The 170,000-nt window shown below is 64.5% G+C and carries 159 protein-coding genes, 6 tRNA genes, 2 rRNA genes and 2 pseudogenes (2 of these 169 cut by a window edge); 63 read left to right on the top strand and 106 right to left on the bottom strand.

The features are described from left to right. The 4 genes in view from rapA to AN401_RS03750 are tightly spaced (at most 25 nt apart) and all read left to right on the top strand, a layout consistent with a single transcriptional unit that may run on beyond the window. Window positions 1–2,798: the 3' portion of an RNA polymerase-associated protein RapA gene (gene rapA / locus AN401_RS03765; RefSeq protein ID WP_096778576.1), read on the top strand. 76 nt of this gene lie to the left of the window's left edge; the window shows 2,798 of its 2,874 coding nt (coding positions 77–2,874); the start codon falls outside the window, past its left edge; it ends in the stop codon at window positions 2,796–2,798. A gap of 25 nt (window positions 2,799–2,823) precedes the next feature. Continuing rightward, window positions 2,824–3,489 (top strand): RluA family pseudouridine synthase, encoded by a 666-nt coding sequence (locus AN401_RS03760; RefSeq protein ID WP_198401875.1) that lies wholly within the window; start codon window positions 2,824–2,826, stop codon window positions 3,487–3,489. After that, window positions 3,486–4,274, top strand: coding sequence for a DUF3530 family protein (locus AN401_RS03755; protein WP_094040235.1), 789 nt, complete (start codon window positions 3,486–3,488; stop codon window positions 4,272–4,274). Before AN401_RS03760 ends, AN401_RS03755 begins: the two co-directional genes overlap by 4 nt. After that, the gene (locus tag AN401_RS03750; RefSeq protein WP_096778574.1) at window positions 4,228–5,178 is read left to right on the top strand and encodes a D-2-hydroxyacid dehydrogenase; all 951 of its coding nucleotides are present in this window, start codon (window positions 4,228–4,230) and stop codon (window positions 5,176–5,178) included. Before AN401_RS03755 ends, AN401_RS03750 begins: the two co-directional genes overlap by 47 nt. Window positions 5,179–5,292: 114 nt before the next feature. On the opposite strand, the gene djlA is transcribed toward AN401_RS03750, so the two are convergent. Beyond that, on the bottom strand, window positions 5,293–6,099 hold the full coding sequence (gene djlA / locus AN401_RS03745) for a co-chaperone DjlA (RefSeq protein WP_094040233.1): 807 nt from the start codon (window positions 6,097–6,099) through the stop codon (window positions 5,293–5,295). 249 nt (window positions 6,100–6,348) lie between these two features. Between djlA and lptD the strand changes: the two genes are divergently transcribed. The 6 genes from lptD to AN401_RS03715 are packed head-to-tail and all read left to right on the top strand — an operon-like array spanning window position 6,349 to window position 13,007. After that, window positions 6,349–8,688 (top strand): LPS assembly protein LptD, encoded by a 2,340-nt coding sequence (gene lptD / locus AN401_RS03740; RefSeq protein WP_096778573.1) that lies wholly within the window; start codon window positions 6,349–6,351, stop codon window positions 8,686–8,688. Between the two features lie 25 nt (window positions 8,689–8,713). Further along, window positions 8,714–10,030, top strand: coding sequence for a peptidylprolyl isomerase SurA (gene surA, locus AN401_RS03735; protein WP_094040231.1), 1,317 nt, complete (start codon window positions 8,714–8,716; stop codon window positions 10,028–10,030). Then, window positions 10,027–11,016, top strand: a complete 990-nt coding sequence (gene pdxA, locus AN401_RS03730) for a 4-hydroxythreonine-4-phosphate dehydrogenase PdxA (RefSeq protein ID WP_094040230.1) — start codon at window positions 10,027–10,029, stop codon at window positions 11,014–11,016. The genes surA and pdxA overlap by 4 nt, the downstream gene beginning before the upstream one ends. Then, a complete protein-coding gene (gene rsmA, locus AN401_RS03725) occupies window positions 11,009–11,818 on the top strand; it encodes a 16S rRNA (adenine(1518)-N(6)/adenine(1519)-N(6))-dimethyltransferase RsmA (protein ID WP_094040229.1) in 810 nt (269 codons plus the stop codon). Before pdxA ends, rsmA begins: the two co-directional genes overlap by 8 nt. Continuing rightward, the gene (gene apaG, locus AN401_RS03720; protein ID WP_094040228.1) at window positions 11,818–12,192 is read left to right on the top strand and encodes a Co2+/Mg2+ efflux protein ApaG; all 375 of its coding nucleotides are present in this window, start codon (window positions 11,818–11,820) and stop codon (window positions 12,190–12,192) included. The genes rsmA and apaG overlap by 1 nt, the downstream gene beginning before the upstream one ends. Further along, a complete protein-coding gene (locus AN401_RS03715) occupies window positions 12,192–13,007 on the top strand; it encodes a symmetrical bis(5'-nucleosyl)-tetraphosphatase (RefSeq protein ID WP_096778572.1) in 816 nt (271 codons plus the stop codon). Before apaG ends, AN401_RS03715 begins: the two co-directional genes overlap by 1 nt. 80 nt (window positions 13,008–13,087) lie before the next feature. Here the strand turns inward: AN401_RS03715 and folA are convergent, their stop codons facing one another. The 4 genes from folA to rplU form a co-directional block, all read right to left on the bottom strand. Then, window positions 13,088–13,570, bottom strand: coding sequence for a type 3 dihydrofolate reductase (gene folA / locus AN401_RS03710; RefSeq protein WP_096778571.1), 483 nt, complete (start codon window positions 13,568–13,570; stop codon window positions 13,088–13,090). 3 nt (window positions 13,571–13,573) lie between these two features. Then, window positions 13,574–14,740 (bottom strand): Obg family GTPase CgtA, encoded by a 1,167-nt coding sequence (gene cgtA, locus AN401_RS03705; RefSeq protein ID WP_094040225.1) that lies wholly within the window; start codon window positions 14,738–14,740, stop codon window positions 13,574–13,576. A 118-nt stretch (window positions 14,741–14,858) separates the two neighbouring features. Beyond that, window positions 14,859–15,116 (bottom strand): 50S ribosomal protein L27, encoded by a 258-nt coding sequence (gene rpmA, locus AN401_RS03700; RefSeq protein WP_094040224.1) that lies wholly within the window; start codon window positions 15,114–15,116, stop codon window positions 14,859–14,861. A 17-nt stretch (window positions 15,117–15,133) separates the two neighbouring features. Next, on the bottom strand, window positions 15,134–15,445 hold the full coding sequence (gene rplU, locus AN401_RS03695) for a 50S ribosomal protein L21 (protein WP_094040223.1): 312 nt from the start codon (window positions 15,443–15,445) through the stop codon (window positions 15,134–15,136). 234 nt (window positions 15,446–15,679) lie between these two features. Here rplU and ispB point away from each other — a divergent pair, with 234 nt between their 5' ends. Next, window positions 15,680–16,654, top strand: a complete 975-nt coding sequence (gene ispB / locus AN401_RS03690) for an octaprenyl diphosphate synthase (protein ID WP_096778570.1) — start codon at window positions 15,680–15,682, stop codon at window positions 16,652–16,654. A 178-nt stretch (window positions 16,655–16,832) separates the two neighbouring features. Here ispB and AN401_RS03685 read toward each other — a convergent pair whose 3' ends face one another. The 10 genes from AN401_RS03685 to AN401_RS03640 form a co-directional block, all read right to left on the bottom strand. Then, window positions 16,833–18,131 carry an adenylosuccinate synthase gene (locus AN401_RS03685; protein ID WP_094040221.1) on the bottom strand — a complete coding sequence of 433 codons (1,299 nt, stop codon included), beginning with the start codon at window positions 18,129–18,131 and terminating at the stop codon, window positions 16,833–16,835. A gap of 130 nt (window positions 18,132–18,261) precedes the next feature. Then, window positions 18,262–19,152, bottom strand: a complete 891-nt coding sequence (gene hflC, locus AN401_RS03680; RefSeq protein ID WP_094040220.1) for a protease modulator HflC — start codon at window positions 19,150–19,152, stop codon at window positions 18,262–18,264. Between the two features lie 3 nt (window positions 19,153–19,155). After that, window positions 19,156–20,322, bottom strand: a complete 1,167-nt coding sequence (hflK, locus tag AN401_RS03675; protein ID WP_096778569.1) for an FtsH protease activity modulator HflK — start codon at window positions 20,320–20,322, stop codon at window positions 19,156–19,158. Between the two features lie 46 nt (window positions 20,323–20,368). Further along, window positions 20,369–21,655: a ribosome rescue GTPase HflX gene (gene hflX, locus AN401_RS03670; protein ID WP_094040218.1), complete on the bottom strand. Its 1,287-nt coding sequence runs from the start codon at window positions 21,653–21,655 to the stop codon at window positions 20,369–20,371. Between the two features lie 75 nt (window positions 21,656–21,730). Continuing rightward, the gene (hfq, locus tag AN401_RS03665) at window positions 21,731–21,997 is read right to left on the bottom strand and encodes an RNA chaperone Hfq (protein ID WP_094040217.1); all 267 of its coding nucleotides are present in this window, start codon (window positions 21,995–21,997) and stop codon (window positions 21,731–21,733) included. Window positions 21,998–22,033: 36 nt separating this feature from the next. After that, a complete protein-coding gene (miaA, locus tag AN401_RS03660; RefSeq protein WP_096778568.1) occupies window positions 22,034–22,978 on the bottom strand; it encodes a tRNA (adenosine(37)-N6)-dimethylallyltransferase MiaA in 945 nt (314 codons plus the stop codon). Further along, window positions 22,968–24,761 (bottom strand): DNA mismatch repair endonuclease MutL, encoded by a 1,794-nt coding sequence (gene mutL / locus AN401_RS03655; protein ID WP_096778567.1) that lies wholly within the window; start codon window positions 24,759–24,761, stop codon window positions 22,968–22,970. The genes miaA and mutL overlap by 11 nt, the downstream gene beginning before the upstream one ends. Before the next feature lies 1 nt (window position 24,762). Next, window positions 24,763–26,079 carry an N-acetylmuramoyl-L-alanine amidase gene (locus AN401_RS03650; protein ID WP_096778566.1) on the bottom strand — a complete coding sequence of 439 codons (1,317 nt, stop codon included), beginning with the start codon at window positions 26,077–26,079 and terminating at the stop codon, window positions 24,763–24,765. Next, entirely contained in the window at window positions 26,076–26,543 is a 468-nt protein-coding gene (gene tsaE, locus AN401_RS03645) for a tRNA (adenosine(37)-N6)-threonylcarbamoyltransferase complex ATPase subunit type 1 TsaE (protein ID WP_094041425.1), read from the bottom strand. Before tsaE ends, AN401_RS03650 begins: the two co-directional genes overlap by 4 nt. Beyond that, on the bottom strand, window positions 26,506–28,041 hold the full coding sequence (locus AN401_RS03640; RefSeq protein WP_096778565.1) for an NAD(P)H-hydrate dehydratase: 1,536 nt from the start codon (window positions 28,039–28,041) through the stop codon (window positions 26,506–26,508). The genes tsaE and AN401_RS03640 overlap by 38 nt, the downstream gene beginning before the upstream one ends. On the opposite strand from AN401_RS03640, the gene queG reads away from it, so the two are divergent. After that, on the top strand, window positions 28,040–29,167 hold the full coding sequence (gene queG / locus AN401_RS03635) for a tRNA epoxyqueuosine(34) reductase QueG (RefSeq protein ID WP_096780295.1): 1,128 nt from the start codon (window positions 28,040–28,042) through the stop codon (window positions 29,165–29,167). The two genes, AN401_RS03640 and queG, sit on opposite strands and share 2 nt — an antisense overlap. Window positions 29,168–29,274: 107 nt before the next feature. Here the strand turns inward: queG and AN401_RS03630 are convergent. The 5 genes from AN401_RS03630 to orn all read right to left on the bottom strand — a co-directional run bounded on the left by AN401_RS03630 (window position 29,275) and on the right by orn (window position 30,509). Next, window positions 29,275–29,350 (bottom strand) — tRNA-Gly (locus AN401_RS03630). Between the two features lie 51 nt (window positions 29,351–29,401). Continuing rightward, window positions 29,402–29,477: transfer RNA gene (locus AN401_RS03625), tRNA-Gly, on the bottom strand. Window positions 29,478–29,528: 51 nt separating this feature from the next. Further along, window positions 29,529–29,604: transfer RNA gene (locus tag AN401_RS03620), tRNA-Gly, on the bottom strand. A gap of 51 nt (window positions 29,605–29,655) precedes the next feature. Continuing rightward, window positions 29,656–29,731: transfer RNA gene (locus AN401_RS03615), tRNA-Gly, on the bottom strand. Window positions 29,732–29,963: 232 nt separating this feature from the next. Further along, window positions 29,964–30,509 (bottom strand): oligoribonuclease, encoded by a 546-nt coding sequence (gene orn / locus AN401_RS03610; RefSeq protein ID WP_094040272.1) that lies wholly within the window; start codon window positions 30,507–30,509, stop codon window positions 29,964–29,966. Window positions 30,510–30,596: 87 nt separating this feature from the next. On the opposite strand from orn, the gene rsgA reads away from it, so the two are divergent. The 6 genes from rsgA (at window position 30,597) to AN401_RS03580 (ending at window position 38,742) form a co-directional block, all read left to right on the top strand. Beyond that, complete coding sequence (rsgA, locus tag AN401_RS03605; RefSeq protein WP_096778564.1) at window positions 30,597–31,631, top strand: small ribosomal subunit biogenesis GTPase RsgA; 1,035 nt, start codon at window positions 30,597–30,599, stop codon at window positions 31,629–31,631. Between the two features lie 30 nt (window positions 31,632–31,661). Then, window positions 31,662–32,522, top strand: coding sequence for an archaetidylserine decarboxylase (asd, locus tag AN401_RS03600; protein ID WP_096778563.1), 861 nt, complete (start codon window positions 31,662–31,664; stop codon window positions 32,520–32,522). A 40-nt stretch (window positions 32,523–32,562) separates the two neighbouring features. Then, window positions 32,563–35,892, top strand: coding sequence for a miniconductance mechanosensitive channel MscM (mscM, locus tag AN401_RS03595; RefSeq protein ID WP_096778562.1), 3,330 nt, complete (start codon window positions 32,563–32,565; stop codon window positions 35,890–35,892). After that, window positions 35,876–37,276 (top strand): SLC13 family permease, encoded by a 1,401-nt coding sequence (locus tag AN401_RS03590; protein WP_198401800.1) that lies wholly within the window; start codon window positions 35,876–35,878, stop codon window positions 37,274–37,276. Before mscM ends, AN401_RS03590 begins: the two co-directional genes overlap by 17 nt. Further along, window positions 37,273–38,160, top strand: coding sequence for a LysR substrate-binding domain-containing protein (locus AN401_RS03585; RefSeq protein WP_096778560.1), 888 nt, complete (start codon window positions 37,273–37,275; stop codon window positions 38,158–38,160). Before AN401_RS03590 ends, AN401_RS03585 begins: the two co-directional genes overlap by 4 nt. A gap of 90 nt (window positions 38,161–38,250) precedes the next feature. Continuing rightward, on the top strand, window positions 38,251–38,742 hold the full coding sequence (locus AN401_RS03580) for a DUF4136 domain-containing protein (RefSeq protein WP_096778559.1): 492 nt from the start codon (window positions 38,251–38,253) through the stop codon (window positions 38,740–38,742). Between the two features lies 1 nt (window position 38,743). On the opposite strand, the gene epmA is transcribed toward AN401_RS03580, so the two are convergent. The 3 genes from epmA to AN401_RS03565 all read right to left on the bottom strand — a co-directional run bounded on the left by epmA (window position 38,744) and on the right by AN401_RS03565 (window position 41,767). Continuing rightward, on the bottom strand, window positions 38,744–39,718 hold the full coding sequence (gene epmA, locus AN401_RS03575; RefSeq protein ID WP_094040275.1) for an elongation factor P--(R)-beta-lysine ligase: 975 nt from the start codon (window positions 39,716–39,718) through the stop codon (window positions 38,744–38,746). A gap of 52 nt (window positions 39,719–39,770) precedes the next feature. Further along, a complete protein-coding gene (locus AN401_RS03570; protein ID WP_094040265.1) occupies window positions 39,771–40,169 on the bottom strand; it encodes a VOC family protein in 399 nt (132 codons plus the stop codon). Window positions 40,170–40,261: 92 nt separating this feature from the next. After that, entirely contained in the window at window positions 40,262–41,767 is a 1,506-nt protein-coding gene (locus AN401_RS03565) for a uracil permease (protein WP_094040264.1), read from the bottom strand. A 318-nt stretch (window positions 41,768–42,085) separates the two neighbouring features. Here AN401_RS03565 and AN401_RS03560 point away from each other — a divergent pair, with 318 nt between their 5' ends. Continuing rightward, complete coding sequence (locus AN401_RS03560) at window positions 42,086–43,129, top strand: GMP reductase (RefSeq protein ID WP_096778558.1); 1,044 nt, start codon at window positions 42,086–42,088, stop codon at window positions 43,127–43,129. A 158-nt stretch (window positions 43,130–43,287) separates the two neighbouring features. On the opposite strand, the gene efp is transcribed toward AN401_RS03560, so the two are convergent. Then, a complete protein-coding gene (gene efp / locus AN401_RS03555; protein WP_096778557.1) occupies window positions 43,288–43,854 on the bottom strand; it encodes an elongation factor P in 567 nt (188 codons plus the stop codon). Window positions 43,855–43,896: 42 nt separating this feature from the next. On the opposite strand from efp, the gene epmB reads away from it, so the two are divergent. Further along, window positions 43,897–44,916 carry an EF-P beta-lysylation protein EpmB gene (gene epmB / locus AN401_RS03550; RefSeq protein ID WP_198401799.1) on the top strand — a complete coding sequence of 340 codons (1,020 nt, stop codon included), beginning with the start codon at window positions 43,897–43,899 and terminating at the stop codon, window positions 44,914–44,916. Window positions 44,917–44,925: 9 nt separating this feature from the next. Continuing rightward, a complete protein-coding gene (locus AN401_RS03545; RefSeq protein ID WP_094040260.1) occupies window positions 44,926–45,234 on the top strand; it encodes a hypothetical protein in 309 nt (102 codons plus the stop codon). A 19-nt stretch (window positions 45,235–45,253) separates the two neighbouring features. Here AN401_RS03545 and AN401_RS03540 read toward each other — a convergent pair whose 3' ends face one another. The 4 genes from AN401_RS03540 to AN401_RS03525 all read right to left on the bottom strand — a co-directional run bounded on the left by AN401_RS03540 (window position 45,254) and on the right by AN401_RS03525 (window position 49,879). Next, the gene (locus AN401_RS03540) at window positions 45,254–47,185 is read right to left on the bottom strand and encodes a GGDEF and EAL domain-containing protein (RefSeq protein ID WP_232513379.1); all 1,932 of its coding nucleotides are present in this window, start codon (window positions 47,183–47,185) and stop codon (window positions 45,254–45,256) included. Further along, window positions 47,182–47,679, bottom strand: coding sequence for a molybdopterin-binding protein (locus AN401_RS03535; protein WP_096778555.1), 498 nt, complete (start codon window positions 47,677–47,679; stop codon window positions 47,182–47,184). Before AN401_RS03535 ends, AN401_RS03540 begins: the two co-directional genes overlap by 4 nt. Window positions 47,680–47,914: 235 nt before the next feature. After that, window positions 47,915–49,552 carry a chaperonin GroEL gene (gene groL, locus AN401_RS03530; RefSeq protein WP_094040258.1) on the bottom strand — a complete coding sequence of 546 codons (1,638 nt, stop codon included), beginning with the start codon at window positions 49,550–49,552 and terminating at the stop codon, window positions 47,915–47,917. 33 nt (window positions 49,553–49,585) lie between these two features. Continuing rightward, complete coding sequence (locus AN401_RS03525; protein WP_094040257.1) at window positions 49,586–49,879, bottom strand: co-chaperone GroES; 294 nt, start codon at window positions 49,877–49,879, stop codon at window positions 49,586–49,588. A gap of 197 nt (window positions 49,880–50,076) precedes the next feature. Between AN401_RS03525 and AN401_RS03520 the strand changes: the two genes are divergently transcribed. Further along, a complete protein-coding gene (locus AN401_RS03520) occupies window positions 50,077–51,441 on the top strand; it encodes an MATE family efflux transporter (protein ID WP_269769025.1) in 1,365 nt (454 codons plus the stop codon). A 50-nt stretch (window positions 51,442–51,491) separates the two neighbouring features. On the opposite strand, the gene AN401_RS03515 is transcribed toward AN401_RS03520, so the two are convergent. Beyond that, window positions 51,492–51,980: an FxsA family protein gene (locus tag AN401_RS03515; protein ID WP_232513378.1), complete on the bottom strand. Its 489-nt coding sequence runs from the start codon at window positions 51,978–51,980 to the stop codon at window positions 51,492–51,494. A 235-nt stretch (window positions 51,981–52,215) separates the two neighbouring features. Between AN401_RS03515 and AN401_RS03510 the strand changes: the two genes are divergently transcribed. After that, a complete protein-coding gene (locus AN401_RS03510) occupies window positions 52,216–52,671 on the top strand; it encodes a protein-disulfide reductase DsbD domain-containing protein (protein ID WP_096778554.1) in 456 nt (151 codons plus the stop codon). A gap of 5 nt (window positions 52,672–52,676) precedes the next feature. After that, window positions 52,677–52,976, top strand: coding sequence for a GIY-YIG nuclease family protein (locus AN401_RS03505; RefSeq protein ID WP_096780292.1), 300 nt, complete (start codon window positions 52,677–52,679; stop codon window positions 52,974–52,976). A gap of 32 nt (window positions 52,977–53,008) precedes the next feature. Here the strand turns inward: AN401_RS03505 and fkpA are convergent, their stop codons facing one another. Beyond that, window positions 53,009–53,797: an FKBP-type peptidyl-prolyl cis-trans isomerase gene (fkpA, locus tag AN401_RS03500; protein ID WP_096778553.1), complete on the bottom strand. Its 789-nt coding sequence runs from the start codon at window positions 53,795–53,797 to the stop codon at window positions 53,009–53,011. 107 nt (window positions 53,798–53,904) lie between these two features. On the opposite strand from fkpA, the gene AN401_RS03495 reads away from it, so the two are divergent. Together AN401_RS03495 and AN401_RS03490 are read left to right on the top strand one after the other, a co-directional pair. Then, window positions 53,905–54,891, top strand: a complete 987-nt coding sequence (locus AN401_RS03495; RefSeq protein ID WP_232513377.1) for a WD40 repeat domain-containing protein — start codon at window positions 53,905–53,907, stop codon at window positions 54,889–54,891. Next, window positions 54,891–55,106, top strand: coding sequence for a SlyX family protein (locus AN401_RS03490; RefSeq protein WP_094039932.1), 216 nt, complete (start codon window positions 54,891–54,893; stop codon window positions 55,104–55,106). The genes AN401_RS03495 and AN401_RS03490 overlap by 1 nt, the downstream gene beginning before the upstream one ends. Window positions 55,107–55,169: 63 nt before the next feature. On the opposite strand, the gene slyD is transcribed toward AN401_RS03490, so the two are convergent. After that, entirely contained in the window at window positions 55,170–55,685 is a 516-nt protein-coding gene (gene slyD, locus AN401_RS03485; RefSeq protein WP_094039931.1) for a peptidylprolyl isomerase, read from the bottom strand. A 239-nt stretch (window positions 55,686–55,924) separates the two neighbouring features. Next, a complete protein-coding gene (locus AN401_RS03480; RefSeq protein WP_094039930.1) occupies window positions 55,925–56,125 on the bottom strand; it encodes a YheV family putative zinc ribbon protein in 201 nt (66 codons plus the stop codon). Between the two features lie 59 nt (window positions 56,126–56,184). On the opposite strand from AN401_RS03480, the gene AN401_RS03475 reads away from it, so the two are divergent. Genes AN401_RS03475 through AN401_RS03460 form a run of 4 tightly spaced genes read left to right on the top strand, consistent with a single transcriptional unit; the run spans window position 56,185 to window position 60,078 of the window. Then, window positions 56,185–56,874, top strand: coding sequence for a hypothetical protein (locus AN401_RS03475; protein WP_096778552.1), 690 nt, complete (start codon window positions 56,185–56,187; stop codon window positions 56,872–56,874). A 30-nt stretch (window positions 56,875–56,904) separates the two neighbouring features. Then, on the top strand, window positions 56,905–58,803 hold the full coding sequence (locus AN401_RS03470) for an ABC transporter ATP-binding protein (RefSeq protein ID WP_094039928.1): 1,899 nt from the start codon (window positions 56,905–56,907) through the stop codon (window positions 58,801–58,803). After that, complete coding sequence (locus tag AN401_RS03465) at window positions 58,800–59,225, top strand: TIGR02444 family protein (protein ID WP_096778551.1); 426 nt, start codon at window positions 58,800–58,802, stop codon at window positions 59,223–59,225. Before AN401_RS03470 ends, AN401_RS03465 begins: the two co-directional genes overlap by 4 nt. A 10-nt stretch (window positions 59,226–59,235) precedes the next feature. Next, on the top strand, window positions 59,236–60,078 hold the full coding sequence (locus tag AN401_RS03460; RefSeq protein WP_096778550.1) for a 23S rRNA (adenine(2030)-N(6))-methyltransferase RlmJ: 843 nt from the start codon (window positions 59,236–59,238) through the stop codon (window positions 60,076–60,078). Here the strand turns inward: AN401_RS03460 and AN401_RS03455 are convergent. The 3 genes from AN401_RS03455 to AN401_RS03445 all read right to left on the bottom strand — a co-directional run bounded on the left by AN401_RS03455 (window position 60,075) and on the right by AN401_RS03445 (window position 62,779). Then, the gene (locus AN401_RS03455) at window positions 60,075–60,983 is read right to left on the bottom strand and encodes a LysR substrate-binding domain-containing protein (protein ID WP_232513376.1); all 909 of its coding nucleotides are present in this window, start codon (window positions 60,981–60,983) and stop codon (window positions 60,075–60,077) included. The two genes, AN401_RS03460 and AN401_RS03455, sit on opposite strands and share 4 nt — an antisense overlap. 11 nt (window positions 60,984–60,994) lie before the next feature. Then, window positions 60,995–62,083, bottom strand: coding sequence for a 1-acyl-sn-glycerol-3-phosphate acyltransferase (locus AN401_RS03450; RefSeq protein ID WP_232513375.1), 1,089 nt, complete (start codon window positions 62,081–62,083; stop codon window positions 60,995–60,997). A 102-nt stretch (window positions 62,084–62,185) separates the two neighbouring features. Further along, window positions 62,186–62,779 (bottom strand): LysE family translocator, encoded by a 594-nt coding sequence (locus AN401_RS03445; protein WP_094039923.1) that lies wholly within the window; start codon window positions 62,777–62,779, stop codon window positions 62,186–62,188. 143 nt (window positions 62,780–62,922) lie between these two features. On the opposite strand from AN401_RS03445, the gene AN401_RS03440 reads away from it, so the two are divergent. Genes AN401_RS03440 through AN401_RS03430 form a run of 3 tightly spaced genes read left to right on the top strand, consistent with a single transcriptional unit; the run spans window position 62,923 to window position 65,052 of the window. Next, window positions 62,923–63,903 carry a hydrolase gene (locus AN401_RS03440; RefSeq protein ID WP_096778547.1) on the top strand — a complete coding sequence of 327 codons (981 nt, stop codon included), beginning with the start codon at window positions 62,923–62,925 and terminating at the stop codon, window positions 63,901–63,903. Beyond that, window positions 63,900–64,124, top strand: a complete 225-nt coding sequence (locus AN401_RS03435) for a YheU family protein (RefSeq protein ID WP_094039921.1) — start codon at window positions 63,900–63,902, stop codon at window positions 64,122–64,124. The genes AN401_RS03440 and AN401_RS03435 overlap by 4 nt, the downstream gene beginning before the upstream one ends. 58 nt (window positions 64,125–64,182) lie before the next feature. Further along, the gene (locus AN401_RS03430; protein WP_094039920.1) at window positions 64,183–65,052 is read left to right on the top strand and encodes a phosphoribulokinase; all 870 of its coding nucleotides are present in this window, start codon (window positions 64,183–64,185) and stop codon (window positions 65,050–65,052) included. A gap of 206 nt (window positions 65,053–65,258) precedes the next feature. On the opposite strand, the pseudogene AN401_RS20345 reads toward AN401_RS03430, so the two are convergent. After that, window positions 65,259–66,258, bottom strand: a pseudogene (locus AN401_RS20345) (cytochrome-c peroxidase). A 165-nt stretch (window positions 66,259–66,423) separates the two neighbouring features. Next, window positions 66,424–66,828, bottom strand: a complete 405-nt coding sequence (locus AN401_RS03420) for an OsmC family protein (RefSeq protein ID WP_096778546.1) — start codon at window positions 66,826–66,828, stop codon at window positions 66,424–66,426. A gap of 182 nt (window positions 66,829–67,010) precedes the next feature. On the opposite strand from AN401_RS03420, the gene crp reads away from it, so the two are divergent. Continuing rightward, the gene (gene crp, locus AN401_RS03415; protein ID WP_094039917.1) at window positions 67,011–67,649 is read left to right on the top strand and encodes a cAMP-activated global transcriptional regulator CRP; all 639 of its coding nucleotides are present in this window, start codon (window positions 67,011–67,013) and stop codon (window positions 67,647–67,649) included. Window positions 67,650–67,738: 89 nt separating this feature from the next. Then, a complete protein-coding gene (locus AN401_RS03410; protein WP_096778545.1) occupies window positions 67,739–68,089 on the top strand; it encodes a putative quinol monooxygenase in 351 nt (116 codons plus the stop codon). A gap of 69 nt (window positions 68,090–68,158) precedes the next feature. On the opposite strand, the gene AN401_RS03405 is transcribed toward AN401_RS03410, so the two are convergent. The 6 genes from AN401_RS03405 to hutI all read right to left on the bottom strand — a co-directional run bounded on the left by AN401_RS03405 (window position 68,159) and on the right by hutI (window position 75,523). Next, the gene (locus tag AN401_RS03405; protein ID WP_096778544.1) at window positions 68,159–69,262 is read right to left on the bottom strand and encodes a phosphoribosylaminoimidazolesuccinocarboxamide synthase; all 1,104 of its coding nucleotides are present in this window, start codon (window positions 69,260–69,262) and stop codon (window positions 68,159–68,161) included. Window positions 69,263–69,364: 102 nt separating this feature from the next. Next, complete coding sequence (locus AN401_RS03400) at window positions 69,365–70,033, bottom strand: metal-dependent hydrolase (protein WP_096778543.1); 669 nt, start codon at window positions 70,031–70,033, stop codon at window positions 69,365–69,367. Between the two features lie 110 nt (window positions 70,034–70,143). Next, window positions 70,144–71,676, bottom strand: a complete 1,533-nt coding sequence (gene hutH, locus AN401_RS03395) for a histidine ammonia-lyase (RefSeq protein WP_096778542.1) — start codon at window positions 71,674–71,676, stop codon at window positions 70,144–70,146. A gap of 3 nt (window positions 71,677–71,679) precedes the next feature. Beyond that, window positions 71,680–73,374 (bottom strand): urocanate hydratase, encoded by a 1,695-nt coding sequence (gene hutU / locus AN401_RS03390; RefSeq protein ID WP_096778541.1) that lies wholly within the window; start codon window positions 73,372–73,374, stop codon window positions 71,680–71,682. A gap of 14 nt (window positions 73,375–73,388) precedes the next feature. Next, window positions 73,389–74,318: a formimidoylglutamase gene (hutG, locus tag AN401_RS03385; RefSeq protein WP_094039912.1), complete on the bottom strand. Its 930-nt coding sequence runs from the start codon at window positions 74,316–74,318 to the stop codon at window positions 73,389–73,391. Beyond that, window positions 74,315–75,523, bottom strand: a complete 1,209-nt coding sequence (gene hutI, locus AN401_RS03380; protein ID WP_096778540.1) for an imidazolonepropionase — start codon at window positions 75,521–75,523, stop codon at window positions 74,315–74,317. Before hutI ends, hutG begins: the two co-directional genes overlap by 4 nt. A gap of 179 nt (window positions 75,524–75,702) precedes the next feature. On the opposite strand from hutI, the gene AN401_RS03375 reads away from it, so the two are divergent. Then, window positions 75,703–77,013: a YjiH family protein gene (locus tag AN401_RS03375; protein ID WP_094039910.1), complete on the top strand. Its 1,311-nt coding sequence runs from the start codon at window positions 75,703–75,705 to the stop codon at window positions 77,011–77,013. A gap of 89 nt (window positions 77,014–77,102) precedes the next feature. Then, window positions 77,103–77,639 (top strand): YaeQ family protein, encoded by a 537-nt coding sequence (locus tag AN401_RS03370; RefSeq protein WP_094039909.1) that lies wholly within the window; start codon window positions 77,103–77,105, stop codon window positions 77,637–77,639. 76 nt (window positions 77,640–77,715) lie between these two features. Here AN401_RS03370 and hutC read toward each other — a convergent pair. Then, a pseudogene (gene hutC / locus AN401_RS03365) lies at window positions 77,716–78,425 on the bottom strand (histidine utilization repressor). A gap of 156 nt (window positions 78,426–78,581) precedes the next feature. On the opposite strand from hutC, the gene AN401_RS03360 reads away from it, so the two are divergent. Further along, on the top strand, window positions 78,582–79,064 hold the full coding sequence (locus AN401_RS03360) for a MarR family winged helix-turn-helix transcriptional regulator (RefSeq protein WP_094039907.1): 483 nt from the start codon (window positions 78,582–78,584) through the stop codon (window positions 79,062–79,064). Here the strand turns inward: AN401_RS03360 and AN401_RS03355 are convergent. After that, window positions 79,061–79,642: a YjaG family protein gene (locus tag AN401_RS03355; protein WP_094039906.1), complete on the bottom strand. Its 582-nt coding sequence runs from the start codon at window positions 79,640–79,642 to the stop codon at window positions 79,061–79,063. The two genes, AN401_RS03360 and AN401_RS03355, sit on opposite strands and share 4 nt — an antisense overlap. A 155-nt stretch (window positions 79,643–79,797) precedes the next feature. Between AN401_RS03355 and AN401_RS03350 the strand changes: the two genes are divergently transcribed. Then, window positions 79,798–80,742, top strand: a complete 945-nt coding sequence (locus AN401_RS03350; protein ID WP_096778539.1) for a D-2-hydroxyacid dehydrogenase — start codon at window positions 79,798–79,800, stop codon at window positions 80,740–80,742. 1 nt (window position 80,743) lies between these two features. Continuing rightward, window positions 80,744–81,331, top strand: a complete 588-nt coding sequence (locus tag AN401_RS03345) for a uracil-DNA glycosylase family protein (RefSeq protein ID WP_096778538.1) — start codon at window positions 80,744–80,746, stop codon at window positions 81,329–81,331. Here AN401_RS03345 and znuB read toward each other — a convergent pair. Then, window positions 81,328–82,116 (bottom strand): zinc ABC transporter permease subunit ZnuB, encoded by a 789-nt coding sequence (znuB, locus tag AN401_RS03340; protein WP_094039098.1) that lies wholly within the window; start codon window positions 82,114–82,116, stop codon window positions 81,328–81,330. The two genes, AN401_RS03345 and znuB, sit on opposite strands and share 4 nt — an antisense overlap. Then, window positions 82,106–82,843: a zinc ABC transporter ATP-binding protein ZnuC gene (gene znuC / locus AN401_RS03335; protein ID WP_094039099.1), complete on the bottom strand. Its 738-nt coding sequence runs from the start codon at window positions 82,841–82,843 to the stop codon at window positions 82,106–82,108. The genes znuB and znuC overlap by 11 nt, the downstream gene beginning before the upstream one ends. 86 nt (window positions 82,844–82,929) lie before the next feature. Between znuC and znuA the strand changes: the two genes are divergently transcribed. Continuing rightward, the gene (znuA, locus tag AN401_RS03330; RefSeq protein WP_096778537.1) at window positions 82,930–83,904 is read left to right on the top strand and encodes a zinc ABC transporter substrate-binding protein ZnuA; all 975 of its coding nucleotides are present in this window, start codon (window positions 82,930–82,932) and stop codon (window positions 83,902–83,904) included. A gap of 192 nt (window positions 83,905–84,096) precedes the next feature. Continuing rightward, window positions 84,097–85,443: a murein DD-endopeptidase MepM gene (mepM, locus tag AN401_RS03325; RefSeq protein WP_096778536.1), complete on the top strand. Its 1,347-nt coding sequence runs from the start codon at window positions 84,097–84,099 to the stop codon at window positions 85,441–85,443. Between the two features lie 70 nt (window positions 85,444–85,513). On the opposite strand, the gene hemE is transcribed toward mepM, so the two are convergent. Further along, window positions 85,514–86,581, bottom strand: a complete 1,068-nt coding sequence (hemE, locus tag AN401_RS03320; RefSeq protein WP_096778535.1) for a uroporphyrinogen decarboxylase — start codon at window positions 86,579–86,581, stop codon at window positions 85,514–85,516. A gap of 197 nt (window positions 86,582–86,778) precedes the next feature. Here hemE and rsd point away from each other — a divergent pair, with 197 nt between their 5' ends. Both rsd and AN401_RS03310 read left to right on the top strand, forming a co-directional pair. Then, window positions 86,779–87,243 (top strand): sigma D regulator, encoded by a 465-nt coding sequence (rsd, locus tag AN401_RS03315; RefSeq protein WP_094039103.1) that lies wholly within the window; start codon window positions 86,779–86,781, stop codon window positions 87,241–87,243. A gap of 12 nt (window positions 87,244–87,255) precedes the next feature. After that, the gene (locus tag AN401_RS03310) at window positions 87,256–87,621 is read left to right on the top strand and encodes a PilZ domain-containing protein (RefSeq protein ID WP_094039104.1); all 366 of its coding nucleotides are present in this window, start codon (window positions 87,256–87,258) and stop codon (window positions 87,619–87,621) included. Here the strand turns inward: AN401_RS03310 and radA are convergent. Further along, window positions 87,618–88,985, bottom strand: coding sequence for a DNA repair protein RadA (gene radA / locus AN401_RS03305; RefSeq protein ID WP_094039105.1), 1,368 nt, complete (start codon window positions 88,983–88,985; stop codon window positions 87,618–87,620). The genes AN401_RS03310 and radA overlap by 4 nt on opposite strands. A 71-nt stretch (window positions 88,986–89,056) precedes the next feature. Here radA and AN401_RS03300 point away from each other — a divergent pair, with 71 nt between their 5' ends. Next, window positions 89,057–91,333 carry a PilZ domain-containing protein gene (locus AN401_RS03300; protein ID WP_096778534.1) on the top strand — a complete coding sequence of 759 codons (2,277 nt, stop codon included), beginning with the start codon at window positions 89,057–89,059 and terminating at the stop codon, window positions 91,331–91,333. Here AN401_RS03300 and serB read toward each other — a convergent pair. Then, entirely contained in the window at window positions 91,284–92,261 is a 978-nt protein-coding gene (serB, locus tag AN401_RS03295; protein ID WP_094039134.1) for a phosphoserine phosphatase SerB, read from the bottom strand. The genes AN401_RS03300 and serB overlap by 50 nt on opposite strands. A gap of 117 nt (window positions 92,262–92,378) precedes the next feature. Between serB and AN401_RS03290 the strand changes: the two genes are divergently transcribed. Next, window positions 92,379–92,924 (top strand): hypothetical protein, encoded by a 546-nt coding sequence (locus AN401_RS03290; RefSeq protein WP_094039107.1) that lies wholly within the window; start codon window positions 92,379–92,381, stop codon window positions 92,922–92,924. On the opposite strand, the gene deoD is transcribed toward AN401_RS03290, so the two are convergent. The 8 genes from deoD to AN401_RS03250 all read right to left on the bottom strand — a co-directional run bounded on the left by deoD (window position 92,916) and on the right by AN401_RS03250 (window position 102,175). Next, window positions 92,916–93,635, bottom strand: a complete 720-nt coding sequence (gene deoD, locus AN401_RS03285; RefSeq protein WP_094039108.1) for a purine-nucleoside phosphorylase — start codon at window positions 93,633–93,635, stop codon at window positions 92,916–92,918. The genes AN401_RS03290 and deoD overlap by 9 nt on opposite strands. A 360-nt stretch (window positions 93,636–93,995) precedes the next feature. After that, window positions 93,996–95,213: a phosphopentomutase gene (locus AN401_RS03280; protein ID WP_096778533.1), complete on the bottom strand. Its 1,218-nt coding sequence runs from the start codon at window positions 95,211–95,213 to the stop codon at window positions 93,996–93,998. Next, complete coding sequence (gene deoA, locus AN401_RS03275; RefSeq protein ID WP_232513374.1) at window positions 95,210–96,541, bottom strand: thymidine phosphorylase; 1,332 nt, start codon at window positions 96,539–96,541, stop codon at window positions 95,210–95,212. The genes AN401_RS03280 and deoA overlap by 4 nt, the downstream gene beginning before the upstream one ends. Then, window positions 96,541–97,314 carry a deoxyribose-phosphate aldolase gene (gene deoC / locus AN401_RS03270; protein ID WP_096778531.1) on the bottom strand — a complete coding sequence of 258 codons (774 nt, stop codon included), beginning with the start codon at window positions 97,312–97,314 and terminating at the stop codon, window positions 96,541–96,543. Before deoC ends, deoA begins: the two co-directional genes overlap by 1 nt. Window positions 97,315–97,611: 297 nt before the next feature. Beyond that, window positions 97,612–98,892: a NupC/NupG family nucleoside CNT transporter gene (locus AN401_RS03265; protein ID WP_094039112.1), complete on the bottom strand. Its 1,281-nt coding sequence runs from the start codon at window positions 98,890–98,892 to the stop codon at window positions 97,612–97,614. Window positions 98,893–99,058: 166 nt separating this feature from the next. Next, complete coding sequence (locus tag AN401_RS03260; RefSeq protein WP_096780290.1) at window positions 99,059–99,826, bottom strand: TatD family hydrolase; 768 nt, start codon at window positions 99,824–99,826, stop codon at window positions 99,059–99,061. Between the two features lie 106 nt (window positions 99,827–99,932). Continuing rightward, the gene (locus AN401_RS03255; RefSeq protein WP_094039114.1) at window positions 99,933–101,180 is read right to left on the bottom strand and encodes a urate hydroxylase PuuD; all 1,248 of its coding nucleotides are present in this window, start codon (window positions 101,178–101,180) and stop codon (window positions 99,933–99,935) included. A 428-nt stretch (window positions 101,181–101,608) separates the two neighbouring features. Beyond that, window positions 101,609–102,175 carry a tRNA-uridine aminocarboxypropyltransferase gene (locus AN401_RS03250; RefSeq protein ID WP_096778530.1) on the bottom strand — a complete coding sequence of 189 codons (567 nt, stop codon included), beginning with the start codon at window positions 102,173–102,175 and terminating at the stop codon, window positions 101,609–101,611. A gap of 192 nt (window positions 102,176–102,367) precedes the next feature. Here AN401_RS03250 and sorT point away from each other — a divergent pair, with 192 nt between their 5' ends. The 3 genes from sorT to prfC all read left to right on the top strand — a co-directional run bounded on the left by sorT (window position 102,368) and on the right by prfC (window position 105,685). After that, window positions 102,368–103,597: a SorT family sulfite dehydrogenase catalytic subunit gene (sorT, locus tag AN401_RS03245; protein ID WP_198401798.1), complete on the top strand. Its 1,230-nt coding sequence runs from the start codon at window positions 102,368–102,370 to the stop codon at window positions 103,595–103,597. Window positions 103,598–103,651: 54 nt separating this feature from the next. Further along, window positions 103,652–103,963, top strand: a complete 312-nt coding sequence (gene sorU, locus AN401_RS03240) for a SorU family sulfite dehydrogenase c-type cytochrome subunit (RefSeq protein ID WP_094039117.1) — start codon at window positions 103,652–103,654, stop codon at window positions 103,961–103,963. A gap of 135 nt (window positions 103,964–104,098) precedes the next feature. Next, the gene (prfC, locus tag AN401_RS03235; RefSeq protein ID WP_096778528.1) at window positions 104,099–105,685 is read left to right on the top strand and encodes a peptide chain release factor 3; all 1,587 of its coding nucleotides are present in this window, start codon (window positions 104,099–104,101) and stop codon (window positions 105,683–105,685) included. Window positions 105,686–105,974: 289 nt separating this feature from the next. Here the strand turns inward: prfC and AN401_RS03230 are convergent, their stop codons facing one another. The 6 genes from AN401_RS03230 to AN401_RS03205 form a co-directional block, all read right to left on the bottom strand. Then, the gene (locus AN401_RS03230) at window positions 105,975–107,105 is read right to left on the bottom strand and encodes an ABC transporter ATP-binding protein (RefSeq protein WP_094039119.1); all 1,131 of its coding nucleotides are present in this window, start codon (window positions 107,103–107,105) and stop codon (window positions 105,975–105,977) included. Window positions 107,106–107,121: 16 nt separating this feature from the next. Next, window positions 107,122–108,576 carry a glycoside hydrolase family 32 protein gene (locus AN401_RS03225; protein WP_096778527.1) on the bottom strand — a complete coding sequence of 485 codons (1,455 nt, stop codon included), beginning with the start codon at window positions 108,574–108,576 and terminating at the stop codon, window positions 107,122–107,124. Window positions 108,577–108,587: 11 nt separating this feature from the next. Next, a complete protein-coding gene (locus tag AN401_RS03220) occupies window positions 108,588–109,490 on the bottom strand; it encodes a carbohydrate ABC transporter permease (protein WP_096778526.1) in 903 nt (300 codons plus the stop codon). A 2-nt stretch (window positions 109,491–109,492) separates the two neighbouring features. Further along, a complete protein-coding gene (locus AN401_RS03215; RefSeq protein ID WP_094039122.1) occupies window positions 109,493–110,611 on the bottom strand; it encodes a carbohydrate ABC transporter permease in 1,119 nt (372 codons plus the stop codon). Window positions 110,612–110,663: 52 nt separating this feature from the next. Continuing rightward, entirely contained in the window at window positions 110,664–111,920 is a 1,257-nt protein-coding gene (locus tag AN401_RS03210; RefSeq protein ID WP_096778525.1) for an ABC transporter substrate-binding protein, read from the bottom strand. Window positions 111,921–112,198: 278 nt separating this feature from the next. Beyond that, on the bottom strand, window positions 112,199–113,581 hold the full coding sequence (locus tag AN401_RS03205; RefSeq protein WP_096778524.1) for an MATE family efflux transporter: 1,383 nt from the start codon (window positions 113,579–113,581) through the stop codon (window positions 112,199–112,201). A 190-nt stretch (window positions 113,582–113,771) separates the two neighbouring features. On the opposite strand from AN401_RS03205, the gene AN401_RS03200 reads away from it, so the two are divergent. Then, a complete protein-coding gene (locus tag AN401_RS03200; protein WP_096778523.1) occupies window positions 113,772–114,647 on the top strand; it encodes a helix-turn-helix transcriptional regulator in 876 nt (291 codons plus the stop codon). 182 nt (window positions 114,648–114,829) lie between these two features. Next, window positions 114,830–115,582: a 3-oxoacyl-ACP reductase FabG gene (gene fabG, locus AN401_RS03195; protein WP_096778522.1), complete on the top strand. Its 753-nt coding sequence runs from the start codon at window positions 114,830–114,832 to the stop codon at window positions 115,580–115,582. 3 nt (window positions 115,583–115,585) lie between these two features. Here the strand turns inward: fabG and AN401_RS03190 are convergent, their stop codons facing one another. The 5 genes from AN401_RS03190 to AN401_RS03170 are packed head-to-tail and all read right to left on the bottom strand — an operon-like array spanning window position 115,586 to window position 119,666. Then, window positions 115,586–117,064: a PhnE/PtxC family ABC transporter permease gene (locus AN401_RS03190; RefSeq protein WP_232513373.1), complete on the bottom strand. Its 1,479-nt coding sequence runs from the start codon at window positions 117,062–117,064 to the stop codon at window positions 115,586–115,588. Next, window positions 117,064–117,735 (bottom strand): ATP-binding cassette domain-containing protein, encoded by a 672-nt coding sequence (locus AN401_RS03185; RefSeq protein ID WP_094039296.1) that lies wholly within the window; start codon window positions 117,733–117,735, stop codon window positions 117,064–117,066. The genes AN401_RS03190 and AN401_RS03185 overlap by 1 nt, the downstream gene beginning before the upstream one ends. Then, window positions 117,735–118,613, bottom strand: a complete 879-nt coding sequence (locus AN401_RS03180) for a putative selenate ABC transporter substrate-binding protein (protein ID WP_232513372.1) — start codon at window positions 118,611–118,613, stop codon at window positions 117,735–117,737. The genes AN401_RS03185 and AN401_RS03180 overlap by 1 nt, the downstream gene beginning before the upstream one ends. A 56-nt stretch (window positions 118,614–118,669) precedes the next feature. Continuing rightward, window positions 118,670–118,999, bottom strand: coding sequence for a branched-chain amino acid transporter permease (locus AN401_RS03175; protein WP_096778521.1), 330 nt, complete (start codon window positions 118,997–118,999; stop codon window positions 118,670–118,672). Next, window positions 118,992–119,666: an AzlC family ABC transporter permease gene (locus AN401_RS03170; protein ID WP_094039294.1), complete on the bottom strand. Its 675-nt coding sequence runs from the start codon at window positions 119,664–119,666 to the stop codon at window positions 118,992–118,994. Before AN401_RS03170 ends, AN401_RS03175 begins: the two co-directional genes overlap by 8 nt. A gap of 187 nt (window positions 119,667–119,853) precedes the next feature. Here AN401_RS03170 and AN401_RS03165 point away from each other — a divergent pair, with 187 nt between their 5' ends. The 4 genes from AN401_RS03165 (at window position 119,854) to AN401_RS03150 (ending at window position 125,000) form a co-directional block, all read left to right on the top strand. Further along, a complete protein-coding gene (locus AN401_RS03165; RefSeq protein WP_198401797.1) occupies window positions 119,854–121,305 on the top strand; it encodes a methyl-accepting chemotaxis protein in 1,452 nt (483 codons plus the stop codon). Between the two features lie 200 nt (window positions 121,306–121,505). Further along, window positions 121,506–122,390, top strand: coding sequence for a LysR family transcriptional regulator (locus AN401_RS03160; RefSeq protein ID WP_096778519.1), 885 nt, complete (start codon window positions 121,506–121,508; stop codon window positions 122,388–122,390). A gap of 556 nt (window positions 122,391–122,946) precedes the next feature. Continuing rightward, on the top strand, window positions 122,947–123,930 hold the full coding sequence (locus AN401_RS03155) for a DUF1852 domain-containing protein (RefSeq protein WP_096780287.1): 984 nt from the start codon (window positions 122,947–122,949) through the stop codon (window positions 123,928–123,930). 26 nt (window positions 123,931–123,956) lie between these two features. Next, complete coding sequence (locus AN401_RS03150; protein WP_096778518.1) at window positions 123,957–125,000, top strand: methionine synthase; 1,044 nt, start codon at window positions 123,957–123,959, stop codon at window positions 124,998–125,000. Between the two features lie 121 nt (window positions 125,001–125,121). On the opposite strand, the gene pntB is transcribed toward AN401_RS03150, so the two are convergent. The 8 genes from pntB to AN401_RS03110 all read right to left on the bottom strand — a co-directional run bounded on the left by pntB (window position 125,122) and on the right by AN401_RS03110 (window position 132,945). Further along, window positions 125,122–126,498: a Re/Si-specific NAD(P)(+) transhydrogenase subunit beta gene (gene pntB, locus AN401_RS03145; protein WP_094039288.1), complete on the bottom strand. Its 1,377-nt coding sequence runs from the start codon at window positions 126,496–126,498 to the stop codon at window positions 125,122–125,124. A gap of 4 nt (window positions 126,499–126,502) precedes the next feature. Then, a complete protein-coding gene (locus AN401_RS03140) occupies window positions 126,503–128,029 on the bottom strand; it encodes a Re/Si-specific NAD(P)(+) transhydrogenase subunit alpha (protein WP_094039287.1) in 1,527 nt (508 codons plus the stop codon). 532 nt (window positions 128,030–128,561) lie between these two features. Continuing rightward, on the bottom strand, window positions 128,562–129,389 hold the full coding sequence (locus tag AN401_RS03135) for a M90 family metallopeptidase (protein ID WP_096778517.1): 828 nt from the start codon (window positions 129,387–129,389) through the stop codon (window positions 128,562–128,564). A 52-nt stretch (window positions 129,390–129,441) separates the two neighbouring features. After that, a complete protein-coding gene (locus tag AN401_RS03130; protein ID WP_096778516.1) occupies window positions 129,442–130,737 on the bottom strand; it encodes an NRAMP family divalent metal transporter in 1,296 nt (431 codons plus the stop codon). Between the two features lie 236 nt (window positions 130,738–130,973). Continuing rightward, entirely contained in the window at window positions 130,974–131,975 is a 1,002-nt protein-coding gene (locus AN401_RS03125; RefSeq protein ID WP_096778515.1) for a peptidoglycan DD-metalloendopeptidase family protein, read from the bottom strand. A 43-nt stretch (window positions 131,976–132,018) separates the two neighbouring features. Then, window positions 132,019–132,462 carry a ribosomal protein S18-alanine N-acetyltransferase gene (rimI, locus tag AN401_RS03120; protein ID WP_096778514.1) on the bottom strand — a complete coding sequence of 148 codons (444 nt, stop codon included), beginning with the start codon at window positions 132,460–132,462 and terminating at the stop codon, window positions 132,019–132,021. After that, window positions 132,438–132,815 (bottom strand): hypothetical protein, encoded by a 378-nt coding sequence (locus tag AN401_RS03115; protein WP_096778513.1) that lies wholly within the window; start codon window positions 132,813–132,815, stop codon window positions 132,438–132,440. The genes rimI and AN401_RS03115 overlap by 25 nt, the downstream gene beginning before the upstream one ends. 53 nt (window positions 132,816–132,868) lie before the next feature. Then, a tRNA-Trp gene (locus tag AN401_RS03110) sits at window positions 132,869–132,945 on the bottom strand. Window positions 132,946–133,115: 170 nt separating this feature from the next. Here AN401_RS03110 and AN401_RS19660 point away from each other — a divergent pair. The 4 genes from AN401_RS19660 (at window position 133,116) to AN401_RS03095 (ending at window position 134,963) form a co-directional block, all read left to right on the top strand. Beyond that, complete coding sequence (locus tag AN401_RS19660; RefSeq protein WP_157772149.1) at window positions 133,116–133,259, top strand: hypothetical protein; 144 nt, start codon at window positions 133,116–133,118, stop codon at window positions 133,257–133,259. Then, a complete protein-coding gene (gene pyrB, locus AN401_RS03105; RefSeq protein ID WP_094039281.1) occupies window positions 133,259–134,182 on the top strand; it encodes an aspartate carbamoyltransferase in 924 nt (307 codons plus the stop codon). The genes AN401_RS19660 and pyrB overlap by 1 nt, the downstream gene beginning before the upstream one ends. Window positions 134,183–134,187: 5 nt before the next feature. After that, window positions 134,188–134,646 carry an aspartate carbamoyltransferase regulatory subunit gene (gene pyrI / locus AN401_RS03100; protein ID WP_094039280.1) on the top strand — a complete coding sequence of 153 codons (459 nt, stop codon included), beginning with the start codon at window positions 134,188–134,190 and terminating at the stop codon, window positions 134,644–134,646. A gap of 104 nt (window positions 134,647–134,750) precedes the next feature. Further along, on the top strand, window positions 134,751–134,963 hold the full coding sequence (locus AN401_RS03095; protein ID WP_094039279.1) for a hypothetical protein: 213 nt from the start codon (window positions 134,751–134,753) through the stop codon (window positions 134,961–134,963). Between the two features lie 83 nt (window positions 134,964–135,046). On the opposite strand, the gene AN401_RS03090 is transcribed toward AN401_RS03095, so the two are convergent. The 10 genes from AN401_RS03090 to AN401_RS03045 all read right to left on the bottom strand — a co-directional run bounded on the left by AN401_RS03090 (window position 135,047) and on the right by AN401_RS03045 (window position 145,432). Continuing rightward, window positions 135,047–135,379, bottom strand: a complete 333-nt coding sequence (locus AN401_RS03090) for an SDR family oxidoreductase (RefSeq protein ID WP_198401796.1) — start codon at window positions 135,377–135,379, stop codon at window positions 135,047–135,049. A 6-nt stretch (window positions 135,380–135,385) separates the two neighbouring features. Beyond that, window positions 135,386–135,907 (bottom strand): GNAT family N-acetyltransferase, encoded by a 522-nt coding sequence (locus AN401_RS03085; protein ID WP_094039278.1) that lies wholly within the window; start codon window positions 135,905–135,907, stop codon window positions 135,386–135,388. A 149-nt stretch (window positions 135,908–136,056) separates the two neighbouring features. After that, window positions 136,057–137,190: a DcaP family trimeric outer membrane transporter gene (locus tag AN401_RS03080; RefSeq protein WP_096778512.1), complete on the bottom strand. Its 1,134-nt coding sequence runs from the start codon at window positions 137,188–137,190 to the stop codon at window positions 136,057–136,059. Between the two features lie 160 nt (window positions 137,191–137,350). Then, a complete protein-coding gene (locus tag AN401_RS03075; protein WP_096778511.1) occupies window positions 137,351–138,742 on the bottom strand; it encodes an MFS transporter in 1,392 nt (463 codons plus the stop codon). 357 nt (window positions 138,743–139,099) lie between these two features. Then, a complete protein-coding gene (dmpG, locus tag AN401_RS03070) occupies window positions 139,100–140,128 on the bottom strand; it encodes a 4-hydroxy-2-oxovalerate aldolase (protein WP_096778510.1) in 1,029 nt (342 codons plus the stop codon). 13 nt (window positions 140,129–140,141) lie between these two features. Continuing rightward, window positions 140,142–141,077, bottom strand: a complete 936-nt coding sequence (locus AN401_RS03065; protein WP_096778509.1) for an acetaldehyde dehydrogenase (acetylating) — start codon at window positions 141,075–141,077, stop codon at window positions 140,142–140,144. Window positions 141,078–141,101: 24 nt separating this feature from the next. Next, the gene (mhpD, locus tag AN401_RS03060; RefSeq protein WP_096778508.1) at window positions 141,102–141,896 is read right to left on the bottom strand and encodes a 2-keto-4-pentenoate hydratase; all 795 of its coding nucleotides are present in this window, start codon (window positions 141,894–141,896) and stop codon (window positions 141,102–141,104) included. Window positions 141,897–141,913: 17 nt separating this feature from the next. Continuing rightward, the gene (locus tag AN401_RS03055) at window positions 141,914–142,777 is read right to left on the bottom strand and encodes an alpha/beta fold hydrolase (protein ID WP_096778507.1); all 864 of its coding nucleotides are present in this window, start codon (window positions 142,775–142,777) and stop codon (window positions 141,914–141,916) included. 38 nt (window positions 142,778–142,815) lie between these two features. Beyond that, window positions 142,816–143,760 carry a 3-carboxyethylcatechol 2,3-dioxygenase gene (locus AN401_RS03050; RefSeq protein ID WP_096778506.1) on the bottom strand — a complete coding sequence of 315 codons (945 nt, stop codon included), beginning with the start codon at window positions 143,758–143,760 and terminating at the stop codon, window positions 142,816–142,818. A 1-nt stretch (window position 143,761) separates the two neighbouring features. Then, on the bottom strand, window positions 143,762–145,432 hold the full coding sequence (locus AN401_RS03045) for a bifunctional 3-(3-hydroxy-phenyl)propionate/3-hydroxycinnamic acid hydroxylase (protein WP_096778505.1): 1,671 nt from the start codon (window positions 145,430–145,432) through the stop codon (window positions 143,762–143,764). A gap of 338 nt (window positions 145,433–145,770) precedes the next feature. On the opposite strand from AN401_RS03045, the gene AN401_RS03040 reads away from it, so the two are divergent. After that, window positions 145,771–146,697, top strand: a complete 927-nt coding sequence (locus AN401_RS03040; RefSeq protein ID WP_096778504.1) for a DNA-binding transcriptional regulator — start codon at window positions 145,771–145,773, stop codon at window positions 146,695–146,697. 6 nt (window positions 146,698–146,703) lie between these two features. Here the strand turns inward: AN401_RS03040 and AN401_RS03035 are convergent, their stop codons facing one another. Both AN401_RS03035 and AN401_RS03030 read right to left on the bottom strand, forming a co-directional pair. Then, window positions 146,704–147,393, bottom strand: coding sequence for a pirin family protein (locus AN401_RS03035; RefSeq protein ID WP_094039268.1), 690 nt, complete (start codon window positions 147,391–147,393; stop codon window positions 146,704–146,706). A gap of 9 nt (window positions 147,394–147,402) precedes the next feature. Then, window positions 147,403–147,849 (bottom strand): DoxX family protein, encoded by a 447-nt coding sequence (locus AN401_RS03030; RefSeq protein WP_094039267.1) that lies wholly within the window; start codon window positions 147,847–147,849, stop codon window positions 147,403–147,405. 234 nt (window positions 147,850–148,083) lie between these two features. Here AN401_RS03030 and yghU point away from each other — a divergent pair, with 234 nt between their 5' ends. Both yghU and AN401_RS03020 read left to right on the top strand, forming a co-directional pair. Then, window positions 148,084–148,953 carry a glutathione-dependent disulfide-bond oxidoreductase gene (yghU, locus tag AN401_RS03025; protein WP_176442026.1) on the top strand — a complete coding sequence of 290 codons (870 nt, stop codon included), beginning with the start codon at window positions 148,084–148,086 and terminating at the stop codon, window positions 148,951–148,953. Between the two features lie 211 nt (window positions 148,954–149,164). Then, the gene (locus tag AN401_RS03020; protein ID WP_094039265.1) at window positions 149,165–151,087 is read left to right on the top strand and encodes a RecQ family ATP-dependent DNA helicase; all 1,923 of its coding nucleotides are present in this window, start codon (window positions 149,165–149,167) and stop codon (window positions 151,085–151,087) included. On the opposite strand, the gene AN401_RS03015 is transcribed toward AN401_RS03020, so the two are convergent. The 14 genes from AN401_RS03015 to AN401_RS02950 form a co-directional block, all read right to left on the bottom strand. Next, a complete protein-coding gene (locus AN401_RS03015) occupies window positions 151,084–152,718 on the bottom strand; it encodes a tetratricopeptide repeat protein (RefSeq protein ID WP_096778503.1) in 1,635 nt (544 codons plus the stop codon). The two genes, AN401_RS03020 and AN401_RS03015, sit on opposite strands and share 4 nt — an antisense overlap. Before the next feature lie 253 nt (window positions 152,719–152,971). Then, window positions 152,972–153,919 (bottom strand): bile acid:sodium symporter, encoded by a 948-nt coding sequence (locus AN401_RS03010; protein WP_096778502.1) that lies wholly within the window; start codon window positions 153,917–153,919, stop codon window positions 152,972–152,974. 43 nt (window positions 153,920–153,962) lie between these two features. Further along, window positions 153,963–154,730, bottom strand: coding sequence for a 2-keto-4-pentenoate hydratase (locus AN401_RS03005; RefSeq protein WP_096778501.1), 768 nt, complete (start codon window positions 154,728–154,730; stop codon window positions 153,963–153,965). A 5-nt stretch (window positions 154,731–154,735) separates the two neighbouring features. Further along, complete coding sequence (locus tag AN401_RS03000; protein WP_096778500.1) at window positions 154,736–156,160, bottom strand: amidase; 1,425 nt, start codon at window positions 156,158–156,160, stop codon at window positions 154,736–154,738. Continuing rightward, window positions 156,139–157,428 carry a TRAP transporter large permease gene (locus AN401_RS02995; RefSeq protein WP_096778499.1) on the bottom strand — a complete coding sequence of 430 codons (1,290 nt, stop codon included), beginning with the start codon at window positions 157,426–157,428 and terminating at the stop codon, window positions 156,139–156,141. Before AN401_RS02995 ends, AN401_RS03000 begins: the two co-directional genes overlap by 22 nt. After that, the gene (locus tag AN401_RS02990; RefSeq protein ID WP_094041089.1) at window positions 157,425–158,033 is read right to left on the bottom strand and encodes a TRAP transporter small permease subunit; all 609 of its coding nucleotides are present in this window, start codon (window positions 158,031–158,033) and stop codon (window positions 157,425–157,427) included. The genes AN401_RS02995 and AN401_RS02990 overlap by 4 nt, the downstream gene beginning before the upstream one ends. A gap of 55 nt (window positions 158,034–158,088) precedes the next feature. Next, window positions 158,089–159,123 (bottom strand): TRAP transporter substrate-binding protein, encoded by a 1,035-nt coding sequence (locus AN401_RS02985; RefSeq protein ID WP_096778498.1) that lies wholly within the window; start codon window positions 159,121–159,123, stop codon window positions 158,089–158,091. Window positions 159,124–159,197: 74 nt separating this feature from the next. Further along, on the bottom strand, window positions 159,198–160,364 hold the full coding sequence (locus AN401_RS02980) for a pyridoxal-phosphate-dependent aminotransferase family protein (protein WP_094041091.1): 1,167 nt from the start codon (window positions 160,362–160,364) through the stop codon (window positions 159,198–159,200). A gap of 78 nt (window positions 160,365–160,442) precedes the next feature. Beyond that, window positions 160,443–161,864 carry a dihydropyrimidinase gene (gene hydA, locus AN401_RS02975; RefSeq protein ID WP_096778497.1) on the bottom strand — a complete coding sequence of 474 codons (1,422 nt, stop codon included), beginning with the start codon at window positions 161,862–161,864 and terminating at the stop codon, window positions 160,443–160,445. A gap of 337 nt (window positions 161,865–162,201) precedes the next feature. Further along, on the bottom strand, window positions 162,202–162,897 hold the full coding sequence (locus AN401_RS02970; protein WP_096780286.1) for a GntR family transcriptional regulator: 696 nt from the start codon (window positions 162,895–162,897) through the stop codon (window positions 162,202–162,204). Window positions 162,898–163,061: 164 nt separating this feature from the next. Further along, complete coding sequence (locus AN401_RS02965; protein ID WP_096778496.1) at window positions 163,062–163,793, bottom strand: maleate cis-trans isomerase family protein; 732 nt, start codon at window positions 163,791–163,793, stop codon at window positions 163,062–163,064. 33 nt (window positions 163,794–163,826) lie between these two features. Next, window positions 163,827–165,107: a TRAP transporter large permease gene (locus AN401_RS02960; RefSeq protein WP_096778495.1), complete on the bottom strand. Its 1,281-nt coding sequence runs from the start codon at window positions 165,105–165,107 to the stop codon at window positions 163,827–163,829. Further along, window positions 165,104–165,661: a TRAP transporter small permease gene (locus AN401_RS02955; protein WP_094041095.1), complete on the bottom strand. Its 558-nt coding sequence runs from the start codon at window positions 165,659–165,661 to the stop codon at window positions 165,104–165,106. Before AN401_RS02955 ends, AN401_RS02960 begins: the two co-directional genes overlap by 4 nt. Then, window positions 165,658–166,611: a TRAP transporter substrate-binding protein gene (locus AN401_RS02950; protein WP_232513371.1), complete on the bottom strand. Its 954-nt coding sequence runs from the start codon at window positions 166,609–166,611 to the stop codon at window positions 165,658–165,660. Before AN401_RS02950 ends, AN401_RS02955 begins: the two co-directional genes overlap by 4 nt. Window positions 166,612–166,893: 282 nt before the next feature. Between AN401_RS02950 and AN401_RS19655 the strand changes: the two genes are divergently transcribed. Continuing rightward, on the top strand, window positions 166,894–167,094 hold the full coding sequence (locus tag AN401_RS19655) for a hypothetical protein (protein WP_157772147.1): 201 nt from the start codon (window positions 166,894–166,896) through the stop codon (window positions 167,092–167,094). Here the strand turns inward: AN401_RS19655 and AN401_RS02945 are convergent. The 3 genes from AN401_RS02945 to AN401_RS02935 all read right to left on the bottom strand — a co-directional run. After that, a tRNA-Asp gene (locus AN401_RS02945) sits at window positions 167,095–167,171 on the bottom strand. 66 nt (window positions 167,172–167,237) lie between these two features. Beyond that, window positions 167,238–167,352: ribosomal RNA gene (gene rrf / locus AN401_RS02940) — 5S ribosomal RNA — on the bottom strand. A gap of 117 nt (window positions 167,353–167,469) precedes the next feature. Continuing rightward, window positions 167,470–170,000, bottom strand: a 23S ribosomal RNA gene (locus AN401_RS02935) (it continues 359 nt past the right edge of the window).

Below are 170,000 nucleotides of genomic sequence, written 5' to 3'. Positions count from 1 at the left end.
ATGTCCGTATGGTAACCATGCTATTTCCCGCCTGCGGTGAGAACCGCATGTACGCCAAGGACGATGCCCCCGTGACCCGGGTGATGTTCAACCCCGGTGACACCATCAGCAGTCATGAGGACTGGGAACTGGAGGTCGCGGACGTGACCGAGCAGGATGGCCTGCTCACCTATCACGGCACTCGCCTGGACACCGGGGAGCCGGCCAGTCTGAAGGAAACCTTTCTCAACCATTTTATCAAGCTGAACAAACCCCAGGAGCGCCTCTTTGCCGGCCAGATCGACAAGATAGGCCGCTTTAACCTGCGCTACCAGGCCCTGACCCACCAGTTCAACCAGCGCCGCTCTCCCCTGCGCGGCCTGGCCAGTGGCCGGGTCAGCCTGATCCCTCATCAGTTGCATATCGCCCGCGAGGTCGGTGGCCGTTATGCCCCCCGGGTGCTGCTGGCCGACGAGGTGGGCCTCGGCAAGACCATCGAAGCCGGCATGATCATCCAGCAGCAGTGGCTGTCGGGGCGGGCTTCCCGCATCCTGATCCTGGTACCCGACGCCCTGATCCATCAGTGGCTGGTGGAAATGCTGCGCCGCTTCAACCTGCACTTCGCCCTGTTCGATGAGGAGCGTTGCGTCGAGGCCTTCGCCGATGCCGCCAACCCCTTCGACACCGAGCAGCTTATCCTGTGCAGCCTCGACTTCATTACCAAGAAGCGCAAGCGTTTCGAGCAGTTGCTGGACACCAGCTGGGACCTGCTGGTAGTGGACGAGGCCCATCACCTGGTGTGGGACGCAGAACAGCCCAGCCGGGCCTATGAAGTGGTGGAAACCCTGTCCGGGCAGATCCCGGGTGTGCTGCTGCTTACCGCCACCCCGGATCAGCAGGGCCACGAGAGCCATTTCGCCCGCCTGCGCCTGCTCGATCCCGAGCGCTTCTACGACTACGACGCCTTCCTCGCCGAGGAAGAAGCCTACCAGCCCCTGGCCCGGGCGGCGGAAGCCCTGCTGGGAGAGGCGCCGCTCGATGATGAGGCCCTGGCGCGCCTGGCGCCCTTTATGGAAGCGCAGGAGGCGGTCGATCTGGCCAATCCCGAGCAACGGCACGCCCTGCTGGCCCGCCTGCTCGACCGCCACGGCACCGGTCGCTTGCTGTTCCGCAATACCCGTCATGCCATCAAGGGTTTTCCCTCCCGGCAACTGCACCTGTATTCCCTTCCCCTGCCCAACCAATACAAGACCGCCATCCGGGTGGCCGGCATGATGGGCAACCATCAGGATACCGCCGCCCGCGCCCTGCAGGCCCTGTATCCGGAGGAGATCTATCGCCAGTTCGAGGGCGGCGACAGCGCCTGGACCCAGTTCGACAGCCGGGTCGAATGGCTGCTGGAATTCGCCAAGGCCAAGCGCAACGACAAGATACTCATCATCACCGCCAAGGCCGGCGTCGCCCTGGCGCTGGAAGAAGCATTGCGTACCCGCGAGGGGATCCGCGGTACCGTCTTCCACGAGGGCATGTCGTTGCTGGAGCGGGACAAGGCCGCCGCCTACTTCGCCCAGCAGGAAGGCGGCGCCCAGGTGATGATCTGTTCGGAAATCGGCTCGGAAGGACGCAACTTCCAGTTTGCCCACCAACTGGTGCTGTTCGATCTGCCGCTCAACCCGGATCTGCTGGAGCAGCGCATCGGCCGCCTCGATCGCATCGGCCAGCGGCACGATATCGACATCCATGTGCCCTACCTGGAAGGTACCGCCCAGCAGGCGCTGACCCTCTGGTACCACCAGGGCATGGACGCCTTCAGCAGGCCCAACGCGGTCGGCCAGCCGGTCTACCAGCAGGTGGCCGAACGCCTGCTCGAACTGCTGGCCAACCACGGCCAGGATACGGAAGCCCTGGCGCAACTTGTTGCCGACACCGCCGCCCTTGCCCGGGAGCTCAACAGCCAGATGGAGCAGGGACGGGATCGGCTGCTGGAACTCAACTCCAGCGGCGTCATCCACAATCGCAACCTGGCCACCCAACTGGCCGAAGCCGACCAGGATCCCACCCTGGCCATCTTCGCCATCAAGCTGTTCGACGAGGTAGGCGTCCACCAGGACGACAGGGGCGAAAACGCCATAGTGCTGCGCCCGACCGAGCAAATGCTGGTGCCTCAGTTTCCGGGCCTGCCGGAGGACGGCGCCAGCATTACCTTCGACCGGGAAACGGCGCTCGGCCGGGACGATCTGCATTTTTTGAGCTGGGATCACCCCATGATCCGCGGCGGCATCGACCTGGTGCTGGGCTCCGAGATCGGCACCACCTCGGTGGCCATCCTCAAGAACAAGGCGCTGCCGGTCGGCACCCAGTTCGTGGAGCTGATCTTCGTGGCCGAGTCCGCCCACCATGCCCAGCTGTACCGCTTCCTGCCGCCGGCCCCCATCCGCCTGCTGCTCGACAAGCACGGCAACAACCTGGCGGACAAGGTCAGCTTCGAGTCCTTCGACAAGCAGCTCAGCGCCGTCAACCGCCACCTGGCCAGCAAGCTGGTCAACGCTTCCCAGACGGTGATCCACCAGTTGCTGCAGGCCGCCCTGCCCCAGGCCGAGCAACAGATGCAGGGCCTGGTGGAAGAAGCCCGGGCGCGGATGCATGCCTCCATCGGCGAGGAGCTTTCCCGCCTGCAGCAACTGGCCAGGGTCAACCCCAACGTGCGCGAGAGCGAGCTGGGCCACCTGCGGGAGCTGAAGGACGAACTGGACGGCCTGCTCAGTCATACCCGCTTAAAACTGGACGCGATTCGGTTTATCGTGGTCAGCCATCAGTAAAGAGGACGAGTCGCCCATCATGGTTCTGCTGCGTTACGATCCCCCCATGGATCCCCAGTTCGAGGTGCTGTACCAGGACAACAGCCTGATCGTGCTGAACAAGCCGAGCGGTTTGTTGAGCGTACCCGGGCGGGAGCTTATTCACCGGGACAGCCTGTCCTACCGGGTAGCCCGGGTCTACCCCGGGGTACAGGTGGTGCACCGGCTGGACATGGCCACCTCCGGGGTCATCGTCATGGCGCTGCATCCCAAGGCGCACCGGGAACTCAGCCGCCAGTTCCGGGAGCGGGAAACCGCCAAGCGCTACTATGCCTGGGTGCACGGCCGCCTGGAACAGGACGCCGGCAGCATAGACCTGCCCCTGTGCTGTGACTGGCCCAACCGGCCCCGGCACATGGTCAGCCTGGAGCACGGCAAGCCGGCCCTCACCCACTGGCGCTGCCTGCGCCGGGAGCCAGACCGCAGCCTGGTGGAACTGACCCCCATCACCGGCCGCTCCCACCAGTTGCGGGTGCACATGCTGAGTCTGGGCCACCCCATACTGGGCGACAACCTCTATGCCAGCGGCGAAGCCCTGGCGATGGCGCCGCACCTGCAACTGCATGCGGCCTGGCTGGCCTTTCGCCATCCCCGCAGCAAGCAATGGCTGGAGTTCAGCGCGCCGGCCCCCTTCTCCATGGGGCCGGCATGAACCGGGCCCGCTGGTTGCCCCTGCTGGCCCTGCTGGTCGCGCCGCTGGCCACGGGCAAGGCCGACTGGGCTCTGTTCGAACAGTACCGGCCCGAGCCCCGGCTGCTGCATTTTGATGCGGGCGCCAGCCAGACCGCCGGCACCCTGCTGATCTGGCCCGAGCTGGACCAGCCTCACCTGTGGCTGGCGATGGCGGAATACTGGCAACAACGGGGCTGGGATTTCCTGCTGCTGCTGCCGGATCCTGATCAGCAGGCCTTCGATCCGGTCAGCGAGCAGCCCTCGCCGGCGCAGCAGGCCTGGCTGGAGCGGCAGGCGCAGCGCCTGAACGAGGCGCTGGCGGCGACGGAATCCGAGCCCCCCCTGGTGGTCATGGCACAGGGCAGCGCCGCCCTCTGGTTCCAGCAACTGATCGACGCCGGCCAGTCCCGGACACCGGACGCCCTGATCCTGCTCGACGCCCATCCCCGGGCGGCCGATCAGCAGCGGATGCTGGCCATCAGCCTGGCCCGCAGCCCCTATCCGGTGCTGGACATCCATGGCCGCAGCGATGACGCCGCCACCAACGCCAACCGGCAGCGTCGCCGCCAACAGGTGGCCCGCCAGGATAAAGCCGACTACGAAGCGCAGCGTCTCGCCGCCCATTCCCTGCTGGAACGGCAGGTGGCCGGCTGGCTGATGCGCCGGGGCTGGCTGCCGCTGCCCCCCAGTGCCCCCGACTACCTGAGAGGACAGACCCATGAAGCTGGTATTTCTCGATCGCCAGACCCTGGCGCCGACCATTGAGCTGCGCGCCCCCGGCTTTCCCCACCGCTGGCAGAGCCATGAGGAAACCGCGCCCGGCCAGGTGCTGGAGCGGCTGCGGGAGGCGGACATCGCCATCGTCAACAAGGTCAGGCTCGATGCCGATACCCTGGCCCACCTGCCCCGGTTGAAGCTGATCGCCATCGCCGCCACCGGCAGCGACAACGTGGATCTCGCCGCCTGCCGCCAGGCGGGCATCGCCGTGTGCAATATCCGCGATTACTCCAGAAATTCGGTGCCCGAGCACGCCCTGGCCCTGATCATGGCCCTGAACCGCAATCTGCATGCCTACCGGGCCTCCATCGCCGCCGGGCGCTGGCAGCAGGCCGGACAGTTCTGCTATTTCGACTACCCGGTGCGGGATCTGGCCGGCCAGACCCTGGGGTTGATCGGCTACGGCACCATAGCCCGGGATCTGGAGCGGCTGGCAACGGCCCTGGGGATGCAGGTGATGGTGGCGGCCCGCAAGGGCCAGGCCGCCGGCGAAGGCCGCCTGGCCTTCGAGGAGGTACTGGCCCGGGCCGACGTGCTTAGCCTGCACTGTCCGCTGACGGACGACACCCGCCACCTGATAGGGCCGCGGGAGTTCGCGCTGATGAAACCCGATGTGTTGCTGATCAACGTCGGCCGGGGCGGCCTGGTGGACGAGGCCGCCCTGCTGGCGGCCCTGGAAAACGGCACCATCGGCGGCGCCGGCTTCGACGTGGCCAGCGCCGAGCCGCCCGCGCCGGATCATCCACTGATGCAGGCCCTGCGCCATCCCAACTTTATTCTCACCCCCCACATCGCCTGGGCCAGCCAGTCGGCCATGCAGCGGCTGGCGGATCAGCTGATCGACAATATCGAGGCCTTTGTGGCCGGGCGGGAACAGAACAGGCTGGTGTAAATAAGGGGTGAGGGGTGAGGGGTAAGGGGTAAGGGGTAAGGGGTAAGGGGTAAGGGGTAAGGGGTAAGGGGTAAGGAGAATACCTCCCGCTTTCCCCTCCCGCCTCACTTCCATTCAGCGGATATTGCGCACCGCCCTGATGGTCTCCCAGGCCTGCTGTATGTCCTGGGCCTTCTCCTTGGCCAGCTCCATCATCTCCTTGGGCAGGCCCTGGGCCACCAGCTTGTCGGGGTGATGCTTGGACATCTGCCGGCGGTAGGCCTTCTTGACGGTGGCGTCGTCGGCACCGGCCTCCACCTCCAGGATCCGGTAGGCATCGCGCAGCCTGTCCTCGGCCGGTCGCTGCTGGTGCCGGCCACTCCCCGCCTGTTGCCCGTTGCGAAACATATGCAACTGGGCCTCGGCGAAAGCCAGCAACTGCTCCAGCTCCCGGCTGGAAAAACCGAGCTCACCGGCGACAAAGTGCAGCAGGCGGCGCTCGGCCGGGTGCAGCTCGCCGTCGGCAAAAGCCAGTTGCAACTGTACCTCCATAAAAAAGCGCAACAGGTTGCGGCTGTCCCTGACCTGGGCACGGAACCGGCGCAGGGTCTCGGCCAGTGGGAAGTCGCTCTCCTTGCCGTCGCGGAAGGCCTGCTGGGCCTCGGCCTTCTGCTCGCCTTGCAGCCGCATCTGGGCCATCAGCTGTTCCGCCAGCCGGATTTCCTCGGCCGAGACCCGGCCGCTGGACTTGGCGATATGCCCCATGGTGGCGAAGGTGGCGTAGAGAAACTCGGCCTGGCTGTCTTTGTTGAAGCGCCAGGCGTGGGCCAGCTTGCGATCGACCAGGTGCCCCAGCCACAGGCCCAACAGGGCACCGGGGATGTTGCCGATCAGCAGTCCGAACAGAAAACCGATCAACTTGCCCTTGATATGCGCCAGCATTCAGCGCACCTCGTGCGGGTCGGAAAAAGGAGCCGCAGCCGCCTTAATCGGGGTGAAGAGAAAAGAAAGGGGAAAAAAGATCATCGGGCGGGTTCCATTCACGAAAACAGGGCACCGGGGCAGGCCGTAGTGCTGGCAACAAGAATGCATTATCATAGCCCGCTACCATAAAATAATGACACCAAAAGCTCAACCAGCCCGCCGGGCCCGGGACGGTGTCGCCACGACCAGGAACGCGAGCATCAACCCATGAGAATACGGATTATCGGCTTTCCCCTGCTGTTTGTTTCCGGCCTGGTTCAGGCCCAGACCGATGCCCTCACCTCCGGCCAGGATAGCCCCTTTTCGTTCAGCCGTTGCTTCAGCCACGTGCCGCTGCGCCTCGATCCCGGCACGACCGACCCCAATGCCCCCATCACCGTCACCGCCGAGGTGCTCGAGGCCACCCGGGACGGCAAGATCCTCTACCGGGGCGATGTCCGGGTGGAGCAGGGCGCACGCCAGTTCGGCGCCGACTATGTCGAACTGGAGCAGCAGAGCCGGGATGTCCGGGCCGAAGGCAATATCCACTTTACCGACGGCACCATCACGGTGGAAAGCGATCACACCCTCACCGGCAACCTCAACACCAAGGACACCGAACTGGATCAGGCCCGCTACCAGTTGCACGGGGATCCCGGCCGCGGCCAGGCCCGCCGGGTGCGGATGACCGAGGACACCAACAGGGTCGACCTGAGCGGCGCCAGCTACACCACCTGTCCGCCCAACGAGGAAGCCTGGCAGCTCAGGGCCAGCTCGGTGCGGGTGGAGCAGGATGAGGTATTCGGCGAAGCCTGGAATGCGGTGCTCTGGCTGGGCGACGTACCGGTGTTCTACTTCCCCTATATCAAGTTCCCGGTCAAGGACGAACGCCAGAGCGGCCTGCTCTACCCGTCCTTCGATCTCAGCAGCGAACACGGCACCGATATCCGCCTGCCCTATTACTGGAACATCGCTCCCAACTACGACGCCACCCTGACCCCGCGCTACATGGAAAAACGCGGTACCGCCGCCCAGCTCGAATTCCGCTACCTGCCGGTGGAAGGCCAGAGCGGCACCCTCTACGGGGAGTACCTCGACAGCGACGACAAGCTCGCCGACTCCGAATGGCGCGACCGCGCCCGCTGGCTGTTCAACTGGCGCCACCATGCCCGTTTCGACCCTGACGGCCACTGGCGGGCCAATGTGGACTACACCAAGGTGGCCGGCTGGGACTACGCCTATGTGGACGACTTTTCGCCGCCGGTCGGCATCCTGGTCGAGGACCAACTGATGCAGTCCTTCCGGGGCGGCTACCATGACCGCCGCTGGCAGCTGACCGCCGAAATGCGGGACTACCAAATCCTGAAACCCGACCGGCTGACTCCCTTCCAGCTGGCTCCCAGCCTGGCCCTGACCAGCTACCAGCACCTGGGGGGCGTCGATCTGGGCTTCGACTCCGAACTGACCCGCTTCGCCAACGACGGCCGCCAGGTTTACGAGGCCACCCGCTTCCATGCCGAGCCCAGGCTGGTCTACCCCCTGGTCGACCGGCCCGGTGGCCAGCTCACCGCCGAAGCGGGGGCCTACTACACCCATTACGAGCAGGATGTGCCGGGCCAGCTGGATAGCCGCCTCGGCTTCAATCCGGAACAGCTGGATACCAGCGCCGATCGGCTGCTGCCCCGCCTCCGGCTGAACGGCACCCTGGTATTCGACCGGGACACGGCCTGGTTCGGGCAAGCCTTTACCCAGACCCTGGAGCCCCAGTTCCAGTACCTGTACGTGCCCTTCAAGGATCAGGATCATATCGGTCTGTATGACACCACCGACATGCGTCAGGACTACTACAGCCTGTTCAGCGATCGCCGCTTCGCCGGCCTCGACCGGATCAGCGACGCCAACCAGCTGACCGGCGGCTTCACCAGCCGCATCTACGACCAGGAAGGCATAGAGCGGCTGCGCCTGGCCCTGGCCCAGTCCTACAACTTCGTCTCTCCCCGGGTCCGGCTGTTCCCGACCGACACCCCCAGCGATATCAAGCGTTCCTTCCTCACCTTCGAAGGGGATCTGAACCTCGACGGCAACTGGTTCGTCCATGCGGAAGCCCAGCAGGATACCCGCAACAACCGCCTGGCCGCCGGCAACCTCACCCTGGAATACAACCACCAAGGCCGCCTCGCCCAACTCGGCTTTCGCCATCTGAACCAGAACTATTATCCGGATGCGAGGCTCGCCGACGATCTCAACCAGTTGGGCGGCACCTTCTCCTGGCCACTGGATCCCCAATGGCGGCTGATCGGCGGTTATTACCGGGATATTGAACTCAACCGCAATATCGACAGTCTCATAGGACTGCGCTACGACTCCTGCTGCTGGGCCGTCAGCCTGGTCTGGGAGCAATGGCAGAAAGAGGACAAGCTGTTCAACCCGACACAAACCCTGCAGGAAACCACCATAGGGTTGCGCTTCGAACTGAAGGGACTGAGTTCCATCGGTGCCGGTGGTGGCGAGTTCGCACCGGGCACCAAGCTGTTGCCTTATTATCGGCCCTTCAATCTCAACAACTGATTTTTACTCGTACACAGGACCTGTCATGAAGAAAAGAGGTAAACAACTGCTTATCGCCGCCGGCCTGGTGCTGGCGGCGGCTGCCAGCCAGGCGGTGGAGCTGCTGGATAAGGTGGTCGCTGTCGTCAACCAGGACGTGGTGCTGGAAAGCCAGCTCAGCGGCCTGGTCAATCAGGTCCGGCAAAGCGCCCGTGCCGCCGGCCAGCCGCTGCCGGAAGAGCGGCAACTGCGCAAGCAGGCCCTGGATCGCCTCATCCTCGAAAGCCTGCAACTGCAGCTGGCCGACCGGCTGGGACTGCGCATCACCGACACCCAGCTGGAGCAGGCCATCACCAATATCGCCCGCAGCGAGGGCAAGACGGTCGAGCAACTGCGCGCCGGCGTGGCCGCCGAGGGCCTGACCTACGCCCAGTTCCGGGAGCAGGTGCGCAACGAGATCCTGCTGAGCGAGCTGGCGCGCAATCAGGTACGCCGCCGCATCAATATCTCCGATCAGGAAGTGAAGCAGGTGGTGCAGATGATCAAGGAGCAGGGCCAGGGCAATAGCCGCTACCGGGTGGGCAACATACTGCTGCCGCTGCCCGCCAACCCCAGCAGCGAGCAACTGCGCCAGGCCAGCGGCCTGGCCGAACAATTGATGGCCCAACTCAAACAGGGCGCGGACTTCCGCCAGTTGGCCATCGCCCACAGCGCCGGTCCCAAGGCCCTGGAAGGGGGCGACTGGGGCATGCTCGGCATCAATGAAATGCCCTCCCTGTTCAGCGAAGCGGTGAGAAATCACGCCAAGGGTGATATCATCGGCCCCATCCGCTCCGGCGCCGGTCTGCATATCCTCACCATCTTCGATATGGAAGGAGGCACCACCCAGACGGTGCAGGCGGTGGAAGTCAAGGCCCGCCATATCCTGATCAAGCCGTCCATCATCATGAGCGAGGAAAAGGCCCAGTCCATGCTGGCCGGTTTTTCCCGCTCGATCCGGGCCGGTGAAGCCAGCATGAGCGAGCTGGCGGAACAGTTTTCAGAAGATCCGGGCTCCGCCATCAACGGCGGCGACCTCGGCTGGGCGGCCCCGGAGATGTACGTCAGCAGCTTCCGCGATACCGTCAACCGACTCGATGTCGGCCAACTGAGCGAGCCCTTCCGCTCCGAACACGGCTGGCACCTGGTGCTGCTGGAAGACCGGCGGGTGATGGACGCCACCGAGCAGGCCACCGAGCAGCGGGCCTATCAGTTGATCTTTAATCGTCGCTTTACCGAGGAAGTGCAGACCTGGCTGGATGAGCTGAGGGATGAAGCCTATATCCGTATTGTCGACCCCAATTTAGCCAACGGTGAATTGTGACTTGTAAACGCATAGCCATAACCCCCGGCGAGCCCGCCGGCATCGGCCCCGAGCTGATGCAGGCGCTGGCCGAGCACGACTGGCCGGTCGAGCTGGTGGTGATCGCCGATCCCGACCTGATCCAGAGCCGGGCCCAGGCCCTGGGCAAGCAGTTGACCCTGCTGCCCTACCACCCCGAGCAGCCGCCCGTGCCCCAACGGGCCGGCACCCTGACCATAGAGCCGGTCCGGCTCGCCCGGCCGGCGGTGCCCGGCCAGTTGGACGAGGCCAACGGCCTCTATGTGCTGGAAACCCTGAAGCGGGCCTCCGACGGCAACATGAGCGGCGAATTCGACGCCGTGGTCACGGGCCCGGTCAACAAGGGCATCATCAACAAGGCCGGGGTCTCCTTCAGCGGCCACACCGAATTCTTCGCCCAGCAGGCCAATGTGCCGGACGTGGTGATGCTGCTGGCCACCCCCGGCCTGCGGGTGGCCCAGGTCACCACCCATATCCCCCTGGCCTACGTGGCCCGGGCCATCACCCCCGAGCGGCTCAGCAAGATCACCCGCATCCTGCATGCGGAGCTCAAGGCCAAGTTCGGCATCCCCAAACCGCGCATCTATGTCTGCGGACTCAATCCGCACGCAGGTGAGGACGGCCACCTGGGGCGGGAGGAACTGGACATCATCATCCCCACCCTCGACCAGTTGCGGGCCGAGGGCATGGATCTGGTGGGGCCCCTTTCCTCGGATACCGTGTTCCAGCCCAAATACATGCAGGACGCCGACGCCTTCCTGGCCATGTACCACGATCAGGGACTGCCGGTACTCAAGTACATCGGTTTCAGCAAGGCGGTGAACATCACCCTGGGACTGCCCTTCATCCGCACCTCGGTGGATCACGGCACCGCCCTGGAACTGGCGGGAACCGATAAAATCGATGCGGGCAGCATGCTGTGCGCCGTTAATCAAGCCATTGAGATGATAGAAAAACGCGATGAATAGTAAGGTTCACCAGGGCCACAAGGCCCGCAAACGGTTTGGTCAGAATTTTTTGCACGATGACTACATCATTGACCAAATAGTCGATGCTATTCATCCCAGCGATGATTTCACCATGGTCGAAATCGGCCCCGGCCTCGGTGCCCTCACCGGTCCGGTGTGCGATCGGATCAGCCGCCTCAACGTGGTGGAGCTGGACCGGGATCTGGCAGCCCGCCTGGCCACCCATCCCTTCCTCAAGGACAAGCTCAACATCCACCAGGCCGACGCCATGAAGTTCGACTTCGCCAAGCTGCTGGAGCCGGGCAAGAAGCTGAAGATCTTCGGCAACCTGCCCTACAACATCTCCACCCAGCTGATGTTCCACCTGTTCGAGTTCGCCGCCCTGGTGGAAGACATGCACTTTATGCTGCAGAAAGAAGTGGTCAACCGGCTGGCCGCCGGCCCGGGCAGCAAGGCCTACGGCCGACTGAGCGTGATGGCCCAGTATTACTGCCAGGTGGTGCCGGTGCTGGAAGTCGGCCCCGAGGCCTTCAGGCCCGCGCCCAAGGTGGAGTCCGCCGTGGTCAAGCTGCTGCCCTATGCAGCCCCGCCCCATCCGGCCCACGATATCGGCTGCCTGTCCCGGGTGACCGCCGACGCCTTCGGCCAGCGGCGCAAGACCATCCGCAACAGCCTGCAACACCTGTTCAGCGCCGAGCAGCTGTCGGCCCTGGGCCTGGATCCCTCCGCCCGTCCCGAGCAGCTGAGCCTGGCCCAGTATGTGATCCTGGCCAACGCCCTGGCCCAACAGAAGGAAGCCTGATGACTCCCGGAGCCATTCACATCGCCACCCGGCCCCAGTACCTGGCCGACAGATCCGCCCCCGACGAGCAGCATTATGTGTTCGCCTATACCATCACCATCCGCAACGACGGTAACGAGAGGGTCCGACTGATCAGCCGCCGCTGGCTGATCACCGATGCCAACGGCAAGAAAATCGAGGTGGAAGGCAGCGGCGTGGTGGGCGAGCAGCCCCGAATCGCTCCGGGCGAAGAATACACCTATACCAGCGGCGTCAGCCTGGAAACCCCGGTGGGAGTGATGGAAGGCAGCTACACCATGGTACTGGACGATGGTCGCGAATTCCAGGCCCCCATCGCCGCCTTCCGCCTGGCCATGCCGAACCTGATCAACTGATGGCCACCTATCTCGTCGGCGATCTGCAGGGCTGCCTGCACGAGCTGGAGCAGTTGCTGGCCGAGGTGGGCTTTTCGCCTTCCCGGGACCAGCTCTGGCTGACCGGTGACCTGGTCGCCCGCGGCCCCGATTCCCTCGGCTGCCTGCGGCGTATCGCCGCCCTCGGCAATGCCGCCACCACTGTGCTCGGCAACCACGATCTGCACCTGCTGGCGGTGGCCAACGGCATCGGCCGGCCCAAGGCCGCCGATCGCATCGACGACATACTGCAGGCCGCCGACGGGGCCGATCTGCTGTACTGGCTGCGACACCAACCGCTGCTGGCCGAGCACGAGGGACACGGCTTTGTCATGACCCACGCCGGCATCCCGCCCCAATGGAGCCTGGAGCAGGCGCGCCGGGCGGCGCGGCGGGCCGAGGCCGAGCTGCAATCACCCCAGTACCGGCAACGGCTGGCGCAGATGTACGGCGACGAGCCCGGACGCTGGCGTGAGGATCTCGATGAGCTGGAGCAGTTGCGCTACACCATCAACGCCTTTACCCGCATGCGCCTGTGCCACCCGGACGGCCGGCTCGACTTCGGCTACAAGGCGACCCTGGCCGAGGCCCCGCCGACGCTGCGCCCCTGGTACGAGCTGCGGGGCCAGTACCAGGATCCGCCCCTGGTATTCGGCCATTGGGCGGCGCTGGAAGGCCGCTGCGACATCGCCGGCATCCACGCTCTGGACACCGGCTGTGTCTGGGGCGGCAGCCTGACCCTGCTGTGCTGGGACAGCGGCGAACGACGTTCGACGCCCTGCCCGGCCTATGCGTGAAGCGTGAGGCGTGAGGCGTGAGGCGTGAGGCGGCATTATAAATAACAACAGCCCGGCGTTAAGCCGGGCTGTTTAGATGGTCAGTGGCGCTCCAGTACCTGAAAGCGGCAGTCGTAGGGATTGCGCTCGTCCGCCGGCCTGATCTCCTCCGAGACCAGCCGCCATTCTTCCCCCACTTCCGGAAAACGGGTATCCCCTTCCAGGCTGGCGTCGATACGGGTCAGGTAGAGCCGGCTCGCCAGGGGCAGGAAGGCGGCGTAGAGCTGGCCGCCGCCGATGATCATCACCTCTTCCGCCTCCGCCAGCAGTTCGAGCACCGCCTCCGGCGAGCCGGCCAGTTCGGTACCCGCCGGCGCCTCGCTCAGCGAGCGGCTGAGGATCACATTGCGCCGCCCGGGCAGGGGCCGGCCGATGGACTCGAAGGTGTTCCTTCCCATCACCACCGGCTTACCCAGGGTGACCCGCTTGAAGTAGGCCAGATCCGCCGGCAGGTGCCAGGGCATGCCGTTGTCCTTGCCGATGACCCGCTCCCGGGTCATGGCGACGATCAGCGACAGCTCCATGCCTTACTCCCGGGTATAGATGACGTGGCCGTCGTCTTCTTCGTCATCCCAGTCGTCATCATCATCGTCCCCATCCTCGACCTCCGTCAGCGCCGCCTGGTGGTACTCATCCCACTTGAAGCTGACCGGCTCGCGGGCCGCCTCCAGCTCCTCCTGGGAACGCGGATGCTCGTCGAGGAAGCCCATCAGCGCCTGGGTCAACTCGCGGGTGCCCTCCTTGCTGATGGCACTGATGCGGAAGATGGGCCCCTGCCAGTCCAGCAGCTCCACCACCCGGTCGATGATGGCCTCGGCTTCCTCTTCCAGCACCAGATCCAGCTTGTTGAACACCAGCCAGCGCGGCTTGGCGGCCAGCTCTTCGCTGTATTGGGCCAGTTCGTTGACGATGATGTCGGCGTTGTCGGCCGGATCCGAGCCATCCACCGGCAGCACGTCGATCATGTGCAGCAGTACCCGGCAGCGCTCCAGGTGCTTGAGGAAGCGGATCCCCAGGCCGGCTCCCTCGGCCGCTCCCTCGATGAGGCCGGGGATATCCGCCACCACGAAGCTCTTCTGGCCGTCGCAGCGCACCACCCCCAGGTTGGGCACCAGGGTGGTAAAGGGATAATCGGCCACCTTGGGCTTGGCCGCGGACACCGAGCGGATAAAGGTGGACTTGCCGGCGTTGGGCAGCCCCAGCAGGCCGACGTCGGCCAGCAGCAGCAATTCCAGCAACAGACTGCGCTCCTCGCCCGGGGTGCCGTTGGTTTTCTGCCGCGGCGCCCGGTTGACCGAACTCTTGAAGCGGGCATTGCCCAGGCCGTGGAAGCCGCCCTTGGCCACCAGCAGCTTCTGGCCGTGACGGGTCAGATCGCCGAGGATCTCGCCGGTCATCTCGTCCTTGGCCCGGGTGCCCACCGGCACCTTCAGTACCAGATCCTTGCCCCGCTTGCCGGTACAGTTGCCGCCCCGGCCGTTTTCACCGCGCTCGGCCCGGTGAAACCGCTCGAAATGGTAGTCGATCAGGGTATTCAGGTTCTCGTCGGCCAGCAGGTAGAGGTCACCGCCGTCACCGCCGTCGCCGCCGTCCGGCCCGCCCATGGGTACATACTTCTCCCGGCGGAAGCTGACACAGCCGTTACCGCCGTCGCCCGCCTCAACCCGGATCTCCGCTTCATCGACAAACTTCATTGCATTGCTCTCCCATTCGCTTGCTGAGCCCAGTATATCCGGCCCAAACGCCGAATGTGACTTTCATAAAGCAAAAAGCCCCGCCGGGTGGCGGGGCTTTTCAAGTCCGGCTTGTAACTTATTCGGTTACAATGCTGACAAATTTACGGTTCTGCGGACCCTTCACCTCGAACTTCACCTTGCCATCGGCTTTGGCGAACAGGGTGTGGTCCTTGCCCAGACCTACGTTGTCGCCGGCGTGGAACTTGGTGCCACGCTGACGGACGATGATGTTGCCCGCCAGGACAGACTCACCGCCAAAACGCTTAACGCCCAGACGTTTGCTTTCTGAATCGCGACCGTTACGAGTTGAGCCGCCTGCTTTTTTGTGTGCCATGGAACTTAACTCCTCTCTTAGGCGCTGATACCAGTGATCTTCACTTCAGTGAACCACTGACGGTGACCCTGCTGTTTGCGAGAGTGCTTACGACGACGGAACTTGACGATCTTGACCTTCTTGCCACGACCGTGGGCAACTACTTCTGCAATTACCTTGCTGCCGTCTACATAGGGTACACCTACTTTAACGTCTTCACCTTGGGCAACCATCAGCACCTTGTCGAACTCGACAGAGGCGCCGGTTTCAACGTCCAGCTTCTCCAGACGAACGACCTGGCCTTCGGCTACACGGTGCTGTTTTCCGCCGCTTTGGATTACCGCGTACATGTCTATAACTCCGAATATGGCACTTTTACCCTCTTCGGGCCGTGCACTAAAACTGTTCTACAATGGCCGCGCATTGTACGTAAAATGATCCCCTTAGACAAGGGCCGAACAGCAAAAAAATCTCCCCTTCCCGGTTTCTGGCCTAACCCCAGCCGGGCGGGTTTATCCCTTTGACAAATCGTGTAAAATCCTACCACCAATGGCTTTAGACTGCACCGTCCGGCTCAAAATTTTATGGTAGATATCAACAGGGTAAAAACACTGACCGCGCAGGATATGCAGGCGGTCAACGACCTTATCATGTCGCGGCTGCAATCGGAGGTGGCGCTGATCAACCAGCTCGGCTTCTATATCGTCAGCGCCGGCGGCAAGCGCATGCGGCCCATGCTGACCGTGCTGGCCGCCCGCGCCCTGGGCTTCGAGGGCGAGGACCATATCAAGCTCGCCGCCATCATCGAGTTCATCCATACCGCCACCCTGCTACACGACGACGTGGTGGACGAGTCGGATCTGCGCCGGGGCCGGGACACCGCCAACGCCCTGTTCGGCAACGCCGCCAGCGTGCTGGTGGGTGATTTCCTCTATACCCGTGCCTTCCAGATGATGACCGAGCTCGGCAACATGAAGATCATGAACATCCTGAGCGACGCCACCAACATCATCGCCGAGGGCGAGGTGCTGCAGTTGATGAACTGCAACGATCCGGACACCACCGAAGACAGCTACATGCAGGTGATCTACTGCAAGACCGCCAAGCTGTTCGAGGCCGCCACCCGCCTGGCGGCGGTGCTGACCCACCAGTCCCCGGCGGTGGAGCAGGCCATGCTCGACTATGGCAAGTACCTGGGCACCGCCTTCCAGTTAGTGGACGACATCATGGACTACAGCTCGGATGCCGGCGACATGGGCAAGAACGTGGGCGACGACCTGGCCGAGGGCAAGCCCACCCTGCCGCTGCTGCGCGCCATGGCAGTCGGCACCCCGGCCCAGCGTGAGCGGATCCGTGACGCCATCGCCAACCGTAGCGGCATGGCTCATCTGGAGGAGATCATGGGCATATTGGCCGACACCCGCGCCCTGGAATACAGCCGCGAGCGGGCCCAGCAGGAGGCCGAGAAAGCCATCGCCAGCCTGGCCCCATTGCCCGACGGCGAGCACAAAGCGGCGCTGATCGATCTGGCCCACCTGGCGGTGGAGCGCACCCGCTGATTCCGCAAGAGGTGAGGGGTGAGGGGTGAGGGGTGAGGTAAGTCAGGCTCCAACGTGCTTTAGTCTGGGGGCTGACACCCGAATATCCGTACGCTTTCCCCGCTCGTTTTACGCTTCTCCATACCGAATAAAAAACGCCAGCCCTGGGGCTGGCGTTTTTGCTGCGTTACCGGGAAGCTCAGGCTTCGAAGGGATGGCGCAGTATCATGGTCTCGGCGCGATCCGGGCCGGTGGAGATGATGTCCACCGGTACCCCGGTGATTTCCTCGATCCGCTTGACGTAGTCACGGGCCGCCTGGGGCAGGCCTTCCACGGTAGTGACACCGAAGGTGGTTTCCTCCCAGCCGGGCATGGATTCGTACACCGGTGTCACCGTCTCGTAGCCTTCTGCGGCCATGGGCGGGACATCGCGTACCGAACCGTCGGGCATCCGGTAGCCCACACAGATCTTCACTTCCTTCAGGCCATCGAGCACGTCCAGCTTGGTCAGGCAGAAGCCGGAAATGGAGTTGATCTGGATGGCACGCTTCATGGCCACCGCATCGAACCAGCCGGTGCGGCGCTTGCGGCCGGTGGTGGCGCCAAACTCGTGCCCCTTCACGCCCAGGTACTCGCCCACCTCGTCAAACAGCTCGGTGGGGAAAGGACCAGAGCCGACCCGGGTGGTGTAGGCCTTGACGATGCCCAGCACATAGTCGACGTAGCGCGGACCGAAGCCGGAGCCGGTCGCCACGCCGCCGGCGGTGGTGTTGGACGAGGTCACATAGGGATAGGTACCGTGATCGATGTCCAGCAGGGTGCCCTGGGCGCCTTCGAACATGATCTTGTCGCCATTCAGGCGGGCCTTGTCGAGCAGGTCGGTCACGTCCACCACCATGCTGGTGAGCAGTTCGGCATAGCCCTGGGCCTGCTCCAGCACGGATTCGTAGGAAACGGCTTCGGCGCCGTAGAAACCGGTCAGCTGGAAGTTGTAGTAGGCCACCACTTCCTTGAGCTTGTCGGCAAAGGCAGCCATGTCGAACAGGTCGCCCACCCGCAGGCCGCGCCGCGCCACCTTGTCTTCGTAGGCCGGGCCAATACCGCGGCCGGTGGTGCCGATGGCCTTGGCGCCCCGGGCCTTCTCCCGCGCCAGATCCATGGCGACATGGTAGGGCAGGATCAGCGGACAGGCTTCGCTCAGCACCAGGCGCTCGCGCACCGGAATGCCGCTCTCTTCCAGGCCACGCATTTCCTTGAGCAGGGCCTCGGGAGACAGCACCACGCCGTTACCGATCACACAGGTGCAGTTGTCGCGCAGAATACCGGAGGGGATCAGGTGGAGGACGGTTTTCTTACCGTCGATGACCAGGGTATGGCCGGCATTGTGGCCGCCCTGATAACGCACAACATAACGGGCTTTGTCAGTCAGCAGGTCGACGACCTTACCCTTGCCTTCGTCACCCCATTGGGTGCCTAGTACAACAACGTTTTGTCCCATTTTCACTAACTGTTGAGTTGTTAAAAATGGAGTCTAACAAATTTTGACCAAGGTCGGAACAATGGGAGCGGGACTTTTGATGGAAAAATCGCGCAGAAAAAAGCCCGGTTGCCCGGGCTGGTATCGCTGCTTACTGGACCCTGCCTGAAGGATCCTTCAGGAAGCGGAAGAAATCGCCGTCCGGCTTCAGGATCATCATGTCGCCGCCGCTTTCGAAGCTCTTGCGATAGGCCTCGAGGCTGCGGATAAAACTGAAGAACTCGGGATCCGCCGCATAGGCATCGGCGTAGATGCGGGCCGCCTGGGCATCCCCTTCACCGCGCAGGGTGCGGGAATTGCGCTGGGCTTCGGCGATCATCACCGTCACCCGGCGATCCGCCTCGGCCTTGATGATCTCCGCCTGCTCACGACCTTCGGATCTGTGCTCCCGGGCCACGGCGGTCCGCTCGGCACGCATCCGCTGGTAGATGGAGTTGGACACCTCGGTCGGCAGGTTGATCTGCTTGATCCGCACGTCCAGCACCTTGATGCCCAGCTCGGAGGAAGACTCCAGCAGGCCGCGCAGGGCGCTTTCCATCACGTCGCCCCGCTCACCGGACACGATATCGCGGATGGTCCGGCTACCGATTTCGGAACGCAGGCTGTTGTTGATCCGCCGGCGCAGCAGGTTCTCGGCCTGCAGCCGGTTGCCGCCGCCGGTGGCCAGGTAGTACTGGGCGAAGTTGTCGATGCGCCACTTGACGTAGGAGTCGATGATCAGGTCTTTCTTCTCCGAGGTCACGAAGCGATCCACCTGATCGTCCAGGGTCTGGACGCGGGCGTCGAGCTTGCGCACCTGGTCGATCATCGGCACCTTGAAATGCAGGCCCGGCTGGTAGACGGTGGGCAGGTCGGAGCCCTGCTCCCGTTTCACCTTGCCGAATTGCAGCACTATGCCCCGCTCGCCTTCCCCGACCACGAACACCGAGGAATACAGCACGATCGCCACCAGGCCGAGAACAACGAGTAATACTCTTTTCATCGCTTAGTTTCTCCCTGTCGGACGAATAGCGCTACGGTCCGAACCCGGCCGCAACTGACCGCCGTCCTGACTCGTGGGGACATTACCGTTCAGGTAATCGGAAGTGATGATATTGGGATCGATCCGGGTGGCCCGGCCCGCCTGCTGTTCCATCATCTTGTCCAGCGGCAGGTAGAGCAGGCTGTTGTTGCCGTCGGGGGTGTCCACCACCACCTTGTTGACCTTGCTGTAGATCTCTTCCATGGTTTCCAGGTAGATACGCTGGCGGGCCAGATCCGGCTGCAACCGGTACTGGGGCAGCAGCTCACGGAAACGGGCTACCTCACCTTCGGCGCGGAAGGACACCTGCTCCTTGTAGGCTTCGGCTTCCTGCAGCAGACGCTGGGCCTGACCACGGGCCTTGGGCTCAATTTCCCGGGCGTAGGCTTCGGCTTCACGGATAAAGCGCTGCTCGTCTTCCTGGGCGGCGATGGCATCGTCGAAGGCATCTTTTACTTCTTCCGGCGGACGGGCCGGCAGGAAGTTCAGATCGAGCACCATCAAGCCCAACTGGTAGGGGTCGATGATCTCTTCGAGCAGGGCCCGGGTTTCCTGGCGCACCCGCTCACGGCCCACGGTGAGCACGTCGTCCATGGTGCTGTGGCCCACCACATAGCGCAGGGCGCTGTCGAGTGCCTGGTGCAGGCTGTCATCGGCATTGGTCACGTTGAACAGATAGTCGCGCGGCTCGATGACCCGGTACTGCACATCCATCTCCACGCGGACCAGGTTCTCGTCACGGGTCAGCATAAAACCGGAGGCCGGCTGGGAGCGTACCGTCTCCACGTCCACCGGGTAGACCCGGTCGATGAAGGTCGCTTTCCAGCTCAGGCCCGGATCCACCGTCTGGTAGAACTTGCCGAAACGCAGCACCACGCCCCGCTGGGCTTCGCCTATGGTATAGAAACCGCTGACCACCCACACCACCAGGGCGATGACCAGGCCCACAACGATACCGAAGGAGCCGATGCTGCCACCGCCACCACCGGTACCACGGTAGCCCAGCAGCCCTCCCAATTTGTTGCTCAGGTTGCGAATCACCTGATCCAGATCTGGCGGGCCCTGATGTTTGCCGTTATTCCCCCAGGGGTCACGGTCCTTACCACCATTTCCAGGCTCATTCCAAGCCATTTGTATCTCCGTCTTTCTGGTTTATGAAAGTAACTTTACCAAGCAATCAATCGCTTATAAAGCGCTCTAGCTGTTCGCCTTCCTGTTTAAGCAGGCGGTGCCAGTCGGCCTGCTGCAGCCGGATGTCGACCACATACTCCCCCTGCTCCCCAAAAGACTCGTTCACGACCCCGTTCAGGGCATAGAGCCGGCTGCGCAGCCTGGCCGCCGATGGCGGCAGGGTCAGCTGGTGTTCCACCAGTACCCCGGCCAGCAGCCGGTTCAATGCCTCTAAGAGACCGTCGATCCCCAGAGCTTCTTGCGCCGATACCCAAACGGCACAAGGCCGCCCCTCGTCGTCGACCTCGACGCGCGGGCTGGGCGACTCCAGCTTGTCTATCTTGTTGAACACCATCAGCACCGGTACCTCGTCCGCCTCGATCTGCTCGAGCACCGAATTCACCTCGTGGATGTTCTCCCGCATCTGCTCGTCGGCGCAGTCCACCACGTGCAGCAGCAGATCCGCGTCGCGGGTTTCCTGCAGGGTGGCCTTGAAGGCCGCGATGAGATCATGGGGCAAATGACGGATAAAGCCGACGGTGTCGGCCAGGATGGCGGGCCCGGCATCGGGCAGCTCTATCTTGCGCAGGGTGGGATCCAGGGTGGCAAACAGTTGATCCGCCGTATAGACCCCGGCCTGGGTCAGCCGGTTGAACAGGGTCGACTTGCCGGCGTTGGTGTAGCCCACCAGGGACAGGGTCGGGATCTCGTTGCGCTGCCGCGCCCGGCGCCCCTGCTCCCGCTGGCGGGACACCTTCTCCAGCCGCTTCTGGATATACTTGATCCGCTCCCGCAGCAGCCGGCGGTCGGTCTCGAGCTGGGTTTCCCCCGGGCCGCGCAGGCCGATGCCGCCTTTCTGCCGCTCCAGGTGGGTCCAGCCCCGCACCAGCCGGGTGGACAGGTGCCGAAGCTGGGCCAGTTCGACCTGCAGCTTGCCTTCGTGGGTACGGGCCCGCTGGGCGAAGATATCGAGGATGAGGCCGGTTCTGTCCAGCACCCGGCACTTGACTTCCCGCTCCAGGTTGCGCTCCTGGGCCGGGCTCAGGCTGTGGTTGAAGATGACCACGTCGGCCTGGTGCATCTGCACCAGCGCCGCCAGCTCTTCCACCTTGCCGGTGCCGATAAAGAATTTGGACTGGGGCGCCCCCCGGCTGGCGGTCACCACGGCGCAGGTGGTGACCCCGGCGGAGTCGGCCAGCAGCTCCAGCTCGTCCAGCGCTTCCCGTTCGTTATCGTCGGCAAAATTAATGTGAACCAAAATGGCGGACTCGCCACCTTGATAACGCTCAAACAAGGTGCTTCCTCCGTCGTTCAGACACAGCGCACATCAAGGCGCTGTCACACCGCCATACAGGGTTGCTCGTCAATATCAATCTTGATCCTGCTCGGTATCACCCTGATCCGGGCCGCCCGACGAAGGCGCCTGGTGATGCACCGGCCGGGCCGGTACCACGGTCGAGATAGCGTGCTTGTACACCATCTGGCTGACGGTGTTCTTCAGCAGAATGACGAATTGATCGAAGGATTCAATCTGCCCTTGCAGCTTGATGCCATTCACCAGATAAATAGAGACGGGGATCCGTTCACGTCGCAGCGCATTCAGAAACGGATCCTGCAGAGATTGTCCCTTAGCCATCTTGTTGTCCTTATCTTTTGTAATTGTGGAAAATTGTTATTGTTGTCTGTCGTCGAGCGCCAGCTTCACCCGTTCAACCAGGTGACGGCCGGCCTCTTTGTTATCGGTATCCAGCCAGTGCAGATCCGGCCAGCTCCTAAGCCAGGTCAGCTGCCGCTTGGCCAGTTGCCGGGTGGCCGCAATCCCACGCTCCACCATTTCATCATAGCCGACAACGCCATCCAGGTAATCCCACATTTGGCGGTAGCCGACACAGCGGATGGACGGCAGTTCCGGATGCAGATCCCCCCGCTGATACAGGTTGCGAACCTCCTGCTCGAATCCCTGCTCGAGCATCAGCCGGAACCGCTCGGCAATGCGCCGGTGCAGCTCGGCCCGCTGGACGGGTGCAATCGCGAACTGTAACACTTTGTACGGCAGGGGATCACCCTTGTGTTGCGTTAATTCTGTGAGCGTTTTACCGGAAATACGAAAAACCTCCAGGGCCCGGGACAGGCGCTGGGGGTCGTTGGGGTGGATACGGGCGGCCGCCACCGGATCGATATCGGCCAGTTGGCGGTGCAGCTCTGTCCAGCCCAGGCGGGCCGCCTCGGCCTCGATCCCGGCCCTGACCGCCGCATCCGCGCCGGGCAGGGGGGACAGGCCTTCGAGCAGCGCCTTGAAGTAGAGCATGGTCCCCCCCACCAGCAGCGGGATCCGCCCGGCCTGGGTGATCTCCGCCATGGCGGCCAGAGCATCGCGGCGGAAGTCGGCGGCCGAATAGGCCTCGGCGGGATCCCGCAGGTCGATGAGCCGGTGGGGGAACAGGGCCTGCTCTTGCGCCGTCGGCTTGGCGGTCCCGATATCCATGCCCCGGTAAACCAGGGCCGAATCGACGCTGATCAGTTCACAGGGCAGCTCCCGGCACAGGGTCATGGCCAGACTGGTCTTGCCCGATGCCGTGGGCCCCATCAAGAATATTGCCAGGGGTTCAGTCCCCATCCATCCACCTGTCTAGTTGTTGCTCCAACGCCACCGACCGCAAAAAGGGCACTCCCTCCGGGTCGGCGGGCAAACCGGGTTGCAGCCGTTGCCACAAGGCGCTCGCCTCGGCCAGGGTCCAGGCCGCCCGGGCCTGTGCCTGACCGGCAAGCCAGCCACACAGGGCCGCCGGCTGGGCCTGTGCCTCATCGTCCAGCCGGGCCAGCAGTTCCGGAAACAGCCGGGCCAGATCCGCATGGCGCAAGGGCTGCGGCACCCGGGTCAGGATAATGGTGCCTTTACTGCCGCTTTTCAACTCCAGGCCCAGTTTTTGCAGTGTAGGACCATGCCGCGTCAAGGCCGCTGCTTGTTCCCGATCCAGGGGGATGCTGATGGGCAACAGCAGGGGCTGGGGCGTCAGTCCCTCTCGCCACACCGCCAGCAGCGCCTGGCCATTTTCATGGACGCGGGCCCCGTCCAGATCGCACAGCCAGAGCCGTTCCCGGTACATCAGCACCAGGAAGCGTTCCCGCGCCAGCAGCAGCGGCTGGCCCTGCCCGCTGTCCGACGAGACCCCGGCAGCGGCCGGCATGGCCGGCTGAGGCAGAGGCCGGGACGGAGCCAGGGTGGTCAGCAGGCCGCTCATGCCCTGCCATTCCCGCCGGCTCAGGCCCCCGCCCGCCCGTGGCTCGCGCCCGCCGCCATAGCCGTGGCCCGGTGCCTGGAAGGACACCGGCTCCCGCACCGGCAGTGCGGCCGGCTCGTAGTCCGGGGATGGCTCTTCGGCCTGCGGAACCACACGGGCCAGGGGCTGCTCCAGCGCCTGGGCCAGCACCTGGTAGATAAAGTCGTGCACCAGCCGGGCCTGGTGGAAGCGCACCTCGTGCTTGGCCGGATGCACGTTCACGTCCACTTCGCGCGCATCCAGCTCCAGGTAGAGCACGAAGGCGCCATGGCCGTCGGCGGGCAGACGATCCCCGTAGGCCTGGCGCACCGCATGGTTGAGCAGCTTGTCGCGCATCATGCGGCCGTTGACGTAGGTATATTGCAGATCCGGCTGGGCCCGGGCCGCCTCCGGCGGCGCCAGCCAGCCCCACAGCCGCAGCCCGTGGTGTTCGCTGTCGAGGCGCAGTGCCGAGGCGATAAAAGCAGGGCCGCACACCGCCGCCAGCCGCTTGTCCTGCTGGGATGGCAGGGTACCGGCCCGGTACTGGCGCACCGGCTTGCCGTTGTGGCGCAGGCTCAGGTTGAGGTCGAAGCGGCTCAGCGCGATGCGCCGGATCACTTCGTCGATATGGCCGAATTCGGTCTTCTCGGTGCGCAGGAACTTGCGCCGGGCCGGGGTATTGAAGAACAGATCGCTCACCTCCACGGTCGTGCCGACGGGGTGGGAGGCCGGCTGGATCTTCACCTCCATGTCCCGCCCTTCCGTCATCGCCTGCCAGGCTTCGGCCTGTTCTGCCGGCCTGGAGGTGAGCACCAGGCGGGACACCGAACTGATGGAGGCCAGCGCCTCGCCCCTGAACCCCAGGCTCAGGATCTGCTCCAGATCCTCCAGGGTGCTGACCTTGGAGGTGGCATGGCGGGACAGGGCCAGGGTCAATTCCTCGCGGGCGATGCCGCCACCGTTGTCGCGGATGCGGATAAGCTTGGTGCCGCCCTTGTCAATGTCGATCTCGATACGGGTGGCTGCGGCATCCAGGCTGTTCTCCACCAGTTCCTTGACTACGGAGGCGGGCCGTTCCACCACTTCACCGGCGGCAATCTGGTTGGCCAGCCGGGCCGGCAAGATCCGGATAGGCATCTCAGCTCCCCGGGATATCCAGCACCTGGCCGATACGGACCACGTCGGACTGCAGCTGGTTATGCCCCTTCAGGCGGCTGACGCTGACGCCGTAGCGCTGGGCGATGAGCGACAGGCTCTCCCCGGAGCGAACCGTATGCTGGCGCGTGCCCCCCTGGGTCGGCTGACTGGCCATCATGGTGCCGCTGGGCGGGTTCTGCCGGTAATAGGACTTCACCCCGTTGAACACCGCCAGGGCCACCTTCTGCTGGTGTTCGGCGGTGATCAGCAACTGCTCCTCCTGGGGATTGGAGATAAAACCCGCCTCGATCAGGATGGAGGGGATGTCCGGCGACTTGAGCACCGCCAGGCTGGCGTGCTCGGGCTTGCTCTTGTGCAGCCGCACCACCTTGCCCATGGCGGAGAGGATATGCTCGCTGATGGCATAGCTGTCGGCCCGCGACTTGTCCATCGACAGGTCGAGGAAAGTGCGGGTCAGGTAGGGATTGCCGTCGGTCTGGGAGATCACCTCTCCCACCCCACCAAGAAGCTCCGATTGGCGCTCTTGCTTCTCCAGCCAGCTGGCCATTTCCCGGTTGGCCCGGTTGGAGGACAGCACCCACACCGACGCGCCGCGCGGGCCCTGGTTGGCGACGCTGTCGGCATGGATGGACAGCAGCAGGTCTGCCCGGGCCTTGCGGGCGATTTCGGAACGCTGGTTGAGGTTGACGAAATAGTCGCCGGTACGGGTCAGTACCGCCCGCATGCCCGGCTCCTTGTTGATAAGCTCGGCCAGGCGGCGGGAAATCGCCAGGGTAATGTGCTTCTCCCTGTTCTTGCGCGGCCCGATGGCGCCCGGATCCTCCCCGCCGTGGCCGGGGTCGATGGCCACCACTATCTCCTTCTGCCCCACCGGCGTCGCCTGGCGTGCCACCGGCTGGGGTGCCCGGCTCTGATCCTGGTAGGGTAAATCGATCACCAGCCGGTGACCGTATTCACCGGCCGGGGTCAGGGGAAAGAGGCTGGGCTTGACCCCGCTCCTGAGTTCGAACACCAGCCGGTAGCTGCCGGGAGAAGGCGGCTTGCTGTCGCGGATGCGGGTGATCAGTTCGCTGTTATTGGTGATGCTGGCGAAGTTGACCCTGTTCTGGGTCTGGCGCAGATCCACCACCAGCCGGTGGGGGTCGTTGAGCATAAAGTAGTCGTAGGCAGGCGCCGAGCCCATGTCCAGCACGATGCGGGTGTTGTCCGGTGAAGGCCAGATACGGATGCTCTCCAGCTGATTGGACCAGGCCGAAACACTGAACAGCAGACAGAACACAACGAATATCGACTTCACGCTTGTATTTTCTCCAGCAACGCCACGCCCGCCGCCGAGCAGGCCTCCACCAACGCCTTACGCTGCATGCCCTGGTAACTGAGGGTGATCTCCAGATCCGGCGACGGCAGCATGCCGAGGCCACGCTCCGGCCACTCCACCAGACATAAGCTGTCATCAGTAAAATAATCGCGAATGCCCATATATTCCAATTCTTCCGGATCCGCCAGGCGGTAAAGATCGAAATGATAAACCTGCCAGGGTGGCAGCTGATAGGGCTCGACCAGGGTATAGGTCGGGCTTTTCACCTTGCCCTCATGGCCCAGGGCCCTGATAAAACCGCGGCTGAGGGTGGTCTTGCCCGCCCCCAGCTCACCGTGCAGGAAGATCACCGCCGGACCGCCGCAGGCCTGCGCCAGTTTTTCCCCCAGGGCCAGGGTTTCGCCCTCATCGGCCAGCAACCGGGTCCACGTCTTGATTGTCATGTTCATCTTTTTGATTGATAAGGGTTCTTAGTGGAGATAACAAATCCGATGCCAGAAGACCGAGCATGCCGCCGGCTCCGGCCGCCTTGTCGCCCGCCAGGGCGTGCAGGGGTACCGCCAGGGTCGCCGCCCGGACAGGAGCCAGCCCCTGGGCCATAAAGGCGCCGATTATACCAGATAACAGGTCGCCCATACCCCCCGAGGCCATGCCGGGGTTGCCATAATGACACAAACTGACCTGCCGCTCATCCGCGATCAGGCTGCCGGCCCCCTTGAGCACCGCCACACCGCCGTATTGGCGCTGGATGGCACGCACCGCCGCCAGCCGGTCCGCTTCCACCTCCGCCACCGAACAACCGAGCAGCATGGCCGCCTCGCCCGGGTGGGGCGTCAGCACCCAGGGCCGCTCGGCGGGCAGTACCGCCTGGCGGCGGGACAGCCAGTAGAGGCCGTCGGCGTCGATCACCATGGGGCCCTGGAAGGACAACGCCGCCTCGAACAGCGCCTGGGCCCAGGGGTCCCGGCCCAGACCCGGCCCCAGCACCAGGGCCTGGGGCCACTGCCAGCCGTCAAACCCTGGAAAGCTCGCCGTCATCAGCTCGGGCCGGCTCAGATTAAGCCAGGACGCATGGGACGGATGGCTGAGCAGCCGTACCAGGCCGGTGCCGAGGCGCAGCGCCGCCTCCCCGGCCAGCCTGACGGCGCCGCTCATGCCCTCATTGCCCCCGGCGATCAGCAAGCGGCCGGCCTCGCCCTTGTGGGCGCCCCGCCGCCGTCCGGGCAAGTCCCGCCGCTCCTGCTGCCAATGCAACAGACGGCCGGCCGGGGCCGCCCGCAGTCGGGGCTGGATGCCCAGATCCGCCAGCCAGACCCGGCCGCACACATCGGGCCCGCGCCCGGTGAGCAGGCCGGGCTTGAGCCCGACGAAGCTCAGGGTGAGAGAGGCCCGCACCGACTCCCCCAGCAGCCGGCCGGTGTCGGCGCAGAGGCCGGAGGGCAGATCCACCGCCAGCACGGGGACGGCCGTGTCGTTGATGCGCCGGATATGCTGCCGGGCCGCCTCCCTCACCTCGCCCTTGAGGCCGGTGCCGAGCAGAGCGTCGACGATGAGATCCGGGCTGTCCTGCAGGGCCTCCAGGCTTTCGATGGCGCCGCCGTCGGCCCGGTAGTGATCCCGGGCCAGGGCGGCGTCGCCGGTCAGGGCGTCGGCATCCCCCAGCTGCACCAGTTGCACCCGAATGCCCGCCGCCCGGGCCAGCCGCGCCACCACATAGCCGTCGCCGCCGTTGTTGCCGCCGCCGCAGAACACCCACCAGTGCCGGGCATCGGGCCATTCCTTGCGGGCCAGCTCGAACAGCGCCAGGCCGGCCCGGGACATCAGTTCGAACAGGCTGATGCCGGCCGAGGCCGCCGCCTGCCTTTCCCCCTCCCGGATCTGCTCCGAGTACCAGAACGACTGTGTTAGACTGTGGGGCTTTTCCAGACCGACGATGCTCATGACCACTCCCGACTTTGCCGCTTTGGCTCACGATATCAAGCTCTGGGCAGCAGAGCTAGGCTTCGACCAGGTGGGCATCACCGACACGGATCTGGCCGCCCACGAGCCCCTGCTCGCCGACTGGCTGGACCAGGGCTACCACGGCGAAATGGACTACATGGCCCGCCACGGCATGATGCGCGCCCGCCCCCAGGAGCTGCTGCCGGGCACCTTGCGGGTGATTTCGGTACGCATGAACTACCTGCCGGAGCAGGCCGCCATCGCCCGGGTGCTGAGCGACCCGGACAAGGGCTACATCAGCCGCTACGCCCTGGGCCGGGATTACCACAAGGTGTTGCGCAACCGGCTGAAGAAGCTGGCCGACCGGATAGCGGAACGGGCCCAAGGGCTGGTCGCCCGCCCCTTCGTCGACTCGGCCCCCATACTGGAGCGGCCGCTGGCGGCCAAGGCCGGCATCGGCTGGGTGGGCAAGCACTCGCTGCTGCTCAACCGGGAGCAGGGCTCCTTCTTCTTTCTGGGCGAACTCTTGGTCAACCTGCCGCTGCCGGTAGACGGCCCGGTGGAAGAAGGCTGCGGCAAATGCGTGGCCTGCATCACCACCTGCCCCACCGGTGCCATCGTCGCCCCCTATGTGGTGGACGCCAGGCGCTGCATCTCATACCTCACCATCGAACTCGACGGCCCCATCCCGGAGGAGTTCCGCCCGCTGATGGGCAACCGCATCTACGGCTGCGACGACTGCCAGCTGATCTGCCCCTGGAACCGCTTCGCCGGGGCCAGCCGGGAGCCGGATTTCGCCGCCCGGGACGACCTGCACGCCCCCGAGCTGCTGGCCCTGTTCGCCTGGAGCGAGGAACACTTCCTGAAGATGACCGAAGGCAGCCCCATCCGTCGCATCGGCCATCGCCGCTGGCTGCGCAATATCGCCGTGGCCCTGGGCAACGCCCCCGCCTCCGAGCAGGTCATCCAAGGACTGGGGCAGAAACGGGACGAGGTGGACGAACTGGTGCGGGAGCATATCGACTGGGCCCTGGCGCGGCAACGGGCCGGACTGGCCCGGCCGGAGCGCAAGACCGAACGGCTGATCCGCGCCGTGGACAAGGGCATGCCGGAGCATGCCCGGTGAGGGCATGTTTGATATATAGGAGCCGCTTGCAGGCAAGGTTGTGCCGTGTCATCCGGCATGATTTCCGGGCAATAAAAAACCGACCCTGAGGTCGGTTTTTTGGGGTTTGGAGCGGGAAACGAGACTCGAACTCGCGACCCCAACCTTGGCAAGGTTGTGCTCTACCAACTGAGCTATTCCCGCAAAATACTTTTTACTTTCGATGCCGCCTTGGTAAGCCACATCGTTGAAATTTGGAGCGGGAAACGAGACTCGAACTCGCGACCCCAACCTTGGCAAGGTTGTGCTCTACCAACTGAGCTATTCCCGCAAAACACTTTTTACTTTCAATGCCGCCTTGGTGAGCCGCATCGTTGCAATTTGGAGCGGGAAACGAGACTCGAACTCGCGACCCCAACCTTGGCAAGGTTGTGCTCTACCAACTGAGCTATTCCCGCAAAACACTTTTCACTTTCAATGCCGCCTTGGTGAGCCGCATCGTTGCAATTTGGAGCGGGAAACGAGACTCGAACTCGCGACCCCAACCTTGGCAAGGTTGTGCTCTACCAACTGAGCTATTCCCGCAAAATACTCTTAACTTGTGCATGGGGCCGCGGCGCGACCCTCATCAACTTCAGCAAGGTCAAGCCCTATCAACTGAGCTATTCCCGCATAAGCCTTATCGCAACCAGCGGCTTGCTTTGCAATTCCGTCCGGCTACGGGAGGCGAATTATACGAGCGGCTTAAGTGAATGCAAGCCTTTTTTCGCCCCCCGAGATCGTTTGCCGAATTTACCAGCAACGGCGCCCGGACGGCTCAGATCGTGAACACTTTCTCCCGGTAAAACTGCAGTTCGGCGATGGACTCACGGATATCGTCCAGGGCCTGGTGGCTGCCCTTCTTGGTGAACTGTTCCAGCAGCGCCGGCTGCCAGCGGCGCACCAGCTCCTTGACGGTGCTGACGTCAATATTGCGGTAATGGAAGAAGGCTTCCAGCTCCGGCATGTGGCGGGCCAGGAAGCGCCGGTCCTGGCCGATGGAGTTGCCGCACAGGGGCGAGGTCTTTTCCGGCACCCACTGGCGCAGAAACGCCAGCGTCTGCGCCACCGCCTCCGCCTCGGTCACGGTGCTGGCCTGCACCCGCGCCACCAGGCCCGAGCCGGTGTGGGTGCGCACATTCCACTCGTCCATCTTGGCCAGCTCCGCCTCCGGCTGATGGATGGCCAGCACCGGTCCCTCGGCCAGCACCTTCAGCTCCTTGTCGGTGACGATGCTGGCAATCTCGATAATCCTGTGTTCGTCCGGCTCCAGGCCGGTCATCTCCAGATCGATCCAGACCAGGTTTTCTGCATTTTGGCTCATGTTGGGTCTCTAGCTGAGTGGCAATGGGGACAAGTTCGAGCGGGAAAGTGTATCATAGCCGGCAGTGAAAACGGGTTCGAGGACGTCGTGACCAAGAAAAAACAGCTCAGCAAAGGCCAGAAGCGCCGGGTAAGCGATAACCACAGCCGGCGGCTCAAGCGCCAGCAGGTGGACACCATAGACGACAGCCTGCTGGGGCCGCCCCAGGAGGGGCTGGTGATCAGCCGCTTCGGCCAGCATGCCGACATCGAAGACGATGCCGGCCGGATCCACCGCTGCAACCTGCGCCGGACCCTGAGCTCCCTGGTCACCGGCGATCGGGTGGTCTGGCGCCCGGGGGTGGAGACCATGCAGGGCATCAGCGGCGTGGTGGAGGCGGTGCATCCCCGCCAGACCGTGCTCACCCGTCCCGATTACTACGACGGCATCAAGCCGGTGGCCGCCAATATCGACCAGATAGTGGTGGTGTCGGCGGTGCTGCCCGAGCTCAGCTGCCACATCATCGACCGCTACCTGGTGGCGGCCGAGGACGTCGAGATGCCGCCCATGCTGGTGCTGAACAAGGCGGATCTGCTCACCGACGACCAGCGCCGGGAGGCGGAGCAGGCCCTGCAACGCTACCGGGATATCGGCTACCAGGTGCTGCTGGTCAGTTGCGACACCGGCGAGGGGCTGGACCAGCTCCAGCAGGCGCTGAAGGATCACACCAGCATCTTCGTGGGCCAGTCGGGGGTGGGCAAGTCGTCCCTGGTCAATGCGGTCATGCCCCATGTGGAGGCGACCACCGGTGCCGTGTCCGACAACTCCGGCCTGGGCCAGCACACCACCACCACCGCCCGGCTCTATCATTTCCCGTCCGGCGGCTCCCTGATCGACTCGCCGGGCATCCGCGAGTTCTCCCTCTGGCACCTGCCCCCCGAGCGGGTGGCCTGGTGCTTCCGCGAATTTCGCGACTATCTCGGCGGCTGCCGCTTCCGCGACTGCAAGCACGGCACCGACCCGGGCTGCCTGCTGCAGCAGGCCAGGGCGGATGGCGACATCCATCCCGAGCGGCTCGAGAGCTACCACCGCATCATGGATGCCATGGCCGACAAGCCCAGTCGCCACCATCCCAAATCCTGATCCCTTTCCCCGTCATTGTTCGGATTCCCTATGATCGACAACCTGAAAATTCTGCTGCAATACCTGCTTCCCAAGCACCTGATTTCCCGCCTGGTCGGCCTTTTGGCCGCCATGGAAGGTGGCCGACTCACCCAGTGGCTGATCCGCCGCTTTATCCAGCGCTACCGGGTGGACATGAACGAGGCCCAGTATCCGGATCCGGCCCACTACCTGAGCTTCAACGACTTCTTTACCCGCCCGCTGAAAGACGGCGTCCGTCCGCTGGTGCAGGGGGAAGAGCTCCTCGCCATGCCGGTGGACGGCGCCATCAGCCAACTGGCCCCCATCCAGCAGGGCCGCATCATCCAGGCCAAGGGCCACGACTTCAGCGCCCGGGCCCTGCTCGGCGGCGACAAGGCCCTGGCCGAACCCTTTATGGGCGGCGACTTCGCCACCATCTACCTGGCCCCCAGGGACTATCATCGCATCCACATGCCCCTGGACGGGGTGCTCAGGACCATGATCTACGTGCCCGGCGAGCTGTTCTCGGTCAACCCGCTCACCGCCGAGCGGGTACCCGAGCTCTTTGCCCGCAACGAGCGGGTGGTATGCATCTTCGACACCGCCGCCGGGCCCATGGCCCTGGTGCTAGTGGGCGCCACCATAGTGGCCAGCATCGAAACCGTCTGGGCCGGTACCATCACCCCGCCGGTGGGCAAGCGCGTGCAGCGCTGGGACTACGAGCCGGCCACGGCGCCGCGCCTGGCCAAGGGCGAGGAGATGGGCCGCTTCAAGCTGGGCAGCACGGTGGTGTGCCTCTTTGCCCCCGGCCGGGTAACGCTGTCCGACAGCCTCAGGCCCGGCACCCCCACCCGCATGGGCACCGAATTCGGACGCCTGAACCGGGGCTGAACCGCCGCAGGTTTTAACCCTTAAACATCGGGAGTCAGCCGTGTTTGCCCCCATACTGCTGTTTTTTGCCCTGCTGTTGCTGCCGGCCCCGCTGCCGGCGGATCAGAGCGTCGCCGACATCGAGGCCCTGCTGGCCGAAATCCCCGAGGGGGACAGGCCCGAGCTGCAGAAATTGCGCGACAGCTACAACCAGGCCCTGCAACTGGTGCGCGAAGGCGAACGCTACCGCAAGCAGGCCCAGGCCCTGCGGCAGTTCATGGATGACTACCCCGCCGAACTCAAAAAACTCGAGCGCGAACGGGCCGGGCTCAAGGCCACCGACACCGCCGGCATCCCCCGCCTGGACGAAGAGGCGGTACAACAGGCCCTGGTCGAGGCCCAGGCCCGCCGGCTGGAGCTCAGAGGCCAGCGGGACGAGCTCGCCAATACCCTCAACCTGCAGGAGTTGGGGGCGGGCGATCAGCACAGCCTGCTGGACGATCTGCGCCAGCAGTTGCGCCGCACCCAGCAGAGCCTGGACGAACTGCAGTTCGCAGACAGCCAGAGCCGGCAGCAGACCGCCAACCGCGTGCTGGCCCTGGTGCGCGAGCAGAGCCTGCAGACCCGCATCCAGGTGCTGGAGCTGGAACAGCTGTCCGCCGGCAACCGAGACAGCCTCAACCGGCTGAAGCTGGACATTCTCCAGGCCCGGCTGCAGGATCTGGACACCTACATAGAGGCGCTGCAAGGCCGCCAGAACGAGCTGCGCCGCGTCACCACCGAGGCCGCCATCGCCGAGAGCGAGCGCCTGCTGGACCAGGTCGAGGCCGACTCCCCCCTGCTGGCCGGCCAGCAGGCGGTCAACCAGCGGTTGTCCACCCAGCTCGGCGAGAAGAGCCGGGAGGTGGAGGCGCTGCAGCTGGAGTACCAGGCGGCGGAGCGGGCCGCCTCCGAGCTGGTTACCATGAAAAACAACCTCAAGGAGCAACTGGAATGGCTGCAGGTCAGCCGGGGCTTCGGCGAGAACCTGCGCAACCGCCTGAACGAGCTGCCGGCTCCCTATCCCCTGCCCCAGCTGGAAGCCCGCATCGTGCAGAGCCGGGTGGACAAGTACGGCTATCAGGAATCCCTCGACAGCCTGCGCACCGGCGGCTACCGCACCAACCTGCTGCTGAGCGAGCAGGCCGGCACCCTGACCGATGCCCAGTTGGCCCAACTTGATGAGTTGCTGGCCACCCAGCGCCGGCTGCTGGAGCAACTGGTCGGCGCCACCGACAACCAGATCCACGAACAGACCCGGCTCAAGGTCGCCTACAGCCGGCAGAACAGCCAGTTGCAGGAAATCCGTACCCTCACCGACGAACGGCTGTTCTGGCTGCCGGATCTGCGCCCCATCGGCGGCCAGTTCCCGCTGGCCCTGATGGAAACCCTGGGCTGGCTGCTCACCGCCAGCACCTGGACCGCCCTGCCCCAGTCCCTGCTGCTGCAGGGTGGCGCCAGCCTCACCCTGTATGGCGTCAGCTCCCTGATGGTGCTCTACCTCTGGTTCCTGAGCCGGCGCAGCCTGCGCGATTACCTGGAGAAGATCAGTGCGCGCATCGGCAACGTCACCCAGGACAAGTACGACTACACCTTCAACACCCTGCTGCTCAGCCTGCTCACCGCCCTGCCGCTGCCGGCGCTGCTGTCGCTGCTGTCCAGGGCCATCGACTCCCCCTGGGCGCCGCCGGTGGTGCTGGCCCTGGCCCATGCCCTGGGCAAGCTGATGCTGCCGGTGTTCATCCTGATGCTGATCGGCAACCTGATGATGCACAGGGGTCTGCTGGTGGTGCACTTCAACCTGCCCCGGGAACGGGTTCGCCGGGTCTGGCGCCAGTTCCAGACCCTGATGCTAACCATGCTGCCGGCCCTGCTGCTGTTCTATACCGCCCAGGAATACCGGGACTTTTCCCTCTACGACACCCTGGGCCGGCTCGGCTTTATGTTCATCTGCCTGCTGCTCAGCCTGTTCTCCTGGCGCCTGTACCGGGCGGATCTGCCGCTGCTGCTGTCCACGCCCCGCCGGGAGCACCTGACCCTGGTCAACCACCTGCTGTGGGGCCTGCTGATCCTGGCGCCGCTGCTGGCCCTGGCCGCCGCCGCCATGGGCTACCTGTTCACCGCCCATACCCTGCTGCGCCAGCTGGAGATCTCGGTGCTGGTGGGGCTGGGATTCCTGATGGCCTACTTCCTGGTGCGGCGCTGGATGCTGATCCAGCGCCGGCGGCTGGCGTTCGAGCGGGCCAAGGCCCGACGGGCGGAAATCCTGGCCCAGCGCAAGGAAAAGGAGAAGGAGGAGACGGCCGAAGCCCCGCCCAGCCCGGAGGCGGAAGCGGCCGCCGTGGCCGAGGTGGATCTGGACACCATCAGCGCCCAGTCGTTGGGGCTGCTGCGCTCGGTGCTGATGCTGGGCTACATCCTCAGCCTGATGCTGCTGTGGTCGGAGATCAACACCGCCTTCAGCTTCCTCGACAGCATCCAGGTCTGGCAGGTTTCCACCAGCCTGGCCGGGGAAGACGCCCTGGTGCCCATCTCGCTCAAGGATCTGGTGATCGCCCTGTTCGTGGTGGTGCTCACCTGGATCACCGCCCGCAACCTGCCCGGCCTGATGGAACTCAGCCTGCTGCAGCACCTCAACCTGTCGCCCGGCACCGGCTTCGCCATCACCACCATCTCCAAGTACCTGGTGCTAATGGTCGGCGCCTTCACCACCTTCGCCATGCTCGGCATCGACTGGTCCAAGACCCAGTGGCTGGTGGCCGCCCTGTCGGTGGGCCTGGGCTTCGGCCTGCAGGAGATCTTCGCCAACTTCGTGTCCGGCCTGATCATCCTGTTCGAAAAGCCGATCCGTATCGGCGACACCGTCACCATCCGCGAATTAACCGGCACCATCTCCAAGATCAAGACCCGGGCCACCACCATAGTGGACTGGGACAGGCGCGAGATCATCGTGCCCAACAAGGCCTTTATCACCGAGCAGTTCGTCAACTGGTCCCTGTCCGACGCCATCACCCGGGTCAAGCTGCTGGTGCGGGTGCGGCTGGACGCGGATATCGAGCTGGTGCAGCGGTTGACCCACGAGGCGATAAAAGAATGCGGCCTGATCCTGGACAACCCCATCCCCGAGGTGTTCCTGATCGAGTTGACCGACTCGGCCCTGGTGTACGAGGTGCGGGTCTATGTGGAGGACATGAGCCACCGCATGCCCATGACCCACGAGCTGCACAACCTGCTGCTGGCCCGGCTGCGCCGGCACCGGATCCAGATCCCGCACCAGCAGGTGGACATCCGCCTGATCAGCGAACAGCCCATCAACGCGCTCCCGAGAGGTCATGATGCCAAACCGGTTTAAACTGCTGCTCGCCCTGCTGCTGCCCCTGCTGGTGCTGAACCTGCCGGCCGGGCTGCTGCCGCTGCCGGATGCCAGCCTGGTCGAGCAGCGCCTGCTGGCCATCTTCCTGCTCGCCGCCCTGCTGTGGGTGCTGGAGCCGGTGCCGGTGTTCGCCACCTCCCTGTTGATCATCGGCCTGCTGCTGATCACGGTGTCGGATCAGGCCGCCGTCTGGTTCCTGCGGGAAGACGCCGGCCAGCCCCTGGGCGAGCTGCTGCCCTACCAGGCCATCATGGGCAGCTTCGCCTCCCCCATCATCATCCTCTTCCTGGGCGGCTTCGCCCTGGCCCTGGGGGCGGCCAAGTACAAACTCGACACCAACCTGGCCAACTATCTGCTGCGCCCCTTTATGGCCAGTCACGACCGGCTGATGCTGGGCATCATGCTGATCACGGCGCTGTTCTCCATGTTCATGTCCAACACCGCCACCACCCTGATGATGCTCACCATCATGGGGCCGGTGTTCGCCAGCCTGGGGCTGCAGGCGCCGTCCACCCGCGGCCTGCTGCTGGCCATTCCCATCGCCGCCAACCTGGGCGGCATCGGTACCCCCATCGGCACCCCGCCCAACGCCATCGCCCTGCAGTACATGACCAACCCCATCGACTTTTTGACCTGGATGGCCTTCGCCGTTCCCCTGGTGCTGGTGATGCTGGCCGCCGCCTGGCGGCTGCTGCTCCGGCTCTACCCCGCCGCCGAGCTGGGCCTGTGCCTGACCCTGAGCAGCAAGTTCGTACGCGGCCCCCGGGCTTACCTGCTCTACGCCACCTTCGCCCTGACCATAGTGCTGTGGCTCACTTCCTTCTGGCACGGCATGAACAGCTATGTGGTGGCCGTCATCCCCCTGGTGGTATTCAGCCTGACCGGCATCATCACCCCGGCGGATCTGCAGAAGATCAACTGGGACGTGCTCTGGCTGGTGGCGGGAGGCATCGCCCTGGGGCTGGCCCTGGATCAGTCGGGGCTGGCGCGCAAGCTGGCCCTGTCGCTGCCGCTCGAACAGCTGCCCGGCGCCGCCATACTGCTCAGCCTGCTGCTGGTGTGCTTCCTGCTGGCCAACATCATGTCCAACACCGCCACCGCCAACCTGATACTGCCGATCACCGCCGCCGTGGCCACCGGCTACCAGGGCATGGCCGACTACGGCCTGGACAGCGCCCTGGTACTGGTGGCCCTGTCCTGCTCCCTCGGCATGATACTGCCGGTGAGCACCCCGCCCAACGCCCTGGCCTACGCCACCGGCCTCATCACCACCCGGGACATGCTGCGCACCGGCCTGGCGGTGGGCGCCTTCGGCCTGGCACTGCTGTTCGTCATCCTGCTGGTGCTGGGCGCCCTGGGATGAACTTTACCCTCAAGCAGTTGCGGCTGTTCGTGAGCGTGGCGGAAAACGGCAGCCTGAGCCGGGCCGCCGAGCAGCTGGCCATGACCCAGTCGGCCGCCACCATGTCGCTGCAGGAGCTGGAGCGACAGCTCAACCACTCCCTGTTCGACCGGGTCGGCCGCCGGCTCAGCCTCAACGCCTGGGGCCAGTGGCTGCTGCCCCGGGCCCAGAAGATGCTGGCCGAGAGCTACCTTATCGAACAGGGCTTCAAGGGCCAGAGCCCCATCGCCGGCCGGCTGCGCCTGGGCGCCAGCCGGACCATCGCCGACCACTGGATCCCCGGGTTGATCGAGCAGGTGGCCCGCCGCTACCCCCAGCTCGACCTCGGCCTGGCGGTGGACAACACCCACCGCCTGCTGCAACAGCTGTACCAGGGCAGGCTGGAAATGGCGCTGATAGAAGCCCACGCCCAGGAAAAATGGCTCCGCCTCGAACCCTGGTGCCGGGACGAGCTGGTGATCGTCTGCCAGCGCGAGCATCCCCTGGCCCGGGAGTCCGAGGTGAGCCTGCAACAACTGGCCGAGTGCGAATGGGTGCTGCGCGAGTCCGGATCCGGCACCCGGGACACCTTCGAGCAGGCCCTGGCCGGCCGGCTGGGGCCGCTGCGGATCCGCCAGGAATACCCCCACCTGCCCACCATCAAGCGGCTGCTGCAGTCCCGTCCCTGGCTCAGTTGCATGTCGCGGCTGAGCGTGGCCGACGAGCTGGCCGCGGGCAGCCTGGTGGCACTGCCGGTGCCCGCGCTTTCCCTCAGCCGCTTCTTCTATTTCGCCTGGCACAAGGACAGGGGCGATCATCCCGCGCGCCTGGCGCTGATCGAGCTGGCCAGGGAACTCCTGCAATGAGCGATACCGCCATGGTGGCCACGGCCGCTTGCAATTTGCCCTCCGCCCGGGTCTAACTACCTGCAACCCCGGCCGGAGATGGAGACCCCTATGCTACGCCTGCTGCTTGTTGTGCTGTTGTTGAGCGGCTGCGCCGCCCCCTACGACTACGCCGAAGACACCGATTTCAGCCGTTTCACCACCGTCGCCCTGGCGCCCACGGCGGACAGCCAGTCGCTGGACGGCGCCCGCATCACCGCCTCGGCCCTGGCCCTGCTGCCTGGCCGCGGCCTGCACCTGGCCCAGCCCGAGCAGGCATCGCTCTGGCTGAACTACCAGTTGCTGGAAGAAACCCGGTTGCTGACCACCATACCCCGTCTCACCGCCCGTCATGGCAGTTTCTGGGATGATGAGGAAAGGGTCTATGGCGCGGTGCGGGAGCTCAGGCTCAAGCTGTGGCTGGAAGAGCCCGGCGGCAGGATGCTGTGGAGCAGCAAGCATCCGCGCGCGTTTCCCGCCGAGCGCATAAAGGGCGCCGAACGCAGCCGACGCATCGAGCAGCAGGTGGCGGAGCTGCTGGCCAACTATCCGCCCCGGGACTGACTCAGGCGCGGGTGACCGGAAAGGCGATCACCTGCTCCAGCCGCCCGGCCCCCAGCGCCAGCATGATCAACCGGTCCACCCCCAGGGCGACCCCGGCGCAGTCGGGCAGGCCGGCCTGCAGGGCGGCGAGCAGGTATTCGTCCACCGGCCGCTCGGGCAGCCCGCGGCCGCGGCGCAGCCGGTTGTCCTGCTCGAAGCGGCGGCGCTGCTCGTCGGCATCGCTCAGCTCGTGGAAGCCGTTGGCCAGCTCGATGCCCTTGAAATAGACCTCGAATCGCTCCGCCACCCGCGGATCCTGCGGACTGATGCGCGCCAGGGCCGCCTGGCTGGCGGGGAAGTGGTAGACGAAACAGGGCACCACTTGGCCGATACGCGGTTCCACCCCCAGGGCGAACAGCAACTGCAGCAGGGTGTCCCTGTCTTCCTCCCGGGCGATAAGGTCATCGGCGCCGAGATCCTGGCCGGCCCGGCGCAGCTCATCGAGGGAAGCGCTCAGCGGGCAGACCCCCAGGGTGGTCGTAAAGGCCTGCTGGTAAGTCAGCCGTTCGGGGCTGTCGCAACCCAGCACCAGCTGCAGCAGCCCGGCCATCTCGTCCATCAATTGATGATGATCGAAACCGGGGCGGTACCATTCCAGCATGGTGAACTCGGGATTGTGCAACCGGCCCGACTCCTCGTTGCGGTAGGCCTTGCAGATCTGGTAGATGGGGCCGCTGCCCGCCGCCAGCAACCGCTTCATATGGAATTCCGGCGAGGTCTGCAGGTACAGATCCAGGCCCTGGGCCATGCCGGGGCCGACGAAGCGGGTGACGAAGTTGTCCAGGTGCACGTCGGTCACCCCGGCGCTGGCCAGGGTGGGCGTGTCCACCTCCAGCACCTGCCGCTCGGCGAAAAAGTGGCGGATGGCGGCCAGCAGGCGGGCCCGTTGTTGCAGAAAAGCGAGGGAAGCCGTCGGCGGCCAGGGGATGGTGGTCATGGAATCGCTGCCAAAAATGGGCATTTTACCCTTAACGGCGGCGCTTGCCAGTCTAGAGCGGGCCTTTCAGCTCGACCTGGTTGCCCTCGGGATCGAACACATAGACCGAAGGCCCTTCCCCCTCGGCCCCGTAGCGCAGCTGCGGCTCCTCGCAGATCACCCCGTTGCACTCCAGGTAAAGCCGCAGGGCATCAGGCTCGAAGGGGCTGATGCGCAGGCAGAAGTGATCCATGTTGGCCTTGCACTGATCCGCCGCTTCGCCGTCGCCGCCGAGCGGCCCGCGGATGTCCACCAGATCGATCAGTTGGGCGCCGGCACGCAGCTGGTAGAGGCCGATGTCGCTCTTTTCCCGCTCCAGGGTGCAGCCCAGGACCCGGCAGTAGAAATCCAGCATCCGCTCCGGCTGCCGCACCCGCAGCACCAGATGATCCAGCCCCAGTATCTCGAACATGAATAGCGCCTCCCCGTCAGGATGCTAACAGCATGGCGTAATTTTGAGCAAAATAAAAGGGCGCCGCAGCGCCCTCGATTCGTCGTTTCCGTTCAGTCTTCGCCCATCACGTGGTCGTCCCGCTTCACGGCGCCGAAAAAAGCGTACCAGGCAAACAGCAGCGCCATCACCAGGTAGCCCAGCACGTATTCGGGCGCGGCGTAGAAGCCGAGCTTGGGCGCGTGCATCAGCCCCACGAAGGAGAAGCCGGCGCTGCACAGGGCGAAGGCCGTGGCGCGCTTGAAGGCGCCGTCGATCACGCAGACGGTGATGGCGCCCAGCATCATGGCGGTGAACATGGCGCCCTGCCCCAGGGGCACTATGCCGTCGGAGATGCGGCTGACCACCTCGCCGGCGGCGTTGTTGAAACGGGTCATCACGTAGTTGGCGAAGTAGGGCAGCATGGCCAGGGCCACCGCCGGGTAGTACTTCTTGGCGTTGGTCTGGAAGGCGGTGGACACCATGGACATGCCCACGAACACCAGGATAGGGGCCACCACCGCCACCGGGATCAGCGCCGAGATCACCGCGATCAGGCCGAACATGGCCGCCAGCAGGTATACCAGGCCGTTGAGGATGCTGTAGCCACGGCCGGCCTTCATCCACTTGGCGCCCACGGTGGCGATATAGACGGTGGTCGGGAACAGGCCGCCGAACAGGGCGCCGATCATGGTGCCCACGCCGTCGACCGCCTGGCACTCGCGCACGTCGTACTTGTCGCCGGCCGCCTCCATCGCCTCCACGTTGTTCATGGTCTCGATGGCGTTGTAGAGGGTGATGGGCAGCACCACGGTGAGGATGCCGATCATGGAGCCGAACAGGTAGCTCATGCCGTCGAAGGCCGCCATGCTGGGCAGCACGGGGTAAAAGCCGAAGTGGGACAGTCCCTCGGCGATCTTGGCGCTATCGCTCGCCCCCAGCAGGTAGGCCAGCAGGGTACCGAATACGATGGCGAACAAAGAGGCGGGCATGCGGAAGGGCAACACCACCCGGCCGACGATGCCGATGATGATCACCGCCAGCACGAACAGGCCGACCACCGGCATCTCCAGGGTCTTGAACATCATCTCGCCGGCGATAAAGGTCAGGGCCACCCCGGCCACCGCCCCCAGCATGGCCGCCCGCGGCAGGTTGCGCTGCACCCAGCGGCCCACCAGGCTGACCAGCACCTCCAGCAGGCCACTGAGGAAACAGGCGCCCACCGCAATTTTCCAGGCCAGCTCGGGATCGCCGGTCATGGTCTTGGCCGGCAGCAGCACCCCGAACAGGAACACGAACATCACCGGCGTACTGATGCCGTAGGACAGGGCGGTCACGTCGGTGCGCCGCTCCTGGTGGGCCAGCCGGTTGGCGGTATAGGCGTAATAGAAATTGCCCACCAGCACGGCGATGGCCGCGCCCGGTATCACCTGCCCGAACACCAGCTCCTGGGGAAAGCCCATGCCCAGCATGGTGATGGTGATAATGACGAAGTTGGCAACGTTGTTCTGGAACAGGGCGAAAAAGGCGTCGGTGTCCTCCTTCTTGTACCAGGGATAATGGAAGCGGGGCTCGGCCACTGCTGGTTTCTCCTTTGATGATGGGTGCCGGCATCGGGTGACGATGGGCAAACGATTGCGCGTGTGGATGCCGTCTTCTGCGGGACGGCTTGAAGCGGCTGATTATAGGCGAAAAACGGCACCGGCAAAGCCAATTTGTACCAAAAAGTCAGTTTTTCGGGTCAGGAATGAGCCCCGCAATCTATCTTTGCATAAAAATAATTATTGAACAGTGAGTCAGGATAGTTGCAAAAAAAATAACCCGAACTAGAATGCTGAAAACCGGGGGCCTAAAAAACCCCCGGTTTTTTTGTGCCTGTCACTTATCGAGGTTACACCATGCGTATCGAAGAAGACTTGAAACTGGGCTTTAGGGATGTGCTGTTTCGCCCCAAGCGCTCCACCCTCAACAGCCGTTCCCAGGTCGAGCTGGACCGGGAATTCACCTTTAAGCATTCGGGTCGGCGCTGGTCCGGGGTGCCGGTGATCGCCGCCAACATGGATACCGTCGGCACCTTCGCCATGGCCCGGGCCCTGGCCCGCCACGATATGCTGACGGCGGTACACAAGCATTACTCGGTCGACGAGTGGCGGGCCTTCGTGGCGGAGACCGGCGCCGACCTGCTCAGGCACGTCATCGTCTCCACCGGCACCTCCGACAAGGACTTCGAGAAGCTGCAGCAGATCCTGGCCCTGTCCGACGAACTCGGTTTTATCTGCATCGACGTGGCCAACGGCTACAGCGAGCATTTCACTTCCTTCGTCAGCCGGGTGCGCAGCCAGTGCCCGGGCCACACCATCATCGCCGGCAACGTGGTCACCGGTGAAATGGTGGAGGAGCTGATCCTCTCCGGCGCCGACATCGTCAAGGTGGGCATAGGCCCGGGTTCGGTGTGCACCACCCGGGTCAAGACCGGGGTCGGCTATCCCCAGCTGTCGGCCATCATCGAGTGCGCCGACGCCGCCCACGGCCTGGGCGGCCAGATCATCGGCGACGGCGGCTGCACCTGCCCGGGCGACGTGGCCAAGGCCTTTGGCGGCGGCGCCGACTTCGTGATGCTGGGCGGCATGCTGGCGGCCCACGAGGAGTGCGGTGGCGAGATCATCGAACGGGACGGCCGGGCCTTTATGACGTTTTACGGCATGAGCTCTTCCAGCGCCATGGAAAAGCACGCCGGTGGCGTGGCCAAGTACCGGGCGGCGGAAGGCAAGACGGTGGAACTGTCCTACCGCGGGCCGGTGGAGGAAACGGTGCAGGACATCCTCGGCGGCGTGCGCTCCACCTGCACCTATGTGGGCGCCCAGCGGCTGAAGGAGCTGACCAAGCGCACCACCTTTATCCGGGTGCGGGAGCAGGAAAACAACGTTTACGGTAAAGAGTGAGACGCCTGAGGTAAGACGTAAGAGGTGAGGGGTAAGGGGTGAGGGGGCTCTACAGTACCCCTGCTTGGCAAAACCGTTTTCGCCTCACTCCTGTCGCCTCACTCTTCACCATAAAAAACGGCGCCGAAAGGCGCCGTTTTTATTGAAAAGCGAATCGCTTACTTCACCCGGGACACGTATTCGCCGGAGCGGGTGTCGACCTTCAGCACTTCGCCGATCTGGATGAACAGCGGTACCCGTACCACGGCGCCGGTGCTCAGGGTGGCGGGCTTGCCGCCGGTGCCGGCGGTGTCGCCCTTCAGGCCCGGATCGGTTTCCACCACTTCCAGCTCCACGAAGTTGGGCGGGGTCACGGAGATGGGGGAGCCGTTCCACAGGGTCAGGATGCAGACGTCCTGCTCCTTCAGCCACAGCTTGGCATCACCCACCGCCTTGTCGTCGGCGGCCAGCTGCTCGAAGGTATCGTTGTTCATGAAGTGGTAGAACTCGCCGTCGTTGTACAGGTAGGCCAGTTCCATGTCCATGACATCGGCCGCTTCCACGGTGTCGCCGGACTTGAAGGTCTTTTCCAGCACCTTGCCGTTCAGCAGGCGGCGGATTTTAACACGGTTGAAGGCCTGGCCCTTGCCGGGCTTGACGAATTCGTTTTCGATAATGGCGCAAGGCTCGCCGTCCAGCATAATCTTTAGGCCGGAGCGGAATTCGTTGGTACTATAAGAGGCCATTTTACCCTCGTGAATTTGACAGAGTTGCAGAAAATGCCGGCAATGATACCCCTAAACGGGGGCGATTTACATATTAACTGGCAAAAAGAACTTGCCCGGGCCTTTACCTCGCCCGAACAACTGCTGGATTACCTGCATATCGATCCCACGCCCTGGCAAGCCGGCTTCCCGGCCCGCCGGCTGTTTCCGATGCGCGTCCCCCGTCCCTTCGCCGACAAGATGCGCCCGGGCGATCCCCGGGATCCCCTGCTGCGCCAGGTGCTGCCCCTGGGCGAGGAATTCGCCGAGGTACCCGGCTTCGTCGCCGATCCGCTCGACGAACACGACAGCGCCCTGCCCGGCCTGCTGCACAAGTATCGCTCCCGGGTGCTGCTGGTGTTGCGCGGCGGCTGCGCGATCAATTGCCGCTACTGCTTTCGCCGCCACTTTCCCTACGCCGACAACAGCCCGGGACGGGAAGGCTGGCGCGAGGCCCTGGACTACATCGCCGCCGATCCCGGCATCAACGAGGTGATCCTCTCCGGCGGCGATCCGCTGATGGCCAAGGACGAGCAGCTCGCCACCCTGCTCGACGCCCTGGAGGCCATTCCCCACCTGCGACGGCTGCGCATCCACAGCCGGCTGCCGGTGGTGATCCCGGCCCGACTGACCGGGGCCCTTAAAGCCCGTCTCGCCCGCAGCCGGCTGCGGGCGGTGCTGGTACTGCACGTCAACCACGCCCAGGAGGTGGACGACATCCTGGCCGAGGCCCTGCAGGACTGGCGCCGGGCCGGCATCACCCTGCTCAACCAGAGCGTGCTGCTGGCCGGGGTCAACGACGACGCCGAGGTGCTCGAGGCGCTTTCGGAGCGGCTGTTCGAGGCCGGCGTCCTGCCCTACTACCTGCATCAGCTCGACCAGGTGCAGGGCGCGGCCCACTTCGCGGTCGGCGACGACCAGGCCAGGGCACTCATGGCCCGGCTGCTGGCCCGGCTGCCCGGCTTTCTGGTGCCCCGGCTGGTGCGGGAAGTCGGCGGCGAAACCAGCAAAACCCCGTTAGATCTCGGTCTTGAACCCCGTTAAGGAACACCAATGCACGACTCCGTCACCGCCAAGCTGCATGACACCCTCAAAGAGCTCTATCACCAGGCCATCGACGCCGACAAGAAACTGGCCGGGCTGCGCGCCAAGGGCCAGGCCAAGTTCAGTGCCGTACTGCGCGAAGACAGCCAGTTCACCACCCATGCCGACCACTTCATGCCCTATGTGGCGGAGCTGGCGGAAGAGCTGGAGCTGCTGGAGATGAGCACGGACGAGGAATACCAGGCCCTGCTGGGGCGCATGGTGCACAAGATCCAGCTGCTGGCTTCCACCCTGGGCCAGTTCCTCCGCCTGTCCTGAGGCGATACGTCGCCGGCCCTCAGGGCTGGCGACGCTTGAGCCAGCCCGGCACCTCGACCGCCGCCAACGGCGCCCCGACCCAATCCCCCTGTACCAGCAGCTCGCCAGCCATGCCACTGAGCACCCCGAGTTCCGCCTCGTGATCCACCCCGCAGCAGATCAGCGGATACCCCAGCAGCCGTCCCAGGCCGAACAGGGTCTCCAGCTGCTGGCGGGCCTCTCCGGGCCGCTCTATGCCGCTGCAGAAGGTCGGATCCAGTTTGAGCCAACTGATCGGCAGCCGCGACAGGCTTCCCCAGGACGAACAGCCGCTGCCGAAGTCGGCCAGGGTCATGCGGATACCGGCCGCACCGAGCGCGGCCATGATGGCCTGTGCCTCGAACGCATCCTGCATGACCATGCTTTCATCGAGATCCAGCACCAGGCTGCCGGCCGCCAGGCCATGCTGCTCCAGCACCGGCAGGATGCGCCGCTCCAGTCCGTCCCGAAACAGGGACGGCGGTAACTTCAGGCTGACGAAGAGCCCCGGCTCCTCCAGCTCCTGCCAGCGCCGCAGGTGGCGGCAGGCATTGGTCAACATCCACATGAAGACCCGCTCCGACAGCTGGAACTGCTCGGTGACCCGCAACAGTTCGGTGGACGATATCATGCCGAAGCCCGGGTGATGCCAGTGCAGCAGGGTTTGCAGGCCGGCGCAATCACCGCTGCGGGGCTCGGTCAGGGGCTGAAAGCAGAGCCCCAGGCTGCTGCTGTCCAGGGCCGCCGGCAGATCCCGGGCCAGCCGTTGCCGGCGCGCCATTTCCTTCAGCAAAGAGGGATCGAAAATCACATAGGGCAGCCGGTCCCGCTTGCACAGCTCCAGCGCCAGTTCGCCCCGCGCCAGCAGATCCACCAGGTTGTCCCCGTCCGCCGGATAGAGCACCACGCCGATCACCGGCGTCATATAGAAGTCGTAACTATCGATAGCCTCTTTTTCCGTCAGCGCCTGGCGGAAGCGGGACAGCTGGGCCCTGACCTCCTCCAGCTCCACCACGCCCCTGGCCAGCACCACCACCCCTTCCCGGCCGAACTGGGCGATAAACTCGTGGGGCTGCAGGCTTTGCTGCAGGCGCTGGCTAAAGGCCTGCAGCAGGCGATCGGCCACCTCGAAACCGAACCGGTGATGGTGCTGGGAAAAGTCCTCCAGCTCCAGCACGGTCACGCTGAAGGGAATGCCCTGCTCGATCATCGGCGCCATGCGCCGCTGCAGGGCGAAACGGTTGGGCAGGCCGGTCAGGGGATCCCGCAACTGCTGGCTCCGGTAACGCCACAGCTCCCGCAGCAGCAACAGCAACAACAGGGCGGCGCTGACGAAAAGGCCGACGATCTGGACATAGAGCCGCTGCCCCATCAGCCGGTAGGCCTGATCGTATTCCGCATAAAAGCGCACGTTGCCGTGCATGGTGGCGGTGACGGTCCGGGACAGGGGCTCCAGGTAGGGGTTCAGCTCCGCCAGGATCAGCTGGTAGCCGGGTGACCCGGGCACCAAGGCCTGCACCTGCTGCTCCAGTCCCCTCACCCTGGACTCAATCTGCTGGATCAGCAGCCACAGATCGGGGCGCTCACTGAGGGTGTCCTTGAACTGGCTGCTGAGCAGCACCGGCGTCCGGCTCCAGAGGATGTCGTAGCGCAGCATCAGCTCGTCATGGCGGATGGCATCGGCGTGGAACAGGCGCACCGCGTCGAGAAAACGCCCCATTTCCAACTGCAGTTGCATCAGTGACCAGGGCACCTCGTAGGTGCGCTGCTCCAGCAGGCTGTTGTGCTGGTGGATGCCGTACAGGGTATGGGTGGCGCCGCCGCCGAACATCACCATGATCCCCAGCAGCAGCAGGGCGGCGACGACCTTGAGCGGGTGCACCCGACCGTATTCGGTACCGGTGCCGACGTAGGGCAGCAAGGGATGACTCACATGGGTTCCGTATGAACGCGGATCTGCCGCAGTTGCCAGGCCATGAAATGCAGGAAGTCCGCCTGCTGCAGCTCGGGTACCTGGTCGAAGGGCAGCATCAGCCACAAGGGTCCCTTGTCCCGCCGGCTCATCACCTTGTCGTTCTCCTGCCAGGCCAGGATGGGCGTAAAGGGAGCCACTTTCTGCCAGTCGACGGCGACGCTGAAGCCGTTGAGGGCCTCCAGGTAGAGGGTCCTGACCCTGGCGTGGCCGAACAGCCTCTCCAGCAGCAGCGCCAGCTCCGGCCCCCGGTAGGTACGCGCCTCCTCCACCCAGGGATGGACGGTGGTGATATCGGCCTGGGGCAGGGCCTGCAGCTCGGCCAGGGTGTAATCCAGCCGTTCATAGGAGCGCCCGTCGAGCTGGATATTGCCGACGATGGTAAGCACCACCGGCTCCGCCGCCTTTCCCTGCCAGGACAGCAACAGCATCAGTACCAAGCCTATGAGTTTCATTACCGCTCCTCCTTAAGCCCAGGGGACTGGCCACCACGGCACGGCCACGGGACGGGTCCATCCAAAAAGACTCAAAAAGACCCGAAAAACCAAAAAAACATGATACCCAAATCTCCCCGCCAACCTGAAGTGTAATTTGGCGACGGGGACAAGAAAGCGGAATTTGCCGGCGCCGAAAACAAAAAAAACCGGGCCACAGGGGCCCGGTCGCTATTTATGACGCAGGGTCGGGCGATTACATCATGCCGCCCATGCCACCCATGCCACCCATGTCGGGCATGGCCGGAGCGGCGTCTTTCGGCAGCTCGGTCACCATGGCTTCGGTGGTGATCATCAGGCCGGCCACGGAGGCGGCGAACTGCAGGGCGGAGCGGGTCACCTTGGTCGGATCCAGGATGCCCATCTCCAGCATGTCGCCGTAGGTGTCGTTGCCGGCGTTGTAGCCGAAGTTGCCTTCGCTGGCCTTGATCTTGGACACCACCACGGACGCTTCTTCGCCGGCGTTGCTGACGATCTGGCGCAGCGGGGCTTCCATGGCGCGCAGGGCGACCTTGATGCCCACGTTCTGGTCTTCGTTGTCACCGGTCAGGCCACCCAGTTTGGCGGCGGCACGCACCAGGGCCACACCGCCACCGGGCACCACGCCTTCTTCCACCGCGGCACGGGTGGCGTGCAGGGCGTCGTCGACGCGGGCCTTCTTCTCTTTCATTTCCACTTCGGTGGCGGCACCCACCTTGATCACGGCCACGCCGCCGGCCAGCTTGGCCACGCGCTCCTGCAGCTTCTCTTTGTCGTAGTCGGAAGAGGACTCTTCGATCTGCTGACGGATCTGCGCCACGCGGGCGTTGATGGCCTCGACTTCACCCACGCCATCGATGATGGTGGTGTTGTCCTTGGTGATCACCACGCGCTTGGCGCGGCCCAGGTCTTCCAGGGTGGCTTTTTCCAGCTCCAGGCCCACTTCCTCGGAAATCACGGTGCCACCGGTGAGGACGGCGATGTCCTGCAGCATGGCCTTGCGGCGGTCGCCGAAGCCAGGTGCCTTGACGCCGGCCACCTTCACGATGCCGCGCATGTTGTTCACCACCAGGGTGGCCAGGGCTTCGCCTTCCACGTCCTCGGCCACGATCAGCAGCGGCTTGGATTGCTTGGCCACGCCTTCCAGCACCGGCAGCAGCTCGCGGATGTTGGAGATTTTCTTGTCGACCAGCAGGATGAAGGGGTCGTCCAGCTCGACGGTGCCGGTTTCCTGCTTGTTGATGAAGTAGGGAGACAGGTAGCCGCGATCGAACTGCATGCCTTCCACCACGTCCAGCTCGTCTTCCAGGCCCTGGCCTTCTTCCACGGTGATGACACCGTCGGTGCCCACTTTTTCCATGGCTTCGGCGATCAGGGCGCCGACCTTCTCATCGGAGTTGGCGGAGATGGTACCCACCTGGGCGATGGCCTTGGTGTCCTTGCAGGGCACGGACAGGGCCTTCAGCTCTTCCACCGCCTTGATCACGGCCTTGTCGATGCCGCGCTTCAGATCCATGGGGTTCATGCCGGCGGCCACGGCCTTCAGGCCTTCGTTGACGATGGACTGGGCCAGTACGGTGGCGGTGGTGGTGCCGTCACCGGCCTCGTCGTTGGCCTTGGAGGCCACTTCCTTCACCATCTGGGCGCCCATGTTCTCGAACTTGTCTTCCAGCTCGATTTCCTTGGCCACGGACACGCCGTCCTTGGTGATGTTGGGGGCGCCGAAGGACTTGTCCAGCACCACGTTGCGGCCTTTCGGGCCCAGGGTCACCTTGACGGCATCGGCCAGGATGTTCACGCCTTTCAGCATTTTTACGCGGGCGTCGTTACCAAATTTTACGTCTTTAGCTGCCATTGTTTATCTTCCTTAAAAAGTTGATGAACCGGATTATTCTTCGACGATAGCCAGAATGTCGTTTTCGGACAGGATCAGGACTTCCTGGCCATCCAGCTTCTCGGTTTTCACACCAAAACCTTCGTTGAAGATCACCTTGTCACCGACCTTGACGGACATGGCCTTCACTTCACCGTTGTCCAGTACGCGGCCATTACCAACAGCCAGGACTTCGCCACGAGTGGATTTCTCGGCGGCAGAGCCGGTCAGAACAATACCGCCGGCAGATTTTGACTCGGCTTCAATACGTTTGATAATGACGCGATCGTGCAATGGACGAATGTTCATCGATAACTCTCCCAATGAGTGTTGTTACCTTGTGAGATAAACGGCCGATGGCCGCAAACTGTTCCGTTGACCTTCTATATGGGAGCGGTTTTTCGGCCTTCAAGGGCAAAGCACAAAAATTTTTTAAAGAAAGCGCCCGGGCGTTATCATGACCACCGCTGCCGGCGGCGCCGGCTCCCCAGATCAAGAGATGCTCAGTGGCAAGACACAATTCCCTGCTCACCGCGCCCATCGGCCCGCAACTGGTCAGGATGACGGGGCCCATGGCGCTCGGCATCGTCGCCATCCAGGCCTTCAACCTGGTGGACACCTTCTTTATCGGCCTGCTGGGCACCGACGCCCTGGCGGCGGTGAGCTTCACCTTTCCGGTGACCTTTATGGTGATCTCCCTGGCCATGGGGCTGGGTGCCGGCCTGTCGGCCAGCCTGGGCCAGGCCCTCGGCGCCGGCAACCAGGGCCTGGCCGCCCAGTTCACCAGCCACGGCCTGCTGCTGGCCCTGCTGCTGGTCAGCCTGCTGGCGATCCTGGGCGCCGCCACCATCACCCCCCTGTTCCGCTGGCTGGGTGCCGGTGACGAGCTGCTGCCGCTGATCCGCGACTACATGCAGATCTGGTACCTGACGGTGCCCCTGCTGGTGCTGCCCATGGTCGGCAACGCCGCCATCCGCGCCACCGGCGATACCCACACCCCCAGCCTGGTGATGACGGTGGCCGGCCTGGTCAACGGCCTGCTCGATCCCCTGCTGATCTTCGGCCTGGGCCCCTTCCCGGAGCTGGGCATCCGGGGAGCCGCCATCGCCTCGGCCTGCTCCTGGCTGATGGCCATGGTAGTGGGGCTTTACCTGCTGCGCCGGCGCGAGCGGCTGCTGGTGTGGCCCCTGACCGCCCTGCGCCAGTTGCCCGGCCACTGGCGCCAGTTGCTGCACGTGGCCATTCCCGCCTCCTTTACCAACATGCTCAATCCCGTCGCCACCGCCCTGCTGCTCACCTTGCTGGCGGGGCTGGGGACCGAGGTGGTGGCCGCCTATGGTGCAGCCTCCCGCATCGAAGCCCTGGTGATGATAGTGATGATGGCGCTGAGCTCGGTGCTGGCGCCCTTTATCTCCCAGAACACCGGCGCCGGCCTGCACGAGCGCAGCCGCCAGGCCCTGCTGCTGGCGATGCGCTTCGCGGTGGGGTTTCAATTGCTGGTGTTCGGTGCCTTGTGGCTGCTGGCGCCGCTGGTGGCCCGGCTGTTCACCGACAGCCCCGAGGTCGCCCGGCACCTGGAGTTCTACCTGCGGCTGGTGCCGTTGGGCTACGGGTTGCAGGGCTGCTTCATGCTGCTGGCCTCGGCCCTGAACGGCCTGCGGGTCTCCGGCATTTCCCTGCTGCTGAACGGCATCCGCCTGTTCGGGCTGCTGCTGCCCCTGGCCTGGCTGGGGGCGGGCTGGGCCGGGGAAGCGGGGCTGTTTGCCGGCATACTGCTGGCCAACATCCTGGCCGGACTGCTGGCCTGCCTGTTCGCCTGGCAGCGCTTCCCCTGGCGGATCAACCATCCGTTGGCAGAGAAGAGCGCCTAGCGGGAAGCGGGAGGCTGACGGAGACGGCCAGGCGGTCGCCGGCGGGAGGGCTACTTGTTGTCGTCCTTGCGCTCGTATTCACCGTCGAAGGTGCTGCCGGGGCTGTGGTCCCGCAGCCGCTCCTCGGGCCGGCGGACCTCGCTGTGATAGTAATACTCGGCACTGAAGGTGTGACCCTTGTGGCCGCGCACATGGGCCCGGCTCAGGAAGCGCTCCGCCAGGGCCACCCTGACCGGGGGCAACAGCAGCAGCAGGCCGGCCAGATCCGACACGAAGCCCGGCAGCAGCAGCAGCACGCCGCTCAGCGCCAGCATCATGCCCGACACCATCTCCCGCGCCGGCGGCTCGCCCCGGTTGATCTTGTGCTGGGCCTCCATCAGGGTCTGAATGCCCTGAATGCGGACCAGGCTGATGCCGACCACGGCGGTGAGCACGATCAGTGCCAGGGTGCTCCAGGCGCCGATGGCCGAGCCCACCTCGATAAATACGAAAATCTCCAGCAAGATGGCGCCGACCAATAGCAAGAATACTTTACCCACTGTTACCTCTGCTCGCGCCGTTTGGGCGTTGTTACGGGTCAAACCTAGCATATGGGGACGACGATGCCCGTTTTCAAACGTCCCGCAGCGGTGACCTTACCCCAGCAGGGCGTTATAGTGAAAGCCTCGGACCCGGCCCCGACCGCCGATTTATGACCCAGGTCAAGCGGCCGGGGGCAGTTCCGGCTATGATGGCCCCGACGGGCCGGCTCCGGCCCCTTCAACAAGGAACACCATGTTGCTGCGTATCCCTGCACTGCTGCTGGCCTTTGCCCTGCCCCTGGCGCCGGCCCAGGCCGGCCTGCTCGAACGGCTGGGCCTGACCAAAGCCGCCCCCGCCGCGCCCTCCTTCCTGCCGGTGGAGCAGGCCTTTGTCGTCCGCCACCGGCAGGGGGACGGGCGGCTGACGCTGACGGTGGACATCGCGTCCGGCTACTACCTCTACCGCCACAGCCTGGCGCTGTCGGCGGAGCAGGCCGAGCTCGGCGACTGGACCCTGCCCGAGGGCAGGCCGCACCAGGACGAGTATTTCGGTCAGAGCCAGGTCTACCACCAGGAGTTGCAGTTGCAGGTGCCGCTGCGCGCGACGGCCGACGGCGGCCGGGTCGAGTTCCGCTACCAGGGCTGCACCACCGGCCTCTGCTATCCCCCCCAGGTGCTGAGCATCCACCTGGCTCCTAACGGAGACTAATGGGCATGAACGACACCGACACGGCCGAGGCCCATGGCTGGTTTGTCTACCTGCTGCGTTGCCGGGATCACAGCCTCTATGCGGGCATCAGCCTGGATCCCGAGCGCCGCTGCCGGGAACACAATCAGCGGCAGAGCCTGGCCTCCCGTTATGTCTGGGCCCGCCGGCCGGCCACCCTGGCCTGGCAGCAGGAAGTGGCCGACAAGTCCACGGCGCTGAAGCTGGAATACCGGCTCAAGCAGCTGACCAGAAAACAAAAAGAGCAACTGCTGCAAGACCCGGAGGACTGGCGGCAGTTGCTCTGATTTAGAGAAGGGCGCCGAGTGGCGCCCTCTGTTTATTCCTGGGTCTCGGGCTGTTCGGATTGCTCCGGCTGCTCGGCTCGCTCGATATCCAGCAGCTCGACTTCGAAGATCAGCACGGCGTTGCCGGGGATGGTGCCGGCGCCGGATTCACCGTAGGCCAGATCGGCCGGGATGTACAGCTTGTACTTGGAGCCCACCGGCATCAGCTGCACGCCCTCGGTCCAGCCCGGGATCACCTGGTTGAGCGGGAAGCTGGCCGGCTCGCCCCGGTCGATGGAACTGTCGAACTGGGTGCCGTCCACCAGGGTGCCCACATAGTGCACCGTGACCACGTCTTCCGCCGCCGGCTTGTCGCCGTCGCCTTCGCTCAGCACTTCGTACTGCAGGCCGGACTCGGTAACCTGCACCCCTTCACGCTTGGCGTTTTCTTCCAGGAAGCGCTTGCCCTCTTCCAGGGTGGCCGCCGCCTGCTCCTTGGCCTGGGTCTCGATCAGCTCGTTGATGTGCTCGTCGTAGGCCATCAGGGCACCCTGGATTTCCTCGTCGGTCATCCGTCCCTGATCGTTGAAGCCGTCACGTACCCCCTGCAGTATGACGTCGTTGTCAAGGCTGACGCCCAGCTCCTGCTGTTTCTCCAGGGTGGAGCCGATATAGCGCCCCATCGACAGGCCGATGGCGTAGGCGGACTTGTCCTCGAAACTGGTCAGGGCCGCGGCCGACTCGCCGGCCGGTGCGGGCGCCGTCGCCTGCTCTTCCTTGCACCCACTCAAACCCACCATGACGGCGGAAGCCAGCAGGCTGACTTGCAACAGTTTTTTCATTATTCACTCCAGAACAGGGGAAAAACCCCATGGAAAATGAGATGCTTATAACTCGGAACCTATACTAACGTTTCAACTTGCCGATGCGAAAGCCCAAGCCGACAAAAATGCCAATGCGCTGGCTGACGACAGCGCTGTACGTCACATTTCTGCTGCTGACCGGCTGTGACGGGGCGGACAGGCCCCTGCAGCAGAGCCGTTATGCCGAGGGCACGGTGCTGGCGGCGGAAACCAGCGCCGATGGCCGCTTCACCCTGATCTCCACCGGTTCCGGCCCGGTGCAGGTGTGGCAGCGGGGCGATGCGGAGCCGCTCTACCACTGGTATCAGGGCGCATCCACTCAGGATATCGTACTGCTCGCCATTTCGCCCGACGGCCGTACCGCCGCCACCGCCACCAACGACACGGTCGCGCTCTGGTCGCTGGAGCAGGGCCGCAACCTGGGCTTCTACCAACTCGACCATACCCTGCGCAGCCTGGCCCTGGCCGACGGCGGCCTGAGCCTGCTGCTCGGCTACCAGGGCGGCGAGGTGGAATACGTCGACCTGCGCAGCGGCCGCCGGCTACGGTTTATGGGCCACCAGGACAGGATCAACGCGGTGGACCTTTCCGCCAACGGTCGCTATGCCCTGAGCGCCAGCCACGACGGCCAGGTGATCCTGTGGCAGACCACCGATGCGGCCATCGTCGCCCGCTGGCAGCACCCCCACAGCGTCAGCCTGGCCCGCCTCGATGCCAAGGGCGGCTACGCCTTCAGCGCCGATGCCCAGGGTGGCGGAGAGATCCATCGCCTGCCCGGCGGGGAATTGCAGGCCAGGCTGCAGGTTCCCCACCGGGGCCAGACCTTCGTCAGCGCCCGCCTGGATCCGGCCAATAACCGCCTGGTCACCGGCGGCACCGCCCGCCGCCTGGCGCTGTGGCAACTGGACGACGGTCTCCTGCTGCAGAGCTGGCAGGTCGGGCTGCACACCCGGCTCCGGCCGGCCAGCGCCATGGTCTACGGGGTGGCCTTCGGCGATCAGGGGCATATCTACAGCATCAGCTCCGCCGGCCTGGGAGAAACCTGGGCCCTCAGTACAGAGAGAACAAGGTAATGAACGAAGAGTACCTCCACCGCCTGGAACAGCTGGAAACCCGGCTGGCCTTCCAGGATGACACCATCGATCAGCTCAATCAGGAAATCACCGCCCAGGGCGCGGAAATCGCCCGGCTCAAAACCCAGCTCGGCCTGCTGGTGAAGAAGTTCAAGGAGCTGCAGCCCAGCCAGATCGCCAGCCAGGCGGAAGAAACCCCGCCGCCCCATTACTGATATGAGGGGTGAGGGCAACAAAAAAGGCGCCGCAGCGCCTTTTTTGTGGTTGCCGAAACCGGCTCAGTGGTGGTGGCCGCAGCAGCCGCCGTCATGATCGTGATGATGATGATCGTGGTCGCCATGCACATGGCCGTGGGCCAGCTCTTCCTCGGTGGCGGCGCGGACTTCGCGCACCACGCCCTTGAAGCTCAGGGTCATGCCCGCCAGCGGGTGGTTGCCGTCCACCTTCACGTATTCTTCCGCCACTTCGATGATGGTCACCGGGCGATGTCCCTCGTCGGTCTCGGCCACGAAGGTATCACCCTCGGACACCTCCATGCCGTCGAACAGCTCGCCGGGCACCGACTGCACCAGGGTCTCGTCGTATTCGCCATAGGCCTGCTCCGGGCTCAGGGTCACCTCGAAATCCTCGCCCACCACCTTGTCGGCCAGTTCCGCTTCCAGGCCGGCCACCAGGTAACCGGTGCCGTGCAGGTATTGCAGCGGCTGCTTGCCTTCGGTGGAATCGAGGATGTCGCCGTCGGCATTGATGACGGTAAAGTCCAGCGTCACCACAGTGTTTTGGGATACTTTCATGGGAATGGCCCTGCTCGTGAATGTGGCCATAGCATACCTGATGGTCAAAGCGGAGGAAATGCGGCGCGGGCAGAATAAAAGATGGCCCCGAAGGGCCATGGGTTGGCAGAAATCAAGATGGCACAGGGAATAAAAACACTTGCTCTGCCGATACCAGTCTAGCCCAGAGGGGGTAAGGCTGGGAAGAGCAGCGTCAAACGACTGCGCAAAGTACGCACAGCTCACATGGTTTTGTCGCCTTATTCCGGCTTGAACACCCCGATCAGCTCACCATTGCCGGCCGCCTCCACCTCTTTGCCGGCCTGGCTCTGGTGATGACCGCAGCGAACGCACTCGACTTTCTCGACACCGTGCTCCATATACAGCATCATGGTGTCCATCGACTGACACTGGGGGCAGACGGCACCGGCGATAAAACGCTTCTTGCGACGGGTTTCCACGGCTGAACTCCTCGTTACCACTCTGCCCCGGATTCTCCGCCAAAATCGAACCGACTACAATGACCACCGCTGCCTATTACAGTATTCACCACCAGTTGCTCCCTCATCCTCACCTGCTGCCGGGCAAGCGCCAGCGCCACCTCAAGGGCCGCTTGCTGCTGGTGCACCAGGGCAGCGGCCTTGTCCAGTTGGGCCGCCATCATTACCCCCTGGCGGCCGGCGAGGCCGCTTTCCTCGCCGCCGACACCCTGTTCGCCTGGCACGGCTTCGCCGGTACCCGCCTGAGCCAGGTGGATCTTTCCCTGCGCCTGGCCCAGCCTGAAGGCAGCGGCCGGATCACCCCTTCCCCCCTGCTCGCGGCCCTGGCCGACAAGCTGGCCGGCTGGCAGGGCGAGCGGGACTGGCAGGGCGCCCAGGGCCGGCTGTGCCGGGCCCTGTACGACGAACTGCTGCCCCACGCCCTCTTGCCCTTCGAGGCCCAGCCGCCCCTGTACCGCAAGCTGACCGAGGATCCGGCCGGTTTCACCCTGACCGAGGAAGAGCAGGACGCCTTTCGCCGGCGTTTCGGCTGCGACGCCGACAGCTGGCGCCGCCAGGCCACCCTGCTGTTCATCCTGCGGGAACTGCCCAAGAGCGCGGACTGGGAAGGCCTGCTGGCCCGCCACGGCTTTGCCTCCCTGCCCCAGTTCGAGCAGGATTGCCGCCATTGGCTGGGCGCCCCCTGTCATCCGGGGAGCAAAACCGGCTAAAATACGCTTTTTGTCGGATGCCGGGCCCTTATGATCACCCTCAGCCAGATTGAATTGCTCCGGGGCGGCCGCCCCCTGTTGAAAGATGCCAGCGCCACCATCCACGGCGGCCAGAAGGTCGGCCTGGTGGGCAAGAACGGCTGCGGCAAGTCCACCCTGTTCGCCCTGCTCAAGGGCGAACTCGGCATCGACAGCGGCCAGTTTGCCCTGCCCGCCGACTGGCAGCTGGCCAGCGTGGCCCAGGAAACCCCGGCGCTGGACTGCTCGGCGCTCGACTACGTGATCGACGGCGACCGGGAATACCGCCGCCTGTGCCGGGAGCTGGAGCAGGCCGAGGCCCGCCACGACGGCATCGCCATCGCCGAGCTGCACGGCAAACTCGACACCCACGGCGGCTACCATATCCACGCCCGCGCCGCCGGCCTGCTGCATGGCCTGGGCTTTGACAACGCCGCCCAGTCCCGCCCGGTGAGCGCCTTTTCCGGCGGCTGGCGCATGCGCCTCAACCTGGCCCAGGCGCTGATCTGCCGCTCCGACCTGCTGCTGCTGGACGAGCCCACCAACCACCTGGACCTGGACGCGGTGATCTGGCTGGAGCGCTGGCTGAAAAGCTACCCCGGCACCCTGATCCTGATCTCCCACGACCGGGACTTCCTCGATGCCGTGGTCGGCCGCATCATCCATATCGAGAACAGCCGGCTCAACGAATACACCGGCAACTACTCGGACTTCGAGCGCATGCGCGCCGAGCAGCTGGCATTGCAGCAGTCCATGTTTGAAAAGCAGCAGCGCGCGCTCAGCCACATGCAGAGCTACGTGGATCGCTTCCGCTACAAGGCGAGCAAGGCCAAGCAGGCCCAGAGCCGGCTCAAGGCCATGGAGCGGATGGAGCGCATCCTGCCCGCCCACGTGGACTCGCCGTTCAGCTTCCACTTCCGCCCGCCGGCCAGCCTGCCGGTGCCGCTGATCGCCATGGAAAAGCTGGCTGCCGGCTACGGTGGCCAGGCGGTGCTGTCGGAGATCAAGCTCAACCTGGTGCCCGGCTCGCGCATCGGCCTGCTGGGGCGCAACGGCGCCGGCAAGTCCACCTTTATCAAACTGCTGGCGGGCGAGCTGACGCCGCTCTCGGGCAAGCTGGAGGCGAGCCGGGGCGTGGCGCTCGGCTACTTTGCCCAGCATCAGCTGGAGAGCCTGCACCCGGAGGAGTCGCCGCTGACCCACCTGGCCCGGCTCGATCCCAAGGCCAGCGAGCAGAGCCTGCGCGACTACCTGGGCGGCTTCGACTTTCGCGGCGACAAGGTGAAGGAGCCGGTCGGTCCCTTCTCCGGCGGCGAAAAAGCCCGGCTGGTGCTGGCGCTCATCGTCTACCAGAAACCCAACCTGCTGCTGCTGGACGAGCCCACCAACCACCTGGATCTGGACATGCGCGAGGCGCTCACCCTGGCACTGCAGGAATTCGAGGGCGCCATGGTGATCGTCTCCCACGACCGCCATCTGCTGCGCGCCACCACCGATGAATTCTACCTGGTGGACGGCGGCCGGGTGCAGCCCTTCGACGGCGATCTGGACGACTACCACCAGTGGCTGGTGGAGCAGGACAAGGCCGAGCAGCCGGAGCAGCCGGCCCCGGCCGGCGACAACTCCGCCCAGGGGCGCAAGGCGGAAAAACGCCGTCAGGCCGAGCTGCGCCAGCAGACCCAGCCCCTGCGCAAGGCCATCGCCAAACTGGAAAGCCAGATGGAGCGCTGCCAGCAGCAGCTGGCCGACCTCGAGCGGCAACTGGCGGAGCCGGACATTTACCAGGCCGAGCACAAAGCCCGGCTGCAGCAACTGCTGAAGGAGCAAAGTCCCCTGCAGCAACAACTGGCCGAGGCCGAGGCCGAATGGCTGGCGCTGCAGGAGCAGTTGGAAGAGCTGGAGCAGTCATGATCGGCCCCGACGAGTTCTGGCAGTTCGGCGAGCAGCACTACGCCCGCCCCGGGGTGGCCGCCGCCTGTCTGCAGTTGCAGGACGAACACGGCGCCAACGTCAATCTGCTGTTGCTGCTGTTGCTGCTGGAAGAGCAGGGGCTGGCCACGGATCCGGCCCTGTTCCTGCCGGTGCTCGAGGCCCGCCGGGGCCTGTTCGGCCAGTGGCGGCAACTGCGCCGACGGCTGAAGGAACAGCTCGACGAGGACGATTACGGCCAGTTGCTGCAACACGAGCTGGAGCTGGAGCGCTGGCAGCAGCAGGAGCTGCTCGCCGTGCTGGAGCGGCACCCGCCCGCGCCCGGCAGCGGCGCCCTTCTCGACTACCTTACCCGGCTGCAGGTGGCCGACGCCCCCCTGTGGCAACTGAAACTCGCAGGCTAGGACCCATTTCATGCTGAGCTATCGCCATGCCTTTCACGCCGGCAACCATGCCGACGTGCTCAAACACGCCGTTCAGTCCCTGATCCTCGAGGCCCTGTGCGCCAAGGACAAGGGCTTTTGCTATATCGACACCCACGCCGGCGCCGGCGGCTACACGCTCGGCCACGAATGGACCCAGAAAAAGGCGGAATACCTGGGCGGCATCGCCCCCCTGTGGCAGCAGCGGGAGCAATGGCCTGAGCTGGCCGGTTACTTCGCCGCCATCCGGGCCATGAACCAGGACGACCGGCTCGACCACTACCCGGGTTCGCCCCTGGTGGCGGCGCACTTCCAGCGTCCCCAGGACCGGCTGGTGCTGATGGAGCTGCACAACAACGAGGTGGACAACCTGCGCCACAACCTGGGCGGCGAAGGGGTGGCCATCCACCACCGGGACGGATTCGAGGGCCTGGTCGGCCTGCTGCCGCCCACGCCCAAGCGCGGCCTGGTGCTGATCGACCCGCCCTACGAGCTGAAGGAAGACTACCGGCGGGTGGCCGACACCCTGAAAAAGGCCCACCAACGCTGGCCCATCGGCATCTACGCCATCTGGTACCCGCTGCTGGCGAAAGCCGTGGATCGCAGTGCCGGCCTCAAGCAGGCCCTGGCCCGCTGCGGCTTCGAGCGGATGCTGTGCGCCGAGCTCAGCGTCGGCCCCCAGGCCGAGGACTTCGGCATGCACGGCTCCGGCATGGTGGTGCTCAACCCGCCCTGGAAACTGGACGAGCAACTGGCCGGGCTATTGCCCCGCCTGGCACAGGCCCTGGGCCAGGACGGACAGGGGGGCTGGAAGCTGGAAGCGACTGAAAGCTAGAAGCGGGAGGCTGGAGGCTTCAAGCTTCCCGCTTCCCGGTGCAGCCAGTCGCAGAACAGGCGGATTTCCGTCAGGCGGGGCGAGTCGGGTCGCCACACCAGGTAGTACTGGTGCAGGGGCTTGAGCTCAGGGGCGAAGGGGCGGCACAGCCTGCCGTCGCGCAGCAGATCCGCCACCAGCACCGAACGGCTCAAGGTCACCCCCTGCCCCGCCAGCACCATGTCCAGCGCCAGGCTGCCGTCGTCCACCGTCATTTGCCGGCAGCGGGCGAGCAGTTCGGGCCGGCCGGCCAGCGCCAGCCAGTTGGCCCAGCTCACCCCGGCATATTCCGGCGCCGTCACCAGGGGCACGCCCGCCAGCTCCTCCAGGGAACCGAGCCGTCCGGCCAGGGCCGGGCTGCACACCGGAAAGGCAGTGTCCGCCATCAGCAGCTCGCAGGCGAGATCCGGGTACTGGCCCCGACCATAGCGGATGGCCAGATCGACCTGGCCGCCGGAAAAGTCGGCCAGCTGCTGGCTCGGCTGCAGGCGGATCTCGATATCGGGGTGGGCTTCGGCGAAGCGCCATAGCCTGGGCATCAGCCAGCGCGCCGCCAGGGACGGCAGCACGCTGATGGCCAGGGGCCCGGCGGTGGACGGCGCCAGTTGCTCCAGGCCCTGCCGCAGCAGGGCGAGGCCCTGCTCGACAAAGGGCAGCAAGGCCTCGCCCTGTTCGGTGAGCCGCATGCTGGCCCCCCGGCGGCGGAACAACCGGCAGCCGAGGGACTGCTCCAGGTTGCGGATCTGCTGGCTGACCGCGGCCTGGGTGACGCACAGCTCCGCCGCCGCCGCCGAATAGCTCTGGTGGCGGGCGGCCACCGCGAACACCCGCAGGCCACTCAGCCGGCTAGCCGTCAGTCGCCGCACGCCGCTCTCCTTCAGACTTCCTTGTTGAGCACCGGCCGGGCGTACATGGACAGTACCCGCTCGCGCAGTTCGCCGGGGATCTGGGCCATATGGCGTTCGAACACCTCGGCCGCCGCCGGATCCACCTGGGCGGTCTGGCCCGCCGCCAGCAGGTTGCTGGGAAAGAGGTGGTAGTTGCCGTGGATTTCCTTGTCGATGGCCGCCGCCAGTTCGTCGGCGTTGTCGAAGTCGCCGTGCACCGGCTGGCCGAAGGTCACGTGCACCCGCCCCTTCTGGCCGACGATGCCCTGCACTATGCTCTGGATATCCTCGAACTCGCTCTTCTCGTAGGCGCCATGGGTGGCCTTGGCGTGCAGCTCCCGGGCCTTGGCCAGGTCGCCGGGATCATACTCGTAGGAAATGGACACCGGCACCAGGTTCAGGCTGCGGATATAGTCCGCAAAGGGGATCTGGCGTTTCTTGCCATCCATATAGAACATCTTGAGGATGGCCGGATCCGTCTTGTCGTCGCCGTCCTTGGCCCGCCCTTCCTTCTGGGCGATCCAGATGGAATGCCCCTCATCGATGGAGTGGCGCAGGTAGGCGGACAGTTCGCCAAACGCCTTCATCATCTCCCGTGGCCCCTTGGCCGAGCGCTTGACGATAAAGCTCTTGTTCAGCTTCATCAGTTCGGTGGCACAGGGCTTGCGCAACAGGTTGTCGCCGATGGCGATGCGCACCGTGTCCAGGCCGTGGCTGTGCAGGCCCCAGTTGACGAAGGCCGGATCCAGGGCGATGTCCCTGTGGTTGGAGATGAACAGGTAGCCCACCCCGGGCTTGATGTTCTCCAGGCCGGAGTAGGTCACGCCGGAGGTGGTGCGCGCTATCATCTTTTCCATGTAGGTCGCCACTTCCAGCTGCACCTGGCGGATGCTGTTCACCTTGCGCCAGCGCCAGCCCAGATAGAGGCGGATCAGGGCTCTGATGGCGGCTCCGCCCCAGCGGGACAGGCCGGAAAAGCGGTACTTGGCAATGGCGCCGATAAACTCGTCGTCGCGGATCAACCGCTGGATGGCCGCCGCTACCTCATCATCCTGGTAGGGGCGGATGTCTTTGAACATATCTGTGTCTGAAACCATGACAACCTTGGTCTAGGGGACAAAAAACGCCCAGATTCTACACCCTTTGCCGTCAAACTCGAACGATTAAGCGCAAAAACCGGATCAGCGCCAGATCATCAGCACGCTGGCGGCGGTGAGCAGCCCCATCACCAGGTTAAAACGCCGCCAGTCCCGGGCCGTATGCAGCCAGCGCCGCACATGGATGCCAAACAGGGCCCAGACATGGCCGGTCAGCACCCCGAAAAACAGGAATACCGCCAGCACCAGCACCGCTGACGGCCAGTACTGCTCCCCGGCCAGGGTGAAGCCGCTGATCGCCGAAATGGCCATCAGCCAGGACTTGGGGTTGAGAAACTGGAACAGGGCGCCCTGATGCCAGCGCATGCCCTGCCCGGCGTCGTTGTCGCCGGGGGGCGGTGCGCTGCCTATGCGCAGCGCCAGCCACAGCAGGTAGCCACTGCCGGCTATCTTCAGCGCCCATTGCAGCAGCGGCCACAGCATGAACAGCTGGCCCAGCCCCAGGGCGGTGAGCAGCATCAGGCTCTGCAGGCCGAGCATGATGCCCAGCAGCAGCTTCAGGGTAGGCCGGTAACCGAAGCGGGTACCGGAGCTGGTCAGCAGCATGTTGTTGGGGCCGGGGGTGCCGCAGGTGGCCAGGGCAAAACCGGCGACGGGGCCGAGCAGGGCGAGATCCATGGTGTCGAGACGGTATACAAACAAGAAGGATATTGTTTTACTCGATTTTGTGCGCAGCGCCCAGTATTTTATCTGTCTGTGGCCCGGCAGCGATGGACGCAGTCCCGGATTAGCCGGCCAACCCGGAGCAATAGCAGGAAATCATGATCCACCCCAGCCGATTCACCTCTCCCTGGTGGGCCGCCAACCCCCATGTGCAGACCATACTGGCCAAATACCTGCGTCGCGCCCGGATCCGCACCCGGCGCGAGCGGCTGGAGCTGCCGGACGGGGATTTCGTGGACCTGGCCTGGGCGCTGCCCCGGCAGGACGAGAGCCGCCCGCTGGTGGTGCTGTTCCACGGCCTGGAAGGCAACGCCGACTCCCACTACGCCAGGGGCATGATGGCCGCCCTGCAGCAGCGGGGCTGGCAGGCGGTCTTGATGCACTTTCGCGGCTGCAGCGGCGAACCCAACCGCCACCTGCAGGCCTATCACTCGGGGGCCATCGAGGATCCCCGCTATGTGCTCGAGCTGCTGCGCCGGCGTTACCCCGAGCGTCCCATGGCGGCCATCGGTTACTCCCTCGGCGGCAACATGCTGGTCAACTACCTGGCGGCCCAGCCGCGCAACCCGCTCTGCACAGCCGTGGTGATCTCCGCGCCCCTGCAGTTGTCGGCCTGCGCCGATCGCATCAACGGCGGCTTTTCCCGCTTCTACCAGCGTTACCTGCTGGGGCGGCTGAAGCACAACTGGCGTGAACGACTCAATCGCCATCCCCGCCACCAGTGGCAGGGCAACCTGGCGGCCATCCGCAGCCTGCGCGAGTTCGACGACAGGGTGACCGCCCCGGTGCACGGCTTTACCGATGCCGAGGATTATTACCGCCGCTGCTCCGGGCTGGACCGGCTGGCGTCCATCAGCACCCCCACCCTGCTCATCCATGCCGCCGACGATCCCTTTATGACGGAGGCGGTGATCCCCGACGCCAGCCACCTGCCGCCGGCGGTCACCTATGAACTGAGCCGCACCGGCGGCCATGTCGGTTTTATGCAGGGCCCGCCCTGGCGTCCCCGTTACTGGCTGGAGCAGCGGGTGCCCGACTGGCTGGACGGACACTGGCCACCCTATCAGGAGCAAGCATGATTATTCCCTTTACCGAGCTGGGCGAAGACACCCTCACCAACCTGATCGAACATTTCGTGCTGCAGGAAGGCACCGAATACGGCGACCGGGACATCTCGCTCGATGAAAAAGTTGCCCAGGTAAAACAGCAGCTTGAGCGTAGAGAAGCGGTCATCGTGTACAGCGAACTGCACGACAGCGTCAACATAGTGCCGGCGGCCCAGTTCCATCACAAGCCTTGACCTGGGGCCGGGCCCCTGCGTATAAACATTCACAGTTCATTCAATTTCAGGTTTTTTTATGTCCGCCAAGCACCCCATTATTGCGGTTACCGGCTCCTCGGGTGCCGGCACTTCCACCTCCACCGAGGTGTTCCAGTCCATGTTCGCCCAGCTCGGGGTCAAGGCCGCCATACTGGAAGGGGACAGCTTTCACCGCTATACCCGGCCGGAGATGGACGTGGCCATCCGCCGCGCCCGGGAGCAGGGCCGGCACATCAGTTATTTCGGCCCGGAGGCCAACGATTTCGAGCTGCTGGAGCAATTCTTCAAGGAATACGGCGACACCGGTACCGGCCAGTTCCGCCGCTACCTGCACACCTTCGACGAGGCCGTGCCCTTCAACCAGATGCCGGGCACCTTCACCCCCTGGCAGCAATTGCCGGAAGACACCAACCTGCTGTTCTACGAAGGCCTGCACGGCGGCGTGGTGACCGAAGAGCAGAACGTGGCCCAGCATGTGGACCTGCTGGTGGGCATGGTGCCCATCGTCAACCTGGAGTGGATCCAGAAGCTGATCCGCGACACCGCCGAACGCGGCCACTCCCGGGAAGCGGTGACCGACTCCATCGTCCGTTCGATGGAAGACTACATCAACTTCATCACCCCCCAGTTTTCCCGCACCCATATCAACTTCCAGCGGGTGCCGACGGTGGATACCTCCAACCCCTTCAGCGCCAAGATCATCCCCACCCTGGACGAGAGCATGATGGTGATCCGCTTTCGCGGCATCAAGAACGTCGACTTCCCCTACCTGCTGGCGATGATCGACGGCTCCTTCATGTCCCGGCGCAACACCATAGTGGTGCCCGGCGGCAAGATGGGCTTCGCCATGGAGCTTATTCTGCGGCCACTGATCGAACAACTGCTGGAAACCGGCAAGATCCGCTAAATGCAAACAGGCCCGGCGATGCCAGGCCTCAGACTGCTGACAAACCTTCAGGCTTACCTAAGCAGGCAACACCCATGCCCAAACAGGCGGACAAAGGGAACGGCTCCGCCGACCCTCCGCGCCAGGGAGGGCGCGGCGGAGCCTCCATGGATGGATTTACGGCGTGTCGGCGGAGTTGGCCCTTTGGTCGACTTATGCGGCCGCCCTTAACCGAAGGGTGCCGGCGCCGGGGTGTCGTTGGACGAGGGCGGCAGTATCGGCAGCTCGAAACGCGGCTGCTCGCCGGTGAGCGATTTCAGGAAGGCCACCAGCTGGCCGATTTCCTCATCGGAATAGACCCGCCCCAGTTGCAACCGGCCCATGATGTCCACCGCCTCTTCCAGGGTGGCGGCCTCGCCATCGTGGAAGTAGGGGTAAGTCAGCTCCACGTTGCGCAGCGTCGGCACCTTGAAGGCGAAGCGATCCGCATCCTTGCCGGTCACCGCCGCCCGGCCGATGGCATCGGCGGTAGACTGGTAGGGTTCCACCACGCCCATTTTCTGGAACGAGGTTCCCCCCCAGGTTGGGGCCGTTGTGGCAGGCCACGCAGCCGCTCTGCTTGAACAACTGGTAACCGGCCAGGGCCTGGCCGTTGAGGGCGCCATCGTCGCCCTGCAGCCACCGGTCGAAGGGCGAATGGGGCGTGACCAGGGTCTCCTCGAAGGCGGCAATGGCCTCGGTCACCATGTCGATGTCCAGCTCGCTCTTGCCAAATACCGCCTCGAACTCGGCCACATAGCCGGGGATGGACTGCAGTACCCCTATCGCCAGCTCATGGGTAAAGGCCATTTCGCCCGGGTTGGCGATGGGACCGCCGGCCTGCTCTTTCAGATCCGCGGCGCGCCCGTCCCAGAACTGGGCCAGGTTCAGGCTGGAATTGAGCACCGTTGGCGAGTTGATCGGCCCCTGCTGCCAGTTGTGGCCGATAGAGGTCTTGAGGTTGTCGGTACCGCCCATCGACAGGTTGTGGCAGGAATTGCAGGAAATAAAGCCGGACTTGGACAGCCGGGGATCGAAGAACAGTTTTTTGCCCAGCTCGACCTTGGCCGGCTCCGTTACCGCCACCGCCGGAATCGGTTGCACCGGCTCGTTACGAGGCGCAGCGCCCCAGGCTACCTGGCTGGTCAGGGCCAGCCCTACTGCTGCTGTGATTATGGTTGTTCTCATCCTGCTTCCCTCTCCTGCAATACAGCGGTTTACCTAGTTAAACAGCGTTATATGACTCCATTGCTCGCCGCCAACTTACTACTTTATAGGTATTCCGTTTGTTGATGTGGATCAGGGGACGGCACGAATCGGCGCAACGGGCCCGTTACAGGCCCACAACCACAGTCAGGCTGGGCGGATCTCGAAGGTAGAGGAAACTTCCACCGCCTTTTCCAGCATCTTCATCACCGAGCAGTACTTCTTCATGGACAGCTCCACCGCCCGGGCCACCTGCTTCTCGGGCAGCGCCTGGCCGGTCACCACGAAATGCAGCCGGATACGGGTAAAAACCCGGGGCGGATTTTCGGCCCTGTCCGCGTCCAGCTCCACCTCGCAACCGGTCACCTGCTGGCGCCCCTTCTCCAGGATGGACACCACGTCGATGGCACTGCAGCCACCGGCGCCCAGCAGCACCGCTTCCATCGGGCTCGGGCCCTGGCCCGGATTGGTGCCGTCCAGCACTATCCGGTGCCCGGACTCGGACAAACCTTCGAAACACATGCCTTCCAACCAGCGGACATTGGCTTTCATAACTGCTCCCCCACAAAAAAACCGCATCTTATCCTATCGGCCGGGTGCCGACGAGCCGGATAAAAGCCCCAAGGCTCTTGATGGAGGGTCACAAGCCTTTTATGCTAGCGGACTATCTACGAAGTAAGGCAAGGCAGCCTGCTCGCCAGGCTTTCAGCCCGAGTCAATCAAGAGGAAAATTCATGGCTATCGGCAAGTCCCAAAGTGACCCTACCCTGGAATGGTTTCTGTCACATTGCCATATTCATAAATATCCGGCCAAAAGCTCACTGATCCATGCGGGAGAGAAGGCCGAAACCCTCTACTACATCGTCAAAGGCTCGGTGGCGGTGCTGATCAAGGACGAGGACGGCAAGGAAATGATCCTGTCCTACCTCAACCAGGGCGACTTCATGGGCGAGCTGGGTCTGTTCGAGGAAACCGAGAACCCGGTGCGCACCGCCTGGGTAAGGGCCAAGACCCCCTGCGAAGTGGCCGAAATCTCCTACAAGAAATTCCGCCAGCTGATCCAGGTGAACCCGGAAATTCTGGTGCGGCTCTCGGGCCAGATGGCCAAGCGGCTGCAGAGCACCAGCCAGAAGGTGGGCGACCTGGCCTTCCTCGACGTGACCGGCCGCATCGCCGAAACCCTGCTGAACCTGGCCCGCCAGCCGGACGCCATGACCCACCCGGACGGCATGCAGATCAAGATCACCCGCCAGGAGATCGGCCAGATCGTGGGCTGCTCCCGGGAAACCGTGGGCCGCATCCTGAAGATGCTGGAAGAGCAGAACCTGATCTCCGCCCACGGCAAGACCATAGTGGTGTTCGGCACCCGCTGAGGCCCCGCCTTCCCCTCGCGTACGCCGCCGCCATGGCGGCGTTTTGTTTGGCCCACGACAGTGCCCACCATCACAGGAGAAAGAGAAAAATGTCCAGCAAGGTATATTGTATCGCCAGTTTCGAGCCCAAACCGGGCAAGGAAAGGGCGCTGTTCCGGGTGCTGCAGGGGCTGGAAGCCGACACCCTGCGCGAGGACGGCTGCATCCAGTACCGGGTGACCCGCCATCTTCCCAGCCCCTTCGCCGGTGGCCAGAGCTATCCGCTGGTGTTCAATGAGATCTGGGCAGACATGGCCAGCTTTGAAGCCCACTGCCAGCGCAGCGCCATCGCCGAGTTTTTCGAGGCCCACTGCGTCAGCCCCGAGGGCCTGGTAGCCAGGCACAACGTCTGCATCTACACCGACGAGCCGGAAGACTTCGACGCCCCCCGCTTCGGCTGAAGCCGCCCCACGGCAAGAAGGCATTAAAAAACCCGGGATGTCCCGGGTTTTTATCGTTTGGGCTGAGGCTCAGTCGATCAGATCGTACTGGTCGCGCAGTATGGCGATGATATCCGCCTTGGGATGGTCGGACAGTTGCAGCTTCTGGCCGGTGATCTTCTCGGCGATGCCCACATAGGTGCGGGACACGTCCATCAGCACCTCGGCCGGCAGGGCGTTGTCCCGGGCCAGGGCCTCGCGCTCGGGCATGCGGTCCTTGTTGAGCAGGATATCCGGCTCCGGGAAATGGTTGAGCAGCACCTGGCGGAAGTCCTCCTTGGAGTTCTCCACGATGCGCCCTTCCCGCCAGGCGGGGCCGTCCCAGATGCGCGACGAGTCGGGGGTACCCACCTCATCCATGTAGATCAGCTTCTCGTTGCCCGCCGCGTCGGTGACATAACCGAACTCGAACTTGGTATCCACGAAGATCTGGTCGAGCTTGGCCAGCTCATCGCTGATCACCTCGAAGCCTTCCTTCAGCAGCCGCTCGTACCGGTCGATATCGTCCTTGCTCCTGAAGTTGAAGGCGGCAAAGTTGTCTTCAATATTCCGGCGGGTGATGTTGACGTCGTCCGCCTCCGGCACCCCGGGAATGCCCCTGAGGATGCCCTTGGTGGAGGGGGTCATCAGCAGCTCGGGCAGCTTCTGATCCTTTTGCAGGCCGTCCGGCAGGCGGATGCCGCAGAAGTCCCGCTCGCCCTTGGCGTAGCTGCGCCACATGGAGCCGGTGATGTACTGGCGGCAGATGGCTTCTATCTTCACCGGGGTGGCCTTCTGCACTATCCACACGAAGGGATGGGGGATGTCGAGGATATGGCTGTCGGCCAGGCCCCGCTCCTTGAACAGCCGGAACCAGTGGTTGGAGATGGCATTGAGCGCCGCTCCCTTGCCGGGCACCCCGTTCAGGCCACCCTCCCCGTGCCAGATGCAGTCGAAGGCGGAGATGCGATCGCTGATCACCATGATGGCCAGGGGCGCGTCGGGCGCCACGTCATAGCCCTTTTCCTCGATCAGGCGGCGGCTGTCCTCTTCGGTCAGCCAGTAGACGGAGCGCACCTTGCCGCTGTGCACCGGCTGGCGGGTACGGATGGGGAGGTCGTTGTTAACGGCCAATACCTTGTCTGCAAGACTCATCGGTGTGTCCTGTGTGGAATGTTGAACCTGTACTGGAAGTCGGCCCCGGTGGTTATTGTGTTTATATTTGGGAGACGGCAGGGCTTGCCAGCGGCGCCTATCTTACCAGAACTGGGAAAGCGGCAATAGCCGCGCCAGCAGGCCGGATGACCCGGGCGCCAGCCACCAGCCGCCCGCCAGCAGGCAAAGCAACAGCAGGTTGGCCAGGGGCGCGCGCCACTCGAACAGTTTCAGGGCGGTGCCGAAGGATTTTTTGATGCGCCGCCCCTCCAGATCGATGCTGTACAGCTCATCCAGCAGCAGGTGGATAAAGGCGCCGACAAAGACGAAAACACCGGTCTCCCAGGCAAGCTCGGGGGGCAGGCCGAACAGCCGGTGGCCGATCACCACAGTGGCCAGGGCGAAGACCCCGTTGGCCAGCAGCGAATGCAGACTGCCCCGGTGCACCGTGAAGCGGGCGAAGGCCCAGCACAGGGGATAGCGGACCAGGCCGTAGGCGGCGGCGCCCAGCACCAGGGTATCGGTAAGCGCCAGCCGCTCCCGGCCGTAAAGCAGGGCCAGCAGGGCCGCCAGTACGCCGAACAGCCGAAAGACGATGCGGATGGAGCGGGAACTGTCGGCGTCGATGTCCGGCAGTATGCCGCCCAGGGTGCCGGCCAGCCACAGCAGTACCCCCTCGGCCAGGGTCAGTTGCTGGGCCCACACCAGGGCGCCGGCCAGCAGGCCGCCGGCCACGGTGGCCACCTGGATATGGGTTCTGAAATCCGCCATCGACCGTCCTCCCCGGCTGACAAGGGGCGCGAGTCTAGCACGAAGGTGCTGGATAAAAAAACAGGGCTGCCGAGGCAGCCCTGTCAAATTCCCCGCAAGCGGAGTCGTGCTCAGTGACTGGGCAGCAGGTCCTTCGGAACCAGGCGGCTCAGGCTGCCCGCCTTGAGCAGGGCGTCGGCCTGCTCGATGTCGGGGGCGAAAAAGCGGTCCTTGTCGTAATAGCTCACCTTCTCCCGCAGGGTCTGGCGGGCCAGCTCCAGCGGGGCCGTGGTCTTGAGGCCACCGCGGAAATCCAGGCCCTGACAGGCCGCCAGCCATTCGATGGCCAGCACACCCCGGCTGTTTTCCACCATGTCCCACAGCCGGCGACCGCCGTTGGGGGCCATGGAGACGTGGTCTTCCTGGTTGGCGGAGGTGGGCAGCGAGTCCACCGAATGGGGGTGGGCCAGCGCCTTGTTGTCGGACGCCAGGGCCGCGGCGGTGACCTGGGCTATCATAAAGCCGGAGTTGACGCCGCCGTTTTCCACCAGGAAGGGCGGCAGGCCGGACATGTGGGTATCCATCATCAGCGACACCCGCCGCTCACTCAGGGAGCCGATTTCGGCAATCGCCAGGGCGATGTTGTCCGCCGCCATGGCCACCGGCTCGGCGTGGAAGTTGCCGCCAGAGATGACGTCGTTGTCCTCGGCGAACACCAGGGGGTTGTCGGACACCGCATTGCCCTCGATCAGCAGCACCTCGGCGGCCTGGCGCAGTTGGGTCAGGCAGGCGCCCATCACCTGGGGCTGGCAGCGCAGGGAGTAGGGATCCTGCACCTTGGCACAGTTGACATGGGTCTTGCTGATGTCGCTCTGCTCGCCCAACAGGTGGCGGTAGGCGGCGGCGGCATCGATCTGGCCGGCCTGGCCGCGCACCTCGTGGATGCGGGCATCGAAGGGGCGACGGGAGCTCAGGGTGGCTTCCACCGTCAGGCCACCCACCACCACGGCGCTGGCGAACAGGTCTTCCGCCTCGAACAGGCCGCGCAGGGCGAAGGCGGTGGACACCTGGGTGCCGTTCAGCAGCGCCAGGCCTTCCTTGGGCGCCAGGCCCATCGGCTTCAGGCCCGCGATTTCCAGCGCCTGGCCGGCGCTGATGATCTCGCCCTGGTAGCGGGCCTGGCCCTCGCCCAGCAGCACACAGCTCATGTGCGCCAGGGGCGCCAGGTCGCCGGAGGCGCCCACCGAGCCCTTGCCGGGGATGCAGGGGTAAACGCCGTGGTTGACCAGCGCCATCAGCGCCTCCAGCACCTCCAGGCGGATGCCGGAGTAGCCGCGGGCCAGGCTGTTGATCTTGAGCACCATGATCAGCCGTACCAGCTCGTCGCTGACCAACGACCCCAGGCCGGTGGCGTGGGACAGCACCAGGGAGCGCTGCAGGGTTTCCAGGTCTTCCGGCTTGATGCGGGTATTGGCCAGCAGGCCGAACCCGGTGTTGATGCCGTACACGGTGCGGTCTTCCGCCACCATGCGGTTGACGCAGTCGACCGAGGCCTGGATGGTGCTGTGCACCGCAGGATCCAGCGCCAGCTTCACGGGCTGTTCATAGGCCTGGCGCATCTCGGCCAGGGTCATTTTTCCGGGATGGATAGTCAGAGTGCTCATAAATTAGTCCTTGTTGCTCAAGCCATTAACCATGGGCAGGTCCAGGCCGTTGTCACGGGCGCAGTTGATGGCGATATCATACCCCGCGTCGGCGTGGCGCATCACGCCGGTGCCCGGGTCGTTACGCAGCACCCGGCCCAGGCGCGCGGCGGCGGCGTCGGTACCGTCGGCCACGATCACCACGCCCGAGTGCTGGCTGAAACCCATGCCGACCCCGCCGCCGTGGTGCAGGGACACCCAGGTGGCGCCACCGGCGGTGTTGAGCAGGGCGTTCAGCAGCGGCCAGTCACTGACGGCATCGGAGCCGTCCATCATCGCCTCGGTTTCCCGGTTGGGGCTGGCGACGGAGCCGGAGTCCAGGTGGTCACGGCCGATCACGATGGGCGCCTTGAGCTCGCCGTTCTTGACCATCTCGTTGAAGGCCAGGCCCAGGCGGGCACGGTCTTTCAGGCCGACCCAGCAGATACGGGCGGGCAGGCCCTGGAAGCTGATGCGCTCGCGCGCCATGTCCAGCCAGTTGTGCAGGTGCGGGTTGTCGGGGATCAGCTCCTTCACCTTGGCGTCGGTCTTGTAGATGTCCTCCGGATCGCCGGACAGGGCCACCCAGCGGAAGGGACCTATGCCCTGGCAGAACAGCGGACGGATATAGGCCGGGACGAAGCCGGGGAAGTCGAAGGCATTCTTGACGCCCTCTTCCAGCGCCATCTGGCGGATGTTGTTGCCGTAGTCGAAGGTGGGCACCCCCATCTGCTGGAAGTCGAGCATGGCCTGCACGTGCACCGCCATGGACTGCTTGGCCGCCTTGACGGTGGCCTCGGGCTGGGTCTTGCCACGCACCACGTACTCTTCCCAGCTCCAGCCCTGGGGCAGGTAGCCGTGCAGCGGGTCGTGGGCGCTGGTCTGGTCGGTGACCATGTCGGGCTTGACGCCGCGCTTGACCAGCTCCGGCAGCACGTCGGCGGCATTGGCGCACAGGCCGATGGAAATCGCCTTGCCCTCGGCGGTGTAACGCTCGATACGGGCCAGGGCGTCATCCAGGCTCTCGGCCTGCTCGTCCAGGTAGCGGGTGCGCAGGCGGAAGTCGATGCTGGACTGCTGGCACTCGATGTTGAGCGAGCAGGCGCCGGCCAGGGTCGCCGCCAGGGGCTGGGCACCGCCCATGCCGCCCAGGCCGGCGGTGAGGATCCAGCGGCCCTTGAGGTTGCCGTCATAGTGCTGGCGACCGGCCTCGACGAAGGTCTCGTAGGTGCCCTGGACGATGCCCTGGGAACCGATGTAGATCCAGGAGCCTGCGGTCATCTGGCCATACATCATCAGGCCTTTTTTATCCAGCTCGTTGAAGTGCTCCCAGTTGGCCCAGGCCGGCACCAGGTTGGAGTTGGCCAGCAGCACCCGCGGCGCGTCGGCGTGGGTCTTGAACACACCCACCGGCTTGCCGGACTGGATCAGCAGGGTCTCGTCGTCTTCCAGCCGCTTGAGCACGTCGACGATGCGGTCGAAGCAGGGCCAGTTGCGGGCGGCGCGGCCGATGCCGCCGTACACCACCAGATCCTCGGGCCGCTCGGCCACGTCCGGGTGCAGGTTGTTGTGCAGCATGCGGTAGGCGGCTTCGGTCAGCCAGCTTTTGCAGACTTTATTGACGCCGGTGGGCGCCTTGATAACACGGCCGGGGGCGTGACGATCGTTTTGTTGTGACATGTGGGTTTCCCTCTTTACAGTGTCAAAGTATGAATCAACCGAGCCGCCAGCCTGGCCGTGTGGCCATCCACGTCATACTCGGGGTTGAGCTCGGCCAAATCGGCGAGCCGGAGCTTGCCACTGGCCTTGATCTGTTCAATTACGGGTTCAATCAAATCCAGTCCCACCCCCCGGGCCGCCGGCGCACTCACGCCGGGCGCCTGGGCGGCGGGGAACACATCGATGTCGATGGTCAGGTAGAGGTGGTCGCAACGACCGATAAAGTCCGCCACCTCCTGCTGTAGCCGGGGCAGGGTCGCCGCCGTCATGGTCCTGTCTTCCCATGCCAGCACCCCGAGCTCCTCGGCGCGCCGGAACAGGTTCTGGGTGTTGGCGGCCCGGCTCACTCCCAGGCAGGCATACTGGAAGGGCCAGCCCCGCTGCGCGCTCGCCTCGGCGATCTGGGCAAAGGGGGTGCCGGACGACACCACGAAGCTGGGGTCGCGCAGATCGAAGTGGGCGTCGAAGTTGATGATGCCGATGCGCGGGCGCTGCTCGCGTGGCGCCAGATGCGCGGCCAGGCCAGACCAGGAGCCGAAGGCCACCTCGTGGCCGCCACCCATCACGATGGGGAAATGGCCCAGATCCAGCGCCTCGCTCACCCGGGCGGACAGGGCCTGGTGGGCCCCTTCCAGATCCTCGCCCTGGCAGACCACGTCGCCGGCGTCGAACACGGCCGTACCCTGGTGCCAGGCCAGGCTGCCCAGCATCCTGCGCATGGCCGCCGGGCCCTTGGCGGCGCCGACGCGGCCCTGGTTGCGGCGAACCCCTTCGTCACAGCCAAAGCCGATCAGCACGGCGCCCGGTTCCCGGGCCTGCTCCAGCGGCTGCACCTGCTGGTGCCAGCGATAGGTGTCGGGCTCGGGATCGACCCGGCCGGTCCAGGGGGTCATGTCAGTCTTCATGCAGGCTCTCCCGCTACGATGCGTTGAACGAGCCGGGGCAGGCCCAGGCTATAGGCCAGCTCGGCGTAATTGTCGGTCTCCCACAGGCACAGATCCGCCGCCATCCCCGGGACGATGCGGCCGCACTCGTGCGGCAAGCCCAGGGCCCGGGCGCCCTGGGCGGTAACGCCGCGCAGGGCCTCCACCGGGGTCAGGCGGAACAGGGTGCAGGCCATGTTCAGCATCAGCCTCAGGCTGAAGATGGGCGAGGTGCCCGGGTTGGCGTCGGTGGCCAGGGCCATGGGCACCCCGTGGCGACGCAGCAGCGCGATGGGCGGCACCGTGGTTTCGCGCAGCATGTAGAAGGCGCCGGGCAACAGGGTGGCGACGGTGCCGGCCTCGGCCAGGGCCTTTACCCCCGCCTCGTCCAGGTATTCCACATGATCCACCGACAGCGCCCCAGCGCGGGCGGCGGCGGCGCTGCCGCCCAGGTTGGACAGCTGCTCGGTATGGCCCTTGATGGCCAGGCCATGGGCCTTGGCGGCGGCATAGACCCGCTCGCACTGGGCGACCGAGAAGGCGATGTTCTCGCAGAACACGTCCACCGCGTCCGCCAGCCCTTCGGCGGCGGCGGCCGGGATCATCCGCCGGCACACCAGCTCGATATAGCCGTCGGCATCGTCTTTGTATTCCGGCGGCAGGGCGTGGGCACCCAGCAGGGTGGTGACCACCCGCACCTTGAGCTCCCGCCCCAGGCGGCGCGCCACCCGCAGCATCTTGAGTTCGTTGTCCACATCCAGGCCGTAGCCGGACTTGATCTCGACCGTGGTCACCCCGTCCGCCATCAGCGCCTCGAGGCGCGGGCGGGCGGCGGCATACAGCTCGTCCTCCGAGGCGGCGCGGGTGGCCCGCACCGTGCTGAGGATGCCGCCGCCGGCGCGGGCGATTTCTTCATAGCTCTTGCCTTCGAGCCGGGCCTCGAACTCACCGGCCCGGTTGCCGCCGTACACCAGGTGGGTATGGCAGTCCACCAGCCCCGGGGTCAGCAGCCGGCCTTCGGCATCGATAAGCTCGAACCCGGCACGGTCGGCCCCGCTCAGCGCGCTCATGGGCTTCAGCCAGGCGATACGGCCATCCTTAACCGCCACCGCCATGGGCTCGGCGGCGGCGTCGAGGCCGTCGAACAGGGTGGCATTGACCCAGAGGCGGTGGGATGACGATGGCATGGCTGGCTCCTTGAATCGCTATTTGTATATACATTTAAACCTTCTCCCGCCCTTTGGCAAGGGTCACCCGATAAAAAACCCGGATTTATCGATCATGATCACATAAAAAATAGACAATAGATTAACATTAGGCGTATTTTTGTATATACATTAATCGTCACTCACAAGGAGGTCTCCTCATGCACCAGGTTACGGAACAATCCCGGCCCCAGGGCAAGGCCATCGGCCGGCTGCTGGGCCTGAGCGCCATCGGCATCTTTATTTTCTTTATTCCCATCACCCTGCAGGGCAAGACCAGCATACCGCTGGATCATATGGTGGGCTGGCTGCGCGCCGCCCTGGGCGAAAGCGGCGCCGGCTGGTACGCCATGGCGATGATAGTGGCGGGGGCGGTTTATCCGCTGGTCACCGGCCGCTGGAAACAGAGCCCGACCGACGGCGTCTTCCTGGTGCTGAAATGGCTGGGGGTGGTGGCGGGCCTGATGGCGCTCACCGGCCTGGGCCCGGCGGCGCTGCAGGCGCCGGACATGCTGCCCTTCCTGTTCAACAAGCTGGTGATTTCGGTGGGGCTGATCGTGCCCATCGGCTCGGTGTTCCTGGCCTTCCTGGTGGGTTACGGCCTGCTCGAGGCCATCGGCATCCTGGTGCAGAAGCTGATGCAGCCCATCTGGCGTACCCCGGGCCGCTCGGCCATCGATGCGGTGGCCTCCTTCGTCGGCAGCTATTCCATCGGCCTGCTGATCACCAACCGGGTGTACAGCGCGGGTCACTACTCGGCGCGGGAAGCGGCCATCATCGCCACCGGCTTCTCCACCGTTTCCGCCACCTTTATGATCATCGTGGCCAAGACCCTGGGGCTGATGGAGATCTGGAACCAGTACTTCTGGCTGACCCTGCTGATCACCTTTATCGTCACCGCCATCACGGTGCGGCTGCCGCCCCTCTCCCGCATGGACAACAGCGCCGAACACCGGGAGCCGGAAGGCGAGCCCGGCAACCGCCTGGCCACCGCCTGGCAGAACGGGTTGGAAGTGGCCGAGCAGGCGCCCTCCCTCGGCCGCAACGTGATCGACAACTTCAAGGACGGCCTGGTGATGACCATCAGCATACTGCCGTCCATCATGTCGGTGGGGCTGATCGGCCTGCTGGCGGCCAAATACACCCCGGTGTTCGACTGGCTGGGCTACCTGTTCTACCCGGTGACCTGGCTGTGGGGCCTGGATGACGGCATGCTGCTCGCCAAGGCCACCGCTTCGGGGCTGGCGGAAATGTTTCTGCCGGCGCTGCTGATGGCCGAGGCCGACTTCGTGGCCCGCTTCGCCGCCGGCGTGGTGTGCGTGTCGTCGGTGCTGTTCTTCTCGGCCTCGATTCCCTGCATACTGGCGACCCGCATTCCGCTCAAGGTGGGCACCCTGGTGCTGGTGTGGTTTGTCCGCGCCTTCCTCAGCCTGCTGCTGGCCATCCCGGTCGCCATGCTGATCGCGCCCTGAGCCAGGGCCGGCCCGACGCCGGTGCGCGTCGGGCTGGATACCGCCCCGGCTTGCCGTTAAGATGACGTTTTTGTTAACGAGATCTTTTCATGGCCCTGACCGCCACCCTGCACAAGGTGCGGCTGAATATCAGCGATCTGCACCGCCACTACTACCAGGAACACAGCCTGACCGTGGCCCGCCATCCGTCGGAAACCGAAACCCGGCTGATGGTGCGGCTGCTGGCCTTTATGCGCCACGCCGACGAGGATCTGAGCTTTACCAAGGGACTCAGCACCGACGACGAGCCCGAGCTGTGGCAGAAGGCGCCGGACGGCCGCATCCTGCTGTGGGTGGAGCTGGGCGAGCCCAGCGTCAAGCGCATCAAGCAGGCCCTGTCCCGGGCCGAGCGGGTGGTGGTGTACAGCTATGGCGGGCGCTCCGCCCTGGAATGGTGGAGCAAGCATCAGATAGAGCTGGGGCAGTTGCCGCGGCTCGAAATCTACCACCTGGCCGATCCCCAGCCGGCCCGGCTGGCCGCACTCTGCAGCCGCAGCATCGATCTCTTCGCCACCCTGCAGGAGCTGGACATCCAGGTCACCGACGGCAAGAACAGCCTGGATCTGCAATTGACCCAGTGGCGCTGAGAAGCGTGAGGGGTGAGGCGTGAGGGGCACTATGAGCGTCGGTCCGAGCCCGCCACCCTGAGCGCCGCGCTGGCGCTCAGTCCAGCTTGAGGGTGGAACGCAGCTTGTAGCGGTTGCCCGGGTGCCAGAGCCGGGCAAAGCTCACCAGTTGGTGCAGCGACCAGGTGCGTCGGGTCACCAGCAGGCAGGGCTCTTCGGACCCTATCTGCAGCCAGTCGCACACCTGGGCCGGCGCCAGCCGCGCCTCGACGATATGCTCCAGATCCGACAGCGGGCAGTGCTGTACCAGGTAGGCATTGGGGGTCATGCGGCTGAAGTCGCAGCTCAGATAATCGGGCGCCAGCGCCGGGTTGACGAAGCGCTCCTCCACCTGGATAGGCACCTGGTTTTCCAGGTGCACCATCACCGAATGGAACACCCGGGCGTTGAGCCGCATGCCCATCTGCAGGGCCACTTCCTCGTCGGCGCGGATGCTTTCCAGCAGCAGCACCCGGTTGCCGTACTCATGGCCGCGGCTACGCACCTCGTCGGCGATATTGTTGATGTCCGCCAGGGGCGATTCGGCCTTGGGCTCGGTGACGAAGGTGCCGAGCCCGGCCCGGCGCATCAGGTAGCCCTCCTGCACCAGGTCGCGGATTGCCTTGTGGGCCGTCATCCGGCTGACGCCGAAGTGGCCGGCCAGTTCCTGCTCGGGGGGATCTGCTGGTGCAGCGGGTACTCCCCGGACTGGATACGGGCCAGGATATGCTGTTTGATCTGCTGGTAAAGGGGGGTTGATTGGGTCACTTTGCCTCCTGCGCTGGTTGCAATTGTACATACAATTGCCGGCCAGTCCCAGCCGCCGCCCGCGAAAATGTCCTTCGAGTTCAACGGGACTTTTCCCCCCTGCCGATTTGCGTTATGGTGCGCGCACATCCAGCAAGCCCCATCGGCAGGAAGACCTTGGAAAAACACGAAGAAGTGCTAGTGGCGCTGCGCCAGATCATCCGCGCCATCGATCTCCACTCCCGGCAGCTCAGCAAGGCCTCCGGCCTGACCGGCCCCCAGTTGCTGCTGATGCAGGCGATCAACGAGCACGGCGACATCACCATGCGCAAGCTGGCCCAGGCCACCAACATGAGCCAGGCCACCGCCACCACCATCATCGACCGGCTGGAGCAGAAGCAGCTGGTGCGCCGGGAGCGCAGCCAGACCGACAAACGCAAGGTGCACGCCGTGCTCACCGACGAGGGCAGGGCCAAGCTCAAGACCGCGCCCCGCCCGCTGCAGGAAAGCTTTATCCAGCAGTTCCAGGCGCTGGAGGCCTGGGAGCAGAACCTGCTGCTGTCGTCGGTGCAGCGCATCTCCTCGATGATGAACGCCAACGATCTGGACGTGGCGCCCCTGCTGCAGGTGGGCAGCCTGATCCAGGAAGAAAAGTACTAATCCTGCAGGCTGATGCCGATATTGGATACCCCGCCCTGGGCGGCGAAGTCGCGGACGGCCAGGATGGCCTCGGCCTCCCGGGGTTGGGCCACCCGTTCAAGCAGCTCCACCTGAAACTCCATTTCCGCTTCCATCAGTTCCTGTTCATACAGCTCCTCGTCGCCGAGTTCCCGCTCCGCCAGCAGCTCGGCGAAGCCGGCCACCGTTCCCAGGGAGGCGTTGCTGGCTTCCATCGCTTCTTCGCCGATACGGCAGATCACCGAGTGGTAGGCCGCCCCCAGGGCCACGCAGGCGTCCAGCGCCGGGTAGGCGCCATAGGATTCGAACCTGGCCGGATCCGGGATAAACACCTCGAAGGCTTCCAGTTCGGCGGACAGGTCCACCCGGGAGCCCTTGACGGTGAGGTAGGTCCAGAGCACATCCAGGGTATGGCGAAAACGCTCACCGCTGCCGAAGCCGGAAGTCTCGCTGAACAGACGGTAGTTGGGGTACATCCGCTCGGCCAGGGCCAGGGCGAACACCGTCTGTTGCCAGGGCATCAGCTTGTTGAGTTTCTTATAAAATTTGTCACCGAACACGGGCAGTTCCTTGTGGTTGGGCTCGCCGCACTGCTGCCAATCTGACCGTTTGCGGCCGGGGCTCACACTTTATGCGGGAAACACTGGTATAAGTTTTTGCTTGTGCCATTGTCTCATAAAAAGCTGGTACAAAAAGCACATTGAGGAGAGAAGGTATGGCCAATCATACCCTGTTGCTGCTCAGTCAGGATAACGCCGAATACAACGCCCTGCTGAAAGGAGCCTACCTGCCCGGACTGACCATACTGGCCCCGCGGGAAGAAGCGGACATCCAGGCCGCCCTGGCCCGGGCCGATATCCTGCTGGGCGAGCCGGCGCGCATCCGGCCCCGGCTCAAGGAGGCCCGGGCGCTGAAATGGGTTCAGTCCACCTATGCCGGCGTCGACGTGCTGCTCAGTCCCGGCACCCGCCAGGACTACCTGCTGACCAATATCCGCGGCATCTTCGGCCCGCTCATCAGCGAGTACGTCTTCGGCCACTTGCTGTCCATCACCCGCCACCTGCGCCACTACCGGGAACAGCAGCGTCAGCACAACTGGCAGCCCGCCCCCTACCAGAGCCTGAACGGCAAGACCATGCTGATCCTGGGCACCGGCAGCATAGGTCAGCATATCGCCGCCACCGCCCGCCATTTCGGCATGGAAGTGCTGGGGGTAAGCCGCGCCGGCCGGGAGGCACCGGGCTTCGACCGCACCTACCAGGTGCAGGCCCTGAACAAGGTGCTGCCCAAGGCGGATGTGGTGGTGAGCGTGCTGCCCTCCACCCCGGAAACCCGCGGCCTGTTCGACGCCGGGCGGCTCAAGCAGATCAGGCCGGGCGCCATCTTCTTTAACGTGGGACGGGGCGATGCGGTGGATGAAACCGCCCTGGTGCAGGCCCTGCGCAGCGGCCATATCGGCGCCGCCGTGCTGGACGTGTTCGCCACCGAGCCGCTGCCGGCGGACAGCCCGCTGTGGGACCTGCCCAACGTGGTGATCACTCCCCATAACGCCGGCTACAGCTTCCCGGATCAGATAGTCACCCGCTTCAGTCGCAACTACCTGAAATATATCGAGGGCAAGCCGATGGAAGGGGTGGTCAACTTCGATCTGGGATACTGAGATGAGTCCCGGCTTCACCCGGCTGCTGAACGAGATCCGGGCCTGCCGGCTGTGCGAAGCCCATCTTCCCCTGGGGCCCAGGCCCGTGGTGCAGCTGGGCCCCGGCGCCAGAATACTCGTCATCGGCCAGGCACCGGGCACCCGGGTGCATGAAACCGGCATCCCCTGGAACGATCCCTCCGGCGACACCCTGCGTCGGTGGCTGGAGGTGAGCCGGGAGCAGTTCTACGACCCTGAGCTGTTCGCCATCATGCCCATGGGCTTCTGCTACCCGGGCCGGGGCAAGAGCGGCGACCTGCCGCCCCGGCCCGAATGCGCCCCCACCTGGCACCGGCGGATACAGGCCGCCCTGCCCCGCATCGAACTCACCCTGCTGATCGGCCAGTACGCCCAGCGTTACTACCTGGGCAACCGCTATCGTAGCCTCACCGACACGGTGCGCCACTGGCGGGAGTTCGCCCCGGCGCAACTGCCCCTGCCCCACCCCTCCCCCCGCAACCGCCGCTGGCTGCGTGACAACCCCTGGTTCGAGCAGGAGGAACTGCCGGCCCTGCGGGAGCGGGTGCACCTTGCGCTGGAGCGGGGCTAGCCCCGCTTCGGCATCAGTTGGGAGAGCAGGAACAGGCCGGCGGCCACCACCACCACGGAAGGGCCGGCGGGGGTGTCGTGGCTGACGGACAGCTGCAGCCCCCCCACCACCGACAGCATGCCGAGCCCCATGGCATAGAGCGCCATCTGCTCCGGGGTCCGGCTGAAACGACGGGCGGTGGCGGCGGGGATGATCAGCAGCGAGGTGATGATCAGCGCCCCCACGAACTTCATCGCCACCGCGATCAGTACGCTGATCATCAGCAACAGCAGCAGCTTGAGCGCCTCCACCCGCACCCCTTCCACCCGCGCCAGCTCCTCGCTGACGGTAATGGAGAGCAACTGGCCCCAGTACCGGCGCAGGATCAGCAGCAGCACCAGGCCACCGCCGTAAATCCAGTACAGGTCCACCGGCTGGATCGCCAGCAGATCCCCGAACAGGTAGGCCATGAGATCGACCCGCACATTGTCCATAAAGGCCAGGGACACCAGGCCGAGGGACAGGGCGGTATGGGCCAGGATGCCCAGCAGGGTGTCGGTGGCCAGCCAACTGGCCCGCTGCAACGCCGCCAGCAGTACCCCCAGCACCACGCAGGCCACCAGCACCGCCAGGGTCAGGTCGATATGCAGCAGCAGGCCCATGGCCACCCCCAGCAGGGAGGAATGGGCCAGGGTATCGCCGAAATAGGCCATGCGCCGCCACACCACGAAGCTGCCCAGGGGACCGGCGAGCACGGCGATGCCCAGCCCGGCCAGGAGGGCGTAAAGCAGAAAACTATCCCACATGGCGGACGTCCCCGTGATGTTCGTCGTCGCAGGCGTGATGGTGGGTATAGACCGCCAGTTGCGTCAGTTCGGGCCGGCCGAACAGGCGGGCGAACTCCGGATGGCGGGCCACATGCTCCGGCTCCCCATGGCAGCAGATGTGCTGGTTCAGGCAGATGACCCTGTGGGTGCTGGCCATCACCAGGTGCAGATCGTGGGACACCATCAGCACCCCGCAGTGGAGCTGGTCGCTGAGCTGCTTGATCAGGGCATAGAGTTCGGTCTGGCCGTGCACGTCCACGCCCTGGGCCGGCTCGTCCAGGATCAGCAGTTCCGGCTCCATCATCAGGGCCCGGGCCAGCAGGATGCGCTGCATTTCGCCGCCGGACAGCGCCTGCATGCTCCGCTCCGCCAACCGCTCGGCCCCCACCCGGGCCAGCGCCTGGGCCACCGACAGCCGGCGCCCGTGGGACAGGCTCATAAAACGGGCCACCGTCAGCGGCAATACCGGATCCAGGTGCAGCTTCTGGGGCACATAGCCGATGCGCAGCCCCGGCTTGCGCCACAGCTGACCCCGGCTGGCCTCGCACAAACGCAGCACCAGCTTGACCAGCGAACTCTTGCCGGCCCCGTTGGGGCCGACGATGGTCAGGATCTCGCCGCGATGCAGGGTCAATGAAATCCGTTCGAGAATGATATTGCCGTCGGCTTCCAATCCGACGTCCGTCAGTTCCACCAGCTTGGTCATGCTTAGCGCCTTTACATCTCTATTTGTAATATTATAACATTGCCGGCTTGCCAAACTCCATCACTAGAGGTATAGGGATCCGAGCCATGAGAGCCTTATTGTTGCTGGCGTTGCCCCTGCTGTTCAGCAGCCAGGTCCGCGCCCTGGAAGTACTGACCACCATCAAGCCGCTGCAACTGATCGCCAGCGCCATCACCGATGGCATGAACGAGCCCGAGCTGCTGCTGGCCCCGGGTACCTCGCCCCACGATTACGCCCTGCGCCCTTCCGACGTGCGCCGCCTCAACCAGGCCGACCTGGTGGTCTGGGTCGGTCCCGAGCTGGAAGGCTTCCTGACCCCGCTGCTGGCCGGCAAGGACAACAGCCTGGCGCTGCTGGCACTGGTCGAGCCCGAAGGCCATGAAGATCACGACCACCAGGAGCAGGACGGTGAGCACCACGGCCATCATGAGCATCATGACGAGCACGATCACCAGGATGAGCATCATACCGGTAAAATCAGTGTCGAGGAGCAGGATGACGACCATGAACACGATCATGGCGACAAGGATCCCCATATCTGGCTGGATCCCCACCATGGGGAGCGCATCGCCACCCTGCTGGCCGACCGCCTGAGCCAGCTGGATCCGGCCAATGCTGATCTGTATCAACGCAACCTGGCCACTTTCCGGACAGAATTGGCAAAAACCGACAGCGCCGTGGCCGAACGGCTGGCTCCGGCCCGGGGCAAGGGCTACTTCGTGTTCCACGACGCCTACGGCTACTGGGAAGATCACTACCAGTTGCCGGCCCTCGGCCATTTCACCGTCAACCCGGAGCGGGCCCCCGGCGCCCAGACAGTGGCGCGCATCCACCAGGCCCTGCGGGAGGCCCAGGCCGAGTGCGTCTTCGCCGAGCCCCAGTTCCGTCCCGCGGTGGTGGAAGCCGTGGTGCGCAATACCCAGGCGCGGATAGGGATACTGGATCCACTGGCAACCGACATAGCGGCCGGTCCCCGGGGTTATTTCGCATTTATGCAACAGATGGCCGCGGCCATGGCCGGATGTTTACTCAATGAATAATAAAAATTTGAAATAAAATTCGGTACACTGTGGAACTTTCATACCATGGGGTACACTAACCATGGTGGCCCGCCTAAGCGGGCCATTTCGTGATAAAAAGCCGACCGCTTTATTATCTTTGGATCCATGCCTGGATAGATAAAGCGGTTTTTGCATGCACAGTTTAGCAACCAACAGGCACAGGTAATCCGGATGAATCCTCTCCGCCCGATACAAACCAAACTGCTGGGAATACCGACGCAACTGCCCAAACGGCACCTCTACGGTATCATCTTCCTGAGCGGCCTGACCCTGACCACGGCGGTGATGATGCCCTCCCCCAACGAGCTGGCGGAACAGCCGATCAGGATCAGCATCCCCGCCAGCCTGAACCTGCCCAAGGAAGCCCGGGAGCAGGTCAACAACACCGAATTCTATACCCTGCCCAACGACGAAATCGGCCCGCTGGAGCCGGTGGACGCCCTGGATGTCATCGCCGCCGGCGAACCCGAGTGGCAGGAATACGTAGTGCAGCGGGGCGATACCCTGAGCACCATCTTCAACGGCCTGGGACTGCCCATCGCCACCATGTACAAGCTGCTCGATGCCGACAAAGAAAGGGCCCTGGACGGACTCAAGCCGGGCCAGACCCTTTCTTTGCTGATCGATGAAGACAATCTGCTGCAGGAATTCAAGATCCAGCAGGATCTGATGCACAGCCGCCTCTTCGTGCGCAACGGGGACAACTACCGTAGCCAGCTCCAGACCGAGGAGAGCAACTGGGAAAGCCGCACCCTGGGCGGTGTCATCAACGGCAGCTTCTATCTCAGCGCCCGGGACGCAGGCCTGTCACCCAGCCAGATCCAGCGGGTGGCCAACCTGTTCCAGTGGCGGCTGAACTTCGCCCGGGATCTGCGCCAGGGCGACAGCTTCAAGGTGGTGGTGCAGCGCGAGTTCGTCGACGGCCAGAGCACCGGCAAGTCCGAGCTGCAGGCGGTGCAGATCACCAACAAGGGCAAGAGCTATCACGCCTTCCGTCATGAGGACGGCAAGTTCTACGACGACAAGGGCGAGAGCCTGGAGCGGGGCTTCGTGCGCATCCCCCTGGAGCGTAACATCCGCATCAGTTCCAACTTCAACCTGACCCGCAAGCATCCGGTCACCGGCCGGGTTCAGCCGCATCATGGCACCGACTTTGCCGTGCCCATCGGCACCCCCGTCATCGCTCCCGGCGACGGCGTGGTGATCAAGGCCACCCGCCATCCGCTGGCCGGCAACTACCTGGTGATCCGCCACGGTCGCCAGTACACCACCCGCTACCTGCACCTGAGCCGCTTCCTGGTGAAGGAAGGGGATACGGTCAAGCGCGGCCAGCGCATCGCCCTGTCCGGCAACACCGGCCGCTCCACCGGCCCGCACCTGCATTACGAATTCCACGTCAACAACAGGCCGGTGGATCCCATGCAGGTCAAGCTGCCCATGGCCGAAGGCCTGAGCGGTGCCGAGCGTCGCACCTTCCTGAGCAGGGTGGAGCAGTACAAAAAGGAATTCGCCGGCTAACGGCATCCATCACCCGCAAAAAAAAGCGCCCTAGGGCGCTTTTTTTGATTCCGGCTCAATGACAGCCCACTCAGCCCTGGTGGTAGGGCCGTGACAGGCGGTGCACCGCCTCGACAAAAGCCCCCGCGTGCTCCGGCTCCACGTCCAGGTGGATGCCGTGGCCCAGGTTGAACACATGGCCCGAGCCCTGGCCGAAGCCTTCGAGTATGGTCGAGACTTCCTGCTCGATGCGGGGAATGGGGGCGTAGAGCATGGAGGGGTCCATATTGCCCTGCAACGCCACCTTGTCGCCCACCCGGCGCTTGGCGTCGGCGATATCGATGGTCCAGTCCAGGCCCACGGCGTCACAACCGGTGGCGGCGATGGCCTCGAGCCACTGGCCGCCATTCTTGGTGAACAGGGTCACCGGCACCCGGCGGCCCTCGCTTTCCCGCACCAGGCCATCGACGATCTTGGCCATGTACTGCAGCGAGAAGTCCTTGTAGTCGCGCGGCGTCAGCACCCCGCCCCAGGTATCGAAGATCATCAGCGACTGGGCGCCTGCGGCCACCTGGGCATTCAGGTAAGAGGTCACGCTGTCGGCCAGCTTGTCGAGCAGCAGGTGCAGGGCCTGGGGCTCGGCGTACATCATCTTCTTCACCTTGGTGAAGGCCTTGGAGCTGCCGCCCTCCACCATGTAGGTGGCCAGGGTCCAGGGGCTGCCGGAAAAGCCGATCAGCGGCACTTCACCTTTCAGCTCGCGGCGGATGGTGCGCACCGCGTTCATCACGTAGCCCAGCTCCCCTTCCGGATCGGGCACGCCTATCTTCTGCACGTCGGCCAGGCAGGCGACCGGACGCTCGAATTTGGGGCCTTCGCCCGCCTCGAAGTAGAGGCCCAGGCCCATGGCGTCGGGAATGGTGAGGATGTCGGAGAACAGGATGGCGGCGTCCAGCGGGAAACGACGCAGCGGCTGCAGGGTCACCTCGCAGGCCAGCTCGGCGTTCTTGCACAGGGCCATGAAATCACCGGCCTGGGCCCGGGTCGCCTTGTATTCCGGCAGGTAGCGGCCGGCCTGGCGCATCATCCATACCGGGGTGTAGTCTACCGGCTGGCGTAAAAGGGCACGTAAATAGCGATCATTCTTGAGTGTGTTCATCCCGTCGTTCCGGATCAGGTGGCAAATTGGCCGCATTGTACCACCAGACGGGGAAATCGGGAAAACCGGCTGCCGGCTCCGCCGCCCGCAGAATGGGGAGCCAGCGCCCAAGTTGCCGCTGCCGCTATTGACCACCGGGGATCTTTTCTTTACTTATACTTCATCAACACCTGTCCAGGCAGCCCTCGGAGGGAAACATGCTCAGGAAAATGGAACAGACCAAGGCGCAGTTGGCCGGCAAGCATCACGCCCTCGACGCCTTTATCAATGCCCGCCAACACCTGCTGGTGGAGTACATCCGCCTGTCCACCAACAAGACCCTGCCCTCCCAGGCGGAACTGGAAGAATTTTGCGGACAACTGGTCGACTATGTTTCCGCCGGCCATTTTGAAATCTACGATTATGTGGTGGCGGCCTATGAAGCGGCCAAGGGCAACGCCCGCCTGCTGGCCGAGCGGATTTATCCGCGCATCAAGCAGAATACCGACGAGGCGCTGAACTTCCACGACAAGTACAGCCAGGCCGACGAGGACACCCTGCTGGAGCTGGATCAGGATCTTGGCCACCTGGGCGAAGTGCTCGAAGAACGCTTCGAACTCGAGGACAGGCTGGTCTCCGCCATCGCCCTGGTCGACCATCTGGATACCGGCCAACCCGCCTGACGAGGAGTCACCATGACCGAGCGCAGACTGTTTTCCCGTATCGGCTTCCGGGCCAAGGCCTGGCTGCTCGACGCCACCGGCCATCAGCACCACATACTGGTCCGGGATCTGTCCCTGCACGGCGCCCTGCTCGCGGTGGCCGATGACTGGGCCGGGAAAAACGGCGACGAATTCGAACTGCTGCTCGACCTGGATGGCCACGGCCAGCGCATCGTCATGCAGGGGCGGCAGCGCCACCACCACGGCAGTTGTATCGGGCTGGAGTGCCGGCGCCTGGACATCGACAGCGCCGCCCATCTGCGCCGGCTGGTGGAGCTGAACCTGGGCAGCGACGAGCTGCTCCAGCGCCAGTTTGCCCAACTGGTAAACGAGGACTAGAGCGCCGCCAGCGCTTCTTCCAGCTTCTTCACCGCGATCACCTCCATGCCCGCCGGCGCCTGCTTGGGCCTGTTGGCCCAGGGCACTATGGCCCGGGTAAAACCGTGCTTGGCCGCCTCCATCAGCCGCTCCTGGCCCGAGGGCACCGGCCGGATCTCCCCCGACAGCCCCACCTCGCCGAACACCACCAGCTCTTTGGGCAACGCCTTGTCACGAAAGCTCGACACCAGCGACAGCAGCAGGGCCAGGTCGGCGCTGGTGTCCTCCACCCGCACCCCGCCCACCACGTTGACGAACACATCCTGATCCGCCATCTGCATGCCGCCGTGACGGTGCAGTACCGCCAGCAGCAGCGCCAGCCGGTTGTGCTCCAGGCCCACCGTCACCCGCCGCGGGTTGGCCAGCTGGGAGTAATCCACCAGCGCCTGCAGCTCCACCAGCAGCGGCCGGGTGCCTTCCCAGATCACCATCACCACCGAGCCGGTGGTCTGCTCCTCGCCCCGGCTGAGGAAGATGGCGGAGGGGTTGTTCACCTCCTTCATGCCGGTCTCGGTCATGGCGAAGACCCCCAGCTCGTTCACCGCCCCGAAGCGGTTCTTGTGGCTGCGCAGGGTGCGAAAGCGGTTGTCGGCGGCGCCGTCGAGCATCACCGAACAGTCGATGCAGTGCTCCAGCACCTTGGGCCCGGCCAGGGTGCCGTCCTTGGTAACGTGGCCCACCATCAGGATCACCACTCCCTGCTGCTTGGCGAAGCGGGTCAGCTGGGCCGCCGCTTCCCGCACCTGGGACACGGAGCCCGGCGCCGACTGCACCTCGGCCACGTGCATCACCTGGATGGAGTCGATCACCATCACCGCCGGCTTTTCCTCCCGGGCCACCTGGCAGATCTGCTCGACGCTGGTTTCCGACAGCATGCGCAGCTTGTCCCGGGGCAGGTTCAGCCGCTGGGCCCGCATCGCCACCTGCTGCAGGGATTCCTCGCCGGTCACGTACAGGGTCTTCATCCGGCCCGCCAGGCCGCACATCACCTGCAGCAAGAGGGTGCTCTTGCCGGCGCCGGGATTGCCGCCGATCAGGATGGCCGAGCCGGGCACCAGGCCACCGCCCAGCACCCGGTCCAGCTCCTGAAAGCCGCTGTGGATACGGGGGATCTCGGTCAGGGCGATCTCGTCCAGGGTCTGTACCTTGTTGTCCAGGGCCCCGGCATAACCGGAAAAGCGACTGTTGCGGCTGGCTGCGGAAGCGGGCGCCAGCCGGATTTCGCTGATGGTGTTCCACTCCTTGCACTCGGAACACTGCCCCTGCCAGCGGGGAAACTCGGCACCGCATTCGCCGCAGACGAAGGCGGTTTTGGACTTGGCCATGCTGTCTCACTCATTCGTTAACGAGCTGATATACTGGCCCAAGTCTTTTGCTCACTCAACCCGAAGCCAAGATGGATCTCAGTCCCTACAAGTCCCTGCTCGACAAGCTGGTGCCCCTCAGTTACCACCAGGATCTGGACGTACTGGTGGATCACCTGCTGCCCGAGGCCGACCAGGCCACCCGCTTCCACTTGCAGGCGGAAGTCCGCCGGCTCACCAGTCCCTGCCTGCGGGTGCTGGATCTGCGCAGCCTGTTTCCGGATCAGTGCCGGCTGGTACGCCACCATGGCCTGGACCACATGCTGCCGGCATCGCTGGAAGCGCGCTTCTCCAGCCTGCTCGACGACTACCACGGCGACTACACCCGCGGCCTTTACGAAACCCTGATCGCCGAACTGGCCGCCCTGCGCAAGCAGCCCTCCCGGCTCAACACCCTGCCCTGGTACCTGCCCACCATGGGCACCCGCCGCAAGGAAAACCGGCTGCGCTTCGTCACCCCGGTACTGCTGCACCTGGGAGAAGAAAGGCTCAGGGCCAACAGCCTGGATATCTCGGCGGGCGGCCTGCTGGTGCACCTGGCCGAGCCCAGGCCGCTCCCCGAACAGCTGCCGGTGTCCTTTCCCGAGCTGGCCCATCAGCCGGGGCTCGGCTGCCTGGCCAACCCCAAGCGCTATCGCCTGACCCCGCAGCCCGAGGATCCCCGCCGGCTCAAGATGCAACGCATCGAAGACGACGCCGGCTGGCAACAGGCACTGCAGCAGTTTGTCGATCAGAGCCGCCCCCGTTACGGCCTGGACGCGGAAGATCTCTACACCACGGCGCTGGCCCAGTGCTGGGGCCAGGCCCTGCTCGAAACCAGCCTCAGCCTGTCGTTGTTCTTCGATGAAGCGGGGGAACTGCAGGAAGTGATGGCCAATCGCCACGGCCACAAGACCCTGGCCCAGTGGCAACAGGCCAGCCCCGGCGATCTGCTGGGCACCCTGCTGCCACCCGAACGGATACTGAAAATGGGTGGCCAGCCCCGGCAACCGCTGCTGCTGTACAGCTTTCGTCACCAGGGCAAGAGCCAGCCCTATTACTTCGTGGCGGATCAGCACGAGCTGGAGCAGCAACAGGCCTATTCGGCCTTCGTCAACGAGGGACTGAGGGCCGGCACCCTGCACAGCTACTACCTGAGCATCCGCCCCCTGACTTTTGCCGACCAGGCGTTCGACACCCTGGATCAGCAGGGTCTGGCCCGGCTGCAGCGCCTGAAATGGCATCTCTGGCTGACGCCCATGCCGGCCCTGCCCTCCCCGGTCTCGGGCGAAGTCCAACTCCAACAGCTGGCACCCTTTATCCGCAATGCCCGGCCCCGACCGGTCACCCTTACACCCCTCGGGCTGCAGGCCTCCAAGCGGCAGGAAGCCCGCTTCAAGTACCAGAGCGAAGTGGAACTGAACCTGGGAGGAAGGACGATCCGGGGCCAGACCGAGGATCTGTCGAACAGCGGCCTCAAGATCACCCTGACCCAGCCCGAGCGGCTCGACCTGCCCTGCCTGGTGGGCGTCAGCCTCACCGAGCTGGGCAAACGCAGCCGGCAATGGAAGCTGAAGGAACTGCCCTACCGGGTGGTGAACCAGAGCGGAGACGGCAAGGTATTGCACCTGCATATCGAAGGGGCGAGCGAAGCGCACCCGGGCTACCAGTTCTTTTCGGCCCTGCTCGAGCAGAACCAGGACAAGCTGCGCGCCCGGCCGGACACCCATCACAAGCCGGCCTGGCTGACCTGGCTCAACCGCCAGGCCCTGCAACAGCCGCCCTCGCCCACCTTTATGCTGGGCCGCAACGACGGTGGCTTCTATGTGCAGGGCGCCATCGCCTGCCTGGCCCAGGAGGCGCTGATGTCCTTCCTGTCCAACGAATACCGGCAGGCCCACTTCAGCCGGCTGGTTTCCCGCCAGTTGCTGCAGTCGATGATCACCAGCCTGCTGCGACCGGACGGAAGGAGCCACCTGACGATGGAAATCTGGACCGCCAGCGCGGCAGAGGATCCCGACAAGCACTGGCTGCTGGTCGATCCCGATGCCGAGCGGCGCGCCCTGCTGCTGGAGCCCCGCTATGCCGGGGAGCTGCGGGTATCCTTGCTGATCCTCAACCGGCTGCAACTGCGCCAGGTAGACTATGCGGTGCCCGAACGGGACAGCCTGACCCAGGCCGCCCTGCACAAGACCCAGCAACTGGAGCAGCAGCTGGCGGAGCTGGCCGCCCTGTGCCAGGTGTTCGACATCACCGGGCTGGTGCGCCGACGGCAGTGCCTCAACGGGCCTGCAGCAGCCCCAGCACCCCTTCCAGGCTCAGCCGGTTGAGGCAGACCGGCGCCTTTTCCTGCACCAGGGGCTTGGCATGCAGCGCCACGCCCAGGCCGGCCTGGGCCAGCATCAGCAGATCGTTGGCCCCGTCGCCGACGGCCACGGTCTGGCTGATGGGAATATTGTGCTCATGGGCCAGGTTGACCAGGATGTTGGCCTTGGCCTCGGCGTCGACGATGGCGCCCAGCACCTCGCCGGTCAGCCTGCCGTCGCGGATCTCCAGGGTATTGGCGAAGACGGCGTCCAGCGCCAGGCGCTCCTGCAGGTGGCAGGCGAAGGGGGTGAAGCCGCCGGAGGCGATGGCCACCTTCCAGCCCATCTGCTTGAGGCCGGCGATCAGCTCGGTCAACCCGGGCATCAGCGGCATCATGCCGATGACCTCATCGATAATGGCGGCATCGGCGCCGGCCAGGGCCTTGACCCGGCGACGCAGGCTCTCGGAAAACGGCAGCGCCCCTTCCATCGCGGCCCGGGTGATGGCTGCCACTTCCTCGCCCACCCCGGCCAGGCGGGCGATCTCGTCGATGCATTCGATCTGGATGGCGGTGGAGTCCATGTCCATCAGCACCAGCCCCGGCTGATCGGCCCTGGGCAGGGCCGGTACGCAGGCCAGATCCCAGTGTGCCGCCACCTGCTGCAGGCGCGACTTCAGCAGCGGCGACCAGGTCGACAGGCGCAGGCTCAGCAGATCCCGGCCGGCCACCGCCTTCACCCCGGACAGCTCCACCTCGACCCCTTCCTCGTCCAGGATCTGCAGGCTGTGGTGCAGGGCGGTCTTGTCTAGTTGCTCCGCCAGCAGGACCAGATGCCCGCCGTGGCTGTCGAGCCGTCCCGGCGTCAGGCGCCCCTGCTGCCAGAGGTGGGCGCCGGAGGCCAGCGTCGGCGTCCAGTCGCGGACCCGCTCGGGTAATACATCCATTAACAGTGCCACTTGGGATTCCTTCAATTCACAAAACACAAAAAACCGGCGCTCAGGGTAGCGTATTGCTTTTTCGCCAGGCAAGGGACAATATTGGCCGCTATGCGTAAAAAGAGCCCTTTCATGTCCAAGTCCCTGATCCCGCTGCTGGTCGTGCTGCTGCTGGCGAGCGCCGGCTGGCAACTGGCACAAGTGACCGAACTCGGCCAGCGCTGGCGGCAACTGCCCCAACGCTCCCTGGCCGAGCCGCTGGCGGACTATGCCCAGCTCCAGGCGGTACGCGCCCTGCTCACGGAAGACGGGGACAGCCAGCAACAGCTGGTGGATGAACTGGTCAGCGCCGGCCTGGTGGTGTCGGTGCAACTCTATGACGGCGGCGGCCGGCTGTTGGCGGAGGCGAGCAGTGCCGCCGACGGCGACACCCTGGCCTATATCCGGCCGCTGTACCACGAGGAGCGGCCGTTGGGCTTTCTGCACCTCAGCCTGGAACCCTCGCTGCTGACCAGCCTGCAAAGCGGCATCTGGCACCAGTTGCAACGCCACCTGGGCTGGCTGCTGCCCCTGTCTCTGCTGCTCGGGATCCTGCTGGGACTGGGATTCGGCCGCTGGCGCGGCCGGTTCAAACGGCAGGAGGCGGAAGGCCCGCCTCCCGAAGGGAGTTCAGGCTGAGTCGCCCAGCAATACTGACTCCAGCGCCACTTCCATCATGTCGTTGAAGCTGGTCTGGCGCTCGTCGGCGCTCAGGGCCTCGTGGCGCAGTATGTGGTCGGACACGGTGCAGATGGTCAGGGCCCGGGCGCCGAACTCGGCGGCCACGCCGTACAGGCCCGCCGCTTCCATCTCCACCCCGAGGATGCCGTAGTCCTTCATCAGTTGGAACAGATCCGCCTGGGGCGAGTAGAACAAGTCGGCCGAGAAGATGTTGCCCACCTTGACCGGCACGCCCTTGGCCCTGGCGGCCGCCACCGCGTTGGCCACCAGCTCGAAGTCGGCGATGGCGGCGAAGTCGTGATCCTTGAAGCGGATGCGGTTGACCTTGGAATCGGTGCTGGCGCCGAGGCCGATCACCACGTCGCGCAAGTTGACGTCGTCGCGCACGGCACCGCAGGAGCCGATGCGGATCAGGGTGTTCACGTCGAACTCGGTGATCAGTTCCTTGGCGTAGATGGATACCGAAGGAATGCCCATGCCGTGGCCCATCACCGAAATCCGCCGGCCCTTGTAGCTGCCGGTGAAGCCGAGCATGTTGCGCACCTTGTTCACCAGCTTGACGTCGGACAGGAAGGTGTCGGCGATGTACTGGGCGCGCAGCGGGTCGCCGGGCATCAGTACGGTATCGGCGAAATCGCCGCGTTCGGCGTTGATATGTGGAGTAGCCATAATATTCCTCGTTAATCTTCCAGATAATTCAGCTAGATAAACCGACAGGGTCTGAACACTGGGTGCCAGTCAGCCAAAGGGACGACTCCACCGACACGCTGCAAGACTTGACACTCGCCCGTTTCAGCCTGCTGCGAATATTCACTGGATATTCGGTCAGGCTGAAACGGCTCGTCAAGGCGAGCAAGCTCGCCCCCTGTATCGCTCGGCACATGCATCTGACCGCCAGGGATGGCGGGAATGCCGAAAATGCAGGAGCAATTTTCGGCCCTGGCATGTGACGGTCGGCGGAGCCGATCCCTTTGTCTGCCTTTGAAGCAAGCTGTTTTCTGCTTGTCCCCAACTCAGCCCCATCGGTGTTTATAAAAACGACTTGCCGTAATCCATCGGGCTGGTGCCGAAATAGGCCGCCAGGGACTGGCCGATATCGGCAAAGGTCTCGCGCCCGCCCAGGGAGCCGGCGGCGAGGCCGCCGCCCAGGCAGATCACCGGGATATGCTCGCGGGTGTGATCGGTGCCGGTCCAGGTCGGGTCGCAGCCGTGATCGGCGGTCATGATCAGCAGATCATCCGGCTGCATGATGGCCAGCAGCTCGGGCAGACGGCGATCGAAGGCCTCCAGGGCGGCGGCGTAGCCGGTCACGTTGCGGCGGTGGCCGTAGCTGGAGTCGAAGTCGACGAAGTTGGTCATGACGATGGTATCGTCGCCGGCCCGCTTCACCTCCGCCAGGGTGGCGTCGAACAGCTCGTCCAGGCCGTTGGCCTTGACCTTGCGGGTGATGCCGCAGTGGGCGTAGATGTCGGCAATCTTGCCGATGGACACCACCTCGCCGTTTTTCTCCTCCACCAGCTTCTGCAGCACGGTCGCGGCCGGCGGTTCTATGCTGTAGTCGCGGCGGTTGCCGGTGCGCGCGAAGTCGGCGGCGCTCTCCCCCTTGAACGGGCGGGCGATAACCCGGCCGATGTTGTAGGGCATCAGCAGCTCGCGGGCGATCTCGCACAGTTCATAGAGCCGTTCCAGGCCGAAGCTGTCTTCGTGGCAGGCAATCTGGAACACCGAGTCCGCCGAGGTGTAGCAGATGGGCTTGCCGCTGCGCACATGCTCCTCGCCCAGTTGCTCGAGGATGGTGGTGCCGGAGGCGTGGCAGTTGCCGAGAATGCCCGGCAATTTGGCCTTCTCCACCAGCTCGTCGATCAGCGCCTGGGGGAAGCTGTTTTCGGTGTCGGTGAAATAGCCCCAGTCGAACAGCACCGGCACCCCGGCGATCTCCCAGTGGCCGGAGGGGGTGTCCTTGCCGGAGGACAGTTCCCGGGCATAGCCGTAGCTGCCGGTCACCTCGGCGGGCAGGGTGACGCCCTCGGCCACCCGGCCGGTGCTCTCGGCATGGGCGTGGAACAGGCCGAGCCGGCCCAGGTTGGGCAGCCGGAGCGGCCCCCGGCGGCCGTTGTCCGCCTCGCCCCGGGCACAGACGGCGGCGATGTGGCCCAGGGTGTCGGCGCCTTCGTCGCCGAATTGGGCGGCATCGGGCGCGGCGCCGATGCCGAAGGAATCCAGTACCAGTACTATTGCGCGTTTCATGCTACCTCCTCGGGGCGGATCACGTCGTAGACGCTGCGGGGCGCCTCTTCCCGTTGCTCGCCCAGCACCATGGCGCGGCGGACCTGTTCGGCCGCGGCGGCATAGTCGTCTTCATTGCGGGCATGGACGATGGCCAGCTCGGTGCCGACCTCGACCCTGTCGCCGATGCCGGCGATGGCGGTCAGGCCGACACTGTGGTCGATGACGTCGTCGGCCCGGCGGCGACCGCCGCCCAGGCCCACCACCGCCATGCCGATGTCGCGGGTGTCCATGTCGATGATATAGCCCTCCGCCTCGGCCAGCACCGGGCGGATCACCGGCGCCGTCGGCAGGTGGCGCTCGAAGCCGGTGAGGATGTCGGTCGGGCCGCCGAGCCCGGCCACCATCCGCTCGAAGCGTTCGGCGGCGGCGCCTGAGCTGAGCGCGCCGTAGAGCTTGCCCCTGGCGTCGCTTTCGGTGTCGGCCAGCCGGCCCGCCAGCAGCATTTCCACCGCCAGCGCCTCGGTCACCTCATAGAGGCGGCCCTGGCGGATCTCGCCTTTCAGCATGGCGATGGCCTCGGCCACTTCCACCGCGTTGCCGGCGCAGTTGGCCAGCACCTGGCTCATGTCGGTGAGCAGGGCCGAGGTGGGGGTGCCGGCGCCGTTGGCCACGGTGACGATGGCTTCCGCCAGTTCCCGCGACGCCGAGGCGGTCGCCATAAAGGCGCCCGAGCCCATCTTCACGTCCATCACCAGGGCATCCAGGCCACAGGCCAGCTTCTTGCCGAGGATGGAGGCGACGATCAGCGGAATGGACTCGACGGTGGCGGTGACGTCCCGCACCCCGTACAGCCGCTTGTCGGCGGTGGCCAGGCTGCCGGTCTGGCCGATGATGGCCACCCCCACCTCCTGCACCAGCCGGCGGAAGTCGGCGTTGGAAGGCATGATGTTGTAGCCGGGAATGGACTCGAGCTTGTCCAGGGTGCCGCCGGTGTGACCCAGGCCGCGGCCGGAGATCATGGGCACATGGGCGCCGCAGGCGGCCACCCAGGGCCCCAGCACCAGGGACACCAAATCCCCCACCCCGCCGGTGGAATGCTTGTCGAGTACCGGGCCGTTCAGGCCCGCGCCGGACCAGTCCAGCACCTCGCCGGAATCGCGGATACCCAGGGTCAGCTGGATGCGCTCGTCGTCGTTCATGTCGTTGAAGTACACCGCCATGGCGAAGGCGCCGATCTGGCCCTCACTGATGCTGCCGTCGGCGATGCCCTTGACGAAGAAGGCGATCTCCTCGGCACTGAGGGCCTGGCCGTCGCGTTTGTGGCGAATGATTTCCTGGGGCAGCATCAGTAGCCTCCTTCGGCGGCACCCTTGTCGCTTTCACCCAAGGTATGCAGCAGGTTGGCCAGCAGGCTGGAGGCGCCGAAGCGAAAATGCCGAGGAGAAATCCAGTTGGACCCCATAATGCTGGCCGCCAGCGCCAGGTATTCCGCTGCTTCCTCGGCGGTGCGCACGCCGCCGGCGGGCTTGAAGCCGATGTCCTTGCCACTGTCGCGGATCACCCTGAGCATGATGTCGGCGGCCTCCAGGGTGGCGTTGACCGCCACCTTGCCGGTGGAGGTCTTGATAAAGTCGGCGCCGCCCTCGATGGCCAGCTCGGAGGCGCGCCGGATAAGCGCCGGCGCCTTGAGTTCGCCGCTTTCGATGATGACCTTGAGCAGCACCTCGCCGCAGGCGGCCTTGCAGGCGTGCACCAGTTCCAGGCCGCGTTGTTCATCGCCGGCCAGCAGGGCGCGCCAGGGGAAGACCACGTCCACTTCGTCGGCGCCATAGGCGACGGCGGCGCGGGTTTCCCGCACGGCGATCTCGATGTCGTCGTTGCCCTGGGGGAAGTTGGTGACGGTGGCGATCTTCACCTGGCCTTCCACTCCCAGTTCGCGCAGGGTCTTGCGGGCCACGGGAATGAAACGCGGGTAGATGCAGATGGCGGCGGTGTTGCCGGCCGGGGTGACCGCCTGTTGGCACAGGGCGATCACTTTGGCGTCGGTGTCGTCGTCGTTGAGGGTGGTCAGATCCATCAGGCCCAGAGCCTGGCGGGCTGCGGTTTGTATGTCTGTCATTTGCTTCTCCAGTCTTCACTAGGTGTGAACGAGCGGACTTGGTTCCTTGAAGACAGTTTAAATCCGTTTAACCGCAAATAGGGGCGGCCGACATATCCGGTTGTTGCTGATACCTGCCGAGCAAGTCGGCCAAAGGGCCAACTCCGCCGACACGCCGTGAACCCATCCATGGGGGCTCCGCCGCGCCGTCCATGGCGCGGAGGGTCGGCGGAGCCGTTCCCTTTGGCCTCTCCGCCAACCGGCAGTGGCTGCCGGGTGACTCATCAACAGACCGGGGAAAGGGCTCGCCTAATCCTTTTACAGTGCCGCCAGGGCCAGGAAGAAACCGGCGATGGTGGCGGACATCAGGTTGGACAGGGTGCCGGCCAGCACGGCCTTGAGGCCGAAGCGGGCGATGTCGTGACGGCGGTTCGGCGCCATGCCGCCCAGGCCGCCAAGCAGGATGGCGACGGAGGACAGGTTGGCGAAGCCGCACAGGGCGAAGGAGATGATGGCCTTGGTATGGTCGGACATCACCTGGCCGGTGCCTTCCACCAGCAGTTCGTTGCTGAGGTAGGGGGCGAAGTTGATGTAGGCCACGAATTCGTTGACCACCAGCTTCTGGCCGATGAAGGAGCCGGCGATGGTGGCTTCTTCCCAGGGCACGCCCAGCAGGAAGGCCAGGGGCGAGAACAGCCAGCCGAGCAGCAGTTCCAGGCTCAGGTTGTCCATGCCGACCCAGCCGCCGACGCCGCCCAGCATGCCGTTGATCAGCGCGATCAGGCCGATGAAGGCGAGCAGCATGGCGCCCACGTTCATGGCCAGCATCATGCCGGAGGTGGCGCCGGCCGCGGCGGCGTCGATGATGTTGGCGGGCCTTTCCTCTTCCGGAATGTCGGCGTTGACCCTGGACTCGTCCACCTCGGGGGTTTCGGTCTCGGGCATGATCAGCTTGGCGAACAGCAGGCCGCCGGGGGCCGCCATAAAGGAGGCGGCGATCAGGTATTCCATGGGCACGCCCATGGAGGCGTAGCCGGCCAGCACCGAGCCGGCCACCGAGGCCAGGCCACCGCACATTACCGCGAACAGCTCGGAGTCGGTCATCTTGGAGATGAAGGGACGCACCACCAGCGGGGCTTCGGTCTGGCCCACGAAGATGTTGGCGGTGGCGGACATGGACTCGGTGCGCGAGGTGCCCAGCACCTTCTGCAGGGCGCCGCCCAGGATGCGGATCACCCACTGCATGATGCCCAGGTAGTAGAGCACGGCGATCAGCGAGGAGAAGAAGATGATGACCGGCAGTACCCGCAGGGCGAAGATAAAGCCGAGGCCGCTGGAGAAGGCGGCGTCGCCCACCAGGCCGCCAAACAGGAAGCCCATGCCGTCGTTGGCGAAGGCAATCACCTGGGACACGCCGGCGGAGATGGACTGCAGTATGTCCTTGCCCACGGGCACGTAGAGCACGAAGGCGCCCAGGCCGGCCTGGATGGCGAAGGCGCCGCCCACGGTACGCAGCCGGATGGCGCTGCGATTGCTCGAAAACAGTATGGCAATCAGGATAAGCGTCGCCATCCCCACCAGACTCATGATCAACGTCATAGTTCTATCCTTTAGTAGCAGCGGAAAACAAAGGCCCGACAGTCATTGTCAGTTGGGCGGGATTATACGAGTTCGCTCTCAACAGAGTAGGAAAAGGGCGGCAATTTTCGAGCGAAAAGGCAATAAAATTATGATTTTTAGAACGAAAACGTTTTTCTTGGGGCGCTCAGGACCAGCCGAACAGCCGTTCGACATTGGCTTCCAGTTGTGCGGCCAGCGACTCGGGCTCCTCGCCGCGCAGCTCGGCGAGCGCGGCCAGCACCAGGGGCAGGCGGGCGGGATGGTTGGGCTGGCCCTGAAAGCCGCACAGGGGCATGTCGGGGGCGTCGGTTTCCAGCACCAGGGCGTCCGCCGGCATGGCGGCCAGGGTGTGGCAGGTCTTGCTGGCCCTGGGATAGGTGATGGTGCCGCCCACCCCGAGGTGAATGCCGAGCGCCCAGAAGGCCTGCGCCTGTTGCAGGGAGCCGGAAAAGCCGTGCACCACCCCACCCTTGGGGGGATGGCGGCGCAGCCATTTCAGCAGGGTGTCGTGGCTCTTGTGGCTGTGCAGTATCACCGGCAGCGCCCGCTCCCGGGCCAGCCTTAGCTGGAACAGCAATGCGGCTTCCTGCTCCGCCAGGGGCAGTGGGATGGCCGCATCCAGCCCCATCTCACCCAGGGCGACACAGCGGTGATCGGCCTGCTCCAGGGCCGTTACCAGCCGCCCTTGCCAGTCGGCGGACGCTCGCGCCACCCACCAGGGATGCAGCCCCAGGGCGTAATGCACGCCCCCCAGCCCGGCGCAGAGGGCCGGCAGCCGTGGCCACTGGGCCTCTTCCACCCCGGGGATCACCAGGCGGTGCACCCCCAGCGCGTTGGCCCGTTGCCAGTGGCCCGGCCGGTCGTCGTCGAAGGCGGCAAAGTCGAAATGGCAGTGACTGTCGGTCAGTTGCATGAAATCCGGCGAGAAGGAAGGCATGGGCCCAGCTTAGCCACTTCCCCGGAAATGGCAAAGCCCGCATGACGCGGGCTTTGCCAGGGGGTGATCACCGGGGAGAGGCTTAGTTGCCGCTCCAGGCCGCGATCAGGGCCCGCTCTTCGTCGGTCATCTGGGTCATGTTGCCCAGGGGCATGTAGCCACTGGCCACCACCTGTTTGACCTGGTTGGCCAGGATCTGGGTCTGCTGCTCGGTCTCCAGCATCATGCCGGCGGGGGCGGAGGCGAAACCGGGCTGGGTCGGCTGGGCCGCGTGGCACTGCACGCAGCGGGCTTCCATGATGCCCTGAACCTGGGCCAGGGTGACCTCGGGAGCAGCCTGTACTTCGGCGCCTTCGGCCACTTCACCGGAAACCGGCGCAGAAACCGCGGCCGGAGCCCGGCTGACGGGCGCGGCAATCCACACCACCGCCAGGATCAGCAGCACCCCCACCGCCGGATAGGCCGGCTTGTGCTGGCCGGAGTGCATCAGCACGAAGTACTGACGGATCAGGGCGCCGGCAAAGATGAACAGCGTCATGATCACCCAGGCCTGCGGGTGGTTGTAGGTGAAGGAGTAGTGGTTGCTCAGCATCAACAGCAGCACCGGCAGGGTGAAATAGGTGTTGTGCACCGAACGCTGCTTGCCACGCTTGCCGTCGATCGGGTTGGGCGTTTCACCGGCCTGCAGGGCTTTCACCATGCGGCGCTGGCCGGGAATGATCCAGAAGAACACGTTGGCGGACATGGCGGTGGCCATGACGGCGCCGGTGATCAGGAAGGCGGCCCGACCGGAGAAGATATGGGAGCTCAGGTAGGCGACCGCCACCATCATCACCGCCACGGCGATACTGAGCACGCCATCGCGCTCCATGTTGGGACTGATGCGCTTGCACAGCTCGTTGTACACTATCCAGCCCGAGGCCAGGAACACCAGGGCCACGACGTTGGCCTGCCAGCCGGTCATGCCGGCGGCCCACTCCCAGGGGGAGTTGGGGTTGACCAGGTAGAAGCTCGGCTTGGTCATGTACAGCAGGGCGAACAGGGCAAAGCCCGACAGCCAGGTGGTGTAGGACTTCCAGAACGACCAGTGCAGGTCGTCCGGCAGCTTTTCGGGGCTGGTGGCATACTTCTGGTTGTGGTAGAAACCACCGCCGTGCACGGCCCACATCTCGCCGAACACGCCTTTCTTCTTGCATTCTTCCGACTTGGGCGGCTTCAGGCCATTGTCCAGCATCACGAAGTAGATGGACTCACCGATCCAGGCGACGGCGGCAATGACGTGCAGCCATCTCAGCAACAAGTTACCAAATTCCAGCAGATACGCTTCCATGGTATTACCTTCTCTGTTTCATATTTATTACTTAGACCCTAGCGCATCGAAACAGATGCCCTGCCTGCTTGGGCGGGAGCTGAGACCACATGCGCTGCCTTCTTGGTAAAACTGTATACATTTTAAAATTTAAAATGTTGACAATTTGTGGTTTGATTTTTTTCAATTATATGATGTTTGTCAATGTTATTTAACAAGAAATTTCTTGCCAAAGCCGACACCACCCAGGCCAGAAGAGGGGAAATTGACTTAAATAACATATAAATCAAAGAGATAAAAAATCATCTTCAAATCCTCACCGACTCTCGTGTCCTGACGGTGCCGGCGGTTTCAGCTCGGGGGGCTGAGTACCGTAGCCGAAACAGTCTCAGCAAGGCACTGTACGAAAGGCTGTATACATGATGCCGCCCGGACAGGGCGGGACAGGCTCAGTGTTCCTCTCCCCGGCAGGCTTGATACGACCGGAACTGCGCCACCCTGGCCTCCAGCAGCCGGTGCAGGGGCGCGGGATCGAAACCGGGCGACAAGCGATCCAGCACATGGGCCAGGCTTTCCAGGGTGGACAGCGCCTGGCCACCCTGCCCCTTGCGGATGGCGTAGCGGCCCGCCGGCGCCCGGCTGAAGCTGAGCCTCGGCAGATGCTGCAGCCAGGGATTGAGATGGAGCAGGCGGCGGCTCTTGCGCCAGGTACCGTCCAGCACGATCAGCCCCGCTACCGGCACGTCCGGGCCCAGCCCGCCATCGTCCAGATCAACCGCGTTCCCACCGGGATACAGCAACCACCAGTTCCCCGGTGGGGGCGCCATGGTTTCCGCCACCTCGATCCTGAGTCCACTCAGGCCCAGTTGCAGCAAGGGCACCGTGCTCTTGGCATGCCTCGCCTCGGAAGGATGCTGCAGCACCACCACCGGCAGGGGACAGGGCTGGCGGTGCACGGCGGCGCACAGGCAGGCATTCTGCGGCAAATGGCAGCCGCGGCAGTATGGGCGGGGCATGGGGCGAGGCCTGTTTCTTGATACAAAGGGCGGATCATAGCGGCAAGCGGCGCCGGCTTGAACCCGCCAGCACATCAGATTTTGTTAATAAAGCTTTTGTTGATTGACACTTTTTTAACCAGGGCATAGACCTTTATAGAGTCCGTTCAGCCATCACCGGCTGCTCAACGCGTAACCATAAGGAGATTGGTCGTGTCCGAATTCCCCCACCATCAAGCCGAGACCCCATCCGGCGCCGCCGGCCCCCTCAACCCCGAACGTCGCCAGCTGCTGCTGGGTGGCGCCGGTCTGCTGGCCGGCGCCGGCCTGGTTGGCCTGTCCCCCCGCGCCTGGGCCCAGGGATCGCCGCTGCCGGACTATGTCGGCTGGAAAAACGCCGATGCCCTGATAGTGCACAGCGCCAACACCCTGGAAACCAAGCGCGACGCCATCGGCCGCGGGGTGCTCACCCCCAGCGACCAGCTGTTCGTGCGCAACAACCTGCCCGCCCCCGACGCCGGCATCATGCAGGATATCGAGGGCTGGGAGGTGAACATCGCCGGCGTCAACCATCCCAGGGCCATCACCCTGGCGGAGCTGAAACGCATCGGCGTGGAGACGGTGGTCAGCGTGCTGCAGTGTTCCGGCAACGGCCGGGCCTTCTTTCCCCACGGTGCCAGCGGCACGCCCTGGACGACGGGCGCCGCCGGCTGCGTGGCCTGGACCGGGGTACCGCTGCGCGAGGTGGTGCGCGAACTGGGCGGCGTGGCCGAGGGCATGAACTACCTCACCGGCACCGGCGGCGAGACCATCCCCGCCGGCCTGGATCCCAAGACGGTCATGGTGGAACGCTCGGTACCGCTGGCGGCGCTGGAGCAGGCCATGCTGGTGTGGGAGATGAACGACGAGCCCCTGTCCCTGGCCCACGGCGGCCCGGTACGGCTGGTGATCCCCGGCTACTACGGGGTCAACAACGTCAAGTACGTCCGCCAGGTCGCCTTTACCGCCGGGCAGACCGATGCCGCCATTCAGGCCACCGGCTACCGGGTGCGGGAGGTGGGGGTGTCGGGTTCGCCGGATCAGCCCTCCATGTGGGAGATGCCGGTCAAGTCCTGGGTAACCTCGCCGCTGGCCTCCGCCAGTCCCGGCCGCACCCTGATCTACGGCGTGGCCTTCGGCGGCGTGCACGGCCTGGCCGGGGTCGAGGTGTCGGTGGATGGCGGCAGCCGCTGGGCCGAGGCGCGCTTTCTCGGGCCGGATCTGGGCCGCTTCGCCTGGCGCCCCTTCGTGCTGGCGACCGAACTGGCGCCGGGAGAATACCGCCTGGTCAGCCGGGCCACGGACGACCAGGGCCAGGTGCAGCCGGAAGAGCGGGTCGACAACGAACGGGGCTATGGCCATAACGGCTGGAAGGATCACGGCGTGACCCTCACCGTCGCCTGAGGCCGGCGGGCAGGCGCTCGCCTGCCCCTTCCACCACAACATCAAGGAGCTGCCATGTGGCGACCGACCGCAAGCCTTCTCGGCCTGGCCCTCTGCCTGCCGGCGCAGGCCGGGGGCGATCCCGAGGCCGGCAAACGGGTGTTTCTGGAGCTGGCCCAGCCCTCCTGCGCCCTCTGCCATAGCCTGAAGGACGCCGGGGCCGAAGGCCAGATAGGGCCCAGCCTCGACGAGCTCAAGCCTACCGAAGCGCAAGTGGTGCAAGCCGTCACCAACGGCGTGGGCATCATGCCGGCCTTCAAGGACAGCCTCAGTCCCGAACAGATCGCCGACCTGGCGCGCTATGTGGAGCAGGCGGCGGGGCAATAGCCCGGCGACGGACGCAATCTGCCGATTGAGGATCGGGCGCGGATCGGGGACAATAGCGGCCGTTTATCTGTCGCCGGTGAGCAAGGCCCTCGTCTGTTGCCCCAGCTCCCTCATCAACCTAGAAGATCGCCGACCATGTCATCATCATTCCAGCAGGAAGTGGCCAAGCGCCGTACTTTCGCCATCATCTCGCACCCGGACGCGGGTAAGACCACCATCACCGAAAAGGTGCTGCTGCACGGGCGCGCCATCCAGACCGCCGGCACCGTCAAGGGCCGGGGCTCGAACCAGCACGCCAAGTCCGACTGGATGGAGATGGAAAAGGAGCGGGGCATTTCGGTCACCACCTCGGTGATGCAGTTTCCCTACAACGACCGCCTGGTGAACCTGCTCGACACCCCCGGTCACGAAGACTTCTCGGAAGACACCTACCGCACCCTGACCGCGGTGGACTCCTGCCTGATGGTGATCGACGCCGCCAAGGGCGTGGAAGACCGTACCCGCAAGCTGATGGAAGTGACCCGGTTGCGCGACACCCCCATCGTCACCTTTATGAACAAGCTGGACCGGGACATCCGCGATCCCATGGAGCTGCTGGACGAGGTGGAAACCGAGCTCAACATCATGTGCGCCCCCGTCACCTGGCCCATCGGCAGCGGCAAGCTGTTCAAGGGGGTCTACCACCTGCACTGGGACGAGACCATCCTCTACCAGTCCGGCCAGGGCCACACCATCCAGGAGGTGCGCATCGTCAAGGGCCTGGACAACCCCGAGCTGGACCAGGCCATCGGCGACGACTTCGCCGCCCAGCTGCGCGAGGAGCTGGAGCTGGTGATGGGCGCCTCCCACGAGTTCGACCGGGAGCTGTTCCTGTCCGGCGAGCTGACGCCGGTGTTCTTCGGCACCGCGCTCGGCAACTTCGGCGTCGACCACATGCTCGACGGCCTCACCGAATGGGCGCCGGCGCCAATGCCGCGGCAGACCCACGAGCGGGAAGTGAAGGCCTCGGAAGAGAAGTTCTCCGGCTTCGTGTTCAAGATCCAGGCCAACATGGATCCCAAGCACCGGGATCGCATCGCCTTTATGCGCATCGTGTCCGGCAAGTACAGCCAGGGCATGAAGATGAAGCACGTGCGCATTGGCAAGCTGGTCAACATTTCCGACGCCGTGACCTTTATGGCCGGCGACAGGGAGCGGGCGGAAGAAGCCTTTGCCGGCGACATCATCGGCCTGCACAATCACGGCACCATCCAGATCGGCGACACCTTCACCCAGGGCGAGGATCTCAAGTTCTCGGGCATCCCCAACTTCGCCCCCGAGCTGTTCCGCCGCATCCGGCTGCGTGACCCGCTCAAGCAGAAGCAGCTGCTCAAGGGCCTGGTGCAGCTCTCCGAGGAAGGCGCGGTGCAGGTGTTCCGCCCGCTCGACAACAACGATCTGATCGTGGGCGCCGTGGGCGTGCTGCAGTTCGACGTGGTGGTGGCCCGGCTCAAGTCCGAGTACAACGTGGACGCCCTGTACGAGGCGGTGAACGTGTCCACCGCCCGCTGGGTGTACTGCAAGGATCCCAAGAAGCTGGACGAGTTCCAGCGCAAGGTGTCCCTCAACCTGGCGCTCGACGGCGGCGACAACCTCACCTACATCGCCCCCACCATGGTCAACCTCAACCTGACCCAGGAACGCTACCCGGATATCCAGTTCCGCAAGACCCGGGAACACTGACAAAACGGCGCCCAAGGGCGCCGTTTCACTTGATGACAACGCCGTTGTCATAACCGCATAAGTCGGCCAAAGGCGCCGATTCCTGGGGCGCGGGCGGCCCGCCCGCATGAAGGCGACACCGGGGTGGGCGAAGGCACAACCCGACCCGCGATGCCTGTGCTGCCTCGAGCCTTGCTACCCCTGCGGGGTGGCAGGCCAACCCGAGGGTTCGCGCCGGGCGCGAAGGCAGGCGGGCCGCCTGCGCCCCAAGGCGCACACCTGCCAACGGCAGTGCCGGCCAGGCATGTGCTCAGGCAGCGGCCAGTATCCTGGCCACCCGCGGTGCCTTCTGCTGCTGCAGCAGGCTGCAACAGCCCTCGCTGGTGTCGAACAGGTGCAGGTGCTCCAGCCGGAAGCCAGCCTGAATGCTGCTGCCCCGGCGGATCAGGTGGCCGCCGTCGGTCACCACCACCACCTCGTCCTCGCCGGCGTAGCGGCTGTAGGCGAAGGTGCTGCCGCCCAGGGCTTCCACCACCTCCACTGCCAGCGTCAGGCTGACGTCCGCCGGCTCGTCCACCAGCAGGTGCTCGGGCCGGATGCCCAGCAGCAGCACCTCCCCCACCGCCACTTCCCGATCCAGGGTCAGCTCGAAACGCTCGCCGCCGCTCAGCCGCAGCCGGGCCTGCCGGCCCTCGGCCGCCACCACCTCGGCGTTGAGGAAGTTCATCCGCGGCGAGCCGATAAAGCCGGCCACGAACTGGTTCACCGGGTTGTGGTAGAGCTCGAGCGGCGCTCCCACCTGCTCCACCCGGCCGTCGCGCAGCACCACTATCTTGTCGGCCATGGTCATGGCCTCCACCTGATCGTGGGTCACGTAGACCATGGTGTTGCCGAGCTGCTCGTGCAGCTTGGAGATCTCCACCCGCATCTGCACCCGCAGCTCGGCGTCCAGGTTGGACAGGGGCTCGTCGAACAGAAACACCTTGGGGTTGCGCACTATGGTGCGGCCGATGGCCACCCGCTGGCGCTGGCCGCCGGACAGCTGCTTGGGCAGCCGGTCGAGCAGGTGCTCCAGCTTGAGGATGCGGGCGGCCTCGCCCACACGCTGCTCTATTTCCGCCTTGCTCTTCTTCGCCAGGCGCAGGCCGAAGCTCATGTTGTCGCGCACCGTCATGTGCGGGTAGAGGGCGTAGGACTGGAACACCATGGCGATGCCCCGCTCCGAGGGCGACACCTCGTTGACTCTCTGGTTGTCGATAATGATGTCGCCCCCGCTTACCGTCTCCAGCCCGGCGATCATGCGCAGCAGGGTCGACTTGCCGCAGCCCGAGGGGCCGACAAACACCACGAACTCGCCGTGGCGGATGTCCAGATCCACCCCGTGGATAGTCTGCACCTCGCCGAAGCGCTTGATCACCTTGTTCAGTACTAAATCCGCCATTGTTCGCGTCCTCCGCTTATGCGCTTCGGCTCAGGCCGAGCCAGTGTCCCTGCTCCAGCACCAGGCTGCCCCGTTCCACCGCCAGCCGGCAGCGGCGGGGGCTGTCGCCGAACAGCAGTTGGGTCATGCCGTAGCGGCCGTCGTCCAGCAGCAGCTCCGCCGAGCAGCGATCCAGCAGCAGGTCCAGGCTGAGCGGGCGCGGGGCGCCCAGATCCAGCTCGTAGTCGTGGGGGTAGTGCTCGTCGAATTCCGCCACCCCGATCCGGCCCCGGCGCCGGCTGCGCAGGCCCAGGCGGCCGTCCCGGCGGAACAGGATAAAGTCCGCCTCCCCGGTGGGGCTGATGCGCAGCTCGCTGCCTTCCGCCAGCTCAAGCGCCAGCTGCAGCCGGGCCGCCTCGGGCCAGTCGGCGGCCAGCAGTTCGCCGGCGCCAACCTCACCGCAGGCCAGCACCCGCTCCGGCCGCTCGAAGGCCTCCAGCTCGGCCACGAAGGCCCGGTGCAGGCGCAGCCCCTGGTCGGTGGCCTTCAGGGTCAGGGTCTGGGGCAGGCTCATGGCCGAGCGCCAGTTCGCGGTGGGGGTCTGGTTGGCGTAGGGCCAGCAGCTCATCCAGCCCAGCACCAGGCGGCGGCCGTCCTCGGCCGGCACATCGGCCCAGGTCTGGCTGGCGTAATAGTCGCGGCCGTAGTCCAGCCACAGCACGGTGTCGGCCGTATTGTCGTTGACGAAGCGCTCGCCGTCGAAGCGGCCCACAAAATACTGGGTGCCGGAGCCGGGTACATAGGCCTGGCGCTGGATGCCGACGATCAGGATCCAGCGGCTCTCGTCACTGCCCGCCACCGGGATCTCGAACAGATCCGGGCATTCCCAGGCCAGGTGATCGTGGGCGCCCTCCCCTTCGCCGAACTCGGAGCAGAAGCGCCAGTCAAGGCCGTCCGCGGAACGGTAGATGCCCACCTTCTGGCCCAGGGTCACCACCATGATCCAGTGCTGGCTGGGCTCGTGCCAGAACACCTTGGGATCGCGAAAATCCTGCAACCCCGGGTTGGGCAGCACCGGGTTGCCGGCATAGCGCTGCCAGCGGCGGCCGCCGTCGATGCTGTAGGCCAGCCCCTGGGACTGGGGAAAGTCCCGGTCACCCTCGCTCTTCTCGGCGGCGATGGTGTAGTAGGCCAGCAGCCCCCCTTCGGGCCCCACCAGGCCGGTGCGGTTGGCGGCATCGGCGGTGGCGGTACCGGAGAAACACATGCCCGCGGCGTCCGGCGCCAGGGCGATGGGCAGGTGCTCCCAGCTCAGCAGATCCCGGCTCACCGCGTGGCCCCAGTGCATGGGTCCCCAGACGGTGTCCATGGGATGGTACTGGTAGCAGAGGTGGAATTCGCCCCTGTGATACACCAGGCCATTGGGGTCGTTCATCCAGCCGAAAGGCGGGGTGAAGTGGAACAGCGGACGGTAGGGGTCCTGCTTGGTCATCTCGATTCTCCTTATCCTTTAACGCCGGCGCTGGCCATGCTGCGGACGAACCGCTTCTGGAACGCCAGGAACACAATCAATACCGGGACCGTCACCATGCTGGCGTAGGCCATGATTTCGCCCCACTCGGTGGTGGTGCCGAAGAACTGCTGGATGCCCGGCTGCAGCGGCCGGGCGGCCTCGCCCTGCACCACCATGATGGGCCAGAGGTACTGGTTCCACATGTGCAGGAACTGCAGTATGGCCACGGTGGCGAACACCGGCCAGGACATGGGCACTATCACCTTCCAGTAGATCTGCCAGGGGCTGGCGCCGTCGATGGCCGCCGCCTCGTCGAAGTCTTTCGGGATGTCCCGGAAGAACTGGTAGAACAGGAAGATGGAGAAGGCATTGGCCACCATCGGCAGTATCTGCACCTGCAGGCTGTTGAGCCAGGAGCCGTGCAGCACGAACTGGCCGTTTTCCCAGCCGATCCAGGGCAGGTGCGCCACCAGCATCAGCAGCGGCACCGAGATGGCCTCGAAGGGGATGATCAGCAGCGCTATCACCAGGGTCAGCATCAGCTGCTGCCCCTTCCAACGCAGCCGGCTCAGGGCGAAGGCGGCCAGGCTGTTGACCAGCAGGCCCAGCACCACCGTGGTGCCGGTGATGATCACCGAATTGAGGAACATGGTCTCGATGGCGCTCTTGCGGAACACCGCCCGGTATTTGTCGAGGGAGACCTCCCCCACCGGCAGCAGGGCGCGGATCGAGTAGAGATCGGAGAAGATCTGCTGCTGGGGCTTGAACGAGGAGATCACCATGAACAGCAGCGGAAACAGGAACACATAGGCCAGCAGCACCAGCACGGCATAGGTCAGGATCCGCTTGTAGATGAAGTTGGGATCGACCATGGAGGACGAAGAGGCGCTCATGCTTATTTCTCCCGCTTGTCGAAGTAGTATTTCTGGCCCAGGGCGATGGCCAGGATCACCAGGAAGTAGATCACGCTGATGGTGGCGCCGTAGCCGATGTCCTGCTCGCGGAACCCCTTGCGCACCGCGTGGTACATCACGGTACTGGTGGAGTCGGCGGGCCCGCCGGCGGTCATCACGTCGACCTGGGTGAACAGGCCGAAGGCGGCGATGGTGGTGGAGATCACCACGAAGATGGTGGTGTTGCGCAGCCCCGGCAGGGTGATGTACCAGAACTTCTGCCAGCCGTTGGCACCGTCGAGGGAGGCCGCCTCGTACAGATCCTCGGGGATATTCTGCAGGCCGGCGAGGAAGATCAGCATCTGGTAGCCGGCCCCCTGCCAGGCCGACATAACGACGATGGCCGGCATCGACCAGGCCGGGCTGCCCAGCCAGTCGATGTCCCCGATCAGGCCGAAGGACAGGGTCTTCAGGAATTCGTTAATCAGGCCGGTGTCCTTGTGGTAGAGGAAGGTCCAGACGATGGACACCACCACCATGGAGGTCACCACGGGCGCGAAATAGGCGGTGCGGAAGAAATTGGTCCCCCTCAGCCCCAGGTTGACCAAGAGCGCCAGCAGCAGGGCGGCGCCGCACTGCAGGGGGATCACCATAAAGGCGAACTTCAGGGTGTTGCCGAAGGACTTGATAAACAGCGGATCCTTGGCCAGCAGCACCAGCCGCGACTCGTTGAAGGTGAAGGTCGCCAGTTCGCTGTAGTCCCGGTAGTCCGGGTTGGCGCGGAGCAGGGTGCGCAGCCGCTCGAACTCGGGCGCGCCGTCGGCGGCCCGCAGAATAGCGCCCGCCTCGTCGCGCCGGGCATCCTGGGTCAGCCAGGTCACCGCCAGCAGCCGGTCGTAGTTGCGCAGGCCCACCATCTCGGTGGCGTTGGGCGACAGCAGCCGCTGGTTGGTGAACGACAGCACTATCGCCATCACGAAGGGCACCAGGATGAAGAGCGCCAGCCCGAAGAAGGCGGGGCTGCCCAGCAGCCAGCCGTAGAAGCGCTGCCGCCGGGCCAGGGTGTCCTTGGGGCGGGCGGCCGTCGCCGCCGGCTGCCGCAGGGTTTGGGAGGGCATCATGTCGTGTCCTGTGAACGGGAGCCGGGGCCCGCACCGGGCGGGCCCATGGGGGTTACTGGAAACCGTAACCGTTGTTGTCGCGGATGTTGCGCTCGATCACCGCCACCGCCGCGTCCAGGGAATCCAGCACGTCCCGTCCGTCGAGGATGTCGTTGACCGCCTTCTCGAAGCTGCTGCTGATCACCGGGTAGGCCGGGGTCTCGGGGCGGATGCGGGCGAAGCGCTCGGAATAGTCGTAGAACATGCGCCGGCTGCCCCCTTCCCGGTAGTGCTCGGTCAGGGCCGCCGCCGCCGCCGAGGTGGGGATCAGGCTGGTGGCGTCGGCCATGGCCGCGATCTCCTCGGGCTGCAGCAGGAAGCTGACGAAACGGGCGGCGCCTTCCTTGTCCGGGCAGCTGCTGCTGATGCCCCAGTGCCAGGAACCGCTGCCGATCACCGGACCCTGGCCCAGATCCAGGGTCGGCATCACCACCAGATCGTCCCCCAGCAATTCGCTGTATTCGCCCACCGCCCAGGAGCCGTTGTAGTGGATGGCCACCCGGCCGCGCAGGAAGCCCTTGTCGTCGGCGGCGCGGCGGTCGATATAGCCCTTGGTCACCAGGGATCTCATCCACTCGCCCCAGGCCTCGGCGGCCTCGCCGTTGAGCTCGCCCTCGGACGCCAGGTAGCTGGCGCGATCGATCTGGTCGCCACCGAAGCTCTGCAGGAAGGGGGCGAAGCCGTAGGAGGCCCATTCACCGCTCCAGCTGGTGTTGATGTCGAAGGGATAGAAGAAGTCCCCCGAGGCCTTGAGCCTGGCCAGGATCTGGTCGAACTCCTCGCGGCTGTAGGGCTGCTCCAGGGTGGCCTTGCGGATGCCGTGCTTGTCGAGGGTGCTCTGGCGGGTGAACAGCGACAGGGCCACGTCGTACTGGCCCACCGAATACACCTTGCCCTGGTAGCTGCCCTTGCCGGTGGACGCGATCTGGTCCAGTAGGGCCTGATCCAGCAGCCCCTCCAGGGGCGCCAGGTTGCCGGCCCAGGCGAAGTTGGGCACCACCGGCTGGTCCATGTCCAGCACGCAGGGCAGGCGCCCGGCCAGGGCCGCAGCGTTGATGGTTTCGGTATAGGCGCCCTCGGGGATCAGCTCCACCACTACACGGTAGTCGTTCTGGCTGTCGTTGAAGCGGGCGATGGCCGCCTGGGAGGCGGCGATCTCGTGCTCGTTGGTGTCGTGGCGCCAGGCGCGGATTTCCACCGGCTGGGCCAGGGCCTGGGCGGACAGGCCGGTGAGCAGGGTAGCAAGCAGGGTACGGGAAAAAGTGCGCATTGTTCATCCTTGTAACAAGGCAGCCGGGGCTGCATCACTGACGGGGAACTTGAGGACAAGTTCGGGTTCGATGAACAAACTAGCGCAAGCTAAAACGGTTTAGCAATCAACTAAACCACAAATGCATCATTTCTGTGAGCAAGGTTGCAAAATCGTTTCAGCCACTCTGTGATCCAGGCTGCAAATGCATCCGGACCGCCCCCGGCGGCCGGCAAAAAGCTAATCCCTTGCTAAACAAAAGGGGAGGCTTTCGCCTCCCCTCTTCCGCCTGTTGCGCTTTAGGCCGCGGGCTCGGCCACCGCCGTTGGCCGCTCCTCCGGCTCGGTCAGGTTTGCCAGCCAGTAGCCCTTGCGGATCCGCCAGTACACTCCCAGCGCCTTGACCACCTCCTCGCTCAGCACCATGGCGTACACCCACACGAAGGGCAGCTCCCAGAAAAAGGCCGCCAGCCAGGTCAGCGGCAGGCCGATGATCCACATGGCCACCATGTCCATGCCCAGGCAAAAGCGGCTGTCGCCGCCGGAGCGCAATATGCCCTGGATGGCGGTCATGTTGAACACCTTGACCCAGAAGCCCAGGCACATCACCACCATCGCCAGCTGGGTCTGGTAGGCGGTGTCGGCGTCCGGCATCTGCATCCAGCCCAGCAGCAGCGGCGAGGCCGCCAGCAGCATGAGCCCCAGCAGCAGGGAGCCCAGCGGCGCTATCCACAGGAAGCGGTGCGCCAGCCAGCGGGCCTCGGCAAACTGATCCCGTCCCAGGCGCTGGCCGATCATGATGCCGCAGGCGCTGACCAGGCCGAAGAAAAAGGCGTGGTACATGCCTTCTATCGGCGCCAGCAGGCTCATCACCGCCAGCGGCACCGTGCCCAGGCGGCCGGCGATCAGGTGATAGCCGAGCGAGCCGGCCGACCACAGGGTAAAGTTGGCCACCAGCGGCCAGGTCAGGGCAATGAAATTCCCCGGCAGCCGGGTGCCGCGCAGTGCGCGCCAGGTGGCGCCCTTCAGGCGCAGCTCCGGTCGCTGCTGCTGCTCCCAGAGGATCCAGCCGAACTGGAACAGCCGGGCCAGCACGGTGGCGATGGCCGCCCCGGTCACCCCCAGGGCCGGCAGCCCCAGGCCGCCGTTGATCAGCCAGTAGTTGAGCGCGATGTTGAGCAGTATGGCCACCGCCGCGTACTTGAGCGGCCAGTCGGCGCGACCGATGGAACGCATGGCCGACTCGTAGACGATGATGCCTTGGGTGGTGAACAGGGTCAGGCCGATCAGGGTGAGATATACGGTGCCCAGCTCGACCACGTTGGGATCGCTGCTGCCCAGGCGGATCAGCGGCCCGGACCAGCCCAGCAGCCAGAGGGTAAAGGGCAGCATCACCAGGGTGCCCAGCAGCAGCGCGCAGGCCAGGGTCTGGCGCACCTTGTCGCGCCGGCCGGCGCCGAAATACTGGGCCACCATGATGGAGCAGCCGGTGCCGATGGCCGCCATCACCAGGATCAGCACGAAGTTGAGCTTGGCCGACAGCCCCACCGCCGCCACCGCCTCGTTGCCCAGGTGGCTGACCATCAGCACGTCGGCCATGCCCAGCGCCGCCACCAGCGCCGACTGCACCGCCACCGGCAGCGCCAGGCTCATCACCTGCCGCCAGAATTGTCGATAACCCATAATGCCCCCCGCCGGGTCGGCCCCGCCACGGCGGCAACGGCTGTCCCCGGAATGCTCCGGTAATGTGAAAAAAGATGGATAGTGAAACAAGCGGCCTGCTACCGGGGCCGAAAATGGCCGGGGCACAGGCTGGAGAAGTAGTTATTATGGGGATATTCTAGTGGGCGCATGAAAAACAGGCTATGTACATATGAATCAACAACCTGTGAATTTGAATCATGATGAGTTCCAGGACCTGCTCGTGCTGGGGCCCGAGTGCCGGGAGCGCTTCCTGATCACCGAGGAAGTGCCGGAGATGCAGGACTACGATCTGCACCTGGGCGGGGTCAGCGTACTCCAGGGCCGGTACCAGGTCGGCCAGAAGACGCCGGATCTGCACACCCTGCTGTTCACCACCGCCGGCCGGGGCCGGCTGTCGCTGCCGGGCAGGCAACTGGCGATACCGCCCGGCAGCGTCACCCTGCTGCCGGCGGGCCGCCCCTTCCTGTTCGAGCTGGACGGCGACGACTGGCACATGGCCTGGCTGCTGCTGCGCGACAGCGGCACCTGGGCCCGGCTGCGGGAGCACGACAGCGACGTGTTCCAGCATGATCAGGTCTGGGCCCTGGCGCCGCTGATGGACAGCCTCTACCATCAGAGCCGCACCCCGCGCCGGCGGCCACTGCTGACCCTGGTGCACGAGCTGCTTACCGAGATCCTGTCGCAGCAGGGCGGCTTCAGCCGGCTGGAGATGGCGGTGCGCCAGTTGTTCGCCCGGCTCGAAGCCCAGCTGCACCAGAAATGGAGCCAGGCCGCCCTGGCGGAAGAGGTGCACTGCTCGGTGCCCCACCTCAACCGGGTCTGCCGCAAGCTTTACGGCCAGAGCCCCATGCACCGGCTGGCCCGGCTCCGGCTGCAGCGGGCGCGGGAGCTGCTGGCCCACAGCAACTGGCAGATAAGCCAGGTCGCCCAGCGGGTCGGCTACCCGGACGCCTTCAACTTCAGCCACTGGTTCCGCCACCAGACCGGTGTCTCCCCCTCCCGTTACCGGGCCCAGGCCCGCGCCCATGAGCCCGCCAGGCGCTAGCCAGCCTTAACACTGCATCGCAAAATAAAAACCCAAGTTATTATGTTAATTCTGTATAAACCGCAGTTAAACAAAGATTAATTTAGACATTCATAACAATGCATCGCAAAAATTAGGCTAAAATAGGCCCTATGGTCCAACCACTGGGGCGGGCCATCAACCCACGATAAAGGAAAACGACCATGAACCAGCCTAACGAAGACATGAACGGCAAGATCTGCGTGGTGACCGGCGCCGCCCGGGGCCTGGGCCGGGCCATCAGCGAAACCCTGGCCCGAGCCGGCGCCACCCGAGTCTATGCCTGCGATATCAACCTGACCCCGGCCCTGGGCTGGATGGAAGACTACCCCAACGTAACCGGCACCACCCTGGACGTGTGCGATCCGGCCGCCCTGACCGAGCTGAGCGGCCGCATCCTGGCCGAGCACGGCCGGGTGGACGTGCTGGTGAACAACGCCGGCATCACCCGCGACGCCCTGCTCGACAAGATGACCGAAGCGGACTGGGATCTGGTGCTCAACGTCAACCTCAAGGGCGTGTTCATGATGACCCAGGCCATGCTGCCGCTGATGCGGGTGCAGAACAAAGGCAGCATCGTCAGCATCTCCTCCATCGTCGGCACCGACGGCAACATCGGCCAGAGCAACTACGGCGCCAGCAAGGGCGGCGTGATCGCCATGACCAAGGGCTGGGCCAAGGAATTCGCCCGCGGCGGCGCCCAGATCCGCGCCAACTGCATCGCCCCCGGCTTTATCAACACCGAGATGACCCAGGCGGTGCCGGAGAAGGTACTGGACAAGATGCGTTCCCGCATCCCCCTGGGCGAGCTGGGCGAACCCAGGGACATCGCCGAGGGCGTGCTGTTCCTGGCGAGCGAGCGCTCACGCTATATCACCGGCCAGGTGCTGAAAATCGACGGCGGCCTGGTGCTTTAATCCTCACAACACCTCCGCCCGGCTGCTCAGGTGCAGCCGGCGGCGCAGGCGCCGGGCCAGGGCATCCACCAGGATATTGAGTCCGGCGCACACCAGCAGCAGCGCCATGGCCCGGTCGAAGCGGAACTCGCTGAACGCCGAATCGATAAAAAAGCCCAGGGTGGGAATGCCCAGCATGCCCAGTATCGCCGTTTCCCGGATCAGGTTCTCGAACCGGTACAGGCTGTAGGCCATAAAGGCCCGGTACAGCCGGGGCAGCACCTCGAACAGGTAAAGATTCACTCCGCGGGGAGCGTCCTCCCGCAGCACCAGGCCATTGAGATGATGCCCCAGCAGGTGGGCGATGATGGCGCCGTTGTGCAGGCCGAGCGCCAGCATGGCCGGCAACATGCCCGGGCCGAGCAGCAGCATGCCGATAAAGGCCAGCAGGTATTCGGGCAGGGAGCGCATCAGCACCAGCCACCAGTGGCTGAGGGTACGGCTGGCCGGGTTGCCGAAGCGGCGCGAGATGGCCGGGAACCAGGCCAGCGCCAGCAGCGCGGTGACCACCAGCGCCAGCAGCGCCAGCACCAGGGTGTTGAACAGCCCGGGCGCCATCTGCCCCCGCCACAGCGCCCCCAGCCAGGGCCAGAGCCCGGCCCAGTCGCCGACCCGCAGCGGGGCGGGCACGATGTCCTGGGTGAAAAAGCGCGCCATCAGCGCCCAGTCCAGCCCGGCCAGCGGCGGCAGCCAGAGCAGCGCCGCCAGCAGGTAGAGCGGCACCAGCCGGGGCCGGAGCCACCACTTGATAGTGGCGATGATCAGCACCAGGGCGTAGAAGAAGCTCGCCGCCTCGTCGTAGTAGCCCTGGCGCAGCAGGGATTCCAGGTGATAACCCAGGGTCGGCAGGCCGATAAAGCCCAGCACCGCCGAGCTGCGGATACCGCACTCCAGCCGGTAGCCGGTGTAGGTGGCCATCTGCCGCCAGCACAGGGGCAACTGGATGAACAGCAGCCGGGACAGGCCGCCGATGCCCGGTGCAAGCGCCTGCTCCGGCGCCGGATCCGCCTCTTCGAACAGCTCGCCGTAGATCTTGGCGAAGGTGCCGGCGTAGGGCAGCGCGATGGCCAGCACCCCGGCCGGCGCCGTGAGCCCCAGCAACTGGATGAACAGCAGCGCCCAGAACAGCTCGTGCACCGCCCGCAGGGCCGCCGCCAGCCGGCGCACCCAGGGCAGGCGGTAGCCCGCCGCCAGCCCCAGCCCCAGCACCGCGCCCAGGGCCACCCCCTGCAGGGCGAAGGCCAGGGTGTTGGCGAGGGCGGACAGCAGGGTCCCCGCCTCGGGCGGGGCCGGCAGCAGCAGGCCGGCGCCCAGGCGGGAAAGCTCGTGCCAGGGGTCGAGGGCGGTGACGGACAGATCGGCCCAGGGCAGGCACAACAGCGCCAGCAGCAGGAACAGCAGGCTGCTGTGCACCATGGCCCGGGCCGGCTGCGGCTGGGCCATCAGCGGCTCCGGTACAGGGTGCGCAGCTGGTCCGGGGTCAGCGCCTGGCTGGCCGCGTCCAGCACCACCCGCCCCTGGCGCAGGCCGACGATGCGGGTGCAGTGAGTGAGCGCCTGCTCCACATTGTGTAGCGCCAGCACCACGGTGCGGTGGCGGGCACAGACCAGCCGCAGCAGCTCGTCGGCCTGGCGCTCGTCCAGCGCCGACACCGGCTCGTCGCCGATAAAGATGGGCTTTTGCTGGTACAGGGCCCGGCCCAGGCCGACCCGGCCCTGCTGGCCGCCGGAGAGCCGTTCGGCGGCGGTCCACAGCTGGCCGGCCAGCCCCAGTTGGCTGGCCAGCTCGGTGATCTCGGCCCGGGGCCGGGCCAGGGGCCGCACCAGGTTGGCCAGGTTGTACCAGAAGGGATGGCGCTCGAGCCGCCCCATGTAGATGTTGTGAAAGGCCGACAGCATGGGCACCAGCCCCGGCTGCTGCGGGCACCAGGCCACCTCATGGGGGCGCAGCTCGCGCAGCCGGCGCAGCAGGGTGCTCTTGCCGGTGCCCGACTCGCCCAGCAGGGCGATCTTGTCCCCTTCCCTCACCTCCAGCGACAACTCGCGCAACACGGGGGTGCCCGCGTAGCCCAGGGTGTCCTGGTGGAAGCGGAACAGGCTGGCGCCCTTGTCCATTACTGCTCGGGATCCATGATGCCGATGGCCACGGCGGTGTCGCGGATGGGGGCGTAGTCGTCGTTGCTCGCCGCGATAAAGCCGGAGCGGGGAAAGGCCGCCAGCAGCTCGGGATCGGTCATCTCCAGCAGCGCCTGCTGCACCTTCTGCTTGAAGCCGGCGCCGAAGCGCGCATCCACGTCGCCGCGGATGCTCCACTGGTAGTCGGGATAGGCCGGCGTGGCCCAGATCACCCCGACCTTGCTCTCGTCGATATTGCCCTTGGCCTTTTCCGCCTCCCACACCGCGTAGTTCACCGCGCCCAGCTCGAAGGCGCCGGACTGCACCAGGCTGATGGTGCGGTTGTGGTCGCCGGAAAAGCCAACCCGGGAGAACAGCCGCTCCGGCGCCTGGCCGAAGTGCTGGCGCAGGTAGAACTCGGGCATCAGCCGGCCGGAGGTGGAGCCCTTGTCGCCGAAGGTGAAGCGCTTGCCGGCAAGGCCGGCGGGTAACTGCTCACTCTCGCCCAGCCCGGTGCTGGCGTGGGCGATGATGTAGCTGACGAACTCGGTGTCCTCCACCCCCTGGGCGATGGCCTCGCTGCCCGGCACCAGCTCGCGGGCCTGCACCCCGGTCAGGCCGCCGAACCAGGCCAGCTGCACCTGATCGTTGCGAAAGGCGCTCACCGCCGCCGGGTAGCTCTTCACCGGAATGTACTGCACCTCCACCTCCAGCTTTTCAGACAGGTAGTCGGCAATCTTGCCGAAGCGCTCGGTCAGGTGGCGCTCGTCCTGATCGGGGATGGCGGTAAACACGAAAGGCGCGGCCTGGGCCAGGGAGCCCAGGCACAGGGTCATCAGGCCCAGCAGGCGGGCACGCAAAGCAGGGGTCATCTTCATGGTCGACTCATCCGGAAAAAGGCAGGAGCCGGATTATAGCCGAAAGCCGGCCGGGATCAGAGCCCCAGCCAGCCGTTCATCAGCGCCATGTACACCAGGGTGCCGGCGAGGATGCTGAGCAGGGCCTGCCGGCGCCACAGCTGCAGCGCCGCCACCAGCGCCACCGCCAGCAGCTGATGGCCGCCGTCGGCGGGCGCGCTCCACTGGTGCACGCCCATGGCATAGAGGGTGAGCAGCACCATCATGGCCACCGGCAGCCGCCGGCCCAGCACCTGGATGCGCCTGTGGTGGGCGATAACCCCCCGCGCCACGAAGGGGAAGGCGCGCAGGCCGAAGGTGACCGCCCCCATGATCAGCGCCGCCAGCAGGTAATCGAGTTCAGACATGGGCCGCCTCCCGCTTCGCTTCCGGCCAGGCCAGCAACACCAGCACCAGCATCAGCGAGGCCGCCAGCAGGAAGTATTCACTGACCCAAGTGCCGGCCACGGCCGCGGCCAACAGCCCCAGGGCCACGGCGCCCCAGTCCTTTTTGGCGCGGATCTGCTCCACCGCCAGCACGGTGAACAGGGCGGTGAGGGCGAAGTCCAGTCCCTGCAGGCCGGGGGGCAGGCCCCGCGCCAGCAGCACCCCGGCCAGGGTGCCCAGCACCCAGTAGCCCTGGTTGAACAGCGTCACCAGCAGGGCGGTCTTGCTGTCCTTCACCTGGCCGGAGGCGCTGAGCAGGGAATAGGTTTCGTCGGTGATGCCGAAGATAAAGTACGGGCGGCCGAGGGCGCCCTTGGGCAACAGGTGATAGAGCGACAGGCCGTAGAACAGGTGGCGGAAATTCACCAGCAACGCCGCCACCGCCAGATCGATCCAGCCGATGCCCGCCGCCAGCATGCCCACCGCCAGGTATTGCAGGGCGCCCGCATAGACCAGCACGCTCATCAGCGGCGCCCAGTACCAGCTCAGGCCCGCATCCACCCACAGCACCCCGAATACCGCCCCCAGGGGCAAATAGCCCATCATCACCGGCAGGGTAAGCGGCACCACGCCGCGCCACGTATCCATGATTCTCGCCCCAATACCTTATAAAACATTAGAAACTAAGGGATTGACCGAAGCTTGGCAAGGCATTGGCTTGTTTTTACAGCCGTTTTATCGGCAGGCGCCAAACGGCACATTTTTTAGGCAAACGGCTTTTATTCGGTGCAACAATTATATAACCTTCTGGTCTGACCTGTATGGAGACACGGTGATGCTGAACCCCTTGCGCTGGTGGCGGACCGCCTTTCGTCCTCGCCACCCCATGACCGACGACCAGGAGCGGCTGACGGACACCCTGCTGTTCTTTTCCTTTATCGCCCTGCTGGTGGGCGGCTACAGCCTGCTGAAGTGGGCCGGCCACGGCCACGGCGCCCTGATGCTGACCTCCAGCCTGCTGATGGCGCTCGCTCTGGCCTGCGCCGGCTGGCTGCGCCTGGGCGGCAGTCCCGGCGGCGCCATGCACCTGGCCATGGCCGGCATGGTGCTGCACGCGGTCAACATCATCTGGCAGTCCGGCGGCCTCGGCCAGTCCACCCAGCTGTACTGGCTGCCGCTGCTGATGATGCTGTGCTTCCTGATGGGGCACCGCCGCCAGGCCCTGCTCTGGTGCCTGCTGCTGCTGGCCGCGGTGGTGGCCCTGGTGGCGTTGCCGCTGCTGGAAGTGTCCCTGCCCCGGCTGCAACTGAACGAGCGGGCCCGGCGCATCGAAACCTGGTCCGGCTTCTTGCTGCCCATGGTGTTGCTGATGATCGCCCAGTACCACACGGTCCGGCTGCGCGACAGCGCCATCGACCACGCCCTGAACGCCCGCGCCCAGAGCGAGCGGGCCGCCCGGCTGGCGGCCGAGGGCAAGGCGCAGCTGGGCCAGATGCTGAGCCAGGCCGACCACAGCGCCGGCGAGCTGGTGAGCGCCGCCGGCGAGCTGGGCCGCACCTCGGGCCAACTGGGACGGGCGGTGGCGGAACTGAACCAAGGCAGCCACCACCAGGCCGAGGCCGCAGGCCGGATGCAAAGCCAGTTGGCCGAACTGCATCAGGCCCTGGAGCGTGCCGCCAGCTTCGTGAGCGAAGTGACCCATCGTTCCGCCAGCGCCGGCAAGCGGGCCGATCAGGGCAACCAGGCCCTGGCCGAGTGCGTGACCGCCATCCACCGCATCCAGGCCCGCCACCAGGACATCGACGCCACCACCAGCCTGATCACCCATATCGCCGAGCAGACCAACCTGCTGGCCCTGAACGCCGCCATCGAAGCGGCCCGCGCCGGCGAGCACGGCCGGGGCTTCGCGGTGGTGGCCCAGGAGGTGCGCGAGCTCTCCACCCGCAGCAACGAGTCCGCCCGCCAGATCCGCGAGCTGCTGGCCAGCAGCCATCAGGAGGTGAGTAACGGTGAGGCGGTGATCCAGGGTGCCACCCAGGCCCTGTCCGGCATACTGGCGCTGGTCAAGGACATCGGCCGGGATATGCAGGAGCTGAGCGCCCTCACCCGCAGCCAGCATCAGGCCCTGCACGCTCTGGGCCAGGCCGGCGACGCCGTGGCCGCCGTGGCCGGGCAGACCCTGGCCACCAGCCGCCAGATGGCCGCCTATGAAGCGGACTTGCAGGGCATTACCCGATTGCTGGAAAGCCAGTCCAAAGGGCTGGCCAGCATAGTGCGGGAGGGATGAAGAGGCTGTCCGACGGTGGTACCACCATCAGCCATGGCCGCCGTGACAACGTCAATTAGCTAGCATCACTGACGCATCCAGATGGCTGGACATGCTTGACCTGTATCGGCGACATTTAAACAATGAAAATAATAATATATTTTCAATAAATCATGAATTATATTCATGATTTATTGAATACTAAAGACCGGAGTCAAGTTATGCTGGAGCGGTTTCACCTTGAAGTACTGGCAGCCATAAAAGAGCAAGGAACCTTAACCCAGGCGGCTGAATCGTTAAATTTATCCCAGTCCGCATTGAGTCACAGCATCAAAAAATTAGAAGGCCAGATCAAAACACCCGTTTGGCAAAAAGAAGGTAGAAACTTGCGCCTTACCGATGCGGGTGAACGAATCTTGACTCTTGCCAATCGGGTATTACCGCAATTTAAACACACTGAACTGCTATTGCGTCAGATAGCGACTGGCGAAATGGGTTCACTGCGCATCGGCATGGAATGCCACCCTTGCTATCAATGGCTGTTAAAAGTGATTGAACCTTATCTTGAAAAGTGGCCAAACGTTGACATTGACGTGAAGCAGGAATTTCAGTTCGGTGGTCTGGGCGCCCTGCACAGCTACGAGATAGATATCCTCGTCACGCCTGATCCCTTGTATACACCAAAGGTGACCTTTATACCGGTATTTGACTATGAACATAGACTCGTCGTTTCGGCAGCTCACCACCTTGCCATGCAAGACTCGATCATGCCTGAACAGCTGAGTGAAGAAGTGTTATTTAGCTATCCGGTAGAGCCTGAGCGGCTGGATATTTACAGTCAGTTTTTAAATCCCGCAAAATGCACGGTCAAAAAACACAAGACTATCGAAACGACGGAAATCATGTTGCAAATGGTGGCAGCAGGAAGAGGCGTCTGTGCATTGCCTGGCTGGTTAGTGGATGAATTCGCCAAAACAATGGCCATTAAAAGCCTCCGGTTCGGTAAACATGGGATTAGAAAACAGATTTTTTTGGGAATACGAAAAGGCGAAGAACAGGTTAACTACCTGAGTGATTTCATTGCTCAGGCTCAGCAGGCCAGATGATCACGCTGCTTTTTCATTCAAACGCTCTCCTCTCTTAAATTATACAGCCGCCGCCCCCGTCAGGTGTTGCAACATCAGTAACGGGCGGCCGTATCCTGCTCGTTACACACCTAAATAACTGATCCTAATAGTGCTACATCGACCGGGCCCCGCACGCAGACACGCCATGAACCCATCCCTGGGGGCTCCGCCGCGCCATCCCTGGTGCGGAGGGTCTGCTTAGCGGAACCCGGTCGTTGCCGACAGTGATCTACTATTCGGAACAGCTATTTAGCTGGCCCCACGTTTACAGGCATCGCCGACGTTGCTCGACGCAGCTGCGTCGAGCAACGTCGGCATACCGCTTGCCCTGGTGGGCCTAGGCTTACCACCAATCATGAAAAAGTTGCATCTATTCATGAGATAAAATCACTTTTGCTCATGTAATGACCCCTGTATAACATAGCCATGCTCAGCTCTAGACATCTGGACTTCCAGACAACAGACAATCATCAAGCCCAGAAAGAGCAATAAACAGATTCAGATTTTAGTACGGGAAATGGGGTGCCAGGACATTATGAATAACGAATTTAAATTTACCATCAACAGCATTGCTTTCGATGAAAACTATCAGCCCTCTGACAGTACACGCATTACCACCAACTTTGCTAACCTGGCCAGAGGAGAGAGCCGCCAGGAAAACCTGCGTAACGCCTTAACGATGATTAACAATCAATTTAACTCCTTGGCTAACTGGGATAATCCGAAAGCGGATCGCTATTCAGTTGAACTTGAAATCATTTCCGTTGACATGGAGATTGATCACGAAGGTAATGGCCAAAGTTTCCCTACTATCGAAATATTGAAGACGAATATCGTCGATCACAAAACCAAAAAACGCATTGAGGGCATTGTAGGTAATAATTTTTCCTCGTACGTGCGGGATTATGACTTCAGCGTGCTGCTGTTGGAGCATAACAAGGATAAGCCCGGTTTCAGCATTCCGGAAAACTTTGGCGATCTGCACGGCAAACTTTTTAAATGCTTTGTGAATTCCGATGCCTACAAGCAGAACTTCACTAAACTGCCTGTGATATGCCTCAGTGTTTCCGATAACAAGACCTATCATCAAACTGAGAACCATCACCCCATATTGGGTGTTGAGTACCTGCCCAATGAATCATCCTTGACTGAGCAGTACTTCAAGAAGATGGGGTTGAAGGTTCGCTATTTTATGCCACCCAATAGCGTTGCGCCTCTGGCTTTTTACTTCTTTGGTGATTTGCTTAATGATTACAGCAATCTTGAGCTTATCAGCACCATCAGCACGATGGAAACTTTTCAAAAGATTTACCGACCCGAGATTTACAACGCCAACTCGGCAGCAGGAAAATGCTACAAACCGGATTTGAAGAACCGGGATCACTCATTAACTCAAATTGTTTATGATCGAGAAGAGCGTAGCCAGTTAGCGATTAAGCAGGGAAAACTTGCTGAGGAGAACTTCATCAAGCCATACCAGTCTATCCTTGAGCAATGGTCTGCCAATTACGCTTTATAATCAACGAGAATATAACGGTATTTATCATGAAAAAATTATTACCCACTTCAACCGCGGGCAGTTTACCCAAACCTTCCTGGCTTGCACAACCTGAGACACTTTGGTCACCCTGGAAATTGCAAGAAGAGGAGTTGATTGAGGGTAAACACGATGCTTTGCGTGTGTCGTTGCAAGAGCAGCAACAAGCAGGCATTGATATTGTCAGTGATGGCGAGCAAACGCGCCAACATTTTGTGACTACGTTTATTGAGCACCTCAGCGGTGTTGACTTTGAGAAACGTAAGACCGTTAAAATTCGTGATCGCTATGATGCGAGTGTACCGACGGTCGTTGGTGCAGTCAGCCGCCAGAAGCCGGTTTTTGTTGAAGATGCCAAGTTTTTACGTCAGCAAACCAGGCAACCCATCAAATGGGCCCTGCCGGGTCCCATGACCATGATAGACACGCTTTATGATGATCATTATAAAAGTCGCGAAAAGCTGGCCTGGGAATTCGCCAAAATACTCAATCAGGAAGCCAAGGAATTAGAGGCAGCTGGCGTTGATATTATCCAATTTGATGAGCCTGCATTTAATGTGTTTTTTGATGAGGTAAATGACTGGGGGATTGCTGCTCTAGAAAGAGCGATTGAAGGCCTTAAATGTGAAACCGCCGTACATATTTGCTATGGTTATGGCATCAAAGCCAATACGGACTGGAAAAAGACGTTAGGCTCCGAGTGGAGACAATATGAAGAAGTCTTTCCCAAACTGCAAAAGTCCAATATCGACATCATCTCATTAGAATGTCACAACTCCCGCGTCCCAATCGAGCTGCTTGAACTCATTCGAGGTAAAAAGGTGATGGTCGGGGCCATTGATGTTGCAACCAACACCATCGAGACGCCAGAGGAAGTCGCCAATACCCTACGAAAAGCACTTGAGTTTGTAGATGCCGACAAGCTCTACCCTTGTACCAACTGTGGCATGGCCCCCTTGTCTCGTCGAGTAGCAAGAGCCAAGCTCAATGCCTTAAGTGCAGGTGCAGAAATCCTCCGAAGAGAACTCTCGGCCCAGGGCGCTGCTTCCTGAATCGATGAGCTATCTGCCTCGGCCCCGAGCATGTGAGTAGCTCATTCGGCTTGACGCAGAAATAATACAAAAAGGGAGCCGAAGCTCCCTTTTTTATCGTTGACAGTCAGTCTGCAACGGCTTACAGCGCTTTCAGGATATTGTCCACGCTGTCTTTGGCGTCGCCGAACAGCATGACGCTGTTTTCGCGGAAGAACAGCGGGTTCTGCACCCCGGCGTAGCCGGTGTTCATGGAACGCTTGAACACCACCACCTGCTGGGCCTTCCACACTTCCAGCACCGGCATGCCGGCGATGGGGCTGGCCGGGTCTTCGTTGGCGGCCGGGTTGACGGTGTCGTTGGCGCCGATCACCAGCACGGTGTCGGTGTCGTCGAAGTCATCGTTGATCTCGTCCATTTCCAGCACTACGTCGTAAGGCACCTTGGCCTCGGCCAGCAGCACGTTCATGTGGCCGGGCAGACGCCCCGCCACCGGGTGGATGCCGAAGCGCACCTTGACGCCGGCCGCGCGCAGCTTGGACACCAGATCCGCCACCGGGTACTGGGCCTGGGCCACCGCCATGCCGTATCCGGGGGTGATGATCACCGAGCTGGAGTTCTTCAGCATTTCGGCCACGTCCTCGGCGTTCACCTCGGTGTACTCGCCGTCTTCCTCTGCACCGCTGCTCACGGCACCGTCGGAGCCGAAGCCGCCGGCGATAACGGACACGAAGGAGCGGTTCATGGCCCGGCACATGATGTAGGACAGGATGGCACCGCTTGATCCCACCAGGGCGCCGACGACGATCAGCAGGTCGTTGGAGAGCATAAAGCCCGCCGCCGCCGCGGCCCAGCCGGAGTAGGAGTTGAGCATGGAGATCACCACCGGCATGTCGGCGCCGCCGATGCTGGCCACCAGGTGCCAGCCGAAGGCCAGGGCGATCAGGGTCATCACCAGCAGGGCGAAGGTGGAGCCTTCCACCTTGACGAACCAGATCAGCAGCAGGGCGGACACCACCACCGCCAGCAGGTTCAGCTTGTGGCGGTGCGGCAGCATCAGCGGCTTGGAAGAGACCAGGCCGCGCAGCTTGCAGAACGCCACGATGGAGCCGGTAAAGGTGACGGCACCGATGAACACGCCGAGGAAGACTTCGGTGTTGTGAATGTTCAGCATGGCGCCGAACATCTCTTCATGGTCGATGTAGGTGTTATAACCCACGAACACCGCCGCCAGGCCCACGAAGCTGTGCAGTATGGCGATCAGTTCCGGCATTTCGGTCATTTCCACTTTCAGTGCGAAGCGGATACCGATGGCGGCACCGATGGCCATGGCCACGACGATCCAGCCCAGGCCGGTGACCTCGGGATTGAAGATGGTGGCCAGCAGGGCGATGGTCATGCCCGCCACGCCGTACCAGTTACCGGCCTTGGCCGATTCCTGCTTGGACAGACCCGCCAGGCTCAGAATGAAGCACACGGCGGCGATAATATAAGACGCAGTTACAAGTCCTTGTGACATTCCATTAGCCCTTTCTAAACATCTTCAGCATACGGTGGGTTACGGTAAAGCCGCCAAACACGTTGATGGAGGCGATCAGTACCGCGATAAAGGCGAGGAAGGTGACGAAACCACCGGTTCCCACCTGGGACAGGGCCCCGACCACGATGATCCCGGAGATGGCGTTGGTGACCGACATCAGCGGGGTGTGCAGCGAGTGGGACACGTTCCAGATCACGTAGTAGCCCACGATGCAGGCCAGCACGAAGACGGTGAAATGGGACAGGAACTCGGCCGGCGCCACCGCCGACAGCCAGGCGAACAGCACCACGCCGGCGCCGCCCAGGTAATACTTGAGGTTGCTCGGCTTTTTGGCATGGGGTTCGGCGGCCGGCTGGGCCGCGGCCTTGGCCTTGGGCGCGGCGGACACGCTGATGGCGGGCGGCGGGAAGGTGACTTCACCGTCCTTCACCACCGTCATGTTGCGCAGCACCACGTCCTCGAAGTCGACCTTGATGTTGCCGTCCTTCTCCTTGCACAGCAGCTTGGCCAGGTTGACCAGGTTGGTGGCGTACAGGGTGGAGGACTGGGTGGGCAGGCGGCCGTTGAGGTCGGTGTAGCCGATGATCTTGACGCCGTTGTCGGACACGAACAGCTCGCCGGGCTTGGTCAGCTCGCAGTTGCCGCCGTTTTGCGCCGCCAGGTCCACGATCACCGAACCCGGGTTCATGGCCGCCACCATCTCGGCGGTGATCAGCTTGGGCGCGGGCTTGCCGGGGATAAGCGCCGTGGTGATGATGATGTCCACTTCCTTGGCCTGGGCCATGAACAGCGCCATTTCGGCATCGATAAAGGCCTTGCTCATCTCCTTGGCGTAGCCGTCGGAAGAGTCGGCCTCTTCCTCGTAGTCGAGTTCGAGGAACTCGGCGCCCATGGAGTTGATCTGCTCTTTTACCTCGGGGCGGGTGTCGAAGGCGCGGACAATGGCGCCCAGGGAGCCGGCGGCACCGATGGCGGCCAGGCCGGCCACGCCGGCGCCGATCACCAGCACCTTGGCGGGCGGCACCTTGCCGGCGGCGGTGATCTGGCCGGTGAAGAAGCGGCCAAACTCATGGGCAGCTTCCACCACGGCACGGTAGCCGGCGATGTTGGCCATGGAAGACAGGGCATCCAGGGACTGGGCGCGGGAAATACGCGGCACCATGTCCATGGCCATCACGGTCACGCCCTTGGCCTTGAGTTTTTCCACCAGCTCGGGGTTTTGCGCCGGCCAGATAAAGCTGACCAGGGTGGTGCCGGCCTGCAGCCGCTCGATTTCGTCGGCGGTGGGGGCGTTGACCTTGTAGATGATGGCGGATTGCCAGACCTCGTCGGCGCCCACCAGCTTGGCACCGGCGGCCTGGTAGGCCGCATCCTCGAAGCTGGCCTTGACGCCCGCACCCTGCTCGATGCAGACCTCAAAACCCAGTTTACGCAGCTGTTCGACCGACTTGGGGGTCGCCGCCACCCGCGTCTCGCCGCTAAGCGTTTCCCTTGGAATTCCAATTAACATAATAATTCCCTGATTAGTGTTGATATCACACCGGCTACCGACGAGGCATATCCGGTTTCGGGCAAGCTGTTCCTTCAACTGCCAGGCAGCCTTGCCTTTGTTGCTCCAGCCTAATTACGTTCTTTTACAACAGCGCTAAATCTTCCACTTATATCAAAACGACGCCGTTATACCTTTTAACATTATTAACGTCGAAACCCCGGCGATACCCACCAGATGATGAGCATTGAGGGGAAGATAGCGTAAGAAAGAAACAGCACCTGAGGCACTATACTGGCTCCCAAGGAAAAAGATAAATTGATCTTTCCTCGAACCTTAATAGGCTGTGGCTTTCAATCACTAAAGTATCACTTATCGGTGAGCCGCAAAGTGGTGGTTTAGCGAGCAGGATCACATAACCCGCGACTGGGTAGCCAAAGGGGGCCGGGAGCCCCATCAGGGGATCGGCATGGTCATGGCCGCACCTGACCCGCGTCGAGGCCGGGAGTGGACCTTCGCCACCGATGCCGGGGTTGGTCGACGACATTCGACCCTACAAGATCTCCGGGGGATGGCGCTCGGCCGGATGAGGTCGGCCAGCCTGGTCTTCATCTTCTTCTTGCGGCTGACGCGGCAGGGGATCCTGCCCGAACAGGGCCGCCAGTTGGCGATGCACCGCCGGGTAGGCGGCCGCCAGCTGGCGCGGCCGGGTAAAGAACAGTTCACAGGCCACCGCCAGGAATTCGGCCGGATGGGTGGCGGCATAGGGATCGATGGGCGGCTCCTCGTCGCGCTCCAGCTGCCGGCAGAGGGAATCGAACGCAGCCTGGAAGTCGGCGCGCCAGGCCCCCATGTCCATGCCGGGGCGCATGGGCGGCACGCCATCGGCATCGCCCCCCAGCATGTCCATCTTGTGGGCCAGTTCGTGGATCACCAGGTTGTAGCCGTCCCAGCCGCCGTCCTGGCACAGTTCGCTCCAGGCCAGCACCAGGGGGCCCTGCTGCCAGGACTCGCCGGCGTGCTCTTCCTCCACCTCGCTGACCAGGCCAAACTCGTCCTGCACCGACTCCCGCCGGGTCACCGGCTCGGGGATGACGATGATCTCGCGAAAGCCCCGGTACCACTGCAGGTCGAGGTGCAGTATGGGCAGCGCCGCCTGCAGCGCCAGGGCGGCCCGCTCTTCCGGGGCGAGTTCCACCCCGAGCAGGGTCAGGGTCTTGCGCGCCAGCAACTGGGCCGCCAGCTCGCACAGGCGGGCCTGCTCCTCTGCCGCCAGGCCCTGCAGTATGGGGAGCTGGTCCAGCACCTCCCGCCAGGGCAGTTCCTCTGCCGCCCCGCTCCCTTGCCCGAACCAGCCCCTCAGCCGGCTAAAGAACGACATGCCATCTCCTCACCAGCCATGATTCCCCATAGCAGTACAGGGCCAGGTGGTCTTATTTGACGAACAGATACCAGTAACCGAACAGCAGGTTGAAACCGGCGAAGAACAGGATGCCGGCCCAGCTCAGGGCCACCATGGCGCCGCCCAGGCGGTAACGTTCCGGCACCACCGGCAGTTTCATCAGCCGGTAGTTCAGCCAGGCGAACACCAGGGCGCTGATAAAGGCGGAGATCATGGCGAACTCCAGCATGGCCAGCAGGGCCCCCTTGAAGAACATGATGATCAAGGCCCCCACCAGCCCCATCACCACCATCAGCGGGTAGGTATAGCGGGCGCCGTGGCCGGTCGGGCCGCTGCCTTTCTGCTGGCCCAGCTGCACAAAGCACTCGCTCAGGGCGCGGCTGTAGCCGTCCAGCACGGTGACGGTGGTGGAGAACATGCACAGGAAGGCGATCAGCGCGATCAGCCAGCGGCTCCAGTCGCCCATGACGCTGGCGTACACGTTCACCAGTTGGTGGGCGAAGGCAATGCCGGAAGTGGCCAGGCTCTCGCCACTGCCGTGCAGCACCAGGGCGCCGAGGGCGACGAAGGCGATGGCCAGCAGGGTGGAGGTGATGTAGCCCACGTTGAAGTCGACCAGGGCGCCCTTGTAATCAAGCTCATCGCCCAGGGCCTTTTTCTTCTGTCTGAGCCAGACGCTGTTCCAGGAAGAGAGTTCGATGGGCGCCGGCATCCAGCCCATCAGCGCCACCAGAAAGCCCACCGCCGCCAGGTTCCAGGGACTGGGCGCCACGAAGTCGGGAGTGGCCACGCCGCCCTGGTTGAGGGCGATAAACACCGCCGTGACGGTGGCAATGGCCAGGCCGACGATAATCCACTTGGTCACCCGGTCCAGGGTCTTGTAGTGGCCGGTGATCAGGAACACCAGGGAGCCGGCCAGCACTATCATGCTGAGTTGGGTCACGCTCAGGCTGTCGCCGATAAAGAGGCCCAGTATGCTGCCGCACAGCATGGCCACCCCGGCGGTGCTGACCACGGAAGCAAAGATATTGAGGGCGGTAAACAGATAGAGGTAACCCCGGCCGATGCGGTCGTAGCCCTGGATCAGGGTCTCGTCCGCCGCCATGGTGTAGCGGGCGCCGATCTGGAAGAAGGGATACTTCAGCAGGTTGACGAGCACGATAAGCCCCACCAGTTGCCAGCCGTAGATGGCGCCGGCCTGGGTGGAGGCCACCAGGTGGGAGCCGCCGATGGCGGCGGCGGCGCCCAGAATGCCGGGGCCCAATACCCGCATGTAGTGGCTTATGCTGCGTGAGCCGCTTTCCGCCACCTCGACTAACTCTGCCATCTTGTTATCCTGCCTTTTTACTTCGTCAATATGTGGAAAAGGCAAGTAAAAAGCCATAGCAAACAGCATAAAGCAACTGATTTTTTTATCGAAAGACAGTTACATTCAGTATTAAAAACCAATATTTAAAAATAATTCAGACCATGACTTCATAAAAATAATTCACAGCAGATTCATATTTCGGTCAGAAACCGAATACCATATTTAATTCCTTCCCTCATTTTTACGTTATTGCTCTATTCTGAGCCCTGGGCCAGCAGCCAGGAGCCTGCCTTGGGAAAACTGCCCTGCAAAGTGAAGGGAATGGATTCGACCCGGCCGTTGTTGTACACCTGCACCGCCAGATGCAAGTGCGGCCCCGAGCTGTAGCCGGTGTTGCCGGATGCCGCCACCCGCTGCCCCGCCCTGACCCTGTCGCCCTTCTTCACCAGCAAAGAGCCGGTGTGCAAATGGGCATAGAGGGTCATGGTGCCGTCGTCGTGGCGCAGCCGCAGGTAATTGGTCTTGCCCCGGTATTCCGCCCTCAATCCGCCGCCCACATGGCTGTCCACCGCCGCCGCCACCACACCGTCGCGGGTGGCATACAGCGGCGTGCCGATGGGCAGGGCGATGTCCAGGGCGTAGCGGTTGGCAGGCCTGTTGTGGCTGAACTCGCCGTTGAAGCCCTGGGACACCCGGTAGCGCCCGGCCACCGGCGAGCTCAGGTCCACCGCCTGGGGAAAGTAGGAAGGGGTCGATGGCCGCTGCCAGGACACGGGCGCGGGCTTCACTATGGTGGAGCCGGCTATTTTCTGCACCTTGGCGGCGCTGGGCGACGGCCGCAGCTCGTTGCCGGTGTAGGCAAAGCCATAGTCGTAGCGCCAGGCGCCGGGGCCCCTGGCGGTGAGCTTGCCCACAAACTTTTCTTCCCGCGGCGGCAGCCGGATCACCTGCTGCATCTCGTCCGGGATCTGCACGTTTTCCTGGCGGGTAAAGCGAAAGGTCAGCTCGGCCCGGGAAGGCAGCCGGTTGAGGGCGAAGAAATAGTGGCCGTCGGGCTTTTCCACCACCCGCACCAGCACGGCGTCGCGGTTGACGGCGTCCTGGCTCCAGCGGTCGTTGGAATACTGCACGGCATGCAGGCGATTATCGGTATAGTGCACCACGCCGGCGGCGTCCCGATAACGGTAGATGTTGGCGTCCGACACCAGCGGCCACAGCAGCGCCGTGGCCAGCAGGCAAATCCTTGAGCCTCTCATGGTTCCGTCCCTGGTGAGAGTGTTTGCCTTTTAGTATGGAAGCTTACAACGGTTTTTGCATCACGATGGCATCTTCCCGCCCCTCACCGGCACGGTAATAGTCCTTGCGCCGGCCGGCCTTGGCAAAGCCCGCCGTCCGGTACAGGGCCAGGGCGGTCTGGTTGGAGGCCCTTACCTCCAGCCAGGCCATGGCCAGCCGCCGCTGCCGGCACTCTTCCAGCCAGTGCTCCAGCAGCCGGCGGCCGAGACCCTGACCCTGCCACAAGGGTGCGATGCAGATATTCATCAGGGTGCTTTCATCGATGACCGCATCGGCGATAAAAAAGCCGAGCAACTGCTCCTGTTGCCACAAGGCACCGGAAAAGTAGCGCCCATGCAGGCTCTCGGCCAGCTGTTCCCGGCTCCAGGGTGCGAGGTGGGCGGCCTGCTCCAGCGCCACCATGGCGTCCAGATCGGCGGGCGTCAGGGCGCGGAACAGAGGTGGCATAACCGGCTCCAGAGCTGGCGCTTGTGCGCCGGGGTCAGCGGCAGGCTGCCGTGCCAGGCGAAGCCCTGCACCGCCGCCGTCAGGTTGAGGCCGAGCAGGACGGGCGCCACCGGGCTACCCGCGGCCCGCCAGGCCGTTTCGTCCATCACAAGGAAACGGGCTTCGTCCGGCCCCAGGGCCAGGCGCAGATCGGACTCGAGCCGCGCCGGCAGGGTCTTGCCCTGGCCCAGCACCAGCAGCACCTTCGCCTGTTCGGCGGCGGGCGCGGGCGCCAGGGGCAGGCGCTCGGGGTGGCTGCAGCGCCACACCGGCTGTTTGAGCAGTCGCCACAGTTGCGATTGTACCGGCGTCATAACCACTCCATAACGCAAAAAGCCAGCGTGAAGCTGGCTTTTATATGTGAAGTTGGCAGGGGCAGAGGGATTCGAACCCCCAACCGTCGGTTTTGGAGACCGCTGTTCTACCAATTGGAACTATGCCCCTGCAACACGAGGCGCATTATAACCGGCGGCTTTCAAAGGTAAAGAGCTTTTTCGAGGCTTATGGCGCGTTCGCTCACCTTTTCACCGCCGGTACGGAACCGCCGCCCCATTTTGCTTTGGCCGCGCATTTCTCTATAATCCGTACGATTTGCAATCGCCCGGAGTGTCTGGATGTTCCATTCTCGCCGTTATCCCCAGGCCGGTTTCCTGCCCGTTTCCCGTGCCAGCGGCGGCGTTTGCGATCGATTTTGCTCCCATGGCCCCTTCCGGGGCTTTTTTATGATCTTCACCTTCTACCTTGAAGAGCGCTGCTGATGGCAAACCCCCTATATCAAAAGCATGTAATCTCCATTTCCGACTTCACCCGCGCCGAGCTGGAGCTGGTCATCGACACCGCCGTGATGCTCAAGACCCACCCCCGGCCCGAGCTGCTCAGGCACAAGGTGGTGGCCAGCTGCTTCTTCGAAGCCTCCACCCGTACCCGGCTGTCGTTCGAAACGGCGGTGCACCGGCTGGGCGGCGCCGTGATCGGCTTTTCCGACAGCGGCAGCACCTCCCTGGCCAAGAAGGGCGAGACCCTGGCCGACTCGGTGAAGATCATCAGCTCCTACAGCGATGCCTTCGTGATGCGCCACCCCCAGGAAGGCGCCGCCCGGCTGGCGGCGGAATTTTCCTCGGTGCCGGTGATCAACGCCGGCGATGGCTCCAACCAGCACCCAACCCAGACCCTGCTGGACCTGTTCACCATCTACGAAACCCAGGGCACCCTGCAGGGCCTGACCGTGGCCTTCGTGGGCGATCTCAAGTACGGCCGCACCGTGCATTCCCTGACCCAGGCGCTCAGCCTGTTCGGCTGCAAGTTCTACTTTATCGCGCCCCAGGCCCTGGCCATGCCCGACTACCTGTGCGACGAGCTGGTGGAAAAGGGGATCAACTTCGAGTTTCGCGACAGCATGGAAGAGGTGATGGACGAGCTGGACATCCTCTACATGACCCGGGTGCAAAAGGAGCGCTTCGACGAAACCGAGTACATGCACGTGGCCTCCAAGTACGTGCTGACCCCGGAGGTGCTGGAAAATGCCAAGGACAGCCTCAAGGTGCTGCATCCCCTGCCGCGCATCGACGAGATCACCATAGAGGTGGACGACACCCCCTACGCCTATTACTTCGAGCAGGCCGAAAACGGCGTCTATGCCCGCCAGGCCCTGCTCGCCCTGGTGCTGAACGAGAGCCTGTGAGAGACATGATGAACAAGAGCCAACTGCAAGTCGAAGCCATCCACAACGGCACCGTCATCGACCACATCCCCGCCGGCCAGGGCATCAAGATCCTGCAACTGTTCGGCCTGGCCCAGACCCACGAAAAAATCACCGTGGGCCTGAACCTGCCGTCCAAGGCGCTGGGCGCCAAGGACATCATCAAGGTGGAAAACACCCGGCTGTCCGCCGCCCAGGCCAACCAGCTGGCGCTGTTCGCCCCCCAGGCCACGGTCAACCTGATCGAGGACTTCGAGGTGGTGGAAAAGCTGCAGCTGCAATTGCCGGAAAAGGTGGAAGGGGTGTTCTCCTGCCCCAACAGCAACTGCATCAGCCACAACGAGCCGGTCACCAGCAAGTTCAGGGTGCGGGCGGTGGACGGCCAGGTGCGCTTTCGCTGCCGCTACTGTGAAAAATCCTTCCACCGCGACATGATGGCGGTATAAGGATCCGGGCCCGGCGGATGCCGGGCTTTTTTTATCTCCCCGGCCGCGTCCCTCCACCGCCTATACTTAGCCTGTGCGGAGCCAACCCTCCTGGAGGTACGCATATGACCAGCACCGAGTTCAGGCTGGCGAACGGAGACCGGGTGCTCTTTCGCCCCAGCTACGACAGCGACGACGACTTCGTGGGCTATGAAATGGTGGTCGATCACCCGGATCACCACTGCGAGCGCATGGAGCCCGAGCGTCTCTACCTGCCCGAGGAATTCGTGGACCTGGTGTCCCACTACGCCAGCGACAACAAAACCCGGGTACTCTGATCACCAAGGGCGGCCGCGGCCGCCCTTTTCCATCACCCTGCAGTTGCCGGGTCGCTCCACACCATGCGTTGCAGGCGAATTCCCTACTGGGCGCAGTAGCCGCCATCCACCACATAGGTGTTGCCGTTGCAGCCGCTTGCGCCGTCCGAGAACAGAAAAACGGCCATCGCCGCGCATTCCTCATTGATCACGTAGCGCCCCAGCGGCACCCGCGAGGCAAACATCTTGTGCACCTCCTCCCCATGACCGGGGCTGGCCTGCACCTCGATGGAGCGCATCATGCGGTTGTCCACCGGACCCGGGTTGAGGGTGTTGACCCGGATGGCCTGCGGCCCCAACTCCGCCGCCAGGCAACGCATCAGGCCCACCACCGCATCGTGGATCCCGGGAACGGAGCCGCCGGTGAGGGGATACACCGCCCGTTACTGCGGCACTTTTGCATGTTCGTAGATATGCCAGTTCGCCCCCCGAAACTCGACCTCGCGCTTCAGGCTGGCCCCTAGCGCCCTGGCCAGCCGAATGGAGGCCGTGTTTTGGGCATGGATAAAACTGATGAGGGCGATGTCGGGCAAATGGCTCAGCCCGACCCTGTGCACGGCCCGGGCGGCCTCGCTGGCAAGCCCCCGTCCCCAATAGGCGGGCGCCAGCGCCCACTTGATTTCCGGGCCTGGCCAGTCGTTCGGATACCAGAAGCCGACGGTGCCCACCACCACGCCGCTGGCCTTTTCCTCTACCGCGTAAGGGCCATAACCACGCAGGCTCCAGTGGCCAATCATGCCGCACAGGGTGCGCCAGGTTTCGCCTTCGGAAAGGGGCCGCCCAACGGTAAAGGTGGTGGCCTCGGCGCAAGAATAGTAATGATGGAGATCTTGCCAGTCCTCCTCCCGAAACGGCCGGAGTATCAGCCTCGCGGTCACGATGTGCTCGGGTACCAAAAGTGTCATCGTCTTGTTGCTCCTCCGGAGATGGGGTATGGCGCCGGCGGCGATGGCCACCGCCGCCAGCCATTTCGGCCACGCCCACTGCGGCAACGCCCGGCCAGGCCCCGGAGGCCCTGGCCGGGCGTTTACCCCCAGGAATGGCGTGATGCCGTTCAGAACCTGTACATCACCATGCCCTGCAGGCGCAGGGCGTCCCCTTCCCGGCCGTCCTGTACCTGGCGGCGGTGGTAGCTGGTCTCGATGCCGTAGCTGACGCTGGCGAGCGGCGACCAGATATAGTTGAGGTGCCAGGCCTCGAATTTCTTGTTGGCGTCACCGGCCAGGGCGCCGGCAGCCACGGCGTCGTCCAGATCGGTCCGGGCCACCCCGTAGCCCAGGGTGATGTCACCAAGGCCCGCCGCCAGGCTGACCCCGGCGGTGGCGCCGCTGGCCTTGATGGTTTCCAGCTTTCCGGTCAGGGGATCCACATAGCCGGGCGCCGCCGGGCTGCCTTCCAGGTAGCCGCCGATGCCGTCGCCGTGGGTCAGGGCACCGCGCAGCACCAGCCCCGGCACGGGCCGGTAGGCCGCCTCCAGGTTCAGGCCCCAGCCGAAGGCATTGCGATCGCCGTTGCTCCCGGACTGGTAGTATTCCAGCTGGCGCAGCACTGCCGAGGTACCTAAGTCCAGGCCGCCCACCTTGCCCTGGTAGCGCAGGGTCAGGTCGGGCAGCGGATGCTTGACGCTGTCGGGCGCGGCCAGGTTCACCTTGCCGCCTAGGCTGCCCGGATCTTCCAGCGCCGCGGAAAAACCGCCCTGGCTATAGCGCAGCTGGGCCTGGCGGGCGGCGTTGCCCTGGCCCGGCTGGGGGGTGAAGTCGATGGTGGGGTTCATGCCGAGAAAACCGCCGAAGTTGGTCCAGGTCTGGCCGGCGGTGATGCCGCTCCATTCGCCGTAGGCATGGCGCAGGCGGAAATGGCCGCCGCCGTTGCCGAAGAAGTCCCCTTCCAGCACCGCCTTGACCTCTCCCTGCTCGGTGGCGGTCAGGCTGCTCACCCCCAGCCGGCTCTGGTAGGCGTGCAGGGTACTGTGGCCCTCGGGCCCGTTTTCACCATCCAGGCGGATATTGCCGCGATTGACGGTATTGCCCAGGTTGGCGTCCACATCATGGATGATGTCGAGCTTGGCATAGCCGTAGACGCTGGCCCTGGTGTCGCCTATCTGCCACTCGAAGGCGCCCGCGGTAGCGGACAGCGCCGTGCCCACCAGGGCGGCACACAGGGTGATGGCGTTGGATTTCATATCCATATCGTTGTTCTTCCTTTTTATGGGTCGTGGTTAGGCCCCGGCCGCGAGAAATCGGAAACCGGGGATCCCGGGCGGCGGCCTCCGCCGCCTCCGGTCAGCAATCATGAAAGGGGGGTACCTTGTCGGGCCGCATGGGACGGCCCTTGTCAGGACGTCGGTATCAGGACAGGCTGCCCGGCACCTTGGCCAGGGAGACCGGCTGTGCGCTCCGGCCCGGAGCCGTTTCCCGCGACCAGTACACGCCGATGGCGCTCACCAGGCAGAGCCCGCAGAACAGCATGGCGACGTACTGGGTATTGGTGCCACCGCCCCCCAGGCCGAGCAGGGTCTGGGCGATAAGCGGGGTGAAGCCGGCGCCCAGCACTGTGGTAAGCTGGTAGGTCAGCGACAACCCGGTGTAACGGGTACGGGTGGTGAATTTCTCGCTGATAAAGGCGCCCATGGGGCCGTACATCACCGCCTGGATCAAGGGGTTGCCGATGATAAAGCCGAGCAGCAGCAGCCAGGGAGAACCGTGGCTGATCAGGGCGAACATGGGCCAGACCATGATGCAGCCGATCAGGGCGCCCACCAGCATCACCGGACGGCGACCGTAGCGATCCGACAGCGCCGCCATCAGCGGGATGGTGAAGATGTGCAGCACGCTGGACAGGGTCAGCATCAGCAGGGCGTCGCTGCGGCTGTGGCCGATGGACACCGCGTAGGTCAGGCCGAAGGTGGCCAGCATCGACTGCATGAACAGCGGCGCCAGGCCGGCCAGCACGCCGAGGGAGATACTGGAGGAGGATTCCCGGAACAGCCGCACCAGGGGCACGCCGGTATGGGAGGCCCCCTCGGGCTTGGCCTCTTCCGCCGCCTTGGCCGCCTCGAACTCGGGCGACTCGGTCACGCTGTAGCGCATGTAGAGGCCGATGATCACCAGGATGGCGGACAGCAGGAAGGGAATGCGCCAGCCCCAGCTCATAAACTGCTCCTCGGGCAACAGCGAGAACAGCCCCAGCACCATGGTCGCCAGCACGGCGCCGGACGGACCGCCGGCGACCGCTATGCTGGCGCCGAAGCCCTTAGACTTCTTGCTCGAGTGTTCCATCGCCAGCAGGGTGGCACCGGCCCACTCGCCGCCCACCGCCAGGCCCTGGATCACCCGCAGCACCACCAGGGTGATGGGCGCGGCCACGCCTATGGTCTCATAGGTGGGCAGCAGGCCGATCACCACCGACACCACCCCCATCACCATCAGGGTGATGAACAGCACCAGCTTGCGCCCCACCTTGTCGCCGTAGTGGCCGAACAGCAGGCCACCCACCGGACGGGCCACGTAGCCCGCCGCCAGGGTCAGGTAGGACAGCATCAGCCCCACGCCGGGCTCCAGCTCGCCGAAGAACAGCACCGGGAACACCAGGCTGGCGGCGGCGGCGTACAACAGGAAGTCGTAGAACTCCACCGTGGAGCCCAGGTAGCTGGAGATGATGGCCCGGCGGCTTTCCTTGCGCTGCTGCCGGGGATCCTTGGTGCCGTCGCCAGGACGGGCTTGATGGGTTGATATTGACATTGACTCTCTCCTCCTAGAGTTGACCGGTTCGGCCATGCTTTCCTGCTTGTCTCCACACAACGGAGACATTTGGCAAACAAGTTATTTACCTTGATGAAACACTCGCAGTGTAAAAACGGGACGGCCAGCGAACAACGAAAAACGGCCACAGGGTGCACTATGTGCACTTCATTGTTTTTTAAGTGTTTTTAAGAGAATTCGAAAGGGAATCGAGTGAAGCCTTTGCGTCGCCGGACAGGGGGACGCACACCCCGGCACACCGCCGCCGGCGCACGCAAAACCAAAAAAGCCCGGGCCTGCGGCTCCACTTGGGAGCCGCAGGCCCGGGCCCATCGTCCGCCAGAGGCGTGGTCCGGCTTACCCCTGGCGCGCCGCCAGCATGTCCAGGGCGACGTCCACTATCATGTCTTCCTGACCACCCACCATGCGCCGCTTGCCCAGCTCCAGCAGGATGTCCGCCGTTTTCAGGCCGTAGCGCTGGGCCGCCGTTTCGGCGTGGCGTAAAAAGCTCGAATAGACACCGGCGTAACCCAGCGCCAGCGTTTCCCGATCCACCCGCACCGGCCGGTCCTGCAACGGCCGCACCAGATCGTCCGCCGCGTCCATCAGGGTGGCGAGGTCGGTGCCGTGGTGCCAGCCCAGCCGCTCGGCCGCCGCGATAAACACCTCGAGCGGCGCGTTGCCGGCCCCCGCCCCCATTCCCGCCAGGCTGGCGTCGATGCGGTCACAGCCTTCTTCCACCGCCACCATGCTGTTGGCCACCCCCAGGCTCAGGTTGTGGTGGGCATGGATGCCGGTCTCGGTCTCCGGCTCGAGCACCGCCTTCACCGCCCGGAAGCGGTCGCGCACGTCCTGCATGGTCATGGCACCGCCCGAGTCGACGATGTAAATACAGGTGGCGCCGTAGTCCTCCATCTTCTTCGCCTCCAGCGCCAGGTTGCCGGGACTGGTCATGTGGCTCATCATCAAAAAGCCGACGGTGTCCATGCCCAGTTTGCGGGCGTGCTCGATATGCTGGCGCGACACGTCCGCCTCGGTACAGTGGGTCGCCACCCGCACCACCCGCGCCCCGGCCCGGTAGGCGTTGTCCAGGTCGTGCACCGTGCCGATGCCCGGCAGCAACAGGGTCGCCACTTTGGCGTGCGTCACTTCCTCCGCCACCGCCGCTATCCATTCCAGATCGGTGTGGGCGCCAAAGCCGTAGTTGAAGCTGGAGCCCTGCAAGCCGTCGCCGTGGGCCACTTCGATGCTGTCCACCCGCGCCGCGTCCAGGGCCCGGGCGATGGCCCGCACCTGATCCAGGCTGTACTGGTGGCGCACCGCGTGGCTGCCGTCGCGCAGGGTGACATCGGAGATATAGAGTTTCTTGCCGTTGTTGATGCTCATCCGAAGTTCCTCCTCAGGCGTTGAGCTGGGACAGGGCCATCCGCTCGGCGGTGGCCAGGGCGGCGGAGGTCATGATGTCCAGGTTGCCGGCGTAGGCCGGCAGGTAGTGGGCCGCCCCTTCCACCTCCAGGAACACCGCCGTCTTGAGCCCGCTGAAATCGCCCAGGCCGGGAATGTGCAGGGGCGCCTCGGCCGGAATTTGCTCGAACTGCACCCGCTGCTTGAGCCGGTAGCCCGGCACATAGCTGCGCACCGCCGCCACCATTTCCTCGATGGAGGCTTCCACCGCCGCCGGATCCGCCGCTTCCGACAGCACATAGACGGTATCGCGCATCATCAGCGGCGGCTCCGCCGGGTTGAGCACGATGATGGCCTTGCCCCTGGCCGCCCCGCCCACCTGCTCGATGGCCCTGGAGGTGGTCTCGGTGAACTCGTCGATATTGGCGCGGGTGCCGGGACCGGCGGACTTGCTGCTGATGGACGCCACTATCTCGGCGTAGTGCACCTTCGCCACCCGGGACACCGCCGCCACCACCGGTATGGTGGCCTGGCCGCCGCAGGTGACCATGTTGACGTTGCCCGCGGCCAGATGCTGCTCCAGGTTCACCACCGGCACGCAGTAGGGACCGATGGCCGCCGGGGTCAGGTCGACCAGCTTGATGCCCGGCTTGTGCGCCCGCAGCAGGGCGTCGTTCCTGATGTGGGCGCCGGCGGAGGTGGCGTCGAACACCAGATCGATGTCGGCGAACTCGGGCATCGCCACCAAGCCGTCCACCCCTTCGTGGGTGGTGGCCACCCCCATGCGGGCGGCGCGGGCCAGGCCGTCGGAGGCCGGATCGATGCCGACCATGACGCCCATCTCCAGCTGTTTGCCCTGGCGCAAGATCTTGATCATCAGGTCGGTGCCGATATTGCCCGAACCGATGATGGCCGCTTTCAGTTTTTTCATTTCCTCTTCCCCTCTGTATTGGGTTCAGTTCCGGCCGAAGTTCACGGCCACCTGGCCGATGCCCTCGATATGAGCTTCAAAGCGATCCCCCGCCGCCACCGGCGCCATGGGCCCCAGGGCCCCGGTCAGGATCAGGTCGCCGGCGCGCAGCGGCTCGCCCAGCCGGCTCATGGTGCGCGCCAGCCAGACGGCGGCGTTGAGCGGATGGCCCAGGCATTCGGCACCGCTGCCGGCGGACACTTCCTCGCCGTTGCGGGTCATGCGCATGCTGGCGGCACGCAGATCCAGGCCGTCCGGCCGGCGAGCCGGGCCGCCCAGCACGAACAGGCCGCTGGAAGCGTTGTCGGCCACGGTGTCGACGAAGCGGATGTCCCAGTCGCGCACCCGGCTGCCGACGATCTCCAGCGCCGGCAATACCCAGCCGGTGGCGGCCAGCAGCTCGGCGAAGGTGGTGTCGGCCGCCGGCAGATCCCGATCCAGGATCAGGGCGATTTCCGCCTCTATCTTGGGTTGCAGCACCCGGCCGAAGGGCACCGTTTCGTTGTCGCCGTAGCCCATGTCGGCGAACAGGGTGCCGAAGTCGGGCTGGTCCACTCCCAGTTGCTGCTGCACCTTGGGGTTGGTCAGGCCGATCTTGCGGCCGACCACCCGCCGCCCGCCGGCCACGCCCTGGGCCACGTTGATGCGCTGGATGGCGTAGGCCGCCTCGGCGTTGCCCTCGCCGATCTGCTCGCGCAGCGGCGCCAGGGGCCGGCCCTCGGCCTCGGCCCGGCGCAGGGCGCCGGCCAGTTGTTCCAGGCTTTCTTGATTCGGGTTCATCGTTTCTCTCTCGGCATTCAGTGGGTCAGGAAGTCCAGCACCATGCGGTTGAACTTGTCGGCGTGTTCCCACTGGGCCCAGTGGCCGCAGCGGTTGAACAGGTGCAGCTCGGCGTTGGGCAGGCCGGCCACCAGGCGCAGGCCGGTGTCCATGGGCACGAAGCGATCCTGCCGGCCCCAGATCACCAGGGTCTCGGCGGTAATTTCCCCGAGTCGCGGGCTGAAGTCCGGGAACTGCCTGGGGTTGGCCTCGATGCTCTTGACGAAGTTCTCCAGGTGATCCCGGCGCGCCAGCATGTTGTCGAGCCGGGCCTGGAACAGCTCCTCGGTGAGATCCGAGGTGTCGTAGACGAAGATGTCCATCATCGCCTTGAGGTTGTCGATGGTCGGGGCGCGGTAGAGCCCCTGCAGGCGCTTGATGCCCTCGGTGGGCATGGGGGTGAACAGGCTGGCGCCGCCGGTGCCGCCGCCCATCAGGATCAGCTTGCCGAGGCGCGCCGGATAACGCAGGGCGAAGGCCACGGCGCTGTGACCACCCATGGAGTTGCCAATGATGTCCACCCTTTCGATATCGAGGGCGTCCAGCAACCCCTTGAGGGCGGTGGCGTTGAGATCGGAGCGGGAGCCCTCGCAGACGATGCTGTCGCTCTTGCTCCAGCCCGGGCAGTCCAGCAGTATCACCCGGAAACCGGCGTCCACCAGGGGGGCGACGTTGCGGTTGAAGTTGGCCCAGCCGCTGGCGCCGGGACCGGAGCCGTGCAGCATGACCACCACCCGCTCGCCCTGGCCGCAGTCGTTGTAGTGCAGTTGCAGGTCGAGCTCGCCTTCCCGGATGCGGACGAAACGGCTGGTGGCGGCTTCGGTAAGATGTTGGCTTGTCATAGTCTGGTTCCTGTTGTCATGGTAATGAGGAAAAAGGATCAACGCAGCGGGGCCGCGCTGATCGAGCCGAAGCCGGCAATCCACTCGGGGATGGCGCGGTAGTAACCGTGGTCCACCCCATAGGGACCGTAGGCCGAGAGCGCGGCGAAGGCCGCCACCCAGGTCTTGACCTCGTTGGCCGACTTGCCGGCCAGGGCCGATAGATCGTCGTTGCCGAGCCCGTCCAGCTCGGACAGGCGGCCTTCCGCCAGGGTGGCCATAAACTGCCGATCCCACTCGGGATTGAGCGGGTACAGGCTGTGCTGGTCCTCGACGAAGCCGCGCGCCGCCGCGATCACCCGCTGGGTGCGGGCCTCGCGCTCCGCCGCCGGCAGATCACGGCCGCTGCCCTTGAGCCGGTCGGCCAGGTGTTCGTTGGCGGTGGCCAGCTCCGGCACCGGCGGCTGGTGGGACAGGCCGCCGGAGCCGATCAGCAGCACCCTCTGGTCCAGGCGGCGGGCAAAGCGGCCGATGGCCTCGCCCAGCAGGCGGGCACGCTGGAAGCTGGGCAGGGGCACGGCCACCGAGTTGATGAACACCGGGATCACCGGCACCCGGTCGATGCCGCCCAGCAGGAATTCCAGCGGCTGGGCAAAGCCGTGATCCACCTGCATGCGGTAGGACACGGCGGCGTCTATGCCCTGGGCCAGCACGCTGCGGGCGCAATCTTCCGCCAGCGCCTGGGGCACCGGCAGCTCGCCGGCGGCGGTGCCGAAGTCACCGATGGCCCGGGCCGCCATGCCGATGCAGAAGGACGGCATGATGTCGTAGAAGAAGCCGTTGTAGTGATCCGGCGAGAACAGGATCACCAGCTCCGGATCGAAGCGGGCGATGCGCTCCCGGGCGGCGGCGATGGTGGCGTCCACCTCCGCCACCACGGCGGGCGCGGGATCCACATGACCGATCAGCGGAGTGTGGGACAGGCAATGCAGATAGACGCTCATCTCAGGCCACCTTGCGCGCCGCGGCCGGCGCCTGTTGGGGTTGGTTTTTTGCCTTGAGCACCTGGCGCAGTTGCCGGCACAGGGGCTCTAGGGTCTGGGGAATGGCGATGCCGGCCACGAAGCGATCCGGGCGCAGCACCGCGATGGACGCCGGATAGCGGCCGAACCACTCCTTGAGCCGCCCGCTCTCGTCGCCGATGCGAACGACCCCTTCCGCCAGGCTGGCCTCGGCCTGCAACTGCACCGAGGGCACCACCTGAATAAAGCGGGTGCCGAGGCGCTGCCAGTGGGCCAGCTCTTCCGCGCTCAGGCCATAAGTGGGATCCGTGCCCCAGGCTATGACCGCGAAACGACGGCCGATGACCTCGTCCAGCAGCAGCACCTGCTCGCCCAGCCGCACCTTGGGTTGAATAAACAGCTTGCCCACCGGCGACTGCTTCAGCTTGGCCGTCGGCTCGACCAGCACCCCCTGGTGGTACTGGGGCATGGGCTTGAAGCGCATTTCCAGGAAGTAACGCTTGACCGGCGGTATGTAGTTGAGCAGCCAAGAGATGCCGTCGCGCAGGCTGGCCTGCCACTTCTTCGGCGGCGCCAGCACATGGCCGGCGGTGACCGACAGATCGATCATCGCCCTGGCGTGATCCCGGCGCTCCTGCTGGTAGCTGTCGAGCAGTTCGTCGCCGGCCAGGCCCTGGACCACCAGCGCCAGCTTCCACGCCAGGTTGCTGGCATCGCGCATGCCGCTGTTGTAACCCTGCCCCTGCCACACCGGCATGATATGGGCGGCGTCGCCGGCCAGCAGGATACGACCGCGGCGAAACTCGCCGGCCAGGCGGGCGTTGTGGGTGTAGACCCGCTGGCGGATGACGTCGACCCGGGTCGGATCCGGCAGCACCTTGGCCAGCAGCCGTTGCAGCTCTTCCGGCCGGCTCAGTTGTTCCTCGGTCTCGCCCGGCATCACCATAAATTCGAAACGGCGGATGCCGTGGGGCAGGGCCGCGGACACATAGGGCCGCTCGGCGTCACAGCACATGTAGATATTGGGGGTGCCCAGGGGATCGTTGCGCACGTCGATCACTATCCACTGGTTGGGCGCCGTCTTGCCGTCGAAACTGATGTCCAGGGTGCGGCGCACCAGGCTGTTGCCACCGTCGCAGGCCACCAGGTAGCGGGCGCGCAGCCGTTCTTCCCCCTGGGGACCGGCCAGCGTCAGGCTGACCCCTTCCCCATCCTGGCTGAACGCCTGCAGGTCGCGGGAGAACAACACCCTGACCTTGTCGAAGCGGGCCAGGCCGTCGTACAGCACCTTGTCCGCCAGGGGCTGGATAAAGGCGTTGCGGCGCGACCAGCCAAACTCGTCGGTGTTGGGCTGGATGTCGGCGAAGCAACGCCCCTTGGGAGTGAGGAAGCGCATGGCGTGCATGGGCGTGGTGTGAGGCAGCACCTGCTCGGCGAGATCCACCGCCTGGAAGGTACGCAGGCTTTCGTCGTCCAGCCCGATGGCGCGGGGAAAGTCGATCAGGGTATCCAGTTTTTCCACCACCATGACCTCGACACCGCAGTGCCCCAGGTAGTTGGCGATCATCAGTCCGACCGGGCCGGCGCCGGCAATCACCACGTCGGCGTCGAAACGGGCATGGCTGCCCTGGGTTGTATGGGTTGTTGCTGTCACGTTCTTCACTCCTGAATCGGTGAAACTTGATGCCTTGGGTCCGGCAGCGGGCAAGCCTTGCCCGTCGGCTCCGGCGGGCGGAACCTTGCTGTCAGGCGCTTGAATGGGTTGCTAAACTCGGGCCCGGGGCCCGGGAGCGGTCATCATGGAGGGCCGGTCAGGGCCAGCCCCGGCGCGGGTTGTAACAATCGGCGGTGTAAGCTTGCATAATTGTTTCTCCCTTGTTGCGTTCCTTGACCGATGGACCGAGTATAAAAAGCCCCCAGAATTGCGGCAATGAAAAACCGACCAGCCGTGCACTAAGTGCACATAGCTGTTTAACAAGGATTTTTTTAATAATGAGTAGCGAGAGCAAGAGCGATTACAAGGCGGTGCGCGGCCTGATCCGGGGCCTGGACCTGCTCAACAGCCTCAACCGTTTCGACGGCGGCGCCCGCATCGGCCAGCTTGCCGATGCCACCGGCCTGCACCGCACCACGGTGCGCCGCCTGCTCGAAACCCTGCAAAACGAAGGCTATGTGCGGCGCAGCGAGTCCGACGACAGTTACCGGCTAAGCATCAAGGTGCGGGAGCTGAGCGAGGGCTTTCGCGACGAGCAGTGGATTTCCCAGCTGGCCGCCCCCCTGCTCGGCCAGCTATTGCAGGAGGTGGTCTGGCCCACCGATATCACCACCCTGGACGTGGACGCCATGGTGATCCGGGAAACCACCCACCGCTTCAGCCGGCTGTCGTTCCACCGCTCCATGGTGGGCCGGCGACTGCCGCTGCTGCAGACCGCCGCCGGCCGGGCCTATCTGGCCCACTGCCCCGACACCGAACGGGAGAGCATACTGGCGCTGCTGGCCTCCCGCGACGATACCCAGGGCCGGCTGGCCCGCAACCGCATCTGGGTAGACAAGCTGATCCGCCAGACCCGGGCCAGGGGCTATGGCGCCAATTACGGAGAATGGGGCGAGGAGGAGAAAATCGGCGCCATCGCCGTGCCCATCCGCCACGGAGAGCAGGTGCTGGGTTGCCTCAGCCTGATTTATATCTCCAAGGCCATGGCCATCGAGGAAGCCGCCCGGCGCTATCTGGCCAGCCTGAGAGCCATGGTCGGCCAGATAGAGCAACAGTTGGAACAACAGGATGCCGAGCGGCGGGCGCAGCTAGAACCGAAACGGCAGGAGACCCGGGAGGATGGGGAAAGCCCGCAGGCCGTCGGAGAGGCGCAGAGGCCGGACAGCACGGCGCCCGGCACCGAGGACGGTGCCGGGCGGGATTAAAGCGGTTCAGGGCAGGTCGAACACCAGGGCCCGCACCGGCTGGACGGCGCTGAAGCTCAACCGCGCTTCACCGCTTAAGGCGGCGCCGTCGCCGGGGGCCAGCCGCTCACCGTTGACGCTGAGCTCCCCTTCCACCAGCTGCACCCAGGCCTTTCGCCCCGGAGCCAGTTCCAGCCCGGCCTCTTCGCCCTGCCCCAGCCACAGCTGGTACAGGCGGGCGTCCTGCTTGATGACCAGCGAGCCCTCGGCGCCGTCCGGGCTGACCACCAGGGTCAGGCCAGGCGCGCGGCCGAAGTCCTTCTGCTGGTAGCCGGGCTTGCCGCCGAGGGCGTTGGGCTCTATCCAGATCTGCAGGAACTTCAGCGGCCTGCTGTTGGACGGATTGAACTCGCTGTGCAGGATGCCGGTGCCGGCGGACATCAGCTGGAATTCCCCCGCGCTCAGGATTTCCTCGTGGCCGGAGCTGTCCTTGTGGGCGATGCTGCCCTCCAGCACATAGCTGATGATCTCCATGTCCCGGTGGCCGTGGGTGTCGAAGCCCGCCCCCGGCGCCACCGCGTCGTCGTTGATCACCCGCAACCGGGAAAAGCCCATCTGTGCCGGATCGTAGTAGCTGCCGAAGGAAAAAGTGTGTTGGCTGTGGAGCCAACCGAAGTTGGCCCTGCCCCGCTCATCCGCCTTTCTGATGCTGATCATGGCTCCTCCTCAATTCAGACGTTGTGCCAGGGCCTGGTCCAGGGCCAGTTTGCCGGCGCCGGAGAACAGCAGGGAGACCGAAGCCGCCAGCAGCGCCAGGCCGAACTCGTAGCCGCCGTTGCTCATGAACAGGCCATTCTCGACGTGCACCGCGAAGATGGCCACCAGCATGGTCACGGCCAGGGTCAGCGCCGCCGGCCGGGTCAGCAACCCGAGCAGGATAAAGAGCCCGCCGAAGAACTCGCCCGCCCCGGCCAGGAAGGCCATCAGCACGCCCGGCTCCAAGCCGATGGACGCCATCCACTGGCCGGTGCCCTCCAGGCCGTAGCCGCCGAACCAGCCGAACAGCTTCTGGGCGCCGTGGGCCATGAAAATGATGCCCACCGGCAGCCGCAGCGCCAGGGGGGCCCAACCGGACTTGGACTGGAGTACGGAGATCAGGGTCGCCTTGTTCATAAATCACCTCTTCATAAAATTTGAAATAAACTTGTGGGTTTTAACGTCCGCCATCAGGGCGTTCGTTGAACTTGGAGCCAGTCTAATGAAGCCGGAGCAGGGATAAAATCGGAATGATTTGGCAGGATTGTTTAAATTTTTTGAAATAACGAGAGTGCAGACGTCCGGGACGGCCGCGACCGCCGTCAAAGCCTGATACACTGACTCATCCAACCATCAGATGAGGACTTCATGATGAGCGATACCCCCTACGTTCCCCCCAAAGTGTGGAAATGGGAAGCCCCCAGCGGCGGCGCCTTCGCCCATATCAACAGGCCCGTGGCCGGCCCTACCCACGACCAGGCCCTGCCGGTGGGCCGGCACCCGCTGCAGCTCTACTCCCTGGCCACCCCCAACGGGGTCAAGGTCACCATCATGCTGGAAGAACTGCTGGCGCTGGGGTTCGAAGGCGCCGAGTACGACGCCCACCTGATCCGCATCGGCGAAGGCGATCAGTTCGGCAGCGGCTTCGTGGCGGTCAACCCCAACTCCAAGATACCGGCCCTGGTCGATCACGGCGTGCAGCCGCCGCAACGGGTATTCGAATCCGGCGCCATCCTGCTGTACCTGGCGGAAAAGTTCGGCGCCTTCCTCCCCCAAGATCCCGCCGGGCGCACCGAATGCCTGTCCTGGCTGTTCTGGCAGATGGCCAGTGCTCCCATCCTGGGCGGCGGTTTCGGCCACTTCTACGTCTATGCCCCGGAGAAGTACGAATACCCCATCAACCGCTACGCCATGGAAGTGAAACGCCAGCTGGACGTGCTGAACCGGCGGCTGGCCGAGTGCCCCTACATCGCCGGCGAGGAATACAGCATCGCCGACATGGCCATCTGGCCCTGGTACGGCGGCCTGGTGCGCAACCAGGTCTACGAGGCGGCCCAGTTCCTCTCGGCCCATGAATATCCCCATGTGCAACGCTGGGCCGACGCCATCGCCCGGCGCCCCGCCGTGCGGCGCGGACGCATGGTCAACCGGACCTCGGGCCCGCTCGAGGAGCAGCTGCACGAGCGCCACGACGCCAGCGACTTCGAACTGAAGACCCAGGACAAGCTGGAACAGGGCTGAAAGAAAGGATAACGAGCGCCCCTTGCCGGGGCGCCTCAGCCTTTTCGCTGATTATCTGCACGATCCTGGTGTTCCAATCCCCTATAGTACTGTTGGTTGACCAGTTTCTGCCGGTCATATCCCCCAAACGGGGGAAATTAGCCGCCCTGGGTTGCGAAACAAGAAGACACGCTGCAAGCTTCAATGCTCTGCATATTCAGGTTTCCAGCCCATGAACCTCCACCACACCCTGCAACAGACCTTTGGTTTTTCCTCGCTGCGCCCGGGCCAGCAGCAGGTGATAGAGCAGTTGCTGGCCGGCCGGTCGGCGGCGGCCATCTTTCCCACCGGCTCGGGCAAGTCGCTGTGCTACCAGTTGCCGGCGCTGCTGCTGCCGCACCTGACCCTGGTGATCTCGCCCCTGCTGGCGCTGATGCAGGATCAGCTGGCCTTTCTGCGCCGGCTGAACATTCCCGCCGCCAGCATCGACTCCAGCCAGGGCTGGGAAGAGAGCCGGCGGGTGATGCAGGAGGTGAGCGAGGGCCGCATCAAGATCCTGATGATTTCGGTGGAGCGGCTGAAGAACGAGCGCTTCCGCCAGTTTATCGGCCGGGTGCCGCTGTCCCTGCTGGTGGTGGACGAGGCCCATTGCATCTCCGAATGGGGCCACAACTTCCGCCCCGATTACCTCAAGCTGCCCCAGTACCGCCAGCAGCTCGCCATTCCCCAGGTGCTGCTGCTCACCGCCACCGCCACCCCCAGAGTCATCGAGGATATGCAGCAAAAGTTCGCGATCCCTAAGGAAAATGTGGTGATCACCGGCTTCTACCGGCCCAACCTACAGTTGCAGGTGCTGCCGGTGGAAGAGCAGGACAAGGCCGCCGCCCTGCAGCAGTTGCTGGCGGAAGCCCCCCGCTCGTCCACCATCGTCTACGTGACCCTGCAGCACAGCGCCGAGCAGCTGGCCGAGCGCCTGGCGGCGGCCGGCATCCCCGCCCGGGCCTACCACGCCGGCCTGGAGCAGGATCTGCGCAAGCAGCTGCAGCAGGATTTCATGCAGGGGCGGGTTCCCTGCATCGTCGCCACCATCGCCTTCGGCATGGGGGTGGACAAGGCCGATATCCGCCGGGTGATCCACTACGATCTGCCCAAGTCCATCGAGAACTACAGCCAGGAGATCGGCCGGGCCGGGCGCGACGGCAACCCTTCCACCTGCACCCTGCTGGGCAACCGGGCCGGGCTCAACGTGCTGGAAAACTTCGTCTACGGCGACACCCCCGAGCCCGCCGCCATCCGCGACCTGCTCGGGGAACTGCAGCAGGCCGGCCCCCAGTGGGAACTGATGCCGCTGCGGCTCTCCAACGCCACCAACATCCGCCTGCTGCCGCTCAAGACGCTGCTGGTGTACCTGGAGCTGGACGGCATTATCGAGCCGCAATACAGCTATTTCGCCGATTATCGCTTCAAGTTTATCAAGCCGCGCGAGGAGATCCTCGCCGCCTTCCAGGGCGAGCGCCAGGCCTTTCTGCGGCAGTTGTTCGACGGCTCGCCCCAGGCCCGCAGCTGGTGCCAGGTGAATTTCGAGGCCATCCGGCAGCGCGCCGGCGGCGAGCGGCAGCGGGTGATCCGCGCCCTCGACTACCTGCACCAACAGGGCTGGATCAGCCTGGAAAGCAAACAGATGATCGAGGTGTACCGGGTGCTGCAGTCCGGTTTCGATCCGGAGGCGGAAGCCGCGCGGCTGCATGCCCTCTTCCGGCAGAAGGAGCGCAGCGAGCTCAGCCGGCTGGAGGAGATGATCGACTTCTTCGAGAGCGACGACTGCCTGAGCCGGCGCCTGGCCGGCTACTTCGCCGATCACCAGGCCCCGGTCCGTTGTGGCCACTGCTCGGTGTGCGCCGGCCGGCCCGCCCGGCTGCCGGCCCCAGCGTTGCCGCCCCTGCCCGCACCAGCCCAACTGGAGCAGTGGTGCCGGGCGCTGCAGCAGGAGGATGGTACCCCGCTCAGCACCCACAGCCTGGCCTGCTTCCTGTGCGGCATCAGCACGCCCCTGCTCAACCGGCTCAAGGCCAGGGGCAAGCCCGGCTTCGGCGCCCTGGAGCGGCAGCGGTTCGGGGAAGTGGCACAGTTGCTGGCCAGTCCCCCCGCCGGCTAAGGCCGGGCCAGGAACTGCCTGGCCGCGTTCAGCCGCGCCGGCTCGGTATCCGCCTGGGCGGCCAGCTCGACCAGCCGCCGATAGTAGCCGGCGGCGCCCTCCCGGTCACCGGCCAGCTCGGCGGCCCGGCCGGCGCCGTACAGGCTGTTGAAGCGGTTGGCCGAGCGCGCCAGCGCCGCCTCGTATTCGGCCCTGGCCTCGCTGTACATCTCCAGCTCCAGCAGCATGTCGCCGAACAGCTCACGGGCCGGCAGCACCTCACCCGGCGTGACCGGGTGCTTCTCGGTGCCGGCTTCCAGTTCGGCGGCGGCGCGCATCCGTTGCAGGCCTTCCTCCTTGTTCCCCTGCAGGAACATCAGCCAGGCCTCGGCCGCCTTTTGCTGGATTTCGACCTGCCTAGCCCAGTAAGGCGAGGTGGTCGCCGCGGCCTCCCGCAGTTCGCCCAGGCGGGCGATGGCGTCCCGCGCCAGTTGCGGTTCACCCATATGGGCGGCACCCAGGGCCTTGGCGAAGTGGCTGATGGCCTCCATGGCCGGGAATCGCTCCCAGGGAAAATCCGCCGGGGTGCGGGGCTCCAGCCTGGCGGCCTGCTCCCACTGTTGCCGTTCCAGGGCCAGCCGCGCCGGGGCCGCCGCCAGGGTATAGGCGGAGGCGGCATGGGCCTGGATGGGACCATTTATGCCGGTGATCCGAGCCAGCTCCTGCTCGGCCTTGCCGTACTCGGCGCCCTGCAGATGGGCATACACCAGGTAATCCAGGGCATGCAGATAGTGGAAGGAGACTGCGTCCCCGAACGGGTGCTTGAGGGCCGCCTCGGCCGAGGCCCGGTTCCAGCCGATGGACTCCTGCCACAGGCCGGCGCGGGTAAAGATATGGGACGGCATATGCAAGGCGTGGGGCACCTCCGGCGCCACCTCTCCGTAACGCCGCGACACCGCCAGGGCCTTTTCCGCCAGCGGCGGATAATCATAGGCATGGATGGCGTAGTGGTGGGCGCCCGGATGCTGGGGGTTGTCCGCCAGTACCTGCTCCGCCAGGCGGCCGGCCTCCAGTTGGGCCCGGTAGCTCTTGTCCGCCGGATCCGCCGTGGCGATCAACGCCAGGGCGTAAAAGCTCATGACTTCGTGCTCTTCGGGCATGGCGTCGTAGGCCAGGCGCCAGCCCTCGGCAAAGCTGGCCAGGCGGGGCCGCTCGTCCGGCTCCCACTCGTGCCGGTAGTAGGCCGCCACCGCCGCGATAAAGGCCTGCTCCAGCTCGCTGGCCGCCCCCGCCGCCCTGGCCTTGTCGATGAGCGCCGCCCCCTGCTGATAACGCTCCCGGGAGGGCGGATCCGACCACAACGGATGGATGTAGCTCATGGCCTGCCCCCAATAAGCCATGGCGCAGCCGGGATCGAGCTCGGCGGCCCGGGCAAACTCGGCCTCGGCGCCTTCATAGGTCATGTGATGCAACAGTGCCATGCCCCGTTCCACCAGGGCAGCGGCCTGCGCCTGGCAGGACACGCTAAACGCGACCTTGCCGAGCTGCTCGCCGTAGTGTTCGCCCGATGCGGTCGTGCCCGCCCCAAGCGCCAGGGGGACCATGCCGAACACGAGGGCGAGTGCCAGGCCCGGTTTGCTGTGCTTGTTCATACCCTACCTCCTGCCTTTTTCGATGGCGCCGGCATCCGGCTCCCGTCCAAGGCCGGCTCCAACAGTGTCCGCTTTAATTATGGCGTCGGGGCCCCGGGTTCCGGGGAAATTGCTTATATCGAATCGCAGCCAATAACAGCGGGATGGAACCCTTTGATCTAACCACGAACTCCATCCCAGTCAGGTGCCGGTACCCTGCCGAATAGAACGGCATGGCTGTGGCAGCGTTCCCCAACTCGGGGCAATGCCGCGCTTATAAGCCGGCCTCGCCGCCCGCCGGGACGGGCCGCGCCCGGGGAGCCAGGCGCGAGGCCAGCAGGGAGTCGGCCAGCATGTGCAGGAAGTGAAACACCAGGCAGCCGACCACCGCCAGGCCGCCCGCGGCGTTCATCGCCACCAGCACGCTCACCGCCACCGGCGTGGTCTTCTGGGCGGCGGTGAACAGCAGCGCCAGCCGGGCCGGCCGGGCAAGCCCGAGCCCGGCCCCCGCCAGCAGGCACAGCCCCAGCAGGGTGCCGTGCAGCAGCAGCGACCAGGCCGCCAGCGCCAGCAGATCCGGCCAGCCCAGCTGCAACAGCGCCTCCCGGCTGGTGGACAGGGTGATCCAGGCGGTGATCACCACGCTCAGGGTCGGCACCATCCCCATCCAGCGGCGCACCACCAGGCCGCCCAGCAGCTGGCGCAGCACCAGGCCGAGCACGAAGGGCAGCAGCACCATGGACGACAGCTTGTGCAGCAGCGGCCAGGGCGAGAGTGCCGCGCCCTGGCCGATCAGCAGGCTCAGCATCAGCGGGATGGTGACGATGCCGAGCAGGTTCAGCCCCAGGGTCATGAACAGCGACCACTGGGCCTGGCCGCCGCTGAGCCGGGTCAGCACCACGCAGGACGAGAGCGTCGGCGGCACCACCGACACCACCAAGAGCCCCAGCGCCAAGCCGGGGGCCAGGCCGCCATGCTGGTAGATCAGCCAGCCCACCAGCGGCGACAGCAGCAGGCTGATCACCAGCGCCGCCAGGAACACCCGGCCGAAGCCGGGCTCGGGCCTGAGCTCCTGCAGCCGGCTCTGCAGGCCGTTGACCAGGAAGATCACCGCCACCAGCCAGGGCAGCGGCTGCCACTGGGCCAGCCAGAGCCCGGGGCCGGGCAGCAGCAGGGCCAGCAGTATGGCGGCGCAGAGGCCGCCGGGAAGTAACCAGGCGATGATGAACTCCTTACCCGGGCCCGGCCCGGAACGGACGCGGGACTCAGTCTATCCTGACCCTGGCCTCGCCGATACCCGGGAAGCGGGCGCACACCTCGGCGCCGGGAGCGATAAAGCGCATCCCGGTCCAACTGCCGGTGGTGATCAGATCCCCGGGCTCCAGCCCCTTGTTGCGCGCCACCAGGTGGTTCACCGACCAGCCCAGCAGGCTCGCCGGATCCCCCAGCGGGTGGCCACCGCGCTGCTCGGCCAGCACCTCGCCGTTCACCGTCAGCGCCAGCGGCCGTTGCGCCAGCTCGAGCCCCTGCCAGTCGCTGATGCCGCCGCCGACGATCAGCGCCCCGTTGATCTGGTTGTCCGCCAGCCGCCACAAGGCACCGGCCTGCTGCCACTGGCGCAGCCGGGTGTCCACCAGTTCGATGGTCACGCACAGCTCGCCCAGCGCCGCCCGCACCTCGGCCTCCTCATACAAGCAGGCCCGGGGCGGCAGGGGGCGGGTCACCCGGAACGCCAGCTCCGCCTCTATGCCGATCATGTGAAAATCATCCCCGCTCAGGCGGGCGCCGCTGGCGTGGACCCGCCGGGGCGGGATGGGCGCGCTGTAGGCCTCGCTGTCCTTGTTGGGCGCCCCCACCTTCCAGCAGCGGGTGCGCTGCCCCGGCCACAGCGCCCGCGCCACCCCGTCCTGGACGGCGTAGGCCTGGGCCACCGTTTGCGGCCCCACCGCCTCCGCCGGGGTATCGAACTGCTCACCGCCCCGGTAGGCGGCCAGCACCAATGCCACCGCCTGTTGCATCTCCTGTTGTTCCATTCTGGTCATCCTGTCGTGGTCTGCTCCGCCAGGGCCGGCCAGCGCCAGCCCCGTCCGTTTGCTCGTTCATAGTCCGCCGCCAGTTGCAGCAGCTGCGCGTCCTGGCCAAAAGCGCCCACCAGCTGGAAGCCGATGGGCAGGCCGCCCGCCGAGGGTGGCGCCGGCAGGTTGATGGCCGGGTGCCCGCAGGCGTTGACCCAGCCGGTGTAGATGGCGTGGCCCCGCGGCCCCACCGCCTGGCCGGCGATCTCCGGCGGATAAGGCTCTGTCGCCGGCCAGGGCAGCGCCGCCGCCGAGGGGGTGATGATGATGTCCACCGCCTCGAAGGCCCGGCTCACCCGCTCCCGGAAACGGCGGATGCCCTCCCAACCGCCCAGGTAGTCCGCCGCCGGCAGTTGCCGCCCCTGCGCGGCCAGGGCCCGGAAGCGCTCGGCGGCCACCGGTTCTGCTTGTGGCAAGGCGGCGAAGATGGCCGCCACCGCCGCCGCTCCCATCATCGGCCAGAAGCGGTCCACCGACGCCAGGCCGAAAGGCAGCGCGCCCCGGATCACCCGGTGGCCCAGCCCTTCCAGCACCGCCACCGCCCGCTCGACGCTCTCCGCTATCTCCGGATCCAGCGGCTGTTCGCCGAAGCGCGGCACGTAAAGGATCCGCAGCGGCCCGACTTTGGCCGCCGGACGGGCCCACAGGGAGCCCTGATCCCGCCGGTCTGGACCGGCGATCACGCGGTACAGCGCCTCGGCGTCCGCCGCGGTGCGCGCCAGCGGGCCCACCACCTCGAAGTCCAGCATCACCTGGGGCAGGCTACCGGCCCGGGCCACGGCGCCGATGGAGGGCTTGAGCCCCACCAGGCCGGTGTGGGACGCCGGCCGGCGGATGGAGCCGCCGCCGTCGGTGCCCAGCGCCAGCGGGCAGAGCCCCGCCGCCACCGCCGCCACCGCTCCGCCACTGGAGCCGCCCGGGGTCAGCGCCGGGTTCCAGGGGTTGCGGGTCACCCCGAACAGGGCGTTGTCGGTATAGCCCTCCAGGGTGAACTCGGGCACGTTGGTCTTGCCCAGGATCACCAGCCCCGCCGCCCGGCAGCGGGCCACCGCCAGTTCGTCCTCCTCGGCAATCCGGCCCGCCAGCGCCCGGTTGCCCCAGGTGGTGGCCAGGCCCTCGACGTTGAGGTGGTCCTTGACCGTGAGCGGCACCCCGTCGAGCGGGCTGAGGGGGGTGCCCTCGGCCCAGCGTGCGGTGGCGGCGGCGGCGTCCTCCCTTGCGGCCGGGTTTATCGTGATCAGGGCATTGAGTGTCGGATTAAGCCGGGCGATGCGTGCGCCCAGCGCCTTGACCACCGCCAGCGGGGCCAGGGTGCCGGCGGCGTAGGCCGCCGCCAGCTCCAGGGCGCCCAGGCGCCAGCTCTGGGTTACATCATGTTGGGCAGCCATAGGGCGATCTCCGGGAACATCATCAGGCTCAGGGTGAACAACATCATGATCAGGATAAAGGGCACCACTCCCCACATCACGTCGCTGATGTTGCCGCCGTCCTTGCGCACGCTCTGCACCACGAACAGGTTCATGCCCACCGGCGGGGTGATCAGCGCCAGCTCGCACATCAGCACCACGAACACCCCGTACCAGATGGGATCCACGCCCAGGGCGGTGACGATGGGATAGGTGATGGGAATGGTCAGCACCTGCATCGACAGCACGTCCATGAACATGCCGAGCGCCAGGTAGAACAGGATCAGCAACAGCAGCAGGCCGGTGACGCTGAGCCCGAAGGAGGTGACCCAGGCGGTCAGCTCGTCCACCACCCCGGTGAGGCTGATGGTCAGGTTGAGCACGAAGGCGGCGGTGATGATCAGCAGTATCATGCCGGTGATGCGCGCGGTCTGCACGAAGCACTCCTGCAGGAAGGCGAGCGACAGCCGGCCCGAGCGCCAGGCGAAGTAGAGCGCCGTCATCACCCCCAGGGCGGCGGACTCGGTGGCGGTGGCCAGGCCGGTGTAGATGCTGCCCATGACGATGCCGAACACCACCGCCGGCGGGATCAGGTGGCGCGAGAGCCTGAGCTTCTCGGCCAGGGGCAGCCGCTCCTCCCGCATGCTGTCCCGGCCCATGTTGGCGAAGCCGATATAGACCATGAACAGCAGGCTGAGCAGCACGCCCGGGATCAGCCCCGCCATAAACAGCTTGCCGATGGAGTTGTTGGTGAGCGAGCCGTAGATCAGCATGTTGACGCTGGGCGGGATCAGTATGCCCAGGGTGCCGCCGGCGGCCAGGCTGCCGAGCGACTGGCGCATGGAGTAGTTGCGCTCCTTCAGCGAAGGCAGGGCCACGGTGCCGATGGTGGCGGCGGTGGCCACCGAGGAGCCGGAGGTGGCGGCGAACAGGGCGCAGGAGCCGATGTTGGTGTGCAGCAAGCCCCCGGGCAGCCGGCCCAGCCAGGCGGCCATGGCCAGGAACATCTTGTCGGCGATGCCGCTGCGCAGCAGCAGTTCGCCGAGCAGGATGAACAGCGGGATGGCGGTGAGCAGGGCCTCGTTGTGCACGCTCCACACCACGGCGCCGATGGAATCCATAAAGGTCCAGTCGAATACCATGATGCCGCCGATCACCCCGATCAGGGCCATGGCCACGGCGATGGGCAGGCCCAGCAGCAGCATGCCGAGCATGGCGAAAAAGCCGATAAAGACGGTGGTGACGCTCATTTCGCTCCCTCCCCGGCCAGTGCCGGTGTCATGCCGTCGTTGGCCTGTTGCTGGCGTTGGGCGAAGTCCTCCAGCTCGGCCTTGAGCTCTTCACTCACGCCCTTGGGATTGAACTCCCGGTTGAGCGCCGCCAGGTCGCCCCTGGCCAGCAGCCAGCTGGCGCGCAGGCCGTAACCCAGGGCCACCAGGGCAAACACCGAAAGCCCCGCCAGCCACACCCCCTGGGGGTAGATCAGCGGCGTGGCCCAGGGGGTCTGGGAAGTGCTGCCGTAGTCCAGGGTCTCGCGTACCACGTTCAGGCAGACCCAGGCCATGAACAGCCCCAGGCCGGTCATGAACAGGGCCGACAGCCAGTTGAGCAGGCCCTGCAGCCTCGCCGGCAGCCGTTCGTGGAAGATGTCGATGCGCATGTGCGCCCGCCCGAACAGGGCGATGGTAAAGGCCAGGGTGGCGCCCACCGCCAGCGCATAGCCACTGAGTTCGTCCACCCCCTGCAGCGACACCTTGAAGAACTTGCGCAGCAGGGTTTCTACCGCGATCAACATCGACAGCAGCAGAAACATGCCGCCGAAGGCCAGACTGGCCAGTTGCTCGATTCGCTTCATTTCAACCTCTCCTTGTTGCCGGTCGCGGGCGGCTACCGCCGCCCGCGCCCTGAGCTTACAGCCCGGCGATACCGGCCAGATCCCGCTGCCAGTTGGCGGAGCAGTCGGGGTTGGCCTTGTCGCACTGCTCGGCCCAGGTGGGGTAGGACACCTTCTGTACCGTGCTGGCCAGGATGGCCAGATCCGCCTCGCTCACCGGCACGTCCACCAGCTTGTACTTGGTGCCGGTGGTGCAGGGCTCGGCGCCCACGTTGCAGCGGCTGGCATCCAGGAACAGCTCTTCCGAATAGCTCCAGATGTCCTCGCTCAGCTCGTCGAAGGCCGCCTGCAGCCGCTGCTGCTGCTCCGGGGTCAGCTTGTTCCAGGTCTTGAGGTTGATGCCGTAGCCGTTCAGCGCCAGTTGGAAGCCGAGCGGCAGCATATGGGTGGTGACTTCCGGCCAGCCGGCGGAGTTGGCGGAACTGGGGCCGGTGATGGCGCATTCGATCATGCCGAGCGCCAGGCTCTGGTGCACGTCGCCGAAGGCCACCGGCACCGGCACCCCGCCCACCGATTCCACGAACTGGGCCAGGTTCTGGTCATAGACCCGCACCTTGAGCCCCTTGACGTCCGCCAGGCTGTTGATGGGGTGCTTGCAGAACAGCACCTGGGGCCCGAAGGGCCAGACCGCCAGCAGCTTGGTGTTGAACCGCTCCTGCAGGCGCTGGTCCACCGTGTCCTGGTAGGCTTCCACCACCCGCCGACCCTGCTGGAAGTCCGGGTTCAGGCCCACCAGATCCAGGCCGAGGATGGTCGGCTCGTCCCGGGACACCTGGGACATGCGCAATGAAATCAGGTCGAACAGGCCGGATTTCAGCACCCGCAACTGCTCCACGTCCTTGATGCCGGTGGTGTCCAGCGGCTTGTAGTTGATGCTGAGCGGCAGCCCGGTCTTTTCCGCCAGGGTCTCGAAGAAGGGTTGCTCCTTGTTCTTCTGGATCAGGCCGGTGGCCAGGGGCTGGCCGATCACCTTGAGGTTGATGGTTTCGGCCAGGGCCGGGGTGCCGGCCAGGGTGGTGCCGAGCAGGGTGGCTAACAGTAACTTTCTCATCGTGAGGTACTCCTTCCTTGAACATGCGGATTGCATCCGGGGTGGCCCGCCCGGGGCGGACCACCGAAACGGGCTCAGCGGTCGGCGAGGAAACGCATGGCTTCCTGCACGCCGCCGGGCTGGTGCGGCACGCCGGCACAGGCCAGCCCCATCTCCACCCCGGCCAGGGTGCCGAGCAGGGTGAGATCGTTGATGGCGCCCAGGTGGCCGATGCGGAACACCCGGCCCTTGAGCTTGCCGAGGCCGGCGCCGAGCGACATGTCGAACCGCTCCAGGATCAGCCGGCGCAGCCGGTCGGCGTCGTGGCCTTCGGGCAGCAGCACCGTGGTCAGCACCGGGCTGTGCTCGGCCGGGTTGAGGCACAGCACCTCCAGGCCCCAGGCCTGCACCGCCCGGCGGGTGGCCTCGGCATGGCGCTGGTGGCGGGCGAAGACGTGGTCCAGCCCCTCCACCTCCAGCATGTGGATGGCTTCCTTCAGGCCGTACAGCAGGTTGGTGGCCGGGGTGTAGGGGAAGTAGCCGGTGGCGTTGCTGGCCAGCATGGCGCCCCAGTCCCAGTAGGACCTGGGCAGCCGGGCCTGTTTGGCGCGCGCCAGGGCCTTGTCGCTCAGGGCGTTGAAGCTGATGCCCGGCGGCAGCATCAGGCCCTTCTGGGAGCCGGAGACGGTAACGTCCACCCCCCACTCGTCGTGGCGGTAATCCGCCGAGGCCAGGCCGGAGATGGTGTCCACCATGAACAGCGCCGGATGGCCGGTGTCGTCGATGGCCCGGCGAATGTCGCCGATGCGGCTGGTCACCCCGGTGGAGGTTTCGTTGTGCACCACGCACACCGCCTGGATCTGGTGGCCGTCGTCCCGGCGCAGGCGCTCGGCGATGGCCTGCGGATCGGCGCCGTGGCGCCAGTCGCCGGGGATGAACTCCACCTCCAGCCCGAGCTTGCTGGCCAGCTCATGCCAGAGGGTGGCAAACTGGCCGGTTTCGCACATCAGCACCCGGTCGCCGGGGCTCAGGGTGTTGACCAGCGCCGCCTCCCAGGCCCCGGTGCCGGAGGCGGGATAGATCACCACCGGGCTCTCGGTCTTGAAGATGCGCTTGATGCCCGCCAGCACCGCCTGGCCCAGTTCGGCGAACTCGGGCCCCCGGTGGTCGATCACCGGGTTGTCCATGGCGCGCAGTATCCGGTCCGGTACCGGTGAGGGCCCGGGGATCTGCAGAAAGTGACGCCCGCTCTTGTATGACATGTCTCGCTCCTTGAACTGCCTTGATGATGGAGGCAGGGCCTCCGGTAAGGGCCCGCGGGCCCGAAAACAATCTGTCGCCTATCCCCTGACCTTGGGCTTGGCCATCTCCGGCTTGCCGCAGGGCAGGAAGCAGCCCTGGCCGGCCTGGCCCAGCACCTCGCCGTCCCGCCACACCACCTGGCCCCGGCTCAGGGTCAGCACCGGCCAGCCGGTGACGGTGCGGCCCTCGTAGGGGGTGTAATCCACGTCGTGGTGCAGCAGCTCGTTGCGGATGGTGACCTGCCGGTTCGGATCCCAGAGCGCGATGTCCGCGTCCGCGCCCACCGCTATGCTGCCCTTGCGCGGATAGAGGCCGTACAGCTTGGCCGGGTTGGTGGCGGTCAGCTCCACGAAGCGGTTGAGGCTGATGCGGCCCTTGTTCACCCCTTCCGAGAACAGCAGCGGCAGCCGGGTTTCCAGCCCGGGGATGCCGTTGGGGATGTAGGGGAAGGCGACCTCCTCGCCGTTCGGCTTCTTGCCCTGGGGATCGTCGTAGCGGAAGGGCGCGTGATCCGAGGAGAAGATGGTGAACAGGCCGTCTTCCAGCCCGTCCCAGATCACCTGCTGGTTGGCCTGGTCCCGGGGCGGCGGGCTGCACACGCACTTGGCGCCCTCGTAGCCGTCCAGCCCCAGATCCTCGGCGGTGAGGAACAGGTACTGGGGGCAGGTTTCCGCATAGATGCTGATGCCGTGGCTGCGCGCCCAGCGGATCTGCTCCACCGCCTCGGCGCCGGACACGTGCACGATCAGGATGGGCACGTCCACCAGCTCGGACAGGGCGATGGCCCTGTGGGTGGCTTCCCGCTCCACCAGCATGGGCCGGGCGGCAGCATGGAAGCGCGGCGCCCTGTGGCCGGCATCCAGCAGGCGCCGGGTCAGCCAGCTGATGCAGTCGGCGTTTTCCGCATGGATCATCGCCATGGCGCCCTCGGCCCGGGCCACCGCCAGCACGTCCAGGATCTGGCCGTCGTTGAGCTTGAGGTCGTCGTAGGTCATGTAGATCTTGAATGAGGTGCAGCCCTGGCGGATCAGTTCCGGCAGCTCTTCCTTCAGCACCGTCTCGGTGGGGTCGCTCACGATCAGGTGGAAGGCGTAGTCGATCACCGCCTTGCCCTCGGCCCGGCGGTGGTAGTCTGCCACCGCCGCCTTCAGCGACTGGCCCTTTTCCTGGGCGGCGAAGGGCATCACCGTGGTGGTGCCGCCGCAGGCGGCGGAGCGGGTGCCGGTGAAAAAGTCATCCGCCATGCGCAGGCCGTCCGGCATCGGCTGGTCCAGATGACAGTGGCCGTCGACCCCGCCCGGCAGCACCAGCAGGCCGCTGGCGTCCAGCTCTTCCCGCCCCGGCGCCAGGTTCAGGCCCATGGCCACGATGCGGCCGTCGCGGATCCCCAGATCACAGTCGGTGATGTCGGCCGCGGTGGCGATGCGGCCATTGCGGATCACCAGATCAAACTCGGACATGACTCCTTCCTCCCTGTCGGTGTATTGCTGCATGAATATTTAATTCATAATTATGTATACGTAATTAATCATCCATGTGCACCGTATTCAAACCCCGGGAGAGGTTAATGTGAAGAAGATCTCAAAATGTAAAAATTAAGTTAAATCAGGTGATAAAACGGCAGGGCTGGCATAACGGCCAATGGGATCAAAAGGAGATGAAGGAGGGAAAGACGCCGGCGTGTGCAGATTGACACCTCGCTGGTGAAGCACAGGCGGCCAAAGGGCAGGCGAGGAAGTGTGGAAGAAGAGGAAAAACGGGATGCTCAGGGCCTGGCCACAGACCCTGTCGCGGTGCTCAGCCGAGCCGTTGCTGCTTGTCTTCCAGCTCCCTGACCAGCAGATCGCCGGTATGCATCACATGCTCGGCCAGGATACGGCCGGCCCGCTCGCCGTCCCGTGCCTGCAGTGCCTCCAGCAGGGCCCGGTGCTCGGTCACCGATTCTTCCCAGCGGTGATGAAAACCGATGGCCAGGTAGCGGCCACGGCTGACCCGGTTCATCAGCTGGTGGTGCAGCTGGGTCAGGGTCTCGTTGCCGGCCAGCTCGATGATCAGCCGGTGGATATACTGGTTGATCTCGAAATACTGGTGCTTGTCCTGCTCCTGGTGGTATTGCTCCAGCTTGTCCTGCAGCTGCCCCAGCCGGGTCAGCTCCGCCTCGGTCGCCCGCTGGGCGGCCAGCTCGGCGGCCCGGCGCTCCAGGGAACAGATCACTTCAAAATGTTCGCGGATTTCCTCGGGGGTAATGGTCGACACCCGGGCGCCCCGGTTCGGCTCTATGGTGACCATGCCTTCCGAGTTGAGCACCTTCAGCGCCTCCCGCAGGGGGGTGCGGGAAATGTCCAGCTGCTTGCACAGCGCCGGCTCGTTGATGCGCTCCCCTTCCTTGAGCTCGCCCTCGATGATCATGGTGCGGACGCAATCGGCCACCTCTTCGTGCAGCGAACGACGACGCAGAGAGTTTCTCCCCAGGGTATTGATTGCTGTAGCCATCATCGTGCTCCTGTTGTTATTGCTTTGTAGGCCGCTTACCTTAATCTGTTGCCGGTAAAAGCGATACGTTCGGACCCCGCAAGGGTGATCCCGGTCTTGTTCGCCCCGGCCTGCCAGCGTGAAAGCCCCGGACCGGCCGGGGCTATGCATTACATAATATATAATTATGGCTTAAGTGAAAATAAATTGCCCCAATTTTTGACCTGGGCGGGATCCCGATCGGCCAGCAGCATGCCCTTCCACACCCCGGTGGACACGGTGTCGTAGATGGGAATGCCCAGCTCCTGCTCCAGATCCGCCGCCACCCGGGCCCCGCGCAAATTGGTACAGAAGACGGTGATGGCGTCGCATTGCTGTTCGCGGGCCACGGCGCGGATCATCTCCGCTATGGTGACTTCGCTCACCTCCGAGAAGGAGAAGTTGCCCCTGTCGTTGAGGTGGCGTTCGGCCACACACTCGTAACCGGCGGCGGCATAGGTGTTGATCACCTTTTGCTGCACCTCGTGCAGATAGGGGGTGACCAGACCGAAGCGCTTGACCCCGGTGATGGCGAACAGCTCGTTCAGCGCCAGCACCGAGGTGGTAGCCGGAATGCCGGTGGCCTCGGTAATGGCCCGGCACAGGATCTCATCGTCCTGGAATCCCCGCCAGCCGGAAGAGGTTCCGCTCCAGGTAATGGACTGCACCCGGGCATCCGCCAGCAGCCGGGAGGCCTGCAGGAAGGGCTCGTTGTCGAACTGGCTCAGGGCCTGGTCGGTGAGCGAGATCTCGGTCACCTTGAGCCGGCCGAAATGGGCGCTGACGCCGTTCACGCCGTGCAGTATGTCGGCGGTGACCGGCTCCAGGGTGGTATTGGAAGAAGGGGTCAGCACACCCAATAAAGTACGATCAGTCATCACTTGCTCCTTGTTAGTCATCACAGTAAGTCATCAATAACCCAGGGCGCGCGGCAGGGCCGTCACTATCCCGGGGAAAATCCAGCACAACACCAGCACCAGGTACTGCAGGGCAATAAAGGGCCAGACGTAGCGCAGCAACTGGGACATGGGGATCTTGGCGATACCGCACATCACGAACAGCAGCACCCCGACCGGCGGCGTCATCATGCCGATCACCAGGTTGAACACGAACAGGAACCCGAAGTAGAGCGGGTCTATGCCGTAGGCCAGGGCGATGGGGGCGAACAGCGGCACCAGCATGATGTAGGCTGCGTTCGACTCCAGGAACATGCCCACCACCAGCAGCATGGCCATCACTAGCGCCAGGAACAGATGGGGATTGTCGGTCAGCGCCTGGATGAATGCCGACAGCCGCAGCGGGATCAGGTCGATGGTGAACAGGAAGGTCAGCGGCGTGGCGAAGGCGATCAGGGCGCCGACCACGGCCGAGGTCAGTGCCGCCCGGAACATGCAACCCGGCAAATCGGCCCAGGCCAGCTTGCGGGTCACCCACTTGCCGATGACAAAGGCGTAGATCACCGCGATGGCCGCGCCTTCGGTGGCGGTAAAGACACCACCGACGATGCCGCCGATCACCACCACCGGCATCAGCATGATGGCCCCTGCCCGCCGGGTTTGCAGCAGCAGGTTCTGCAGGCTGAAGGGCTCGCCGGTGGGCGCATAGCCCTTGCGGTGCGCAATCCAGCTCGACAGCGCCATCATGCCCACCACCAGCAGGATGCCGGGCACCACGCCGGCCATGAACAGGCCGCCCACCGACACCGAGGATCCGGCCATCAGGGCGTAGACGATCATCGCCGCACTGGGGGGAATGATGGGCCCCAGGTTGGAGGCGGACGCCACCACCGCCGAGCCGAAGCCCGCGTCGTAATGCTTTTTCATCGCCGGCATCATGGTGGTGCCCAAGGCACTGGCGCCCGCCACGGCGGCACCGGTCACCGAGGCCAGGCCCAGCCCGGACAGCAGGGTAACATGGGCCAGCCCGCCCTTGACCCGGCCGACGAAGGCGTTGGCGAAGTCGATGGTGCGCTGCATCACCTGGCCGCCGACCATCAGCTCGCCCGCCAGCATGAACAGCGGTATCGCCATCAGCGGAAAGGAGTTGACCGCGTGCATCATGCGCTGGGGCATGACCGACAGCTCGATGCCGCTGTAGGCCAGGCCGCCGAGGGCCGCCAGCCCGAGGGCGAAGGCGAGCGGCATGCCCAGCAACGCCAGGATCAGGAAGGTGATAATCGCCAGGGTGGTCATGAGGCGTCCTCCTCATCGGCCCAGACACGGGTGCCCTGCCAGGCCATAAACAGCAAATGCAGCAGGGCATGGCCGCAGCTCAGCATCACCGGCACGTAGAATACCGCCGCGCTCACCGGCACCGTCGGCATCAACTCGCCCCAGCCGTCGATGGCCACCAGCACCGACTGGTAGCAGACCACCACCATCAGCACGCCGCTGACCGCCAGCATCAGCCGGGCCAGCCCTTCCTGCAGCCGGGCCGGCAGCCGGTTGGTGATCACGTCGATGCCCACGTGGACACCCTGCTTCAGGCCATGGGGAATGGCGAGGAACACCGCCCACACGAAGGCCAGGCGGGACATTTCATCGGCCCAGTCGATGGACTCGGACAAGACATAGCGACAGAACACCTGAGCCGACACCAGCAACACCATGATGGCCATGCTGGTGCAGATGGCGTAACGGGACAGCCCGTCCAGTCCCAGCAGGCCGCGGCGCAGGACCGCGGCCGGCGAAGGCAGGGGCGAAGGCCCGCTCAGCATGCCGGCCTGCTCGGAATGACCGGATTTCATGACTTGGCATCCTCCAGCACCGCATCGACCAGTTCATCACCCAGGCGCGCTTTCAGCTCCTCGATGATGCCGGCGGTCTGCTGCTGCATCTGTTGGTAGAGCTCGGGGCTGACCTGGTTCAGCTGCATACCGGCGGCCACCAGCTGCTCCCGGGACAGCAGATCCTCTTCCGCCGCCTTTTCCCGCTGCCACTGCACCGCCTTGGCCATGGCATCACGCAGCAGCTGCTGCTCTTCGGCGGAGAGCTTGTCGAAGCGCTTCTTGTTGGCCACCACCACGATAAAGTCGAAGAAGTGGCCGGTGTCGGTCAGGTACTGCTGCACTTCCTGGTAGTTGTTCTTGCGGATGATGCTGAAGGGGTTTTCCTGGCCGTCGATCACCTTCTGCTGCAGGGCGGAATAGACTTCGTTGATACCCATGGAGGTCGGGCTGGCGCCCAGGGCACGGAAGGTCTTGAGGTGGGTCTCGTTCGGTTGCAGGCGGATCTTGAGGCCGGCGAAATCATCGATGGAGTCGATGGGCCTGACGCTGTTGGTGATATGGCGCGGACCCAGTTCCATAAAGCCCAGGGCGACAAACCCCTTGTCCGCCAGCTTGTCGTTGAGCAACTCGCCGACCCGGCCGTCGATCACCCTGAACGCGGTTTCCCTGTCCTTGAACACGAAGGGCAGGCTGACCGCTTCCAGCTCGGGCACGGTACGGGACAGGAAGGAAACCCCGATCCAGGTCATGCTCAAGACCCCCGATCGCACCTGGTCCACGTTTTCGGTGGCGCCGCCCAGTTGCATGGCCGGAAACAGCTGCACCTTGATATCACCCTCGGTGGCCGTTTCCACCTCCTGCTTGAACACTTCCATTGCCAGGCTGCTGGAGTGATCGGCGGCAAAGTTGCCCGCTACCCTCAGGGTCTCGGCCCCCGCCGTCCCGGCAAAGAGGCCGGCCCCCAGCATTACCGCTAACAAACTCTTTTTAAAATTGTGACCAAAAGAGTGTACATTGCTATCCATCGCCTTCTCCTCGGGTTTGATGCTGCTGCCAGCATCATTATGAATTCATAATTATATATACATTCCATTAACAGTATTGGCAATCGCAAAATCTCGCCAGAAGCTGACCAGAAAGACCAAAATAAGCGCAAGATATTGAATTTAAATGAGATAACAGAAAAAAGCAGAAGGCGGACTGTTAATGAAGTGTGATCAAGATCGCAGGACAGCGACACCGAAGATCCGGTGAAAACGACAACAAAAAAGCCACCCGAAGGTGGCTTTTTTGTCTGTGATGACGCAGCTGCAAAGGCACCGCCTTTGCAGCGGAGGCGCAGCTGCAAAGGCACCGCCTTTGCAGCGGAGGCGCAGCGCGCCGACATCATCCAGCCGTCCGGCGCAGCCAATACGAAAAAACCCCAGCATTTCTGCTGGGGTTTTGAGTGATGGCGGAGCGGACGGGGCTCGAACCCGCGACCCCCGGCGTGACAGGCCGGTATTCTAACCAACTGAACTACCGCTCCGCAAAAGCGGTTTGTAGCGTCCACTTTAGTGGACCGGTCGAATCTCTCGACGCTACAAATTTGGGTGCCTGGCAGTGACCTACTTTCACATGGCAGCTGCCACACTATCATCGGCGCGGGTGCGTTTCACTTCTGAGTTCGGCATGGGGTCAGGTGGGACCACAACGCTATCGCCGCCAGGCATAAACTTTAATCCGGAAAAGCGACCGCCAGGGAGGGCGGACATGCAGAAGCAATGTTCTGCCTGATGAATAATCCGTTCTCGAAACCGCAAGGTCTCACACTTCTTGGGTGTTGTATGGTTAAGCCGCACGGGTCATTAGTACAGGTTAGCTGCACGTATCGCTACGCTTCCACACCCTGCCTATCTACGTCCTAGTCTCGGACGGCCCTTCAGGAGGTTCTAGACCTCTGGGATGACTCATCTCGGGGCTCGCTTCCCGCTTAGATGCTTTCAGCGGTTATCGATTCCGAACTTAGCTACCGGGCAGTGCCATTGGCATGACAACCCGAACACCAGCGGTTCGTTCACTCCGGTCCTCTCGTACTAGGAGCAACCCCCCTCAATCATCCAACGCCCACGGCAGATAGGGACCGAACTGTCTCACGACGTTCTGAACCCAGCTCGCGTACCACTTTAAATGGCGAACAGCCATACCCTTGGGACCGACTTCAGCCCCAGGATGTGATGAGCCGACATCGAGGTGCCAAACACCGCCGTCGATATGAACTCTTGGGCGGTATCAGCCTGTTATCCCCGGAGTACCTTTTATCCGTTGAGCGATGGCCCTTCCATTCAGAACCACCGGATCACTATGACCTGCTTTCGCACCTGCTCGACCTGTCCGTCTCGCAGTTAAGCTGGCTTATGCCATTGCACTAACCGTACGATGTCCGACCGTACTTAGCCAACCTTCGTGCTCCTCCGTTACGCTTTGGGAGGAGACCGCCCCAGTCAAACTACCCACCAGGCACTGTCCGCAACCCCGATCAGGGGCCTACGTTAGAACATCAAACATACAAGGGTGGTATTTCAAGGTCGGCTCCACGGCAACTGGCGTCACCGCTTCTCAGCCTCCCACCTATCCTACACATGTAGGGTCAATGTTCAGTGCCAAGCTATAGTAAAGGTTCACGGGGTCTTTCCGTCTAGCCGCGGGTACACCGCATCTTCACGGCGATTTCAATTTCACTGAGTCTCGGGTGGAGACAGCGTGGCCATGGTTACACCATTCGTGCAGGTCGGAACTTACCCGACAAGGAATTTCGCTACCTTAGGACCGTTATAGTTACGGCCGCCGTTTACCGGGGCTTCGATCAAGAGCTTCACCTTGCGGCTAACCCCATCAATTAACCTTCCGGCACCGGGCAGGTGTCACACCGTATACGTCCTCTTACGAGTTTGCACAGTGCTGTGTTTTTGATAAACAGTCCCAGCCACCTGGTCACTGCGACTGGCTCAGGCTCCATCCGCAAGGGACTTCACCCGCTCCAGCGTACCTTCTCCCGAAGTTACGGTACTATTTTGCCTAGTTCCTTCACCCGAGTTCTCTCAAGCGCCTTGGTATTCTCTACCCGACCACCTGTGTCGGTTTGGGGTACGGTTCACACACATCTGAAGCTTAGAGGCTTTTCCTGGAAGCCGGGCATCAATGACTTCGTCACCGTGGTGACTTCGTCTCGGGTCTCAGTGTTGTGCGTCCGGATTTGCCTAAACGCACCACCTACATCCTTTCACCAGGACTACCAACGCCTGGCCCATCTAGCCTTCTCCGTCCCCCCATCGCAATGTGTGTCAGTACGGGAATATTAACCCGTTTCCCATCGACTACGGCTTTCGCCCTCGCCTTAGGGGCCGACTCACCCTGCCCCGATTAACGTTGGACAGGAACCCTTGGTCTTCCGGCGAGGAGGTTTTTCACCCCCTTTATCGTTACTCATGTCAGCATTCGCACTTCTGATATCTCCAGCATGCCTCACGACACACCTTCGCAGACTTACAGAACGCTCCCCTACCACTCAGAATAAATTCTGAATCCGCGGCTTCGGTGCCTGGTTTAGCCCCGTTACATCTTCCGCGCAGGCCGACTCGACCAGTGAGCTATTACGCTTTCTTTAAATGATGGCTGCTTCTAAGCCAACATCCTGGCTGTCTGAGCCTTCCCACCTCGTTTCCCACTTAACCAGAACTTGGGGACCTTAGCCGGCGGTCTGGGTTGTTTCCCTCTTCACGACGGACGTTAGCACCCGCCGTGTGTCTCCCGGATAGTACTTACTGGTATTCGGAGTTTGCATGGGGTTGGTAAGTCGGGATGACCCCCTAGCCCAAACAGTGCTCTACCCCCAGTAGTATTCGTCCGAGGCGCTACCTAAATAGCTTTCGGGGAGAACCAGCTATCTCCCGGTTTGATTGGCCTTTCACCCCCAGCCACAGGTCATCCCCTAACTTTGCAACGTTAGTGGGTTCGGTCCTCCAGTTGATGTTACTCAACCTTCAACCTGCCCATGGCTAGATCACCGGGTTTCGGGTCTACTCCTAGCAACTCATCGCCCAGTTAAGACTCGGTTTCCCTACGGCTCCCCTATACGGTTAACCTTGCTACTAAAAGTAAGTCGCTGACCCATTATACAAAAGGTACGCAGTCACCCCACAAGGAGGCTTCCACTGCTTGTACGTACACGGTTTCAGGTTCTATTTCACTCCCCTCACAGGGGTTCTTTTCGCCTTTCCCTCACGGTACTGGTTCACTATCGGTCAGTCAGGAGTATTTAGCCTTGGAGGATGGTCCCCCCATGTTCAGACAGGATAACACGTGTCCCGTCCTACTC

Origin of the sequence: Zobellella denitrificans, from assembly GCF_002407485.1 — a bacterium.
Taxonomy (GTDB): Bacteria; Pseudomonadota; Gammaproteobacteria; order Enterobacterales; family Aeromonadaceae; genus Oceanimonas; species Oceanimonas denitrificans.
Note: the sequence above shows the minus strand (reverse complement) of the source record. Positions and strands in the feature narration are given on the sequence as shown.

Excerpts from the sequence above, each read along its gene's own strand:
- AN401_RS03755 (WP_094040235.1), top strand. The coding sequence starts at position 3,486 with ATGAACCGGGCCCGCTGGTTGCCCCTGCTGGCCCTGCTGGTCGCGCCG.
- AN401_RS03750 (WP_096778574.1), top strand. The coding sequence starts at position 4,228 with ATGAAGCTGGTATTTCTCGATCGCCAGACCCTGGCGCCGACCATTGAG.
- djlA (WP_094040233.1), bottom strand. The coding sequence starts at position 6,099 with ATGCTGGCGCATATCAAGGGCAAGTTGATCGGTTTTCTGTTCGGACTG.
- lptD (WP_096778573.1), top strand. The coding sequence starts at position 6,349 with ATGAGAATACGGATTATCGGCTTTCCCCTGCTGTTTGTTTCCGGCCTG.
- surA (WP_094040231.1), top strand. The coding sequence starts at position 8,714 with ATGAAGAAAAGAGGTAAACAACTGCTTATCGCCGCCGGCCTGGTGCTG.
- rsmA (WP_094040229.1), top strand. The coding sequence starts at position 11,009 with ATGAATAGTAAGGTTCACCAGGGCCACAAGGCCCGCAAACGGTTTGGT.
- apaG (WP_094040228.1), top strand. The coding sequence starts at position 11,818 with ATGACTCCCGGAGCCATTCACATCGCCACCCGGCCCCAGTACCTGGCC.
- AN401_RS03715 (WP_096778572.1), top strand. The coding sequence starts at position 12,192 with ATGGCCACCTATCTCGTCGGCGATCTGCAGGGCTGCCTGCACGAGCTG.
- folA (WP_096778571.1), bottom strand. The coding sequence starts at position 13,570 with ATGGAGCTGTCGCTGATCGTCGCCATGACCCGGGAGCGGGTCATCGGC.
- cgtA (WP_094040225.1), bottom strand. The coding sequence starts at position 14,740 with ATGAAGTTTGTCGATGAAGCGGAGATCCGGGTTGAGGCGGGCGACGGC.
- rpmA (WP_094040224.1), bottom strand. The coding sequence starts at position 15,116 with ATGGCACACAAAAAAGCAGGCGGCTCAACTCGTAACGGTCGCGATTCA.
- rplU (WP_094040223.1), bottom strand. The coding sequence starts at position 15,445 with ATGTACGCGGTAATCCAAAGCGGCGGAAAACAGCACCGTGTAGCCGAA.
- ispB (WP_096778570.1), top strand. The coding sequence starts at position 15,680 with ATGGTAGATATCAACAGGGTAAAAACACTGACCGCGCAGGATATGCAG.
- AN401_RS03685 (WP_094040221.1), bottom strand. The coding sequence starts at position 18,131 with ATGGGACAAAACGTTGTTGTACTAGGCACCCAATGGGGTGACGAAGGC.
- hflC (WP_094040220.1), bottom strand. The coding sequence starts at position 19,152 with ATGAAAAGAGTATTACTCGTTGTTCTCGGCCTGGTGGCGATCGTGCTG.
- hflK (WP_096778569.1), bottom strand. The coding sequence starts at position 20,322 with ATGGCTTGGAATGAGCCTGGAAATGGTGGTAAGGACCGTGACCCCTGG.
- hfq (WP_094040217.1), bottom strand. The coding sequence starts at position 21,997 with ATGGCTAAGGGACAATCTCTGCAGGATCCGTTTCTGAATGCGCTGCGA.
- miaA (WP_096778568.1), bottom strand. The coding sequence starts at position 22,978 with ATGGGGACTGAACCCCTGGCAATATTCTTGATGGGGCCCACGGCATCG.
- mutL (WP_096778567.1), bottom strand. The coding sequence starts at position 24,761 with ATGCCTATCCGGATCTTGCCGGCCCGGCTGGCCAACCAGATTGCCGCC.
- tsaE (WP_094041425.1), bottom strand. The coding sequence starts at position 26,543 with ATGACAATCAAGACGTGGACCCGGTTGCTGGCCGATGAGGGCGAAACC.
- queG (WP_096780295.1), top strand. The coding sequence starts at position 28,040 with ATGACCACTCCCGACTTTGCCGCTTTGGCTCACGATATCAAGCTCTGG.
- AN401_RS03640 (WP_096778565.1), bottom strand. The coding sequence starts at position 28,041 with ATGAGCATCGTCGGTCTGGAAAAGCCCCACAGTCTAACACAGTCGTTC.
- orn (WP_094040272.1), bottom strand. The coding sequence starts at position 30,509 with ATGAGCCAAAATGCAGAAAACCTGGTCTGGATCGATCTGGAGATGACC.
- asd (WP_096778563.1), top strand. The coding sequence starts at position 31,662 with ATGATCGACAACCTGAAAATTCTGCTGCAATACCTGCTTCCCAAGCAC.
- AN401_RS03590 (WP_198401800.1), top strand. The coding sequence starts at position 35,876 with ATGCCAAACCGGTTTAAACTGCTGCTCGCCCTGCTGCTGCCCCTGCTG.
- AN401_RS03585 (WP_096778560.1), top strand. The coding sequence starts at position 37,273 with ATGAACTTTACCCTCAAGCAGTTGCGGCTGTTCGTGAGCGTGGCGGAA.
- AN401_RS03580 (WP_096778559.1), top strand. The coding sequence starts at position 38,251 with ATGCTACGCCTGCTGCTTGTTGTGCTGTTGTTGAGCGGCTGCGCCGCC.
- epmA (WP_094040275.1), bottom strand. The coding sequence starts at position 39,718 with ATGACCACCATCCCCTGGCCGCCGACGGCTTCCCTCGCTTTTCTGCAA.
- AN401_RS03570 (WP_094040265.1), bottom strand. The coding sequence starts at position 40,169 with ATGTTCGAGATACTGGGGCTGGATCATCTGGTGCTGCGGGTGCGGCAG.
- AN401_RS03560 (WP_096778558.1), top strand. The coding sequence starts at position 42,086 with ATGCGTATCGAAGAAGACTTGAAACTGGGCTTTAGGGATGTGCTGTTT.
- efp (WP_096778557.1), bottom strand. The coding sequence starts at position 43,854 with ATGGCCTCTTATAGTACCAACGAATTCCGCTCCGGCCTAAAGATTATG.
- epmB (WP_198401799.1), top strand. The coding sequence starts at position 43,897 with ATGATACCCCTAAACGGGGGCGATTTACATATTAACTGGCAAAAAGAA.
- AN401_RS03545 (WP_094040260.1), top strand. The coding sequence starts at position 44,926 with ATGCACGACTCCGTCACCGCCAAGCTGCATGACACCCTCAAAGAGCTC.
- AN401_RS03535 (WP_096778555.1), bottom strand. The coding sequence starts at position 47,679 with ATGAAACTCATAGGCTTGGTACTGATGCTGTTGCTGTCCTGGCAGGGA.
- groL (WP_094040258.1), bottom strand. The coding sequence starts at position 49,552 with ATGGCAGCTAAAGACGTAAAATTTGGTAACGACGCCCGCGTAAAAATG.
- AN401_RS03525 (WP_094040257.1), bottom strand. The coding sequence starts at position 49,879 with ATGAACATTCGTCCATTGCACGATCGCGTCATTATCAAACGTATTGAA.
- AN401_RS03510 (WP_096778554.1), top strand. The coding sequence starts at position 52,216 with ATGTTGCTGCGTATCCCTGCACTGCTGCTGGCCTTTGCCCTGCCCCTG.
- AN401_RS03505 (WP_096780292.1), top strand. The coding sequence starts at position 52,677 with ATGAACGACACCGACACGGCCGAGGCCCATGGCTGGTTTGTCTACCTG.
- fkpA (WP_096778553.1), bottom strand. The coding sequence starts at position 53,797 with ATGAAAAAACTGTTGCAAGTCAGCCTGCTGGCTTCCGCCGTCATGGTG.
- AN401_RS03495 (WP_232513377.1), top strand. The coding sequence starts at position 53,905 with ATGCCAATGCGCTGGCTGACGACAGCGCTGTACGTCACATTTCTGCTG.
- AN401_RS03490 (WP_094039932.1), top strand. The coding sequence starts at position 54,891 with ATGAACGAAGAGTACCTCCACCGCCTGGAACAGCTGGAAACCCGGCTG.
- slyD (WP_094039931.1), bottom strand. The coding sequence starts at position 55,685 with ATGAAAGTATCCCAAAACACTGTGGTGACGCTGGACTTTACCGTCATC.
- AN401_RS03475 (WP_096778552.1), top strand. The coding sequence starts at position 56,185 with ATGACCACCGCTGCCTATTACAGTATTCACCACCAGTTGCTCCCTCAT.
- AN401_RS03470 (WP_094039928.1), top strand. The coding sequence starts at position 56,905 with ATGATCACCCTCAGCCAGATTGAATTGCTCCGGGGCGGCCGCCCCCTG.
- AN401_RS03465 (WP_096778551.1), top strand. The coding sequence starts at position 58,800 with ATGATCGGCCCCGACGAGTTCTGGCAGTTCGGCGAGCAGCACTACGCC.
- AN401_RS03460 (WP_096778550.1), top strand. The coding sequence starts at position 59,236 with ATGCTGAGCTATCGCCATGCCTTTCACGCCGGCAACCATGCCGACGTG.
- AN401_RS03450 (WP_232513375.1), bottom strand. The coding sequence starts at position 62,083 with ATGTTCAAAGACATCCGCCCCTACCAGGATGATGAGGTAGCGGCGGCC.
- AN401_RS03445 (WP_094039923.1), bottom strand. The coding sequence starts at position 62,779 with ATGGATCTCGCCCTGCTCGGCCCCGTCGCCGGTTTTGCCCTGGCCACC.
- AN401_RS03440 (WP_096778547.1), top strand. The coding sequence starts at position 62,923 with ATGATCCACCCCAGCCGATTCACCTCTCCCTGGTGGGCCGCCAACCCC.
- AN401_RS03435 (WP_094039921.1), top strand. The coding sequence starts at position 63,900 with ATGATTATTCCCTTTACCGAGCTGGGCGAAGACACCCTCACCAACCTG.
- AN401_RS03430 (WP_094039920.1), top strand. The coding sequence starts at position 64,183 with ATGTCCGCCAAGCACCCCATTATTGCGGTTACCGGCTCCTCGGGTGCC.
- AN401_RS03420 (WP_096778546.1), bottom strand. The coding sequence starts at position 66,828 with ATGAAAGCCAATGTCCGCTGGTTGGAAGGCATGTGTTTCGAAGGTTTG.
- crp (WP_094039917.1), top strand. The coding sequence starts at position 67,011 with ATGGCTATCGGCAAGTCCCAAAGTGACCCTACCCTGGAATGGTTTCTG.
- AN401_RS03410 (WP_096778545.1), top strand. The coding sequence starts at position 67,739 with ATGTCCAGCAAGGTATATTGTATCGCCAGTTTCGAGCCCAAACCGGGC.
- AN401_RS03405 (WP_096778544.1), bottom strand. The coding sequence starts at position 69,262 with ATGAGTCTTGCAGACAAGGTATTGGCCGTTAACAACGACCTCCCCATC.
- AN401_RS03400 (WP_096778543.1), bottom strand. The coding sequence starts at position 70,033 with ATGGCGGATTTCAGAACCCATATCCAGGTGGCCACCGTGGCCGGCGGC.
- hutH (WP_096778542.1), bottom strand. The coding sequence starts at position 71,676 with ATGAGCACTCTGACTATCCATCCCGGAAAAATGACCCTGGCCGAGATG.
- hutU (WP_096778541.1), bottom strand. The coding sequence starts at position 73,374 with ATGTCACAACAAAACGATCGTCACGCCCCCGGCCGTGTTATCAAGGCG.
- hutG (WP_094039912.1), bottom strand. The coding sequence starts at position 74,318 with ATGAAGACTGACATGACCCCCTGGACCGGCCGGGTCGATCCCGAGCCC.
- hutI (WP_096778540.1), bottom strand. The coding sequence starts at position 75,523 with ATGCCATCGTCATCCCACCGCCTCTGGGTCAATGCCACCCTGTTCGAC.
- AN401_RS03375 (WP_094039910.1), top strand. The coding sequence starts at position 75,703 with ATGCACCAGGTTACGGAACAATCCCGGCCCCAGGGCAAGGCCATCGGC.
- AN401_RS03370 (WP_094039909.1), top strand. The coding sequence starts at position 77,103 with ATGGCCCTGACCGCCACCCTGCACAAGGTGCGGCTGAATATCAGCGAT.
- AN401_RS03350 (WP_096778539.1), top strand. The coding sequence starts at position 79,798 with ATGGCCAATCATACCCTGTTGCTGCTCAGTCAGGATAACGCCGAATAC.
- AN401_RS03345 (WP_096778538.1), top strand. The coding sequence starts at position 80,744 with ATGAGTCCCGGCTTCACCCGGCTGCTGAACGAGATCCGGGCCTGCCGG.
- znuB (WP_094039098.1), bottom strand. The coding sequence starts at position 82,116 with ATGTGGGATAGTTTTCTGCTTTACGCCCTCCTGGCCGGGCTGGGCATC.
- znuC (WP_094039099.1), bottom strand. The coding sequence starts at position 82,843 with ATGACCAAGCTGGTGGAACTGACGGACGTCGGATTGGAAGCCGACGGC.
- znuA (WP_096778537.1), top strand. The coding sequence starts at position 82,930 with ATGAGAGCCTTATTGTTGCTGGCGTTGCCCCTGCTGTTCAGCAGCCAG.
- mepM (WP_096778536.1), top strand. The coding sequence starts at position 84,097 with ATGAATCCTCTCCGCCCGATACAAACCAAACTGCTGGGAATACCGACG.
- hemE (WP_096778535.1), bottom strand. The coding sequence starts at position 86,581 with ATGAACACACTCAAGAATGATCGCTATTTACGTGCCCTTTTACGCCAG.
- rsd (WP_094039103.1), top strand. The coding sequence starts at position 86,779 with ATGCTCAGGAAAATGGAACAGACCAAGGCGCAGTTGGCCGGCAAGCAT.
- AN401_RS03310 (WP_094039104.1), top strand. The coding sequence starts at position 87,256 with ATGACCGAGCGCAGACTGTTTTCCCGTATCGGCTTCCGGGCCAAGGCC.
- radA (WP_094039105.1), bottom strand. The coding sequence starts at position 88,985 with ATGGCCAAGTCCAAAACCGCCTTCGTCTGCGGCGAATGCGGTGCCGAG.
- AN401_RS03300 (WP_096778534.1), top strand. The coding sequence starts at position 89,057 with ATGGATCTCAGTCCCTACAAGTCCCTGCTCGACAAGCTGGTGCCCCTC.
- AN401_RS03290 (WP_094039107.1), top strand. The coding sequence starts at position 92,379 with ATGTCCAAGTCCCTGATCCCGCTGCTGGTCGTGCTGCTGCTGGCGAGC.
- deoD (WP_094039108.1), bottom strand. The coding sequence starts at position 93,635 with ATGGCTACTCCACATATCAACGCCGAACGCGGCGATTTCGCCGATACC.
- AN401_RS03280 (WP_096778533.1), bottom strand. The coding sequence starts at position 95,213 with ATGAAACGCGCAATAGTACTGGTACTGGATTCCTTCGGCATCGGCGCC.
- deoA (WP_232513374.1), bottom strand. The coding sequence starts at position 96,541 with ATGCTGCCCCAGGAAATCATTCGCCACAAACGCGACGGCCAGGCCCTC.
- deoC (WP_096778531.1), bottom strand. The coding sequence starts at position 97,314 with ATGACAGACATACAAACCGCAGCCCGCCAGGCTCTGGGCCTGATGGAT.
- AN401_RS03265 (WP_094039112.1), bottom strand. The coding sequence starts at position 98,892 with ATGACGTTGATCATGAGTCTGGTGGGGATGGCGACGCTTATCCTGATT.
- AN401_RS03260 (WP_096780290.1), bottom strand. The coding sequence starts at position 99,826 with ATGCAACTGACCGACAGTCACTGCCATTTCGACTTTGCCGCCTTCGAC.
- AN401_RS03255 (WP_094039114.1), bottom strand. The coding sequence starts at position 101,180 with ATGGAAGCGTATCTGCTGGAATTTGGTAACTTGTTGCTGAGATGGCTG.
- AN401_RS03250 (WP_096778530.1), bottom strand. The coding sequence starts at position 102,175 with ATGCCCCGCCCATACTGCCGCGGCTGCCATTTGCCGCAGAATGCCTGC.
- sorU (WP_094039117.1), top strand. The coding sequence starts at position 103,652 with ATGTGGCGACCGACCGCAAGCCTTCTCGGCCTGGCCCTCTGCCTGCCG.
- prfC (WP_096778528.1), top strand. The coding sequence starts at position 104,099 with ATGTCATCATCATTCCAGCAGGAAGTGGCCAAGCGCCGTACTTTCGCC.
- AN401_RS03230 (WP_094039119.1), bottom strand. The coding sequence starts at position 107,105 with ATGGCGGATTTAGTACTGAACAAGGTGATCAAGCGCTTCGGCGAGGTG.
- AN401_RS03225 (WP_096778527.1), bottom strand. The coding sequence starts at position 108,576 with ATGACCAAGCAGGACCCCTACCGTCCGCTGTTCCACTTCACCCCGCCT.
- AN401_RS03220 (WP_096778526.1), bottom strand. The coding sequence starts at position 109,490 with ATGAGCGCCTCTTCGTCCTCCATGGTCGATCCCAACTTCATCTACAAG.
- AN401_RS03215 (WP_094039122.1), bottom strand. The coding sequence starts at position 110,611 with ATGATGCCCTCCCAAACCCTGCGGCAGCCGGCGGCGACGGCCGCCCGC.
- AN401_RS03210 (WP_096778525.1), bottom strand. The coding sequence starts at position 111,920 with ATGCGCACTTTTTCCCGTACCCTGCTTGCTACCCTGCTCACCGGCCTG.
- AN401_RS03205 (WP_096778524.1), bottom strand. The coding sequence starts at position 113,581 with ATGGGTTATCGACAATTCTGGCGGCAGGTGATGAGCCTGGCGCTGCCG.
- AN401_RS03200 (WP_096778523.1), top strand. The coding sequence starts at position 113,772 with ATGAATCAACAACCTGTGAATTTGAATCATGATGAGTTCCAGGACCTG.
- fabG (WP_096778522.1), top strand. The coding sequence starts at position 114,830 with ATGAACCAGCCTAACGAAGACATGAACGGCAAGATCTGCGTGGTGACC.
- AN401_RS03190 (WP_232513373.1), bottom strand. The coding sequence starts at position 117,064 with ATGGCCCAGCCGCAGCCGGCCCGGGCCATGGTGCACAGCAGCCTGCTG.
- AN401_RS03185 (WP_094039296.1), bottom strand. The coding sequence starts at position 117,735 with ATGGACAAGGGCGCCAGCCTGTTCCGCTTCCACCAGGACACCCTGGGC.
- AN401_RS03180 (WP_232513372.1), bottom strand. The coding sequence starts at position 118,613 with ATGAAGATGACCCCTGCTTTGCGTGCCCGCCTGCTGGGCCTGATGACC.
- AN401_RS03175 (WP_096778521.1), bottom strand. The coding sequence starts at position 118,999 with ATGTCTGAACTCGATTACCTGCTGGCGGCGCTGATCATGGGGGCGGTC.
- AN401_RS03170 (WP_094039294.1), bottom strand. The coding sequence starts at position 119,666 with ATGGATACGTGGCGCGGCGTGGTGCCGCTTACCCTGCCGGTGATGATG.
- AN401_RS03165 (WP_198401797.1), top strand. The coding sequence starts at position 119,854 with ATGCTGAACCCCTTGCGCTGGTGGCGGACCGCCTTTCGTCCTCGCCAC.
- AN401_RS03160 (WP_096778519.1), top strand. The coding sequence starts at position 121,506 with ATGCTGGAGCGGTTTCACCTTGAAGTACTGGCAGCCATAAAAGAGCAA.
- AN401_RS03155 (WP_096780287.1), top strand. The coding sequence starts at position 122,947 with ATGAATAACGAATTTAAATTTACCATCAACAGCATTGCTTTCGATGAA.
- AN401_RS03150 (WP_096778518.1), top strand. The coding sequence starts at position 123,957 with ATGAAAAAATTATTACCCACTTCAACCGCGGGCAGTTTACCCAAACCT.
- pntB (WP_094039288.1), bottom strand. The coding sequence starts at position 126,498 with ATGTCACAAGGACTTGTAACTGCGTCTTATATTATCGCCGCCGTGTGC.
- AN401_RS03140 (WP_094039287.1), bottom strand. The coding sequence starts at position 128,029 with ATGTTAATTGGAATTCCAAGGGAAACGCTTAGCGGCGAGACGCGGGTG.
- AN401_RS03135 (WP_096778517.1), bottom strand. The coding sequence starts at position 129,389 with ATGTCGTTCTTTAGCCGGCTGAGGGGCTGGTTCGGGCAAGGGAGCGGG.
- AN401_RS03130 (WP_096778516.1), bottom strand. The coding sequence starts at position 130,737 with ATGGCAGAGTTAGTCGAGGTGGCGGAAAGCGGCTCACGCAGCATAAGC.
- AN401_RS03125 (WP_096778515.1), bottom strand. The coding sequence starts at position 131,975 with ATGAGAGGCTCAAGGATTTGCCTGCTGGCCACGGCGCTGCTGTGGCCG.
- rimI (WP_096778514.1), bottom strand. The coding sequence starts at position 132,462 with ATGCCACCTCTGTTCCGCGCCCTGACGCCCGCCGATCTGGACGCCATG.
- AN401_RS03115 (WP_096778513.1), bottom strand. The coding sequence starts at position 132,815 with ATGACGCCGGTACAATCGCAACTGTGGCGACTGCTCAAACAGCCGGTG.
- AN401_RS19660 (WP_157772149.1), top strand. The coding sequence starts at position 133,116 with ATGTTCCATTCTCGCCGTTATCCCCAGGCCGGTTTCCTGCCCGTTTCC.
- pyrB (WP_094039281.1), top strand. The coding sequence starts at position 133,259 with ATGGCAAACCCCCTATATCAAAAGCATGTAATCTCCATTTCCGACTTC.
- pyrI (WP_094039280.1), top strand. The coding sequence starts at position 134,188 with ATGATGAACAAGAGCCAACTGCAAGTCGAAGCCATCCACAACGGCACC.
- AN401_RS03095 (WP_094039279.1), top strand. The coding sequence starts at position 134,751 with ATGACCAGCACCGAGTTCAGGCTGGCGAACGGAGACCGGGTGCTCTTT.
- AN401_RS03085 (WP_094039278.1), bottom strand. The coding sequence starts at position 135,907 with ATGACACTTTTGGTACCCGAGCACATCGTGACCGCGAGGCTGATACTC.
- AN401_RS03080 (WP_096778512.1), bottom strand. The coding sequence starts at position 137,190 with ATGGATATGAAATCCAACGCCATCACCCTGTGTGCCGCCCTGGTGGGC.
- AN401_RS03075 (WP_096778511.1), bottom strand. The coding sequence starts at position 138,742 with ATGTCAATATCAACCCATCAAGCCCGTCCTGGCGACGGCACCAAGGAT.
- dmpG (WP_096778510.1), bottom strand. The coding sequence starts at position 140,128 with ATGAGCATCAACAACGGCAAGAAACTCTATATCTCCGATGTCACCCTG.
- AN401_RS03065 (WP_096778509.1), bottom strand. The coding sequence starts at position 141,077 with ATGAAAAAACTGAAAGCGGCCATCATCGGTTCGGGCAATATCGGCACC.
- mhpD (WP_096778508.1), bottom strand. The coding sequence starts at position 141,896 with ATGAACCCGAATCAAGAAAGCCTGGAACAACTGGCCGGCGCCCTGCGC.
- AN401_RS03055 (WP_096778507.1), bottom strand. The coding sequence starts at position 142,777 with ATGACAAGCCAACATCTTACCGAAGCCGCCACCAGCCGTTTCGTCCGC.
- AN401_RS03050 (WP_096778506.1), bottom strand. The coding sequence starts at position 143,760 with ATGAGCGTCTATCTGCATTGCCTGTCCCACACTCCGCTGATCGGTCAT.
- AN401_RS03040 (WP_096778504.1), top strand. The coding sequence starts at position 145,771 with ATGAGTAGCGAGAGCAAGAGCGATTACAAGGCGGTGCGCGGCCTGATC.
- AN401_RS03035 (WP_094039268.1), bottom strand. The coding sequence starts at position 147,393 with ATGATCAGCATCAGAAAGGCGGATGAGCGGGGCAGGGCCAACTTCGGT.
- AN401_RS03030 (WP_094039267.1), bottom strand. The coding sequence starts at position 147,849 with ATGAACAAGGCGACCCTGATCTCCGTACTCCAGTCCAAGTCCGGTTGG.
- yghU (WP_176442026.1), top strand. The coding sequence starts at position 148,084 with ATGAGCGATACCCCCTACGTTCCCCCCAAAGTGTGGAAATGGGAAGCC.
- AN401_RS03020 (WP_094039265.1), top strand. The coding sequence starts at position 149,165 with ATGAACCTCCACCACACCCTGCAACAGACCTTTGGTTTTTCCTCGCTG.
- AN401_RS03015 (WP_096778503.1), bottom strand. The coding sequence starts at position 152,718 with ATGAACAAGCACAGCAAACCGGGCCTGGCACTCGCCCTCGTGTTCGGC.
- AN401_RS03005 (WP_096778501.1), bottom strand. The coding sequence starts at position 154,730 with ATGGAACAACAGGAGATGCAACAGGCGGTGGCATTGGTGCTGGCCGCC.
- AN401_RS03000 (WP_096778500.1), bottom strand. The coding sequence starts at position 156,160 with ATGGCTGCCCAACATGATGTAACCCAGAGCTGGCGCCTGGGCGCCCTG.
- AN401_RS02995 (WP_096778499.1), bottom strand. The coding sequence starts at position 157,428 with ATGAGCGTCACCACCGTCTTTATCGGCTTTTTCGCCATGCTCGGCATG.
- AN401_RS02990 (WP_094041089.1), bottom strand. The coding sequence starts at position 158,033 with ATGAAGCGAATCGAGCAACTGGCCAGTCTGGCCTTCGGCGGCATGTTT.
- AN401_RS02985 (WP_096778498.1), bottom strand. The coding sequence starts at position 159,123 with ATGAGAAAGTTACTGTTAGCCACCCTGCTCGGCACCACCCTGGCCGGC.
- AN401_RS02980 (WP_094041091.1), bottom strand. The coding sequence starts at position 160,364 with ATGTCATACAAGAGCGGGCGTCACTTTCTGCAGATCCCCGGGCCCTCA.
- hydA (WP_096778497.1), bottom strand. The coding sequence starts at position 161,864 with ATGTCCGAGTTTGATCTGGTGATCCGCAATGGCCGCATCGCCACCGCG.
- AN401_RS02970 (WP_096780286.1), bottom strand. The coding sequence starts at position 162,897 with ATGGCTACAGCAATCAATACCCTGGGGAGAAACTCTCTGCGTCGTCGT.
- AN401_RS02965 (WP_096778496.1), bottom strand. The coding sequence starts at position 163,793 with ATGACTGATCGTACTTTATTGGGTGTGCTGACCCCTTCTTCCAATACC.
- AN401_RS02960 (WP_096778495.1), bottom strand. The coding sequence starts at position 165,107 with ATGACCACCCTGGCGATTATCACCTTCCTGATCCTGGCGTTGCTGGGC.
- AN401_RS02955 (WP_094041095.1), bottom strand. The coding sequence starts at position 165,661 with ATGAAATCCGGTCATTCCGAGCAGGCCGGCATGCTGAGCGGGCCTTCG.
- AN401_RS02950 (WP_232513371.1), bottom strand. The coding sequence starts at position 166,611 with ATGCTGGGGGCCGGCCTCTTTGCCGGGACGGCGGGGGCCGAGACCCTG.